A 216,315-nucleotide genomic window follows, 5' to 3' on the forward strand; every position below is an offset into this window, starting at 1 on the left:
CGCGGTCACTTCCTCGGCAAGCGAAGGGACGACTTCGCTCCAGGTCGGATCCCAGCGGACCAGCAGCTCGTTGGCGACCGTGCGGGTCAGATTGTAGTGGTCGCCATTGGCGAGAATGGTGGTGCGGAGCGTGCCGCCATATTCGCCCACTCCATCGATCATCGTCTCGACATAGGGAGTCTGGGGCAGGCGCTCCTCGACGGGGGGCAGGTCGCCGCTTTCCACCCGGGCATCCAGGCTCGGCGCCTGGGAATAGGTCTGGGCCAGGGCGGGGTAAGCCGTGCCGGCCAGCAGCAATGCCGCCGCAGACGTCCAGGCGCGGGCCTTCAGGGTCAGTCTCATCACAATCTCCTCCTTCATGCGAGCGCAAGCGTCACGCCTCGCCCGGACCGTTCGCAGCGCAACAGGATGGAGCCCGGCACCGCTCGAGGTGCCGTCATGTTCCTCCCCCGAGGCGAAGTGGACCTTCGCTCTCTATCTGCTGGATGAACGCTGTCAGATCGTACATTATCTGTCAATTGCCATGTATGATCCAGACGAAAACAGAGGATTGGCGGGCGCTTGGAAAATGCCCTACAAGCCGGATATGGACGAGATGAACCGGATCCCCGAAACGCGGGTCGAGCAGCGCGAAGCCTATGAGGCGACCAGCGTCTACGAGCTGGTGCGCGAGGATATCCTGCAGGGCAAGCTGGCCGCAAACGAGCGGCTGAAGGTCTCGGTGCTCGCGGCACGCTATGGCACGAGCACCAATCCCGTGCGCGAGGCGCTGCAGCAATTGCGCGGCGAGGGCTTCGTGCTGTTCTCGCACAATCGCGGCGCTCGGGTGCGCCCGATCGACGAGGAGTTCGTGCGCGACATCTACGAGATGGAAGTGCTCATCGAGCCCTATCTCACCTCATGGTTCGTCGGGATCGCGACCGATGAGGACATCGCGCGGCTCGAGGCGATCCAGGATCGGATCGATGCGATCGGGTTCGAGGATCCAGAGGCCTATTCAGCGCTCGATACCCAGTTTCACCGGCTCATGTATGACCGGCACTACAATCGCCACGCGCTCGACATGTGGTGGAAGCATCGCGAGATCCTGCGCGCCATATCGCGGAAATTTCCCTTCGCACGCGGACGCCGTCGCGAGATTCTCAACGAGCATCGCCAGTTGATCGAGGCCATCAAGGACCACGACGCCACGACCGCCGCCCGCGTCATCGCCGCCCATGTCGGCGGATCGGGCCGCCACATCGTCGAGCACATGCGCGCCTCGCGCAATCTCTGAACTTTCCCTGCGGTGCCGCCGGCGCTAGGCTCCCCCCAAAGGGAGGCCATGATGAAAGCTGTGCGCAAGCTCGCAACGAACCGGCTCGAGCTCGTCGAGGTGGCGACCCCGCGCCCGGGGCCGGGCGATCTGCTCGTTCGGGTCGAGGCCTGCGGGGTCTGCGGCAGCGATCGCCACATGCTGGCGGGCGAATATCCCACCGCCGTGCCGGTGACACTGGGTCACGAGTTCTGCGGAACCGTGGAAGAGGTGGGGGCAGGCGTCACGCGCTTTTCGCCCGGCATGCGGATTACGGGCGACCCCAACATCGCCTGCGGACACTGCCCGGCCTGCCGGCTGGGCCGGGTCAATCTGTGCGAAAATCTCGTGGCGATCGGGGTGCAGCGCGATGGTGGCTTTGCCCAGTATGTGCTTGTGCCCGAGGGGCAGGCCTATGGGCTTGCCGCCTCGATGCCTGCCATCCACGGGGCCTTCATCGAGCCACTTGCGTGTTGTCTGCATGGGCTCGACGTCGCGCGCATCGTTCCGGGACAGAGCGTTGCGGTGCTGGGCGGCGGAGTGATCGGCATGCTGATGGTGCAATTGGCGCGGCTGGCGGGGGCCGCCGTCATCGTGCTCGTCACGCGCCAGGCCGAGCGGCGGACGCTCGCGCTCGAGATCGGCGCGACCCATACGATCGACCCCTCAGCCCATGACGCCGTCGCTGCGCTGCGCGCCCTGTCTCCGGGCGGCGTGGACGTCGTCCTCGAATGCGCGGGCGTGCCGGAGACCTTTTCGGGCGGAGTCGCGATGGCACGCTCGGGCGGGGTGGTCGTCGTCTTCGGGGTCACGCCACAGGGGGTGCAGGTGCCGGTCATGCCCTTCGATATCCTCGTGCGCGAAATACGGATCGAGGGCGCCTATCTCAACCCGCACACCCATGGGCGGGCGAGCGCTATGATCGAGGCGGGGACGCTCGAGATCGACCGGCTGGTGAGCCGTACGATCGGGCTCGACGCCCTGCCGGATGCATTGGCCGCGCCGCCACCGAGGGGCGAGATCAAGACCGTGGTGCTGCCCTGGGGATAATCGTGAGGTAGCGGACCTTCGGACCATGAGCCTCTGGCCATGCCCATGATTGCGCCGCATTTTTCCTGGCGTTAAGCAGCGTCGGCAGTCCATGGGGGCGAACCATGGGAGGAGTGCCGCGTTGCTGTTGCGGGGCCAGTTTGCCCCTTGAGCGCCGGAGATCGCCATGCACCACGACACGCCCCTGATCTCGACGATCGTCGCGGGTCTCGTCCTCGCCTTCATCTTTGGGGCGATCGCCAATCGCTTCCGCATGCCGCCTCTCGTGGGCTATCTCCTCGCCGGCATTCTGGTCGGTCCCTACACCCCCGGCTTCGTTGCCGATGCCGAACTCGCATTCGAGCTCTCGGAAATCGGCGTTATCCTCCTGATGTTCGGGGTGGGGCTCCACTTCTCGCTGCGTGACCTGCTGAGCGTACGCGCTATCGCCATTCCCGGCGCTGTCGTGCAGATCGGCGGCGCAACGCTGATGGGGCTCGGGCTCGGGCTCGTCATGGGCTGGGGCATCGGGGCGGGGCTCCTCTTCGGCCTCGCGCTCTCGGTCGCCTCGACCGTGGTCCTGCTCAAGGCGCTGCAGGAGCGGCGCCTGATCGAGACCGAGCGAGGACGAATTGCGGTGGGCTGGCTCATCGTCGAAGATCTCGCCATGGTGCTGGCGCTCGTGCTGGTGCCGGCGCTTGCCGGGCTCGCCGCCATCGAGGGCGGTGTCAATGTGGTGGATCCCTTCGTCAGCTTCTTCGAGCGGCTGATCGGCATGCCGCTGGGACTGCCGGGCGTTCTGGCGCTGACCCTCGTGAAGCTTGCCGCCTTCGTCGGCTTCATGCTGGTCGTCGGTCAGCGCATCATCCCGTTCGTCCTTCACGCCACTGCGCATACCGGCAGCCGCGAACTTTTCCGGCTTGCCGTGCTGGCCATCGCGCTCGGGGTGGCTGCGGGCGCGTCTTACCTCTTTGGCGTCTCACTGGCGCTCGGGGCGTTCTTTGCCGGCATGATCCTCGCCGAAAGCCAGCTCAGCCATCGGGCCGCGGAAGAAAGCCTGCCCTTACGCGACGCGTTCGCGGTGCTGTTCTTCGTTTCGGTCGGCATGCTGTTCGACCCCAGCATTCTCATCCGCGATCCGCTGCCGCTACTGGTCACGGTCTTCATCATCGTCTTCGGCAAGTCCATCCTCGCCTTTCTCATCGTCATCGCCTTCCGCAGGCAGGTATCGACAGCGCTCGTCATCTCGGCGAGCCTTGCGCAGATCGGTGAATTCTCCTTCATCCTCGCAAGCCTCGGAGTGGGTCTCGCCATCCTTCCGGTCGAGGCGCGCGACCTGATCCTGGGCGGCGCGATCATTTCGATCCTGCTCAACCCGCTCGTCTTCTGGGCGGTTGACCGGCTTCGGCCGCGGCTCGAAACCCGCTTCCAGCCCACAGGGCCCGTCGAGCCGACGCTCGAGCCGGGCGTTCGGGTCGAGCCCGGGATGGGTCAGGGTACGGTCTCGCCTGCCGCTCCGGCCGCCGATGATGATGTCGTTCCCAGTATCCGCCCCACCGCGTTGTCGCGTCATACCGTGGTCGTCGGCTATGGCCGGGTCGGCAGCGTCGTCGCCCAAGGCTTGGCCGGAGCCGGCCGGCCCGTCCTTGTGGTCGAGGATGCCGAGCCCCGCATTGCCAGCGCACGCGCTGCCGGGCTCGAAGTCGTTGTCGGCAATGCCGCAAGCCCGGACGTTCTGAAGCTCGCGAATGTTTCGGGCGCCAGTGCCATGCTGGTTGCCATTCCCAACGCCTTCGAGGCTGGCCAAGCGACCGAACAGGGACGCAGGCTCAACGCCAATCTCCGCATCATTGCGCGGGCGCATTCGGAGGACGAGCAGGCCCATCTGCAGGATCTCGGCGCCGATGAGGTGATCATGGGCGAGCGCGAGATCGGCCTCGGCATGCTGGGCTGGCTCACCGGCCAGCGTGCGCCGGGCGCAACCGACCCGGCAGGTGCCGCCGCCGCTTCTGCGCCCCTGCCGATTGATCTGGAGCCGGCCATCGGCGGTCCGCTTCTCGATCAGGCCCGGGTGACCGACATTCTTCCCGATCCCCATCTGCGCGAGGCCGGGCTCGGCCGGGAGCCTCTCGAGGGTCCGCTGACCGACGAGCCGATCGCGGTGCCGCCGAGCGATGAGCCTCGACCGATCCCACCCTCTCCCGTAGCGCTCGAGCCCACACCCGTCGAGCCTCTTCCCGAAGGGCCGCTCTACCCGGTCGAAGAAGGGCCCGCCGAACCGACGACACAAATTCCGGCGCTTGGCGAGATGCCCGATCTCCCGGGATCCGAAGAGGCAGCAATGCCGCTCGAAGATGCCGATCAACGGTCGGGCCAGATCGCCGAACCTTTCGAGCGCGAGGGCGAGCCGGCTGGTGAGCCGGGTATCGAGCCCGATCTCGGACCTGTCGTGCCGGGCCAGCCGGCCGACACGCCGGAGCCTCTCGAGCCACAGCCCTCGCTTGAGGTCGCAGCCGTGCCGGAGCCGGGCCCCGTGGCCGAGATGCCGGAAGATTTCGTCTATCCGACGGTGCCCGCATACGAGCCGCCAGCTCCTGAGCCTGATTTCGAGCCCACACCCGAGCCGGAAATTCCGCTTCAGCCGGCGCCGGAACCTATGCCTGCCCTGCCCGAGGAACTGCCGCCGATGGCGCCCGAGCCGGGAATCGTTCCCGGCTCGGTGGTCCCGGAGGCTCCCGCAGACATTCCGGAACCAGCCGATGCGCCCGAGCCGGAGACACCCCTCGAGCTTCCGGTGGACCGACCGGCCGAGGTGCCGGACGTAGCCCCGGAGCGGCGCGAGCCCGAAGAGCCGCGCGTGCCGCCGGTCAGGCCCGAGCCGAAGGGCTGATCAGCCGAAAACGACCGTCTTCCGGCCGTTCAGCATGACACGGTTTTCGAGGTGGAGCTTGACCGCGCGGGCGAGCACGCGGCTCTCGACGTCGCGGCCGGCTGCCACGAGGTCGTCCGGGCTCATCGCATGGGTGACCCGGGCCGTCTCCTGCTCGATGATCGGGCCCTCGTCGAGGTCGGGGGTCACGTAATGGGCGGTCGCGCCGATCAGCTTCACCCCGCGCTCATGGGCCTGGTGATAGGGCTTGGCGCCCTTGAAGGACGGCAGGAAGGAATGGTGGATGTTGATGATCTGCCCGTAGAGGCGGGTCGCGAACGTATCCGACAGCACCTGCATGTAGCGCGCGAGGACGACGAGGTCGGCGCCCGACTGATGAACGAGGTCGAGCACCTGGGCTTCCTGCGCTGCCTTGGTCTCGCGGGTGATCGGCAGATGGTGATAGGGCACCCCTTCATAGTCCGCCGTGGCGCGGCTGTCCTCGTGATTGGACACGATCCCCACCATCTCGGCGTCCAGCCACCCCACCCGGATCTGGTAGAGCAGATGCAGCAGGGCATGGTCGAATTTCGAGACCATGACCAGGATGCGCTTGCGTCGGCTCTGGTCGATCAGCGCGGAGCGCATGGAGAACCGCTCGATGGCCGGTTTCAGCGCCCGCTCGATCGCCTCCCGATCAACCCCGTCCGGCGCGGTAAAGGCAAGCCGCATGAAGAACTGGCCGGTCTCCCGATCCCAGAACTGGTTGCTCTCGGCAATATTGGCGCCTAGCGCGGCAAGCTCGGTGGTGATGGCGGCGACGATTCCCGGCCGGTCGGCGCAGGAGAGGGTAAAGACGAAATTGGCGGACATCTGGCGCTCCGGTCACGGGACGGGGGCTGGTATCGGCCCTCATCCGGCCGGGGTCAAGTGGCGGCTCCCGCCGGGCGCGGGTTCAGCGCACGAGCCACTCATGGTCGGGATCGTTGTGGAACCGCCATACCCGATGCGGTCCGGCCATGACGTTGAGATAATAGAGATCATAGCCATGGATGGCCGCGCACGGGTGGTAGCCGCGGGGCACCAGCGTCACGTCGCGATCCTCGATCACCATGGCGACGTCGAGGCTCCTGTCATCGGTATAGACGCGCTGGAAGCCGAAGCCCTGCGACGGGTTGAACCGATGGTAATAGGTCTCTTCGAGCTGGCTTTCGGCAGGCAGGTTGTCCTCGTCATGCTTGTGCGAGGGATAGGAGGAGGTGTGGCCGGCCGGCGTGATCACCTCGACGATGAGGAGCGCATGGGCAGGCTCGGTCTCAGGGAGGATGTTGGTGACGTGCCGCGTGTTCGAACCGGTACCGCGGGAAAACTGCGGCTCCGGCGTCACGATGCGTGGCGCATAGACGCCCTCGATCCCCGGAGCAGAGCAGACGGCGAGTTCGAGCGCGCTCGTCGCGGCGACGCTCCAGCTTCGGCCGGGGGGAAGGAAGATCGCCGCAGGCGCACCGTCGAAAGGGCTCATCCGCCCGCCCTGCATGCCGAAATCGACATCCTCGCTCACCACATGCCCCGTCCCCGAAACGAAGACGAGGCAGATTTCGCATGCGCCGGTTTCCCCGCGCACGGTTTCGCCCGCTGCGGCGCGGAAGACGTCGAAACCCACATAGCGCCAGCCGGCGCTCTGGGGCGTCACATGCTGGACAAGTCCGTTGTTGCCGTTTGGCCTAAGCCTCAGGTGAGCCATTGCGCTCTTCCGCCTTGTCGAGCTCTGCAGCCTTCTTGTCGAAGGTGATGAAGAAGTTCCAGACCGCATAGGCGACGAGCGCCAGGGCGAGGAAGCCCCAGAGCTGCTCGCCGCGCGACCATTCGAAGGCCGCCCAGCCGGCGCAGATTGCGGTGACCAGCACGCGGCGCCAGAGCGGCCTGAACCAGTTGATGTCGTTGGGCTTCAAACAAGGCCCCCTTCCTTGAGGAATCGCGAGAGATCGGCGTGGCCGCGCCGCGCATAGGTGGCGGGGTCGGCCTTTTGCGGGTCCTGCTCGGCCTCGACCACCACCCAGCCCGAATACCCGGCCAGCGCCCTGAAGATGGGAGGATAGTCGATCAGCCCGTCTCCGGGAACCGTATAGACGCCGGCCAGCACCGCATCGAGAAAGGACAGATCTTCCTGGCGCACCTGCCACATCACCTCCTCGCGCACGTCCTTGGCGTGGATATGCCTTATACGGGCCCGGTAGTGGCGGGCGAGCCGCTCCGGATCGGCGCCGGCAAAGACTGCGTGGCCCGTATCGAGCAGCAGCCCAACGGCATCGTCGGTCTCGTGCATCAGCCGGTCGATCTCGGCCTCGCGCTCAATGATCGTGCCCATGTGGTAGTGATAGACGAGGTCGAGCCCATCCTCTGCCTTCAGCCGTCGTGCGAGCGCGCTCAGCCGGTCCGCCCACTGGCGCCAGTCCGCCTTGTCCAGCACGGGGCGCGCCGACAGCGGCAGGGCCCGGCGACCGTGAATGGCGTTGGAGGTCTCCGCGACGATCAGGACCGAGCAGTCCATCTCCCTCAGAAGCGTGGCATGAGGCCGGATCGCCTGCCATTCCGCCTCGACGTCGCGCACGAGCAGTTCAGTCGAGTACCAGCCCGAAACGAGCGCGTGCCCGTACCGCTCGAGAATGGGGCGGAGCGTTGCTGCGTCGCGCGGAAACTTGTTGCCGAGTTCCATGCCGACAAACCCCGCCTCCCGCGCCTCGGCAAGGCACTGCTCGAGCGGTGTCTCCCCGCCGATCTCGAGCATGTCGTCATTTGACCAGCCGATGGGATTGGCTCCGATGCGGATCGTCATGTCGTCTCCCCCTGCCTCTTCGGTCGCCGCCTTCGCGATCACCCGCCGCGGCTTTGCAGCGCCTTTTCGTATTGGGTCCGTGCAGCGCGAACCTCCGCACGCGCCGAGATCTCGGGCACCGCGACATCCCACCAATGTCCGCCCGCCTCGGTCGTTGCGATCGGGTCCGTGTCGATGACGAGGACGGTCGTGCGGCGTTCATCCCTCGTGTCGGCAAGCGCGGTTTCGAGCTCGCCGATCGAGGCGACCTTGCGCGCGACTGCTCCCATGGATGCGGCATGCGCGGCGAAATCGACAGTGGGCAGCGTCTCGTGGCGTGTATCGGCGAAGAGATTGTTGAAGTTCGCGCCACCGGTCGCCATCTGGAGCCGGTTGATGCAGCCGAAGCCGGCATTGTCGAGCACGACGATGGTGAGCTTCAGACCCAGCATCAGGGCGCTGACGATCTCCGAATTGGCCATCAGATAGCTGCCGTCGCCGACCATGACGACGACGTCCGCTTCGGGTCGGGCGAGCTTGACCCCGAGCCCTCCGGCGATCTCGTAGCCCATGGTGGAAAAGCCATATTCGAGGTGGTAGCTGCCCGGTCCGCCGGCCGGCCAGAGCTTGTGCAGTTCGCCCGGCAGACCACCTGCTGCGCAGACCAGCACCGCCTCGCTGCCACGCGCCCGGTGAACCGCGCCGATCACCTGGGCATCCGAGGGCAGGGCGGCGTTGGTGGGCGCGAGAGCCGTTTCGGCTGCTGCCAGCCAGTGCTGGCGGCCAGCATCGGCCTGGGATTGCCAGGAGGCGGGCGCCTGCCAGCCCCGCAGAAGCGTGCCGAGAGCCTCAAGCCCGATCCGCGCATCGGCAACGAGGGGCAGGGCGCGGTGCTTGCCTGCATCGAACGGCTGCACGTTGAGCCCAATGATCCGGTGCCCGTCGGCCTTGAACAGACCCCATGAGCCGGTCGTAAAATCCTGAAGCCGCGTGCCCACGGCAAGCACCAGATCCGCTTCCTCGGCCAGCGCGTTGGCCGCCGACGAGCCGGTAACCCCGACCGCGCCCATGTTGAGCCTATGGGTGTGCGGCAGGCTGGACTTGCCCGCCTGGGTCTCCATCACCGGCACGCCATGAGCTTGGGCGAAGTCGATGAGGGCGGCGCTTGCTTCGGAATAGAGCACGCCTCCGCCCGCGATGATCACGGGGCGCTTCGCGTGCCGGAGGGCCTCGGCCGCCTCGGCCAGCTCCCAGGCGTCGGGGGATGGCCGACGATGATGCCAGACGGTCTCGGCGAAAAACTCTTGCGGATAGTCATAGGCCTCCGCCTGTACGTCCTGGCAGAGCGCGAGCGTCACCGGACCGCAGAGGGCGGGATCGGTCAGCACCTGCATGGCGCGCCGCAGCGCGGGCATGATCTGCTCGGGGCGCGTGATGCGATCGAAGTAGCGGCTGACGGGCCGGAAACAGTCATTGGCCGAGACCGTGCCGTCGGCAAAATCCTCGACCTGCTGCAGCACCGGATCGGGGAGGCGGTTGGCGAAAACGTCGCCGGGCAGCAGCAGCACCGGCAGGCGGTTGACGTGCGCGAGCGCGGCCGCGGTCACCATATTGGTCGCGCCCGGACCGATTGATGAGGTCACCGCCATCATGCGCCGACGAAAGCTCGCCTTGGCGAAAGCTATGGCGGCATTGGCCATGCCCTGCTCATTCTGCCCGCGGAAGGTGGGCAGGCTGTCGCGCACGCCGTAGAGCGCTTCGCCAAGACCGGCCACGTTCCCATGTCCGAAGATCGCAAAGACGCCACCGAAGATCGGCACCGTCTTGCCGTCGATCACCGTTTGCTGGCGGGACAGGAAGAGCGCAACCGCCTGTGCCATGGTAAGGCGAATGGTCTTGTCGCTCATCGTCCGTCTCCTCCCCCGCTCCCCTGCCAGACCGTGACCAGCGCACCGAAGCGGTCGGCCATCGCGTTCACCGCATCCTCCTTGGTCATCGTGCCAGCAAACCACGCCTTGGCGGCATCTGCAAAGATGGTTCTGCCCACGGCAAAGCCTCGGACGCTGCGGGCCGAGCGGGCGCGGGCGAAATCATCGGCCAGTTTGTCGGCTGGCGCGTCGAGCCCGAGCATCAGCACCCCGCGGCACCAGGGGTCGTTGGCTTCGATCACCTCGTCTATGGCGCGCCAGCCCGCCTCAGTCGCCTGCGGCTCGAGCTTCCACCAGTCCGGCCTCAGGCCCGCGGCATAGAGTTCGGCCAACACCCGCGCGGCGGTGTCATCGCCGACGGGCCCGTGCTTTGAGGCGATCACTTCGATCAGGATGTCCCGGCCGATCCGCCTCGCGGCCTCATGGGCGCCGGTCAGGGTCTCGATCTGCGCGGTGCGCAGCTCTTCAGGGTCGTCAGGGTGGAAGAAACAGAGGATCTTCGCGCAATGATCGATCGGCCATTCCACGAGCCGGCTGCCGGTGTCGGTGAAGAATTCGAGCTTCAAGGGGCGTGATCCCGGCGCTTCGAGCGGCCGGGCGATCCAGAGCTTTTGCTGCCCCGCCGCGAAAAGTGCGTCGCGACCATATCGATCATCGAGCAGCATGCCGAAGCCGGGCCGCCCTGCCGCGACGCGGGCCGCCGCGTCGACGGCGAGCCGCTTGAACGCCGAGATTTTTGCAGGCGTCGCCCCCGGCATGGCTTCGAACTGGCTGCGATGGTCGATCGCAAGCGCCATCATGAGGGGATATTCGTCGCGCCGGTTGGTCGCCCGGTGAATGTGGCTCAGCACCGGATCGCGCCGCAGCGCCCGTTCGGGGCTGCCGTTCTTGAGGAAATGCTGGAGCTCGGTCCAGCTCGGATTTTCCGGCGCGCAGAGCAGCCGGGAGACCGCAAAGGCGCCGCACGCATTGGCCCAGGTGGCGCTCGTTGCGTGCGGCTCGCCCCGCAGCCAGCCGCGCAGGAAGCCCGACATGAAGGCGTCGCCCGCGCCGAGCACGTTGTAGACCTCGATCGGAAACCCCTTGCCCACGATGCCCTGCTCGAGGTCTTCAGGAATTACCCCCTCATAGACGATGCAGCCCATGGGGCCGCGCTTGAGCACGATGGTGGCGCTGGAGTGTGCACGGATGGCGCGGAGCGCGGCGGGCAGGTCTTCTTCGCCCGAGGCGATCATCACCTCTTCTTCGGTGCCGACGATGAGGTCGCAATGGGGCAGGACCGCCTGCATCTTGGCGGTGACATGGGCGGAACGGATATAGCGGCTGCCACCCGCCTCATGTCCGGCCAGACCCCACAGATTGGGGCGATAATCGATGTCGAGAATGATCTTGCCGCCGCTCGAACGCGCAATGCGGATGGCCTTGTGCTGTGCCGCCTCGGTCGTGTCGCGGGAAAAATGCGTGCCGGTAACGAGAATGGCGCGGGCCGACCCGATCATCGCTTCGTCGATGTCGTCCTCGCAGAGCGCATTGTCCGCGCAATTGTCGCGCACGAAAATCATCGGGAAGGCGCTGTCGCTTTCCACCGCGAGCAGCACGAGCGCGGTCAGCCGGTCCGGATCGGTGACGATGCCCCTCGTTTCGACGCCCTCGCGGGCAAGCTGTTCGCGGATGAAGCGGCCCATCTGTTCGTTGCCGACCCGGGTGACGAGCGCGGAGCGAAGGCCGAGGCGTGCGGTGCCGACGGCGATGTTCGTCGGGCAGCCGCCGACCGATTTGGCGAAGCTTCCGACATCCTCGAGCCGCGTGCCGATCTGCTGCCCGTACAGGTCGACGGAGGCCCGCCCGATGGTGACGAGATCGAGCTCAGCGCTCTTGTCATTGCCGGTCATTACTCTCCCCCTCAGGCCCGTCTTCAGGCTCTGGACTTGCCCTCGGACCTCTTGTATGCCTCGATAAATGAAACGTCAATTCTGCAGCAGCAGAATTTGGAATATTCATTCCAAATGGAATGGCGGGGAGGGATGGGATGACGCGGTTCGGTATTCTGGGCGCAGGCCGCATCGGGCGGGTGCATGCGCTGACATTGGCGCGGTCGGGGCGGGCGGAAGTTGCTTATGTCGCCGACGCGCTGCCCGATGCAGCAGCCTCGCTTGCCGATGCGGTTGGCGCAAGAGCATCCGACGTTGATGCCGTGATCGAGGCCCCCGACGTCGATGCGATCCTCATCGCAACGCCGACGGACACCCATGCCGACCTCATCGAGAGAGTGGCGCGCGCCGGCAAGGCCATCCTCTGCGAAAAGCCCGTTTCGCTTTCGGTCGAGCGCATCGAGGCGTGCCTGCCCGTGGTCGAGGCTGCAGGCGTGCCGCTGATGATCGGATTTCACCGCCGGTACGACCCCAATTTTGCGGCGCTCGAAAAGCGCATCCGCGAAGGGGAGATCGGCGAGGTGGAAATCGTCACCATCACCTGCCGCGATCCCTCGGCGCCCCCGGTCTCCTATATCGAGCGGTCGGGCGGGCTCTACCGGGACATGATGATCCATGATTTCGACATGGCGCGGTTCCTCCTGGGGGAGGAGCCGGTGCTCGTTCATGCGCTCGGGGGCAATCTCGTCGATCCCGCGATCGGTCAGGCCGGCGATGTCGATACCGCATCGGTTCAGATGCAGACGGCCTCGGGCAAGATCTGCGTCATCACCAATTCCCGCCGCGCCAGCTATGGGCACGACCAGCGCATCGAAGTGCATGGATCGCGAGGGCTTTTGCGGGCCGGAAACGTGCATCTGACCACGCTGGAAAAGGCCGATGAAACCGGCTGGCGGGAGGATCTGATCCCCTTTTCCTTCATCGAGCGCTATGGCGAGGCCTATCGGCGCGAGATCGAGCGCTTTCTCGACTGCCTCGAGACCGGGGAGAGCCCGCGCGCCTCGGGGCATGACGGGCTGATGGCGCAGCGACTGGCCGAGGCTGCGACGCGCTCGCGTGCGACCGGCGAGGCGGTCCGGCTCTAGGCAACGAGGCGGCGGCGCCCTTTGCTCTTTATCTAGCTGCTGCTTGCAGGGCGGCGGCGACCGATGAGGGTTGCCGCCACGACGCCGACCGCGACGATGCCGATGATGATGGTTGCGAGCGCATTGACGTCGGGGCTGACGCCTAGCCGGACCTTGGAGAAGATCACCATAGGCAGGGTGGACGAGCCCGGCCCCGAGACGAAGCTCGCGATCACGAGGTCATCGAGGGAAAGCGTGAAGCCCAGAAGCCAACCCGAGACCAGCGCCGGGGCGATGATGGGAAGCGTGATGTCGAAGAAGACGCGCACCGGGCCTGCGCCCAGATCCTGCGCGGCTTCCTCGAGACTGAGGTCCAGATCCGACAGGCGCGAGCGCACGACCACCGTCACATAGGCCATGCAGAAGGTCGAGTGGGCGAGGATGATGGTCAGCATGCCGCGCCCCGCTGGCCAGCCGAATGCAGCCTCCATGGCAACGAACAACAACAGCAGCGATAGTCCAGTGATGACATCTGGCATGACGAGCGGGGCGGACACCATGCCGGTCAGCGCCGTGCGTCCGCGGAAACGCTTGAAGCGGACGAGCGCGATCGCGCAGAGCGTGCCGAGCACGGTCGCGATCGAGGCGGCGACAAAGGCAATCTGCAGCGAGAGCCATGCCGCGCCGAGGATCTGCGGGTCGCTAAAGAGCGCGGTATACCAGCGGAGCGAAAAGCCCGACCAGACGGTAACGAGCCGGTTCTCGTTGAACGAGAACACGACGAGCGAGACGATAGGCGCATAGAGGAAGACGAAGCCCAGCGCCGCGACGATCGGAAGAAACCAGCCCCGGCGCATCATCGGCGTTCCACCACGGCGTCCTGCGCCCTTTGCATGAGCATGATCGGCACGACCACGACGATGAGCATGGCGACGGCGACGGCGGACGCCACCGGCCAGTCACGGTTGGAGAAGAACTCGTCCCAGAGCACCCGGCCGATCATCAGCGTGTCGGGCCCGCCCAGAAGCGCCGGGATGACGTATTCGCCGATGGCGGGGATGAAGACCAGCATGGACCCGGCGATGATCCCCGGCATGGATAGCGGCAGGGTGACCGAGAGGAATGTGCGCAAGGGCTTTGCGCCCAGGTCCGCCGAGGCTTCGAGCAGCGTGCCGTCGAGCTTCACGAGGCTCGTGTAGAGGGGCAGGATCATGAAGGGCAGGTAGGTGTAGACGATGCCCACATAGACCGCGAAATCGGTCTGCAGCATGGTGATGGGCGCATCGATCAGCCCTGTCCACATGAGAAAATTGTTGATGACGCCATTGCCGCGCAGGAAGCCGATCCAGGCATAGACGCGCAGGAGGAACGAGGTCCAGAAGGGCAGGATGACCAGCATCAGCAGCAGGTGCCGGTACTTCTCGGGCGCCCGTGCGATATAATAGGCCATGGGATAGCCGATGAGGAGCGCGATCACGGTCGAGACGAAGGCGACGCGCAGCGAGCTCAGGTAGGCGTTGATGTAGAGGCTGTCGGAGAGCAGGAAGAGGAAGTTCGACAGATGCAGCGTCAGCTGCACCGTGCCGTCCGCCCCGAAGGTGAGCAATGGCTCGTAGGGCGGCTGGCCATAGGCCATCAGCGACAGCGAGATCTGCCCCACGATCACGAGCGGCACGAGGAAGAAGACGACGAGCCAGAGCGTCGGCGCGAGGATCACGAGACCCTTGCCCGTCAGGCCGATCGCGTTCAGCCGGCGGCTGAGGAACCGCCAGGGCCGCCAAGGCGATGCGCTGGTCGCCGTCTCACTCATGAGGTCAGCACCGAACCGGCATTGCCGCCCCAATGGGCATAGACTTCCTCGTCCCACGAAATCGCGTCTGGATCACCGCGCAGCGCATTGGCCTTGGTGACGCGGATGCGTTTGCCCGAGTCGAGCATCACCTGGTAGACGCTCATGTCGCCCAGATAGGCGATGTCTTCGACCATGCCCTTGGCGATATTGGCGTCGCCCTCTGGCCTTTCGCGGCTGAGAGAGATTTTTTCGGGCCTTATGGCGAACCAGAGGACCTGGTCGGGCGCGCAGTCGACGCCATGGTTGACGTAGATGTCGCAGCCCGCCTCGGTCGAGCGGATCCGCACATGGTCGGGCTCGTCCTCGACCACCACGCCCTCGAACATGTTCACCGACCCGATGAAGCCGGCAACGAAGCGCGAATTGGGGAATTCATAGACGTCGGTCGGCTCGCCGATCATGGCGATCGCCCCTTCGCGCATCACCCCAATGCGCGTGGCAAGGCTCATCGCCTCCTCCTGGTCGTGGGTGACCACGATGAACGTGACCCCGAGGGTCTCCTGGATCTTCACCAGTTCGAACTGGGTCTCCTCGCGCAGCTTCTTGTCGAGCGCGCCGAGCGGTTCGTCGAGCAGCAGCAGCTTGGGACGCTTGGCGAGTGCGCGAGCAAGGGCGACGCGCTGGCGCTGACCACCCGAAAGCTGGTGGGGCTTGCGCTTGCCATAGGGCTCGAGCTTGACCAGCCGCAGCAATTCGGCGACCCGGTCGGCGATCTCGGCCTTAGGAAGGTGATCGCGCTTGAGGCCATAGGCGATGTTGGCCTCCACACTCATATGGGGAAAGAGCGCGTAGGACTGGAACATCATGTTGACCGGCCGCCGATATGGCGGCACCGACGCCATGTCCTGGCCGTCTATCTCGATTGACCCCGAAGTGGGATCCTCGAAGCCGGCCAGCATCCGCAGCAGCGTCGACTTGCCCGAGCCCGATCCGCCGAGCAGGCAGAAAAGCTCCCCCTTGAAGATGTCGAGCGACACATCATCGACCGCAAAGACGTCCCCGAACTTCTTGGTGACGTTGCGGATCCGCACGAAGGGTTTCGCGCCGGGGTCGCGCCAGGGGCGGGTGTCGGCTGCGGTCTGGGGCTTCTTCACTCTGGGGCGTCCCTCAAGCGGTGCGGCGGGCCGGAGCCCGCCGCTTCTGTCTTACCGGCCGGTTCTTATGCGGGTCCAGCTACGGGTCAAGAGGCGATCGAACTGCGGGGTGTGCGCGCGCAGGCTGAAAAGCTTCTCGGCTGCCTCGCCGACCGGATAAATCGCGGGATCGTTCTTGATCTCGTCGTCCACGAACTCGAGGGCGGCCAGATTGCCGCTCGCATAGTAGACGTAATTGGTGATGTCGGCCGCGATCTGGGCATCGAGCACGAAGTTGATGAACTTGTGCGCGTTATCCGGGTGCGGTGCGTCCGCAGGAATGGCGAGCAGGTCGAACCACTGCACTGCGCCTTCCTCGGGGATCGAATATTCGATCTCGACACCAGCATCGGCTTCGGCTGCGGCCGCCTGCGCGATGAAGACGTCGCCCGAATAGCCGACGGCGAGACAGATTTCGCCATTGCCCAGATCGTCGATGTACTGGGAGGAGTGGAAATAGCGGATCGAAGGACGGACCGAGAGCCAGAGGGCTTCGGCCTGAGCCAGATCGTCCGCATCCTCGGAATTGGGGTCGAGGCCGAGATAGTTGAGGGCCGCCGCGATCATTTCGGTCGGCGCGTCGAGCACGGCTACGCCGCAATCGGCGAAATTGGCGATCACCTCGGGGTCGAACACCATGTCCCAGCTCGAAGTCGGCGCATCGGGCATGCGTTGGGCGATCGCTGCCACGTTGTAGCCGAGGCCGGTCGTGCCCCACATGTAGTCGACGCTATAGGTGTTGTCCGGATCGTGGACGGCGGTCGCCTCCATGATCTCGGGGTCCATGTTGGCGAGGTTGGGGAGCTTCGACTTGTCGAGCGGCTGGAAAAGCCCGGCCTGGATCTGGCGCTCGAGGAAGAACCCCGAGGGGACGACGACGTCATAGCCCGAATTGCCGGCGAGAAGCCGTGCTTCGACCACTTCATTGCTGTCGAAGACGTCGTAGTTGACCTGGATTCCGGTCTCGGCGGTGAACTTGGCGATGGTGTCTTCAGCGATGTAGTCGGACCAGTTGTAGACATTGACCACCGGCTCTTCCTGGGCAAGGGCTGGGGTCGCCACCAGAAGGGCGCCAAGTGCGGGGGCGATAAGGCGTCTCATGAAGTGCGTCTCCTGTGCAGGGCGTCTCTGTGGCCGGTGGACAGGGTTACCCGCTGCCGCTCGACCAAGATCATCCGGCGACTGGCCGGCTCTCGATTGGATGTGATGGGGTGGTGGCCAAGCAGCGCGTGGCAACGCTGGGATTCAATGGGTTCGCGATCAACCCGGAGCCGGGTGCGTATCGGTTCGCGCGCTGGGCGCAACCAATGATGATCTTGTCCAGTGAAGTAACCCTTCTCGTCTGCAGGCTTGTGGGCACGCTAGTCAAAAACCACCGCCGCCACAAGGCGGATCGGGACGCCAGCGGTGCGATTTCACGCCCGCTTGACGTCGGTGTGCCCCATACGTCAACTGACGCCAGATCACGCACACCCCCCGAAAGCAGCGCCATGACCTCCTCCCTCCTGACCACCAGTGCAGCGGTTTCGGCCGCTCTTGATGCGCGACGCCCGGTCGTTGCCCTCGAATCGACCATCATCACCCATGGCATGCCCTATCCGCAGAACCTCGAAATGGCCCGCGAGGTCGAGGCCGTGGTGAGGCAAAATGGCGCGGAGCCTGCGACCATCGCGGTGATGGACGGACGCCTGCGCGTCGGGCTCGAGGATGGCGATCTCGAAGCGCTGGCCCGTGCCGGAACCAGTGCGGCGAAGGCATCGCGGAGGGACCTTTCGAGCCTCCTCGCAACAGGGGGGCTGGCCGGCACGACGGTCGCGACCACCATGCAGATCTCGGCGATGGCGGGCATCGCGGTCTTTGCGACCGGCGGCATCGGTGGGGTGCACCGGGGCGCTGAAACGAGCTTCGACATTTCGGCCGATCTCGACGAGCTCGGTCGCACGCCGGTCGCAGTGGTCTGCGCGGGCGCCAAATCGATCCTCGACATCGCCAAGACGCTTGAAGTGCTCGAAACGCGCGGCGTGCCGGTGCTCGGCTTCGGCACCGACAGCTTTCCTGCCTTCTGGGCGCGCCAAAGCGGCCATGGCGTCGATCAGCGGGTCGATGATCCAGAAACGGTGGCGCAGATCATCGCGCTCCAGAAGGCCCTCGGCATGGGCGGGGTGCTCGTGGCCAACCCGATCCCCGAAGCCGACGCGCTCGAGCCTGAGGAGATCGGCGCCGTGATCGGCCGGGCCGTCGAGGAGGCAAGCGCACAGGGCATTGGCGGCAAGGCGGTGACGCCCTTCCTTCTCAAGCGCATCTTCGAGCTCACGGGCGGGCGCAGCCTCAGGGCCAACATCGCGCTCGTCAAAAACAACGCGGCGCTCGCCGCACGCATAGCGGTTGCCCTTCAGCAGGCGGACAGCGCGCAATGACCGGCGGGAGCCGGGTGCTCGTCATCGGCGATGTGATGACCGACATCATCGTGATGGCCGAGGGCGCACTGGTGCGCGGCTCGGACCGTCGTGCCGCCATCACCAGCCGCCCGGGCGGGTCGGGCGCCAACCAGGCGGTCTGGCTTGCGCGCATGGACGCTCCGGTCGATTTCGCCGCGCGCGTCGGCGCAAGCGACCGGCGCATGTACGAGGCCTATTTCCGCGGGCTCGGGGTCGTGCCGGTGCTCGCGGGCGATGAGGCAAAGCCCACGGGCGTCCTCGTCACCATCGTCGATCCGGGCGGGGAGCGCAGCTTCTTTACCGATCGGGGCGCGAACCTCAACCTTTGTGAAGACGATCTCACGCCCGACCTGCTGCAATCCATCGGGTTCGTGATGGTCTCGGGCTACAGCTTCTTCTCGCCCGGACCGCGGGCAGCCGTCGTGGCGCTGCTGGCGGCAGCCGCGGGGCAAGGCGTTGCGCGCGCCGTCGATGCCGCGTCCGTGGGCTTTCTCGAAGAGGTCGGCGCCGAAGCGTTCCTCTCCTGGACCAAGGGCGCAGACATGCTCTTTGCCAACGAAGCCGAAGCGCTTCTGCTTTCCGGGGAGAGCGAACCTCAGGCGCAGATGGAGGCCCTCGGGCAGCACTATGCCCAGGTGGTGCTGAAGCGCGGTGCAGCGGGCGCCATGCTCGGGGGCAGGGACGGGATCGCCCTGTCCCTTGCAGCGCCGGCAGTGGAGGCCATCGACACGACCGGCGCTGGCGATGCCTTCGCCGCGGGCTTCATTGCGCTCCAATTGCGGGGCGGGAGCGCGGCCGAATGCCTGCTTGCCGGCATCGAGGCCGGGAGCGCCGCCGTCCAGCAGATCGGCGGCCAGCCGGTGGATGCCGGCTGACCGCAGTTTTCAGCGCTGAGCGAACGCCGCGAGCACCCGAACCCAGGAGCGGATGCCCTTTCGGAAGCTCGTCAGGTTGTACTTCTCGTTGGGGCTATGGATGCGGTCGTCGATCTGCGCAAAGCCGATCAGGAGCGTGTCCATGCCCAGCTGCCGCTTGAAGGCGCCGACGATGGGGATCGATCCGCCCGACCCCGCGATCGCCGCCTCTCGACCCCATTCGGCCCCGAGCGCCCCCAGTGCCTTGTTGAGGAACGGACCGTCAGCGGGCACGGCGATCGCCGGACTGCCGCCATGGGCATGGAAGGTGACGCTCGCATCGGCGGGCAGGCGGGCGCGGACATGGGCGCGGAAGGCCTCCCGGATCTTGTCAGGATCCTGCCCCGAAACGAGGCGGAACGAGATCTTGGCGCGAGCCTTCGAGGCAATGACGGTCTTGAACCCGTCGCCGGTATAGCCCCCGATCATGCCGTTGACTTCGAAGGTCGGGCGCGAGGTGATCTGCTCGAGAACCGTGCGGCCCGTTTCGCCGGCGGGCACGGAAAGCCCGACCCCGGCGAGAAAGTCGGTATCCGAAAAGGGAAGGCGCTTCCATTGCTCGGCGACTTCGGGAGGCAATTCCGCGACGTCGTCGTAAAAGCCCTCGAGCGCGACCGAACCGTCGGGATTGCGCATCGAGGCGATGATCTCGGACAGCAGCTGCAGGGGATTTCGCGCCGCCCCGCCGAACATGCCCGAGTGCAGGTCCTTGTCGGCGCAGGTGATCTCGATCTCCTCGCCGACGAGCCCCCGCAGCATGGTGACGATCGAGGGGGTCTGCTTGTCCCACATGTCGGTATCGCTGACGAGGGCGATGTCCGCGGTCAGCTCGGGGCCGGTGCGTTCGAGGAAGGGCAGGAGGCTCGGGCTGCCTGCCTCCTCCTCGCCTTCAAAGAGCATGGTTACCTTGACCGGCAGGCTGCCGGTCACGGCGCGCCAAGCTCGGCAGGCCTCGACGAAGGTCATCAGCTGGCCTTTGTCGTCCGATGCGCCGCGGGCGGAAATATGGGTTTCCCCGTCGGGCTGGACGAGCCGGACCGGCTCGAAGGGGTCGGTGTGCCACAGATCGAGCGGATCGACCGGCTGGACGTCGTAATGGCCGTAAAAGAGCACGTGCGGCCCCTCGGCGGCCTTGTCGTGCGCGACCACCATGGGGTGTCCCTCTGTATCGCGCAGCGAAGCCTCGAAGCCCTCACCTTGAAGGTCTGCGCGCAGCCATTCGGCGGCGGCGCGACACTGCGCGGCGAAAGCCGGTTCGGTCGAGATCGAGGGGATGCGCAGCAGCGCCTCGAGCCGGCTCAGGCTCTGCTCGAGATTGGCATCGACATGGGCGAGCACCGCTTCGGCTGCGGCTCGGGGATCGGTCATGAATGGGTCCTTTCTGCGGACCCGAAACTGCCCACAAGCGGGCACGTCTGTCCAGTGGGCGGGCGGAACCATGGTCCCGCCCGCAAGAGCCTATCCGGCGCCGCCCGGCAGGATCGGCGCCGAGGGCCGGCCGCGGGCCTGCAGTGCGCGGAAGATGGTGAAGGCCCAGAGCAAGAGGGTGATCACCCCTAGGGTCGCGGCGATCGGGCGTTCGAAAAAGCCCAGAAGGTCGCCGCCCGTGCGCAGCATCGAGCTCATGAAGGTGCGTTCGAACATGCCCCCGAGCACGAGCCCCAGAATGATCGGGGCGACCGGGTAGCCGTTCTCCTCAAGAAGCCAGCCCGCCACCCCGAAGCCCAGCATCAGCACCACCCCGTATATCGAGTTGGTCATCGCGAACGACCCGACGATGCAGAAGATGAGGATGATGGGCAGCAGCACCTGCCGGGGCACGCGCAGGATCGGGCGCGCGCCCTTGATCACCGCCCAGCCCATCGGGATCATCACGAGGTTGGCGACGATGAAGATCATGAACACCGCGTAGATGAATTGCGGGTTCTCGAGGAACACGGTGGGCCCGGGGTTCATGCCCTTCATGTAGAGCACGCCGATGACGATGGCGGTGATCGAATCGCCGGGGATGCCGAAGACCAGCGCGGGGATCCACGCGGCGCCCACCGAGGAGTTGTTGGCGGCCGTCGCATCGACCACGCCCTCGATGTGTCCGGTGCCGTATTTCTCCTTCTCCTTGGAGAACCGCTTGGAGACCGCGTAGGAGATCCACGCCGCGATGTCGGCGCCGGCGCCCGGCAGCGCTCCGATCATCGTGCCGAGGATCGAGCCGCGCGCGACGTTCTTCTTGTAGGTCCAGATGACCTTGCCGACGCCCTTGAAGACCGGCCCCGATTGCGGCGGCATGTCGGGCGTCGTGTTCTGCATGCGCATGGCCCCGCGCATGATCTCGGAGATCGCAAAGAGCCCGATCATGGCGGGGATGAAGTTGATGCCGCCCATCAGCTCGACATTGCCGAAGGTGAAGCGCTGCACCCCAGCGGTGGGATCGATGCCGACGGTCGCCAGCGAGAGCCCGATGAGGAGCGAGAGCATGGCCTTCAGCGGATCGGACGAGGCGATGAAGATGGCGCAGGAGAGCCCGAGTGCCGTCAGCCAGAAATATTCGAAGGCGGTGAAGCGCAGCGCGACTTCGGCCAGCGCGGGCGCCGCGAAGATGAGCGCCGCCACCCCGATGAGCCCGCCGATGACCGAGACCAGAAGGTTCGTGCCGAGGGTGAGGTTGAGCAGCCCCTTGCGGCCCATCGCATAGGATTCGTCGGTATAGGCCGCCGAGGCCGGCGTGCCCGGCATGCGCAGCATGGCCGCGGGTATGTCGCCGGCAAAGATCGCCATCGAGCTTGCCGTCACGATGGCGGCAAGCGCTGGCACCGGCGCCATGAAGAAGGTGATCGGCACGAGCAGCGCCACGGCCATGGTGGCGGTGAGGCCCGGCATGGCGCCGACGAACATGCCGAAGGCAGCCGACAGGATGACGACCAGGAGGACCTGCGGGTCCCCGATGAGGCTGAAGGCGGAAAGGATGACGTCCATCTCGGTCTCCTAGACGATGCCGGTGAGCCAGCCGCGCGGCAGGGGCACGCGCAGCATGATGGCGAAGAACCAGAAGCTGAGGGCGGTGACGGCGACCGAGAGCAGGAGGGCCGTGACCACTTTCACCCGGAACCAGAGGAAGAGCCCGAGGAGGATGACGAGGGCGATCGGGATGAACCCGACCGTGTCCGCCAGCACGACGTAAAAGACGATGGCGCCGACGATGAGTGCGACCGAGATCCCGTTGCGCGGCACGAGCAGAGCCGGATCCGCGGTGAAGGCCGGGATTTCGCGGCCTGCGGCGGTCAGGCCGCGGATGACGAGGAGCGCGCCGCCGATCAGGAACCCGCCGCCCATAACGGTGGGAAAGAGGCTTGCCCCATAGGGCTGGCCGGCAAAGCTCGGGAAGCCGGCGGCAGTGATGATCATGTAGAGCGCAAGGGCGATGAAGACCGCGCCCAGGACGGCATCGTTGAAACGCATGGAGACTCCCCCGTCGAAGCAGCGAACCCCGCCCCCTGAGGGGCGGGGCCCGTTAGCGGATGCGGGTATCAGCCCTGGGCCAGACCGGCTGCCGCCATGGCATCGCCCATTGCGGCGTCGGCTTCCATCATGAAGCTCGCCTGCTCTTCGGGCGGCAGGTAGCGCACGCCGAAGCCGCGGCCGTCCATGAACTCGATATAGGTGTCGGATGCCGCAGCTTCCGCGACCGCATCGGTCAGGACCTGGCGGATGTCATCGGGAAGGCCTGCGGGCGCCGCGATGCCGCGCCATGCGCCCATCGAGTACTCGATGCCGAGCTCGCCGAGGCTCGGCAGGTCGGGGAAGTTGTCCGAGCGCTCGGCCGACATGATGGCAAGGCTGCGTGCCCGACCGGCATCGATCATGCCCTGAGCTTCGGGAACCGAGCAGGTGACGATGTCGACGCCGCCGGCGGCAAGTTCCTGCATGGCAGGGGCCGCGCCTTCGGAGGGAACCCAGGTCACGTGGTTGGCTTCGAGCCCGAGGCTCTGCAGCCAGCCGATCAGCGCGAGGTGCCAGATGCCGCCCTGGCCGGTGCCCGAGGCGGTGAACTGGCCCGCAGGCGCCGCGCGCAGGGCTTCGACCAGTTCGTCATGGGTGGTGTAGGGGCTGTCCGAGCTCACCTGGATGCCGGCCGGATCGATGTTGACGAGCCCGAGCGGGGTATAGCTCTCGGGGTCGAGGTCAGTGAGGCCCTGGTGATGCATCATGGCGATCTCGACCGTGATGATGCCGATCGTGTAGCCGTCGGCAGGCGCCGTGGCGATGGCCGAATGGCCCACGACGCCCGCGCCGCCGGTGCGGTTGACGACGTTGATCGGCTGGCCGAGGCGCTGCTCGACGATGGATGCGATGATGCGAGCGGTCGCATCGGTACCGCCGCCGGCGCCCCAGGGGACGACCATGGTCAGCGGACGATTGGGATAATTGGACTGGCCAAAGGACACTGAAGGCAGGAAGGCGGCCGCACCCAGCGCAGCGCCCCCGGCCAGCACGGTCCGGCGTTTGATATTGCTCATGATAGTCCTCCTCGTGTGCCAGGGTCCTGGCATTGTTGTCGTCGGGCCGGCGGATTCGTGCCGCCGGCGATCACCTCCGGGCGAGTAGCACGGTCCGCACAAACCGCACGAACCGAATGTCCATCCACGCCGCTCCTTCGCGTCGGATGACAGCTTCGCCCGCGCGAATAATTACACGCGCGACCCTTTTGACAACTGCTGATCGAAGTTTTCGAGAAATTTGTTGGCCGCATCAGGCTTTGTTTGAAGCGGAGTGGACGAGTTCCGTTTCATTCTGATGCACTTGTCCACCGGCCTGCACAGGTCGCGATCAGGGCGCAATGCAATGCGGCCGCGCCCGCGACACGCAATGTGCACACGGCCAGCCCATCGATATTCAAGCAGGGAGGCTGGACTGGTGGAGCTGAGCGGGATCGAACCGCTGACCTCGTCATTGCGAACGACGCGCTCTCCCAACTGAGCTACAGCCCCGTTCCAGTCGGCACGTTTTCTACCCAATTGCGCGGGCTTGGCCTAGCCCTTTTTTCGCGCCATGGCGATGAGCGGGTTCAGACGAGGCCCTTCTCGATCAGGCTGCGTGCCGTCGCGGTCAGGGCGAGTCTGGGCGAGATGAAGGGGCGGCCGAGAAGGACTTCGGCGTCGCGCGAATCGACCCCGCGCCTGATGCCGAGCCCGGCCAGATTGGCGCGGGCGTCCCTGTCGAAAAGCGCAGCGATCCGCACGAGCATGTCGGGGACCCGAAAACGTGGGATGCGGCCGGCGCGCTCGGGAAAAGCGGTGCGCAGGATGTCGGCGATCTCGATCATCCAGAGCGTTTCAGGCGAGGCGGGAAAGCGCCGCCCGCCCGCATCCGGGGTGGTCATCGCATGCAGGTGCAGTTCGGCCACGTCGCGAATGTCGACGATGCCGAGCGAGAAGCGGGGCGCGGCCGGGATCGAGCCATCGAGCAGACGCTTGACGAGAAGCGCCGACGTGCCCGGATCCTCGTCGAGAAGCGGCCCGAAGATCGCCGTCGGATTGATCGCGACGAGGTCGCCGCGCCGGCCCGCGGCCTCCATCACGGACCAGGCTTCGAGCTCGGCGCGGGTCTTGGATTCGGTGTAGGCGGTGACGTCGCCGCCTTCGGTCAGTGACCAGTCTGCCGCCGTGAAGGGGGACGTGCGCGATCCGGGATGGCCATACATCACCGCCGCGATCGAGGAGGTGAGGACGATCCGCTCGACACCTGCTGCAAGGCCCGCCTCGAGCGCGCGACGGGTTCCGTCCACCGCCGGGCGGATAAGGTCCATGCGGTCCTTCGGTTCGCCCAGGATGAAGGGCGAGGCGACGTGCTGGAGGTAGCGGCAGCCACGCACCGCATCGCTCCAGCCGCGATCATCGAGAAGGTCGAGCGCGACGAATTCGAGCCGCTCGGTCTCGGCGCCGGCTGCAGCGAGGGTGGCGCGCACCGCATCGGCGCGCTTGAGGCTCCGCACGCTGCCGCGGACGCGATAGCCGGCCTGGAGCAGTGAGAGGGCGACATGCCCGCCCACAAAGCCCGAGATTCCGGTGACGAGGACGGTGTCGGTCAAGCGCAAGTCCCTGGTGTTGGCTGCGGCAGGTACGTGCCGGCCGCAGCTGCCGGATCAGGCCCCGGTTTGGGCAGGATCAGACCTCCGCCCAGCCCCCGGTCTTCTCGCTTTCAAAGATCGCATCTAGCGCCTTCATGGTCGCGATCGCGTCCTCGACGCCATAGCCGAGAGGCTTCTTGCCGAGCACCGCCTGGGCGAAGGCTTCGGCCTGCTCGGTATACTGGTCACAAGGCGCGATGATCTCGCGGCGCGCCATCGTCCCCCCGAGCGCAAGCCCGGTATCGACGAGGATGGCGGTCGCCTGATCGGCAGGCGCGTTGAACGGAATGAGGATTTCCACCCGGCCCTTGGTGCCCAAAACCTCGATCTTCTGGTGCGGCACGGCCTGGGTCGAACAGATGAAGGTCAGCTGGCGGCCATTGCCATAATCGGCGATGACGCTGGCGAGCCGGTCGGTGCGGAACTCGGGATCCCGATCGACGAGCGAGACCACGCGCAGCGGCTCGGCCTCGAACAGGAAGCGTGAGCCGGTGATCGCATAGCACCCGATATCCATGATGCCGCCACCGCCGATATCGGCCTGGTTGCGGACATTGCCCGGGTCGACATTGTGATAGGCAAAGACGCAGTTGATGGCTCGAATCTCGCCCAGTTCGCCAGAGCGCACGATCTCGCGGGCGCGCAGCCATTGGGGATGGAAGCGCACCATGAAGGCTTCGTAAAAGACGATCCCGTCGGGGATTTCGCGCAGCTGCTCGGCTTCGGCGGTATCGAGCGCGATCGGCTTTTCGCAGAGCACATGCTTGCCGGCCCGGGCGGCGGCGAGTGTCATCGGCACGTGCAGATGGTTGGGCAGGGGGTTGTAGACGGCGTCGACGTCGGGATCGGAAAACAGCGCCTCATAGCTGCCATAGGCCTTCTCGATGCCGAGCCGGTCCGCGGCGGCGCGCGCCTTGGCTTCATCGCGCGAGGCGATGGCGACGACTTCGGAGCTGGGCGATTTCATGATGGCGGGCACGACCTTCTCGAGCCCGATATTGGCTGTGGAGATGATCCCCCACCTGACCTTTTGCGACATTGTCTTCCTCCTCTTGCGATGGCGTTCAGGCCGAGCGGGTTTCGAGCCGCCTGCCGATGGGCATGGACAGGATGGCGCCGAGGGCGCAGAAGCCGAGGAACACCCAGCCCGAAACGGCGCCGGCATGGATGCCCGAGAGCAGTACCCCCACCGTGCAGCCGAGCGCCGTCATGGCGCCCCATCCAAGGAGCACGCCCCCGGCAAGGCCGCGGAACACGTCTTTGACATTGGGCAGGCGCGGCGTGAACTGGTTGGCGATCAGCGCCGAGGCGAAGGCGGTAAAGATCAGCCCCAGGACGAAGAGCCCGTTATTGGAAAGGAGAGCCTCCTTGATGACGGTCGCGCAGCCGCGAAAGCCATCGAGCCCCACCAGCCGCTCGGGCAGGACAGCGAGCGAGGCGGCGCCCGTCCGCACGATCGAGCCGAGTTCGGCCGTCACCCCGAGCGGGGCAACGCGGAAATAGGCGAGGATCGAGATGACGCCGACGGCGGCTCCGGCAAAGGTCGCGGGCCAGCGCAGGACGAAAAGACGCCGGAAGGCCTCCGACACTGTGAGCGGAGGCAGAGGCTCGCCCGCGCGCGGACGGCCCCACCAGAGGGCAAGGAGGGCGAGCCCCGCGAGCAGTAAGAGCGTCAGCACGAGACTGCCGGCATAGCCGAGCGCGTGCGGCATCCACGCCGAAGGCGCGGTCTGCATGAAGGTGAGATAGAGCTCATTCCAGGTGTAAAAGCCGATGCCGAAGCCGGCCGCCGCGCCGATGATGGCGAAGGGCGCGACGGGCGAGCCTTCGCCCAGCCGGTAGAAATGGGCCGAGAGGCACGATCCCGAAATGCCCATGCCGAGCCCGAAGATGAGCGCCGCGCCGACGAGCACGAGGCTGACCGGCCCGATATGGGCGGTGGGCGGAAGCCGCTCTATGGCTGGGGTCGGCAACCAGGCCCCGAAGATGGCGGTATAGCCGATGGCGCCGATGGCGAGCGCAACGAGGATGGCGAGGACGCCTGCCGGCTCGCGCCGCTCCACGAGGTCCCGCAGATTGCAATAAAAGCAGAACCGGCTCCGTTGCAGCACGAGCCCGAAGGCGCTGCCGAGGATCAGCGAGATCGCAAGCGGACGGTCCGCGACGCCGCCGGCATTGAGCGTCCACACGCCCCAGAGGATGACGAGGACGATGAGGGCGGCAAGGCCGTAGCGCAGGGTTTGGGGCATGGCAGGACTTTTCGGCGACGAAAACGAAAAATGCGGGCACCGGGGCGCCCGCAAGTCACAGGGATTACGAGGAAATGTCCAGCGCTAATTCGCTGGATAGGCCCGACGCCGGGGGTGCGGCGCCGGGAATGTCTGCTTAGAGCGCGCCCCAGACGGTGCCGGCTGGGTTCGCGATCGGCACGCCGACCGAATTGCCGTACTCGGTCCAGGAGCCGTCATAGTTGCGCACGTCGTAGCCGAGGATCCGCGAAAGCACGAACCAGGTGTGGCTGGAGCGCTCGCCGATGCGGCAATAGGTGATGATGGGCTGCGAACCGTCGATGCCGATCGCTGCGAAGGCGGCCTTCAGCTCGTCCGCGGACTTGAAGGTCCCGTCCTCGTTGACGGCGTTGCCCCAGGGGAAGTTCACGGCGCCCGGGATGTGGCCGGCGCGGATCGAGAGCTCCTGCACGCCTTCGGGGGCGAAGATTTCGCCATTGTATTCGCGCGGCGAGCGGATATCGACCAGCTGGACTTCGGCGCCGCCCTCGACCACTTCGAGCACGTCCGACAGGCGGGCGCGCAGCTGGGTGTTGGATTCAGGCAGGGCGAACTCGGTCGCCACATATTCGGGGGTAGCGGTATCGAGCGGCAGGCCCTGCTCTTCCCAGAGCTTGCGGCCGCCATCGAGCAGCTTGACCTCGCCCAGCCCGTGGATGTCAAACACCCAGGCGCCCCAGGCGGCGAACCAGTTGTTGTTGTCGCCATAGAGGACGATGGTGGTGTCTTCGTCGACGCCGGCCTCGCGCAGCTGCGCTTCGAAATTCTCGGCGCTCACGATGTCGCGGCGCACGGTGTCCACGAGGTCGGTGTGCCAGTGCAGGTTCACCGCGCCCGGAATATGCCCGCGCTCATAGACGCCGACATCGGTGCTGACCTCGAAGATGCGCACGTTTTCGTTGTTGAGGTTGTCGAGCACCCAGTCGGCAGTGACGAGGGGGCCTTCCTGGGCGATGGCGGCTGTGGAGAAGCCGGCGATCACGATGGCGCCTGCGAGGGTCGCCAGGCGTGGGGTCAGAGCAGTCATTGTCGTCCTCACTCGGTTGAATGGGGGCGCTAGGGCCCGGCGGCGGGTTACGCCATTGCCCGGAGTGTGGCGCAAAAGCGGCCTCGGCAGCAAAGCATGGGGTGCCAATTAAATGCGCAGGCCGGCAAAAAACCTGATGCACCGCAACGCGTTGGCGGATTCTTTTCGCCGGATCAGCCGAGCCCCAGCATCTGGTCCTGCAGGCGGCGCAGGCGATAGAGGTTCGTACTCGTATCGGGGGTGGCGTTGGCGGTGGTGATGAGCTCGCCCTTCTTGATCGGGGCCAGCGCCTTTCCGCCTTCGAGCAGGCCCACGGGTAGAGCACCCTTGGGCCGGCTGTCGGCCACGGTCATGACGAAGCTGCGGTAGCAGGTTTCCCCGATGGCGTCGAAGGTCTCGCCCGCTGCAAGGTCGCGCTTGGCCACCGCACAGACTTCGGCCACCGGTTGGGGCAGGGGCACCATGTCGGGCTTGCCGTAAAGCATGATGCGCGCGCAGGTCAGCGGCACCTCGAGGCTCGTCAGATGGTAGGGGCGGAAGAAGCTGTAATAGGGCCCGTGCCCGATATGGAGGTCATCCATCCGTTCGATGACGCGGGGATGCTCCGCCTCGACGATGACGAAGACGCCGGGCGCCACGCCCTTGCCGACGGTGAAATCGACGACGCCCTTCTTGTGGAGGATCCCGCCATCCTCGCGCGGGATCAGCACCTTCACCATCTGGTCGCGGTCGGCGGCGGGGCCGTGCATGCCCGGCACGTCCGGCACGAGGCCGGTGGCATTGGCGATCGCGCACATCTCGACCATGGTTTTCGAGCCGTCGACGAACTCGACCAGCATGCGCGGGTTCATGTTCCGGCGGATCGCTTCCTCGCGATAATCGTCGGGGACGGCGTAATGATTGAGCGGGTTGTTCTTGCCCTTGCCGGCCGACACGACGCGCAAGCCGAGCGCGGTGACGAACTCGATCAGCTCCATGCAGGAGGAGGGCTCATCGCCCGCGCCGACCGAATAGACGACGCCCAGCCGGTCCGCCTCGGCCTTGAGGTAGGGCCCGATGGTGACGTCCGCCTCGACGTTCATCATCACGAGGTGCTTGCCGTGCTCCATGGCGGTGAGGCAGTAGTCGGCGGCGACGCCGGGCTTGCCGGTCGCATCGATCACCACGTCGATCTCGGGCTGGGTGACCAGCCGATCCGCGGTGGTGATGGCGATCTTGCCCTGTTCGAGCGCGGCGGAAAATTTGGACGGGCTTTCGACCTCGGCTGCGCGGCTTTCATCGCCATAGGCGATACCGATCGCCGCGCGCGCGGTGTGCGGGCGGCGCGTCGCAATGGCGGCGATCTCGATGCCGTCCATCAGCGCGCCCTGGGTGACGAGGTCCGTACCCATTTCGCCCGAGCCGATGACGCCGACGCGGATCGGGATGCCGGCCTCGGCGCGTGCGCGCAGGTCTCTGGCGATGCCGGTGAGGGCGATGGGGCTGGTCATGGACCGGGACATGGAGCGTGAGGTTGAGGCTGTCATCGCTCTGCCCTAGCATTGCCGCCGAGGCATTGGAACGACAATTCGCCAAACCGGTTACCTCACGGGCAACCTCAAAAGATCGACAGGATGGCTTCTTGACGCACGCGCATCTCGACATCGCCCGCGCCGGCCGGCTCGGGATCATTGCGCTCGACCGCCCGGACGCGATCAACGCGCTCGATCTGGGCATGGCTACCGGCATCATCGAAACGCTCGAAACCTGGCGCGCAGATGACGACGTGCGCGTTGTCGTCTTCGAGGGCAAGGGGCCGCGCGGCTTCTGCGCCGGTGGCGATGTCCGCGCGATCAGAAGCCATGTGCTTGCCGGCGATCTCGAGGCCGCCTCACGGTTCTTTGCCGCCGAATATGAGATGAACCGGGTGATCGCGACCTATCCCAAGCCCGTCGTGGCGCTGGCCGAAGGGGTGGTGATGGGCGGCGGGCTCGGCATTGCCGGCCATGCCGGGTTCCGCTTCACGACGCCCGGCGCGAAATTCGCCATGCCCGAGGCGGCGATCGGCTTCATTCCCGATGTCGGGGTTCAGTGCATCCTCGCCAAGGCGCCGCGCGAGCGGGCCCTGCTCTTCATGCTGGCGGGCGTCCCGGTTGGCGCCGGAGACGCGCGGGCACTAGGGCTCACCGATTGCGTGGTGCCACCGGCCAGGCTCGACAGCGTCCGCAGTGCGATCGGCTCGGCCGCCGACGCCGAGAACGTCGATGCGGCCCTCGTGGCGATCATGCAGGCCGAGGGCATCGATCCCGATCCCCCCGTTCTCGTCGCAGCGGCGGACCGGCTCGCGGGCCCGCTTTCTCTCGACGGGGCAGGCGCGATCGAGGCTGCGATCGCCGATGTGGACCCCGAACTCGGCGCCGTGATCGGGACGCGGTGTCCCACGAGCCTCGCGGCCATCCTCGCCGCACAGGACCGGGCGCGCGCCCTGCCCGACATTGCCGATGTCCTCGCCATGGATCTGAGGCTTGCGCGGATGATGGTTGGGCGGGACGATTTCGTCGAAGGGGTACGGGCCGTGCTTATCGACAAGGATCAGAAACCGGGCTGGTCGCCCGCCCGCTTCGAGGATGTCGGTCTGTCGGCAATCGCGTCGGCCGTGCTGGGCTGACGCAGCGATCAAGAGATCAGGCCTCGGGGCTTTCCTCGCCGCCGCGCCGGGTGTAGGCACAGCGTTCTCCTCCTGCCGCAAGCCGGCTCACGGTATCACTGATGTCCGCGCCCTCCCGCACTCCAATCGATCTTGTCGGCTATGGTCTCGCCGTCGCTGCGGCGATCCTCTTCTCGGCCAAGGGCATCTTCATCAAGCTTGCCTATATCGAGGGGGTGCCGACCGAAACGGTGCTGGCCCTGCGCATGCTCTTTGCCATGCCGTTCTTCGTCGCGATCGGGCTTTTCAGCCTCTGGCGCGATCCGGCCCTGCGGGCGCGACTGGGGCTGCGCCGGGTGCTGACCGTGGCCGCGGTGGGGGCGCTCGGCTACTATGTTTCGAGCTGGCTCGACTTCGCCGGGCTCAACTACGTCTCGGCCCAATATGCCCGGCTCGTCCTTTTCACCTACCCCTTCATCTCCTTTGCCCTTGGCGTCTGGCTCTTCAAGGACATGGCCTTCAAGGGGGCGGTGCCGGCGCTTCTTCTTTCCTATTTCGGGCTCGTCGTGCAGTTCGTCTGGACGCTCGGGGTCGACCCCGACGGCATATGGATCGGCACCGGGCTCATCCTCTGCGCCGCGTTCACCTATGCGCTTTATCTCCATCTGGCGCGCGCGCAGATGGACCATGTGGGCCCGCGCATCTTCACCTGCATCGGCATGGGGTTCGCAGGCGTGCTCGCCATTGGGCACAATTGGGTGATGCATGGCGCCGAGCAGTTTGCCGGGCTTTCTCCCACGGTCTGGCTCTATGGGCTGGGGCTCGGGCTTCTCTGCACGGTCGCCCCGGGGTTCCTGCTCAATGTGGCGATCTCGCGGATCGGCGCCCGTACGGTCGCGACTACGGGCAGCTACGGCCCGGTGGCGACCATCGTGCTTGCCGTTTTCGTTCTGGGAGAGGTCTTTACCCCTTGGCACGCGCTGGGCGCGGCCATGGTCATCGGGGGTTCGGTGCTGTTCAGCCGGGCCGAAGCGCGCGCACGCGCGGCGCGGGCAGCCGGGGCGGACTGAACCGCCCCGGCGCAGACGATCAGATGTGGATCGCGCCGTCCCCGCACATGAGCGCCGCTTCGCGAACCGCTTCGGAGAGGGTGGGGTGGGCGTGGGTCGTGCGCGCCAGATCTTCGGCAGCGCCGCCGAATTCCATCAGCACGCCGATCTCGTGGATCATCTCGCCAGCGTTCTTGGCGACGATATGGGCACCCAGCACTCGATCGGTCGTGACGTCTGCGAGGATCTTGACGAAGCCCTGGGTCGCCTGCATGGCCTTGGCGCGGCCATTGGCGGTGAAGGGGAACTTGCCGACCTTGTACTCGATGCCTTCGGCCTTGAGTTCGTCCTCGGTGCGGCCGATCGCGGCAATCTCGGGATTGGTGTAAACGACCGATGGGATCGCGCCGTAATTGACGTGCCCCGCCTGGCCCGCGACGAGTTCGGCCACCGCAATGCCCTCGTCCTCGGCCTTGTGGGCGAGCATCGGCCCGGCGATCACGTCGCCGATGGCATAGATGCCCTCGACCGAGGTCTTGTAATGCGCATCGACCCGCACGCGCCCCCGCTCGTCGAGCGCGACGCCCGCCGCGTCGAGCCCGAGGCCCTCGGTGTAGGGCTTGCGTCCGATGGCGACCAGCGCGACGTCGGTCTCGAGCAGCAGAAAGTCTCCGCCGGCGGCCGGCTCCAGCCTTGCGACGAGCTTGCCGTTCTCCCCTTCCTCGATCCCCGTCACCTTGGTGCCGAGGCGGAAGTCGAAGCCCTGCTTCTGCAGGATGCGCTGGAACTGGCGGGCGACCTCGCTGTCCATGCCGGGCAGGATGCGGTCGAGATATTCAACGACCGTCACCTTGGCGCCGAGCCGTGCCCAGACCGAGCCGAGCTCCAGCCCGATGACCCCGGCGCCGATGACGAGCAGGCGCTCGGGTACCTTGTCGAGGCCGAGCGCGCCCGTCGAGGTGACGACGCGCTTCTCGTCGATCTCGATGCCGGGCAGATTGGCCGAGACCGAGCCGGTGGCAATCACGATGTGACGGCTCGAAATGGTCTGCGGCTCGCCGTTCTTGGGGGTTACCGTCACCTTGCCGGGACCGGCGATGGAGCCGGTACCGCGTAGCGCGGTGATCTTGTTCTTCTTGAAGAGATAGTCGATGCCGGTGACGTTGGCGGTCACCGTATCGTCCTTGTGCTTCATCATGGCGGGCAGATTGAGCTTGGGCGTACCGACCTCGATGCCCAGCCCCGCAAAGCCGTGCCCGGCCTCTTCGAAGAGCTCGGAGGCATGCAGCAGCGCTTTGGATGGAATGCAGCCGATATTGAGGCAGGTGCCGCCATGGGTGGCCCATTTCTCGACCACTGCAACCTTCATGCCCAGCTGTGCCGCGCGAATGGCAGCGACATAGCCCCCGGGGCCGCTGCCGATAACCGTGAAATCGAAACTGTCCGCCATGTTCTCTCCAGACGCTTTAACCCGGCCTCGCGACTGCTACGCGCAGCGCCAGCAGGATGAAGGTAAGCCCGGTGATCCGGTTAAACCACCGGCCGAGCCGAAAAAACCCCTGCCGCACGGCAGGGACCGTAAAAAATACCGAGACCAGCGCAAACCAGCCGAACAGCATCGCGCTCATCGTGCCGAGATAGACGATCTTGTGTTCGAGGAGGGTCCGGGCGCTGACGAGCGAGGTAAAGAGCGCCAGAAAAAAGAGCACGGCCTTGGGATTGAGGAGATTGGTCAGAAAGCCGAGCACATAGGCCGAAAGATCGCCGCCGCCGGACACCGGCGCCGCATCGAGTGCGCCGGGGGGCTTGGGAGGGGCGGACCGCAATGCGCTTATGCCGAGCCAGAGAAGATACGCCGCGCCCAGATATTTGAGGATGTCGAAGAGCAGGATCGACTGGGCAACCAGCACGCCGACCCCAAGCAGCGTATAGGCTCCGTGTACGAGAATGGCTGTCGCGATGCCAGCGCTGGTAAAGAGCGCGGCGCGCCGGCCATGAGCCACCGACTGGCGCAGCACCATGGCAAAATCGGCGCCCGGGATCACGACGCTGATGGAAAAGGCAAGGATGAGGCCGAAAAATTCGAGCCAGGGAAAGGCCATGACGATGGTCCTTGGGCGCTGCGTTCGGCCAGACCCATACCGGGTTTGGCCGCCGCCCGCCATAGCCCCGCACGCATCGGTGCTATGGCGCTATGGCGCGGCCGCCCGTGACAGCGAGGATCGTACCGGTCGAATAGGAGGCCTCCTCGGAGAGAAGCCAGAGGATGGCGTTGGCGACCTCTTCGGCCGTACCCGCCCGCGGGATCGGCAGGGAGGATGCGATGCGGTGTGCGCGGTCCGGGTCGCCGCCGGCGGCATGAATGTCGGTAGCGATGATGCCCGGGCGCACCGCGTTGACGCGAATGCCTTCGCCTGCGACCTCGAGCGCGAGCCCAACGGTGAAACTGTCGATCGCACCCTTTGCGGCAGCGTAATCCACATAGGTCGAAGGCGCACCGAGCTTGGCCGCGGCCGAGCTCAGATTGACGATCGCTCCGCCCTTGCCGCCATGGCGGGTCGACATGCGCTTAACCGCTTCGATCGCACAGAGCATCGTGCCGGTGACGTTGACCGCGAGGATGCGCTCGATGCGCTCGACATCCATTTCGTCCACCCGCATGGCGGGTGCCACGATGCCGGCATTGTTGACGAGCCCGACCAGCGGCGCCATGGCGTCGGCCGCCTCGAAGATCCGCTTGACGTCCTCTGGCCGGCTCACATCGGCCTGTACCGCTACGGCTTTGGCACCCGCCTCCTCGACGGCCCCGACCACGGTCTGGGCTGCGCCGCGATTGCCTGCGAAATTGACCAGCACGTCATAGCCACGTCGGGCGGCGCCGATTGCGGTCGCAGCGCCGATCCCGCGGCTGGCGCCGGTGACGATCACGGTTCCGAGGCTCATCTTGGCTCCTTGAGGCTGGTCATTGAATGGTGACGGCACGGGCGCGCTCGAGCGTGTCGGCGAACTGCCTGTCGATGTCGAGCACGCCCTCCTCGAGGCTCTCGCGGAACGCAAGACAGAACGCGCGTTTGTCGGGCGCGGCGTTGAAGGCGGTCATGATCTGGGTGCCGGAGTAAATCTCGGCGGCCCGCCGGCGCTCCTCGTCGAGCCCGTCGAGCTGGGTCAGCACCCGATGGGCGAGGTCGAGAAAGCTCACATTGCGCAAATACCAGTCTTGCGCGGCGATCTCGTATTCCTCCTCGAGCCCGGCACTTTCGTAGCAGTGCGTGCTCATGGTCTCGACGATAGTCTGGGTGCCGTAAAAGGCGAGCACCTCGCCGATCAGCTCATCCTGCCCGGCGGTCGCGGCGTGCGCCGGGGCGGCCATCGCGGCGCCCAGCAGAAGCGCGCGCATCCAGTTGGCGAAGTTTGGGATCACGTCAGGCTCCGTCCATGCGTTCGGTGCCACCACAAGGGGAGGCGCCGCCTATCAAAGGGTTAAGGCGGCGCCGCGCGTGGCCCTCGGGCCGATCACACTTGCTAGAGATCGAGCACGAGGCGCTCGGGCGCTTCGAGGCTTTCCTTGACGCGCACGAGGAACGTCACCGCTTCCTTGCCATCGACGATCCGGTGGTCATAGGAGAGCGCCAGATACATCATCGGCCGGATCTCGACCTTACCGCCGATGGCGATGGGACGCTCCTGGATCTTGTGCATGCCCAGAATGCCCGATTGCGGGGCGTTGAGGATGGGCGTGGACATCAGCGAGCCATAGACGCCGCCATTGGAGATGGTGAAGGTGCCGCCCTGCATGTCGGCCATGGAGAGCTGTCCGTCACGCGCGGCGCGGCCGAGGCGGTTGATCTCCTTTTCGATGCCGGCAATCGAGAGCTCGTCGGCATTGCGAACCACGGGCACGACGAGGCCCTTCTCGGTCCCGACGGCCACCCCGATATGGGCGTAGTTCTTGTAGACGAGGTCGTCCCCGTCGATCTCGGCATTGACCGCGGGGATTTCCTTGAGCGCGTGGCACACAGCCTTGGTGAAAAAGCCCATGAAGCCGAGCTTGACGCCATGCTTCTTCTCGAAGAGCTCCTTGTAGGAGGCGCGCAGGTCCATCACCGGCTTCATGTCCACCTCGTTGAAGGTGGTGAGCATGGCAGCAGTGTTCTGGGCGTCCTTGAGGCGGCGCGCGATCGTCTGGCGCAGGCGCGTCATGCGGACGCGTTCCTCGCGGCCCTCGTCGGCCTGGGCGACAGGGCCCCTTGCCTGTGCGGGGACGGGCGCGGGTTGCGGCACGGGCGCGGCGGCCGAACCGGTCGTGGCGCTCGGCATCTGCTGGGTTGCGGCGGGCCGGGCGGCGATGGCGGACTGCACGTCTTCCTTCAGCACCTGGCCGCGCTTGCCCGATCCCTCGACGTCGCCTGCTGCAAGGCCGTTCTCGGCCATCAGCTTCTGCGCGGAGGGGCTTGCGGGCATGGAGGTGCCGTTGCCGGCAGCAGGCTTTTCCTCGGCGGGCGCCGCGGCGCGCTCTGGGGCAGCGCTCTTGGCTGCCGCACCGCCTGCGGAAATCGCGCCGATCAGCGCGCCGACATTGACGGTATCGCCCGGATTGGCCGAAATCGCCTCGAGCACACCGGCTGCCGGGGCCGGGACCTCGATCGTCACCTTGTCGGTTTCGAGCTCGACAACCGGTTCATCGGCGGCGATCTGCTCGCCGACCTTCTTGAACCACTGGCCGATCGTGGCTTCGGTGACGCTTTCCCCGAGTGTGGGCACCCGAATATCTACCGACATGTGTGCGGTCCTTCTTTTGGTTCGTCTCGCGGGCGGCGCTCCGGGCGCTGCCTCTGGCTTGAGCGGTCTCCGGGGCGCGCATCAGGCCCGCCCCGGCAGTGATCAGTCTGCGAATGCTTCGTCGAGGAACGTCTGCAACTGCAGCAAATGGGTGCGCATCAGGCCCGTCGCGGTCGAGGCCGATGCGGGACGCCCGATATAGCGCGGACGCTGGCCGGGCCGGCCCATCTGCTCGAGCACCCAGTCGATATAGGGCTGGACGAACGCCCACGCCCCCATGTTCTTGGGCTCTTCCTGGCACCAGACGATCTCGGCGTTCGAGAAGCGGTTAAGCTCGTCGAGCAGCGCCTTGGCCGGGAACGGATAGAGCTGCTCGAGCCGGAGCAGGTAGACATCGTCGACGCCACGCTTCTCGCGGTCCTCGAGCAGGTCGTAATAGACCTTGCCCGAACAGAGGACCACCCGACGGATCTTGTCGTCCGACTTCAGCTTGATGCTGGTCTTGGGTGCACCGGGTGCCTCGGCATCGTCCCAGAGCAGGCGATGGAAGCAGCTGTCGGGGCCCATCTCGACCAGTGCCGAAACCGCTCGCTTGTGGCGCAGCAGGGATTTCGGCGTCATCAAAACCAGGGGCTTGCGGAAGTCGCGCTTCAGCTGCCGGCGCAGGATGTGGAAATAGTTGGCCGGGGTCGTGCAGTTGGCGACCTGCATGTTGTCTTCGGCGCAGAGCTGCAGATAGCGCTCGAGGCGCGCCGAGGAGTGCTCGGGCCCCTGGCCCTCATAACCATGGGGCAGGAGCATGACGAGGCCCGACATGCGGAACCATTTGCGCTCGCCCGAGGAGATGAACTGGTCCACCACCACCTGCGCGCCATTCGCGAAATCGCCGAACTGGGCTTCCCAGAGGGTCAGCGCCTTGGGCTCGGCGAGCGAATAGCCGTATTCAAAGCCCAGCACCGCCTCTTCGGAGAGCATCGAATTGATGACCTCGTAGCGCGCCTGGTCTTCCGAAAGCCGGTTGAGCGGGGTCACCGTCTCATCGGTCTGCTGGTCGTAAAGCACCGTATGGCGCTGGCTGAACGTGCCGCGTTCGACGTCCTGGCCCGACAGTCGGACCGGATAGCCCTCGGTTACGAGCGAGCCGAAGGCCAGCGCTTCGCCGGTCGCCCAGTCTATGCCTTCTCCCGATTCGATCGCGGCAAGGCGGTTGTCGAGGAAGCGCCGCACCGTGCGGTGAACGTTGAAGCCCTCGGGCACCTTGGTGAGCGCAGTGCCGATGCGCACGAGTTCCTCGAGCGCGATGCCGGTCTGGCCGCGTCGCGGCCCGTCGATGTCGGCGGCCTTGAGGTTCTTCCACTGGCCGTCGAGCCAGTCCGCCTTGTTGGGGCGGTAATCCTGGCCACTCTCGAACTCGATCTCGAGTTGCGCGCGCCAGTCGGCCTTGAGCTGGTCGAGCTCCGCTTCGGTCAGGTGACCCTCGGCGATCAGTTTTGCCGCATAGAGCTCCAGCGTCGACTTGTGCGAGCGGATCTTGGCGTACATCAGCGGCTGGGTGAATGCGGGCTCGTCGCCCTCATTGTGCCCGAACCGGCGGTAGCAGAACATGTCGATGACCACGGGCCGGCCGAAGCGCTGGCGGTATTCGGTCGCGATCTTGGCGGCAAAGACCACCGCCTCGGGATCGTCCCCGTTCACATGCAGCACCGGCGCTTCGATCATCTTGGCGACGTCGGTGGGGTAGGGCGAGGAGCGCGAGAGCATCGGGCTCGTGGTGAACCCGATCTGGTTGTTGATCACGAAATGGATCGAGCCGCCCGTGCGGTGCCCCTTGAGGCCGGAAAGCCCCAGGCATTCGGCGACGACGCCCTGGCCGGCAAAGGCCGCATCCCCGTGCAGGAGCAGGGGCAGCACCATGGTGCGGTCCGGCTTCTGGTTTTCGGTCCAGGTGACGATCTTGCCCTCGGGCGAGATGTGCTGGTCCTGCTTGGCGCGCGCCTTGCCGAGCACCACCGGATCGACGATCTCGAGATGGCTCGGATTGGCGGTCAGCGAAAGGTGCACCTTGTTGCCGTCGAACTCGCGGTCCGAGGAGGCGCCCAGATGATATTTGACGTCGCCGGACCCCTCGACGTCCTCGGGGTAGAACGCGCCGCCCTTGAACTCGTGAAAGAGCGCCCGGTGGGGCTTGGCCATCACCTGGGTCAGCACGTTGAGGCGGCCGCGATGGGCCATGCCCAGGACGATGTCCTTGACCCCCAGCGCGCCGCCGCGCTTGATGATCTGCTCGAGCGCCGGGATCAGCGCCTCGCCGCCGTCGAGCCCGAAGCGCTTTGTGCCGGTATATTTGACATCGAGGAACTTCTCGAAGCCTTCGGCCTCGACGAGCTTGTTGAGGATCGCCTTCTTGCCCTCGGGGGTGAAGGAGATTTCCTTGTCCGGGCCTTCGATCCGCTCCTGGATCCAGGCCTTGGCCTCGGGGTCGGAGATGTGCATGAACTCGATGCCGAGCGTGCCGCAATAGGTGCGCTTCAGGATTTCGAGCATTTCGGGCACGGTCGCGAATTCGAGCCCGAGATAATTGTCGATGAAGATCTTGCGACCGTAATCGGCCTCGGTGAACCCGTAGCTCTCGGGATCGAGCTCGGGCGCCGGCTGCGGCTCCTGCAGGCGCAGCGGATCGAGATCGGCATGCAGATGCCCGCGCATGCGATAGGCGCGGATCATCATGATCGCGTGGATCGAATCGCGAGTGGCCTGCAGCACGTCGATGGCGGTGGGGGCCGGCGCGGCTTCGGCGGCCGCCTTCTTGGCGAGCGCCTTGCCGGTCTTGTCGGTCAGATTGCCCCAATTGCCGTCCAGCGCGGAGACAAGCTCTCCGCCCTCGGCCTGCGGCCAGTCGGCCCGTGCCCAGGAGGGGGCGGCGGCGTTGGCGCCGACATCGCTCGCGCTGTCCTCGAGCTTGCCGAAATAGGAGGCCCAGGTGGGATCGATGCTCCCGGGATCCGTCTTGAAGCGCGCATAGAGGTCTTCGACATAGGCGGCATTGCCGCCATAGAGGAAGGAGGTGAGCAAGAACGTCTCGTTCTTTTCTTGTCGTGTCATCGTGTTGCCGCGGGGGGATAACCCCGCCTTCCCCTGTGTCAGCCGGGCGCCGAGCGTCCCGAAATTCTGGCCGGAGAGTAGGCCGGCCAGCTTAGCATGTTGTTACCGATCCGGGCACGACAACCCCCCTCGCGGAGGTTTGTCAGCCCTTGAGCACTTCTGCCAGCGTCGCGCCGATCCGTGCGGGCGACGGGCTGACGCGGATGCCGGCGGCCTGCATGGCCGCGATCTTGTCCTCGGCCCCGCCCTTACCGCCCGAAATTACGGCGCCAGCATGGCCCATGGTGCGGCCCGGAGGTGCGGTGACACCGGCAATGAACCCGGCCATCGGCTTCTTGCGGCCCTTCTTGGCCTCGTCGATCAGGAACTGGGCGGCGTCCTCCTCGGCCGAACCGCCGATCTCGCCGATCATGATGATCGACTGGGTCGCTTCGTCGGCGAGGAACATCTCGAGCATGTCGATGAATTCGGTGCCCTTGACCGGATCGCCGCCAATGCCGACCGCGGTCGTCTGGCCGAGGCCTTCATTGGTGGTCTGGAACACCGCCTCATAGGTCAGCGTGCCCGAGCGCGACACGATGCCGACCGAGCCCTTGGAGAAGATCGAACCGGGCATGATGCCGATCTTGCATTCCTCGGGCGTCAGTACGCCCGGGCAGTTGGGGCCGATGAGCCGGGAGTTCGACTTCTCGAGCCGTGCCTTGACCTTCACCATGTCGAGCACCGGCACGCCTTCGGTGATGCAGACGATGAGCTCGATCTCCGCCTCGATCGCCTCGAGGATCGCTGCGGCGGCGCCAGCGGGCGGGACGTAGATCACCGAGGCGTTCGCGCCGGTCCGTTCCTTGCCCTCGGCCACGCTCGAAAAGATCGGCAGCGTCGTGCCGTCGACGCCCGAGGTCCAGGTTTCGCCGCCCTTCTTGGGGTGCGTGCCGCCGACCATCTTGGTGCCGTAATAGGCCAGCGCCTGTTCGGTGTGGAAGGTGCCGGTCTTGCCGGTCAGGCCCTGGACGAGGACCTTGGTGTCTTTGTTGACGAGAATGGACATAGATGGGGCTCGCTTTTGGTTCGGGCCGGATTCAGCAATAGGGTTCGGGTTCCTCTTCGCCCGCGGGGAGCTCGGAGGTCGAGAAATTGAGCGCAAGGCCGGTAAAAGGCAGCACGTCCGCGACGACGCTGCCCTCCTCGACGAAGTTCAGATAGGTGTCGCCGGTGCGCGGCATCGGGCAGGGCGGACCCCAGACATGGCTCTCGACGCCCTGGTCGGTCTGGGTCCGCGAGATCGGATTGCCGATGAGCGCGGTAACCGGGGCAGGGTCGATCGGGGCGGTCGCCTCGAGATTGTAGAGGTGGCACCCCACAAAGACCCAGGGGTCCTCGGGGTCGTCGAGGACGAAGGACGCGCGCGAGACGACGAGGTGATGGGGCAGGCCCGCCACCGCCTTCAGAAAGGCCTCGTAGTGAAATTCGGCCCCTTCGAGTTCGGGATCGCGGGCCTCTTCCTCGGCAAGTGCCATGATGGCGGCGAGCTCGGGATGGCTTTGGGCTGAAACCGTGCTCCAGCCGGCGTCCCGTGCAGCCGCAAGGCTTGCCTCATAGGTCAGGCGTCCGGGCACGCAGGCCGCGGCGAACGCGTCGGTGAACGCGCTCGCATAGTCGGCTTGTGCATGCGCGGGTGCGGGGACTGCCAAGAGCCCCGCCAGCCCGACCAGTGCGGCCGCCCGCAGCATCTAGCGGGCGCCTCCGATGGCCGCGACGATCTTCTGCGCAGCATCGTCGAGATCATCGGCCGAGATGACGTTGAGGCCGGACTGGTCGAGGATCGCCTTGCCTTCCTTGACACGGGTGCCCTCGAGACGGACCACCAGCGGAACCTGGAGCCCCACTTCCTTGACCGCCGCGATGACGCCTTCGGCGATGACGTCGCACCGCATGATGCCGCCGAAAATGTTGACGAGGATGCCCTTCACGGCCGGATCGGCAGTGATGATCTTGAAGGCCGCGGTGACCTTCTCCTTGCTCGCCCCGCCCCCGACGTCGAGGAAGTTGGCAGGCTCGGCGCCGTAGAGCTTGATGATGTCCATGGTGGCCATGGCGAGGCCCGCCCCGTTCACCATGCAGCCGATATTGCCATCGAGCGCCACATAGGCGAGGTCGAACTTGGACGCCTCGATCTCCTTTTCGTCCTCTTCGGAGAGGTCGCGGAGCTCGGCCAGTTCGGGATGGCGGAAGGCGGCGTTGTTGTCGAATGAGACCTTGGCGTCGAGCACCCGCAGCCGGCCGTCGGTCATGACGATCAGCGGGTTGACCTCGAGCAGGCTCATGTCCGTCTCGGTGAAGGCCTTGTAGAGGATCGGGAAGAGCTTGCCGGCATCCTCGCGCGCCGCACCCTCAAGCGCCAGCGCATCGGCGATGGTCCTGACATCGGCGTCGGTGACGCCGGCCTCGGGATCGATCGCGACGGTCACGATCTTTTCGGGGGTATGTTCGGCAACTGCCTCGATGTCCATCCCGCCTTCGGTCGAGACGACAAAGGCCACGCGCCCGCTGGTGCGATCGACCAGCAGCGAACAATAGAGCTCGCGCGCGATGTCCGCGCCGTCCTCGATATAGAGCCGGTTGACTTGCTTGCCGGCGGGGCCGGTCTGCTTGGTCACGAGCGTGTTGCCCAGCATTTCACGGGCGTTGCTCACCACCTCCTCGATCGACCGGGCGAGGCGAACGCCGCCCTTGGCGTCGGGTCCGAGTTCGGTGAACTTGCCCTTGCCGCGGCCGCCGGCATGGATCTGGCTCTTGACCACGTAGAGCGGGCCCGGAAGCGAGCGCGCTGCGGCTTCGGCCTCGTCGGCCGAGAAGATCGCGACGCCCTCGGCGACCGGTGCGCCAAAGCCCTTCAGCAGGGCCTTGGCCTGGTGTTCGTGGATGTTCATGGAAGCTCCTGGCTTACGAGGCGAGTTTCGGCGCGATCTTCTTGCAGGCCTCGACGAGACCTTCGACGGCACCGACGGATTTGTCGAAGGCCTTCTGTTCGGCGCTGTTGAGTGTGATCTCGACGATCTTCTCGGCGCCGCCGGCACCGATCACGATCGGCACACCGACATAGGTGTTGGAGACGCCGTATTCCCCATTGAGGAAGGCGGCGGCGGGCAGGACGCGCTTCTTGTCCTTAAGATAGCTCTCGGCCATCGCGATCGCCGAGGTCGCCGGCGCATAGAAGGCCGAGCCGGTCTTGAGGAGACCGACGATCTCGGCCCCGCCATCCCGCGTGCGCTGGATGATCTGCTCGAGACGCTCCTTGCTCATCCAGCCCATCTTGACGATGTCGGTGAGCGGAATGCCGGCAACGGTCGAATAGCGTGCCAGGGGCACCATGGTGTCGCCATGCCCGCCCAGAACGAAAGCCGTCACGTCTTCGACCGACACCTTGAGTTCGTCGGCGATGAAGTGCTGGAAGCGTGCGCTGTCGAGCACGCCGGCCATGCCCACGACCTTGTTGGCGGGGAGGCCCGAGAATTTCTGCAGCGCCCAGACCATGGCGTCGAGCGGGTTGGTGATGCAGATGACGAAGGCTTCGGGAGCGTATTTGGCGATGCCCGCGCCCACCTGCTCCATCACCTTGAGGTTGATCTCGAGCAGGTCGTCGCGGCTCATGCCGGGCTTGCGCGGCACGCCGGCGGTGACGATGACGACGTCGGCGCCCTCGATGTCCTTGTATTCGGAGGTGCCGGTCACGCGGGCATCGAAACCCTCCACCGGACCGGACTGGCTGAGGTCGAGGGCCTTGCCCTGCGGAACGCCGTCGACAATGTCGAACAGCACCACGTCACCCAGATCCTTGAGTGCGGCCAGATGTGCCAGCGTACCGCCGATCTGACCCGCCCCGATGAGAGCGATTTTCTTGCGCGCCATAGAGGATGCCCCTCGCTTGGGTTGAATTCGCGCACCTCTTAGCCCCTGCCCCCCCGAGGCGCAAGTGAGCCCTTTGTCTGAAGCCCGATTTCCCGGGCCTCAGGCGGCCATGCCGGGCTTCTTGGGCGCGCTCAGATACGCGTCCGACTGCATCTCGATGAGGCGCGACACGCAGCGGGCGAATTCGAACCGCGTCCGCTCGTCCGCCCCCAGCGCGTCCAGCGGCACCGGAAAGCTCGCGCCGAGCTTGACGCCGCGATCATAGAGAGTGTCGACGAGCAGGATGAACCGCTTGGCCGCGTCCGAGCGCGTCGCGGAAAACTGCGGCACGCCGTCGATCACGATCATGTCGAAGCCATTGGCGATCTTGAGGTAATCGCGCGCGCCGAGCGGGCGTTCGCAGAGCGCGGCAAAGGGAAACCGCGCGGTCCCCATGGCGGCCATCGGAATGTCGATGGTGCGCCCGAGCGAGGTGAGGGTGGCCGGCCGGCCCTCGGCGCCCCCGGTCACACGGGCGAAAAGCGCATCCATCGCGGCCTCCGCCTCGGGGCCCGTGCCGAAATGATAGACCGACTGTCCCTCGAGCTTCAGCCGGCGATAGTCGGTCGGTCCATCGAGAGCGACGAGCCGTGTCCGCGACTTCAGCAAGTCGATGAAGGGCAGGATCAGCTGGCGGTTGAGCCCGTCCCGGTAGAGATCGTCCGGGGCGACGTTGGAGGTCGCGACGACGACGATCCCCGCATCGAAGAGCCGCGAGAAGAGCCGCCCGAGCAGCATTGCGTTGGTGATGTCGGTCACCTGAAATTCATCGAGGCAGAGCAGCCGCGTCGTCGCGATCACCGGCCGCGCCGCCGCAGCGACGGGGTCTGCATCGGCCTTCTGGCCCTGCTCGGTCTTTCTGAAGGCGGTGATGCGCTCATGGATCTCGTCCATGAATTCGTGGAAGTGGATGCGCCGTTTTTCCGCGATGCCGACGGTCTCGTAAAAGAGGTCCATCAGCAGCGTCTTGCCGCGCCCCACATCCCCCTTGAGATAGGCCCCGATGATCGGGGCCGGCCGTCGCAGGCGCGCAAAAAGACCGCCCGGGCGCGGGGCCTCGAGTGCTGCTGCGATCCCGTCGAGGATTGCGGCCGCCTCCTGCTGTGCCGGATCGGGATCGAGATGACTGCGTGCAACGAGGTCGGCGAGGGCCGAGCTCACCGGGCCGGTGTGGGCTGAGGCGGAAGCGGTCACGGGCGGTCCGGGCTCTGGCGTTGGGCGCCATTGATGCGGGCGCGGGATCTCTCCGCCGCTTTAACCGATCTCCCGAAAGGGGAAAAGCCCGTCAGCCAGCCATCGAGATGGCCTGGCCGCCCGAAAGCGTGCCGATGAAGCGATTGCCGCTGAGGATCAGCGCTGCGATGATCGTGCCGCCCTCGTCGAAGAGCTGCACCTGGCTGCCCGCGAGCTGCCAGGAGGCGACGCCCGAAAGCCCGGGCAGGGTGCAGGCCGGGCTCGAGGCGCGGTAGCGGCTGGTGCCGGTCTTTTCGGTATAGGTCAGGTTGAGTCGGCACTCGCTCGTGCCGCTCGTGATGGTCCACCCACCGAGCAGCTTGTCGACGGTGAGCCCGCCCGAGAGGTCGCGGCCCGGCGTGCTCGGCACGCTGCCGACCGAATCGAGGGTGACGAAATTGGGATCGGCGCTCGCGGTCTGCATCGGGGCGGTCGCGGGCGGAGTGCCGCCGAGAACCGGCTGGCCCGAGAGCTGAGGCTGGCCGCCGAGCACGGGCTGTCCGGAGAGGCCCGGAGCCGTTCCGCCTGCCGGAGGCATGGCGCCTGCCGTATTGACCGATGCGGTCCCGCCGATCGGGGGCAGATTGGTCGTCGCGACGCTCGAATTCTGGACCGGCATCACCTGCTCGGGCGCGGCCTGGGCGGTGGTCTGCATGCGCTGGGATCCGCCGACGCAGCCGGTGAGGACCAGTGCCGTCACGGCCAGGGTTGCGATGATCTTGGTGCTGCGGATCGCCTGCATGGTGCCTGCTCCTGATCGCGGGCGCCGCTGCGCCCGCTTCGATGTCGTTCCGGCCGGAGACGTCGACGCCCCGACGGCGAATGATCCTAAAGGGGTGATCAATGTGGCAGAGTTGCGACCCGTGTGGAATTGTCCATCCGGGCTATGGCCCATCTGCCACAGCATTATTTCTGTCCGCGCATTTCGGTGAGCAGCGCCTCGGCGAGGATGGCGGCATCGGCCGCTTCCTCGGCCCGCACGCGGATCGGGATCCCGCGCAACCCCACGACGCCCGGCATGCCCGGCAGGCCGTTCTCCCCGCCCTCGAGCAGGGTGAAGCCATGGGCCTTCAAGGCCGCGATCAGAACCCGCGCGATCGCGGGCGTCTCCACTTCGGCAATGGTCTCGAACATGGCAGCGTCTCCGGTTTGGCCGGGAGGCGTCAGGCCGAAACCCTGCGCTCCACCATCATCTTGCGGATCTCGGCGATCGCCTTGGCCGGGTTAAGCCCCTTGGGGCAGGTCTTGGCGCAGTTCATGATCGTGTGGCAGCGGTAGAGCTTGAAGGGATCCTCGAGGTTCTCGAGCCGCTCCTCGGTGGTCTCGTCGCGGCTGTCGATCAGCCAGCGATAGGCCTGCAGCAGGATGGCTGGCCCGAGATAGCGCTCGCCATTCCACCAATAGGACGGGCAGGAGGTCGAGCAGCACGCGCACAGGATGCACTCATAGAGCCCGTCGAGCTTCTCGCGGTCCGGCCGCGACTGCAGCCATTCGGTCTTGGGGGTCGGCGAGGTCGTCTTGAGCCAGGGCTCGATCGAACGGTGCTGGGCGTAGAAGGTCGAGAGATCCGGGATCAGGTCCTTGATCACCGGCATGTGGGGAAGGGGGTAGACCGCCACTGCGCCCTTGGAATCCTCCATGCCCTTGGTGCAGGCGAGCGTGTTGAGCCCGTTGATGTTCATCGCGCAGGAGCCGCAAATGCCTTCGCGGCAGGAGCGGCGCAGGGTGAGGGTCGGGTCGACGTTGTTCTTGATCCACAACAGCGCGTCCAGCACCATCGGGCCGCAATCGTCGGTGTCGACGAAATAGGTGTCTATGCGCGGCGTCTCGTCCACGTCAGGGTCGTAGCGATAGACCCGGTATTCGCGCAGCTTGCCCGCGCCTTCGGGCTTGGGCCAGGTCTTGCCCTTCCGGGGGCGCGAATTCTTGGGCAGGATCAGTTCGACCATTTTCTCTCGGTCCTTGGCAGGCTTGTTCGGGTCAGTAGACGCGCGCCTTGGGGGCGATCTTGGCGAGGTCGATCTCGTCGCTCAAGGGTTCGGTGTGCACCGGACGGTAATCGAGGGTCACATTCCCGGCATCGTCGATGAACGACAGCGTGTGCTTGCGCCAGTTGACGTCGTCACGGTCGGGGAAGTCCTCGCGGGCGTGTGCGCCGCGGCTTTCGGTGCGCGCTTCGGCCGAGGCGACCGTCATGATCGCATTGGCCATCAGGTTTTCGAGCTCCAGCGTCTCGACGAGGTCCGAGTTCCAGATCATCGAGCGATCGTGGACCTTGAGATCGGTGAGGCTCGGATAAAGCGCGTTCATGCGCTTAACCCCCGAAGCGAGGGTTTCGGCGGTGCGGAAGACCGCCGCATCTTCCTGCATGATGCGCTGCATCTGATCGCGGACTTCGGCCGTGGGCGCAGTGCCGTTGGCATGGCGCAGCCGATCGAAGCGGGCGAGGATCTTCTCTTCGGAAGCCCGGTTCACTTCGGGGATCGGGGCCGCGCGGTCGATCACCGTGCCGGCCCTTATGGCTGCTGCGCGACCAAAGACGACGAGGTCGATGAGGGAGTTCGAGCCGAGCCGGTTGGCCCCGTGCACCGAGGCGCAGCCGGCTTCGCCGACGGCCATCAGCCCGGGAACCACTGCATCGGGCCCACCGCGACGCGGGTCGAGCGCCTCGCCATGATAATTGGTCGGGATGCCGCCCATGTTGTAGTGCACGGTCGGGATCACCGGGATCGGCTCGCGCGTCAGGTCGACGCCGGCGAAGATCTTGGCGCTCTCGGTGATGCCGGGCAGGCGCTCGTGAAGAACGGCCGGATCGAGATGGTCGAGGTGAAGGAAGATGTGGTCCTTCTTGGGGCCGACGCCACGGCCTTCGCGGATCTCGAGCGTCATGCAGCGCGAGACGACGTCGCGGCTCGCCAGATCCTTTGCGTTGGGGGCGTAGCGCTCCATGAAGCGCTCGCCCTCCGAATTGGTGACGTAGCCGCCTTCGCCGCGCGCACCTTCGGTGATCAAGACGCCCGCGCCATAGATGCCGGTGGGGTGGAACTGGACGAACTCCATGTCCTGCAGCGGCAGGCCGGCGCGCGCCACCATACCATTGCCATCGCCGGTGCAGGTGTGGGCGGAGGTCGCCGAGAAATAGGAGCGCCCATAGCCGCCCGTCGCCAGCACCACCATCTTGGCGCGGAAGCGGTGGAGCGTGCCGTCGTCCAGCTTCCAGGCGATGATGCCCTGGCAGACCCCGTCATCGCTCATCAGCAGGTCGATGGCGAAATATTCGATGAAGAACTGGGCGTTGTTGCGAAGGCTCTGCCCGTAGAGGGTATGCAGGATCGCATGCCCGGTGCGGTCGGCTGCCGCGCAGGTGCGCTGCACCGGGGGGCCGTCGCCATAATTCTGCATGTGCCCGCCAAAGGGGCGCTGATAGATCTTGCCCTCTTCGGTGCGCGAGAAGGGCACGCCGTAATGCTCGAGCTCGTAGACCGCCTGCGGAGCCTCGCGCGCGAGATATTCCATGGCGTCATTGTCGCCGAGCCAGTCCGACCCTTTGACGGTATCGTACATGTGCCACTGCCAGCTGTCGGGCCCCATGTTGGAGAGCGAGGCGGCAATACCGCCCTGGGCGGCGACCGTGTGGCTGCGGGTGGGGAAGACCTTGGTCACGCAGGCGGTGTTGAAACCCTGCTCGGCCATGCCGAGCGTCGCGCGCAGGCCTGCTCCGCCGGCGCCCACGACCACCACGTCGAAGGCGTGATCGATGATCTCGTATGCGGCCATTGGCTAACCCCAGAAGACGATTTTGACGAGCGCGAGGATCGTGCCCCCCGCGACGAGAATGGCAAAAAAGGTGTTGAGCATGATGCAGAAGCGGTTGAGGCGCGCATCGTGCACATAGTCCTCGATCACCTCGAGCATGCCGATCCGCATGTGCACCGCCACGTTGACGATGAGGAGCGCCGTCACGATCGCGACGAAAGGATTGGCGAGCACGGCCACCATGTCCGCGCGTTCTGCCCCAGCCAGCCGCACCACCATCCAGACGAAGAAGAGGGTGAAGGCGATGTTGGCCATCGCGGTCAGGCGCTGCGTCATGAAATGGCGCGTCGCGGCGCGCCCGGAGCCGAAGCTGGTCTTGGGATCGGCGATGTTCGCCTTGCTGATACGCTCGGACATCAGAACCACACGAAAATGGCCCACGCCAGGAGCGTGAGCAGGATGGAGCCGGCGAGATTGCCGCGGATGATCCATTCCCGGGCGGGATGGTCCATGCCGTTGGCAGTGTCCCAGAGGAGGTAGCGCAGTCCACCGAGGAGGTGATGGAAGAGGGCCCAAGTGTAGCCGAAAAGCACGAGCTGACCGAACCAGCTCCCAAAGATCGCATGGACGATTTCGAGCGCTTCAGGGGAAATCGCCGCCGCAGCGATCCAGACCATGAGCAGCAGCGTGCCGACGTAAAGCGCCACGCCGGTGATCCGATGCACGATCGAGAGGATCATGCTGAGCGCGAAATGATAGACGCTGAGATGGGGAGAGGTGGGCCTGGGACGGCTCGTCGTCATCTTTGCCTCGCTGACGTCCGCCGGGCGGCGGGCGTCCAGTTTAGAACAATTGCAGCCTTCTAGCGGCGAAGGCCGGAGAGGTCAAAGCCTGATCGGGCGGTGCCGTTCAAACTTTCGACCCAAATGTGGCATCGCGCGGCACGAGCCCGAAGGCCTCGGCAAGCAGCTGGTAGGAGCGCCTCCTGTCGGCATAGGAATGCATGGTGGTGGTGATCATCACCTCGTCCGCTCCGCTGCCGGTAAAGGCCTCGATAATCCTTTCGCGCACCGTTTCAGGGCTGCCTACGATCCAGAGGCGCGATTGGTTCTCGACGATCGCCTGCTGCTGGGGCGTATAGACATGCGCGGCCGCCGCTTCGGGCGAGACGAGCCTGCGGATTTCACCCGAATGAAAGAGCGCCCAGCTCACCCGCTGCGGGCCGGCGAGCCAGTCGGCTTCCTCGTCGGTCGGCGCGCAGATCACCGACAGGCAGAGGATCGCGTGCGGGGTGGGAAAGGCCTGCGAGGGCCGGAAGCCTTCCCGATAGGCCCTGAGCGCCGGACCAGGAGGGGTGGCGCTGAAATGAGCCGCGAACGCATAGCCGAGCCCGAGCTGGCCGGCCGCAGACGCGCTCGCGCCGCTCGATCCGAGAATCCAGATCGGCGGCAGGCCGACGCCTTCAGGCACGACATGCACCCGCGAAAAGGGGTGTTCGGGCGGGAAGCTGCCCTGTTCGAAGGCGAGGAGTTCGGTCAATTCCTGAGCGAAGTGCTCGCCCCCGAACGAGCGGAGCGCCTGGAGCGTCCGTCCGTCCGACCCGCCCGCGCGCCCGATGCCGAGATCAATGCGACCGGGGTTCAGCCCCTCGAGGGTGCGATAGGTCTCGACGACCCGCAGCGGCACGTGGTTGGGCAGCATCACCCCGCCCGATCCGACGCGGATGCCCTGCGTTTTGGCGGCGGCATTGGCGATCAGCACTTCGGGGGAGGAGGAGGCGATGGAGGGCATGCCGTGGTGCTCGGCATACCACAGGCGGGTATAGCCGAGGGCGTCGCCGGCCTGGGCAAGACGCACGGTTTCGGTGAAGGCCTCGGGCGTCGTCACGCCTTCGGCCACGGGGGCGAGGTCCTGCATGGACAGCGGAATGGTCTGGGTCATCCCTCCTAGATGGCGCCCCGGCGTCCGCGCAGCAAGAGGCCGCTTTTGGATCACGATCGCGTCACAGATGTGAAACTCGTGCGGCAGCGGCGCCGTAGCTCGTTCGACACTGGATAGACCAGTGCGAATGGGAGATTACCACATGCCATCGATCAAACTCGTCCTCGCAGCGCTCGTCGCGGGCGCCGGTCTCTTTGCCTCGCCTATCGCCACCACTGCGCAGGAAGCGTCCGTCCGCGTCGGCGGCGCGCCCATGTTCCCGAGCCGCAACATCATCGAAAACGCCGTCAATTCGCGCGATCACACGACGCTGGTCGCAGCGGTTCAGGCGGCGGGCCTCGTCGATGCTCTCTCCGGCCCCGGTCCCTTCACTGTCTTTGCGCCCGTCAACGCGGCTTTCGCGGCTCTGCCGGCCGGCACGGTCGATACTCTTTTGATGCCCGAGAACCGCGACCAGTTGACCAAGATCCTCACCGCCCATGTGGTGGCGGGCAATCTGTCGGCCGAAGAATTGCGCGCGCGCGCCGAAGCCAATGGCGGCAGCGTGGCGCTCCGCACGCTGAGCGGGGATACGCTGACCGCAGCGATCAGCGCCGGGCGCGTCTATGTCGTCGATGAAATGGGTGGGGTCGCGCGGATCAGCATCTCGGACGTCAACCAGTCCAATGGCGTCATCCACGTCGTCAACCGGGTCCTCCTGCCCAATTGACGAGGCGCGGGCGGGGAGGCATCCCCGCCCGCCTTCAGTTCAGGCGGCCTTCTCGTTCAGCTTGTCGACGCCCAACCGCATGAGTTTGCTGTCGGCGGCCTTCTCCTCGGCGAGCGTCTCGCGCAGCAGATCGGCCACTTCGTCCTGTCCCAGTTCCTTGGCCCAGGCGATCAGCGTGCCGTACCGCGTGATCTCGTAATGCTCGACCGCCTGCGCCGAAGCGATGAGCGCGGCATCGAGGGTCGTCTTGTCCTTGATCTCCTCGATCAGTTCTTCGGCTTCCTCGGTAATGCCTTCGATGGCGGGGCATTCCTCGCCCGCGGGCTTCTGTCCGAGGACCTCGAACACCCGCTCCAGTCGCTCGATCTGCACCCGCGTTTCGGCAAGGTGCTCCTCAAAGAGTTCCGTGAGCTCCTTGTTCCAGGCCTTCGCGGCCATGATCGGCAGCTTCTTGGTGAGGTGGTTCTCGGCGAAATAGACATCCTTGAGCGTATGCAGAAAAAGGTCGTCGAGAGATTTGATGGCCATTTGTCATGACTCCGGTGAAGATGCCATGAGAACGGAAATTTTCAGGCTTTGTTCCAGCGCCGTTCTCCGATGCAACCGGGTGACAGCGCGGCACAATCGCCCCTCCGGCAATTGACAGGCCGGGCCATCGCGGGCTTTCATCGCTTCGATACGGGCCGGGGCCAATCACAGTCATGCGTAAGTCTTTCTTCGGGATCGCCGCGGCGATCATCCTTGCCATCGTGCCGGGGGTGCAGCCGGCGCTGGCCCAAGGCTTCGCGCTCGATGAGCTGCGTGGTGGCATATTCGCCCACAGCGTCGACCGCGGTGGCCCCGACAGCACGTTCGGCCTGCTCGATCTCAACCGGATCGAGGATCTCAATGTCGAGCTCCTGTTCACGACGCCCGATGCCGATCTCCTGCGCTGGATCGGCTCGCCGCGGCCGCATTTCGGCCTGACGCTCAATTTCGGTGGGCTCGAATCCATGTCCTATGCCGGGCTCACCTGGACGGTTCCGGTCTTTGATACGCCCTTCTTCATCGAGGGCAGCTTCGGCGCGGCCGTGCACAATGGCGGCTTTTCGGACCTTGCGGCGCCGCGCCGCAATCTCGGCTGTACGCTCCATTTCCGGGAGTCGGTCAGCCTCGGCTACCGGTTCACCCCCGAAGCCAGCGTCATGCTCACCGCCGAGCACGCGTCGCATGCCGGTCTCTGCGGGCCGGACAATGAGGGGCTCACCAATCTGGGCGTACGGTTCGGCTATCGTTTCTGAGGCTTGTCCAAGGCTTGGGCCGGCGGTGGATTGACACCGGGCCAATTGCGCGTAGAAAGCAGCCATCTCTGTTGCGAGGCCGTCATGGGCGTTCCGACCGACATCGCGGGCCAAGAGGCCGGGCACGATTGCCCGGGCCGCGCGCCCGCGTCCAGCAAAACCACCAAAACCGTCTGACGTCGCTCCCCGGGCCACCTCCCGCCGGGGAGAGGCCGAGCCAAGCTGGCCGCGATCCAGGGTCGCGCGGGGGCGTAAACGGGTAGAGGGACAGATGTCCAGATCTTATCGCGTCGCCGTCATCGGGGCCACGGGCAATGTGGGCCGCGAGATGCTCAACATTCTCGACGAGCGCAAGTTTCCCGCAAGCGAGGTCATACCGCTGGCCTCATCGCGCTCGATCGGGCGCGAGGTCAGCTATGGCGACCGGACGCTCAAGTGCCGGGACCTCGAGAATTTCGATTTCGCAGGCGTCGACTTCGCACTGATGTCGGCCGGCTCGGCCATCGCCAAGGACTGGGGCCCGCGCATCGGCGCCTCGGGCACCATGGTGATCGATAATTCGAGCTACTGGCGCTATCACTCGGACGTGCCGCTGATCGTGCCGGAGGTGAATGCCGGTGCGCTCGTCGCATACATGGCCAATCCGGACCGGCGCAACATCATCGCCAACCCCAATTGCTCGACGGCGCAGCTCGTCGTTGCGTTGAAGCCGCTCCACGACCTCGCGACCATCACGCGCGTCGTTGTTTCGACCTACCAGTCGGTGTCGGGCGCGGGCAAGGAAGGCATCGACGAGCTCTACGACCAGACCAAGGGCATCTTCGTCACCGACGCGCCGACCCCCAAGAAGTTTCCCAAGCAGATCGCCTTCAACGTCATCCCCCATATCGATGTGTTCATGGAGGATGGCTACACCAAGGAAGAGTGGAAGATCCTCGCCGAGACCAAGAAGATCCTCGATCCCAAGATCAGGGTGTCGGCCACTGCGGTGCGCGTGCCGGTCTTCGTGGGGCATTCCGAGGCGGTCAACATCGAGTTCGCCAATCCGATCACGCCCGACGAGGCGCGAGAGGCCCTTCGCGAAGCTCCGGGCATCATGGTCGTCGATAAGCGCGAGGCGGGCGGCTACATCACGCCCATCGAGTGCGTCGGCGATTACGCAACCTTCGTGTCGCGCATCCGCGAAGACGTGACGGTGGAAAACGGGCTCGCCATGTGGGTCGTCTCGGACAATCTGCGCAAAGGCGCGGCGCTCAACACCATCCAGATCGCCGAAACGCTGATCGAGCAGGGCCTCGCGCCCCGCGCCGGCTGACCCAAAAAGCGAAACCGCCGCTGCTTTCGCAACGGCGGCTCACTGTCAGTGTCCAGTGCGGACGGGGGATACTCCCCCGTCGAGCGCTAAGGATTAGTTGACGGTACCCGTTTCGTCATCGCTGTCGTCGGTGTCATCAACCGGGGTGTCGACAGTGCCGGTATCGGTCGTGTCGCCTTCGCTATCGACTTCGCCGGTCGGGGTGCCGTCACCGAACTCGAAGGGGCCCATCTGTGGGGCGAGGAGACGGAGTTCTTCCATATCGAGCTCGCCATCACCATTGGTGTCGGCGGCCATGAACTGAGCTTCGCTCACGTCAGGGAAGGCAATCTCAAACTCGGCCCAGGAAATGGTGCCGCTGCCATCGGTGTCGACGGCATCGAACGTCGTCGGCTGCGCGGCTGCGCCACCAACCATCAGAGCAGAAAAGCCAAGTGCGGCCATGGGGATGAAAATCTTCTTCATGGTTATTCTCCATGTTTGTTATCGGGTCGACAGCATGCTCGCTGTCGAGCCCCTGTCGAAGGATCCGTTTCGGTCATCCGTACCCAAATAACACGCGAGCGCCGCGCCGGTTCCCGAGGAAACGGATGCGTGATCGATCGGGATTTGCGTAAAGATGTAAAGAGGGATCTGCGCCGGAACTTGCCTAAACGGCTCGGGCACGCGCGAACGGGGCGCTCAGCGGTCCCGTTCCATCACAATTCCGGTTCGTCGACTGTTTCGGCACGGAGAAAGTCTCCGCTGTCGGCGTCCATGACCCAGAGTTCGCCGGCCGATATGTCGAACCACGCGCCATGGAGCGCCAGCGTGCCCTCACGCACCATCCGCTCGACATAGGGAAAGGTCATGAGGTTGTTGAGCGAGTTGCGGATCGAGATGCGTTCGAGTGCCGTCTGGCGCTCCGCTGCGGTCATGAAGCTGTTGCCCCCGACCTGCTCGGCGACGGGGGCGAGCAGGCTCATCCACTTGCCGATGAAGTCACCCTCGTCGAGCGGTTCGGCAGAAGGCGAGAGCGCGGCATGGATGCCGCCGCACCGGCCATGGCCCAGAACGACGATATTCTCGACCTTGAGGGAATTCACCGCGAACTCGATCGCCGCCGAGGTGCCGTGCTGCCCGCCGTCGGGTTGGTAGGTCGGCACGAGATTGGCAACGTTGCGCAGCACGAACAGCTCGCCCGGCCCGCGATCGAAGATCGTCTCGGGCGCGGCGCGGCTGTCGCAGCACGCAATGATCATGGTGGAAGGCTTCTGCCCGTCCTGGGCGAGCGCCCGATAGCGGTCGCGCTCGCGCGCGTAGCGCCCCGCCATGAAACTGGCATACCCGTCCAGAAGCTCACGAGGAAAAGACTGCATGGGATTTCGATTAGCGCTAAGAGGCTGGCTTGGCAACACGATCGGTGCATTTGCAGGAGGAAGAGACGATGCTGATCTACCGCTTTTTAACCGGAGAGGACGATTCCGCCTTCTGCCACAAGGTCACCAAGGCTTTGAGCGAGGGTTGGGCGCTCCACGGTTCCCCGCAATATGCGTTCGACGCGACGAGCGGGCTCATGCGTTGCGGGCAGGCGGTCACCCGCGAAGTCGCCGACCAGCCCTATGATCCGGACAAGAAGCTCATCGACTATCGCTGAAGGCCCGAACCAAATGAAAAACGCCGGCGTCTGCCGGCGTTGAGGAGATCGGTACCAAGAGGCGTCAGTTGTAGTCTCTGCGCGGCACCAGTTCATATTCGGGCTGGCTTCCGGGATTGACCTTCAACGCCAGGTGCTGCCGGTCGAGTTCGGCAAGCCACGCCGTCCACGAGCACGGGCTCAACCCGTCATCGATCGAGGGCGCTGCCTGTGGCCGCTCGGCTCTCTTGTCGAAGCTCAGCGTCAGCTTTGCCCGCATTTCGCCGAGCCGATCGCGCACGCTCGAAATCGCCGGCTGACCGCGACGGGCACTGACCCACGCCCTTATGTCCTTGTGTCTGACCAAAGTCTGTGTCTCCCGCATCTCAGGCCTCCCCACCTGTCCATGATCGGCCAACGCCGGACCACGTCTCCGGTTCCACCGGATTTACAACTTTAGTCGGTGAGTTCGGTGGCGAGCTTGAGCTCGGTCAATTCCTCCGCCGAAAAGTAGTAGAGCCGATCGGGGGGCGTCTCGAGCGCATGCAGCCAGAGGGCCGGTTCCACGCCCATGTCCTGCAAATGACGCGTGATCACGGCGGTGGTGCGCTGTGCGTCGGACATGGCGAGGCCCGCCGCGCGGGCGCCCTGCGGCAGCTGATCGGCATCGACCATGGCATAGACCTGATGGACCCCGATGGCTGCGGTGCGGCTCGCCACCCGGTCGCTCCCGCCCGCAAAGATCAGCGGGCAGGAGGAGGCGCAGAGCTCGCCCGAGCCGATGCTTGTGGGAAAGCCCTTTTCATGGATCAGCCGCCCCATCTCGAGGGCGTCCGTCACCGATCCGCCCGGGGAATTGAGCGCGATCGTCGTAATGTATTCGGCCCGCGCCTCGAGCTCGGTCCGGAACCGTTCGGCCGCGCCAACATCGATGCTGCCGGTCACCTCGAGCCGCCCGCCCGATCCGAGCGTCACGGTGAGCGGGGCTTCGAGCAGGGCCCGGTCGGTGGTGATGGGCGGCCCGGGCGCTGCGGCTGGTCCATCGGGATCGAAGGCGGGCAAATTGGGCCGCGTCGGAGCGCCGAAGGCCGGCGCCTCGACGGCGCTCAGCTCGCGAAAATCGACCATCAGCACCGAAAGCGTGCCCAAGAGCATGGCGTAGAAGGCGAAGCGGAGGATCTGCCCGTCATCGATCCGGGCGATGCGCGCCAGAAGTCCCCGCGGTGCCGGGCGATCCTCGTCCGGGTTCTGATCCTCAGGCGTTGCGACTGTCCCGCTCATGCTCAGCGCGCCGGACCGTCGCCACGCTTGCGCTGGTTGACGTCGATCGGGGTGACGATCGTCTCCTCGGGTTCGGCGCGTACCGGGTCTGCCGGCGGGGTCGGTGCCTGCGCCTGTGCGGCCGGGGTCGGATAGGAGACGGCCGGGGCCACTTCGGGGGTCGCCGGCGTGGTCTCGGGGCCTGCCGGCGCGGCGGCCAGCGGGGCGGGGAACCCGCCCATCCGCCGGTAGAGATCCATGGCCCGGATCATCTCGGCGGCGCTCACCGTCTCGGCTTCCTCGATTTCGGCCGCTTCCCGCCGGAGGGCGTCGTGGACGATCATCAGCACCAGCACGAGCACCACCGGCAGCAGGTCGATCGAGATGGCGCCGGCCCAGGATGGCGCGAAATCGCTCCAGTACCGGAGCACTGCCTCCGCGGTCGAAAGCGGCACGAAGCGTCGGGGCTCGACCCGCGGCTCGTTGAGGATGGCGTCGGCTGCCTGGCTCAGCGCCGCCGATTGCGCAGCGACCGAGGCCCGGACGTTCTCCATCACCTGGTCCTGCCGCAGCACGAGCCCGGCATTGCCGCCATCGGCAACGGGCGCGATGAACCCCAGAGACAGATCTTCGGCAGCGCGCTTCACCGACGGGGCGACGCCCGTTTCCTGCAGCGCCGAGATCACGGCGGAAAGCTGAACCACTTCGGCGGCGAACTGGTCCGACCGGGGAGCAACCGCGCCCCCCGCCGAGACCAGCTCCCGCATCGTTGCCAGATGTTCGGTGCCGCGCTCGAAAAGCGCGTTGACCTCGGCACGCGACCCCGAGATGGAATTGCCCAGCTCGTTCATCTGCGCGCTCATCTGGGTGAGGAGCTGGACGACCGAGCCCGAACCCGAGGTTCCGGTCAGCGCGCCGCCCTCGCGCTCGTCGGCGGCAAGGCGGGAGAACCGCTCGGAGGCGCGTTGCACGTCGGGGAGCAGGCTCTGGGCGGCCAGCGCATTGGCATGGGCTGCGTCCAGATCCCCCACATAGCCCTCGAGCGTGACGGCGAGGTGCTGCTCGAGCGCGGCGGAACCGGCCAGCGCGGCGGCGTTCAGCCATGAGGACATCGCGATGATCATCAGCGAGCCCAGCATCATGGTCAGAAAGAGCGCGATGCGCCGTCCCATGCCAACGACGAGCGGCACGAAGCGCAGCATGAAGCTCCAGAAGGCGTAGATCGCGACCGAGACGGCGGCCGAATAGATGATGGCGGCAAAAAAGACGAAGGTCGCCGACCCGTCGAGCAGGCCCCGCACGCCCAGATAGGTATAGACCCCGCTTGCGAGCGCGAGCACGGCGAGCGCGAAGCGCGTCATGGTCTCGATGCCGATCACGGTGTCGTTGAGCCGAAGGGCGGTGGATTTGACGCGCATCAAGGCTTCCCCGGTGACGCTCCGGCCGGAAGGGCGCGGCGCTGTTGGCTGCCGGTCGGGCCATGCCCCGCACGCATGGCGACCGCCGCGCAGTCTAGCATCCGATTACGATCAAGAACACGGCGCAAACATGGCCCACAGGGTCGGCCCGAACCCGCCGCGTTGACACTTGCGTGAGACCTCAGGCTGAAATCGCGACGTCGAGGGCCAGGGTCGCCATGTCCTTTAGCGAGGTCTGCCGGTCCGCTGCGCTGATCTCCTCATGGGTGACGAGGCAGTCGGTCATGGTGCAGATGGCGAGCGCCCGGGCGTCGAAGCGCGCCGCCAGCGTATAGAGCGCCGCCGCCTCCATCTCGACCCCGAGCGCGCCATGGTCGATCAGCGCCTTGTATGAGGCGAGCCCGTCATCATGATAGAAGATGTCGGACGAAACCATGTTGCCGACATGCCAGTTCATGCCGGCCGCGCTCGCCCGGTCGACCGCGTCGCGCAGCAGCGAGAAATCCGCGAGCGGGGCAAAATTGTAGGGCCCGAACGCATCCTTAACGATCGTGGTATCCGTCGATGCGCCCTGGGCGATGATGAGATCGCGCACCTTGACCTTTGCGTTGAGCCCGCCGCAGGTGCCGACCCGGATCAGGGTCTTGAGCCCGTAGACCTTGATCAGCTCGTGCACATAGATGGTGAGCGAGGGCTGGCCCATGCCGGTCGCCTGCACCGATACGCGCTTGCCCTTCCAGGTCCCGGTATAGCCGAGGCAATTGCGCACCGAATTGACCAGGACGGCGTCCTCGAGAAAGGTTTCGGAGATCCATTTGGCGCGCAGCGGGTCGCCGGGCAGCAGGACGGCATCGGCATAGTCGCCGGGCTTGGCATGATTATGAGGCGTCATAGGTCTCTCGCAGGGTCGATTTCGGCGATCCTAGCCGAGCCAATCGGCCGCGTCACGCCGGGGCGAGGCCATAACCGGCTTGACCTGTGACCGGACCTTGCGCCATGAAGCGCGCACGCCTTCGTTCAAGGGCGCGATACGGGAGATCAGGCATGGACAAGTTCACGACATTGACCGGCGTTGCGGCACCGCTGCCGATCATCAATATCGACACCGACATGATCATCCCAAAGCAGTATCTGAAGACGATCAAGCGGACCGGGCTCGGCACGGCGCTCTTTTCGGAGATGCGCTACAAGGAGGATGGCTCGGAGAACCCCGATTTCGTGCTCAACAAGCCTGCCTATCGCAGCGCCAAGATCATCATTGCCGGCGACAATTTCGGTTGCGGCTCGAGCCGCGAGCACGCGCCCTGGGCGCTGCTCGATTTCGGCGTGCGCTGCGTCATCTCCACGAGCTTTGCCGACATCTTCTACAACAATTGCTTCAAGAACGGCATTCTGCCGGTCGTCGTCACCCCCGAGCAGCTCGAACTGCTGCTCGACGATGCCGAGCGCGGCTCGAACGCGACGCTGACGGTGGATCTGGAAAACCAGACCATTTCGGGCCCCGATGGTGGCTCGATCCATTTCGACATCGATCCGATGCGCAAGCACGTGCTGCTCGAAGGGCTCGACGACATCGCAACGACGCTGAAGAGCGATGCCTCCATCGCCGGGTTCGAGCAGAAGATGGCCGAAAGCCGTCCCTGGCTCTAGGCCCGGATCCGGGGGCGTGACGGCGTCCCAGCGTGGGCTCGTCCTCCACGCAGTCCTTGCGATCGGGTGTCTCTGCCTTGCCGTGCCGTTCCTGACCACGGTCTTCGGCGGGCCCGTCGGCTATCTTCTGAGCCTCGGGCTCTACTGGCTCGGCTTCTGCGTCCCGGTCGTCTTCCTGCACCTGGGCGGTCGCCTCGCGAGGCTATACGATCCGCGCCTCGCGACCGCACAGAGCTGGGTGGCGGTGGTGCTCGGGCTGCAGGTCGCCCTCGTCTTTGCGGCGGGGCTGCTCCCCAATATCGGCACCATTCCCCTCGAGGCCTTCGCGCTCGCACTCCTGCTTGCCCTCGTCAACGCGCCGCTCGAGGAGGCCGCCTGGCGCGGCGGCTTTCTCGAGCTTTTCGCCGACCGGCCCGTGCTCGGTTTCTGGCTCTGCTGGGCGCTCTTCACGGCCTGGCACGTGCCCCTGGCGCTCGCTCATGGCATTGCCTATGAGGGCGGATGGCCCGCGCTCGTCGGGGGCGCTGCGGGGCTCGGCCTCATCTGGTCGGCGATCGCCTGGCGCACCGGCTCGATCTTCTGGGTCAGCATCGCGCATCTCTTCACAAATCTCGTGACCTTTCCGGTGCTCATTGCACGAAACGGCTTTGTTTGAGCGCTTGCGCCACCATGGGAAATGGCGATAACTCTGCCCCCGAGAAAAGGCGTAACCACCAGTACGGACGGATCCGACATGGCCCAGAAACTCTTCCTCCTTCCCGGCGACGGGATCGGCACCGAAATCATGGCGGAGGTCGAGAAGATCATCGCCTGGCTCAACAGCCAGGGGGAGACCGAGTTCGAGATCGATACTGGTCTCGCGGGTGGCGCTGCCTATGACGCGCATGGGGTGGCGGTCACCGAGGAAGACGTGCAGAAGGCGCTTGCCGCCGACGCGGTGATCTTCGGGGCGGTGGGCGGCCCGAAATGGGACAGCGTGCCCTATGAGCACCGGCCCGAAGCGGCGCTTCTGCGCCTGCGCAAGGAACTCGCCGTCTTCGCCAATCTGCGCCCGGCCATCTGCTATCCCGCCCTCGCCGATGCCTCTGCGCTCAAGCGCGAGCTGATCGAGGGGCTCGACATCCTCATCGTGCGCGAACTGACCGGCGGGGTCTATTTCGGCGAGCCCAAGGAGATCACCGATCTGGGCAATGGGCAGAAGCGCGCCATCGATACGCAGGTCTACGAGACCTACGAGATCGACCGCATCGCGCGCGTCGCCTTCGATCTGGCCCGCACGCGCGGCAACAAGGTGCATTCGGCCGACAAGAAGAACGTCATGAAGTCGGGCGTGCTCTGGGACGAGGTGGTCCGCGGCGTCGCCAAGGATTATCCCGACGTCACCTTCGAGCACATCCTCGCTGACAATTGCGCCATGCAGCTCGTGCGCAATCCGCGTCAGTTCGACGTGATCGTCACCGACAATCTCTTCGGGGACATCCTCTCGGACACCGCCGCGATGCTGACCGGTTCGCTCGGCATGCTGCCCTCGGCCTCGCTCGGCGCGCCCGATCCGGCGACCGGCAAGCGCAAGGCCTTCTACGAGCCCGTGCATGGCTCGGCGCCCGACATTGCGGGCAAGGGCATTGCAAACCCGATCGCGATGATCGCAAGCTTTGCGATGGCGCTGCGCTATTCGTTCGGCATGGTCACGCTTGCCGACCGGCTCGAAAACGCCATTGCCGCCGTCCTCGCCGATGGACTGCGCACCGGCGACATCGCCCAGGACAACCGGCGCACCGTCGGCACCGAGGAAATGGGCGCGGCGATATTGAAGCGCCTTTCGGCCTGAGCGGAAATGGATTGCCGGGACGAGCCCGGCAATGACGGTGGGGAGGGAGCGGCGTTCTCCGGCCGTGCAGGCCCACGGCATGGGCTTGCTCCACCTACCACCAAGCCATCCAAACCCGTCACCACCGGGCCTGTCCCGGTGGTCCGGCGGCAGGGCTGGGGAGGGCGGACGCGCCCGGCGATAACGCCGCCCCGGCGCCTTCAGCGGGGCCGCAGCTCGATGGCGTCGTGGAAGGATTCGAACCGCGGCCGGGGCAGTTCGAGAACGAAGTGGCGTTCGCCCTCGCTTCTCGCGGCGAGGCATCCGACCTGGTCCCGCTCGGCGTCCTGCCCGTAATAGCGGGCCTCCTCATCGGCATAATTGCCCGCCCCGCGATAGAGATAGCCATCGCCCGAGGCAAACAGGGTGCCGGTGAAATTCTGCGATCCGGTGATCTTGGTGATGGTGAAGGCCTGGGCTTCAGGGGTCACCCGGCAGCGGAACCATTGATAGACGACGATCGGGGTCAGCCCGCCCATCTTGATTGTGCGGCAGTCATATTCGCCCTCGAGCAGGCTCGCATCGACCGGGGCCACGCCTTCCGCATAGAGCTCTCCCATCACCGCCCGATCCGCCTCTGCGCCGCCCGCTGCGGCTGCGGCCATGGCGCGGGTACGGCTCCGGTCGAGATCCTCGAGGCGCTCGAGGTCGGCTTCGGCGAGCTCGAGCCCTGGGTCGGGCGCCGCGCAAAGGCCCGCCAGCGCCGGCTGCGTGGCGAGTGCGAGCGTCGCGGCTACGACAAACGCACGGGCGAGAGGACTTGCATGCGCCATCTTTGATCCTTGTCATTGAAGCTTGTGTGCTCACCACACCAGATGGTCGGGGCAGCTTTGCGGCAGGTGCGGAACCGGCGGGGCTGCCCCTCGGTTAATGGGGCACACCGAAAAGGGGAGCCATCAATGTCCAAAATCCTGACCCGCCACGACGAAATCCGCCAATGGGCCGAAGCGCGCGGCGGCAATCCGCTGCTCATGGAGATGCCCGATGGCACGGGCGGCTCGCGCACGCTGCTGCAGCTCACCTTCGGCCAGCACTACCTCAATGCCGATGAAAACGAGGGGCCCGACCGTCCCGGCGGCTTCGATCTCGTAAGCTGGGACGACTGGTTGGCGGCCCTCGAGGCTAATGGGCTGGCCATGCGGGTGTCTGATGATCCTGCGGGTGGCAATGAGGCGGAGTTCGAATTCGTCGCGCGAGATGGCGAAACCGCCTAGGCGACGGGCCGGCAGACCTCAGTTCTCCTCGGCATCGGCCCGCGCTTCGATCTCTTCCATGTCTTCGTCGGAAAAGCCGAAATGGTGGCCGATCTCGTGGATGAGGACGTGGGTGACGATCTCGCCCAGCGTCTCGTCCTCGTGCTCGGCCCAATAGTCGAGAATGGCGCGGCGATAAAGCCAGACCCGGTTCGGCATCTGTCCGGTCGCGGGCACGACGCCCTCTTCGGTCAGTCCCACGCCTTCGAAGAGCCCCATGAGCTCGAACGGGCTCTCCATGCCAAAGCCCTCGAGGACGTCATCCTCGGCAAATTCGGCGACCGAACAGGGCACGCCGGCCACCAGCTCCCGGAACGGTTCGGGCAGGCCGGCAAGGGCTTCGAGCGCCATCGCTTCGAAATCATCGAGCGATGGCGCAGTCGCGTTGGCCCAGCGATTGGCAGACGGGGTTTCCGTCACCGCCACTCGCGAATGTCGACGAAGTGCCCGGTGACCGCTGCAGCCGCTGCCATCGCGGGCGAGACGAGGTGCGTGCGGCCCTTGAAGCCCTGACGGCCCTCGAAATTGCGGTTCGAGGTCGAGGCGCAACGCTCCTGGGGACGGAGCTTGTCGGCATTCATGGCAAGGCACATCGAGCAGCCCGGCTCGCGCCAGTCGAAGCCCGCCGCCTTGAAGATCACGTCGAGCCCTTCGGCCTCGGCCTGTTCCTTGACGAGGCCCGAACCCGGCACGACCATGGCGCTGACGCCCTCGCGCACCTTGTGTCCGCCCGCGAGCACCGCGGCTGCTGCCCGCAGATCCTCGATCCGGCCATTGGTGCACGAGCCGAGGAACACCCGGTCGACAGCGATGTCGGTGATCTTGGTGCCCGGCACGAGGCCCATATATTCGAGCGCCCGCCACTTGCTGGCGCGGCGGTTGGCATCCTCGATGTCATCGGGGTTGGGGACCGTGCCGGTGACCGAGATCACGTCCTCGGGGCTCGAGCCCCAGGAGACGATCGGGGGCAGCTTGGAGGCATCGAGCCGCACTTCGCGGTCGAAATGGGCGCCCTCGTCGGTATAGAGCGTCTTCCAGTATTCGAGCGCCATGTCGAACGCCCGGCCCTTGGGCGCGCGCGGACGGTCCTTCACATAGGCGAAGGTCTTCTCGTCGGGTGCGATCAGGCCGGCGCGGGCGCCACCCTCGATGGTCATGTTGCAGACCGTCATGCGGCCTTCCATGGAAAGGGCGCGGATGGCCTCGCCGGCATATTCGAGCACATGGCCATTGCCGCCGGCCGTGCCGATCTCGCCGATGATGGCGAGGATGATGTCCTTGGCGGTGACGCCGGGGGGCAGCTGCCCATCCACGGTCACGCGCATGTTCTTGGCCTTCTGCTGCACCAGCGTCTGGGTGGCGAGCACATGCTCGACTTCGGAGGTGCCGATGCCATGGGCAAGCGCCCCGAAAGCGCCATGGGTCGAGGTGTGGCTGTCCCCGCAAACGATCGTCATGCCGGGGAGGGTAAAGCCCTGCTCGGGGCCGACGATGTGCACGATCCCCTGCCGGCGGTCGAGCTCGTCATAATATTCGACGCCGAAATCGCGGGCGTTCTGGGCGAGGGTCTCGACCTGCAGCCGGCTCTCGGGATCGTCGATCCCGAAACGGCGGTCGGAGGTCGGAACGTTATGGTCGACCACGGCGAGCGTGCGTTCGGGCGCGCGCACCTTGCGGCCGGCCAGCCGCAGCCCCTCGAAGGCCTGCGGGCTCGTCACCTCATGGACCAGATGGCGGTCAATATAGAGAAGCGCGTTGCCGTCCTGGTTGACGCCGACCTGATGGTCGTCCCAGATCTTGTCGTAAAGCGTTCTCAGCGTGCTCATCTGCGGGCCATTCCATAGCGAAAAAGGGAACTGGGCCCGTTTCTAAGCCCGTGCGCGGGCCGGGGTCAAGCGCGGGGCGCAGTTGGCGCGATTACAAGGATGCGACCGGCCCTGTGCGATTGGCAAGCCGGCCCATGCGGAAGGCCCCGAGGAGGCTCGTGTCGAGCCCGATATGCCGGCGCGACCAGAGCGCGATCGCGGTCTGGGCAACAATGCGCGCCCCCATATTGGCGGCGGCGGCGCCAACTATGCCGAAAAGCGGAATGAGCGCGAGCTGGGCCAGCATGCCCAGCCCCATCAGTCCCCCGAAAATGCGCACATAGGCGCGTTCGTGCCCGGTCATCATCATCACGATGCGCGATGGGCCCGTTGCGGCATCAAAGAGCAGCCCCACCCCCAGCAGGATCAGCACCAGATGCCCGTTGGCGGGCACCGGTCCGAAAAGCGAGAGGAGGCGGTCCCCGAAGAGCACGAAGCCGGCGAACACGACGAGCGAAAAGACGAACCCGCCCCAGGCACAGAGCGCGGCCACGGCCTGGGCCTTGCGCATGTCGCCCGCATGATAGTGCCGGGCCACCATCGGCGCGATGACGAGGGTGAGCGCGAAGGTGAAGAGCGTGAGTAGCCCGGCGGTGCGGAAGGCATTGAAATAATGCCCCGCCTCCTCGGGCGCGATCATCAGCCCCACGAGGATGATATCGACATTGAGCGCGGCGCTGTCGATCAGCGTGCCGAGGAAAAACCAGCGGCTCGCCCCGCCGCGCCTTTGCACATAGTCGCCCAGCCCCTCGCGCCCCGGCTTCAGCAGGAGCCGTCTATGGCGCGTGGCGATCGCCTGCAGCATGAGCGCCAGCCCCAGCGTCGCCGCGGTCAGCAGCAGCGCCTGCCAACCCGAGAGCGAAAGCCCGACCCCATAGAGTGCAGCCACGAGCACCGGCAGCGTGATCCGCCAGACGAGGTCGCGCGGCGCGAGCGCGATCCAGACCGACCCCTGGGCGCGGAGTGCCGCCGAAAAATACTCTGCAAGTGCCATCGGCACGATCAACGCCGCCGCGGCAAGCAGGTGCCCGGTCGCAGCCGACCCATCGATGAGCCTCAGGGTCAGGGCCCAGAAGACGAGACCGAGCGTGATGGCGCTTCCTGCAAGAATGGTGATGGCGCCCCCGGCGCGCAGCGCTGCGCGGGCGCGGTCGGGCTGGCCCGCCCCCGTCTCCTCGGGCCAGTAGCGCAGGATTGCGGTCTGCTGGCCCATCGAGGCGGCGATCGACAGCAGCGTCGCGAGCGACAGCCCGAAGGCGAAGAGTCCGTATTCGGTCGCGTCCATGGCGCGCGCGAGGACCACATAGGTCAGGTAGGTGAGCCCCGCCGTCGCAGTCTTGATGAGGAGCGAGGCGAGGGACTTGCCGAGCCCCTCGGCAAGCGTGCTTCTCAGATCGCGTGCCGGTTTCAGGATCATCTGGTCTTGCGCCTGGCGTCATCTGTCCCTCACTCTAGCGTGCAAACCATAGCAAGCCCTTACCCCGGCGTCGGGAACCAGCGCGCAGAGAGCGGGTTGGCCAATCGACCTCTCGATGAGACAGAAGGACGACACGATGGACGCGCAGATCTCCCCGGCCGAAACCCATGACAGGCTCCTGGCGGTAGCGCGGAGCCTCGAGGCCGACACCCCGGAGCTCGCGCGCTTCCTCAAGGCCACGCTCAGGCAGATCGAGCCCGAGGACCTTTCGGGGGTCAGTGCCGAGGCGATGGTCGCTGCCCTGCGCGGGGCGCGGGACCGGGTGCGCAAGGGGCTCGAAGGACCGGGGCGCGCGGTCTCGGTCTTCCCGCTCGATCTGCCGCCCGCCGTCGACATCGTCGAGATCGTCTCGGCCGACATGCCTTTCATCGTCGACAGCGTCACCGCCGCGATCCGAGCCGAAGGCGGCACGGTGAAGCTCCTCGCCCATCCCGTCTTCGAGCCCGAGGCGCTCGGGCGTGCCGACGGGGTGAAGACGAGTTTCCTCCACATCCACCTCGTGCCCCTCGCCGACGACAAGGCGCGCGAGGCGCTGCAAAAGGAGATCGGCAAGACGCTGGACGACGTCGGCTGCGCCGTCGGGGACTGGCAGGACATGCTCGGGGCGGTCAGGGAAGCCGAGGCCAACCTCGAAGCGGTCGGACGCGGCCCCGAGGACGCCGAGGCCGCCGCCTTCCTCGCCTGGTTGCGGGCGGACAATTTCACCTTCCTCGGCATCAGGCGCTACCGGATCGGGGAGGACGGCATGCCCGACCCCGTTGCGGGCGCCGGGCTCGGCATCCTCGGCGACGACGGCGTCAGGTTCTTGCGCGAGGGGCCCGACTATGTCGAGACCAATGCCAGGCACGCCGCCTTCCTCGCCGAGCCGACGCCCATCATGGTCACCAAGGCCAATCTGCGCGCGCGCGTCCACCGGCGCACCCATATGGACTATGTCGCAGTCAAGCATTTCGACGCCGAGGGCCGCGTGATCGGGGAAACGCGCATCCTTGGCCATTTCACCTCGCATGCCGAGGCGGCGCCGCACGGCACCGTGCCGCTCGTGCGCAGCAAACTCGCCTCCGTTCTCTCCGAGGCCGGCGAAGACCCGCGCAGCCACGCCGGAAAGGCGCTCCTCCAGGCGCTCGAAACCTATCCGCGCGACGACCTCTTCCAGATCGACCCGGCCGAACTCGCCGGCTTCGCCCGTATCATTGCGGGGCTCGCCGACCGGCCGCGCGTGCGGGTCCTCTCGCGTATCGACCGGTTCGACAATTTCGTCTCCGTCCTCGTCTACGTGCCGCGCGAGCGCTATGACGCGACGGTCCGCGAGCGGATCGGCGCGCATCTGGGCGAGCGGTACGATGGGCGCGTCTCGGCCTACTACCCGCAATTCCTCGAGGGCGAGCTCGTTCGCGTCCATTTCATCATCGGGCGCAATGGCGGAGTGACGCCGCGGCCCGAGCGCGCCGAGCTCGAAGCCGAAATCGCGGCACTGACGCAGAACTTTTCGGACCGGCTCGCCGCCGCAGCGCCGGCAGATGGTGCGGTCGGGCCCTTCCTCAATGCCTTCACGACAGCCTATCAATACCGGCACGGGCCCGAGGATGCCCTTGCCGACATCGCACTCTTTCAGGGTCTGGGGCCCGATCGCCCGGTTGCGGTCAGGCTGCGCACGGGCGTTCGCGGCGCGAGCCTCGGCATCCGCTTCTATCAGCGGGGGGAGGCCATTCCGCTCAGCGCCCGCGTGCCCATGCTCGAAGCCTTCGGCTTTGCGGTGATCGACGAGCAGACCTATACGGTGACGCCCCGATCGGGTGAGCCCTACTTCCTCCACGACATGTCGATCGAGCCGCCCGAGGGCGTCGCCGTCGATGTGGGGGAAGATGCCGACCGGATCGAGAGCGCCATCCTTGCGGTCTGGCATGGCGGCGCCGAGAGCGACGGGCTCAACCGGCTCGTCGTCGCCGGCCGCATGGCCTGGCGTGACGTTGCGATCCTGCGGGCGCTGGCGCGCTATCTGCGCCAGATCGGGCTCACCTACACCCGCGCCTATGTCGCGCAGGTGCTGGGCGGGCAGGCGGTTGCGGCCAATGCGCTCGTCGCCCTGTTTGCCGCACTCCACGATCCCGCACGCGAGGCGCGCGAAGCCGCTGAAGCCGAGGCCCGCGAGACCATCGCCCTCGCCCTCGAGCAGACCGAGACGCTCGACGAGGATCGCATCGTGCGGCGGGTGCTCAACCTCGTCGAGGCGAGCCTGCGCACCAATGCCTTCCAGCGTGACGGGAACGGCCGGCGTCGTCCGGCCATCGCCATCAAGTTCGATTGCCACGCCATCGAGGCGCTGCCCGCGCCGCGTCCCTATCGGGAAATCTTCGTCTATTCCCCGCGGGTGGAGGGGCTGCATCTGCGTTTCGGCCCCATCGCGCGCGGCGGCCTGCGCTGGTCGGACCGCGCGGAGGATTTCCGCACCGAGGTGCTCGGGCTCGTCAAGGCCCAGCAGGTCAAGAATTCCATCATCGTTCCGGTCGGCGCCAAGGGCGCCTTCGTGCCGCGAAGGCAGGTGACGGGCGGCCGCGACGCGGTCGCTGCCGAGGGCACGGCGTGCTACGAAATCTTCGTCTCCTCGCTGCTCGACATCACCGACAACATCATCGAAGGTCGCGTGGTGCCACCCGCAGGATCGCTGCGGCGGGACGGGGACGATCCCTATCTGGTCGTCGCCGCCGACAAGGGCACGGCCCGCTTCTCCGACACCGCCAACGCGATAGCGCTCGAGCGCGGCTACTGGCTCGGCGACGCCTTCGCTTCGGGCGGGTCGGTCGGTTACGACCACAAGAAGATGGGGATTACGGCCCGGGGCGGCTGGGAAGCGGTGAAGCGCCATTTCCGCGAAATGGATCGCGACATCCAGTCTGAGCCCTTCACCGTCGTCGGGGTAGGGGACATGTCGGGCGACGTCTTCGGTAACGCCATGCTGCTGTCCCGTCAGATCCGGCTCTTGGCCGCTTTCGATCATCGCGACATCTTCATCGATCCCGACCCCGATCCCGAAAAGAGCTTCGCTGAGCGCGAGCGCCTCTTCGCGCTGCCGCGCTCGAGCTGGCAGGATTACGATCCGGGGCTGATCTCGGCCGGGGGCGGGGTTTTTCCACGCTCGGGCAAGACCGTGCCGCTCTCGGTACGCGCCCGGCAGATGCTGGGGTTGGGCGAGGGTCTCGTCAGCCCCTTCGAGGTCATGGCCGCAATCTTGCGCGCCGATGCGGACCTCCTCTGGTTCGGCGGCATCGGCACCTATGTCCGCGGGCATGACGAGACCGATGCCGAAGTGGGCGACAAGGCCAATGACGCGATGCGCGTCTCCGCCCGCCAGGTGCGCGCCCGCGTCATCGGGGAGGGCGCCAATCTCGCCGTCACGCAGAAGGGTCGGATCGATTTCGCGCTCGCGGGCGGGGCGATTAATACCGATGCCATCGACAATTCGGCCGGCGTCAATTCCTCCGATCTCGAGGTCAACATCAAGATCGCGCTCAATCATCCGCTCGATCGCGGCGCGCTCGATGCCGAGAGCCGCAAGGCGTTCCTGGGCGAGATGACCGAGGAGGTGGCGCAGCTCTGCCTTGCCAACAACTACCAGCAATCGCTCGCGCTCTCGCTTGCCCAGCGGCGCGCCGTCGACGACTTTCCCGATCACGCTGCGCTCATCGGGACGCTTGAGCGGGACGGGCATCTGGAGCGAGCGGTCGAATTCCTGCCCGACGAAGAGGCCCTCTCGCGCCGCCGGAGCGCCGAGCAGGGGCTGACGCGGCCCGAGCTCGCCGTGCTCCTCGCCTATGCCAAGAACACGCTCCAGTCGGACCTTCTTGCCGGATCGGCGCCCGATGATCCCTATCTCGCGCGCGAGTTGCTGCGCTATTTTCCCCAGAAGCTCAACCGCCGCTTTCCCGAGGCCATCGCCGAACACCGCCTGCGCCGCGAGGTCATCGCGACCGTGCTCGCCAATGGCATCATCAACCGGGGCGGCCCGGCCTTCGTCGAGCAGCTGACGGCCGCCACCAGCGCCGACGCCGCCGCCATCGCCCGCGCCGCGGTGCTCGTGCGCGAGATCTATGGGCTCGACGGGCTTCATACCGATGTCGATGCGCTCGACGGAAAGCTCGAAGGACAGGTGCAGCTCGGGCTCTACGCGGCTCTTGCCCGGATCTTCTTCCGCGAGACGCTCTTCATGCTGCGCAACGCCCCGCTCGATGAGGCGCTCGAGGATCTGGTCGAGCGTTTCGGGGCCGGGGTGACCGAAGTCTGGCAATGCCTCCCGGCCTGCATGCCCCCGACCATGGCGGGGGTGGTCGAGGCCGACGAGACGGCCCTTGGCGCAGAGGGCGTGCCCGAGAATCTGGCCCATGCGATCGCGCGGCTCGGGCCGCTTTCGCTTGCAAGCGATATCGTGCTCGTCGCCAACCGGGCCGGGGAGAGCGTTCCCTCGAGCGCCGAGGCGTTCTTCGGGCTTCTCGAGCTCTTCAATCTCGATGCTGTGATGCGCGAAGGGGAGGCGCTGGTCGCGACCGACCGGTTCGAAAGGCTCGCGCTTGACCGGACGCTCGCCAATCTGCGGCGGGCGCAGCGCGTCCTCACCGCCGATATCCTCGCGGCAGGCTCCGGCACGGCCAGCGAGCGGATCGCGGCCTGGCATCGGGCGCGCGCCGATGCCGTCGATCGGGTGGCGCTCGCCGTCGGCGGGCTCGCCGATGGCGGGGTCAGCCTTTCGCGACTGACCGTTGCGGCGGGGCTACTGGGGGATCTGGCGCGCGGGGACTGATCCCCGCGCTATCATCTCAGTGCCGGAAGTGGCGCATGCCGGTGAAGACCATGGCGATGCCCGCCGCGTCAGCGGCAGCGATCACCTCGTCGTCGCGGATCGAGCCGCCGGGCTGGATCACGGCGGTGGCGCCGGCCTCGACCAGCGCCTCGAGCCCGTCGGCAAAGGGAAAGAAGGCGTCCGAAGCGACGACCGAGCCCTTGGTCAGCGCGCCCTCGAGCCCCGCGGCCTCGGCCGCATCGATCGACTTGCGGTGCGCGACGCGCGCCGAATCCACCCGGCTCATCTGGCCGGCGCCGATGCCGACGGTCGCCCCGTCCTTGACGTAGATGATGGCGTTGGACTTGACGTGCTTGGCCACCTTGGCGGCCAGCCGCATGTCGGCGAGCTCCGCTTGCGTCGGCTGGCGCTGCGTCACGACCTTCAGTTCACAATCCTCGACGCTGCGATTGTCGCGTGACTGGACGAGGAGTCCGCCTGCGACGGAGCGCACCGTCAGGCCCGCCGCGCGTGGATCGGCAAGCCCGCCGGTCAGCAGCAGGCGCAGGTTCTTCTTGGCCGCGATGATCTCGATCGCCTCGGCCGTCGCGGCGGGCGCCACGATCACCTCAGTGAACACCTTGACGATCTCGGTCGCGGTTTCGGCGTCGATCTCGCGATTGGTCGCGACGATGCCGCCGAAGGCGCTGACCGGATCGGTGCGGAGCGCATTGCGATAGGCGGTCAGGAGGTCATCCGCCAGCGCCACGCCGCAGGGATTGGCGTGCTTGATGATGGCGACCGCGGCGGTCGCTGCCGGATCGAATTCGCTTACCAGTTCGAAGGCCGCGTCGGTATCGTTGATGTTGTTGTAGGAGAGCGTCTTGCCCTGCACCTGGTTGGCGGTGGCGACGCCGGGGCGGTTTTCGCCCGTCGTGTAGAAGCCTGCCCATTGGTGCGGGTTTTCGCCATAGCGCATCACTTCGCGGAGCCGGCCCGAAAAGCTTCGCCAGCCGAGATCGGGGGTCTCGAGCGTCGTTGCGAACCAGTTCGAGATCGCCGCGTCGTAATTTGCGGTTCGGGCATAGGCCTTGGCGGCAAGCTTCTGGCGCATCGGATAGGGCACGCCGCCGGTTTCGGCGATGGCCGCGATCAGGGCCGGATAGTCGTCGGGGTCGACGACGACGGTGACATGGGCGTGGTTCTTGGCCGCCGAGCGGATCATCGCCGGCCCGCCGATATCGATGTTCTCGATGGTCTCGTCATAGCCCGCGCCGCGCGCGATTGTCTGCTCGAAGGGGTAGAGGTTGACCACGACGAGGTCGATCGGGGCAATGGCGTGTGCCGTCATGGCGCCCTGGTGCTCGGGATTGTCGCGCACCGAGAGAAGGCCCCCATGCACCTTGGGGTGAAGCGTCTTGACGCGGCCATCCATCATTTCGGGAAATCCGGTGAGATCCGAGATCTCGCGCACCGGAATGTTCTGGCCGGCGATCAGCTTGTGCGTGCCGCCGGTGGAGACGAGTTCGACACCCCCGTCGTGGAGGGCCTGGGCCAGTTCCACCATGCCGGTCTTGTCGAAGACCGACAGCAGGGCCCGTTCGATCTTCACCACTGCGTTCTCGCCCATCTTCCATCACGCTCATCTGTCGCCGATGGCGGCTCGCTAGCAGGTTCCGGGCCGATTGAAAACCGGATCAGGGCTCGTCGAGGGTGAAAATCCAGTTCACTTCGCTCGCATCGTCCACCAGCGCCTCGAGCACGATCTGCCGGGTGCGATGGAAGCCGAAATAGGCCGATTGCCGGACGCTATCCTCGATGCGCATCTCGGCGGCTTCCCAGAGAAAGCTCCAGCTCGCCCCCGAGGGCAGGCGCAGGCGCAAGAGATCCTCGCCCTTGAGCAGCTCGGTGCCCGGCCCCAGATGGAACCGAATCGCTGCCGCGCCCGATGGCCGCGCGCGTCCGGCCGGCACGAACCGGTCCTGTCCCACCAGCGTCTTGCCTTCCGCCATTAGTGTCAGGCGCCGTTCGAGGGTGACGCCGAACCGGTCCGCATAGCCATGGGTGCGCATCAGCAGGCTGTGCTCGGCCTCTTCGAGGCCGATTTCGGGGGGTGGATCCTGGGCCATCAGCCGGCCCGTGAGCGCGCCCGCTGAGCGGATCGGGGCGGCCGAAATGGCGTTGATCGTCGGGGCGGAGTGCGCGATCCCCTGCCGGAAGAGCAGCCGGCTGCCTTCGAATTCGGCCGGCGCGGGCCCGCAATTGCACACGATCAGGTCGCGCCCATGGCTGAACTCGAAGGCGAGCGCGCTTGAATGGGCGCTGGCGGTGAATTCGGGCGGCGCGGCCACCCCGCTATCGGCCACGAGGATGGAGCGCCCCCAGACGAGCCGCCCATATCCACCCGAAAGCCCGGTGCTGCGGGCTCGCGCCGGGCTCTGCGCCTGCACCGCCACGACGATGTCGTGCGCCATCTGGCCGGTGCCGTTGAAATAGGCCGGCTCGCCCGTGCCCAGCGAAATGGCGTCGAGGGCGCGCTGCATGGATTCGAGCAGCTCGGTGAACTCGTTGGCGAAGCGCTCATTGTGGCGCTGCAGCGCCTGGTTGATGGTGATGAGTTCGACGAGGAGCTGGATCTGCACGCGTGCCGACCGGCTGCGATGAAGCCCGTCATCGTCGATCTGTTGGTCGAGCAGCGCGTGGGCGTTCCTCAGCCGCGCCTCGATCTCGGCACTGCGTTTTTCGTCGCAGAGCGCCACCCCGAGCAGCGCGATGGCGGCCAGCAGCGCATCGACCGGCTCGGTGGCGAGCGCACCGCGCAGCTTCAGCGCCTGCACCTGCGTGCCGAGCGAGCGCTTGATGGTCGCGGCCTGTTCGAGGCTCGCCCCGTCGAGGAGGATACCGTAATGGCGCAGCCAGTTGAGCACGCGCCGCGCCGTGACCGAAGCGCCCCAGGTCTCGCGGTCGAACTGGCCCTCCCGCCCGATCCAGTCGAGGGCGAGGGAGCGGGCGAAGCGGCGCTCCTCTTCGGTGCGGGCGTCGCGGAAATGGCGCAGCCAGGCAAAGGCATGCAGATCGTCGAGCCAGTCGGCATGGCTGGTTTCGATGGCGAAGGGCGAGACGCCATTGGTGTCGATGAGCTTGGAGGCGAGCAGATACCGCCCCGCCATCATCTCGAGGATGGTTTCGCGGTCTGTGGGACGGATCTCGGCGAGCGTGCCGACCAGTTCGTCCGTACTCGGGCCGGTCCACGTCCAGCGCACCAGGGGCGTGGTCACCGCGAAGTCGGCGAGACCGAGCATGGTGCGCCGTGCGAGGAAGCGCATCATTTCCGACAAATCATCCCCTCACACCGGCGGGCCGACCGGTCTCAGGCGCGCCGTCGGAACCGCGCGACAAAGAAGCCATCGAGAGCGCCGCCATCCTTGGTGACGAGACCCGGATGCGTCCGCACGCACCCGTCCGTCGTCACTGCCCCCTCAAGATCATTAAGCTCTGCGGGGTCGATTTTGAAGGGCTCGAGGCCGGTTTGGTGCGCCAATACCCAGGGAAGTTGCGCTTCGCCCTCCTCGGGCTCGAGCGAGCAGACGCAATAGACGAGAATGCCGCCGGGGTTGAGCGAGGCCGCCGCATTGGCGATCAGCCTTCGCTGCAGGGCCGCGCGGCCCATGATGTCCTCGCGCGTCCGGCGCCAGAGCACTTCGGGGTGGCGCCGGAACGTGCCGGTGGCCGAGCAGGGCGCATCGAGCAGGGCGGCATCGAATTTCTCGCGCGGCGCATAATTGGCCGCGTCCGCGGTGACGATCTCGGCGGTGTAGCCGAGCCGGTCGATATTGTCCTTGAGCCGCATCAGCCGCGTGGCATCGCTGTCGAGCGCGGTCACCCGATAGCCGGCCTTTGCCAGCTGCGCCGTCTTGCCGCCAGGGGCCGCGCAGAGGTCGAGGACGCGCGCGCCCTGCGGCAGATCGATGAGGCGGGCGGGAATGGCCGCTGCCGCGTCCTGCACCCAGAACCGGCCCTCGGCATAGCCCGGCATCGCCTCGACCGGCCGGTCGCGCGTTTCGATGCGCACCGTGTCGGCCATCACCGGAACGCCCCCGAGCGCCGCAACGAGTTCGGGATCTTCGTCGCGCAGTGTCAAATCGAGCGAGGCTCCGGCGATCAGCGCGGCGGCGAAGCGGTCGATCGCCTCCTCGCCATAGAGTGCGCTCCAGCCGGGCTTCAGCGCATCGGGGATCAGCAGATGGTCGGGCAGGTCGAGATAGCGGAGCGATTCCGCCTGCGCGCGCCGCAGCACGGCGTTGGCGAGCCCGGTCAGGTGGGCGGCCTTCGTGTCGCGCTTCAGCGCCTCGACGGCGAGGAAGAGCGCGCTGTGGGCGCCGAGATCGGGCAGCCAGACGAGCTGAGCGAGCGACAGGCGCATGACCGCCTCGAAGCTTCCCGATTTGCGGGGCAGGCCGCGATCGAGCAGTTCGGCGAGAATGACGTCGATCTGGCCATGCCGACGCAGCGCGGTGGTCACCAGCCGGTTGGCGATGGCGCGGTCGCGTCCGTCGGGCAGATCGTCACTGGTGAGGGGGCTGAAATGAGCGCCGCCGAGAACGTCACGGAGTTTCTCGGCGGCCTTGATGCGGAGGGGCAGTCCGGGCGGAGGGGGTTGCTTGGCCAAGATCAGCCCCAGGGTCCGGGGCCGTTGCCCCGATCATCATTGCGCGTGCTCGGCACCCGCCAGCCGCCGGCGCCGGCCGAGGGGGCAGAGCTGCGCGGCGCCTGCCGGGGCTGACCGAAGGGGCTGACCTCCGGCTGGCGCGGCGCACGGGGGCCGCCGCCGGTGCCGATTTCGTTCGCCAGCCGCTGCAGCTGGGCGATGCGGTTGCGCACGTCGGGATGGGTGGAGAACAGATTGTCCATCCGCGCGCCCGAAAGCGGGTTGGCAATGTAGAGATGGGCCATTGCGGGGTTCCGTTCGGCTGCGACGTTGACGGTGCGACGCGCGAGCTGGTTGATCTTGTCGAGCGCCGAGGCGAGGGCCAGCGGATCACGCGCAATGATCGCGCCATCCTTGTCGGCCTCGTATTCGCGTGTGCGGCTCACGGCCATCTGTACGATCACCGCCGCCAGCGGCGCAAGGAAGACCATGAGCAGCGTGCCGATCATCCCCAGCGGATTGTCCCGGCTGTTGCCGCCCCCAAAAAAGAGGCCGAACTGCGCCAGCATGGAGATCGCGCCGGCAAACGTGCCCGTCACGGTCATGATCAGGGTGTCGCGGTTCTTGATGTGCGCGAGCTCATGGGCGATCACCGCGGCAACTTCGCGCTGGTCGAGGTGCTTCAAAAGGCCTGCCGATACCGCTACCGCCCCGTTCTGCGGGTTGCGGCCGGTCGCAAACGCGTTGGGCTGTTCGGTGTTGATGACGTAGACTTTCGGGGTCGAGATGCCGGCATTGGCCGAAAGCTCTTCCACCATGCGGTAGAGGTCCGGCGCCCGCCGCGCATCAACGGCCTGCGCGCCCTGCATGCGCAGCACCATCTTGTCGGAGTTCCAGTAGCCGATGAAATTGGTGACGAGCGCGAAGCCGAGCGCCATCACCATGCCGCCGGTGCCGCCGATGAAATAGCCTACCGCCATGAAAAGGGCCGTCATGGCCGCGATCAGGACGCCGGTACGAAAGAGATTGCCCATGATGCCCTATCTTGAACCTTCGGGTGCATTGCTCCCACAATATGATGGGGTGCCTCGAGGTTGCGTGCAATAGCGGCACACCCAGGGAGAATCAGCATGGACGAGACCGACACCACCCCCGCGCCTGCCCCGCGCATCCTCACCCCGGCCGCCGAGCGGGCTCTTTCTGAGGCACGGGCCCGACGCGCGGCGATCGATGCGGCCGAAGCCGCCCTGCCGGCCGAGAAGGGCGGGCGCGGCGGCAAGGATCCCGCCCGCTACGGCGACTGGGAGATCAAGGGCCTGACGAGCGATTTCTAGCCGAAGGCGCCGATCACCGCGCCCTGCAGGACGAGTACGCCCAGCATGTAGCCCCCATCGATCAGGGTGAGCGCCCATGGCGCGCCCTGGTAGCGATGGTTGAGGATCATGGCGGTGATCACGAAGCCGAGCCAGAGCTGGGCGCCCGCCGCCATGCCCGAAATGACGCTCACTTCGCCGGTCAGCGGGGCGATCATCACGGCGAGGAAATAGGCCATCACGAGCTGGACGAGGACCGACCAGAGATAGGGCGACGGTCCGGCGGACTGCAGGGCCTCCGGGGTCTTGCCGACCGCTGCCATCCATTGGCGGGACAGGCCCATATACCAGGCGATGCCGAGGATCATGCTCGCAGCCGTCGCCACGACGATTGCGAGCCAGTTAACCGACAGGTGAACCATTTGCGTACCCTCCCGCCTCCCGCGCTGGGGGAGACGGGGCCAGCCTACGCCTCGGCGGCGGCCGGCGAAAGGGTGTGCCTCAAGGCTCGACCCCGCCCATCCGGCAGATGATCGCCCACTCCGCTTCGCTTACGGGCTGCACCGAGAGGCGCGAATTGTTGACGAGCACCATCTGCTCGAGCCCGGGCTCGACCTTTATCTCGTCGAGCGTCACCGGGCGCTCGAAGGACCGCACGGCTTCGATGTCCACGCATTCCCAGACGATCTTGCCGTTCTTGGGTTCGGCCGTGGAATCGGGATGGATCGGGGTCGCCACACGGACGATGCCGACCACCGCCTTTTCCTTGACCGAATGGTAGAAGAAGCCAAGCTCACCCACCTGCATCAGGCGCATGTTGTTGCGCGCCTGATAGTTGCGGACCCCGTGCCATTCCTCGGGTCCCTTCTTTGCGACCTGGTCGTGCCAGCCCCAGGTGTCCGGCTCGGACTTGAAGAGCCAGTGGGCCATCAGAGGCCGCGACCGGTGGGGTTGTTGACGGCCCAGTTCCAGCGCGTCACCTCATAGGAGGAAAAGACGCCGCGCGTGACGAAGGGATCGGCCGCGGCCATCGCCTTGGCCTCCTCGAGGCTGCCGGCCTCGATGACCATCAGGCTGCCGGTGGGCTTGTCGTCGGTGCCGAGCGTCGCGCCGGCGAAAACGACCTTGTCGCCGAGGGATTTCAGATGGTCGAGGTGTTCGGGGCGCACGGTCATGCGGTCCTCGAGGCCGTTCGGCTTGTCCTGGGCGATGATGGCATAGAGCATAGTCAGTCCTCTCTTTTGAGCGGCCGGGCCATCAGCCCGGACAGGATTTGGGTGATCGAAACGTCGCGGTCGAGCAGCAGGTTGACCGCATCGACGAGGGGAGCATCGACGCCGAGCCGGCGGGCCATGGCCTGTGCCACAGGAGCGGTCGCGACCCCTTCGGCGAGTGCGCCGCCGGGTCGAAGCGGCTCGTCCCGCCCCAGCGCCATGCCCTGGCTGTAATTGCGCGACTGCGCGGATGTGCACGACAAGGTGAGATCGCCGAGCCCGGCCAATCCGCCGAGCGTCTGCGCGGAGCCGCCCGCGGCCACCACCAGCCGGCCGAGTTCGGCATAGGCCCGCGCGATCAGCGCGGCCCGGGCCGATGCGCCGAGCCCGGCGCCTTCGACCGCGCCACAGGCGAGCGCATAGACGTTCTTGAGGGCGCCCACGAGCTCGACCCCCAGAAGATCGTCTGCGGCATAGGGGCGGAAGCTCGGGCCGGCGAGTGCCGCCGCGATCGTCTCGGTCTCCTCCCGGTCGCTGCCGGCAAGGGTGACGGCGGTCGGCCGTCCGGCCGCGACGTCATGGGCGAAGCTCGGGCCCGAAAGCACATAGGCTCGTGCGCCGGGCGCGCATTGGGCAAGGATTTCGCTCTGGCGCAGCAGCGTGCCGGTTTCGAGGCCCTTGGCCGAAAGCACGACCGGCAGGCCCTCGAGCGCGCTTGCCCCGAGCCCCGTCAGCGCCTTGCGGCTCGCCTGGGCCGGCACAGCCAGAATGACGAGTTCGGTGCCCTCGGCCAGTGCCGGCGCAGCGCTGATCCGGTCCGAAAGCTGCAGTGCACCCAAATAAGCGCTGTTGGTGCGCCGGGCGTTGATCTCGGCTATCACAGCCTCGTTCCGCGCCACGAGCGAAACGTAGCGCCCGGCCATGGCCGCGGCCTGAGCAAGGGCCGTGCCCCAGGCGCCGGCGCCGATCACGGCGACCCGTTCAAGCGGCATTGCGTGCCCCCATGTCCTCGCTGTCGAGCGGCCAGCGCGCCCGGGCGGGCGCGTCGAACCCGTCGACGAGCCCGAGCGCCAGCCGCTCAGCCCCGGCCCACGCCACCATCGCGCCATTGTCGGTGCAAAGGGCGGCGGGCGGAATGACGAGGCGGGCGCCGGCCCGGTCCGCTGCGTCCCGCAGCGCGCCGCCGATCGCCCGGTTGGCCGCCACTCCACCCGCGACCACCAGCACCGGCGGAATTTCGGGCGCATCGCTGCCAAGCCGCTGCAGCGCGGCTGTGGCGCGTCGCGCCACGATCTCGGTCACTGCTGCCTGGAAGCCGGCGCAGATGTCCGCGACATCGGCATCGCTGAGGGGCGCCAGGGCCTCGGCCTTGAGCCGCACCGCGGTTTTCAGCCCCGAAAACGAGAAGTCGAGCCGGTCCTCGCCGAGCAGAGGTCGGGGGAAGCGCAACCGCTTGGGATCCCCCTTCAGCGCCTCGCGCTCGACCGAGGGCCCGCCGGGCATCGGCAGGTCGAGGAGCTTGGCGACCTTGTCGAAGGCTTCCCCGAGCGCATCGTCGATCGTCGTTCCCCAGCGCGCATATTGCCCCACCCCGCGCACGAGCACGAACTGGCTGTGCCCGCCCGAGACCAGGAGCATCAGATAGGGAAAGGCGACGCCGTCGGTCAGCCTTGCGGTCAGCGCATGCGCCTCGAGATGGTTCACGGCGATCAGCGGCTTGTCGAGGCTCGCCGCCAGCGCCTTGGCGGTCGTCAGCCCCACGAGCACGCCGCCGATCAGCCCTGGCCCCGCGGTCGCGGCGATGGCGTCGATGTCTTCGAAGCCGAGGCCGGCCTCTTCCATGGCGCGGCGGATGATCGCATCGAGATGGGTCACATGGCTGCGCGCGGCAAGCTCGGGCACGACCCCGCCATAGGCCACATGCTCGGCGATCTGGGAGCGGACGACGTTGGACACAATGCTCCCGCGCCCCGCCTCGTCGCGCGCGACGATGGCGGCTGCGGTTTCATCGCAGCTCGTCTCGATCCCCAAAATCCGCATGTGCGCTTGCGGGCCCCTCGTGAACTGGTCTAATCCCAAGCCATGGATGGCCTACAATAGGAGGGCATGACATTGCAATCGCGCGCGCCCTTCCTCAGGCTCGGCACGAGAGGCTCGCCGCTCGCGCTCGCCCAGGCCCATGAGGTGCAGGCCCGGCTCGCCGCGCTCCATGGGGTCGACGCCGAAGCGATCGAGATCGTCGTCATCTCCACGAGCGGCGATCGCATCCAGGATCGGCCGCTGAGCGAGGTCGGCGGCAAGGGCCTCTTCACCAAGGAGATCGAGATCGCGCTCGAGGAGGGCGTGATCGATGCGGGCGTCCATTCGGGCAAGGATGTCGCGACCCGTCTGCCCGAAGGGCTCGAGCTCGTCGCCTTCCTCGAGCGCGAGGACATCAGGGACGCCTTCCTCTCGCTTACCCATGGCGCGCTTGCGGACATGCCCGAGGGCGCGCGGCTCGGCACCTCCTCGCTGAGGCGCGCCGCACAGATCCGCCACCGCCGGCCCGACCTCGACATCGTGGGCTTTCGCGGCAACGTCCAGACGCGGCTCCAGAAGCTGCGCGAGGGCGTGGCGGACGGCACGCTCCTGGCGCTTGCGGGCCTCAACCGGCTCGACCAGCGCAGCCAGGTGACCGAGATCCTCGATCCCGAACTCTTCCCGCCGGCCCCCGCGCAAGGGGCGATCGGGCTCGAAATCCGCGCCGAGGATACCCGCACACGCGGGCTCGTCGCGCCGCTCGATCATGCCGAAACGACGATCGCCGTGCGCGCCGAACGCGCCTTCCTGCGCGAGCTCGATGGCTCCTGCCGCACCCCGATCGCGGCACGCAGCACCTTGGGCAATGGCCAGCTGACGATTTTCGGCCAGCTGCTCACGCCCGATGGCCGCGAGATCGTCGAAGGCGAAAAGACCGGGCCGGCCGGAGAGGCCGACGCGCTGGGGCAGGCGCTCGGGGCCATGCTGATCGCCCGGGCCGGTCCCGATTTCATCAAGCGCTTCGCAGGTTGATGCGATGCGGATGCTGGTGACCCGACCCCAACCCGATGCGAGCGAAACGGCCGCAAGGCTGGGCGCTCTGGGCATCGTGGCCGATGTCTCGCCCCTCCTCTTTCACCGCACGCTTCTTACGAGCCTCCCCGATCCGCGCGGCTTCGCCGGGGTCGCGCTTACGAGCGCCAACGCCATTCGCGCCCTCATGGAGCGAGACGTGCTCGAGGGCTGGCGGCAGGTCGAAGTCTTTGCGGTGGGCACCCGCACCGCGGCGGCAGCGCGGCAGGCGGGCTTTGCCCGCGTGCGCATAGCGCGCGGCACGCTCGGCGATCTGGTCGAGATGCTGTCCCACGCCCAGCTCGGCGGGCCGGTCTTCTATCCCGCCGCAACCCATCAATCGGGCGACCTTGCAAAGTCCCTTGCGCCTTTCGGTGTCATGGTGGTGACGGCGCGGGTTTACGAGATGGCCGCTGCCACCGCGCTCGAGGCGCCGGTGCTCGAAAGCCTCGAAAGCGGGGCGCTCGGCGCGGCCCTCTTTTATTCGCGTCGAACCGCGGAGACCTTTGTGGCGTTAACGGGGCAGGCGCTGTCGGATGAGGCGCGCAAGCGGCTTGGCGTCCTCTGCATTTCCGAAGGGGTTGCCGAACCGCTGGTCGAGCGCCATTTCGTCCGGGTCGGGCTCGCCGATCATCCTTCCGAAGAGGGGATGATGGCGCTGGCGCTGTCTTTTGCCCGCGACCAAAACGCGCCATGATGCGGCGCGCCGAAAAGGGAAGAATTCATGGCTGAACGCAAATCGGGACCGGTCAAGCCGCCTGTCATAGACCTGACCGCCCGGGACGCCGGCAAGCCAGATCCAAAGCCGTCGGGCAAGGCCGCGGTAAGCGGGAGCGCCGCGCCCAAAGGCACGCCGTCCAAGCCCGAGCCGTCCACGTTCGCGGAGACGGGCGCTGCGCCCGAAACCGCCGATCTCGGTCGGACCGACTCCGAGCCCGCCGCCGAAGAGGTAACCCGCCCTGCGCCGGAAACTGCGTCCAAAGAGAGCGCAGCGACGCCGGCAAAGCCCGCCGCGGCGTCGTCCTCGGGGACGACCGGTCCGAGCGCCCCGAAGCCGGAGCCGCTTAAGCCTCAATCCTCGAGCATCCCGCCCGCCGGAGGCCGCACTCAATCGGCCGGGCGCAGTCCGGCGCCCTTCGTCTTCGCTGCCATTGGCGGGGGCGTCCTCGGCGTCGTCCTCACCCTCGGTGTCGCCTATATGGGCTGGTTCCCCCCGGTTGCGCCCAATCCCGATCCCGCCCCCCGCCTCGAAGCGATCGAAGCCGAGATCGGCACGCTCGGTTCCGAACTTGCAACCCAGACCGAGAGGCTTGCCGGGCTCGAGGCCGCCGATGTCGCGGCGGATGAGCGTCTCGCCGGGCTCGAAGGAGACCTCGCGGCGATCGATGCGGCCCGGGCCGATACCGAGACTGCCCTCGCCGATCTCGGCAGCCGGGTCGACGGGCTCGGCGCCAGCCCGCAAGGGGATGAGATCGGCGCGCTGGAGGACGAGATCGCCGCGCTCGGCGGGCGGATCGATGCGCTCGCCGCCGGCGCGGAGGGCCAGGATGCCGGGCTCGGGGAAACGCTCGAAACCCTCCAGCGCACGCTTTCGACGCTGCAGCGAAGCGCCGCAGCCAATGAAGCCCGGATCGGAGAGCTCGAAACCGCCCTTGCGGATGCCAATGCGGCGCTGGCCGAGCAGGCCGAAGCGGCCCCTGCGCCAAGCGTGCAGCTCGTACCCGCGATCGCGGCCCTAGAAGGCGCCATTGCCGCCGGCCGGCCATTCGCGGCAGAAATCGAGGCCGTCTCGGCCCTTGCCCCTGCCATTGCCGTGCCGGCAGAGCTCGTCGAGCGTGCGCCTGCCGGGCTTCTTGCCCATGAGGCGATCCGCGCGCGCTTCGATGCCGTGCTGCCCGCCATGATCGCGGCGCGCCCCGGCACCGGGGAAGGCGGTTGGGCCCAGGATTTTGCCGGGTGGGCGCAGGGTGTCCTTGCGCTCCGGCCCTCCGGCGAGCTCGAGGGCGACACGCCCGACGCCATCCTCTCGCGGCTCGAGGCTGCGCTGGCGCGCGGGGACATGGGGAGTGCCGAGACGCTTCTTGCTGCCCTGCCCGAACCGATGCAGCGCGCCGCGGGCGACCTGCCGCAAAGTCTTGCCGGCCACGCCGAGGCCGACGCCTTCATCGCCGCCCTGCGCGCGGAGACCGCATCATGATCCGCCTTGCCTCATGGATCGTCTTCAGCCTCGTCGTCTCGGCGCTCATCGCATGGCTCATCGCCCTGCCGGGCACGGTCACGCTCGAGATCGCGGGCTGGCGCATGCAGCCCCGGCTCGGGGTCGCAGTCTTCATCGTCCTTGCGGCCGTCGCGCTCATCATCCTCGTCTGGGGCATCGTGCGGCGCATCCTCGCGACCCCGCGTCTCCTGGCGCGGCGGCGGCAGGAAAAGCGCCGCCAGAACGGGGTCGAGGCGCTGTCGGATGCCTTCATCGCGCTCGAAGCCGGTGATCCGGCGCGGGCCCGTTCGCTGGCCCGGGATGCGCAGTCGAACCTTCCGGGCAATCCGGCCGCCCAATTGCTCGAAGCGCGGGCCGAACTTGCCATGGGCGACATGGCCGCCGCGCGCGAGCATTATCGCGCGCTGATTTCGGAGCGGAAGACGGCGCTGGCCGCGCTTTCGGGGCTTTACGATCAGGCGCGTACGCAGGGCCGGCCCGATACCGCGCTGACCTTCGCGCGCAAGGCCATCGCCCTCGCTCCGGGCACGGTCTGGGCCAGTGATGCGGTCTTTGACGATCTGACCCGCCGCGGGGAATGGGCCGAGGCGCTGCAGCAGGCTTCCGAGGCTCCGGTCTCGACCCGCGAGGAGCGGGCGGCACGCCGGCGTCGGCAGGCGGTCCTCGAAACGGCGATCGCGCGCGATGCGGAAGCAACCGACCCCAACCGCGCGCTCGATCATGCGCTCAACGCCTTGAAGCTCCTCCCCAATTTCGTGCCGGCCGCGCTCATTGCCGCGCGCATCCACTCCAATCGCGGCGAAGCGCGGCGAGCGATGAGCCTGTTGCGCCGGGTCTGGCGCGCCACGGGCCACCCTGACGCGGCGACGCTTTATGCCAATGCGGTGCCGGGTGCGTCGGCGGTCGAGCGGCTGAAGCGCGTGCGCGAACTCATCGACATGCCGCCCGAGACCCTGGCAGGCGCCGTCGTCGTCGCGCGCGCCGCCATCGACGCCTATGAATGGAGCGTGGCGCGCAATGCGCTTGCGGTCTATGCGGCCGCCGATCCCAGCCAGGCGGTCTGCTCGCTGATGGCCGAGATCGAGGAAGGCCAGAGCGGGGACCAGGGCAAGGCCCGCCAGTGGCTCGCCCGCGCCGTGCGCGCCCCGCGTGATCCGCAATGGACCGCCGACGGCATCACCGCTGACGAGTGGGAGCCGGTCTCTCCGGTCAATGGCAGGCTCGACGCCTTCGAATGGAAGGTGCCGGTCTCGGCGGTCGGGCCCAAGGCCGTCGAGGCGCGCGCGGCCGAGAGCCCCGAGGAGGGCGAGCGCCTTGCCCTGCCGCACGGCCAAGCAGGCTGAAACTTTGTCGCCAAAACCCTTGCACCCGGATCGGCGCGCCAGTAAAAGAGCGCCGGTCCACGGGCTCTCCGCCCATCGCCGCAGTAGCTCAGTTGGTAGAGCACGTCATTCGTAATGATGGGGTCGGGGGTTCGAGTCCCTTCTGCGGCACCACTTTCCAGTACGGTCAGAGCGTTGAGGAAGCCCCGCGTCGGCATGGCGTGGCGGGCCTCCGGCATCCGATGGAGGCAGCCATGAGCAGCAGGGCGGGAACCGAAACGGCGCGTCTGCGGCGCCTGCGCAGGTTCGGGCACCGGAGGGGCTATACCATCCTCGCCGCCCAGCGGCCGGCAAGCAAGGTCGCCGGCGGCGGCTACATGCTGAGCCTCGATGCGACCTTCAAGCCCGTCCTCGGGGACGAGCCGATCCCCTATAGCGCCAGCCTCGATGAGGTCGAGGCCTATCTCGAAGCCCTCGAAGACGAGGCCTGAGCCCCCGCGCGGGCTTATTCGGCCGCGATGCGCAGATTGCGGGCGCGGGCAACTGCGCGCTCATAGGCCAGTCGCGCGCTCGGCACGATCTGGCTGGCGGGCGCCGCGCCGTGCTCGAACATGGCCTCGCGCTCTTCGCGGGTCGACATGAAGAAGGGATAGCGGGTGAAGACGCGTTCCTGGATGGCATCGACCTCGGCGGCATAGAGCACCATCGGAAAGCTGAGCCCGTGATAATAGCGGGCGCCTGCGAGCTGGCGCGAATTGAACACCCGCCGGTAGAAGGCGACATGCTCGGGCCTGACCGAGGAGAGGCAGAAGCTCGCCTCGTAATGGATCGAGGCCATGACGACGATCCTCAGGGTCAGGAAGGGTAGCGCGGGGAAGGCGAGGCTCGCCTCGAAATCGGCGGTGAACCGGCCCGGGTCGATGAAGCTCTGCCCCTGATCGAGCATGGGATCGAGAATGTCGGTGAAGACCGAGTGGCTCGGGGCGTGCCGCATCTGGGGGGTGATGTGGTGAAAGCGCAGCGAACTCACCAGCTTGTCGTCGATATAGACCCCGAAGCACTGGGCGTTTGGCAGGTGGTCGAACTCGTCCCGGACGATCTCGTCGGTGTTGATCGGCACCGATTCCTCGCGCCGATAGGCTTCGTAGCGGAGCCGGTAGACCGGATCGAAGACATGGTCCGGGCTCACCCGGCGGTAATGGACGCGATCGAGGATGTCGATCAGGGTCAACGCAAATCTGGACTGGTCGCCGGTTCCGGTGGTGGCCGCACTCATTAACATACCCCTAAAACCTTAAGGGTTACGTTAAACAACGGTTTACCATGCCGCGCAAAGGGGCGGTTTCGGACGAAGGCGCCAAAGCCAGTCGGTATGGTTAAAATTTGATTAAAATTTTAACGTCTTAGCAGGAATTAACCCTGTTTCTGCTTTCTTGTCGCAGGGCGCGCCGACTGACCCATGCGGGTGATGATCTGCGCGACCTTGCCGCGCGGCAGCGGCACGCCGAAAAGGTAGCCCTGGATCTGGTCGATCCCCGTATTGGCCTCGATCAGGTCGAGCTGGGCATCGGTCTCGACGCCTTCGGCGGTGACGATGAGGTCGATGTCCTTGCCCAGCTGCGCGACGTTGGACAGCAGCTTCAGCGATCGCGGGTTGGTCGCGATGTCGGCAACGAAGCTGCGGTCGATCTTGAGCTTGGTGAAGGGCAGGGCCTGCAGATAGCTCAGCGAGGAATAGCCCGTGCCGAAATCGTCGAGCGCGATGCCGATGCCTTCGCGCGCGAGGAGCCCGAGTACCTTGGTTGCGGCGTCGCGCTGCTCGATGAGCGCGGTCTCGGTCACCTCGATCTCGAGCCTGTGGGCCGCCAGCCCCGAATTGGCGAGCGCGTCATGCACGAGATCGGCAACATTGCCGATGCGGAAGTCGCGCGCCGAGACGTTGACCGAAACCGAGACCTCGTCGGGCCAGGTGCGGCAGTCGCGGGTCGCGGTCTCGAGCACCCAGCGGGTGATGTCGGAAATGAGCCCGGTCTCCTCTGCGATCGGGATGAAGACCGAGGGCGGGATGGTGCCGAGTTCGGCATGGTGCCAGCGCGCCAGGGCTTCGCAGGCGACGACGCGGCGGGTCCTCAAATCGATCAGCGGCTGGTAGGCGAGCGAGAGCCCCTTGGCCGCGACGCAGGCGCGCAGTTCGGCCTTCAGCCGCTGGCGGTAGCGGTATTCGGTGTCGAGCTCTTCATGGAAGATCTGGGCGTGGGCCTTGCCCTCGGCCTTGGCCTTGTAGAGCGCCAGATCGGCCTTGACGAGAAGAGCATCGAGATCCTCGCTGCGCGTGGTCGAAACGACCGCCCCGATGCTGACATTGATCGCGATGTCCTCGCCCATGATCGAAAAGCCCGGCTTGAACGTGCCGATCAGGGCCGAGGTGCTGGGGCAGGGGTCGAAATCGCGCGCCACGCGCCGATAGACGAGGAATTCGTCGCCCCCGAAACGCGCGAGCAGCGCATCTTCGGGGAGGGCGCCGCGCAGGCGCTCGCCGACCTCGACGAGGAGCCGGTCGCCCACAAGATGGCCCAGCGTGTCGTTGACATGCTTGAAGTCGTCGATGTCCACGATCATCAGCAGCGCCGCCGATCGCCTCGGATCCCGTTCGCGGGCGATGAGGTCGGCTTCGACGCGCTGGGTGAAATGGGCGCGGTTGGAGAGCCCGGTCAGCCCATCGTAATGGGCCATGAAGTTGATGCGCTCCTCGGCGCGCACGCGGTCGGTGATGTATTCGAGCAGCAGCACCGTGCGGTCCCCGCGCGAGCTTACCGTCACCTCGCAGAACTGGGCCTGCGGCAGCCGCAGGATCACCTTGCCCGGCCCGCCATGGGAGACGAGGGCGAGAAGCTCGTCCGCGGCGTCCTGGGGAATCGCGCCGCGCGCCGCCGCCGCCGCGAGCAGAGCCGAGAAGGGCCGCCCGGTCCAGCTGCCGGCAACAAAGCCCGCAAAGGTCTCCTCGGCGCGGTCATTGGAGACCGCAATACGCCCGTCCGCATCGAGCATGCAGAGCCCGTGATGCATGGTGTCGAGGGCGGTATCGAGCTCGCTTGCAAGTCTCGAGGCTTCGACCCGCCCATGGACGGCGCTCAGCAGCACGTTGCGCACGTCCGCCGCGAGAAAGCGCATCGCCACCAGCATGGGCAGCAGCATGAAGGCGAGGATCAGGTGGTAGACATCGCCCTTGAGCAGCAATCCCGCCGAGAGCAGGGTGCAGGCGATGGCGAGCTGCAGGGTCAGGAGCCGGTCGAGCCCGAAATTGCGCGTCGCAATGCCCACCATCGCCGCGATGGTGGTGGACATGGCGATGAGTTCGGCCACCGAATCGTTGACGACGAGGAAGCTCGCCAGACACCAGGACCCGTAGAGGAAGGCGACGAGCGCACCCCAGGCGGTGGCGCGGCTCTCCCAATAGGCGGCGGTATCGACATCGGTCGGGGCGATGTCGTCCACCTTGAACCGGGTCATGTCCAGATAGCGGAAAATCGTGACCAGCACGAAGACGCCGGCGATGGCGTAGAGCACGGGCGACTGGGTCTTGAACGCCGCCGCCCCGGCCCCGAGCGCGCTCGCCAGCGTGCCGAACACCATCGCGCGCCGGTCCTTGAGCGCCGATTTGACGATGGACACATAGTCGATCGCCGGCATCGATTTGCGAGACGGTGTGAAAAGCGGCACTGTGCTGGTGTTCCCGGGTCCAGAACGATGAAGCGGGCACAGGGGTTAAGAACGTCTTGAGGGTCAATGCCGGGCGCGCCCCAAGGGTGCCGGCCGGGTGCCATTCCCCAACCGAGGGTGAACGAGGCTTTAACTTTTCGGCGCGCTTTGCGGAGGTCCCGCCGGCGCCCGGTGCGGAGGATCAAATGGTCGAACGGCTTTCGGACGCCGAGCGCAAGGCAGCGCTTCTCGAGCTCGGCAACTGGCGCCACGAGGCGGGCGAGGACCGGATCGTGCGGGAATTCGTCTTTGCCGATTTCCGGGTCGCCTTCGGGTTCATGACGCAGGTTGCGCTTCAAGCCGAAAAGGCGGGCCATCACCCGGACTGGTCCAACAGCTACAACAGGGTGCGGATCGGGCTCACCACCCATGATGCCGGGGGGCTGAGCGAGAAGGATGTCGCGCTTGCCCGTGCGATCGACGCGGTCGCCACAAGGATGGGCGCGCGCTAGGTCGATCCCGGCTTCAATGGAAATTGCGCCCGCCCGGCATGCTCGCCCGGGCGATGCGGCGGGCGAGCTCCTCGCGCTTGGTGCGCTCTGCGTCCCGGCCCGCGGGCGGTCCGGAGCGGCCTTCATCGGCGCGCGCCATGCTCGCATCCCCTATGGTGTGCCCGTCGGCAAGCTCGAGCAAATGAGGGGTCAGATCCGCAAAGGTGCGCCCCACGACATGGATGACGAGGCCTTCGCGCTGCAGCCGCCCGCGCACCGCCATCAGCCTGGCGCCCAGCACCACGCGCCGGTTGGTCTCGAAGAGCTTGGGCCAGACGATGATGTTGGCGCTGCCGGTCTCGTCCTCGAGGGTCGCGAAGATGACCCCGCTCGCCGTGCCGGGCCGCTGCCGCACGAGCACGAGCCCGGCGATCTCGACCTCGCGGTTGAGGGGGGCGGTGGCCAGATCGGCGGCCCTGAGCGTGCCGCGGCGCGACAGCATGGGCCGCAGGAAGGCCATGGGGTGGCCCTTGAGCGAGAGCGAGAGGCTTCGGTAATCATGGACCACCTCCTCGCCGGGGGGCATGGGCGGCAGGTCGCGGTCGGGTTCCTCGGCCGATGAGGGCGCGCCGGCCTGCGCAAAGAGCGGCAGGGTTTCGGCCCCGTCCGTGCCCCTGAGCCCACCCACTGCCCAGAGCGCGTCGCGCCGGCCGAGCCCGAGCGAGCCGAAGGCGTCGGCCTCGGCGAGCCGTTCGAGGCTTGCAGGCGCAAGTCCGGTGCGCAGCCAGAGGTCACGCACCGAATCATAGCCCCGCCCGCGCCGGGCGACGATGAGATTGATGTCGGCCTCGCGCAGGCCCTTGACGAAATTGAGCCCCAGCCGCACCCCATGGGTCGAGCGGATATCGCCCTGCTGGTCGGCATGGCGGGGCCAGACATGCGGGGCGGCGGGGCGGCCGGCCTCGAGCACGCATTCGGCATCCGAGAGATTGACGTCCACCGCATGCACCTCCACCCCGTGCTCGATGGCGTCGCGCACGATCTGGGCGGGCGCATAAAAGCCCATGGGCTGGCTGTTGAGCAGCGCACAGCAGAAGACGTCCGGATAATGGCATTTGAGCCAGCACGAGACGTAGACCAGCAGCGCAAAGGACGCCGCATGGCTTTCGGGGAAGCCATATTCGCCGAACCCCTCGATCTGGCGGAAGCAGCGCTCGGCGAAGTCGCGGTCGAAACTGTTCTTTTCCATTCCGGCGATAAAGCGCTCGCGGAAGGTGTTGATGCGCCCGTTGCGCCGCCAGGTCGCCATGGCCCGGCGCAGCTGGTCCGCCTCGCCGGGGGAAAACCCCGCCCCCACCACGGCGATCTGCATGGCCTGTTCCTGAAAGAGCGGGATGCCGAGCGTGCGCTCGAGCACCGCCCGCAGCTTTTCGGAGGGGTAGGTGATGGGCGCGCCCTCGATCCGGCGCTGCAGATAAGGATGGACCATGCCGCCCTGGATCGGCCCGGGCCGCACGATGGCGACCTCGATGACGAAATCGTAGAACTCCCGCGGCCTGAGGCGCGGCAGCATGGTCATCTGCGCCCGGCTCTCGATCTGGAAGACGCCGATGGTGTCGGCCCGATGGGTCATGGCGTAGACACGGGCGCTCTTTTTCTCGCCTTCGGGGCGGAATTTGTCCTCGCGCTCCTCCTCCAGAAGCCCTGCAAGCGTCAGGTCCTCTCCGTAATGCACGTGCATGAGCTCGAAGGCCCGGCGGATGCAGCTGAGCATGCCCAGCGCCAACACGTCGACCTTGAGGATCCTGAGGGCGTCGATATCGTCCTTGTCCCATTCGATGACGGTGCGGCCCTCCATGGCCGCATGCGAGATGGGCACGTACTGGTCGAGCTGGTCGCGCGTCAGCACGAACCCGCCCACATGCTGGGAGAGGTGGCGGGGAAAGCCCATGAGTTCATTGGCCAGTTCGAGCGCCATGGCGAGAATGGGGTCGGCGGGATCGAGCCCGAGCTCGCGCACCCGTTCGGGGTCGAGCGCGCGGGCGTGCCAGCCCCAGCTCAGCTGGTTCATCGCATCGACCATATCGGTGGAGAGCCCGAAGACCTTGGCCACCTCGCGCACCGCGCCCTTGGCGCGATAGGTGACGACGGTGGCGGTGAGCCCGGCGCGGTGGCGGCCATATTTCCCGTAGAGATACTGCATGGCCTCCTCGCGGCGCTCATGCTCGAAATCGACGTCGATGTCGGGGGGCTCGTCGCGCTCGGTGGAGAGGAAGCGCCCGAAGACCAGATTGCCGACCATGGGGTCGACCTCGGTGATGCCGAGGCAGAAGCAGACCATGGAATTGGCCGCCGAGCCGCGCCCCTGGCAGAGAATGCCGCGCTCGTCCCGGGCGAAACGAACGAGATCGTGCACGGTGAGGAAATAGGCGGCGTAGCGCTTTTCGGCGATCAGCCGCAATTCGCCCAGAACGCCGCGCCGCACCTTGAAGGGGATGCCCCGGGGGTAGCGGCGCTTCGCGCCCTCCCAGGTGAGGCGCACCAGCGTCTGCTGGGCGGTCTCGCCATTGCCCACGGTCTCCTCGGGATAGGAATATTGCAGCTGCTCGAGGCTGAAGCCGATGCGCGAGACGAGCCGGCCGGTCTCGAGCAGGGCCTCGGGATGTTCGCGGAAGAGGCGCGCCATCTCGAGGGGCGGCTTCAGATGCCGCTCGGCGTTCTGCTCGAGCCGGCGTCCGGCCTTAAAGATGGTGACGTGCTCGCGGATGCAGGTCAGCACGTCCTGGAGCCGCTGCCGCTCGGGGGCGTGATAAAGCACGTCGTTGATCGCGATCAGCGGCACGCCGCAGCGCCCGGCGAGATCGGCAAGGCGCGCGAGGCGGGCCCGGTCTTTGCCCTTATAGGTGCAGCTGGCGCCGAGCCAGACATTGCCTCTGGCCATTCTGGCCAGTTCGGCCAGAGTGGATTCCCCGCGGTCCCAGGCCCGCTCATCCACCTGAACGATGAGGAGCTGGCCCTCCAGCGCCTCGGCAAGATCGGAAAAATGGAGCGTGCAGAGGCCCTTGGCGGCACGCAGATTGCCCTTGGTGAGGAGCGTGCAGAGCCGGCCATAGGCGTCCCGGTCGGTGGGATAGGCGATGATGTCGGGCGTGCCGTCGGCAAAGCAGAGCCGCGTGCCCACCACATAGCGGAAGCCGGCAAGCGCCGGGGCGGTGGCGGGATCGCCTGCAAGCAGCCGCAGCGCGGTGAGGCCCCGCACGACGCCCGCAAAGGAGTTCCGATCGCAAAGCCCGAGCCCGGAAAGCCCGAGCGCGACGGCCTGGCTCACGAGTTCGGCCGGGTGCGAGCCGCCGCGCAAGAAGGAGAAATTGCTGGTTACCGCCAGTTCGGCATAGGCCGGAGGCGGCGCGGGCGGGCTCTGGCGGGCCGAGGGGCGAAAAGGCAGGAGGGGGCCGTCCATCGCGTCCTCAGCAGAAAAGGCCATGGACGAACCAGCGCGGCTCGCGGGTCTCGGCGGCGTAGAGCCCCTCGCGGAAGATCCAGAAGCGGCGGCCGGCCTCGTCCTCGGCGACGTAATAATCGCGCGTCAGCGCCTCCTCCCCCGGCACCCACCATTCGATCCCGATGCGCTCGGGGCCCGAGGCGCGCAGGAACCGGTAGGGCAGCCGGCGCCAGACCATGGAGGCGGGCGGGCCGTCGGGCACCTGGGCGAGCACCTCGATGCGCTCGGGCGCGGGCAGGAGCCGCAGCGGGCGGGGCAGGGCGGGATCGGGTGCGGCGCGCGGATCATCGGGCAGGGGGGCGATGGCGGGCTCGAGCCTTACGGCCCGTTCGGGGATATGGCTGTCGACGAACCCGGTACGGCTCACCGCCAGGGGGCCGAGCCGGCTCGCCATCCGATCCTTGAGGCGCACGAGGTCCGCCGTGCCGTCCGGAGGCGCGAAGGCGCCGTCCTGGCGGGGGGCGAGCGGGGTGATGGTGGTGGCGGCGAGCCTTATCATGTCGATGCCGAAGCCGGCATCATACTCCCCGCCCAGCCGGTCGGCGCGGTGGGCGAAGAGGCGTGCGATGTGCCCCGGGTCGCGGGTGGGGCGTGCCGCATTGACCGAGAGCACCATCACCTTGTGATCGACCCGGTAGAGGAAGAGATGGAAGCCCTGCGCGCCCGCGGCCTCGCGCTCGAGCTGGCCTGCGAGCCTCAGCGCGAGGTCGGCGGTGGTGGCGAGCACGTCGTCGATGAGCCCGATCGGCTCGGCGAAGCGCCGCTCCACATGGCGCTCGGGGGCGGGCAGGCGGGGCACGAGCCGCTCATTGCCCCGGCCCAGCGCCTCGTCGAGCCGGGCGATGAACAGGCTCCCGAAGCGGGCCTGCATGGCCTTGCGCTGGCGGGCATAGAGCTGGCCGACGCGCTTGAGCCCGAGCCGGCCGAGCGCGGCGATGGTCGCCTCGGGCAGGCGCAGGGCCGAGACGGGCAGGGGCGCGAGCGCCTCCTCCTCCCCGCCCGGGGCGAGGATGGTTCCGGGGCGGTGGCGGGCAAGCGCCCAGGCGGTGCCGATGGCCGGCGCGATGGCGCCCGAGACGGAAAAACCGAGGTTTTCCAGCCGCGTCGTGACCCCGTCGAGCATGGCCTGTTCCCCGCCATAGAGATGGGCGACCCCGGCAATGTCGATGCCGAGCGTGCCATAGGCGGGTTTGTGCCGCCCCTCCTCGGGGAGCACCGAGACGATGGGGCCGGCATAGGAGTGCCAGTCGGCGAAATCGGCAAAGCGCGCGGCGAGCCATTCATGATCGGCCTCGCGCACGATGAGGCCGGGGCAGAGCGCGCGGGCGTCCGAGAGCGGCTGGCCCGGCGAAAGGCCGGCCCGCTCGGCATGCCGGTCGACGGCGCAGAGCCGCATGCCCCCGCGCACCGTTTCCCAGAGCGCCAGAGGACGGTCGGGGGGCAGGCCGGGCTCAGCCCGCCTCAGAGTATCGGTTGCCCAGGCCGGCAGATGCAGCACCAGATGAAGGCGCGCCGGCGACGCCAGCGGCGCCGGGTTCTGCCCGATCGAGAATTGCAAAGCCATGTTCAGTCCAGTCCAGGAAAAAGCCGGGGCTGCCGGCACCCTTGCCGAGCCGTCCCTTTTCGATGTCGACCCGCCAGCGGGGGCGGCCCGGCGCCCTCGCATCGAAGGCCATGCCGGCGCTGGGGGCGGGGCTGAGCCGCCAGCGGAAGCGGGCCGCGCTCGCTTCCCGCCCCGTGCCGTAGCGCAGCAGCAGCACCGTGCTGCCCGCATCGGCGGCACGCAGGCTGAGCCGGCGGCTGGCGGTGAAATCGAGCGCCTTGTGGGGCCGGCCGATATCGGCGATGACCGCGGCGACGGCCCGGCAGAGCGCCGCCTCCTCGATGGCCCAGAGCAGTTCGACGACGCTTTCCACCCGGCAGATGAGCAGGCTTTCGGGCGACACCCCGAAATGGGCGAGCCCCGCGCCATAGGGCAGGCCCGCCTCCTGGGCCTCCCCTGCCATCTGCACGAAGACGAGGGCCGGGCGGCCCGGGCCGAGCAGCGGCCGGGCGAGCCCGAGCGCGAAGCCCAGCATGGCCGCGCCATTGCGCCTTGCGTCGGTGAAGACCTCGTGCAGCAGCCCGCCGGGCAGGGCGAGCGGGTCCTGGGATGTCGGAAGGGGCGCCATCTCCTCCCCGGAGGCGGGCAGGCGCTCCTCGAGGGCGGCGATTCGCGCCCTCAGCGTTTCGATCTGCGCGTGCTTGCGCCCATGCATGGCAGGGGCCTCCCGGTCGAGTGATGCTTAGAACAAAAAGAGAACATCACTCGGGCCGGGAAGAGTCAAGGCGAGTCTTTTCGCCTCTTCGCGGACGGGGGCGGAGCCGCGATTGTTGCAGCAAAGCCGCCCTCGGGCTCAAGTCGGCGTGAGAGCCCGTCCAAGCCATTGAGCGGCCAGCCGAACCCGCCTATCTCTCGGACAAGACGCCGTCCACGACCAGCCCCCGGAAGGACCGAGCCATGTTCGACGCCATCACCCGACTTTTCACCAGATCCGAAGAGCCGGTAAAGGTCGACGAGCCGCGCATCGCGGTCGCGGCGCTGCTCGTGCATCTGGCGGCGGTGGATGGCTCGGTCAAGCCCGAGGAGCGCAAGGCGATCGAAGGCGTGCTGATCGACAGCTATGATCTGTCCGACGCCGAAGTCGAAAAGCTGATCGCCGAGGCGACCCGCCGCGACAATGAGGCTGTGGATTTTTATCGCTTCACTTCCGAACTGATGGCGCTCGATGAGGCCGAGCGCGTCGAGATCGTCCGGATGATGTGGCAGGTCGTCTTTGCGGACGACAAGAATCACGAGCTCGAGGACAACATGGTCTGGCGCATCGCCGAACTGCTCGGCGTCTCTGCCCGCCAGCGCACCGTTCTGCGCAACCAGATGGCGCGCGGGGGCGCCGCGGCCGAAAAGCCCGCCTGAGCGCCCGCCCCCTACGCAGGAAAAAGGCCCGGAACGCGGCAGCGTCCCGGGCCTTCGCATTTTCAGAAGATGCGATCGAGCAGGTTTGGTCCGGGCATCTCGTCGATCAGCCAGAGCGCGGCGAGCACGACAAGGATGATGACGCCGATCCGCGCCCAATTGGGCCCCTCCCGCTCCGCCGGCGGGGGCGGGGCAAAGCGCGATGGCTGTCCCTCGCCCTCGATCCGGGTGAGCCGAAGCCCGAGATCGGTCTGGGCCGCCTCGATGCGGGCGAGGCGGGCTTCGATTGGGTTTTCGCTCATGGTACCGCTCAGAAGCCGCGGCGGAGCTGTTCCTTGTAGACCTCGCCATTGAGGTCGACATGCAGCCGCACCGGCTCGCCCTCGGGATTGGTGGCGACGAGCTCGACATGGCGCGGCTTGCGCTCGAGCGCGCCCGAAATCACATAGCCCTGTCCCTCGACGCTATCGCGCAGGGCGGCTTCGTTGAAATCGGCCGGCACGCGCGGGCGCGGTCCGTCCACCGAGACCCGGCCCACCCGGTCGTCATTGCGGATCTCGATCTCGATCTCGCGCCCGTCCTCGGTATAGCCCTCGACCTTGTAGTGGTTGCGGCGGCTCTCGAACTCCATCACGTCCACGATGCCGCGCTCGGCAATGGCGCGCTGGACCTCTTCTGGCAGGAGAAGCGACAGATCGACACTGGTGGCGCGCCGGTCGTCATCGACGTCGATGTCCCGGATGGTGCCGTCGAAATAGAGGTCGATGTCGATGTCCCGGCCATCGGCGTCGCGCACTTCGAACTCGAAATGATCGTCCTCGCGGTCATCGAGCCGGATGTCGCTGAACCCCATGCCCTCGAGGATCGCGATCGCCGCCGCCTCGTCGATCGGGCCCGAGGCGACGGGCGCGGCCGAAGCGGCCGGCGTGGCAGGAGCCGCCTGGGCGACCTGCGCCGCGGGAGCGCCCGCCAGAAGCTCGGTGCCGTCGGCGCGGGTGACGGAGGTCGCGCGGAACCCGTCGGGCGTCGCCTCCCCGACGATGACGAGGGTTTCCCCGTTTTCGAGGCTGAGGCCCTCTGCCAAGGGGCGGGCGGGATCGACGAGCACGCGGCCGGTCTCGTCCTCGATGAGGAAGCGCGAGCCGAACACGTCGCCGACCTCGCCCTGGATGACCGTGCCCGGCAGCTGCTCGATCGGCATCTGGGCGATGGCGAGGCCCGCCGGCAGGGCGAGCGCGGTGGCGAGCAGAAGGGCGTGGCGGGTAAGGCGCATGATGTGTCTCCGTTTGGACATTGGCGATGTCCGGGGTGTAGCAGGAGCCGCTTGAACGCCTCTGGAACGGCGCGGTTCAATCTCGGTTCAGCATTTTCATGCTATCGAACGCTCATGAAAACCGCCCTTCGTACCCTCCTGCTGATCGGTTCGCTCATCCTTGCGGGCGCGTTCGCCGGCACGCCCGCTTTCGCGCAGGCGCTGCAGGCGGAGCAGCAGGAGGAGCGGATGGCGCCCCTGCCCATCACTGCGGCAATGGCCGCGGCGACGGGGCGCTTTGCCGGGCGCATCATCGGGGCCGAGCTCGTTGCCGGCCGGCCCGAGGAGATGACGGACATGGTCTATGCCTTTCGCATGCTGACCGATGGCGGGGACATCCTTGCGATCCGCGTGGATGCGCGCGATGGCACCATCCTCGAGGTCGACGGGCGCGGGCTCGTCGCGGCGCGGCGGCGGCCATGAGGGCGCTGGTGGTCGAGGACGAGGCCCGCATCGCGGGCGATCTCGCCGCGGCGCTGCGCGAGGCGGGCTTTGCCGTCGACATCGCGGTGGACGGGCGCGAGGCCGAATATCTGGGCGCAACCGAAAGCTATGATGCGGTGGTGCTCGATCTGGGGCTCCCCGGGCTCGACGGCATCGCCGTGCTCGAAGCATGGCGGGGGGCAGGGCGCACCATGCCCGTCCTGATCCTCACCGCGCGCGACGCCTGGAGCGAAAAGGTGCGCGGCTTCCGCGCCGGGGCGGACGACTACGTCATCAAGCCCTTCCGGCTCGAGGAGGTGGTGATCCGCATGAAGAGCCTCGTGCGCCGTGCGGCCGGCCATGCGAGCACCATCATCAGCTGCGGGCCGCTGAGCCTTGATACCCAGCTCGGGGTCTTCACGCTCGACGGGGTGGCGCTCAAACTCACCGCCTTCGAATGGCGGGTGCTGTCCTATCTCGTCCATCATGCCGAGCGGCCGGTGACGCGGACCGAGCTCAGCGAACATCTCTACGAACGCGATACCGATCGCGATTTCAATTCGCTCGAGGTGATCATCGGCCGGCTTCGCCGCAAGATCGGGCGGGGGCTGATCGAGACCGTGCGCGGGCAGGGCTACCGGCTCTCGGCCGGCGACGGGGCATGATCGCTTCGTCCATCCGCACCCGGCTCGTGCTCCTGGCGCTCGCCTGGATCGCGGTGGCGCTGGTGGTTGCGGCCTTCGTCATCTCGGGGCTGCTGCGGCAGTTCGTCGAGGAAGGGTTCGAGGCCTCGCTCGATTCCACCCTCATTGCGCTGATGGCGAGCACCGAGGAGGATCTGGCGCTCGGGCGGATCACGGTCGATGCCGCGGTCGCCGATCCGCGCTTTGAGCAGCCGCTTTCGGGCTGGTACTGGCAGATCGCCGACGAGGACGCGGTGCTTTTGCGCTCGGGCTCGCTCTGGACCGATGATCTGGGGGCGGGCGCGGAAGCGGCGTCGGGCGCCGTGCTCCGGCGTACCCTCCAGGGGCCCGAGGGCATGGCGCTCCGTGCCCTTTCGCGCGATTTCACCGCGCCGGGCGGCACGAGCCGGCTGCGCGTCACCGCCGCGATGCCCGAGGCGGAGATCGAGGCGCGGGTCGCCGGCATGGTCGGCCCGCTTCTGACCTCGCTCGTTCTCCTCGGGGCCGGGCTCGTCCTTGCCATCGCGCTCCAGGTCCATTTCGGGCTCGCGCCGCTCAAGCGCCTGCGCGACAATCTGGGGCGCGTGCATCGGGGCGAACTTCCGAGCCTGCCTGCCGAGCGCTACGCCGAAATCGCCCCGGTGGTCGAGGAGATGAACGCGCTCATTGCCCACAACAGAAAGACCATCGCGCGCGCCCGCACCCATGTGGGCAATCTCGCCCATGGGCTGAAGACCCCGCTCTCGGTGCTCGATACGAGCCTTGCCCGGCCGCCCGGCCCCGAGCGCGAAACGGCGCTGGCGGAGGTGTCGGCGAGCATGAACCGGATGATCGGCCATCATCTGCGCCGGGCGCGCTCGGCGATCACCCATGGGGTGGTCGGCGAACGTTCCGATGTGGGCGAGGCGGTCGCGGACCTCGTGCCGGTCTTTGCGGGCATCTATGCCGATCGGGGGCTTGCGCTCGAAACCGAGTTGGCGCCGGGGACGGTCTTTGCCGGGGAGCGGCAGGACCTCGACGAGCTGATCGGCAATCTCATCGACAATGGGTGCAAATGGGCGAAAGCCCGCGTCCGGGTTTCCGCCGCCCGCAGCGGGCCGCGCGAAATTTCGATCATTGTGCGCGATGACGGGCCGGGGCTCAGCACGGAGGACGCGCGCCTTGCGCTCGAACGGGGCCGGCGGCTCGACGAGCAGCGGCCCGGCTCGGGGCTCGGGCTCGCCATCGTCAGCGACATTGCCGGGCTCTATGAGGGCCGGCTCGAGATCGGGCCGGGCGAAACGGGCGGTACGGAGGCGCGGCTCATCCTGCCCGCGCCACCCCTTCAATAGCCGATCGGGGTGAGGTCGCCCACCGTCTCGATGGCATCGGCGCGGCAATCGAAGTCCGGCGCCAGCCGGTCGGCGATCTCGCGGGCCTCGTCATTGGCGTCCGGATTGCCCGAGGCGCGCACATAGCCGATATGGCAGCTATTGCCCTCGGCGACCCGGCTCACCACGAGGATCTCGACCCCGCGCGTCAGCGGATCGCCATCGTCGAGCCGGTAGCGCACGATCGTCGCAAAGGGGCGGAAATCCCCGGTGCGGTTGGAGATGCGCCATTCGAGCCGCGGGCCGAGCGTGTTGAAGGGGGCGAGGGTCTGGCCGGCCACCGTCTCCTCATAGGCGCGAAAGCCATAGCTGAGGAAGAACCGCAGATCCCCCTCGGCGACCATCAGCGGGGTGCCCTTATATCCGGGGCAGGCAAAGACCGCGCCGAAATCGTCGGCCTTCTGGACGGTGCAGAGCGCAAGATCGAGGTCGGTATAGACCGAATCGATGGTCTGCGCGGCCGCCGGCAGGCAAAGCCCCATGAGGGCGATGGCAGGGGCCATGGCGAGGGCAAGGCGTTTCGGCATCATCTCTGTCTCCTCTGGCCGGGGCGTCGGCCCCTTGCGATATGGCTTGAATTCTCGGCCCCTTCGGGGCAACAAGGCGCCCATCCTCCAAACTCCCAGATTGAGGCCCTCCCGGCATGAATATCGACGCCATCCCGACCGGCAAGACACCGCCCGACGACATCAACGTCATCATCGAAGTGCCGCTGGGCGGCGAGCCCATCAAATACGAGATCGACAAGGAGAGCGGGGCGCTGTTCGTCGACCGCTTCCTCTATACGCCCATGCGCTATCCGGGCAATTACGGCTTCGTGCCCCATACCCTTTGCGGGGATGGCGACCCGCTCGACGTGATCGTGCTCAACACGCGCCCCCTGCTGCCCGGCGCCGTGGTGCGCTGCCGGCCGATCGGGGTGCTCTACATGGAAGATGATGGCGGGCAGGACGAGAAGATCCTCGCCGTGCCGGTCAGCAAGCTCACCAAGGTCTATGACGGGATCGTCAACTATACCGACATGCCCGAGATCGAGATCGAGCGCGTCAAGCACTTCTTCCTGCACTACAAGGACCTCGAGCCGGGCAAATGGGTCAAGCTCGCCGGCATCGGCGACGTTGACGACGCCCGCAAGGTGATCCTCGATGCCATCGCGATGGCGGGCAAGGACGCGTAGTCTCAGCCTTGTATCCCGTTCCGGGCCGTTGCAGCATCACGATGTCTGCAATGGCTCTGGACCCTCGATCATGGAAGAGAACGACAGCGCACCGATCGGCGTCCGCAGGTTGACCGTCCAGACGTCTGATGGCGAGCGCGGTGTCATCGTTGCCGTGTTCCCTCCCGAGCCGCTCGGCGACAAGTGGATCTGTGCCTATGAGATCGGCTGGCCTGAGGGGATGGCTCGCAGCCGCGCTCAGGGCAATGACGCGCTGCACGCCATGCTCTTGTGCCAGCAAAAGATCGGCATGGAGCTCTACATGAGCCGCTATCATCACGAGCGGCGGATGTGGTGGAGGAAGCCCTGGGACGGCTATGGGTTTCCTCTTCCGAAAGAGGGGCGGGACCTCCTGATCGGGGACGACGCGCGTTTTTACGGCAATTAGCGAGCGCAACGAAAAGGCCGGGATCGCTCCCGGCCTTCTGCATTTCGGAAGACCGCTCAGACGCTGTGGGCGAGCACGGCCAGCAGCAGGAGCGCGACGATGTTGGTGATCTTGATCATCGGGTTCACCGCCGGGCCGGCAGTGTCCTTGTAGGGATCACCCACCGTATCGCCGGTGACCGAGGCCTTGTGCGCGTCCGAGCCCTTGAAGTGCTTGACGCCCTGGCTGTCGGTGAAACCGTCCTCGAAGCTCTTCTTGGCATTGTCCCAGGCCCCGCCGCCGGCGGTCATGGAGATGGCAACGAAGAGCCCGGTGACGATGACGCCCATCAGCATGGCCCCGACCGCGGCGAAGGCGGCGGCCTTGCCCGCGATCAGCAGGATCACGAAGAACGCCACGAGCGGCGAGAGCACCGGCAGCAGAGAGGGGACGATCATCTCCTTGATCGCCGCCTTGGTCAGCATGTCGACCGCCCGCCCGTAATCGGGCTTTTCGGTGCCGGCCATGATGCCGGGTTTCTCGCGGAACTGGCGCCGCACCTCGACCACCACTGATTGGGCAGCCCGCCCGACCGCCGTCATCGACATCCCCCCGAAGAGGAAGGGCAGGAGCCCGCCGAACAAGAGGCCCGCCACCACATAGGGGTTGGAGAGGTCGAAGCTGATCGCCCCCATATCGGCAAAGAAGGGGTAGGTCTCGGAGTTGGCGGCGAAATAGTTGAGGTCCTGGGTATAGGCCGCAAAGAGCACCAGCGCCCCGAGACCCGCCGAGCCGATGGCATAGCCCTTGGTCACGGCCTTGGTGGTGTTGCCCACCGCGTCGAGCGCGTCGGTATTGTGACGCACCGCATCGGGAAGGCCCGCCATCTCAGCGATGCCGCCGGCATTGTCGGTGACCGGGCCGAAGGCATCGAGCGCGACGACCATGCCTGCGAGCGCGAGCATCGTGGTGACCGCGACCGCGATCCCGAAGAGCCCTGCGAGATTGAAGGTGACGAGGATGCCCGCAATGATCACGATTGCCGGCAGTGCGGTCGATTCAAGGCTGACCGCGAGACCCTGGATGACGTTGGTGCCATGCCCGGTCACCGAGGCCTCGGCGATGGAATTGACCGGGCGCCGTCCGGTGCCGGTATAGTATTCGGTGATCCAGATGATGAGCCCGGTGATGACGAGCCCGGCCACCCCGCAGAAAAAGAGCGCGGTGGGGGTGAAGCCCGTGGTCAGCACACCTGCGGCGTCGGGCACGCCCAATTGGGCGTTCATGTCCCCGAAGACGATCCAGAGCGTGGGGTAGAGCAAGACCAGCGAGAGCAGGCCGGTCGCGACGATCCCCTTGTAGAGCGCGCCCATGATGTTGTTGGAGGCGCCGAGCTTGACGAAGAAGGTGCCGATGATCGAGGTGACGACGCAGGCACCGCCGATCGCGAGCGGCAGCATCATGCCGGCCAGCTGATAGGCCTCTGGCAGGATGATCGCGGCAAGCACCATGGTGGCGACGGCGGTCACCACATAGGTCTCGAAGAGGTCCGCGGCCATGCCGGCGCAGTCTCCGACATTGTCGCCCACATTGTCGGCGATGGTCGCGGGGTTGCGCGGATCGTCCTCGGGAATGCCGGCCTCGACCTTCCCCACCATGTCCCCGCCGACATCGGCGCCCTTGGTGAAGATGCCGCCGCCGAGCCGGGCGAAGATCGAGATCAGCGATGCGCCGAAGCCGAGCGCGACCAAGGCATCGATCACCGTGCGGCTCGTCGGGGCGAAGCCCTCCATGCCGGTGAGGAAGGCGAAATAGAGCGTGACGCCCAGAAGGCCGAGCCCCGCGACCAGCAGCCCCGTCACCGCGCCCGACTTGAAGGCGAGGTCGAGCCCGCCCGCCAGCGAATGCGTCGCGGCCTGGGCCACCCGCACATTGGCGCGCACCGAAACGTTCATGCCGATGAAGCCGGCCGCCCCCGAAAGGATCGCCCCGATCGCGAAGCCGATCGCGGCATAGGCCCCGAGCAGCCAGAAGGCGAGGATGAAGATGACGACGCCGACGATGGCGATGGTGGTGTATTGGCGCCTGAGATAGGCCGAAGCGCCTTCGCGCACCGCGGCCGAGATCTCCTGCATGCGCGCCGAGCCCGCATCTGCGGCCAGAAGACCGCGTGTGGTGACGACGCCATAGACGATCGACAGCGCGCCACAGGCTATGATGAGCCAGAGCAAAAGAGTCACGAAATTCCCCCTTGGACCGAAACGGCTTCCCGTCCGTGGGCGTCCATTGGCGGACGTCTCCACGGCCTCCGGTTTCGAGAGTGCCGCTTCCGCCTTCGGGGCGCAATCGAAATCGCGCTGTTTTGTCGCAGGGGTCGGTTGCCGGACGGAACGCGTTCCGCCCCGTGACGAGCGCCGGGCCTCCCTGCCCGACACGCTCCGCCACGACCCCTATACCCGCCCCCCGTCCTTGCCGGGCTTGTCCCGGCAATCCAGCGGCGCCCCTGGACCACCGGGACCAGCCCGGTGGTGACGGAAGCGGAGGGATCGGCGGTCGGCTCAGCCCAAAACGGCCAGTCTCAGCAGGCGCAGCGCCCGCTCAGAAGACGTTGGGGTAGCCGTAGCGCAGGATGACCTGCTGGATGAAATAGATGATGAGGAAGAGGATGATGGGCGAGATGTCGATGCCCGAGAAGCGCGGCAGCATGCGCCGGATCGGATTGAGCACCGGCTCGGTCAGGGCGTTGACCGCCCGCCAGACCGTATCGACGAACTGGTTGCGCGTGTTCACCACGTTGAAGCTGATCAGCCAGGAGAGGATGATCATGGCGAGCACGACCCACCAGTAGAGGCTCAGCAGCAGCATGATGACGTCGAGTACGGCCCGCATCCGGTCACTCCTTTTGTGGCTCGCGCTTATCTAATGGCTTGGCCGCCCATGGGCAAGCGCAGGGGCGGGGCCGAACGGAAAAGGCCCGCCCGGTCAACTCGGGCGGGCCTGATCTGTGACTGACATCCGGTACGCACAACAAGTTTCCGGACACCCTATTAAATGCATGAAGCGTGCCAGTTCGCTTAAGTCCCGGCTTCCGGGGCTTTCCGGACCATCGGGTCCGCCCGAAACCCCGTTTGCATTGCAAAATGCGAAAGACCCCTGCATTCCGCATTCGCCTTCGGTTAACCCTTCGAGGGGCGCCAGGTGATGAGCCGGTAGATGTAGAGCCCCAGAACCGCGCAGAGCACGATGAGCGTCAGCGGATCGAGGAAGGCTTCGATGGCGTGATAGTGCTCGTTGAGGATGAAGCCCGAGGAGACGAGCAGCACGTTCCACACCAGCGCCCCGGCGCCAGAGGCGAGCAGGAACAGCGGCAGCGGCAGCCGCGCCAGGCCCGCGGGCACCGAGATCAGCGTCCTTATGATCGGGATCAGCCGGCCAAAGAGGATGATCATCGGGCCATGGCGGACGAACCAGTTGGTCGCCATGTCGATTTCGTCGGCATTGAGGGTGAACCAGCGCCCGAACCGGTCGGCGAGATGGCGCACGCGTGCGAGCCCGAATATGCGGCCCGCGAAATACCAGGGCAGCATGCCCGTCACCGCTCCCATCGTGGTCGCGGCGAGCACGCCCAGATAGCTGAGCTCCCCGCGCGCCGCCGAAAATCCGGCAAAGGGGATGATGAGTTCGGAGGGAATGGGCGGAAAGACGCTTTCGAGCAGCATCAGGAGGAACAGCCCCAGATAGCCGAACTCGCCGATGACCCCGATGATCCAGTCGCTCATGGAAGAGCCCTCTCAGGTTCAGGCGGGCATTCTCGCGGGCCCGACCCTTCTGCCGCTATCGGGGCTGGCCCGGTAAAGCGGCGTCCCCGGTCTCTGCCATCACCGGACCCGCCCGGCACGACAGACCTCGCAGTGTCCGTCACCACCGGGCCTGTCCCGGTGGTCCAGGGGCTCCGTGCCGGATTGCCGGGACAAGCCCGGCAATCAAGCGGGGGAGTGGTCAGCCCGCCTTGGCGGCGCGCATCTGCTTCTTGCGCTCGTTGGGGTCGAGCCAGATCTTGCGCAGCCGGATCGATTTGGGCGTCACCTCGACATATTCGTCCTCGGCGATATAGCCCAGCGACTGCTCGAGGGTGAGCTTCTTGGGGGTGGTCAGGCGCACCGCCTCGTCCTTGGAGGTGGTGCGAATGTTGGTCAGCTGCTTGCCCTTGAGCGCGTTGACCTCGAGATCGTTCTCGCGGCTGTGCTCGCCGATGATCATGCCCTCGTAGATGTCGACGCCGGCATCGATCATGATCGGGCCGCGATCTTCGAGGTTCCAGAGCGCGAAGGCGACCGACTGGCCGGTGCCGTTCGAGATCAGGACGCCCGTGCGGCGGCCGGGCAGTTCGCCCTTATAGGGCACGAAGGAGTGGAACAGCCGGTTGAAGATGGCCGTGCCGCGGGTGTCCGACAGCAGTTCGGGCTGGTAGCCGATCAGCGAGCGGGTCGGCACGATCAGCCGCAGGCGCGTGCGCCCGACGCCCGAGGCGCGCATCTCGAGGAGCTCGCCCTTGCGCTCGGTCAGCTTCTGCACGACCGTGCCAGTGTGCTCGTCATCGACGTCGATGATGACTTCCTCGACCGGCTCGAGCTTGACCCCGTCCTCTTCTTTCATCAGCACCTTGGGCCGGCCGATGGTCAATTCGAACCCCTCGCGGCGCATGTTCTCGATGAGAACGGCCAGCTGCAATTCGCCCCGGCCGGCGACGTCGAAGCTGTCATTGTCCTCGCCGGGGGTGACGCGGATGGCGACATTGCCCTCGGCCTCGCGCATCAGGCGCTCGCGGATGACGCGCGACTGCACCTTGTCGCCCTCGCGGCCGGCCAGCGGGCCGTCATTGATGCGGAAGGTGACCGAGAGGGTGGGGGGATCGATCGGGCGCGCGGCGAGCGGGGTCGTGACCGAAGGCGCGCAGATGGTGTCGGCCACGGTCGAGGTCTCGAGCCCGGCAATGGCGACGATGTCGCCGGCTTCGCCCACTTCGATCGGGGTGCGCTCGAGCCCGCGGAAGGCCAGGATCTTGGAGACCCGGCCCTTTTCCACTTCCTTGCCCTCGCGGTTGAGGGTGTGGATGGGATCGTTCGGCTTGACCGTGCCCGAGGTGATGCGCCCGGTCAGGATGCGCCCGAGAAACGGGTTGCGCTCGATGGTCGTGACCAGCATGCGGAAGGCGCCGTCCTCGACGTCGGGGGACGGCACGTGCTCGATCACCTTGTCGAGCAGCGGGCTCAGATCGGTCTTGGGGCCCTCGGGCTCGGCAGCCATCCAGCCCTGCTTGGCCGAACCGTAGAGCACAGGGAAATCGAGCTGCTCGGAGCTCGCATCGAGCGCGATGAAGAGATCGAAGATCTCCTCGAGCACTTCGAGGTGCCGCTCGTCGGACTTGTCGATCTTGTTGATCGCAACGATCGGGCGCAGCCCCTGGGCCAGCGCCTTGCCGAGCACGAACTTGGTCTGGGGCATCGGGCCCTCGGCGGCATCGACCAGAATGACGACGCCATCGACCATGGAGAGGATGCGCTCGACCTCGCCGCCGAAATCGGCGTGGCCCGGCGTATCCACGATATTGATGCGCGTGTCCTTCCAGGTGAGCGAGGTCACCTTGGCGAGGATGGTGATGCCACGCTCACGCTCGATGTCGTTGCTGTCCATGGCGCGCTCTTCGACGCGCTCGTTCTCGCGAAAGGAGCCGGACTGCTTGAGGAGCACGTCGATCAGGGTCGTCTTGCCATGGTCGACGTGGGCGATGATTGCGATATTGCGCAGGTTCATAGGGTGGTCAGCCTTGTTGGCATGGGTCTGTGGCGGGGTCCACGGGGGCAACCCCATGTGGACCGGACCCGGCCGAGCCATGCTGGAAACAGCGGCGCCGGCCCGAAACGGGGCATCGCAGCGCATTCGCGCGCTGCCATAGCCCAGAGTGACGACAGAAACAAGACAGCCCCTGCGCAGGGCTGGGTTGCGCACGCGCCCCGAGGCGCCGGCCGGAAGGGCCGACGCCCGGACATTCAGGTGGCGTAGGGGCCCCTAGCGCCCGCCACCGACGCGCTTGCGGCGCGCGCCATAGGTCTTGAGCCGCAGCCCGTTGAGCTTGATGAAGCCCTCGGCATCGTGGTGGTCGTAGGTGCCGGTGCCTTCCTCGAAGGTCACGAGGTCCTCCGAATAGAGCGAATAGGGCGAGGTGCGCGAGACGAGGTGCGCGCTGCCCTTGTAGAGCTTGATGGTGACTTCGCCCGCCACATACTCCTGGCTCTTGTCGATCAGCGCCTGCAGCATCTCGCGCTCGGGGCTGAACCAGAAGCCATTGTAGATGAGCTCGGCATAGCGGGGCATGATGTCGTCCTTGAGGTGCGCCGCACCCCGGTCGAGCGTGATCGATTCGATGCCGCGATGGGCAACCAGCAGGATCGTGCCGCCCGGCGTCTCGTAGACGCCGCGGCTCTTCATGCCCACGAACCGGTTCTCGACGAGGTCGAGCCGCCCCACGCCATGCTTGCCGCCAAGCTCGTTGAGCCTGGTCAGCAGCGCCGCCGGCGAGAGCTTTTCGCCATTGACCGAGACCGCATCGCCCTTCTCGAAGCCGATGGTGACGAGTTCGGGCGTGTCCGGCGCCTGCTCGGGGTCGACCGTGCGCTGGTAGACGTAATCGGGCGCGGCCTCCGCGGGGTCCTCGAGCACCTTGCCTTCCGACGAGGTGTGGAGGAGGTTCGCATCGACCGAGAACGGGGCCTCGCCGCGCTTGTCCTTTGGCACGGGGATCTGGTTCTTTTCGGCATAGTCGATGAGCCGGGTGCGGCTCTGCAGATCCCATTCGCGCCAGGGCGCGATCACCCTGATCGCGGGGTTGAGCGCATAGGCCGAGAGTTCGAAGCGTACCTGGTCGTTGCCCTTGCCGGTTGCGCCATGGGCGACGGCATCGGCGCCGGTCTCTTCGGCGATTTCGACGAGGCGCTTGGCAATCAGCGGCCGGGCGATAGAGGTGCCGAGGAGATAGACGCCTTCATAGAGCGCATTGGCGCGGAACATGGGGAAGACGAAATCACGTACGAATTCCTCGCGCAGATCCTCGATGCGGATATCCTTGATCCCCATCATCTCGGCCTTCTTGCGCGCCGGCTCGAGCTCCTCGCCCTGGCCGAGATCGGCGGTGAAGGTCACGACCTCGCAGCCATATTCGGTCTGCAGCCATTTGAGGATGATCGATGTGTCGAGCCCGCCCGAATAGGCCAGCACCACTTTCTTGATTTCATTTGCCATTGGAGCGTCTCTGCATGGAAAAGCCGGGGGTCCCGGCCGGTTGGGGCGCACCCTATTCAAGCGGGTGCCCGCGTGCAATTGTCCGCCGAGGCTTTTTCGTGCGTGCCCAATGGTCCAGTTCGTCCCCGATCTCCCCGTCATCGCCGCCTTCGCGATCGCCGCCTTCGTCCTTGCCGTGACGCCGGGACCGGACATGGCGCTCTTTTTGTCGCGCGCCATCAACTACGGGCGCGCCCATGGGGTGGCGTGCCTTCTGGGCGCGATGACCGGGCTCGTCTTTCATTCGCTGCTCGCCGCACTCGGCATTTCGATCCTGATCGCGGCGGCGCCATCCGCCTTCATGGCGCTCAAGATCGCAGGGGCGGTCTACCTTCTCTTTCTCGCCATCCAGGCGCTGCGGGCGGGCGATACGCTCGCGCTGGCCGGCGCGGGGCGGGTGCGCCCAAGCCTTGCGGGCAGCTACCTCACCGGGCTCGGCATCAACCTTTTGAACCCCAAGATCATCCTCTTTTTCGTGACGTTCCTCCCCCAGTTCGTTGCGCCCGACGATCCGGCGGCGGCAGGCAAGCTCCTCTTTTTAGGCGCCGAGTTCATCCTCGTCTCGCTCCCGCCCACCATCGCCATGATCTTCGTCGCGGGCTGGCTCGCGCGTGTGCTCGCTCAGAAGCAATGGGTGGGCCGGCTCCTCAACTGGAGCTTTGCGGGCGTCTTCACAGCCTTCGCGGGGACGATCCTCTTTGCCGAGGGACGGCGCTGAGCCGAGTGGCGGAACGATCCGGCGCGTCACCCGTTTGGCGTTCCGAACACGCAAAGGGGCCCTACATGGACGTCATCCGCATCATCCTGTCCGTCATCATTCCGCCGGTCGGGGTGTTCCTCCAGGTTGGTCTGGGGCTCCATTTCTGGCTCAACATCCTCCTGACGCTGCTCGGCTATTTCCCCGGCCTCATCCACGCCGTCTGGGTGATTTTGCGCAAGTGATGCCGCTCGGCGCGGCGCTGGCGAGGCTCTGAGTTCCACCAGCCACGCCTCCCTCCCACTACCCACAGCCAACGCCGAGAACCCTCCCCCGTCATTGCCGGGCTCGTCCCGGCAATCCAGCGCGGAGCCCTTGGACCACCGGGACGAGCCCGGTGGTGACGGCGACTGAGAGATCGGTTGTCGGGGTAGAGGCTGGCGGGTTTTCGGCATGGCTCTGAGCGCGTCCGGCGCCAGTGACGCCCACACCTCACCAGACAGGGGCAACCCGTCCAACCCTCCCCCCGTCATTGCCGGGCTCGTCCCGGCAATCCAGCGCGGAGCCCTGGGCCACCGGGACGAGCCCGGTGGCGACGGAAACGATAGAGCGGGGCGGGCCTCGCCGCTTGCCGCAGCACCCCGCACCCCTCACCGCTTCCGCCTGCCTCCGCCCCTGATGCGGGTGCGGGCGTGAAAGCCGGGCGGGCGGCTCGCAACCCATTCGAGAAAGCCGGCCATGGCCGGGTGGGCGCGCAGCGCTTCGATGTCGGCAAGTTCGCGGGCGAGCTCGGTCTCGGTGAAGCGGGCGTGGATGGCGCTGTGGCAGATCTGGTGCAGCAGCACCGTGCCCTTACGCGTGCCGCCCCTGAGCCGCGGCACGAGGTGGTGCCGGCTCGCCTTGGCGCCTTTCGGGATCGGCCGGTCGCAGAGCGGGCAGAGCGGATCGGTGTCTTCCCCGCCCGCCATCGTCAGGCCGAGAGCGCTTCGCGGTCCTTTTTCGAGAGCCGCTCGGTTTCCGACTTCAGCTGCCCACAGGCCGCGAAGATGTCGCGCCCGCGCGGGGTGCGCACGGGGCTCGCATAGCCGGCGCGGTTGACGATGTCGGCGAACCGCTCGATGCGCGAAGAGGGCGAGCAGGCATAGTTCGTGCCCGGCCAGGGGTTGAACGGAATGAGGTTGATCTTGGCGGGAATGCCGGCGAGGAGCCGCACCAGTTCGCGCGCATCGGCGTCGGAATCGTTGATGTCGTCCAGCATCACATATTCGAAGGTGATGCGGCGCGCGTTCGAAAGCCCGGGATAATTGCGGCACGCCTCCAGCAGTTCGGCGAGCGGCCATTTCTTGTTGATGGGCACCAGCATGTCGCGCAGATCGTCGCGCACGGCGTGGAGCGAAATGGCCAGCATCACCCCGATCTCGCGGCCCGTGGGCTCGATCTGGGGCACGACGCCGGAGGTCGAGAGCGTGATGCGGCGCTTGGAGAGCGAGATCCCCGCCTCGTCGGACGCGATCAGCAGCGCCTTTTTCACATTGTCGTAATTGTAGAGCGGCTCGCCCATGCCCATCATCACGATATTGGTGATGGCGCGGGTTTCCCCGCCCGGCACGAGCCCGCCATCATCGGGGCGGCTGCCGCCGGGGAAATCGCCGAGCCGCTCGCGCGCCATCAGGATCTGCCCCAGGATTTCCCCTGCGGTCAGATTGCGCACGAGCTTCTGGGTGCCGGTGTGGCAGAACGAACAGGTGAGCGTGCACCCCACCTGGCTCGAAACGCAGAGCGTGCCGCGATCGGCCTCGGGAATGTAGACGGTTTCCACTTCGACCGGCGGCATCATCGGCGCCTTGGGGTCGCGATAGCGAAAGAGCCATTTGCGCGTGCCGTCCGAGGAAACCTGCTCGGAGACAATCTCGGGCCGGTCGAGCAGGAAGCTGTCGGCGAGCTTCTGGCGGAACCCCTTCTGGATGTTGGTCATCCGCTCGAAATCGGTCACGCCATTGACGTAGATCCAGTTCCAGAGCTGGCTGGCGCGCATGCGCGCCTCGCGATCGACGACCCCGACGCTGCCGAGCGCGTCGGCGAGTTCGGCCTTGCCGAGCCCCACGAGCGAGGTTCGGCCCTGCAGGAGAGGGCGGGGCGCGGTCGTGTGGTCGAGATTGAGGGCAATGCTCATGAATGCGTGTCCCGCGCCTCTGCGGCGGTCAAAACGATATGACGATCAGATAGAGAGCCCTGCCGATAGCACAAGTGGCGGGCGCGCGCAAAGCACGAGCCCGCGTTCAGCTCCGGGCCTCTTCGGCCCGTCTCAGCCGCACTGCTGGTCGATGGCGCGCGAGGCGGCGGTGGCGCCCGAAAGCGAGAAGGTCTGCCGCACGCGGATTCCGCGCTCGGAGGTGCCCTCGACGACGACGCTCGAACCCGCGCGCATCACTCCGGCCAGGGTCTCGGTCTGGCTCTGGTCGAGCAGCCAGGCCGCATCGTTCTGGGTAAAGAGCGCAAAGCTCTGCCCGCCGACCGAAAGCGTCGCTTCGGTATCGGGCGCGAAGGTGTAGCCGGCGATCAAATTGAACTCGGCGCGCGCATTCTCGGCGGGCCGGTTGGTCAGGTAGATATAGGCGTCGCCATAGCCGTCAGGGGTCGGATTGGTTTCGCTCGGGCGGGTCAGTGCGAAGCAGATCGCATTGCCCCCTTCGCTCGCCGAATAGGAGGACCAGCGGTTGAAATCGCCCAGAAGCTGGACCTGCGCGGCCGCGGGAGTGATCGCCGAAAGGGCGAGCATGGGCACCAGCATGGCGCGGCAGACGCGCTTGAACACAGTCATCATCGAAGCTCCGGCCTAAAGGGCGATGTGCCCGACGCCCATTCGGGGGCGCCGGGCACAACGCACATGGCGCAAAGGCGTTGCCGCTCAGGCGCAGGCGCGGTCGATGGCGTCCATCGCCGCCGCGCTGCCCGAAAGCGAATAGGTGTCGGTGGTGTTGGTGCCGCGCTGGCTCGTGCCGCGCACCACGAGCCGCGAACCGGCACGGAAGGACTGCACGAACCCGCTCTCGTCGCTGGCGCTGGCGAGCCATGCCGCCTCGCCTTCGGTCACCATCGGATAGGCGCGCCCGTCGATCGTCGCCGAGGCGTTGGCGTTGGAGGTGTTGAAGGGGTAGCCGATCAGGCTCTGCACTTCGTTTCTCGTGCCTAGGCCCTTGCGGTGGATGATCAGGAAATGGATCGCCCCCCGGTTCACATTGCCGGGCTGGCTGTCGCTGGGGGTGCTAGAGATATAGCACATCACCCCATTGGCGTCGGTGCTCTGCCAGGCCGTCCAGGCATTGAACGTCCCCAGGCTCGTGGCTTCCTGTGCTCCCGCCGGGGCGGCAAGGCCCACGCACATTCCCGCAATCGCAACGCCGCTGAGCAGGCCGCGCATCTTCGATGTCATCGCCAACACTTCCTTCCTCTTGAGGTCTCGTCGCCGTCCATCCGGCCACCACCAGCCGCCCCGTGGTCGCCAGACGCTCAAACCGAAGTGGATTTGAATTAAGTCGCGACCATAGCGTCAATCGTGTCGGCATTTTGGCGCGCCGGACGCACCCCTTCTTGATGGACCCTCATGCTGAAGGAAAGGTTAACCATGACGCGACCCCTCGCGCCGAGGGCTCAGGCGGCGAGGGGATAGGCCTGTTCGATCACATAGGGGCCGCCCCCCACGGAGTCCCGGCTCGAAAAGAGCACGAACCGCCCCACCGGGAACTGCATGGGCTCGAAGCGCCCCGAAAAATCGAGGAAGCGCGCGACCTCGGCGCTCTGGGTGCCGCGCAGCCGGGCGAGGGTGACATGGGGGATGAACTTGCGGCCCTCGGGCGCGAGCCCGACCGTCTGCAACAGCCGCTCCTGCGCCGCCTGCAGGCGCATCAGCGAGCTGTCGAGCTCGACCCCGGCATAGAGCGAATGGGGCTTGTGCGAGCCGAAGGCGCCCAGATGGGTGAGGCGGATGTCGAAGGCCATCGAGTTCGAGAGCCGGTCGAGCCCGTCGGCCACCTCGTCGGCGGTCACATGATCGACATCGCCTATGAAGCGCAGCGTGATGTGGTAATTGTCCTTGTCTATCCAGCGCGCGCCTTGCAGGCCACCGCGCTTCAAGGAGAGGCGCAGCGCGATCTCCTCGGGGATTTCGAGACCGGTAAAGAGCCTGGGCATCGCCCACCTCCCGCGTTTGAACCACCCGATTCGCGTTTGCACGCAGCAAAACGGTAGCACAGTGCGCCCGCCCCGCAATGGCCCCGCTGCCGGCCCGCCCCGCCTGTGGATGCCTGCGACATTCCGCGTGCGCCCACAATGTGTTGATCCCTTGTAATCGGCGGGGCCCACCGCCATATTGTCGCACAAAGGCGAAAGGTACCGTCACAGGGGGTCTTTCGACGACATCTCGCCAGGAAAGGGAATTTGACCATGGCTGAATTCGACCGGTCGACTTATGCCGCGCGGGCCGGAAGCGCCGCGGTAATCGATGAGGGGCTGCGCAGCTACATGCTGCGGGTCTACAACTACATGGGGATCGGCCTGGTTGTCACAGGCGTGGTCGCCTTCTTCTTCAACCAGTGGGTGATGAGCGATCCGGCGATCGCCCAGGCGGTCTATGGCAGCCCGCTGATGTGGGTGCTCGCACTGTCCCCGCTCGCCTTCGTGCTCGCGCTCAGCTTCGGGCTCGAGAAGATGAGCGTGCCGACCGCGCAGATGGTGTTCTGGGCGTTCGCAGCGGTGATGGGGCTTTCGCTCTCGTCCATCTTCACGGTCTACACCGATGCCTCGATCGCCAAGGTGTTCTTCATCACGGCGGCGACCTTCGGCTCGATGAGCCTCTATGGCTACACCACCAAGCGTGACCTGACGGGCATGGGCTCGTTCCTGTTCATGGGCCTCATCGGTCTCATCATCGCGATGGTCGTGAACATCTTCATGCAGAGCTCGGCGCTCGAGTTTGCCATCTCGGCGGTCGGCGTGCTGATCTTCGTGGGCCTCACCGCCTATGACACGCAGAAGATCAAGGAGAGCTACTCGGCCTCCCATGGTGCGGACGTGCTGGGGCGCAACGCCATCCGTGGCGCGCTGTCGCTCTATCTCGACTTCATCAACCTGTTCATGATGCTGCTGCGCCTGTTCGGCAACCGCGAATAGTCACCGCGCACCATCTGGAACCCGGAAGGGCCGCAGTCTAGAAAGGCTGCGGCCCTTTTTCCTGTCCGGGTGATTCACGTGTCCGCCGATCCCATCCTGCGCCCCTTTGCCTGGCACGACGTGCCGGCCATTTCCGCAATCTACGCCCATCACGTGGTCCATGGCGTCGCAACCTTCGATACCGAGGTGCCGAGCGAGGCGATGATGGCCCACAAATTCGGTACGATGATCGATCTGGGCCATCCCGTGATCGTTGCCGAGCGCGACGGCGTGCTCGTCGGCTATGCCTATGCCTCCACCTACCGGCCGCGCTTCGCCTATCGGTTCACCTGCGAGGACAGCGTCTATCTCGCCCCCGATGCGACGAGGCAGGGCATCGGCAATCTGCTGCTCGGCAAGCTGATCGCCGAGTCCCGCGCCTTCGGCTTCAACCAGATGCTGGCGGTCATCACCGGGGGCACCGCTGCCTCGATCCGCCTGCATGAAAAGCACGGCTTCCGCACCATCGGGCATTATCCCGAACTGGGCTTCAAGTTCGATCGCTGGCATGACATCGTGCACATGCAATTGGGCCTGCGCGAGATTCGCGCGGAGGCTGCCGAAGGCTAGGCAGGTGTTGATGCGGGATGTCGGCCTCAGCGAGGTGATGAGCGGACTGGTCGAGCGCGCGCGCGCCCTCGTCCTTTTGCCGCGCGGGGCGCAGCGGGAGCGGCTCTTGGGCGCGCTCCTCATCAACGCGCCCTGGTTCGGCGCGCTCGTCCTCATGCTGGTCGTCGTCTCGATCCTCGGCTTCTCGATCTTTTCGGTCGTCTTCCTTCTCATCCTCGCCGCCGCCGGCTTCTTCGGCAGCCAGGCGCTGACGCGCCGGGCCGAGCGGAGCTTCGAGACCAAGCTTGCTGCGCTTGGGCGCGCGGTCACGACCGAGACGGGTGATGGCGCGCGCAGCGTCGAGGCGATCGTGGGCAATCTCGTCCAGCGTCTCGAGCGCGCCAGCCAGTTCAAGCTCGCGCTCGGCGCCCTGCGCCATCCTGCCCTCGTTGCCACCCATGACGGAGAGATCCTCGCGGCGAGCCAGGGGCTCGTCTCGGTCCTGCCCGAGGCCGGCATCGAAGGCGCGACCCTCGACGTGCTCTTTGGCGCAGGCTTTCTCGCCGGCGGCGGCGGCATGCCCGAGGAGGCCATGGTCGAGCTTGCCGGGCGCCGCTTCATCGCGCGCCGCATGCAGGCGGGCCACCGTTGGGTGATCGAGCTCACCCCCGTGGGCGAGTTCCTGCCCGAGGACGACATCGAGGCCTTTTCGCGCGCTTTGCTCGCGGGGGAGACGAGCTTCCGCTTCTCGCCCGAAGCCCTCCAGGCGGCGCCGCGGCTCAGGAGGCTCGAGGACGGACTTGCGAGCCTCGACCGGGCGATGACCGCGATCGACGGGCTGATCTCGGGCGAGGGGCTCGACGAGGGGCTCGCCTTTTCCGAGCGCGGTGCATTCGGGCTCGCGCGGCTCCTTGCCGAGCGCATGCAGACCCATCAGCGCGCCGTCGAGGATGCGACGATGACCCAGCGCGCGCTCGAGAGCCGGTTCGACGATGTCGATGCCGGGCTCGAGGGCTATCGCGTCGCCGCGTCCAGCCTTGCTCACCTCGCGGAAGCCTGCAAGACCAGCCTCGACAACGCCCGGCGCGCCATTGCCCGCGGCGCCGAGCGCGGCACCGCCTCGCTCAACCGCCAGCTTCCCATCGCCACCCTCGCCGAGGATGCGAGCGTTTCGGTGCGGCGCACGCTGATGGCCGCCGAAGGCGTCGACAAGGCCAATGTGGATATCGACAAGATGGTCTCGGCCATCGAGCAGGTGAGCTACCGGACCAATCTGCTCACCCTCAACGCTTCGGTCGAGCAGCGACGCGAGGGCGCGGAGGGCGGTCCCTCCTATGCCGCCATCGCCGAGGAGGCGCGGGCTCTCTCCCAGACCATGACGCGCAACGCCACCGACATCCGCGCGCTCATCGTCCACAGCCGCGCGCAGTCGCGCTGCGGGCTCAACGAGGCGGCGAGCCTCAGCCGGCAGATCGGCGCGCTCGAAATGCAGCTGGGCAATTTCGCGAGCGACACCGAGACCATCGCCGAGGCGCTCGAAGATGCCGGCAAGGCGATCGAGCGGCTTTCCGAGGAAGTCGAGGCGCTCGGGCGGGAGGCCAATTCGGCGCTCGCACTCACGGCGCGCCGCGCACAGGACGCGGCCTGAGCCGCTATCGGGGGAAGCACATGGCCAGCATCGGGCTCGTCGCCCATGACGACAAGAAGGACGACATGGCCGCCTGGGCGCTCGCCAATGCCGAGCGGCTCTCGCGCCACACCCTCTTTGCCACCGGCACCACGGGCGGACGGATCGAGGCGGCGACGGGGCTCAGCCTCACCCGCCTCAAGAGCGGACCCCTGGGCGGGGACGCGCAACTGGGCGCGATGATCGTCGAGGGCAAGCTCGATGCCATCGTCTTTTTCATCGATCCCCTGACCGCCATGCCCCATGATGTGGATGTCAAGGCGCTGACCCGGCTCGCCACGCTCTACGACATATTGTTCGCCTGCAACAAATCCACGGCCGACGCGGTTCTCGCCGCCATTTGACCAACTGGTCAAGGTTGACCGCCCGGCCCGCTTGTGAACAGATGCCGAAAAAATAGGCCGGGTCCGCCCCGGCCCCAATCATCATGTTTACAGGAACCGGGCCGGGTGTCAGTGGACGCAGTCATCGACGTCAGGGGCGTCAGCAAACGTTTTGGCGGATTGACCGCCGTCAACAATTGTTCGCTCAGCGTCGAGCGCGGATCCATTACGGGGCTGATCGGCCCCAATGGCGCGGGCAAGTCGACGCTGTTCAACATGGTTGCGGGCAATATCGTGCCCGACAGCGGCACCATCATGTTCGACGGGGCGGACGTCACCGGCCTCAAGCCGCACGAACTCTTCCGGCGCGGCATGCTGCGCACCTTCCAGATCGCCCATGAATTCTCCAACATGACGGCGCTCGAGAACCTGATGATGGTGCCGGGCGACCAGCCGGGGGAGAGCCTGCTCAACACCTGGTTCCGGCCCGGCCGCGTCGCTGCAAACGATGCGGCGGTGCGCCAGAAGGCGCTCGACGTCATCGATTTCCTGAAGCTCGCGCATGTGAAGAACGAGCTCGCGGGCAATCTCTCGGGTGGGCAGAAGAAGCTTCTCGAGCTCGGGCGGACGATGATGGTGGATGCCCATGTGGTGCTGCTCGACGAGGTCGCGGCGGGCGTCAACAAGACGCTGCTGCAGGACCTCGCGGCCAATATCGAGCGCATGAACACCGAGCTCGGCTACACCTTCTTCGTCATCGAGCATGACATGGACCTGATCGGACGGCTCTGCGACCCGGTGATCGTGATGGCGCAGGGCGAGAAGATCGCCGAGGGCCCGATGGAGGAGATCCGCGCCAATCCCGAAATCGTCGAGGCCTATTTCGGCAGCCCGGTGGAGGCTGCGTGATGGCTCTGCTTTCGCTGGAAAAAGTGGTGGGCGGCTATGGCGGCGCACCGATCCTCAACGGCGTCGACATCGCCATCGAGCGTTCCGACATCGGGGTGATCGTCGGGCCCAACGGGGCCGGCAAGTCGACGACGCTGAAGGCGATCTTCGGGCTCCTCAAGGTCACGGGCGGCGCGATCCTCTTTGAAGGCGAGGAGATCGCCAATTCCCTGCCCGACAAGCTGGTGCCCCGGGGCTTGAGTTTCGTGCCGCAGGAAAAGAACGTCTTCACCTCGCTCAGCGTCGAGGAGAACCTCGAAATGGGCGCCTTCACCCGGCGCGACGATTTCCGTCCGACGCGGGACTGGGTCTATTCGATGTTCCCCGTGCTCGCCGAAAAGCGCCGCCAGGCGGCAGGCGAGCTTTCGGGCGGGCAGCGCCAGATGGTGGCGATGGGCCGGGCGCTGATGAGCCAGCCCAAGCTCCTCATGCTCGACGAGCCCTCGGCGGGCCTCAGCCCGCGCTATGTGATCGAAATCTTCGAGCAGATCGTCAAGGTCAATGCCGAGGGCGTTGGCATCCTGATGGTCGAGCAGAATGCGCGGCAGGCCCTCGCCTTCGCCACGCGCGGCTTCGTTCTGGCGGGGGGGCAGAACCGGTTCACCGGCACCGGCCCCGAACTCATCGCCGATCCCGAAGTCGCCAAGAGCTTCCTGGGGGGCTAGGTCGTTGAACGAACTCATTTTCTTTTTCAACAACGTGATCGTGTCGGGCGCCGTGCTCGGCTGCGTCTACGCGCTAGGGGCCGTCGGCATCACGCTGATCTTCGGGATCCTGCGCTTTGCGCACTTCGCCCATGGCGACATGATGACGATGGGCGGGTTCATAACCTTCGTGCTTGCAGGGCTCGTGACGGCCGCGGGCATCGCCTTTCCGCTGCCCACCGGCTTCGTCGTCCTGCCCGTCGCCATGGTCCTCGCAGCCCTGATCGCGCTCGGGCTCGACAAGGCCTTCTATGCGCCGCTCCGGCTGCGCGGGGCCAAGCCCGTGACGCTCCTCATCGCCTCGATCGGCGTCACGCTGATGATCCAGGGCCTCATCCGGCTGATCTTCGGCACGGGCACCTACACCTTCTTTGCCGAAGAGCCCAAGCGCCTGATCCGCATCGATACCGAATGGCTCGGGGCCACCCGTCCCATCGCGATGACCGAGCCGCATGTGCTGCTCTTCATCGTCACCCTCGTCAGCGTCGTTGCGCTCCACTATTTCCTCACCCGCTCCCGGCTCGGCAAGGCCATGCGCGCCATGGCCGACAATCCCGATCTCGCGCAGGTCTCGGGCATCAACACCCAGCTGGTCGTGCGCGTCACCTGGCTTATTGCCGGCAGTCTCGCCTGCGCGGCCGGCACCATGCTCGCGCTCGACGTGACGCTGAAGCCCGATCTCGCCTTCAACATCGTGCTGCCGATCTTCGCGGCCGCGATCGTGGGCGGGCTCGGCCATGCCTATGGCGCGATCGCGGGCGGGTTCCTGCTCGGCTTTGCCGAAACGCTCTCGGTCTTCAACTGGACGGTGCTGCTGCGCCCGATCTCGGGGATCTTCCCCGAATGGGTGAGCCTGCCGGGCAATCTCTCGATCGTGCCCACCGAATACAAGCTCTCGGTCGCGTTCGTCATTCTCGTCATCACGCTGCTGGTCCGGCCGACGGGTATCTTCAAGGGGGCCTCGTCATGAAGCGGTCCCTTCTCCTTTTTGCCGGGCTCTTCGTCCTCGTCATCCTCGTGGGGCTCGCCACCGGCGCGCCCTTCACCTCGCGGCTGCTGGTGGAAGCGGCGGCCTATGCGCTGATCGCGCTCGGGCTCAACATCCAGTGGGGCTATGGGGGCCTCTTCAATTTCGGCATATTGGGCTTCATCATGGTGGGCGGGTTCGCCACCATGTTCGTCTCCTATCCGGTCAATGCCGCCTTCTGGGGCTCGGATGGCCCGATGATGCTGGGGCGGGCGCTGCTCGCCTTCGGCGCAGGCGCGCTGCTCGTCATCGGCGCGCGCCGGCTCGACCGGTTCGGCATCACCGGCAAGCTCCGGACCACCGCCATCGTCCTCGCCTGGATCTTCGCCTACATCCTCTATCGCAGCCAGATCGATCCGGCGGCCGCCTATATCGAATCGACCGCCGGGTTCGTCGGCGGGCTCGGGCTCCATCCGGTGCTGGGCTGGGCGTTCGGCGGCGTGCTCGCGGCGGGCGTCGCCTACATCATCGGCAAGATCTGCCTTGGGCTGCGCACCGATTATCTCGCCATCGCCACCATCGGCATCGCCGAGATCATCCGGGCGCTCATCAAGAACATGGAATGGCTGACCCGCGGCACGCTCACGGTCACGCCCATTCCCTGGCCCACCCCGCTGCCCCAGCAATTGCAAACCATGGGCTTTGATCCCTCGAGCTCGTTCGTCTGGGCGCGGCTCGGCTTCTTTGCGCTCGTGCTCATCGTGCTCGTTCTCGTGCTCGTCCTCCTGCACCGCGCCTATGGCGGGCCATGGGGGCGGATGATGCGTGCGATCCGCGACAATCACATCGCCGCCGGCTCCATGGGCAAGGACGTCACCGGCCGGCAGCTCGAGATCTTCGTTCTGGGTTCTGTGCTGATGGGGATCGGCGGGGCGATGCTCGTCTCGTTCACCCAGATCCTCGACCCCAATTCCTACCAGCCCATCAACCACACCTTCCTCGTCTGGGTGATGCTGATCGTGGGTGGCGCGGGCAACAATCTGGGCGCGGTGTTCGGCGCGGTGCTGATCTGGATCGTCTGGGTCATGTCGGATTCGGTCAGCCAGGGGCTCTTCACAATCGTCTCGAACTGGACCGAGGCGATCGGCTGGGGCGCCATTCCCGACATCACCACGCGCTCGGTGCAGATGCGCGTGTTCGTCCTCGGGCTCGTCATCACCATTGCGCTGCGCTACGCCCCGCGCGGGCTGCTGCCCGAGGTGATCCGGCGCGAGCGCTGAGCGCGAAGAGGCGCCTTCAATGAAAAAGGCCCGGGGTCGCCCCCGGGCCTTTCGCATTTCTGGGCAAGAGGCGATCGATTACTCGATCACGCCCTTCTCCACGAAGCTGCCGCCCTCGATGTTGAGGTAGACGATGACGCCCGGCACGTCGCCGTTCTCGTCGAAGTCGAGCGGCCCGCCGGCGCCCTCATAGTTGATGTCGGTGCCGGCCGCGATCAGCGCCTTGGCCTTCTCCCACTCGCCGGGCAGAACCGTCTCGCCCGGGGGCGAGGAGATTTCACGCAGCGCGGCCGAAAGGCCCTCGCGGTCGCCCGAACCGTTCTTCTCGATCGCAAGCGCGAGGAGGAACGCCGCGTCATAGGCCTGCGGGGCGTAGGTGGCGTTGGGGTCGTTGCCGGCCTCGGTCGCGAGATTGGCGTAGATCGTCGCCGACTCGCCCTCGAAGGCGCCGGCGCGGGTCGCGATCATGCCTTCAACGGCACTGGCATCGACGCCGGTCAGCAATTCATCGCCCACCATGCCGTCGCCACCGACGAAGACGGTGAACGACCCGTCCTCGACGGCCTGGCGAAGCACGGTCTGGCCCGAGCCCGAGGCATAGGCGAGGATGACGAGGTTCTGGCTGCCCGAGCTCGCGAGCTGGCCGATTTCGGCGCGATAGTCGGCGCGGCCGTCTTCATGGGCCAAATTGGCCGAGATCGTGCCGCCCAGCGATGCGAAATGCTCGGCAAAGACGTTGGCGAGGCCCGCACCATAGTCGTTGTTGACATAGGTCAGCGCGACGTCGGTGATACCCTCTGCATAAAGATGATCGGCAAGCTTCACGCCCTGGAAGGCGTCCGACGGGGTGGTGCGGAAGACGAGGTCGTTGTCGTCGAGATCGGTGACGACCGGTGCGGTGGCCGAAGGCGAGATCATCACGACATTGCCCGGAATGCCTGCAGCGTTCGCGCCACCGACGAGCGCGCCGGTGCAGAAGCCGCCGACGATCGCAGTCACCTGGTCGGTGTTGACCAGACGGTCGGCGCCGGCGCCACCCATGGTGGTGTCGCAACCCGAATCCGCGACGCTGCTGGCGAGCGTGCCGCCATCGAGAATGCCGCCCTGCGCGTTGACATGGGCGATCGCCAGCTCGGCACCGGCGACGATCGCGGGCGCAAGGCTTTCGATGGGGCCGGTGAGGTCGGCCAGAATGCCGATCGTCACGTCCTGGGCGAGGGCCGGGGTGGCAGCGCTGAGCGCCGAGGCGGCGACGGCGAGACCGAGAAGCTTCCTGTATTTCTGCATAATCATCCTCTCACTGGAGTTGCATCGGGCCGGCGTGGCTCGTCCACGTTCTTCGGCCGGCGCGCAACGTCTTGCCGGGGCACAAGGATTGGCCCCGTTGGTGCGAACATTGCACATTTCGTTTCCCCGAGTCACCCGCAATTGCGGGGTTGTCCGGGCGCCCGCGCCCAGCTGGGCTAAGCGCGGCGCCGATACGCCAGAGGAGGGGCCGACGCCCTTTTCAGGTGCGCAAAATGCTCTAGTGTCGCGCCATTCCCCGCGCGGAGACGACAGAGCATGCCCATCCCCTTCCCGACCCGTGTCCTTGCCGGCCTTGCGCTCGCCTCGACCCTCCTTGCTGGCATGGCCATGGGGCAGGAGGGGTCGGTCACGACCCTCGAGACGGCCCCGGGTGCCGCCGCGCCGCGCCCCTGCGGCACCCAGCCGATCACCATTGCGCGCATGCCCTGGCCCTCGGCGGCGATCCTGGCGGAAGTCCATGCGCTGCTGCTCGCCCAACATTATGATTGCGTCGTGCGCATCCAACAGGGCGATCTGGCGCCCATCGGTTCGTCCATGGCGACTTCGGGCCAGCCTGCCGTCGCGCCCGAACTCTGGATCTCGCGCATCGCCGAGGTGTGGAACCCGGCGCTCCGCGCCCAGAGCGTCCGCCAGGCCGGGCCTGCCTATGAAGAGAGCCGCTTCGAGGGCTGGTTCGTGCCCGATTACGTGCTGGCGCGCTTCCCCGAGCTTTCGAACATTGCCGGGATCAGGGAAGGCGCCGCAATCTTTGCGCGCGACAGCATGAACACGCCCGAGCCGGCAGCGCCTGCCGTCGATCCCGCTGCCGATGCCGCCCCGACGGCGGGGGAGGGCGCCGCGCCCGCAACGCCCCCCGCCCCGGCAGGGCGGGGGCGCTTCATTTCCTGTCCCATCGACTGGGCCTGTTCGGTCGTCAATCGCAATTTGCTCGCCGCGCATGGGCTTGCGGCAAGCTTCGATATCGTCGAGCCGGCCAACCGCTTCGAGCTCGATACCCTGCTCGCCGAAGCCTTCAGCCGGCAGGAGCCGATCCTCTTTTACTACTGGCAGCCCAATGCGGTGCTGGCGCAGTTCGATTTCACCGCCGTCGAGCTCGGCGATTACGACCCGGAGGCCTATCTCTGTCTCGGGCGCACCGCCTGCGTTGCGCCTGAGCCCACGGCCTTTCCGCCCGAGCCGGTGGTGATCGCGCTGGCCGAATGGGTCTTTGCCGAAGCCCCGCAGGTCGCCTCCTATTTCCAGCGCGCGCAGATGCCGATGGGCGAGATGAACGCGCTGCTGCTTTCGCTCAGCGAAGGCGGGGCGACGGTCGAAACGGCGGCCGAAACCTTCGTCGCCGAGCGCGAGGAAATCTGGTCCGCCTGGGTCGGCGCGCCGCAATAGCGTCGCCAGCGGGCCGGACGGTTCAGCCCACCGCCCGGTTGTGCCGCATGAGGATGATGAAGAACGCCCCGCCGATGAGCCCGGTCAGAATGCCGATCGGCATGTCCTGGGGCGCCATCACGGTGCGCGCCAGCATGTCGGTGACAACGAGAAAGAGCGCGCCCAAGAGGGCCGAGAGCGGCAGCACGCGCCGGTAGTCGCCGCCCACGATCATCCGCACGATATGGGGGATCATCAGCCCCACAAACGCGATCACCCCCGAAAACGCCACCGCCGATCCCGTCAGCAGCGCGCAGACGATGAAGGTGACGAGCCGGAAGCGGCGCGCGGGGATGCCGAGCGTCGTCGCGCTCTCGTCGCCCAGCGTCATGGCGTTGTAGCTGCGGGCATTGGCGATGATGTAGCTGCCGCAGACAACAAGTGCGGCGAGCGGAAAGACCAGCTGGTTCCACTGGGCGAGCCCGAGCCCCCCCAGCATCCAGAACACCACCGTGTGCGCGGCGCGCGGATCGCCCATGAAGATGAAGAGATTGCCGCCTGCGGTAATGATGAAGGAGACCGCGACCCCTGCGAGGATCAGCCGGCTCGCGCTCGTTGCGGCGGTGAGGTTGGCGATGAGCACGACGAGCGCCGTCGCGCCGAGCGCACCTGCAAAGGCAAAGAGCGGCACCGTCACCACGCCCAGAAAGAGCCCGGTATGCAGCAGCACGAAAATCGCCCCGAAGGCCGCGCCCGAGGACACGCCCAGAAGGTGCGGGTCCGCGAGCGGGTTGCGCGTCACCGATTGCAGTGCCGCCCCGACGAGCGCCAGGCTCGCCCCGACCATGGCGCCGAGCGCGATGCGCGGCGCGCGCACTTCCCAGACGATGCTTTCGCGCCCCGCCGACCAGTCCGCGGCCACGCTGCCCGGAACGATCCGGTTGGCGATCACGCCCCAGACGGTCTCGAGCGGTATGGCGACCGCGCCGACCCCGATCGAGACCAGCATGACGAGGACGAGTACCACTCCGAGCAGGAGCGTGATCGCCGGGGTCAGGTGGATGAGGGTGTGGCGCGGGCCGGTGACGAGGTGGCGATGGCTCATCGGGCCGCGAACGCCTCGGCGAGCCGCTTGATGGCGGCGATGTTGCGGGGGCCGGGGGTGGCCTCGACATATTCGAGCGTGACGAAGCGGTCGTTGCGCACCGCCGGAATGTCGGCAAAGGCCGGGTTGGTCATCATGAAGTCGCGCTTCTGCTCGGCGGTGACGTTGCCGTAATTGACGATGACGATCACCTCGGGGGCCCGCTCGATCACCGCCTCCCAGCCGATCTCGACCCAGTTGGCCGCGACGTCGTCGGCGATGTTGACGCCGCCGGCCGCCTCGATCAGCGCGGTGGGCATGCCGTAGCGGCCGGCGGTGAAGACGCGGTCTTCGCCGCTGTCGTAAACGAAGGCGCGCACCGGCTCCCCGACCGCCTCGCGGCCGGCCTCGAAGGCGGCGAGCTCGGCCTCATAGCCCTCCACCAGCGCCTCGCCGCGCTCGGGCACCCCGAAGATCTTCGAGAGGTTGCGCAGATCGACATCGAGATCTTCGAGCGAGGCCTTGGGCTTGTCCATGATGTGGATGCAGCTTTCGGTGAGCTCGTAGACGGCGATGCCGAATTGCCCGAGCGTTTCGGGGGTCACGTCCCCGCCCACGCGCATGCCGTAGTTCCAGCCGGCGAAATAGAAGTCCGCATCGGCCCCGAGCAGCACTTCGCGGCTCGGATATTGCGGGGCGAGCTCGGGCAGTTCGATGCCCGCGGCAAGGGCCTGCTCGATCTTGTTCCAGCCCGAAATGCCGGTCACGCCCACCATGTGGTCGGTAAGCCCGAGCGCCAGCATCATCTCGGTCAGGTTGACGTCGTTGGAGACCGCGCGCTGGGGCGCCGCCTCGAAGGTGACGTCGCGGTCGCAGCTTCTGACCGTCACCGGAAAGGGCTCGGCGAGGGCGGGGGTGGCAAGCAGCAGGGCGGGCAGGGCGAAAAGCAGGCGCATGAGCTGGCTCTCAGGGATGGAGATGGAAGGAAAAGCGCGGCCGTCCGGTCGCGGGATGGGTGTCGATCGCGGTCTCGACCGCAAAGGTCTGCCGGATCCGCTCGGGGGTGAGCGCATCGAGAGGCGTTCCGAGCTCGACCATGCGGCCCTTTTCGAGCACCAGCACACGGTCGGCATGGGCGGTGGCGAGCGAGAGGTCGTGCAACGAGACGATCACCGTGATCGGCAGCCGCGCCAGCATGGCGAGCACCTCGAGCTGGTGGCGGATGTCGAGATGGTTGGTGGGCTCGTCGAGGATGAGGATGTCGGGGCCCTGCGCCAGCGCCCGCGCGATCAGCACGCGCTGCTTCTCCCCGCCCGAGAGCGAAGCAAAGCTGCGTGCGGCGAGGCCGGAAACCCCCATCAGCTCGAGCGCACGCTCGACGGGATCGAGGTCGTGGGCCCGCGTCGTCCATCCCAGATGCGGGGTCAGCCCGAGCTCGACGATCTCGGCGACGCTGAGCCCGAAATCGGAGGCCGGCTCCTGCAGCACCGTCGCCATGCGGCGGGCGCAGTCGCGCGCCGGCAGCGACCAGATGTCGACCCCGTCGAGGAGCACGCGGCCCTCACGCGGGCGGTGGTAGCGGTAGAGGCAGCGCAGCAGGCTCGACTTGCCCGCCCCGTTGGGGCCGACCAGCGCCAGCATCTCGCCCGGCGCGACGGCAAAGCCGAGCCCCGAGATGATCGGCTCGCCCGGGCCGGGGGCCCAGGCCAGATCCTCGACGGCAAGCGCGGCGGGGCGCCGCCCGACAAGGGCCTCAGCGCCCTGGGGTTGGTGAAGGTCCACTCCGGGTCTCCGCGACAAGGCGGGGCAGGCCGGCAGAGCGGGTCAGGATGCTTTGGTCTGAAAAGTCGTCAAGCGCCATCATCGTCTCCCTCGGAACACCCCGTCCGGGTTGAAATCATCGATCGACGGCAGGTCTCCTGGCTCGCGGGTCGCTGTTGCGTCCGGCCTTCCCAGCCCATCGGGCCAGTGGCATTGTCGGACGAAACTCGCCGCTCACAGTTGCGGGGGCAGCCACGGTCTTGCGCCCTGATGGGTACGTCGCACCGTGTTCCCTTTTAATCCCGCGCCCTTTCCGGGGCAGCGGGAACCATCGGGGCGGAAGCTGGACCAGAATCGCCGGCTTGGCAAGGGGGGTGCCGCAGGCCCGCCATGCGCGGGTGGCGATGTTGCGTGCCCGGCCGGGGGGCGTATAGTGCGCGCTGGCGCCACGGTCGGCGCGGCTAGGAGGGAAGTCCTTGGAACTCAAGCGGATCAACGAGCATGTGAGCGTCGCGCCCCAGATCGCGCCGGAGGACCTGCCGGCGATCAAGGCGGCCGGTTTCGTCGCGATCGTCAACAACCGGCCCGACGGGGAGGCCCCCGACCAGCCCGATGGCGAGACGATCCGGGCCGCGGCCGAAGCCGCCGGGCTCGCCTATCACGCCATTCCGCTCGGACGCGAAGGGGTCACGCCCGAAATGGTCGCCGAGACCAAGGCTGTGCTCGAGGGCGCGGCGGGTCCGGTGCTCTGCTATTGCCGCTCGGGCACGCGCTCGACGACGCTCTGGGCGCTCTCGCGCGCAGGCGAAGAGCCGGCCGGCGAGATCATCTCGGCCGCCGCCAATGCGGGCTATGACATGTCCCATCTCGCGGGCCATCTCGGCCGCGCCTGAGGGCGGACTTTCCCTCGCCGGCGCTCTCCCATGCGCCGGCGTTTATCCGTCCGTGGCGGCCTCGGGCCCCGCGGGCCGACGCCTTCGTGCAACCGATCATCGACGGATCACCGATCATGGCCATCAAGAAAATCCTCGTCGCCAATCGCAGCGAAATCGCCATCCGCGTCTTTCGCGCGGCCAATGAGCTCGGCCTCAGGACCGTCGCGGTCTTTGCCGAGGAGGACAAGCTGGCGCTCCACCGGTTCAAGGCCGACGAGGCCTATCTGATCGGGGTCGGCAAGGGTCCCGTCGAGGCCTATCTCCAGATCGATGAATATCTCCGCATCGCGCGCATCTCGGGCGCCGATGCCATCCATCCGGGCTACGGCCTCCTCTCGGAAAGCCCCGAATTCGCCGATGCCTGCGAGGATGCGGGGATCGTCTTCATTGGCCCGCGCGCGCAGACCATGCGGGATCTGGGCAACAAGGTCGCCGCGCGCAACATGGCGATCGCTGCGGGCGTGCCCGTCGTTCCCGCCACCGAGCCCCTGCCGGACGATCTCGAGGCGGTCGCGCGGATGGCCGGCGAGATCGGCTATCCGCTGATGCTGAAGGCCAGCTGGGGCGGCGGCGGGCGCGGCATGCGCCGCATCACCTCGGAAAAGGAACTGAAATCGGAGGTGTCCGAAGGCAAGCGCGAAGCCAAGGCCGCCTTCGGCAAGGACGAGATGTATCTCGAAAAGCTGGTCGAGCGCGCCCGCCATGTCGAGGTGCAGCTGATCGGGGACGATCACGGCAATCTCGTCCATCTCTTCGAGCGCGACTGCTCGGTGCAGCGGCGCAACCAGAAAGTGGTCGAGCGCGCGCCCGCCCCCTATCTCACCGACGAGGTCCGCACGAAGCTGACCGATGCCGCGCTAAAGCTCGGCAATGCCGCCAATTATCGCGGCGCGGGCACGGTCGAATTCCTCATGGATGCCGACACCGACGAATTCTACTTCATCGAGGTCAATCCGCGCATCCAGGTCGAACATACCGTCACCGAAGAGGTGACGGGGATCGACATCGTCAAGGCGCAGATCAAGCTGCTGGACGGCGCGGTGATCGGTACGCCCGAATCCGGCGTGCCGCTCCAGAAAGACATCACGCTCCATGGCAACGCCATCCAGTGCCGGGTGACGACCGAGGACCCCGAAGAAAACTTCATCCCCGATTACGGTCGCATCACCGCCTATCGCGCGGCGACAGGGTTCGGGGTGCGGCTCGATGGCGGCACCGCCTATGCGGGGGCGGTCATCACCCGCTATTACGATCCGCTGCTTGAAAAGGTCACCTGCTGGGCTCCGACCGCCGACGAGGCGATCGCGCGCATGCACCGGGCACTGCGCGAGTTCCGCATCAGGGGCGTGCAGACCAATCTGGCCTTCCTCGAAAACATCATCACCCACCCCGACTTCGTCGGAAACCGCTACACGACGCGCTTCATCGACACGACCCCGGCGCTCTTTGACATCAAGCGGCGGCAGGACCGGGCGACCAAGCTCCTCTCCTACATCGCCGATGTCACGGTCAACGGGCACCCCGAAGTGCGCGACCGGCCGCGCCCGCCCGCAGAGGCCGCGGCGCCCGTCGTGCCCGAATTTCCCCGTCCAGAGGCGCCCGAAGGCAGCCGGCAGATCCTCGATGCGCGCGGGCCCGAGGGCCTCGCCCAATGGATGAAGGCCCAGGAGCGGGTGCTCTTTACCGACACCACCATGCGGGACGCGCATCAGAGCCTCCTCGCCACCCGCATGCGCTCCCATGACATCACGCGCATCGCCCAGGCCTATGCGCGCGGCTTGCCCGAGCTCTTTTCGCTCGAATGCTGGGGCGGGGCGACGTTCGACGTTTCCATGCGCTTCTTGAACGAAGATCCGTGGGAACGGCTCGCGAGGGTCCGCGAGGGCGCGCCCAACATCTTGACCCAGATGCTGCTGCGCGGCTCGAACGGGGTCGGTTACACCAACTACCCGGACAATGTGGTCCGGTTCTTCGTCGCCCAGGCCGCCAAGGGCGGGGTCGACGTCTTCCGGGTCTTCGACTGCCTCAACTGGGTCGAGAACATGCGCGTCTCGATGGATGCGGTGGCCGAGGCCGGCAAGGTCTGCGAGGCGGTGGTCTGCTATACCGGGGATCTCTTTGATCCGGACCGTTCGAAATACGATCTCAAATATTATGTCGGGCTCGCCCGCGAGCTCGAGGCGGCAGGCGCCCATGTCCTCGGCATCAAGGACATGGCGGGGCTTCTGAAGCCGCGGGCCGCAAAGAAGCTCGTCGAGACGCTGAAATCCGAGATCGGGCTCCCCATCCACCTTCATACCCACGACACCTCGGGCGCCGCTGCAGCCACCGTGCTGGCGGCGGTCGAGGCGGGGGTCGATGCGGTCGATGCGGCGATGGATGCGCTTTCGGGCACGACGAGCCAGCCCACGCTCGGCTCGCTCGTTGCGGCGCTCGAAGGAGGTCCGCGCGACCCCGGGCTCGATGCCCGGGCGATCCGGCAGATCTCGTTCTACTGGGAGGCGGTGCGCACCCAGTATCGCGCCTTCGAGAGCGATCTGCGCTCGGGCGCGTCCGAGGTTTACCTCCATGAAATGCCCGGCGGGCAGTTCACCAATCTCAAGGAGCAGGCGCGCTCCATGGGGCTCGAGACGCGCTGGCACGAGGTGGCCGAGACCTATGCCGACGTCAACCAGATGTTCGGCGACATCGTCAAGGTCACGCCCTCTTCCAAGGTCGTGGGCGACATGGCGCTCGCCATGGTCTCCTCGGGCCTCACCCGTGCCGATGTCGAAAACCCCGAGCGCGAGATCGCCTTCCCCGATTCGGTGGTCGGGTTCTTTGCCGGCGATCTCGGCCAGCCTCCGGGCGGTTTCCCGCCCGCGCTCCAGAAAAAGGTGCTGAAGGGCAGGGCCCCGCTCACCGGGCGCCCGGGCTCCTATCTCGAGGATGTCGATCTCGAGGCCGAGCGCGCAAAGGCCGAAGAGGCGATCGGGCAGGGCCTCGATGATTTCCGCCTCGCCTCCTACCTCATGTATCCCAAGGTCTATGCCGATTTCGCAAAGACCCAGCAGAGCTACGGCCCGACCGAGGTGCTCCCGACGCCCGTCTATTTCTACGGGCTCGAGGAAGGCGAGGAACTGCTCGTCGACATCGAGAAGGGCAAGACGCTGGTCGTGCAGTATCTGGGGCGCACCGAAACCAACGAGAAGGGCCAGGTCCGCGTCTTCTTCGATCTCAACGGGCAGCCGCGCACCATCACCGTGCCCGACCGGCTGAAGGCCGGCTCGGTGGTGGCGCGGCCCAAGGCCGCCCCGGGCGATGCCAAGCAGGTCGGCGCGCCCATGCCGGGCGTCGTCTCGAGCCTTGCGGTCAAGGCCGGCCAGAGCGTCGTCGCAGGCGACGTGCTGCTCAGTATCGAAGCAATGAAGATGGAAACCGCCCTGCATGCCGATGCGGACGGGGTCGTCGCCGAAGTGCTGGTGAAGCCGGGCGACCAGATCGATGCCAAGGACCTTCTGGTTCGGTTCGAATAGAAAAAGGCCCGGGATCCCGATCCCGGGCCTTTTTGTTTTCTAGAGGCGGCGTGCCGTGCCGTCGATCGTGTGGCCGTCCCCGCGCGGGGCGGACGCCGCCGCGGCGGCGCGGGTGGCCGGGTCGGCGGCGCCGGGCAGGCGCGAGGCGATCCAGCCGATGATCAGCGGCACGATGATGATGTCGTCGAGCCAGCCCAGCACCGGGATCACATCGGGCAGCAGATCGACCGGGCTCACGAGGTAGAGAAACGCAAAGAGCGTCGCTGCCTTGAGGTAAAACGGCGTTGCCGGCGCCCAGAAGGCACGCCAGAGCAGCATCACTTCCTTGCGGAAGCGCAGGAAACGGGGCAGCAGGGCCGCTGAGAAGAATTTGTTCATGGCCAATAGATGGGGGGGTCCCGACCCCCCTTCAAGAGCCCCGCTCACCCCGCCCATCACGCAAGCGTAATCTTGCCTCCATAGGCTCGAAGGCCTATTCCTCCTTTGAGCAAGAGGTGATCCATGTCAGGCCCAGCAGCACGTCGCTATTCGGTCGGCGTCAATGTCGGCGGCGTCACGGTCGGGGGCAACGCGCCCATCGTCGTGCAGTCGATGACCAATACCGATACCGCCGATATCGATGCGACGGTGGCGCAGGTCGCAGCGCTGGCGCGGGCCGGCTCGGAGCTGGTGCGCATCACGGTCGATCGCGACGAATCGGCGGCCGCCGTCCCCCATATCCGCGACAGGCTTCTGGCGCGCGGGGTCAATGTGCCACTGATCGGGGATTTCCATTATATCGGGCACAAGCTCCTCACCGATCATCCCGCCTGCGCCGAGGCGCTCGCCAAATACCGGATCAATCCGGGCAATGTCGGGTTCAAGGCCAAGCGCGACACCCAGTTCGCGACCTTGATCGAGCTTGCCATCCGCTGGAACAAGCCGGTGCGCATCGGGGTCAACTGGGGCTCGCTCGACGAGGAATTGCTGACGCGCCTGATGGACGCCAACGCGGTTTCCCCGACCCCGGTCTCTGCCGCGGCCGTCCAGCGCGAGGCGATCATCCAGTCCGCGCTGCTCTCGGCGGAGCGGGCCGAGGAGCTGGGTCTCGGGCGCGACAGGATCATCCTTTCGACCAAGGTCTCGGACGTCCAGCACCTGATCGCGGTCTATCAGGATCTCTCGGCGCGCTGCGATTACGCGCTCCATCTGGGGCTGACCGAAGCGGGGATGGGCTCCAAGGGCATCGTCGCTTCCTCGGCGGCGCTCGGCATCCTCCTGCAGCAGGGGATCGGCGACACGATCCGCATCTCGCTCACCCCCGAACCCGGCGGGGACCGCACCAAGGAGGTGATGGTCGCCCAGGAATTGCTGCAGACCATGGGCTTCCGCCAGTTCCTGCCGGTGGTCGCGGCCTGCCCGGGCTGCGGGCGCACCACCTCGACGACCTTTCAGTCGCTCGCCCAGGAGATCCAGGGGCATCTCAGCTCCTCCATGCCCGAGTGGAAGGAACGCTATCCGGGCGTCGAGGCGCTTTCGGTCGCGGTCATGGGCTGCATCGTCAACGGCCCGGGCGAGAGCAAGCACGCCGATATCGGCATCTCGCTGCCCGGCACCGGGGAAAGCCCCGCCGCCCCCGTCTTCGTCGATGGCCAGAAGGTCGCGACGCTCCGTGGCCCGGACGTCGCGGACCAGTTCAAGCTGATGGTCGCCGACTACATCGAAAAGCGCTTCGGGCGGGGCGGCTCGGCCAACGCGGCCGAATAGGTCACTCGCGGATTTCCGAAACGTCGATCCATTGCGCGCCCACGAGGCTCGCCATGCGCTCGGGCGCGATCCGCACCGCGCTGTTTGTCGAGCCGGCCGCGGGGATCACGATCGGAAAGGCCCGGAGCGAGACATCGGCGTAGACGCGCATCGGGCCGGGCAGGCCGAAAGGGCAGACCCCGCCCACCGGATGGCTCGTCAGCGCCTCGACCTCTTCGGGCCCCAGCATGCGCGGCTTGCCCCCGAGCGCCGCCCGCGCCTTCTTGTTGTCGAGCCGCGCCGTGCCGCTCGTGACGACGAGGATGGGCGTCTCCCCCACCCGAAGGCAGAGCGTCTTGGCGATCTGCCCGGGCGCGACGCCATGGCCCTCCGCCGCGAGCGCGACCGTTGCGGTGCTCTGGGCCAGTTCGATCACTTCGATGTCGGGCGCATGAAGCGCAAACCAGGCCTTGACCGATTGCAGGCTCATCGCAGTGCCCTCAGCTCGTGCGGTCGGCAAAGAGCCGGATGAGCGCGCGGTGCCGGTCGGCCTCGGGCCCGAAGATCTCGAGCGCACGCAGCCCGTCGCTCACCGCATGGTCGAGAATCTCACGGGCCGCCGCGAGCCCGCGCCGCGCGATGATGGTGGATTTGTTCTGCTCGATATCCTTGCCCGCCGTCTTGCCCAGGGTCGCGCTCGAGGCGGTGACGTCGAGGATGTCGTCGGCGATCTGGAAGGCGAGCCCCGCCGAGGCGCCGAACCCGATGAGGGCGGCGCGCTCATGATGATCGGCGCGCCCGAGCACCGCGCCCATTTCCGCGCTCGCACGCAGGAGCGCCCCGGTCTTTAACGCCTGCATGCGGAAGATCGCGTCCTCGTCGAGCGGGGTCGTCTCCCCCTCGATGTCGAGCACCTGCCCGCCCACCATGCCCGCCCCGCCCGCCGCCCGGGCGAGGGTCCCGACGAGCTCGACCCGCACGTCGGGGTCCGGATGGCATTCGGGCTCGGCAAGCAGCGCGAAGGCCTCGGTCAGGAGCGCATCCCCGGCAAGAATCGCGAGCGCGGGGTCGAACGCCTTCCACACGGTCGGCCGGCCGCGGCGCAACGCGTCATTGTCCATGTCGGGCAGATCGTCATGGACGAGCGAATAGCAATGGATGCATTCGAGCGCCGCCCCGGCCCTGAGGCTCGCCCGATGGGGCACCCCGAAAAGGCCCGCGCTGATGGCAAGGAGATAGGGCCGCAGCCGCTTGCCGCCGCCCAGCGTCCCGTGGCGGATCGCCGCACCGAGCCTGTCGGGCATGCCGCCTTCGGCGGGCGCGAAGCGGTGCGCGAGGAAGGCCTCGATCTGCTGCCCATAAAGGGCGATGTCGTCGCTGAGCGCTGTCATGGCCCCTTGCTACATTGGCGCGCCGCGCCCAGCAAGAGGCGGGCGAGGGCACTCGCGCCCGGGCCCGCAGATGGTCTATCAAGCGCCCATGAGCGATACCCTCACCCCCAGTGGCAAGGCCCCGCGCCGGCGCCGCGGCCGGAAGCTGCGCCTCCTGCGCGCGCTCGGCCTTATCCTTGGCGCCATCGTCGCGATCCCGCTCGTGCTCGTGCCGGTCTACGGCTTCGTGCCGCCGGTCTCGGTCCCCATGCTCGAGCGGCATCTGACCGGCCGTCCGGTGGTGCGGGTGTGGCGCGACATCGAGGAGGTTTCGGACCGGCTGAAGGCGGCCGTGATCATGAGCGAGGACGGGCAGTTCTGCCGCCATCACGGGGTCGATCTGTCCGCGCTGCGCACCGAGATCGACAATTTCCTCGCCGGCCGGGACACGCGCGGCGCCTCGACGCTCACCATGCAGGTGGCGCGCAATCTCTTCCTCACCAATTCCCGCTCGGCGGTGCGCAAGGCGCTCGAAGTGCCGCTGGCGCTCTATATCGATCTGGTCCTCTCCAAGAAGCGGATCATGGAGATCTATCTCAACATCGCCGAATGGGGCCCGGAGGGCCAGTTCGGCGTGGTCGCGGGGGCCGAGGCGGCGTTCGGGGTCGTGCCCGATGCCCTGAGCTGGGAGCGGGCGAGCCTGCTTGCCGTCACCCTCCCCAATCCGCTGGTGCGCCGGCCGGGCCGCCCGGGCCCGGGCCTGCGGCGCGTCGCGTCCGTCATCGAAGCGCGGACCCGGCAGTTCGGCACGCGCGCCGGCTGCGTGGCGCCCGGGCGGGCGCTCGCCCTCTAGGGCGCAGATTCCCGTTCCAACGCTCTAGCCAAGCGGCGCAAAAGCCTCTATAGAACCCGCCAATTCACGACAGACCCAGTCTGTTGCCGTTGCCAGCGGAACTCCCGTTCATGCTTGCGGCGCCAAGATTTCGAGATGGAGTTACGACCATGGCAGTGCCAAAACGCAAGACCTCGCCGTCCAAGCGCGGTTTCCGCCGTTCGGCCGATGCGATTTCGGCCTCGGCCTATGTCGAGGACAAGGATTCGGGCGAACTGCGCCGTCCTCACCACGTTGATCTCAAGACCGGCATGTATCGTGGCCGGCAGATCCTCGAGCCGCGCAAGAGCTGAGCGGCTTGCAGGACTGAACTGACAATCCGGCGGCCAGTCCCACAAGGGGCTGGCCGTCTTGTTTTATGCCGAGGAGCAGCAGGATGGCGATCCGCGTCGAGAGCGATTCCATGGGCACGATCAACGTGCCTGCCGAAAAATACTACGGAGCCCAGACCGCCCGGTCGCTCGCCAATTTCGACATTGGCGGGGAAAAGATGCCGGTCGAGATCATCAGGGCCTTCGGCATCCTCAAAAAGGCCGCGGCGATCACCAATCACCGGCTGGGGCTTCTCGACGAAGCGACCCGCGACCTCATCGTCAAGGCCGCCGACGAGGTGATCTCGGGCCAGCTCGAGGGGCATTTTCCGCTCGTCGTCTGGCAGACGGGCTCGGGCACGCAGTCCAACATGAACGTCAACGAGGTGATCTCGAACCGCGCCATCGAACTGGCCGGCGGCACGATGGGCTCGAAAAAGCCCGTCCACCCCAATGACCACGTCAATATGAGCCAGTCCTCCAACGACACCTATCCCACCGCCATGCACATTGCGGCGGTCGAGGCGATCGAGGGTTATCTCGTGCCCCGGATCGAGCGGCTGCGCGGCACGCTTGCGTCGAAGTCCGAGGAGTTCATGGACGTCGTCAAGATCGGGCGCACGCACCTTCAGGATGCGACCCCGCTGACGCTCGGCCAGGAAATGAGCGGCTGGGTCGCCCAGATCGACCTCGCCATGCGCGCCATCGCCGTCACACTGCCCCAGTTGCGCGAGCTTGCGCTCGGGGGCACCGCGGTCGGCACCGGGCTCAACGCCCATCCCGATTATGCCGAAACGGTCGCCGCCGAGATCGCGCGGCTCACCGGGCGCGATTTTATTACCGCACCCAACAAGTTCGCGGTGATGGCCGGTCACGACGCATTCGTCGGCTCGAGCGGCGGGCTCAAGCAGCTGGCCGCCGCCCTCATGAAGATCGCCAATGACGTGCGTTGGCTCGCTTCCGGTCCGCGCTCGGGCCTCGGCGAACTCACCATTCCCGAAAACGAGCCGGGCTCCTCGATCATGCCGGGCAAGGTCAACCCGACCCAGTCCGAAGCCCTCACCATGGTCTGCACCCAGGTCATGGGCAATGACGCGACCATCGGCATTGCCGCAAGCCAGGGCAATTTCGAGCTCAACGTCTTCAAGCCCGTCATCGCCTACAATTTCCTGCAATCGGTCCGGCTCCTCGCCGATGCCGCGCAGAGCTTCAACGACAATTGCGCCATCGGCATCGAGCCCGACCGCAAGCGCATCGGCGAACACCTCAACAACTCGCTGATGCTGGTCACCGCGCTCAACCGCAAGATCGGCTACGACAACGCCGCCAAGATCGCCAAGAACGCCCACAAGACCGGCTCGACCCTCCGCGAAAGCGCCATCGCGCTCGGTCTCCTCACCGGCGAAGAATTCGACGCCGAAGTAAAGCCCGAACAGATGGTCGGCCCGCTGAAGCGATAGGGGCCGGCACCGCCTCGCCCTCATAGTCCCCAATTCCCGCAGTCGTCACCCTTCTCCCCTTGTGGGAGAAGGTGCCCCGAAGGGGCGGATGAGGGGACTGAGGTGGTGCGGGCCCTTCCTTTGCCGCCCCCCGTCCCGCCCTCTGGACCACCGGGACAAGGCCGGTGGTGACGGAGGAGGGATCCGGGCTGCGCTGACGGCGGGAGAATAGGTAGCGTCACCCCGCCGAACTCCGCAGTCGTCACCCTTCTCCCCTTGTGGGAGAAGGTGCCCCGAAGGGGCGGATGAGGGGACTGAGGTGGTGCGGGCCCTTCACTACGGCTGCCTTCCCACCACCCGTACCTGCGCCCGAACTCGATGCCCTCTAGTCGCTCTCTCGGCGATCTCACCGCACCACCTCAGTCCCCTCATCCGTCTCGGCTGCGCCGATCCACCTTCTCCCACAAGGGGAGAAGGAAGCGGTGCCCCACGAGAGAATTGGCACGGCTGCCCGCTGGGCAAAAAGGCGGTTGCCCCGATCTAACCCCCCGCACCCCCTTCTCCCCTTGTGGGAGAATGTGCCCCGAAGGGGCGGATGAGGGGACTGCGATGGTGCGGGCCCTTCCTGCGCCGCCCCCGCCCCTCCAACCCAGCGCGAGGCCTCTGGACCACCGGGACAAGCCCGGTGGTGACGGGGGAGCGCGACGAGCCGAACAAGGTGGATCGGCGCAGCCGAGACGGATGAGGGGGTCGCTAGGCGAGCTTGTCCACCGCCGCGCCCTGGCCCGGCGGCGGGGCTGAGCGGGCGACTTCGTCGATCATGGCGATCAGCGCCATGTCCATTTCGTGCTGCTTTTTGACGATGGCGATATTGGCCAGCCCCTGCGTGCGGGCGGCCTGCATCATGGTCAGTTGCGTCGCGATTTCCATCTGCAGAGCCTAGCGCAGGCGGGTAAACGCAAAATTGCTATTCCTCGAGCTCGATGTCCCAGTAGAGATAGTCGAGCCAGCTCTGGTGCAGATGGTTGGGCGGGAAGGCCCGGCCATTGTTGTGCAGGTCGTGCACGCTTGGCTGGTAGGGCGCCTGCATGGGGAACATGTTGATCTCGCGCGGCAGCCGGTTGGCCTTGCGCAGATTGCAGGGCGCGCAGGCCGCCACCACGTTCTCCCAGGTCGTGCGCCCGCCCTTGGAGCGGGGAATGACATGGTCGAAGGTCAACTCGTCCTTGCAGCCGCAATACTGGCACTGGAATTTGTCGCGCAGGAAGACGTTGAAGCGGGTGAAGGCGGGGTGCCGGGCCGGCCTCACGTAATCCTTGAGTGAAACGACGCTGGGCAACAGCATCTCGAAGCTCGGGCTCTTGATGACCCGGTCATAGCTCGAAACGATGTGAACGCGTTCGAGGCAGACAGCCTTGATGGCATCCTGCCAGGACCACAATGAAAGCGGATAATAGCTGAGCGGCCGGTAATCGGCGTTCAGGACCAGTGCAGGACAGGCATCGGGCGATACATGTATCGTCACGCAAGGCTCCTGCAGTCGGAATCGCGTGCTGTCATGGTGGCTCTATACTATGGCAAAGGTGACAGGCCTGTGAAGCTGCTATGCGTGGGCTAGTGCGCGCTTTTTCGTGATGCGAGGCAGGTCTCGATGAAGCCCTGGGCGAAGGCGAGGCCCTCGGGCGAAATCCCGTGCGCCACGCCCTCGCAGATCCGGAGCGAAACCGGCACGCCCTCGGCCTCGAGCGCGGTCGCCGCCTCTTGCGAGAGCGAGACCGGCACCACCTGGTCGGCGTCCCCATGCACGAGGCAGACGGGCGGGCGGGGCCCGCTGCCATAGGGTCGGGGCGGCACGAGCGCGCCCGAGAACCCGACGATCCCCGCCAGCGTCTCCTCGAGCCAGAGCCCGGTATGGAGCGCCATCATCGCGCCCTGGCTGAACCCGGCGAGAACGGTCTCGCCCGCCCCGAGCCCGGTCTGCGCCCAGAGGGCCTCGAGAAAACCCGAAACCACCGGCCGGGCGCGCGGCACGCCCTCGATCCGGCTTTCGCTGCGCTCGAGCGCGAGAGGAAACCATTGATAGCCCATGGGGCTTTCCGCGCAGGGCTCGGGCGCGTTGGGCGCAACAAAGAGCGCGTCGGGCCAGAGCGCCCGCCAGTGCTGGCCGAGCGCGATCAAATCGTTCCCGTCCGCGCCATAGCCATGCAGCAGGACGACGATCTGGCGTGGCGCGCCCCCGCTCGCGGGCGGCAGCATGGGTCCGGAGAGCGTCTGGGGCATGGGCGGTCCTTCCCGGGGGGAGATCAGAGGGCGATGCCCTCGCGTTCGCGCAGGGCTGCGAAATAGCGCCAGAAGAGGAGCGCCGCTGTCGCGCGATGGGGCGCCCAGAGGGTGGCGATTTCCGAAAGTGTCGCGATGTCCGGCCGCCCGTCAAGCCCCAGCCCGTGCGCCACCGCCTTCTGCAGCGCCAGGTCGCCCGCAGGAAAGATGTCGGGATGGCCCGCGCAGAACATGAGATAGATCTCGGCGGTCCACGGGCCCACCCCGCGGATCGAAGTGAGCGCGGCCACCGCATCGGCAACGGGCAGCGCCTCGATGGCGAAGAGATCGAGGCTTCCGGTAACGATCGCCTCGGCCGCCGCCCTCAGGGTCGCGATCTTGCCCTTGGAAAAGCCCGTCGCGCGCAGCGCGCCCTCGTCGATCAGAAGAAAACGTCTGGGGTCGGTCGCGCCCTCGATCTCGGCAAAGCGCGCCCAGATCGCCCGTGCGCTCGCAACCGACAATTGCTGCCCGCAGACGGTCTTGGCGAGCCCTTCAAAGCCGGGCACGCTCAGCCGCGGCATGAGGGGCCCGGCCCGCTCGGCGACCACGACGAGCCGCTCGTCCCGCGCAAGCAGCCCCGCCAGGTGCCGGGCGAGGATCGCCTCGGTCTCGAGCCGCTCTAGGGCCGGCTCACCGCTCATGATATGGCTTTGCCATGGCTTCGTCCCTTGCTCATCGCCCCCGCCTGCGCTTCGCGCCGAGCCCGAACGGACGGCTCCATCTGGGGCACGCCTTTTCGGCGCTCCTCACCTTCGGGGCTGCAGAGGCGCTCGGCGGAGAGGCGCTCCTGCGCATCGAAGACATCGACATCAGCCGCTGTAAACCCGAATTCACCCGCGCCATCTTCGAGGACCTCGCCTGGCTCGGCCTGCGCTGGCCCGAACCTGTGCTCGTCCAGTCGACCCGCTTTGCCGCCTACCGGGCCGCTGCCGAGGCGTTGGAAAGGCGCGGGCTCCTCTATCCCTGCTTCTGCAGCCGGCGCGAGGTCGCCGCGGACGCCACACACGTCGATCCCGATGGCGGGCCGCGCTATGGGGGGCGCTGCCGGCATCTGGCGCAGGGTGACCGCGATCGCGCGATCGCCGCGGGCGCGCCCCATCTCTTCCGGCTCGATATGGCCCGCGCCATCGCCGAAGCGGGGCGGCCCGAGATCCCCGAAGCCGAGATCCTGCCCGACCATCGGCTGGGGTCGCCGACCCTCCGGGCTTCGGATCCCGCGCGCTGGGGCGACGTCGTCCTCGTGCGCCGGGACATCCCGACGAGCTACCACCTCGCCGCCGTCCTCGACGACGCCCATCAGGGCATAACCCATGTGACGCGCGGCGCGGACCTGCTTGCGGCGACCGACATCCACGTGCTCCTCCAACGCCTCCTCGATCTCCCCCATCCGGTCTATGCCCATCACGGCCTCGTGCGCGATGCGGGCGCCGAAAAGCTCGCCAAATCCCGCGGCTCGGAAAGCCTCGCGGACCTTCGCGCCCGGGGCTGGACCCCGGCCGATATCCGCGCGCGCCTCGGGTTCGGCTGAGACCATTTGCCGGGCCCGATCCGGTTCACCTTGGCCCCAATTCATGGCATTGATCATCGATTGCTGGCCGGGCCGGTCCATTCGGGCCGCTGATGCGTTAAAGAGCCAGAACCGACCAACCGGGTTTATTCATGCAGGACCTCCTCAACTTCGCCATCGTCATCGCGGTGGTCATCGTCGGCATCATCCTCCTGATGGGCCTGTGGAACATGCTCAAGGGCGGCGACGGCAACAGGAGCCAGCAGCTCATGCGCCTGCGCGTCATCGCTCAGGCGGTCGCGGTCATCCTGATGATGGGCGCGCTCTTCTTCTTCGGGAGGGGCTGAGATGGTCCGGCTCAACAGGATCTACACCCGCACCGGCGATGACGGCACCACCGGGCTCGTGCGCGGCCCGCGCCGCAAGAAGCATGATCTGCGCATCGAAAGCTTCGGCACGGTCGACGAGGCCAATGCGGTGATCGGCATGGCCCGGCTCGAAACGAGCGGCATGCCGCGCGTCGATACGCTCCTTGCGCGCATCCAGAACGATCTCTTCGATCTGGGCTCCGATCTGGCCACCCCCGGGGCGGACGATCCCGATGCGCCCGCCTCGCTCCGGATGACGGCGGCGCAGACCGCCTGGCTCGAAGCCGAGATCGATGCGGCCAATACCGAGCTCAGCCCGCTTACGAGCTTCGTCTTGCCCGGCGGCAGCCGGCTCGCCGCCCTCTGCCATCTCGCGCGCACCATCACGCGGCGCGCCGAACGGCTGGTCGTCGCGCTCGGCGAGGCCGAGCCCGGGCTCAACCCGCATGCGCTCACCTATCTCAACCGGCTCTCGGACCTCATGTTCGTGCTTGCGCGGGTGGCCAACAATAATGGAGAAAAAGACGTGCTCTGGGTGCCGGGGCAGCACCGGCAATAGGGCCGGCCGGGGGGACGGGCATGTTTCTGCCGCTGCACGATCGCAATCCGATCAAGCATGTCGATTTTCCCTACGTCACCTATGGCCTGATCGGGGTCACGACCCTGGTCTTTCTCTTCCAGTCCATCCTGCCGCCCGCGCAGTTCGACGATCTCGTCGTTGCATTCGGCATGATCCCGGTCGTCGTCAGCAATCAGGTGACGGGGCCGGCGCCCTGGCTGCCCGACCAGCTGACGCTCCTCACCTATGCGTTCCTGCATGCGGACTGGATGCACCTGCTGTTCAACATGCTCTTTCTCTGGGTGTTCGGGGATAATATCGAGGATGCGCTGGGCCATGTGCGCTTCCTCGTCTTCTATCTCCTCTGCGCGGCGCTGGCGGGGCTGGCGCATATGGCGTTCGATTATGGCGGCTTCGGCCCCTTGATCGGGGCCTCCGGCGCGGTCGCGGGGGTGATGGGCGCCTATCTCGTCCTCTACCCGCATGCGCGGGTCTATGTGCTCTTCCGGCTGGTCATCCCCATCCCGCTGCCGGTTCCCGCCTTCTGGATGCTCGGGGCATGGATCGGCACGCAGCTCTTCTACGTGCTCGTGGGGTCCGATGACGGCGTCTCGTGGTGGGCCCATCTCGGCGGCATCGCGGCGGGGGCCCTGCTCGTCGTCCCGATGCGCAGGCGCGGCATCGCGCTCTTTGGCGGCCGGTGACCCGGCGCTCAGGCGTTCCGGCGCAGGCCGAGCACGAGGGCGATACCGCTGAGGAGTGTCACCCCGAGCGCAACGAGCGCGTTGTAGCCGGCCAGCGAGAGCCCGAGGAAACGGAACTGCACTTGGTCGCAGGGCACGATGCGCGCCGCATTGATGTTGTTAAGGTCATCAAAGCTGATCGCCGCGCCGGTGCCGGTGCACGATGTGGGGCCGGGCCAGAAGCCCCATTCCACCCCGGCGTGATAGACGCCAAGCCCCGTGCCCCAGGCAAAGAGCAGGACGACGAGCCCGAGCGCCAGCGCGCGCACGAGCCGGGGCAGGCGGGCCCAGAGGAGCAGCACCAGCAGGAGGATCGGCAGGCCCCAGTAATAGGGAATGCGCTGCTCGAGGCAGAGCGTACAGGGCACGAGCCCCCAGATATGCTCGGATGCGAGCGCGCCCAGGATCGCGATGGACCCGAGGACGAAGGCTGCGAGGCCGGCGAGCCGGGCATGGGAAGCGGCAAAAAGGGCGGCCATGGACGAACGCGGGATCTTGGTGCTGACGATGGGATTGGGCTTAATCGGGTCGGGCCGGGAAGGCCAGTCCTTCCCTCTCTTGTGATGATTACCCGAAGAGACGGATCGCCGCGAACCCGCCCACAAGGAGCGCGCCGAATATGGCCGTCATCAGGCCGAGCCGCTTTTCGATGAAGAGCCGGATCGGCTCGCCGAAGAAGTAGAGAAGCCCGGCAACGAGGAAGAACCGGCTGGCGCGCGCGATGATCGAGGCGATGATGAAAGCGGGCAGGCCGAGCCCGGTGAGGCCCGAGGCGATCGTGATGACCTTGTAGGGGAAGGGCGTGAACCCCGCGATGAAGACGATCAGCAACCCCCATTCGTTGAAGGCGAGCTGAAAGGCCTCGAAGCGGTCGGCATAATGGTAGAATTCGAGGATCGGATGGGCGACCGGCTCGAAGAGCATCGCGCCGATGAAATAGCCGAGCAATCCGCCGAGCACCGAAAACACCGTCGCCACGCCCGCCCAGAGCCAGGCCTTGCGCGGCTCTGCCACGCACATGGGGATGAGCAGCAAATCGGGCGGAATGGGAAAGAACGAGCTTTCGACAAAGCTCACCCCGGCAAGGGCGCGCGGCGCGTGCCGGCCGCGGGCAAGCGACATGGTCCAGTCATAGAGGCGGCGCAGCATCGGTCTCTCCGGGCGGGGGCTCGGGGTCCTCTGTGGCCGCCTCCGGCCGGGCTGTCAACGACAAGGCGGCCTTGGGGCGCGCCGTTCGGCATTGACGCTGGGGGCGCTTCGCGCTAGTGCCGGGGCCGGCCAGTGCTCTTGCGGGTGTGGTGGAATTGGTAGACGCGCCGGACTCAAAATCCGGTTCCGAAAGGAGTGTCGGTTCGACCCCGACCACCCGCACCAGCCCCGTTCATCGGGGCTCAGCGTCCGGCCATGATCGTGAGGCTGCTCCAGATGAGCGGCACGGCCGACGCCATCAAGACGAGATAAATCAGCCTGTCGAACACGCGCCGCTCGAGCCGCCCGGCAATCGCATTGCCGATGAAGAGCCCGATCCCCGCCGGCAGGAGCGCGAAGACCCCGGTCAGAAGGCTCTGCTCGGTTGAGATGCCCGAGCCGACCAGCAGTGCGAGCTGGATCATGATGAAGAGGAAGAACATCGAGGCGAGGCTGAACATGAAGCCCTGCCGCACGAGCCCGATGGCATGGAAATAGGTGGCGCCGACCACACCCGACAGGCCCGTCGCCCCCTGCAGGAAGCCGGCGCCGAACCCCACCACCGGGGCAAGCCGCGACCCGGCGCGCTCGGAAAGGTGGAACTCTACGGCGCTGAGGCGCAGCCCGACATAGCCGAGCACGGTGATGCCGAGCGCAAGCTCGAGATATTCCCCCGAAGCCTGCGACAGGAGCCAGGTGCCCGGGAAGATCGCCGCGACGCCCGCCACGAGAAAGGCCGGCAGGAAGCGCACGCCATGGCGCGCCGCGCGAAACTGCCACATCTGCCAGGCATTGGTCACCGCCATCGGCACGGCCACGATCGTCACCGCCTGCGGTACGCCGATGAAGATCGAGAGCACCGGGATGGCGATCATCGGCAGGCCGAGCCCGACTGCGCCCTTGATCATCCCGCCCGCAAAGATGGTGAGAGCGACCAGCGCGAGGATCGTCAGGGACATTGGTTGGCCTTCGCTCGTGGTGGCGCCCGGCGCCAGGGCAATGGGTGCTCAGACGAGCGAGATTTCCTCGACGCTGCCGACGATCTCGGCGATGCGCTTGAGCGCGCCTTCGAGCGCCTCGAGGCTTTCGGCGCCGCCGAGGCAGAGCCGGACGCCGTTGAGCTGGTTGCCATTGCCCCCGCCCACCGCGCTCGAGGCGGCCAGCCGCAGGCCGGAGGAGTTGGCCTGCGCGATCAGCGTGTCGAGCGTCCGGCCACGCGGCAGTTCGAGCCAGACGTGAAAGCCGCCCGGCACCGAAACCGGCGACAGCCAGGTCCCGAGCGCCGCCTGCGCGGCGCGCTGGCGTTTCATCGCCTCCTCGCGCTTGCGCCGCGCCTGGTCGGCAAGCTGCCCCCCGCGAATGGCGCGCCGCACGACTTCGGCCATGGCCGGCGTCGCCATCCAGCCGGTGGCGCGAAGCGCGTTGATCGCCTGCCCGCGGAAGGCCGTGGGCGGCACGAGCGCGCCGATGCGTAGCCCCGGCGACAGGCATTTGGCAAAGCTCACCGCATAGAAGGCGCGTTCGGGGATCATCGCCGAGACCGGCAGCAGCGGCTCGTGAGGCAGGAAGCCATAGGCATCGTCCTCGATGAACCAGGCGTCGCGCCGGCGCACCACCTCGGCGATTTCGCGCCGACGTTCGGGCGGCATGCTTCGCCCGGTCGGCGTCTGGTAGGTCGGCATGGCATAGACCGCCCGTGCGCCGGTTTCGCCGAGCGCGGTGTCCAGCGCTTCTGGCACGAGCCCGTGTCCGTCCATCCTCACCCCGTGAATGCGATAGCCCGAAAGCGCCGAGAGCGAGGTTATCCCAGCATAGGTCAGCTCCTCGGTCAGGATCGTGTCGCCTGAAGCTGCGACCATCGAGAGCGCAAGGAAGAGCCCATGCTGGGCGCCATGGGTGATGTAGACCCGTTCGGCCGAAACGGGGTAGCCGGTCTCCTCGAGCCAGTCGGCTACGGCGGCCCGATGCTCGGCCATGCCCTGATGGGGCAGGTAGGCGCAGAGCCCGTGTACCGAACTGTCCCCGGCGATCTCGGCGAGCAGGGTTTCGACCAGTGCCGTCGCGCCGGTGTCGGGCGGTACGTTGAGCGCGAGGTCGACGAGGCCGGGTCCGGCATCGCGCCGGGGCTCGGCTGCCGGGCTCGGGCGGTTGTCGACGAAAGTACCCCGTCCCACTTCCCCGCGGATAAGTCCGCGGCGTTCGGCCTCCGCATAGGCGCGCGACACCATGCCGACACTCACCCCCAGCAGGCCCGCCATCTCGCGCTGCGGCAGCAGCCGCGTTCCGCTCACAAGCGTACCCGAGGCGATGTCGCGTTCGAGTGCGTCGACGATCGCGCCATAGCGCGGCGTGTCAATCTGGTCGAGGCGAGGGAGCCATTCAGCCATCAGCGGTCCGTTTCCGGGATCGTCCCTGCGGGGATAGGCGAAGCGTTTTGCCAATTCAACTGGATTGTGCCCCGGGGATAAGATCCTTCACCCGATTGTATCTGCAGGAATTGCAAGATCGAGTGCAATTTCTGCTCGTTTCGCACAAATTTGATCATGCCCTTGACATTGTGCGGCATCAATCCGTACCGTCCGTGGGAATGAACCCGTTCGTGCGGGTACGATGTTGACGCCGGGCTGAGGAGGCTGGCGGACTGTGCTTCGATCAAGGCCATAAAGGCCTGATCGCATTCGATTTTCCATTCCGAGGGAGGACATGATGAAACCCGTATCAATCACCAGCGCGCTTGTCGCTGCGAGCCTGATGGCGCTTCTGCCGGGGCAGGCACTGGCCCAGGATGCACTCGAGGAGGTGTCGATCGTCGTCTTCGGCCCGCCCTCGCTCGGCGCCTTCTTGCCCCCAGTCATCAAAGCCCAAGGCCTCGACACGCGCCACGGGCTCGACATTTCCTTCGTCGAACGCACCCCCGACGCCTATACCGCGCAGTTCAATTCGGGCGAGTTCCGGGTTGGCGGCAGCGCGGCGCTGCTCACCGTCGGGCTCGCCGAAGCGCGGGGGGTACAAGTCTCTTACCTCTTCAATCTGTTCGACTTTTGGGGCGCGGTGGTCACCGCCAACGATGCGGTCCAGAGCCTTTCGGACATCGAGGGCCGGGAACTTGCCGCCGCCGCCGGCACCACGAACTACGTGATGTTCAACTGGTTCGCCCGCGAGATGGGCGTCGACACCTCCAACGTCTCGGTCGTCAACACCGCCACCCCGGGCCTCGTCGGCTACGCCATGGCCAACCGCGCCGATGCCATCCAGCTCTGGGAGCCGGCCTACACCTCGCTCGTCGCCCAGCGCCCCGACATCCGCACGCTCGACCTCAACATTCCCGAGGCGTGGAGCGCCTTTGCCGGCTCCACCAACATCCCCTATCTCGGTGTGGCGGCTCATGTTTCCTGGATCGAGGAGAACGAGGCGCTCGTCCCGCGCCTCTATTCCGCCTACAAGGATGCGGCCGACTGGGTTGCCGCCAATCCGGACGAAGCCGCCGCGATCATCGCCGGCCAGGGTACCGCGGAATATCGCGACAGCCTCGGCGAACTCATCCGCAACAATGAGCGGCTGGGGCTCAACGTCCAGTGGGCCGGGGACGTCGACGAGGAGATCCGCAAGGTCTACGAGGCCGGGGAATCCATCGGCTTCCTGCCCTCGACCCCGACCGATGAGACCATCTACTCCGGAGCGCGCTGAGCATGGCCGCGACATCGGAGAGCGGGCTGGAAAGCTGGCGGCTCGTGGGCTTTGGGCGGCGGATTCTCATGGGCGTCGCGCCCTTTGCGGCGATCGCCGCGGTGTGGCAGTTCGCGTCGCTGTTCTTCCCGGGCTACCTCTTTCCCTCGCTGGTGGACGTCTTCTGGCGATGCCTCGCCATCCTGACTGACTGGTCGGCGTTCTCCGATGTCCTCGCCACGGCCGGGCGTATCCTCGCGGGTCTGGCAGGCGCCTTCGTCTTCGGGTGCCTACTGGGCTTCCTCATCGTTCAGTCCCGGCTCGCGGACCGTTTCCTCTCGCCGGTGCTGATCTTCTTCCAGGGCATTCCGGCCCTGTCCTGGGTGGTTTTTGCCATCATCTGGTTCCATGGCGTCGAGTTCCGCATCCTCTTCATCATGGTGGTCACCACCCTTCCGGCGTTCACCTTCCAGGTCGTGGGCGCGCTGCGCGCCATGCCCAAGGATCTCCTGGAGATGGTGATGAGCTTCCGCCCCTCGCGTCTCAAATTCTTCCGGATGATGGTGCTGCCATCGGTGCTGCCGGAGATCCTCACCGCCTGGAAAGTCAATCTGGGCAATGCTTCGCGCGTCGTCGTCGTCGCCGAACTCGTCGGCGCTTCGGGCGGGGTCGGCTATCAGCTTCTCCAGCAACAGCAGCTCTTCGACATGGCGGGCGCGCTCGCCTGGACCCTGCAGCTCGTGTTCTTCGTGCTGCTCTTTCAATGGGTACTGACCCTCATCGAGACCTTCGCCTTTCGCTATCGCGCCGTATCGGAGCGTGCACTATGACCAGCAAAGATCAGGCCTCCGCGCCCGAAATCCGCTTCGACCGGGTGTCGAAAGTCTTCGGCAGCCCCGACGCGCCCAGCGGTGTCTTCCGGGCGGTGGACGACCTCTCGCTCGACATCGGACGGGGCCAGCTGGTCGCGCTCCTGGGCAAGACCGGATGCGGCAAGTCCACCATGTTCAACATGATCGCGGGACTGTCCGAGCCCTCCGAAGGCACCGTACTGGTGTCCGGGCAGAACCCCTTCCGCAATTTCGACTGGTTTCGGGGAAAGATCGCCATCGTGTTCCAGAACGATCGGCTGCTCCCTTGGCGGACGGCGATCCAGAACGTCGAGCTGGGGCTCGAAATGCTCGACATCCCGAAGGCCGAGCGGCGCGACACGGCAAAGCAATGGCTGTCCAAGCTCGGTCTGGCAGGGCATGAGGATGACTATCCTCACGCGCTTTCAGGCGGCATGCGACAGCGCGTCTCGATCGCGCGGGCGTTTGCGACGAATGCAGAACTGCTGCTCTGCGACGAACCATTTTCCGCACTTGACGAAATCACGGCCCAGAAGCTCAGGACCGAATTTGCCCGGCTCGTGCGCGAAAACGGCAAGACCGCCGTTTTTATCACCCACTCGATCAACGAGGCTTTCGACATCGGCGATCGCATCGTGGTGCTGAAGCGTCCGGCCCGGATCGCCCATGACATCGCCATGTCGGCAGACGTCGACCTCGAGGAGCGCGAAAAGATCAGGGAGACCATCCGGGCCTCCCTGTCACAATAAAGGCTAGCTGCGGCCGAGGCCGGGGAAAACGGGCGGGACGACGGCATAGCTCGCGCGATGCTCGCGCACCTCATCAGCCGTCAAGGGGTCGGTATCGTCGCTGAAACCGGCCCACCCGGTGTCTTCGAACGCGCTGCGGCGTTCGGAGATGTCGACATGCCCCGACTGCCGAAGGATGGCGGCGGCGGCGTCCACCTCGTCTTCGGAAACCCGTGCCGTCACCAGCGTGCCGCCACGCCTTATGCCCTCGGCATAGACATGCGCGTCGGCTTCGGAGATACCTGCCTCGGTCAGCGCGCCGACGATGCCGCCCGCTGCCCCGCCCACGGCGGCGCCCGCTGCGGCGCCGAGCAGGGTCGAGGCGAGCCAGCCACCCGCGACCACGGGTCCAATGCCGGGAATGGCCAGGGCGCCGAGCCCCGCCAGCAGCCCGCCGGCGCCGCCCAGTGCAGCACCGATGCCGGCGCCTCCGGCCGCTGCGTCGCCGACGTCGTGCTCGCCTTCGGCATTGTTGGAAACAAGGCTGATGTGATCGCTCGAAACGCCGGCTTCTTCGAGCGCGTGCACGGCATCGCGTGCCGCCTGATGGGTGTCGAACAGTCCACTGATTACGCGCATGTCGTCCTCCTCAAGGGTGTTCCCGATTGGAGGGGAAACGGAAGAGGCGGGCGCTCTGTTCCCGGCAGTCTAGCGGCGGGTTTTTGCCAGGGCTACGGCGTCCGTCAGCGCCATGGGACGGCCCAGATGGTAGCCCTGCGCGCGGCCCACCCCGAGCGCTCGAAGGGCCTCGAGCTCGCCCGGCGTCTCGACGCCCTCGGCGATGATGGCGCTCCGGGTTTCCCCTGCAAAGCCGATGAGCGCGGAGGCCATGGCGCGACGGGCCGGATCGGTATCGATATCCCGGGTGAGGCTGACGTCGAGCTTAATGAGGTCAGGCGCGAGCAGCAGGATATGCCGCAGGCTCGCATACCCCGCGCCCGCGTCGTCGACGGCGAGTTGCAGGCCGCGGGCCCGTAGCGGGCCCAGTTCCCGCGAGAGCGCGTCGTAATCGGCGACGTGCGCGTGTTCGGTGATTTCGAGTTCGATGCGCTCGGCCGGCGCGCCTGCAAGCAGTTCGGAGAGCGCGCCGGTCAGAATGGTCTCAGGGGAGACGTTGAGCGCGAGGCGCAGGTCCGGGGGGAGGGCCGGAAGGGCGCGCAGCGCGATGCGGATCGCGGCCATCTCCAGCTCGGGGCCCAAACCTACTTCCGCCGCTTCGGCGAACCAGAGGTCGGGCGTGCGCGCATCCTCGCCGCCAAAGCGCGACAGGCATTCAAAGCCGGTGAGGCGGTTCTCGGCCAGGGCGTAAATGGGCTGGTAGACCGTGCCGATGAGGCCGCGCGAAATGGCGCCGCGCACCCTCTCGATCTTCGTCGCGCGGCTGTCGGCGAGCTCGGATTCCCGCTCGATCTGCAGGGCCGTCAGGTCGGCGAAGGCCCTGAGCATCGCGAGGTCGCGATCATCGAGCCCGGGCTTTGGGGCATGGGAAATGCAGCAGAAGCTTCCATAGATCCGGCCGCTTGCGAGGCGAATCGGCACGCCCATATGCGCGCCGATCCGGAACTGAGATGTCTCGGGCAGCGCACGCGCCTCAGGGTGGCGCGCCGTATCGGTGATGAGTTCGGGAAGCGAGCCTTCGACGACGCGGATGCAATAGCCTTCGCTCAAGGGCATGGACTGGCCGACCGCGATACGCGGCTCGTCGACACGGGTGTCGACATAGCGAAAATACCGGCGCCCCGCCGCAAACTCGCTGACGAAGGCGATATCCATGTCGAGATGGTCCCGGATGGCGCGCAAAGCGCTGCCAACGCCTGTGGTTAGGCGCTGGGCTCGACCTCGCCCATCTGCTCCTGGCTCAGACAGTGGGGCCCCCCGGCTGCGTGTCTGCTCAATCCATGATGTCCTATACGGATCACCGTTGGGACTGGCCGATAATCGGGCGAGATCGTCGCTGGATGGTTAATGCTTTGTGAAATGACGGCGCGTCAGTGCTCGGCGCCGGCGTAGCGGCGCTCGGGGCGCTGTCCCGTCTCGCCAACCGACTTGACCCGTGCGTCGTAAAGTTCGCGCGCTTCGCGCACGGCTGCCTGATTGGTGTCCGCCCAGGTCCAGAGCGCGTCGATGGGCCGGGTGAGCGTGCGGCCGAGTTCGGTCAGCGCGTATTCGACCCGTGGCGGGATTTCGGGGTAGACGGTTCGGGTGACGAGCCCGTCGCGTTCGAGATTGCGCAGCGTGAGCGTCAGCATGCGCTGCGAGATACCCCCGATCGCATGGCGCAATTCGTTGAAGCGCAAGGTCCGGCCATTGAGCTGGCCGACGATCATGACGCTCCATTTGTCCCCGATGCGGTTGAGAATGTCGCCCATGGCGGTGCAGGTGTCGGTACGCTCGGGGGGATGGGACTTCATGGGGACCTCTCAAGAGTTACTGAGGCATACATAGTTACCATCAGTGCCTGGGCGCAAGTGGCCGAAACTCCACGGTCGCGTTCACAACACCGTAAGCTTCGGGACCCTGCGTTGAGCACGTGCGCATGCACTGTTAAGAGGGCTTTTCCTGCAGTCCCCGGGGAGAATTGTCCTTGCTTCAGATCGTTCGGCGTTTCCTCGTCGCCATGGCCGCCAGCGTCCTGCTCTTCGTGCCGTTCCAGGTGGCGCAGGCCAATCCGATGCTGCTTGTCGATGCGGCCAACGGCCAGGTGCTGCATGCAGAAGACGCCGGGGTGCCTTGGCATCCGGCCTCGCTGACCAAGATGATGACCGCCTATGTCGCCTTCACAGCAGTGGCGCAGGGCCGGGTGAGCCTCGACACGCCGGTCGTTCTGTCGGCCAAGGCGGTGGCCCAGCCACCGAGCAAGTCGGGGCTTCCGGCCGATTCGGCGCTGTCGCTCAAGGACGCGCTCTATCTGTTGCTGGTGAAGTCCGCCAACGACATCGCGGTTGCGATCGGAGAGACCGTTTCGGGGAGCGAGGCGGCCTTCGTCGGCGAGATGAACGCGACCGCGCAGACGCTCGGCATGTCCGCGAGCCGTTTCGTCAATCCCCACGGCCTGCACCATGCCGAGCAGGTGACGACGGCGCGAGACATGGCCGTGCTCGCGCTCTATATCCGGCAGAATTTTCCACAATATCTCCCGATGTTCGGGACGGGCGAGGTCACGGTCGGCAATGTCCGGCACGAATCCCAGAATGCGTTGCTCAAGGCCTTCAACGGCACAACCGGCATGAAGACCGGCTATGTCTGTGCTTCGGGTCTCAACATCGTAGCCACCATCGAACGCCAGGGACGCTCGCTTCTCGCAGTGGTACTGGGCGGCTCGTCGGGCCGCGAGCGCAACGAGATGACGGCTGAGCTTTTCCTCAAGGGGCTGTCGGGCGCTACGCGTCCTACCGGCGAGCATATCGTCAACCTTGCGAACGCCGTAGGAACGGCACCCAGGAACATGCGTCCCCTGATCTGCGGCAAGGATGCGCAGGCCTATGTGGCCGAGCGCGAGCGTGCCTATCCGATGGGCCTGCCCGGTCAGCCCAGCTTCCTTATCGACGAGGTGGCGACGGCACGCTATGCCGCGACCGATCTGGGACGCGTCCGCAATGTGCCGCTGCCGCGCCCGCGCCCGGCATTCCTGCCGCAAATGCAGATGGCGGTTGCCTCGGGAGCCGGCATGGGGGCCGCTGCCCCCCGCAGCGAGCCGGCGGCTGGCCCGGTGCGAAGCGGGCTCGTAGCGCCTGTGCCTCGGCCACGATTGGTCCGGTAACGTGGTATTGAAGTCTAACCGCCGCTAATTTTTTGAGCAGGACATGTATCTTTTTCGCTTTTGAGTCGTTGTCGAAGCAAGGGGCAAGCAAGTTACCCAAAGTGAGACAGCGCTATGAAAAAGATTTCCTCAATGATTGCGGCTGCCGCGATGGTGGCCACCACCTTCAGCGTGTCTGCGCTTCCCGCGCAGGCGCAGAATTTCTCGGTACAGATCGGCAGCGGTTACCAGCAGGACCGTGGTCATCGCGATCGCGGCCGGTTCGAGCGGCGCGGCAATTACGGCTATTACAATGGCCATCGCGGCTATCGTGATCGCCGGCCGGGTTACCGCCAGTACAATGGCTTCTGGTTTCCGCCTGCAGCGTTTGCATTCGGCGCCATCGTTGGCGGCATCATCGCAAGCCAGGCGGACCGCGGCGGCGTGAGCAATGCCAATTGGAACCGTCACGTGGCCTGGTGCTATGATCGGTACCGCTCGTATCGGGAATCGGACAACACCTTCCAGCCCTATAACGGGCCCCGGCAGGCTTGCCGTTCGCCCTACTATTGAGCGATCTCCCAAACCGTCGACGGCCCCCTCACCGGGGGCCGTTTTCTTTTGCGCCACCCAGCGTGATGGTGAAGATCATCGCGGCTTCCTCCTCACGGAGTTCGAAGGCATAGCCCTGTTGCCGGCAGAAGACCGGCAGGTCGATCCGCGCCATCGGATCGGTGGCCCGGACTTCGACGAGTGTGCCGGGCGGCAGCGTCGAGGCCGCTTTCTCGGTCTTCAGGACGGGGAGGGGACATTTGAGCCCCCTCGCATCGATGAGGTGGACCGAAGGAGTGGCGCTATTGGGCAAGCAGGAGCACCCAATGGACGCCATAGGCGGAGTTCGGATTGGCCGCAACGGCAAGCCCTGCGCGCGTCGCCCGTCCATCAAGAAGGACCCGCGCATCCTCGGGGCTGTTGCGCCAGCCCGAGAAGGTGTTGGCGAAATTGCCGTAGCCGGCGCTGAGGCGCATTGCAACGACCCCGGGAGGGGTGCGGGGCGCGTTGCCGGTCTGGGCGTATTGGGTGGCCAGTTGCTGGGCGCTGCCGTCGAGGCCGGTATCTGCAGCGAGCGGCGCGATGCCTGCCGTCGCGCGGTACTGGTTGATGAGCCCAAGTGCCTGCGCCCGGTCGAGGCGGGCGCCCGGAACATCCATGTTCGCCACAAGCCCGGGGGCAAGCCCACCGCCACCGCCGCCGCCACCCATGGAGCAGGCGGCCAAAGCCGCCGCGACGAGCAGGGCCGCGCCGATGCGGGCAGGGGCAGAGAAGAGGGATAGTGTCATGAGGAGGCTGTCCTTGATGGCGATCGAGGGGGAAATATCGCGGCCGCGGCACAATATTCGGTTAAGGCGCGAGGTCTTCGGGACCTCCTCCATCACGCCCGTGGCGATTTGATGTTCGATGTGGCATGAACGCCCACGTTCAAGTTCCGGTTTTCTTCGGAGACGGGTTTTGCTAAGCCGATGCTGTGGTCCCGTAGCTCAGCAGGATAGAGCACAGGATTCCTAATCCTGGGGTCACGCGTTCGAATCGCGTCGGGATCACCACTTCTCACCAATCTGGGCAGCTGCTGCTGTGCCCCATCGGCCACAGCTCGAGCGTCGTTGCGGGCAGGCGGATGAATTTCGCCGCAATTGCGTGCAGGGTGGGACCGTTGCAGAGCGGGGCCACTATTGCTTGTCAAAGTCATTGCCAGAATTGCTTCAGGCGTCGCTGTCTCCCTCGGAGTATCTGTGCTGATCACCGGCACGGCTCTTGGGGCACAGTGTCCGGAGCTCGAGCCGGGTCCGTCGGGCGTCGTCGTTGAAGTCACCGACGGGGACACCATCGTGCTCGAGAGCGGGCTCGTGGTCCGCATGATCGGCACGCAAGCGCCCAAGCTCCCGCTCGGCCGGGATGGCTTCGAGGCCTGGCCGTTGGCCGATGACGCCAAGGCAGAGCTCGAAGATATGGTGCTCGGCCAAACCGTGCAGCTGGGCTATGGCGGAGCGCGCGTGGACCGGTACGATCGGGCGTTGGCGCATGTGTTTCTGGATGGCCTCGACGGGCTCTGGGCGCAGGGGCACATGGTCGGGACGGGGCTCGCGCGCGTCTACTCCTTCCCCGACAACCGGGCCTGTCTTGCCTCGCTGCTCGCTGCCGAAGCGCAGGCCCGGCGGGACGGGCTTGGCATCTGGACCGATCCCTATTACAGGGTGCGAGCGGCCGAGCCGCCTGCCGCACTTGCCGAACGCATCGGGCATTATGAACTCGTCGAAGGACGGGTGCTGCTGGCCGATCGCGTCGGGAGCCGGGTGTTCCTCAACTTCGGACGCTACTGGAAAGAAGACTTCACGGCGGTGATCGAGGCGAAAGCCTTAACGCTTTTTAACGATACTGGGCTCGATCCGCTGGCGCTCGAAGGGGCGCTGGTGCGCATCAGAGGATGGGTGGACGATCGGGATGGTCCACGCATCGAAGTGACCCATCCCGAGCAGATCGAGGTCTTGGCCAACCGATGACGGGATTGGACCGGTTCAATAGGGCACTGCGCGGGCTTGCGATGGGTGTGTCGCTTGTGGCGCTGGTGGCGTGCACCAATATGGTGGGCAGTGGCGTAAGCGTCACCGAGACGGGCAACAGGCCTGCGCCCGTCGTCGTGCCCAGCGGCACAGATCCGGACGATGCGGTCATCGGCCGGCGTGAGCATCCGCGAATCATCGCGAGCTATGGCGGGGTCTATTCGGACCGGAAGGCCGAGGTCATGCTGGCGCGGATCGTGGGGCGCCTGCTGGCGGCCGCGGACCAGCCCAACACGCAGTTCACCGTCACCATTCTCGATACGCCCGAGGTCAACGCTTTCGCCTTGCCGGGCGGCTATGTCTACGTGACGCGCGGGATCCTGGCCCTCGCCTCAGATACCAGCGAACTGGCCGCCGTGCTGGCCCATGAGATCGCCCACGTGACCCTGCGCCATGCGCGCGCCCGCACCAATCGCGTGCGGACCACCGAGATCGTCGACAGGGTCGTGACCGGCATCTTCGGAGCGGATACCTCCACCGACCAGACCGCCAATCGCTCGCGCATGTCTTTGGCGGCGTTCAGCCAGCAGCAGGAACTCGAGGCCGACCGGGAAGGCGTCCGGATTGCCGGCCGGGCCGGCTATGATCCGCACGCAGCGGCGCGGTTCCTCGGCGCAATGGGGCGGTTTGCGCGCTTCACGGCCGGGGAAGCCGAACAGGGCGGCGATTTCCTGTCCTCGCACCCCTCGACGCCTGACCGGATCCAGAAGGCAATCGAGAGCGCGCGCGAAATCGGCGCCCCGGGCAGTGGGGAGACCGATCGCGCCGGTTATATGGCAGCGATCGAGGGGCTCAATTTCGGCGACAACCCCGATGAGGGTGCGATCGTGGGGCGGCGGTTCATCCAGCCGGCGCGCAAGTTCACCTTCACCGTGCCCGAGGGCTATACGCTCCAGACCTCCGGCAATGCCGTGGTCGGGGTCGCCGGTGATGGCGAGGCGGTGCGCTTCGACAGTGCCGAGGTCCCCGCTTCGATGGCCCTTGCCGATTATCTGAAGTCGGGCTGGATTGCGGGGCTGCGGTCGGACAGCGTCGTCACCGAACGGCAGAACGGCGTCGAGATGGCGACCGGCGTTGCCACGACGGCCCAGTGGAGCTTCCGTGTCTCGGTCGTGCGCTTCGAAGGGCAGGTCTATCGTTTCATCTTTGCGGCCAAGGCCGACAGCCAGCGGTTCGCGCGCGGTGCAGAGGAGACGCTGCGGAGTTTCCGGGCGTCAACGGGCAATGATCTGGCGCAGATCCGCCCGCTTTCGGTGCGCATCGTCACGGCCGGGCCGGGCGATACCGCCGACAGCCTCGCCCGCCGCATGGCCAATCTGACGCGCGGCCCCGAGCTCTTCTACATCCTTAACAATCTCTATCCCGGAGATCGGGTCGAGCCCGGCGCACGCTACAAGATCGTCGGCATCGACTGATCAGGACTGCCCAAGCAAAAGGGCCGGCGCGAGGCCGGCCCTTTTCGTGAGTTCAGTCGACGTTCGGGTCAGGCAGCAGCTTCTTCCGCATCGTCGGCGGCGTCGGTCTTGGGGCCGCGCCGCGGGCTCTTGGCGAGGTTCTTTTCGATAAGCTGCACCGCTTCGGTCAGCGTCAGCCTGTTCACCGCAGCGATTTCGCGAGACATGCGGTCCATGGCCTGCTCGAAGAGCTGGCGCTCGGAATAGGACTGCTCGGGCTGATCGTCGGACCTGTAGAGATCGCGCACCACCTCGGAGATCGCGATCAGATCGCCAGAATTGATCTTGGCTTCATATTCCTGCGCACGGCGGCTCCACATGGTCCGCTTTACGCGAGCCCGGCCGGTGACGGTGTCGAGCGCCTTGGCGACCATGTCTTCCTCGGCGAGTTTGCGCATGCCCACCGACTTGATCTTGGCGACCGGCACGCGCAGGGTCAGCTTGTCCTGCTCGAAGCTGATGACGAACAGTTCGAGCGACATGCCTGCCACCTCCTGCTCTTCGATGGAAACGATCTGGCCGACGCCATGGGCCGGGTAGACGACATATTCGCCCGTCTTGAACCCGAGACGCTGGGTGGTCTTCTTGGCTACCATTTGGATACGCTCCTGTTAACGCCGCGATGGGCGGGGTCTCCGGCCGAGCCCCATCCATTCGATACTTGTGTCGACGTGCGCGATGTTGCGCGGCATGCAGAGTTCATCCCCGCAACTGGCCGAAGTGCCTGCGTCCGGCCGGTCGCGCATCAGATCTTCAGTTGTGCCAAAAAAAAGGTGCCTTGCGGCACGCACGGGGCGAAAGCTCTGCTGCATTTGTCAGAAGACAACATAGCACAATTTTTCGGCAGAATCAAAACTGCCGAATCAATGCCTTAGAGAGAGCGTTCCGCAGAGCGAAAAGGGCCGTCGGCGGGCGTCAATCGCCCTCGCCGGGAGCCTCGGAAAAGAACTTCTCAAACTTGCCTTCCATGCCGTCAAAATCTTTGGCGTCGGAGGGCGCGTCGCGCTTTTCGGTGATGTTTGGCCAGACCGAAGCGTATTTCGTGTTGATCTCGAGCCATTTGTCGAGCCCGCTCTCGGTGTCGGGCTTGATCGCCTCGGCGGGGCATTCGGGCTCGCATACGCCGCAATCGATGCATTCGTCGGGATGGATGACGAGCATGTTCTCGCCTTCATAAAAGCAGTCGACGGGGCAAACCTCGACGCAGTCCATGTACTTGCACTTAATGCAATTGTCCGTGACGATATAGGTCATGTGCTGGGCATCCCGCCCCGGGCGTGCCGGGCTTTCTGAGTGGACGGACACCCTCGTGGAGCCAGAGGGTGCGCTGGGTTGCTAACGTGTTTCCCGGCGCGCCGCAAGACCGCCGAGGAGGAGGGTTTGCCGCAGACGCGGATCGGAGGAGAAGTCTATTCCTCCCCCGTTCGGAGCCGGTCGGTCGCCCGACGCTCCTTCTTGGTCGGCCGCCCCGCGCCTGGCGCGCGGAAGGCCTGCTGCGAGGGCCGGTCCGGTCGGGGCAGGGGCGGCGGCGAAATGTCCTCGTAAAGCGTCATTGCTTCGGTTGCCGGGCCCCGACGGCTGCCCGGATCGAGTATCCGCCAGACGAGAATACGACGCTCGAGGGTGATGGTCAGGACATCGCCCGCGCCCACGCGGTGATCGGACGCTTCGGTACGCTCGGAATTGACGCGAACCGCGCCAGAGGCCACAAGTTTCTGGGCGAGCGTCCGTGACTTAACCGCGCGCGCGAAGAACAGCCATTTATCGAGACGCTGCCTGCCGGACGCCGCCGCAGGCCGCTCTGCCGGCTCCCCGCTCACTCGGCCTTGGGGTTGCGCAACGCGGCAAGCGCAGCGAAAGGCGAATCCGGATCGAACGGCCTTTCCCGGCGCTCGCGTGGAGCAGGGCGCTCGGCGCCGCGCTCCTTGTCGAACCGAGGCTTGCCCGAACGCCCCTGCCCGGGATTGCCGCCACTGGGCCGGGGATTGCGGGCCTCACCGGACTGGCCCTCGCGGTCCGCTCTTTTGGGAAAACGGGCACCCTTGCCGCGGGATTCGCGGCTTTGCCCATCGGCCTCGCCATCGCGCTGCTCACGTCCGCGCGGGCGCCGATTGTCGGGCCGACGGCCCCCGGGAAACCAGATCTCGTCGAATTGAGGTTCGCTCTCCGCACCCTCCTCGGACGCGCTCGATGCCTCACCCTGATGGGCAGGTCCGGTCGCCGCCTCGCCGGTACCGAGATCCTCGGCCGCATCGGCAAGGGCTGCCTGCTCGTCGGCTCCAACCGAAACGGGCTCGGGTGCCTCTGTGCCTTCGACGGATGCGACGGCCTCGGCATCGGGCGCGATGCCGGCTACGGCCTCGCCCTCCACCGCGGCGGTGGCTGCGTCATCGAGAGCGGGTGCTGGTTCGGCCGGCTTGGGCGTCTTGCGGACCCGATAGCCGAGGGAGGTCAGGATGGATGCGAAGTCTTCGCCTGCGCAACCGAGAAGCGAGGTCATCTCGACCGTGACGCGGAAACCGTTTCCTTCGGCCGCCCCGGCAGGCAATTCGCCCTGATGCCGGCTCGGATCGAGCGCGATCAGCGGGCGGATGATGTCGGCGAGCCGCTCGAGGATGTCCACGCGCACGGCACGTTTGCCGGCGACCTTGAAGCCGGCCACCTCGTAGAGGCGGGTATCGATCTCGGGGTCGATCTCGAAGGAGGTGCGCCCCGAAAGCACGATCTGAGGCAGTTCGGACACGCCCTTCTGGCGCACCCCGCCATGCTTGAGCGCATAGAGAATCAGTGCCAGCTCGCGCGGAGCGGGCTTCAGGCTCTGGGGCACGTAGATGTGGTAGGCGCCGAACTTGATGCCCAGCTTGCGCATCTTGGCGCGCACGTCCTGGTCGAGCCCCTTGACCTCATCGGCGACCTGGGCGCGGGGCAGCAAGCCCAGATGCTCGGAAAGCCGGTAGGCGAGGCCACGTGCGGTGCCCTCCAGTTCAGCCGGTTCCACGAGCGCCGTGATCGATTCGAGCTGGGTGTTGATCGCGTGGCGGAGCCAGAGATTGAGCCGGTCCTGAACGCGTTCGAGGGCCGGGCCGGTCAGGCTTTCATCGGCGAGGATGATGATGCGCGGCGAAAGCAGGGTATCGCCCTCGGCCAGATTGGCGACAACTTCCCCTCGCCAGCGGATGTATCCGTCGGTGCCGAGGACGATCTCCTCATTGGGCGCACCCGAAACGCGTTCTGCCCGACGGGCAATCTCGGGCGCGACGACTTGGCCGGCCGCGGAGCGCAGCCCCTTGGCATCGCCTTCCTCGGAGCGCGCGAGCGTGAAGCGGAAACCTTCGATGGAGCCGATCAAGTGCCCCTCGAGGCTGACGTCGCCCCGCTCGTTGATCTCTGGGAGTGTCATAAGCTTGTCTCTCAAGTGACGGATGAGGACGCTTGTTCGGCGATCCACGAAACGCTGCGTGAGCCTTTCGTGCAGGGCGTCGCTCAGGCGATCCTCTATGTCACGGGTCTTTTCGCGCCAATGTGTCGGATCTTCAAGCCAATTCCTGCGATTGGCGACGAAGGTCCATGTTCTGATCTGCCGGATCCGGTTGCTGAGCGTGTCGATATCGCCGGTCGCATTGTCGCAGAAGCGCACCTGCTCGGCAATCCAGTCCGCATCGACCCGGCCATGGGCCATGAGGTCGGTATAGACGCGCGTGACGATCTCCCCGTGCTGGGCAGGCGAGATGTCGCGATAGTCGGGGATCTGGCAGCATTCCCAGAGGAGGCGCGTTGCCTCGACACCCCGGGCATAGCCGGCCGCCTCGTTGCGGGCGAGGAATTCGAGGGCATGCTGGTCGGTCGCGACCGGCACGCGGGTGAGGGCCTTGTTGTCTGGGGGAGCATCGAGGCTCGCGCGCAAGGCGTGGATCGATGTGAAATCGAGATCTGCATTGCGCCACTGAAGCACCTTGACCGGGTCGAAATCATGGCCTTCGAGCCGCTGGACCAGGTCTTCGTCGAACTGATCGGCATGCCCCGTGACGCCGAAGGTGCCGTTGCTGGTGTGGCGTCCCGCCCGACCGGCGATCTGGGCGAATTCGGCGGGCGTAAGCGGGCGGGTCTGGTGGCCGTCAAACTTGTGGTCGTCCGCGAAGGCAACGTGGTGCACGTCAAGATTGAGCCCCATGCCGATGGCGTCGGTCGCAACGAGGAAGTCCACGTCTCCGTTCTGGTAAAGATCGACCTGGGCATTGCGCGTCCGAGGGCTGAGGGCGCCCATCACCACGGCGGCGCCACCGCGCTCGCGGCGGATCAGCTCGGCGATGGCGTAGACCTGATGGGCAGAGAACGCGACGATGGCGGTGCGCTGGGGCTGGCGCGAGATTTTCCTGGAGCCGCTATAGGTGAGGTCCGACAGACGCGGGCGACGGATGATCTCGGCGCGGGGCAGCAGTGTGCGCACGACCGGGACCATGGTTGCGGCCCCTAGGAGCAGCGTCTCCTGCAGACCCCTGGCATGCAAGATGCGATGGGTGAAGACATGGCCCCGGTCGAAGCTGACGGCCGTCTGGATTTCGTCGATCACGAGGCAGTCGACCGGCATGTCGAGGGGCATGGCTTCGACGGTAGCGACCCAGTAGCGGGCGTGGGGCGGCACGATCCGCTCTTCGCCCGTGACGAGCGCCACTGATTGCGCGCCGATGCGCGAGACCACCGTCTGGTAGACCTCGCGTGCGAGAAGCCGCAGGGGCAGCCCGATCATTCCCGAACGATGCGCCAGCATGCGCTCGATCGCGAACCAGGTCTTGCCGGTATTGGTGGGCCCAAGAATCGCCTTGAGGCCGGGGGAGGAGGCGGGTGTCATCGCTTACCAATGTAGGTGCTGAACGACGCCAAGGCGAGTGTCCCGGTTCGGCACAAATGTGCGTGTCGGCACGATCGGCCTTAACGGTTGAAACGAACCCGGAACGAATCCGGCCCGAATCGGACGCGAATCGGAAATCAGCGTTTGTTCCCTACCTCATATGGTGGCGGAAGGAAGAGGGTGCCACTAGGCCGCCCCTGCTGCCGCCAAAGCGCGCGCTGTCAGGGCCGAAACCCATTGATCTTCCTTGATTAAGTCTGAACGAAAACGATTCTGGTCGCTTTATGGATGCTTCGTAAACGAGCGGGATGACAGAAATTTCGGGCAGTTAGTGAATGGCAACCGGCAGCGTCGGGCTTTTCGCGTCAGTCTTTGGGAAAAAAGCGCGTTGACCGTGCCAGTTCGGGACAGAGGCCTGCACCCTGCGTCGTGGAGAATCATGCACGCGTCTTTGCGCTGCCCAAGAGGCAGCTCGCAGCAGTCGGATCGGATGAGGGCTAGTCGAGCCGGGTCAGGACCATCGATAGATCGCCGACGCTCGTCGTCAGCAGCACCCGGTAGGGGATGAAATATCCCGTATCCCGAGCGGGTGCGTACCAGATGTGGATGCGGTCGGACTGGGCCAGGAAGTTGGTGATTTCCGAGCTGGTGAAGTGGCCCGAAACAGGCTTGTAGCGGATATTGCAGAGGATCACCGGCCCCTGATAGCCGGTGCGGGCAGAGGTCGCGGTGTCTTCGCGGGCAAAGCTCATCGCGATGTCGAAGCGCTCGACGCCGGTGAAGATCTGCATGTTCCGCCGGCAAAGCGCAGGATCGAGAGCGTCGCCCTTGAGAACGAAGGCGGCGATCATGTCGTTGACGCCGCGCAGATGCGAGCGCTCGAGCGCGATGCGGTCGTAATTGTTGACGAGCGGCGGCTCGACCTTGAAAGCGGTCACTTCGCGCTGGTCGAAAGCGATGTCGACCACGAAGTCCTCGCCATTGGCTCGGGTCAGGAGGTTGAACCGTTCTGCCGCCAGCGCCGAGGCGCTCGCGCGTCCGGACGAGTTTGCGCTGGCGGTTCCCCGTGCCACCAATTGCCCGAGGCCGCTGACATTGGCATTGAGGCCAAGCGTGTAGCGCTGGCCGGTCTGCTCAAGCTCGACCCGCGCGCTCGCAATGTTGATGCCCGACAGGCTGACCGTGTAGTCGGCCGTGATCGCACTGTCGGCGGCGGCGGACGGAACGATCGGGCCGAGCAGCAGCAGGGCCGAAAGGGCGGTTCTGACGATGGCGCGCACGGGGACCTCTGAGCCTGGTCTCTGCCCTCTTTGGGGCGAATCACAAGATGCAAACCGTGCCCGTGCCCTGCGGCAGGCGCAAGACGAGCGCCTCCATGTTTGATTCACGATTGCTTGCCAGTATCGCGAAATGTCGCTTTTCCTCCAGGGTCGACAGATCGTTCCCGGCATGGAAAAGAGACGGCGGGGTGGGCATTGACGGTTAGAATAGCAGGAGGCCGACTTGGCTCGCTCTCGACTTTCTTGCGGCATCGCCGCCCTTGGCCTTTCCGCGGCATTGGCGGTGCCTGCCGTGGCGCTCGATGCGCCACAGTCGCCGACAGCTTATGATCAGGCCGTTTTCTTCTTTGCCGGTCGCATGCATGACGGGTTCTTCGGCGAGAGCTTCAATCCGGTCGGCGTCGATTATGAAGACAATTTCGTCCTGGGCGCGGGGTATCAGCAGTTCCACGGAACCTGGCATGGCATCGCGCTCGGGGTGGAGGCGGGGCTCGCCGCGCGCTTTGGGGAGGCTGGTTCGGTGGAAGCCTGGGGCGGCGGGGTGGCCCGGTTCGACATGGTCGATCTCGGTCCGGTACGGGTCTCGCCTGCGCTGACCTTCGGGCTCAGCCTCGCAAGCGGCACGATCGGCATCGAAACCGAGCGCTCAGACGCGATCGGGGGCGCGCCACCGGTCCTCTTCTATCTCGCGCCCGAACTCAACTTCTCGCTCATCGAGCAGCCTCAGACCGAAATCTTCTGGCGCGTTCAACATCGTTCGGGTGGCTTCGGCACTATCGCCCATATCGATGGATCCAATGCAAACGTGCTCGGACTGCGTCACCGTTTCTGAAGGCTCGAAGGGCGCTTTGTCTTGACGGACGGGGCGTCCTTCTCTAAGGAAGCCCCCGATTTGGAACTCATGAGAGGCCCGCAGCGGGGCGAGACCGTCCCGCGCGTGCCTATTGTAACAGGACAGTACCCCATGGCACGCCGTTGTGAATTGACCGGTAAGGGCGTAATGAGCGGCAACAATGTGAGCCATGCGCTCAACCGCACGCGTCGCCGGTTTCTCCCCAATCTCGTCAACGTGACGCTGATTTCGGATGCTCTCGAGCGCCAGGTTAAGCTCAAGATCTCGGCTGCTGCGCTCCGCACGGTCGAGCATCGGGGTGGCCTCGATGCCTTCCTGCTGAAGGCCGACCTCGAAGAGCTGTCGCCCAATGCGCAGGCGCTGCGCAAGGAGATCCGGGCCGTTCTGGCCTCCTGATCCCCGCGACGCGGAGATATTGAACCGCGCGTCCCACATGGGCCGCGCGGTTTGTTTTTGGGGGCATGGCTCCTGACCGGATGGGTAGAGGCCCGTCCGAAAGCCGCCGCGCCGGTCCAATGCCGGAGTGCGGCCAACAGAGGTGCATTCTGATGCTAGCTCGCTTTGCGGTGGCGATCGCCGCCATGGTCGCGGTAGTCTCCGCGTCGAACTTTCTCGTGCAGTTCCCGGTCGAGGCAACGCTCGGTGGCGTCGATCTCGCCGAAATCCTCACCTGGGGCGCCTTCACCTATCCGGTGGCGTTTCTCGTAACCGACCTCACCAATCGTCATTTCGGCCCGGCGCGGGCGCGGCTCGTCGTTCTCGCTGGGTTTTCGGTTGCGGTTCTGATCTCGATCTGGCTGGCGAGCCCGCGGATCGCGATCGCATCGGGCAGCGCCTTTCTCCTTGCGCAACTGCTCGACGTTTCGGTCTTCGACCGGCTGCGCCATGGCCGCTGGTGGCAGGCGCCGCTCATATCGTCGTTCCTTGGGTCCGTACTCGATACGGTGCTGTTCTTCTCGATCGCGTTCGCTGCACGCTTCTCTGTGCTCGATACCGGCTTTGGTCTTGAAGACGGATCGCTTCCCTTCCCCGTGCCGCTTCTCGGCTTCGGGCCTGAAGTGCCGCTATGGGTGTCGCTGGCGCTCGGCGATTTCCTCGTCAAGATGGCGGTCGCGGTCGCTTTGCTCGCGCCCTACAAACTCCTCCGGCGGCTCGTTCCGGATCGCGACCGGCTCGGCGTGGCGGCCTGATCAGGCGCCGAGCAGCGCTTCGATCACCCGGTCGCCATCGGGGCTGTCCCATTCGGCCGGGCCCTGCAGCACGGCAAGCTCGCAGCCGTCTTCGTCCACGAGGATGGTGGCGGGCAAGCCGACCGCGACGGCCTGCGTCTTCAATCGATCAAAGACCGCAAAGCTGGGGTCGGCATAGAGCGGCAGATGCGTGAAGCCCCCCTCCTCGAGGAAGGCGCGCGCCTTGTCGAGGCCGTCCGCTCCGATATCCAGATTGATCGGCAGGACAAGGAAGTCGTCCGAATTGTGCCGGTCGGCCAGAGCATCGAGTGCCGGCATTTCTTCCCGGCACGGCACGCACCAGCTTGCCCAGAAATTGATGAGAAGCTTGCGTCCCTTGAAATCGGCAAGGGTGAGGGCATTGCCGTTCTCGTCCTCGAAGGCCATCTGGGCGTGGCCGCGGCCTTCGCCCGTTCCCCCCAGAGCCGCGAGCTCGCCCACCGCCGCCATGTCGATGCGGCTGGCGGCTTCCGCCTGGACCGGGCATTCGGCAGCCGCGGGGGTGCCGGCATTGCCAGCCCAGACCGCCGCCGCTATAGCTAGACCCGCGCCGGCAAGGGCGATGACGGCAAGCCTGCGGCCATTTCGATGAGCGGGTGCTGCGGGCGAATTTTCTGACATTGACGCTTCCTGAGGACCATCTATGAGCAATCGCATGTGGGGCGGCCGGTTTTCTGCCGGGCCCGACGCAATCATGGAGGAAATCAACGCCTCCATCGGCTTCGACCACCGGCTCTACCGCCAGGATATTGCCGGGTCGATCGCCCATGCGACAATGCTGGCCGAGACGGGCATACTGACGCAGGCCGACCGCGATGCGATCGTAGCGGGTCTAAAGGAGGTGCAGTCCGAGATCGAGGCTGGCACGTTCACATTCTCGCGCGCACTCGAGGACATTCACATGAATGTCGAGGCGCGGCTTAAGGAAATGATCGGGGAGCCTGCCGGCCGGCTGCACACGGCGCGCTCGCGCAACGATCAGGTGGCGACCGATTTCCGGCTCTATGTGCGCGATGCCATCGATACACTCGTGGCGCAGATCCGCACGCTGCAGCTTGAGCTTGTCGGCCGTGCCGAAACGGAAGCCGAGACCATCATGCCGGGCTTTACCCATCTGCAAAGCGCCCAGCCGGTGACCTTCGGGCATCATCTGATGGCCTATGTCGAGATGCTGGGCCGCGATGCGGGGCGCTTCGAGGATGCGCGCCGCAGGCTCAACGAAAACCCGCTCGGATCGGCGGCCCTTGCAGGCACCTCATTCCCCATCGATCGCGAGATGACTTCGGCGGCGCTTGGGTTCGACCGCCCGACGGCCAATTCGCTCGACGCGGTGTCGGACCGCGATTTCGTGCTCGAAGCGCTGGCGGCGGCCTCGATCTGCGCGATGCACCTGTCGCGCTTTGCCGAGGAACTGGTCATCTGGAGTTCGGCCCAATTCGGGTTCGTGCGGCTCTCGGACAAGTTCTCCACCGGCTCCTCGATCATGCCGCAGAAGCGTAATCCGGATGCGGCCGAGCTGGTGCGCGCCAAGATCGGGCGCATCATGGGCGCATTGACGTCGCTGCTCGTGGTGATGAAAGGGCTTCCGCTCGCCTATTCCAAGGACATGCAGGAGGACAAGCAGGTCGCTTTCGATGCGCTCGATTCCCTCTCGCTTTCGCTGGCGGCGGTGACGGGCATGGTCGGTGACCTCGTCGTCGATCGTACACGCATGGCGGCGGCCGCAGGCTCGGGCTTTTCGACTGCTACGGATCTCGCCGACTGGCTCGTTCGGGTCGCGAACGTTCCCTTCCGGGACGCACATCACATCACCGGACAGGCCGTGGCGCTTGCCGAACGCAAGGGCTGCGGGCTCGATGCGCTTACCATCGAGGATTTCAAGACGGTCGACGAACGCATCACGAGCCAGGTGTTCAAGGTGCTGGGGGTCGAGAATTCGGTGCGCTCGCGCACGAGCTTCGGGGGTACCGCGCCGCAAAACGTACTCGGGCAGGCGGCACGCTGGCGAAGCGCGCTCACCGGTGAGCCTGTCGAGGCTCTGTCCCTCAAGGGCCGGCGCGGCCATGGGCATGCCGGCGGGGATGGCGGGGTGGAGTGATGCCCCGCGCGCCCCGGCAGATGCGGCTCAGCGCGGATCATGTGGCGCGCGTGCCGGTCGTCGAGGATCCAGGGATGCCTTCCTATGAAGGCGTCCGCCCCGCCACCGATGCCGACTATGCCGCGGAGGTCGACCGGATCCTCGGGCTCGCGCCGGAGGGGGAGTTCTGGCTTTTTGCCTACGGGTCGCTGATCTGGAACCCGGTCATGGCCCATGATCGGGAAATGGTGGCGCTGGCACGGGGCTGGCACCGCAATTTCTGCCTTTACGACATCCGCTACCGCGGCAATCCCGGTGCGCCGGGGCTGATGCTCTGCCTCGACAGGGGCGGCCAATGCAGGGGCATGGCCTACAGGCTCCCCCCTGAGGGGCTCAAGGACAATCTCGATGCTCTGGTGCGGCGCGAGATGAGCATGGTGCCGACGCCCTTCCCCGGCCGGTTCATTCCCATCATGACCGAGGAGGGGCCGAAGCGGGCCCTCGCCTTTGCGATGAACCGCCGGAGCGCGCGCTATGTGGGCGGGCTGACACTCGCTGCACGGGCTGACTATCTGGCGCGGGCCACGGGATGGAAGGGGTCGATGGCCGAATACCTCTTTGCGACGGTCGACCGGCTCGAGGCGCTGGGCATCCACGACGCCAATCTGTGGCGGCTCCAGGAGATGGTGGCCGAGCGGATCGAGGATCATTTCCCGCACCCGCCGCGCGTCTGACTTTCGTTTTTGTCCGCCATCCCCTAGAGAAGCGAGGCCAATTCATCCTTGCTGCGGGGGCCGTCCATGGTTCATCACTTCCAGTATCGCGACGGCCATATGTTCGCCGAGGATGTCGACCTGCGCCAATTGGCCGATACGGTCGGAACCCCCTTCTACGTCTATTCGGCCGCGACGCTCCGGCGCCATGTCCGGGTGCTGCGCGAGGCGTTCGCCGGCATCGAAACGCTGATCGCCTACGCAATGAAGGCCAATTCGAACCAGGCCGTCCTTCGCGTGCTCGCCCAGGAGGGCCTGGGCGCCGACGTCGTTTCGCTCGGTGAACTGGAGCGCGCGCTTGCCGCCGGCATCGCACCGGAAAGAATCGTTTTTTCGGGCGTCGCCAAGACCGAGGCGGAGATGCGCCGGGGGCTCAAGCTCTCGATTGCGTGCTTCAACCTCGAAAGCGAGCCCGAACTCGAGCGGCTGAGCGCTGTCGCCTCTGCGATGGGCACCGAGGCGCGGGTCTCGGTGCGCGTCAATCCCAATGTGGATGCCAAGACCCATGCCAAGATCTCGACTGGCAAGTCCGAGAACAAGTTCGGCATTCCCTATGAGCGCGCGCGTCTCGTCTACGACCGGATCGCCGACCTCCCCGGCGTGCGCGCGGTTGGGGTCGACATGCATATCGGCAGCCAGATCACCGATCTCGGCCCCTTCGGCAATGCGTTTGCGTTGATGGCCGAGCTCGTGGGCGATTTGCGCGCGGCCGGGCACACCATCTCCCATGTCGATGTGGGGGGTGGGCTCGGCATCCCCTATCACCACGACCAGCTGGCGCCTCCCGATCCCGTAGCCTATGCCCAGATCGTGCGCGAGAAGGTCGGCGCGCTCGGGTGTTCGCTCGTGCTGGAGCCCGGCCGGCTGATCGTGGGCAATGCCGGTATCCTCGTCACGCGGGTGGAGTATCTGAAGCGCGGCGCCGACCGCAGCTTCATGATCGTCGATGCGGGCATGAACGATCTCATCCGGCCCACGCTCTACGAGGCCCATCACGACATCCTGCCGGTGCGCCAGCACCATACGCGCTGGCTCACCGCAGACGTGGTGGGACCGGTCTGCGAGACAGGGGATTATTTCGGCAAGGGGCGCACCTTGCCCCAGATGGAGCCGGGGGATTTGCTGGCGATCATGAGCGCGGGCGCCTATGGCGCCGTCATGGCCTCGAGCTACAACTCCCGGCTGCTGGTCCCCGAGGTCCTCGTCGATGGCGGGCGCCATCATGTCATCCGGCCCCGCCCGCGGATCGAGGACCTGATCGGGCTCGACAGCGTTCCGGACTGGCTCTGAGCTCAGGCGGGCAGGGCCTCGGCGAGCGAGACGATGCGCGCTGGCCGGCCCGCCAGGGCGTCGCCAACCTTGGCGACAAGCTCGGCAAGCGAGAACGGCTTGGGGATAACGTCGTAGACGAGTTTCTCGAGCCCGCTGGCGCGTTCGCGCTGGTCGGCAAATCCGGTCATCAGCATGATGGTGAGGCCGGGCCGGCTCCGGCCCAGATGTTGCGCGAGCGCGATCCCGTCCATCACGGGCATCTTGATGTCCGAAAGGACGAGGTCGAACGCCTCGCTCTTCACATCGGCGATCTCGGCGGCGACCCCACCATCTTCGGCCTCGACGACCTCGTGGCCGGCATGGGCGAGAGCGCGCGAGACGAACATGCGGACATTGTCGTCATCCTCGGCGAGCAGGATGCGGGCCATTAGCGGCCTCCTTGTATGCGTTGTGCGCCGGCTTCGAGCTCGACGCGGTCGTTGATGAAACTGAGCCTGACCCCCGCTGCGCCCTGGGGGGGAGCGGTGAGCTGGGTGCGGAGCTGGGCCACTTCGCCGGGCGCGAGATGCCCGGCGTCTGCATGGGCGCTCCACTCGTAGATGGTGGTTCGGGTGCCGTCATAAACCGAGACCCGCACCGGGGGAACGTCCACAGGGCGACCGGCGACGTTGCGGATGTTGGCTTCGACCGCCATGACGCGCGCGCCCTCGCGCATGATTGTGATCGTGCGGGTGTCCTCGAACTCGAGCCCCAAGACGTTCACGCCGAGCCCGACCGAAGAATAGAGACTGGCCATGGCTGGGGCTTCGCGCACGATTTCGGTGCGGAAGATCATGAGTGCGCCGACCAGGGCGAGAAGAATTCCGGCGAGCACGTAGCGTGCCATGCGACGCATCCGGGCGACGGGCAGGGTGCGCGCGATCGTCTCCTGGCGCGCCGAAAAGGCGCGGAGCCGCCTGCGCTCGGCCTCGAGGTCCACCGGACGGGCCTGGGGCGTTTTGGGCGCGATGGCCGCCTTGATCCGCGCCATGGTGCGCGCCTTGGCCGCATCGGTCTTTTCGGCGGCGTCGAACGCGGCATCGAGACTGTCTTCATCGCCGGTGGGGAAGACGAGGCCGTCTTCGGGCCCGTCCGGCTCGGGCATCCGCGCGGTCCAGTCGCGCCCGCATTGAGCGCAGAGCACCTTGCGGCCGGACGTGCCTATGGCATCGGGCGCCAATTGGTAGCGCGTGCCGCAATGTGGGCAGGAAATGACGATCATTGCTGGCGCGCTCGCTTGCATCGGCAAAGATTAGCGCCCGCGCGGTTAAAACTCCTCAAACTCGCCCATCTTCGCCGCTATTGCGCCCCGATCCCCGCCCGGCGGGGCGGAAAGCCATCCCTTTTGCGGCAAAACAGGAGGTCTGGGCGCGTGTTGTGCACATGGGTGCTGTTATGATGCCGGCCATGCCTGATTCGGAGAGAAGCGGCGTGATCGAATTCGAAGACGTGGGCCTGCGCTACGGCCATGGCCCCGAGATCCTGAGAGATCTGACCTTCACGGTCGAACCGGGATCATTCCATTTCCTCACCGGCCCGTCCGGTTCGGGCAAGACGTCGCTTCTGAAACTGCTGCTGCTGTCGCTCAAGCCGACGCGCGGCACTGTGCGGCTTTTCGGGCAGGATGTGAGCGGGCTCGACCAGGATGCGCTGCTGCGCATGCGGCGGCATATCGGCATCGTGTTCCAGGAGTTCCGCCTGCTCGACCATCTGACGACCTATGAAAACGTCGCCCTGCCGCTCAGGGTGCTCGGGCAGCCCGAGAGCGCCTATCGCGCCAATGTCACCGAACTGCTCGAATGGGTCGGTCTCGGGGAACGCATGGATGCGCATCCGGCGCTGCTTTCGGGCGGTGAGAAACAGCGTGCCGCGATCGCACGGGCCGTGATCGGGCGGCCCGACATCCTCCTCGCGGACGAGCCGACCGGAAATGTCGATCCCGACCTCTCGCTCCGGCTCGTCACCCTGTTTGCCGAGCTGAACAAGATGGGCACCACGATCATTCTGGCCACCCACGAACTGCCGCTGCTCGATAATTTCAGCTTTCCGCGCATGCTGCTGCGCGACGGGGAGATCGTCATCCATGATTGAGCTGCGGCTCCCCCAGCGCAATCGCGCCACCCCCATCGTGCCCGAGCGTTCCGTCGCGGGCCGAACGCTCCTGCTGCTCATCGCTATCATGACCTTTCTCTCGGCGGTAACGCTCGGGGGCGTGGTGCTGGTGCAGAAATCGGCTGTTGCCTGGTCCGCCGATGTCGGACGCGAGCTCACCATTCAGGTGCGGCCCATGGAAGGGCAGGTGATGGAGAGCAATCTTCGCACAGCCGTTGCGCTCGCACAGGCGACGCCGGGGGTTGCGAATGCCCGCGCCATTCCGGTCGAGGAAAGCCAGGCGCTGATCGAGCCCTGGCTCGGCGCCGGGCTCGACCTCTCGGCGCTCGCCATTCCGCGCCTCGTGATCGTCGAGCTCGACGATCCCGCCGAAGTCGACATCGCCCAGCTGACGCGGGACCTGCAATCGGTCCAGGGGGCAAGCCTCGATACCCATGCCGCCTGGCGCCAGCAGCTCAACGTCATGGCCGGGACCATCGTCGTCTCGGGCCTCCTCGTACTGGCCCTCATCGTGGTCGCGACCGTGCTTGCCATCATCTTCGCGACCCGTGGCACCATGGCCTCGAACCGCGAGATCGTGGACGTGCTCCATTTCATCGGCGCCTCAAACAGCTTCATCGCCGGCGAATTCCAGGGGCGGTTTCTCTCGATCGGGTTTCGCGGCGGGGTGGTCGGCGGGGTTGCCGCTGCGCTCTTTTTCTTTGTCGTGGCACTGACTGCGGGATCCGTCGTGCCGGACGAGGCAAGCGCGCAACTGGGTGTTCTTTTCGGGCGCTTCTCACTGGGCGTAGATGGTCTTCTCGGCATTGCCGCGGTCGTGCCCGTGATCGCTGCGATCACGGCCATCACCTCGCGGATGACCGTGCGCCGCTTCCTGTCGCAGACGTCCTGAGCTTGGGGCCATCATGATCGTGCAGGCCATCCGCTCGCTCGTTTTTTACGCGCTGTTTTTCATCCAGACGACGATCCTGGCGCTCTTTGTGGGCACGCTCGCCCTGATCCTTCGCCGCCACACGCGGTTCACCTGGGGGATCGCGCGGTACTGGTCGGATTCCAACCTGTTCCTCTTGCGCTGGATCGTGGGGATCAGGACCGAGGTCACCGGGCAGGAAAACATCCCCGAAGGCGGCTGCATCATCGCGGCCAAGCACCAGAGCGACTGGGACATCTATGCGATCCTGCCCCATACGGGGCGACCGGCGTTCATCGCCAAGCGCGAGCTGCTCGATATCCCGTTCTTTGGCTGGGCGGCGCGGTCGCTCGACACCATCGAGGTCGACCGCAAGCGCGGTGCCCAGGCCATCCCGGTGATGATGGCCGATGCAAAGGCTGCGGCCGATCGGGGCTGCCGCATCATCATCTTCCCCGAGGGGACAAGGCGACCGCCGCTGGCCCCGCCAGCCTATCGGCAGGGCATCGTCCGGCTATACGAATCGCTCGGGGTTCCGGTCGTTCCGGTTGCGCTGAACTCGGGCCTCTATTGGGGGCGCAACAGTCTCGTGCTCTGGCCGGGCACCGCAAAGGCGCGGTTCCTGCCCGCGATCCCGGCCGGTTTGCCCGGCGATGTGTTCCGGGCACGGCTCGAAGCCGAGATCGAGCCTGTAAGCACTGCGCTGGCGGCCGAGGCCATCGCCTCGGGCCTTTCGCGGCCCGTGCCGCAGGAATGGCGCGACCGAGTCTCGGGGCATGAACCTCAATGACTACTATATGTTGACCCTCATCGTCTTCTAGGCCATACATATAGAGGTGGCGCAGAAGTGCAGTTGACATCTGCACAACTACGTTCCATATTTGTTCTCTCCGGAGGGATGGCCATGGTTCGGATGGGAGATGTCGTCAGCGCCGGAAGTGGTCGCGCCCAGAATTGGATGGGGCGGTCAGGGCGCATTTATGTGCTGACGTCCGAACCGGTGGAGAGTTTTGCCCTCGGCGCGGGAGAACTGCATCTGCTTGCGCGCGGCAATGTCGTCCTCTGGGTCGGCTCGAGCGAAGATCTGGTGCTCGATCCGTCGAGCCGCGCCCGCTTCAGGCTCGCGCTCGACTGTGCAGATCGGGCGTTCAGGGTGCGCGACGCCATCCAGCAGAGCGAGCGGGCGACGATCGCCTGGGATCTTGAGATTGCGCAGGCCATGCCGACATCGCCCGTGTTGCGGTCGGCGGCCTGAGACGGATCACACCGTAAGCGAGGTGCGGTAGCCGATAGGCACGCGGCGGACAACGCTGTCCTCGCGCTCGCGATAGGCGGCAAGCGCGCGCTTCATGCGCGAGGGATCACCGGGGGCAAGAACCTGCGAGATGAACGATGCGGACTGTGCTTCGCGCACGCGGCGCGCCACGGCAGCACTCGCATTGCTGCGCGGACGGATCCGTCTATAGCGCTTCTTGGCCATGAGCCACCTCGCTTGCCGACCTGTGTGCCTTGCCCCGAGAACGCCACGCCATTAGCGGCGTGGCAAGGTTTCGTTAAGGGTTTGACACAGTCATCTACGAGCGAGGTTAATCCGGGGAGCGAAGCCCCGGTTCCTTCACGTTATGAGGGGAGGCGGACGGCAAGCCTCAGAAGTCATCCTTGGCTTTCCGCACCGCGCGGAAGATTTCGGCCGCCTCGGCGCCTTCGAGGCCGACCGCGCGCTGAACCTCGGGCTGGTCGATGCGCAGGAAGGGGTTGGTCGCTTTTTCCATGCCCAGCGATACCGGGATGGTGTAGCGGCCTTCTGCACGCATCCGCTCGACCTCGGCCGCACGGATCTTCAGCGCGGCATTGTCGGGTTCGATGCTGAGCGCGAACTTGGCGTTGGAGAGCGTATATTCGTGCCCGCAATAGAGAAGTGTCGCGTCCGGGAGCTCCCGCAGCGCCCGCAGCCCTTCCCACATCGGGCCCGGTTCACCTTCGAACATACGTCCGACACCCATCGAGAACAGCGCATCTGCAGCGAAGAGATGCCCGCCTTCACGATCGAGATAGACGATGTGTCCCAGCGTGTGGCCGGGTGTTCCGAGGATTTCGAAGCGCGTTTCGCCGAGCTGGACCGTGTCTCCGGCAGCGACCAGACGGTCGAGACCGTCGATCTTTCCCGCTTCGGCGCGCGGGCCGATAATCTCGGCGCCGAATTGCGCCTTCAGCGGCGCGATGCCCTCGACATGGTCGATATGGTGATGGGTGATCAGAACGAGATCGAGCCCCCAGCCTCGGGTCTTCAGGGCCTTTGCGATGGCCTCGGCGTCAGGGGCATCAATGGCGGCGGTCTTGCCGCTGTCCACATCATGGACCAGATAACCGTAATTATCCTCGCGGCAGATGAAAACGTCGATCAGAAGGCTCATGCGGATTTCCTTTCCGGCTGTTCTTGGAGCGGATGACAGCGCCGCCCGGCTTGGGCAAACTCTAACCCCATAGACAAGGCAAGGCCATGACCCCCGACGTGACGCGCCTCATCGCGTTCTACAAATCGCCGCTCGGCCATGTGACGCGCGAACTGCTGCGCAATCAGGTGATCGATCTGGCAGGCGATCTGCGCGGCAAGCGTGTGCTCGGCCTCGGCTTTGCGACGCCCTTCCTGCGCTTTGCGCTCGAGCCTTCCGAACGCGTGCTCGCCTTCATGCCGGCCCGGCAGGGTGCATCGGCCTGGCCGCGCGAGGCGCCCTCGCATACGGTGCTCTGCGATCCCCTCGAGATGCCGCTTAACGATTCGAGCATTGATCTCGTCATTGCGGTGCACGCGTTCGAGCACGTGGCGGACGCCGAGGAACTGATGCGCGAGCTCTGGCGGATCGCCGCGCCCAATGCACGCCTCGTCGTCGTCGTTCCCCGGCGGCTCGGCATCTGGGCGCAGCTGGACAACACGCCTTTCGGCAATGGGCATCCCTATAGTCGTGGACAGCTCGAAAGACTTCTGCGGGAGCACTCCTTCATGCCCGAGACGTGGCGGGAAGCGCTGTTCCTGCCACCCAGCCAGCGGCGTCTGATGTTGCGCACCACCCGGTTCTGCGAGCGGTTCCTGCGGCTCTTCGGCCCCGCCTTTGCCGGCGCCATCTGCGTTGCGGCGCGCAAGGAGATGATCCCCGCCATCCCGCGACGCCAGAAGACCGGGCGTTTCGTGCGCGTGCCGGCCATGACGCCCCAGCATGCGCTCCACAGCCCCGCGCAGGAGCCTTGAGACGCGCCGCCCCTAGGTTTGCTTTGCCATCGCCACGGGGTTTCACTATGGTCCGGCCGGTTTCCCGCCAGCAGTTCCAGGCACAGATGTCCGACCGTCCTCAGCCGCAGCCCGGCATTCTCGAAATTGCAGCCTATGTTCCCGGCCGCTCGACGGCAGGTCCGGGCGTGAAGGTCACCAAGCTGTCCTCCAACGAAAGCCCGCTGGGGGCCAGCCCGAAGGCCATCGCTGCTGCCGAGGCGGCAATTGCAGGCGGGCTCGAGATCTACCCCGAGGGCTCCTCGCGCCTCCTGCGCGAAGCACTGGGCGAGGTCCATGGCCTTGATCCCGCGCGGATCGTCTGCGGCAACGGCTCGGACGACATTCTGCACCTGCTTGCCCAGGCTTATCTCGGGGAAGGCGACGAGGCGGTGATGAGCCAGTTCGGCTTCTCGGTGTATCCGATCGTCACCAGGGCCGCCGGGGCCCAAATCGTGATGGCGCCCGAGGCCGACTACACCGCCGATGTCGATGCCATTCTCGCCGCCGTCACCGAGCGCACGCAGATGGTCTTTCTTGCGAACCCCAACAACCCCACCGGCACCTATATCTCGGAGGCCGAGCTCGACCGGCTCCATGCCGGCCTGCGCGAGGACATTCTCCTCGTCGTCGACAGCGCTTACGCCGAATATGTGACGGCCGCCGACTATGCGGTCGGCGCCGCACTCGTTGAGCGCGCGAAAAACGTCGTCATGGTCCGCACCTTCTCCAAGATGGGGCTCGCGGCGCTGCGGATCGGCTGGATGTATGGCCCCCCTGAGATCGTCGATGCGCTCAACCGCATCAGGGGGCCCTTCAACGTCAACCTGCCGGCGCAGCTCGCAGGCGCGGCGGCTGCGCGCGACACCGAATTTACCGAGGCGCTTCGTCTTCACAATGCGCGCTGGCGCGACTGGCTGACGGCCGCGCTCTCCTCTAACGCGCTCCGGGTCGTGCAGAGCCAGGCCAATTTCGTGATGGTGCTGTTTCCCGACGAAGAGGGAAGACGCGCCCGCGACGCTTTTGCCGCGCTCCTCGATCAGGGCCTGGTGGTCCGGGAGATCGGGGTCTACGGCATTGGCAACGGGCTTCGGATTTCCATTGGCAGCGAAGCGGCCATGCGGGCGGTCGTCGATGTTCTCAAGGGCTTCGGCGCCCCTGGAGAGCGGCCATGATGTTCCAGAAGATCGCGCTGATCGGCATCGGCCTCATCGGTTCATCCATCGCCCATGCGGTGCGCAGGAACGGACTGGCGCAGACGATAGCGATCTCGACACGAAAGCCCGAGACGCTCGCTGAGGCCGAGGCGCTCGGTCTTGGCGACATCTATACGCTCGATCCCGCCGAGGCCGTACGCGATGCCGATCTCGTCATTCTCTGCGTCCCTGTCGGGGCGATCGGCGCGGTGGTCGAAGCCATCGGCCCGGCTCTGAAGCCCGGCGCCATCCTCTCCGATGTCGGCTCGGTGAAGCGACACGTCATCCGGGTCTGCGGGCCCCATGTGCCGGCCGGCGTCCATTTCATTCCCGGCCACCCGCTCGCGGGCACCGAGCATTCAGGACCCGCATCGGGTTTTGCCGAGCTCTTTGCCAATCGCTGGTGTGTGCTGACACCCGAGCCGGACGTCGATCGCGACGCGATCGCGCGGCTGTCGGCGTTCTGGGCGGCAATGGGCTCCAATGTCGAAGTGATGGAAGCCGACCACCACGACATGGTGCTCGCCATAACGAGCCATGTTCCCCATCTCGTCGCCTACAATATCGTGGGCACCGTCGCCGATCTCGAGGCAGACACGCAATCGGAAGTCATCAAGTTCTCGGCCTCGGGCTTTCGCGACTTCACCCGGATCGCGGCTTCGGACCCGGTGATGTGGCGCGACGTCTTTCTCACCAACCGCGAAGCGGTGCTCGAGATGCTCGGGCGCTTCCTCGAGGATCTCTCGCGCCTGCAGCGTGCGGTGCGCGTGGGCGATGGGCCGGCGCTCGAGGCCCTCTTCACGCGCACGCGCGCCATTCGCCGCTCGATCATCGACGCGGGCCAGGAGACCTCGGTGCCCGATTTCGGCCGTCCCCACGAGCCTGCACCGATCCTCATGCCCGGTAGCGGCAATGGTGAGAACAAGCGCGATTGAGCGGAAGGCTCAGAAGAGCGCGGGGATCATTCCGATCGGCAGCATGCCCGAAAAGATGACGCCATTGGTGAGCCCGATCGACTGGCTGTAGGTGCCGTCGGCGTCGGGATTGCCGAGGATCAACTGGCGCATGTCGGGTGGCAGCATGTCGCCGATCTCCTCGAGGATCCCGCGGCTCTCGACATCGAATCGTCCATTGGCGAGGCCGGCATCGCTCAGTTGCAGCGAACCGGTGCTTTGGAAGAACTGCTCGCCCGCTTGGGCGCGGAACCCTACGAGGTTGAGGGCGCCCCCGGCCTGCTGCCAGCGCGGCAGAAGATCGGGGTCGCCGAAGGCGCGCACATCGTCCGGAATGCCGGTCAACTCAGCTTCCAGCGTCGCCTCGCCGCCCGCCACGTCGAAGCCGGGCGCCGAAACGTCCTCGAGACGCACATAGGCGGCCAGCGCAGAGACGCCGCGTTCGGGCTCATGGGCATCGGGCATGTCGATGAGATGGGCCTCGAGGTGGCTGGCGCTGCCGATCAGGGACTGACCCACGAGAGTGTCCGACCAAGCGATGGTGTCCGCAGTCAGTGACGCGCGGGCGATCCGCCAGCCCGAGAGCCTCACGCTCGCCTCCAGTTCCTCCCAGCTCAATTCGCTCGAGCTGCCGGTAAAGGCGTCGGTGATGCGTGCGGGACCCCGACCGAAGGCGAGAAGATGGGTTGGTCGGTAGACAAGGACCGTCGCCCGCCATTCGGCAAGATCGACCGTCATGTCCTCGATCTGGGCGCTTGCCTCGAGGCACGTCACGTCGAACCGGAACGGAAAACCGGCGACCTCCAGCGTGCCGCAGGTGAGACGCGGGCTCGAGATCCCGTCAGCGGCGGCCTGCGCATCGATGGTGCGGCGGATTTCACCTGCCGCATAGAGCCAGGCGCCGCTCCAGGCGACGACGACGAGGACGATGGCAGTGGCGAGAATGGCGAATCGTTTCATGGCAACACTTCTAGTCCGTCACGGCAGAGGCTGGCTACGGGCCCGATTGGCGCATGGCCGATCAGCGACGGGCGCAATTGCGAGCCGCCGAGGCTGACGCTAGATTCTGGGCCAAAGCATGGTCCGCGCCGGGATCGTCCCGGCAGAAGGAGGCTGGGTGTCCGCGACCGGGCAAAGCCATTGGGTGTTCGGGTATGGCTCGCTGATCTGGCTGCCCGGTTTTCGGTTCAGGCAGCGGCAGCAGGCGCTGCTGCGTGGCGCCCATCGCAGCCTCTGCATCTATTCCCATCGCCATCGCGGCACGCCGCAGGCCCCGGGGCTCGTCTTCGGGCTGACCCGCGGCGGGTCGTGCAATGGCATGGCGTTCGAAGTGGCGGCAGAAGACTGGCCGGAGACGCGCGACTATCTGCGCGAGCGCGAGCAGGTGAGCGGCGTCTATCGGGAGGCGATGCGCTCGGTCAGGCTGGCGGATGGACAGGCCGTCGAGGCGCTCGTCTTCCTTGTCGATCCGGGCCACGCCCAATATGCCGGGCGGCTCGACGTCACCGAACAGCTCCGGCTCGTTCGTCGCAGCCATGGGCGATCGGGCCCGAACCGTGACTACGTGATCAACACGGCCCGCCACCTCGAGGATCTCGGGGTGGCCGACGCCTATCTCAGCGCACTGGCCCGCCTGCTCGAGGCCGAAGGCTAGCCCTCAGCTCATCGTGACGTCGCGCCCGGCGCTCGTGATCGACACCGAGAATCCGGCGACGACGTCGATCAGCGCCATGATCAGCAGGATGAAGAACACCGAGCTGGCGGCGGCGCCGACCAGCAGAAATTCGACGAGGAAGGCGACGAACACGAGCGTCGAGAGAATGTGCTCGAGCACCGAGGCGCGGCCGGACTGCGTGGATTTCAGCATTTCGAAAAAGAGCAGGACGAGCGAGCCCAGGATCATCAGGTCCCCGGCACTCAGCGCCCAGGAGACGCCCGAGACCATGGGGATGGAGAGGACCGTCTGGCTCCAGCCTTCCGGGCTGCCGCCAAAGAACAGGAACCCGATCAGATTGTAGAGAATGAATGGGATGATCAGCAGCGGCGGAATGAAGGTGCCCGGCTGCCGGCGTCCGCCATGCTGGGGCGGAATGAAGACGTGATCGCTCACCGTTTGCTCCTGCGGATCGGGTCGGGTGATGATGGCAAAGTTCCGCGGTCGCCGCCAGCGGTCATTGCGGGAGCGAAAACTGCAGCAGGAGATTGCGCTGCCAGCTGTTGAAATTGTTGTCCGAGATGATCGTGATCCGCGTCTCGCCGCGCGGGCCGGCATGGACCGCCAGGCCCTCGAGATTGTCGATGTCTCCGCCCGTCGATTCCAGGAGGATCTCCCCCGACATCACGGCGCCCGGGACGATCTCGGCAGCCGGAACCCGCTTGAGCTTGATCGTGAAGGCAAAAAGCGCGATGCCGCGCTCGAGCACCAAGAGATCGCCATTGGGCAGGAACGCGCAGTCCGAGGGGTTGGTGCCGGGGCTCGCCACATAGCTCAAGGCGCCGGCATCGCGCTGGCCAAGGAGCCAGGCGCGGTTTCGCCCGGCTTCGTCATAGACCCCTTCGGTCAGGATCAGCGTCGAGCCGGCGATCGGGGATGCCGGTGGCGCGATGCAGACGGACTCGATGGTGGCGTTCGTTCGAGCGTCGGAAAGCCATTGCGGAATGGCGATCTCGCGCGCTGCGCCCCGGGGCACGTAGCCGTCGAGACTGAAATCGGCGACGCGGGTCAGGTTCTCAAAGCCGACCCGGACGGCCGACGGCACGCCGTCCCGCACGATCACGTCGAGGGCCTCGGCATCCCGCGCGAAGGGGCGCGGCAGCGGCGCGCCACTCGAATTGCGAATGGGCTCGATTGTTACCCCGATCAGTTCGCTTGGCAGGCCTGCCTCGTCATAGAGCAATTGGCCTGAAACGAACTGGCCGCGGTCGGTCACCATGACGAGGTGGTTTTCTCCACCAACGAAGGTGATGCCGGAAAGCCCGCCAAACGTATCTGCCGAGCTCGAGAGAACGAGGCCGCCTTCCCAGACTAAGGCCCCCACGCGGCCGCCCGGGTCTGTGTCGGCAAAGCGCGTCACCTGGCTTGCGGTGACGATTGCGTCTTCGGCATGGGCCGTTCCGGAGATGGCAAGCAGAGCGGCGAGCACGAAAGAGGCCCCATGCCGCATCCCCATCAGAGCCGCCGGCGCCGACCCGCCCGGGCCGGGGCCTCCTCATCAAAGAGGGCGGCGAGTTCCTCGGTCAGCGCTCCGGCCAGCTCCTCGGCGTCGAGCAGCGTCACCGCGCGCCGATAATAGCGGGTGACGTCATGGCCGATGCCGACGGCCACGAGCTGGATCGGCGAACGGGTCTCGATCTCCTCGATCACCTGGCGCAGATGGGCTTCGAGATAATTGCCCGCATTGACCGACTGGGTGGAATCATCGACGGGCGCGCCATCCGATATCACCATCAGGATGCGCCGGTTCTCGGGGCGCGCCATGAGGCGACGCTGGGCCCAGAGCAGGGCCTCTCCGTCGATGTTTTCCTTGAGCAGCCCCTCGCGCATCATCAGGCCGAGATTGCGACGGGCGTGGCGCCAGGGCTCGTCGGCGGCCTTGTAGATGATATGGCGGATGTCGTTGACGCGTCCGGGGTTAGCGGGGCGGTTGGCCTCGAGCCAGGCCTCGCGGCTCTTGCCACCTTTCCACGCACGCGTCGTGAAGCCGAGGATCTCGACCTTGACCCCGCAGCGTTCGAGCGTCCGGGCGAGGATGTCCCCACAAATGGCCGCAATCGTGATCGGGCGGCCGCGCATGGAGCCCGAATTGTCGATCAGAAGGGTCACCACGGTGTCGCGGAAGTCGGTGTCGCGCTCGACCTTGAACGAGAGGGCCTGCAGCGGGTCGGTGACGACCCGGGTCAGCCGCGCGGTGTCGAGCAGGCCTTCCTCGAGATCGAATTCCCAGGCACGGCTCTGCTGGGCCATGAGGCGACGCTGGAGCTTGTTGGCCAGCCGCGCAACGGCGCCGGCGAGGTTTTCGAGCTGCTTGTCGAGAAGCGCGCGGAGCTGGTCGAGTTCCTCGGGCGGACAAAGCTCGGCGGCCTTGACGATCTCGTCGTATTTCTGGGTGAAGATCTTGTAGTTGAAGCTGTTGGTCAGCCGGTCGGGATCGTTGCCGCCCGGGGGAGGGCTCGGCGCATCCTCGCCAGCATCCCCGGGGGTATCGTCCTCGGTTTCGGTGTAGTCGGTCTCGGCGCCCTCGACCTCGCCGCTTTCCTCGGAGGTGCCGGGGCTTTCCTCGCGCTGCATCTCGGACTGGTCGTTGTCGGCCTCGCCCGCTTCAGGGTTCTGGTCGGAGCCATCGGCCTTGTCAGGCGCGTCGTTCTGGTCGCCTTCGCCGTCCTCGTCCTGGTCGCCTTCTAGTTCGGCATCGCTCAGCATTTCGAGGTCGCGCAGCAGCGCCCGGGCGGCGCGTGCGAAGTCCTCCTGGTCCTCGAAGCGGGCAACGAGATCGTCGAGGGCGCCGCCGGCCTTCTCCTCGATCTCCTTGCGCCAGAGCCCAACGAGGGCGTGGCCGGAGGGCGGGACCTCGAGGCCGGCGACTTTCTCGCGCAGCAGCAGGCCGAGCGCCTCGGCGATCGGGGCGTCGTCGCGGGCTGCAACTTCGGCAAAATTTGCACGAAATAAGCGATCTTCGAGCATTTCGTGGATGTTGCCGGTCATGCCGGGCATGCGTACGCAGCCCAATGCCTCGACGCGGGCCTGTTCGAGCGCATCGAAGGCCGCCCGCGCATCGGGATCGGAAGGCGCGCGCCTGCGGTGGGCGTCGGCATCATGGCTTGCGAGGCGCATGGCCATGGCGTCGCCCTGGCCGCGCGCAATGGCAATGTCGCGGCGCGTCGGCAGGCGCGGGAGATTGGCGAGCCGCGCCTTTTCGGCGGTCAGCATGGGGCGGTCGCTGGTGAAGCTGACCTCGAGGTCAGCGGTCCCCGCGATGGCCCGCAGCGTCGCGCCGACCGCCGACTTGAACGGGGCGGTCTGATCGGGGCGATTGGCCTTACTGCGCGGTGGCTGTGCCATGGTTTATGCTTTTATCGGGCGAGCTTGCGCCCCTCCAATCGCGGTCTGTCGCTCAGGCGGTGATGGCGAGGTTGGCGGCGCTTTCGGGCAGGTCTTCGCCAAAGACGCGCTGGTAGAATTCGGCCACCACCGGGCGTTCGAGCTCGTCGCACTTGTTGAGGAAGGTGAGGCGGAAGGCGAAGCCGACATCCCCGAAGATCTCGGCGTTCTCGGCCCAGGTGATCACCGTGCGGGGGCTCATCACCGTCGAGAGATCGCCATTGATGAAGGCCTGCCGCGTCAGGTCGGCAAGGCGCACCATGTTGGAGACGGTCTTGCGGCCCTTGTCGTTCCGCCAGGACCTGGCCTTGGACAGGACGATGCCGACCTCCTTGTCATGAGGCAGGTAGTTGAGCGTCACCACGAGGCTCCAGCGGTCCATCTGGCCCTGATTGATCTGCTGGGTACCGTGATAGAGGCCCGAAGTGTCCCCGAGCCCGATCGTGTTGGTCGTCGCAAAGAGCCGGAAGGCGGGGTGGGGGATGATGACACGGTTCTGGTCGAGCAGCGTCAGCCGTCCCGACTGCTCGAGCACGCGCTGGATGACGAACATGACGTCAGGACGACCGGCATCATATTCGTCGAAGACGAGCGCGATGTTATTCTGCACCGCCCAGGGCAGGATGCCGTCGCGGAACTCGGTGACCTGCTTTCCGTCGCGCAGAACGATGGCGTCCTTGCCCACGAGGTCGATGCGGCTCACATGGCTATCGAGGTTGACGCGCACGAGCGGCCAGTTGAGGCGGCTCGCCACCTGCTCGATATGGGTGGACTTGCCGGTGCCGTGATAGCCCTGGACCATGACGCGGCGGTTGAACGCGAAGCCGGCGAGAATTGCGAGGGTGGTATTGCGGTCGAAGAGATAATCCGGATCGGCCGGCGGCACGTGGCCGCTGGGCTCGCCATAGCCCATCACCTTCATGTCCGTGTCGATCCCGAACAGCTCGCGTGCGGAATATTCGGTGTCCGGCAGATTGGTGAATTCGCTCATGTGCAAAGGCTCGTCGGGCTTTCGGGAGGGGCGTGCGGATGTCTGCGCCGCTCTATAGCAGCAAGGGAACGCTTGGGGTAGGCCGGATTGGCCGGCGGTCAGCGCATCACGAAGCCCTTGGACTTGAGGTGGTGATAGGCCGCGATGATGGCGCGCAGGCGGTCCTCGGAGGATTTGTCCCCGCCATTGGCGTCCGGATGGTGGATCTTTACGAGGCTCTTATAGGCCTTCTTGATCTCGTCGGACTTGGCGTGGCCCTTGAACCCGAGGATTTCGAGCGCGCGTCGATCATGCTCGAGGAGCGGCTTGACGCGCTCGGACTGCGGCGAGCGGGCCTGGGCACGGGCGTAGCGGGCAAAGATATGGAGCGGATCGGCCATGCGCTTGGCGCTCGGATCGCGCGGACGCGCCTGGACGCGCGGCCCGGCGCCCAACCCGAACGTGCGCGGATCGCCCATGCCGGGGCGGGTGTTGATGTGCTCTTCGACCTCGTCGGCCTTCATGCCGGAGAAGAAATTATAGGCGTGATTGTAGTGCCGGACGTGCTCGAGGCAGAAATTGTGGTAGCCCTCGGCGCGGTTTGCCTTGGGCGCACGATAGGTACCGGGCTGGTCGCACCCCTCCCAGCCGCATGACGGGGCGGCGACGTGCACCTTCTCCTCGCGGCGCGGGCGGATGCGGATTGCATCGAACAGCTTGGAATCGAGCTTCATTGAACCTAGTTATCTTGAACCATACGCAAACGCAGAGCCCTTACCCTTATGTCCGTTCGCGACGCCATTGTTGAGAAACTTTCGGCCAAATTCGAGCCAACCCACCTTGAAGTGACCGATGAAAGCCACAAACATCGTGGCCATGGTGGGTGGCGAGAAGGGGGCGAGACCCATTTCCGCGTCCGCATCGGGGCGGCGTCCCTTGCAAATCTTTCGCGGCTTGCCCGCCATCGAGCAGTGATGGAAGCGGTGGATGCCGAACTCAAGGCCGGCGTCCACGCCCTTGCCATCGAGATCGTGCCGCCGGCAGGACCGATCGAGGCCGAGATCCTCAACCCCCAGCAAAGATAAGGTCGGGCGCGTCTCGACGCCATAACTCCATGGCACATCTCGCGCTTTCGTGAGGCGGCGCGAAACCGCATGCCGCAATGCGGCCGAAAGCGGGCGCCCAAGCCCACCTCCTGCCCGAAACCGGGCCCAGATTCGCCAAGCTGCCGCTCTAGCGGGAGTTTGGGGGCGAACTCTCAGGAGGGCGTAATGAGATCCAAGAGACTGAACGGTGTGGCACTGGCCGCACTCGCAATTGCCGTGCCGGGCCTCGCCATGGCGGACCCCGGTCGGCTCCATCTGATCGTGGGGGGAGAAGCCTATGATGGTCCCCCGCGGTTCGAGGTTGAGTTTGCCGGTGAGGTCGTAGGAGAGGGCGTGGTCGATCGCGCCATCGACACGGCGAGCGAAGGGCGTTTCGCCGATGCCACCGACAAATCCGCCCATGTGCAGGCCTTCGACTTCGAGATCCCCGAAGCGGTGTTCGATCCGGAGGGCGAGGTCAGGGTGCGGTTCGTCAACGAGGCGTTCGGCGGGGAAGGCTCGGAGCGGGACCGCAACATCTATATCTCCTCGATAGCGGTCAACGGCCGGGCGGTGACGCTTTCGGGTCTCGTGACCGAGACCGAGGCCGGACCGCGCGAGAACGACGTGCTGGGCGAATTCCTCATCCTTTTCGACGGGACGGCCGAGGCCGTACTACGAGCGCCCGAAGGCGGATGGCCGGCACTTGGCGGGCCAGATCTGCCCATGCCCGGGACGCCCGAGGATGCCGCGGCGATCGCGACGCCGACCCTCGCAGAGCAGGACGTTGAAGCGGACGCCTCCGAAGCTGCCCAGGAGAACGTGCCGCAGCCTGCGCCCGAAGCAGCAGCGGATGCGCCTCCGCCCCAGGCAAGCAGAGAAGCGCCCGCCGAGCCGGAGACCGACGTTGCGCCAGCGGCCGAAACGCCTGTCGAGCCCGACACCGTTTCTACCACCGAGACCGATGCGGCCTCCGAACCCGATGCGGCCGAGACGACGCCGCAGGACGAACCTGTCGCCGCCGCGGTCGCAGGGACGGACGAGCCTTGCGGGCTGGACCAGACCTACAATGTGCTCGGGTTCAACGAGAGCTCGAACGACCTGACCGCGCGCCTTCGCGAGCGGCTCGACCAGATCATCGAGGATATCGGGGAGGAGCGCTGCACCGTGCTCGTGACCGGCTATTCGAGCGCGCAGGGCAATCACGCGACCAATGCGCTCTTCGCTGTCGAGCGTGCGCAGAACGTCCTAGCCTATCTGCGCGCGCAGGGCATGCAGTTCCGCCGCGTCAGCGCCACGGGCGGCGGCGGTACGGAGCGGTTCGGCCCGAGCCCCGCGGACAATCGCAGGGTGGTCATCACCGTTCTGCCCTAGCCGGTGGGAGGCGTCGCCCGCTCGGTCGTGCGACGCCTCCAGAAGCTAGGTGCGGTCCCCCGCCTCGGTTTCGAGCGGGGTGATGCGGAGCTGGGTCAGGCGGTTGTGGAGCTTGCGGATCACCACGAACCGGAAGCCCAGAATGGTGAACTCCTGCCCCTCCTCGGGGATCATCTTGGCCTCGTCGATGACGAGACCGGCGATGGTGCTTGCGTCTTCTTCGGGGAGGTCCCAGTCGAGCGCGCGATTGAGGTCGCGGATCAGGACCGAGCCCTCCACGAGATAGTTGCCGTCGGCCTCCCGCGTAATGCCGCTAACCTCCTCGTCATGCTCGTCGGCGATCTGGCCGACGATTTCCTCGAGGATGTCCTCGAGCGTGATCAGGCCCTGCACCTCGCCATATTCGTCGATGACGAGCGCCAGATGTGACTGTCCGGACCGGAAGCGCCCCAGCTGGGTCAGGAGGCGCGTCGATTCCGAGACGAACCAGGGCGCGACGGCGATGGTCTCGATCGAAATCTTCTCGGGATCGCCGCCGGCTGCCGTCATGGCGCGAAGCACGTCCTTGACGTGCAGGACGCCCACGATGTTGTCGGCATCGCCGCGATAGACCGGGATGCGGGTATAGGCTTCCTCGAGAACCGCCTTCACGATCTCGGAGGGTGGCGCATCGATATCGAGGGCGAACATCTGCGTGCGGTGGACCATGACGTCGCTGACCTGCAGGTCGCGCAGGTCGAGCAGGCCCTCGAGCATGTCCGCATCCTGCTTCTTGACCTCGCCTTCGGACTGCAGGAATTCGACCGTTCCCCGGATTTCCTCGTGCCCGCTCAGCGCATTGGTGCCGTCGGCGCGCAGGCCGAAGACGCGCAGGATGGTGTTGACGATGAGCTGCACAGCATGGGTCACCGGGGCAAAGATGATGACGATGATGCGAATCACCGGAGCGACCCCGAGCGCGAAGCCGTCCGGCCTCATGATCGCGAGGGTCTTGGGGAGCACTTCGGAAAAGACGACGACGGCTGCGGTCATCACGATCGTCGCATAGACGATGCCGGCTTCCCCGAAGAGCTGGATCAAGACGCTGGCGGCAAGCGTCGAGGCCAGGATGTTGACGATGTTGTTGCCCAGGAGGATGGCGCCGATCAGCCGCTCCTTGTCCTGGATCAGCTTTTCGACCATGCCCGCGCGTTTCGAGCCGCCGCGGGCGAGCTGGTGGATGCGTACGCGCGAGGCGGCGGTCAGGGCGGTTTCGGAGCCCGAAAAGAAAAAGCTCATCGCGAGGAGTACGAGAATGCCCGCGGAGGTCAGCCAGAGGGAGAAGGTCATGCGCTCATCTCCTCAAGGAACGCGCGCACCGCTTCGGGGTCGACATTGCGCTCGACGAAGGCCTGTCCGATGCCGCGGGTGAGGATGAAGGTGAGCTTGCCGCGCACGACCTTCTTGTCCTGAGCGATCGCATCCATCATCGGCTCGACCGGCAGCTTGTCGCCCGCGATCTGGCCGATCTCGGTGGGGAGGCCCGCAGCTTCGAGATGCCGGGTAATCCGAACACCGTCCTGCGACGGCGCGAGGCCGAGGCGAGCTGAGAAGCGATGGGCGAGAACCATGCCGATGGCGACGCCTTCGCCATGGAGGAGCCGGTCAGAATATCCGGTGACCTTCTCGAGCGCGTGCCCGAAGGTGTGCCCCAGATTGAGCAACGCGCGCACGCCGGTTTCCTTCTCGTCGGCGAGGACGAAGCGGGTCTTGGCAGCGCAGGCACGCGCGATGGCCTCGGCCCTTGCCGGACCGCCGGAGAAGATGTTGGCGCGGTTCTCTTCGAGCCAGAAGAAGAAGCCTTCGTCGTCGATGAGCCCGTATTTGACGATCTCGGCATAGCCGGCGGCGAACTGGCGTGGCGGCAGGGTTTCAAGCGCGTCGAGGTCGGCAAGGACGAGGCGGGGCTGGTGGAAGGCGCCGATCAGATTCTTGCCCTGTGGGGCGTTGATCCCGGTCTTGCCGCCTACGGAGCTGTCGACCTGCGCGAGGAGGCTTGTCGGCATCTGGACGAAATCCATGCCGCGCCGGGTGATCGCTGCGGCAAAGCCGGCAAGGTCCCCGATGACGCCGCCACCGAGCGCCACGACGAGGTCGCCCCGCTCGAGGCGGGCAGAGAGGAGCCCATCGAGGACGTCTCCGAGCCGGTCGAGGGACTTGCTCGCTTCCCCTGCCGGCACGACCACGACTTCATGCCCGATCCCGGCCGCTTGCAGGGCGGAGGTCAGCCGCGGGAGCTGGGCCTGCGCCACCTCCATGTCGGTGACGATGCCGAAGCGGCGGCCGGGAAAGGCCTGAGCGAGACGCTCCCCGGCGCTCTCGATCAGCCCGTGGCCGATCAGGATGTCATAGGCGCGCTCGCCAAGGGGCACATGGACGGTTCGGACCGATCGGTCTACCTCGTCTGGCATGGGGATGGGGTCTCCTCGTGAAGGTAAGGGTTGGGCGCGGCCGGGGCCGATCGGCTCGACGGCAGGCCCAGAGGCGCTTCAGCCGTCGCCGGAATGTCCATCAGGTCTGCGGTCCCGTTCCGGACAGGTGGGCGCTCAGCGCCGCGATGATGTCGGCGGCGACCACGTCTTGGGGAACGTCCCGTGAAACGATCGTCACGTCGGCTTCGGCATAGATCGGGTAGCGCTGGTCGATCAGCGCCTTGAGGGTCGCGCGCGGATCGGCGGTCTTGAGCAGAGGGCGGTTCGAGCGCCGCGAGACGCGGGAGAAGAGGAGCTCGAAATCGGCCTTGATCCAGACCGAGATGCCGCCCGCCTTGATGAGCTCGCGCGTCTCGGGATTGATGAAGGCGCCGCCGCCGGTCGCGATCAAGGTGTCGGGTTCGCGCAGGAGGCGGGAGATCACCCGGGTTTCACCGGCGCGGAATTCGGCTTCCCCGCGCGTGGCGAAGATATCCTCGATCTTCATGCCGGCTGCGGCCTCGATGGCGTCGTCGCTGTCCACGAAGGCAAGGCCGAGCCGGCTGGCGAGCTTGCGCCCGACCGTGGTCTTGCCCGCACCCATCATGCCCACCAGCACGATCGGGCGGCCCGCCAGCAGCGAAATCAGCGCCTCGCGCTCCACCTTGCGCTCGGCAGCGTTACCCCGTGTCAATCTCGGCCCCGTATGATCATCGTTGCGCGTTGAAGCGGGCGCACGCCCGGTTGTCAATCCTCGAGCAGGTTGGCAGGCTTGAACGCAGGGGCGAAAAGAGGGAAAAATCATCAATGCCGACACTTATCCGACTCATCGTCTTCCTAGCCATTCTCGCCGGCCTCGCCTTCGGGGCGATGGTGGCGCTGTCGATCTTCGTTGATCCGGGCGAACGCGAGGTGACGGTGCGGATCCCGGCGCGCGAACTGCAGAACAATGTGCAGAGCACCGAGCCTCTGGGCCCGCGCGGCCTCCCGCCCCCGTCGGGCCTCACCCCGCCGCCGCCGGCCAATCCGGCCCCTTCTGCCCCTGAAGTGACCCAATGAGCGGATCGGCCCATCTGGTTGACGCCTTCCTCGAGATGATGAGCGCCGAGCGTGGGGCTGCCCCCAATACGATCTCGGCCTATCGCCGCGATCTCGAGGCCTATTGCGCGTTCCTTGCGTCGCGACGGAGGGGTGTTCTCGATGCAGTGCGTGAGGACGTGACCGCCTTCATGGCCGACCTGGCCGCGGAGGGGCTCGCGCCCTCGAGCAGCGCGCGCCGGCTTTCGGCGATCCGTCAGTTTCACAAATTCCTCAGTGCCGATGCGGTGCGGCCGGACGATCCCACCCGGATAGTGCCGCGCCCGCGGATCGGACGGCCGCTGCCGAAGGTGCTGTCGGTCGAGGAGGTCGGCCGGCTCCTGGCACGCGCTGAAGCCGAGGCCGGGCAGGGCGATGACGAGGACGCGCAGGGTTTGTCGCTGCGGCTCTACGTGCTGCTCGAACTGCTCTATGCAACCGGCATGCGCGTGTCGGAGCTCGTGGGCCTCAGACGCAACGCGCTGATGGCGGATCGGGGCTATCTGCTGATCAAGGGCAAGGGCGGTCGCGAGCGGATCGTCCCGCTCAACGACCGGGCCAAAGATGCGCTCGTCAATTATGCCAAAGGGCTGCAAGCGGGGCCTTTTCTCTTTCCCTCGCGGGGCGAGGCGGGGCATCTCAGCCGCCAGGTTTTTGCGCGGGCGCTGAAGGATCTGGCGGCGCGTGAGGGCATTTCGGCGGATCGGGTGACCCCGCATGTGCTTCGGCACGCCTTTGCGAGCCATCTGCTCGCCGGCGGCGCCGATCTGCGGATCGTGCAGACGCTGCTCGGGCACGCGGACATCTCGACGACCCAGATCTACACGCATGTGCTCGACGACAGGCTGCGCAAGCTCGTCGAAGGTCATCATCCACTTGCCGATACGGGCGGCCCGACTTGACTCGCGCCGCCCGCCCGGCCACTTTCCGGCCACTTTGAGGCGCGACACGAGCGCCGCGCCGCAGGGGCGCAGCAACAGACCCAAACGGGCGGACACCATGCAATCCTATCTCGATTTCGAAAAGCCGGTCGCCGATCTCGAAGGCAAGATCGCCGAGCTCAAATCGCTCGCCTCTACGGACCAGGCCGTCTCGATCGAGGAGGAGGTCAACCGGCTTTCGGCCCGCGCCGAAGAGGCGCTCGCCGACATCTACAAGAAGCTCACGCCCTGGCAGAAGACGCAGGTCGCGCGCCATCCGCAGCGCCCGCACTTCTCCGATTACGTCAAGAGCCTCATCACCGAATGGGTACCGCTTGCCGGTGACCGCAAGTTCGGCGAGGACGCAGCGCTGCTCGCCGGCTTCGGGCGGTTCGAGGGCCAGTCGGTCGCGATCCTGGGCCAGGAAAAGGGCTCCAACACCGAAGAGCGGCTGCGGCACAATTTCGGCATGGCGCGGCCTGAAGGCTATCGCAAGGCCGTGCGGCTCATGGACATGGCGGACCGATTCAACATCCCGGTCGTCGCCTTCGTCGATACGGCGGGCGCCTATCCCGGGATCGGCGCCGAGGAGCGCGGGCAGGCAGAGGCCATCGCACGCTCGACCGAAAAATGTCTCGAGCTCGGCGTGCCGAACCTCGCCATCATCATCGGCGAGGGCGGCTCGGGTGGCGCCATCGCCATTGCGACCGCAAATCGGGTGCTGATGATGGAGAACGCCATCTACAGCGTCATCTCGCCCGAAGCTGGCGCCTCGATCCTCTGGCGCGATGCGGCAAAGGCGCAGGATGCGGCCAACAACATGAAGATCACGGCCTCGGACCTTCTGGGCTTCGGGGTCATCGACGGGATCATCTCGGAGCCTGTCGGCGGCGCTCATCGCCATCACGACCAAGTGATGGACGCGACGCGCAGAGCGATCGGCAAGTTCCTCTCGGACTATTCGGGCAAGTCGCGCCTGGAGTTGCGCGAGCAACGGCGGGAAAAATTCCTCTCGATCGGCACGAATCTGGCTTGATCGGACAGGGCCTCAAGGGCCCTATGGGAAGCGCGGGTAAGGAAGTGTTCACCTGCCGCGCATAGACCGGTTGTCAGGCTTAATCGCCCCAAACGCTCCCATAACCCGTCGGACCGAGCCGAATTGAACGCAGTCTTTCGTCGCTTCCTGACCCTCATGATGCTCCTCCTGGCCGCGGGCGCGCTTTCGGCCTGCGGAGGCTTCGTCAAGGGCGACAACCGGCACAACGTGCCATTGCCCAAGGCGCTGGTCTCGCAGATGGCCGCCATCGGTTCGTCGCCGCGCGAGGCGATGATGGTCCGGATCTACAAGCAGGAAAGTGTTCTCGAAGTCTGGAAGCGCACGAGCGCCGGCACCTACAGCCTGCTCAAGAGCTATGAGATCTGCGCCTGGTCGGGAGAGCTCGGGCCCAAATTCGCCGAAGGCGATCGGCAGGCGCCCGAGGGCTTCTACACGATCACTCCGGGTCTGATGCATCCGCGATCGAACTATCACCTCGCCTTCAACACGGGCTTTCCAAACAAGTTCGACCGCGCCCATGGACGGACCGGATCGCATCTGATGGTGCATGGCGACTGCACGTCGGTCGGCTGCTACGCGATGACCGACGAGGGGATCGCGGAAATCTATGCGATCGCGCGTGAGAGCTTTGCGGGCGGCAATCGAAGCTTCCAGCTGCAGATCCTGCCCTTCCGGATGACCGCTACCAATCTTGCCAAGCACGCCAACAGCCCGCACATGCCCTTCTGGCGGAACCTCAAAGAGGGCGCGGACCGGTTCGACATCACCCGCGTGCCACCAAGCTGGGACGTGTGCGAGAAGCGGTACGTATTCGACGTGCCCAATCCCGGCGTAACGGTTCTGGATGCCGCGGCGTCCTGCCCTGCGGGGATCGGGGCTGCCACGATGAGCGCCGCGCTGATGGACAAGCAGGCAGCGGACGAAGCGGCGATTTCGGAAGCCGCTGCGAGGCTTGCCCTGCAGCAGAGCCGGGCCGATGCCGAAGCCGAGCGCGCCGCCCGGGAAAAGGCCGCGATCGCAGCACGTGGCGAGGCGATCGGCGGGTTCTTTACCGGCCTGCTTGGCGGTGGTGGCCAGAACCAGTCCGTCGCGGCCATCCCGAGCGCTCAGCCGGCGCCCTGAAGCCCGGCTCGGGCCGTTCACGCCTAAACCTGAAGACCTGGCGACCATGGCTTGACCCGTGATCATGCCCGTCGGGCCATGACGCGGTGTTCGGCTATTCGCATCCGACTGGCCTCGATCCTCAGCCAGAGCCGCCGCTCAATCTGCCAGATCCAGCCACTGCCGCGCCCTCACGCTCGCCGGAGTGAGCGGGCAAGCCGTCCCACTGCCGCAGGCGCCAGACCCTATGAAAAAGGCCCGGCGCGAGCCGGGCCTTTCGTCTGATCGGGTGAAGCCGTCGTAGCGCTAGAACGCGCCGTGGCAGTGCTTGAACTTCTTGCCCGAGCCGCAGGGGCAGGGGGCGTTGCGCGAGATGTTGCGCGTCAGTTCGGGGTCGAGCGGTTCGAGCGCCGGGTCCCCGGGGGTCGTCGCGCCGAGGGCCTGGGCGATATTGCCGTCCTCGGCATCGTTCTCGCCGGTCAGCGGATCGATGTGAACCTCGCGCGCGCGGGAGAGATCGGGCTGCTGCACCTCGGGCGGGCGCATCTGAATCTCGACATGGCTGAGCTGGGTCGTCACCAGTTCGCGCAGATTGGTCAGCAGCGACTGGAAGAGCTCATAGGCTTCCTGCTTGTATTCGTTGAGCGGATCGCGCTGCGCGAGGCCGCGCCAGCCGATCACCTTGGAGAGATGGTCGAGCGTGACGAGATGGTCGCGCCAGAGCCCGTCGATCGACTGCAGGACGATCGACTTCTCGACCTGGCGCATGATTTCGGAGGTGAAGCGCTCTTCCTTCGACGCCGCCAGGGCATCCGCTGCGGTCACGATGCGCTCGCGCACGATCTCGGGGTCGATGTCGTCTTCCTTGACCCATTCGCTGACCGGAACGTCGACGTTCAGATAGGTCTTTGCCGCCGCTTCGAGCTGCTCGACGTTCCACTGCTCGGGATAGGAGCGCTCCGGGATCGCCTTGGCGATCATGGCGTCGACCACGTCGTGGCGCATCTCGGCAACCGTCTCGGCAACCGATTCCTTGTCCATCAGCTCGAGACGCTGTTCGAAGATCACCTTGCGCTGATCGTTCATCACGTCGTCGTATTTGAGGATGTTCTTGCGGATGTCGAAATTGCGCGCTTCGACCTTGGCCTGCGCGCGCTCGATCGCCTTGGTGACCCAGGGATGGGTGATGGATTCGCCGGGCTCGAGCCCGAGCTTGCCCAGCATGGAATCCATAGAATCCACCGGGAAGATGCGCATGAGATCGTCCTGGAGCGACAGGAAGAACTTCGAATGCCCCGGATCGCCCTGGCGGCCCGAACGGCCACGCAGCTGGTTGTCGATGCGGCGGCTTTCGTGCCGCTCAGTGCCGATGACCATGAGCCCGCCGGCGGCGAGAGCCTTCTGCTTGTCCTCGGCGATGGTGCGCTTGATCTCGGCGATCTTGGCGGCGCGCGCCTCGCCCTCGAGTCCCTCGGTCTCGCGCTCGACGCGCAGCTCGAGATTGCCGCCGAGCTGGATGTCGGTGCCGCGGCCGGCCATGTTGGTGGCGATGGTGATGGCGCCGGGCAGGCCGGCATCACCCACGATATAGGCTTCCTGCTCATGATGGCGCGCGTTCAGCACCTTCATCTCGCCGACATTCTTCTCGCGCAGGAGGTCGGCGAGCATTTCGGACTTTTCGATCGAGGTGGTGCCGACGAGGACCGGCTGCCCGCGCTTCTGGCAGTCGATGATCATCTCGGCGATGGCATCGAACTTCTCCGCAGCGGTGCGGTAGATGGCATCGTCCTCATCGATACGGGCCACCTCGACATTGGTGGGGACGGTGATGACGTCGAGGCCGTAGATGTCGCCGAACTCCTCGGCTTCTGTGGCCGCGGTGCCGGTCATGCCGGCGAGCTTCTTGTAGAGACGGAAATAGTTCTGGAAGGTGATCGAGGCGAGGGTCTGGTTCTCGGGCTGGATCTTGACGTGTTCCTTGGCCTCGAGCGCCTGGTGGAGGCCTTCGGAATAGCGTCGGCCGGGCATCATGCGGCCGGTGAACTCGTCGATGATGACCACTTCGTCATTGCGGACGATGTAGTCCTTGTTCTTCTGGAACATCTTGTGCGCGCGCAGGGCCGAATTGGCATGGTGCACGAGCGCGACGTTCTCGATGTCGTAGAGCGACTCGCCCTTGAGCAGGCCCTCTTCGCGGAGCCTCGCCTCGAGCTTCTCGATACCCTCATCGGTGAAGGTGACGGCGCGCTGCTTCTCGTCGAGCTCAAAATCGCCTTCCCCGATGATCGGGATGATGGCGTCGATGCGCTCATAAAGCGCCGAGCGATCCTCCGACGGGCCCGAGATGATCAGCGGGGTGCGCGCTTCGTCCACGAGGATGGAGTCCACCTCGTCGACGATGGCGTATTCGTGGCCGCGCTGGCTCATCTGGGCGCGCGAGTACTTCATGTTGTCGCGCAGATAGTCGAAGCCGAACTCGTTATTGGTGCCGTAGGTGATGTCGGCGGCGTAGGCGGCCTTGCGCTCGGCATCGCTCAGCCCGTGCACGATGATGCCATAGGAGAGGCCGAGGAAATTGTAGATCTGGCCCATCCAGGCCGCGTCGCGGCGAGCGAGGTAGTCGTTGACGGTGACGACGTGGACGCCCTTGCCGGTGAGCGCATTGAGATAGACCGGAAGCGTCGCGACCAGCGTCTTGCCTTCGCCCGTGCGCATCTCCGCGATGGCGCGGGAATTGAGCACCATGCCGCCGATCAGCTGTACGTCGAAATGGCGCATGCCGAGCACGCGCTTACCGGCCTCGCGCACGGTGGCGAAGGCGGGCACGAGGAGATCCTCGAGCGTGCGCCCCTTGGCCAGCTGATCGCGGAACTCCGCCGTGCGGGCCCGCAATTGCTCGTCGGTCAACTTGGCGAGTTCGGGCTCCAGGGCATTGATGGCATCGACCCTTGCCTGGTAGCGCTTGACCGTGCGGTCATTGGCTGAGCCGAAGAGACGCTTGGCGAGCGCAGCAATTACCATTGCCTGATGTCCTACTCGTGATTGGCACCGGGAGGCTGCCGGCCACTTGGAAGATCGGCGAAACGGGCCTGATCCTGCCCCTTTAATGCTTCTCGCATGCTTTCCTGCAAGGCGTCGAGACATGTAAGAGCGGGCCCTTGGCTTGTCAACGTCAGCAAAATCGGCGACACCAGCGGCCGTTGCGCTCTCGGGGGAAAGCGCCGGTCAAGGAGATACAAGATGAACAGCCTCACCAAGCCCGCTCACCCCGCCCTGATTGCGCGCCTTGCAGGTGCGCTGATGCTCGGCGTCGCGCTGATCGCCGCGCCCGCTGCGTCCGTGGCACAGGATGCAGAGACCACCCAGGCCGCCCCCGAGGCGTCTGATGCACAGGCCGCGCCCGAGGCGCCCAATCCCGATGCCGTGGTCGCCACCGTTGGTGGCGAGACCATCACCGAGGCAGACCTCGCCTTTGCAGCCGAGGACCTCGCCCAGGAGCTTTCCAACATCCCGCCCGCCGAGCGGCGTGCTTTCCTTCTGACCGTGCTCATCGACATGAAGGTCATGGCGAACGCGGCCCGTTCCGAAGGGCTCAACGATACCGAGACCTTCCAGCGCCGGCTCGCCTATCTCGAGGAGCGCGCCCTGCGCCGGGCCTATTTTGCCGACCGGATCACCCCGCAGGTGACCCCCGAGGCCCTGCAGGCCGCCTATGACGCGCTCATCGGCACCATTCCCGCGCAGGAAGAGATCCGCGCGCGGCATATTCTCGTCGAGACCGAGGAAGAGGCCAACGAACTGAAGGCCCAGATCGATGGTGGTGCGTCCTTTGAGGAACTGGCCGTCGAGAACTCGATCGATCCCGGCGCCGCCAATGGTGGCGATCTCGGCTTCTTCCGGCGCGGCATGATGGTTGCCCCCTTCGAGCAGGCCGCCTTCGCGCTCGAGGACGGGCAGGTGTCCGAGCCGGTGCAGAGCCAGTTCGGCTGGCACATCATCCGGCTCGAGGAACGCCGCGACGCCCAGCCGCCCGCGCTCGAGCAGGTGGCGACGCAGCTGCAGCAGCAGGTGCTTTTCGAGGCCTTCGAGACCGAGATGGAGGCCCTCAAGGAGGGCGTCGAGATCGTGATCGAGGATCCTGCGCTCGCTGCTGCCGCAGCCGCTGCCGAAGGCCAGGCGCCCGAGGCCGGCGACGCAGACGCACAAACCGCCCAGTAGACCCAACGCGCCTCTTTCGGGATAACCGCCATGGCCCTGCCCGTCTCTCCGCTCGCGCCGGCGAGCTATCCCGAACTGCCCGAGGTCGCGGGGGTGCGCTTTGCCACCGCCGAGGCGGGCATCAAGTACAAGAACCGCACGGACGTGCTGCTGGTGGCCTTCGAGGAGGGCACCAGCGTCGCCGGCGTCCTCACCCGCTCGCTCTGCCCGTCGGCTGCGGTCGACTGGTGCCGGGAGCGGCTCGCCGGCGGGGTGGCGCGCGGGCTGCTCGTCAATTCGGGCAACGCCAATGCCTTTACAGGAGAGAAGGGCAGGGCGGCGGTCGCCAAATCGGCGCATTTTGCCGCCGAGGCGCTTGGCTGCTCGACCGACGAGATCTTCCTTGCCTCGACCGGCGTCATCGGCGAACCGCTCGATGCAGGCAAGTTCGAGGGGCCGACGCGCGACATGGCGGGCCGGCTTGCGAGCGCCCCGTTCATGGAGCCTGCCCGGGCGATCATGACGACGGACACCTTTCCCAAGCTCGCCACCGCCAGCGTCGAGTTCGACGGCGTGCCGGTCGTGATTTCCGGGATCGCCAAGGGCTCGGGCATGATCGCGCCAGACATGGCGACTATGCTGAGCTTCATCTTCACCGATGCGCCGATCGCGGCGCCGGTTCTGCAGAAGCTCCTGGGCCCTGCCATCGACCGGACGTTCAATGCCATAACGGTCGACAGCGACACTTCGACGTCAGATACCTGCCTCGTCTTTGCCACGGGCAAGGCCGGTATCGAGCCGATCGCGTCCGCCGAGGATCCGCGCGCCGCGATCTTCGCCCAGGCGCTCGAGGACGTGCTGCACGAGCTCGCCATCCTCACCGTCCGGGACGGAGAGGGGGCGACCAAGCTCGTCACGGTCAGTGTAGAGGGCGCCGTCAGCGACCAGAGCGCTTTCAGGATCGGCATGGCGATCGCCAATTCCCCGCTCGTCAAGACGGCCATTGCCGGCGAAGACGCCAATTGGGGGCGCATCGTCATGGCCGTCGGCAAGGCCGGCGAGCCGGCCGAGCGCGACCGGCTCTCGATCGCCTTCGGGGACATCACCGTCGCCGAGAACGGCGAGCGCGCACCGGGCTATGACGAGGCGGCAACGAGCGCCTACATGAAGGGCGACACGCTCGAAATCCGTGTGCGTCTGGGTATGGGCGAGGGGCGGGCGCAGGTCTATACCTGCGATCTGACCCATGGCTACATCACCATCAATGGCGATTACAGAAGCTGAGTGCCCCAGTGACCGAGACCGTGGCGACAGCACGCCCGATCCTGCTGGTGGTCGCCTGCGCGCTCGTTGATGCCGACCGACGCGTGCTCATCGCGCAGCGGCCCGAAGGCAAGTCGCTTGCCGGGCTCTGGGAGTTCCCTGGCGGCAAGCTCGAGCCGGGCGAGAGCCCAGAGGATGCGCTGATCCGCGAGCTCGAAGAGGAGCTCGGCGTCTCCACGAGGACCGCCTGCCTTGCGCCGCTCACCTTTGCGAGCCACGCCTATGAGGGGTTCCACCTGCTGATGCCGCTCTATGTCTGCCGGAAGTGGGAGGGGTTCCCCCAGCCGCGCGAGCATGCTGCGCTCAAATGGGTCCGGCCGCAGGCGCTCCGCGACTACCCCATGCCGCCCGCAGACCTGCCCTTGATCGCGCCGCTCTGCGACCTCCTCTAGCCTTCGGGCCGACCGAGGACGCGCGAAAGACTGACCTCGGCGCTGCCGGGCTTCAGCGGCTTTTGCTGGCTTTCATGTGGCGACCAGCCCGATAGCCAGACGAGCTCGAGGGTCGCCCTGACGCGGCCGTCCTGATCCTCCGCCCGTTCACGATAGGCCTCTGCGGCCCGGCCGAGCAGGGCCCGGCTCACGGGCATCGAGGGGCGTTCGAGAAGCGGGTTACTGGCGCCAAGCGCACGCAATTCCAAAAAGAGCGCGAGCGGATCGGCATAGCGCACGATATGTGTCTCGACATCTGCCACCGGAAGCGCAAATCCGGCACGCTGGAGAAGGCCCGCGGCATCCTTGAGCGGGATCATCGGGGCAACCCTCGCGAAGGCACCGCCATGACGCTCGCTGTCTGCAAGAAGGAACGCCTGGCGCAATTCGCTGAGGGTATCACCCCCGGGGAAGGCGGCGATGAAGAGCCCGTCCGGCGCCAGATGCGCCCGGGTACGGGCAAGATAGCCCGGAACGTCGGTCACCCATTGCAGGTCGAGCAGCGAGACGATGAGATCGTAGTTCCGCCCCGGCAGGGCGAACGCCTCGCCATCCATCGGCGCGGGGCCCGATGCGGTCGCGATATGCTCGAAGGCGATCGGCCCCTTCGCCGAATGCAACTGCGCGGGAAGGCCGGTGACCGCTGGCGCGACGATGACCGCGCGGCTGAAGGCGCGCGTCACCATCGATAGGCGGTCTTCGAGATCGGCGAGAACGAGCCTCAGAACAAAATTCTCGTCGAACCGGCTCGCCTCGATGCGGCGCGCGATGCGGGCACGGTCGAAGATCGGGGTGGGAGCGGGCGGGAGGGTGGCGGGGGTCACGGGCTTGAATTCGCCTCTGCTGGTCGTAAGGTGAAGATATGGAGAGGGGCGCGCCGCTTGTCAAAACCGCCGATCGCATGGCGCGCCTCGCCGGCCGACTTGCGAGCTTGCTGCTCGACCAGTTCTACCCGCCCTTTTGTCTCTCATGCGAAGCGCCCGTCGCCGGCGGCGACGGGGTCTGTGCACGGTGCTTTACAGGATTGCGGGCGATCACTGCTCCGCTCTGCCCCAGGCTTGGCCTGCCCTTCGAGATTGCGCTCGGACCGGATGCGCTCTCGGCCGAAGCCATCGCCGATCCGCCGCCATTCGACCGCGCGCGCTCGGCGGTGCTCTACGGCGCGGTCGCCCAGACCCTTGTGGCGCGGCTCAAATATGGGGACCGGCCCGAACTGGCGAGCTTTTGCGGGCGCATGATGGCCGGGGCAGGACGTGAATTCTGGGCGGCACGTCCGGTGCTCGTGCCGGTGCCGCTTCACCCCAAGCGGCAGTTTTCGCGGCGCTACAACCAGTCCGGCGAACTGGCGCGCGCGATCGCCGCGCAGACCGGGCTCAAGGTCGATCCGCTGGCGCTGCAACGGACACGGCTGACGCGCCAGCAGGTGGGCTTGAGTGCGGTGGGGCGGGCGCGCAACGTGGCGGGCGCGTTCACCGCCCATCCCGATCTCCTGGCACGGCTCGGCGGACGGGGGGTCGTCCTCATCGACGATGTCTACACGACCGGCGCAACGGTCGGTGCCGCGACGCGCGCCCTGCGGCGAGCCGGAGCGGCGTCGGTCGATGTCCTCACCTTCGCGCGCGTGCCCTCAGGCACGGCCTTCGACGGATCGGACTTGCCCGCGGCACCGACCTTGCCCATATGAGGGACGATCTTCTTTAAGGAGCTTTTTCGTGGCCAAGATCGAGATCTACACGACGCCGTCCTGTCCATATTGCCATGCGGCGAAGTCGCTGCTGGAACAGAAGGGCGTGACCTTCGAGGAAATCGACGTGCGTGACAGCGAGATGCGGGCGGCCATGACTCAGCGCGCTCATGGACGGCGCACCGTGCCGCAGATCTTCATCGGAGAGACGCATGTCGGCGGCTATGACGACATGGCGGCCCTCGAGCGCGAGGGCGCGCTCGATCCTCTGCTCGGCTGACCGCCGATGCGGATTGCTGCGCTCCAGATGTGTTCGGCTCCGACGCCCGAGCCCAACCTCGCTGCGCTCGACGCCCTGGTCGGAGACGCGGTTGCCGATGGCGCGCAATATGTGCTGAGCCCCGAGGTGACCGTTGCGTTCGCCGAGAACCGCGAGGGGCTTTCGAAGGTTGCGGCGCCTTATGACGCCAATCCTGCGCTCATTGCCGTTTCGGAGATGGCGCGTCGGCACGGGGTGTGGCTGCATCTGGGTTCACTTGCGGTCGCGCTCGAGGATGGCCGGTTTGCCAACCGCTCCGTGCTGTTCTCGCCACGCGGTGACATCGTTGCCCATTACGACAAGATCCATCTCTTCGATGCGGATCTGCCCGGCGTCGCGGCCTATCGGGAAAGTGCGACCTATCGGGGCGGCGAGCAGGCCGTGACGGCACAGCTTGGGGACGTCACGCTCGGGTTCTCCATCTGCTACGACGTGCGCTTTGCAGCGCTCTTCGGCGCCCTGGCGCGCGCCGGGGCGAGCCTCATTGCCGTGCCGGCCGCGTTCACCGTTCCGACGGGGGAGGCGCATTGGGAGGTGCTGTTGCGCGCCCGTGCGATCGAGACCGGAAGCTACATTATCGCTGCCGCGCAGGGCGGGCGCCATGCCAATGGCCGGAGCACTTATGGGCATTCGATGATCGTCGATCCCTGGGGCAAGATCATCGCGTGCCAGAACCATGACCGTGAGGGCGTGGTGCTCGCAACGCTCGATCCCGAAGCAGTGCTCGCCGCGCGGGCGCGCGTGCCGGCGCTCGCCAATGCCAGACCGTTCGAGCTGCCCGTTGCCGCCGAGGGCTCAAGGCCGTGATCAAATATTCCCTTGTTTGCGACAAGGCCCATGCGTTCGACGCGTGGTTCGCAAGTGCTGCGGCGTTCGATGAACAGAAGGCGCGTGGGATCGTCACCTGTCCGGTGTGCAATTCGGCCGATGTCGGCAAGGCGCTGATGGCGCCTGCCGTTTCGCGGCCGCGGACCGAAAAGAGGAGCGTTGCCGTGCCGCAGGCAGCGCCCGCCATCCCCCCGCAGCTTCTTGAGGCGCTCCGGGCGTTTCGGCGCAAGGTGGTCGAGGATGCCGACTATGTCGGGGAGCGCTTTGCCGAGGAGGCGCGGAAGATCCATTTCGAGGATGCGCCCGAGCGCGGCATCTACGGCGAGGCGACGCGCGAAGAGGTGCATTCGCTGCTCGAGGACGGCATCGACGTCCTGCCGCTCCCGAGCCTGCCCGAAGAGCACAATTGACGCGCGCGGCCCGTCAACCTGTCAGGGGTTGACGGGTAGCTTCTGGCGCTCGACCCATTCCCCGAGCAGTTCGCGTATACTGACGCCGTCCGAGCCATCGAGCAGGGCAGCCGAGACCGACCGCCTGATCGGCTCGAGATCGAGCCCCAGCACCATTTCCTTGATCGGGCCGATCGATGGCGGGCCCATGGACAGCCGCGTCATGCCGATCGCCATCAGGGCCAGGGCCTCCATCGGCTTGCCGGCAAGCTCACCGCACATGGTGAGCGGCAGACCGTAGCGACGGGCCGATTCGACGACGTGCCGCAGCGCGCGCAGGCGCGGCAGGGCGATGGGGTCGTAGCTGCGTGCGACGCGCGGATTGGCCCGGTCCGCTGCGGTGAGGAACTGGACCAGATCGTTCGACCCGATCGAGACGAAATCGGCCTCCGGCATCAGCTGGTCGAGTTCGAAAAGAAGCGAGGGCACTTCGACCATTGCGCCCAGCTCGAGCTTTTCGGGCACCTTTTCTCCGGCACGCCGCAGCCGTTCAACTTCTTTGGCAACCACGAGGCGCGCCTGACGGAATTCCGAGGTTTCGGTCACCATGGGTACGAGGATCTTGAGCGGACGGCCATTGGCCGCCATCAGCAGCGCCCGGACCTGGGTGCGCAGAAGGCCCGGCCGGTCGAGCGCAAGCCTGAGCGAACGCCAGCCCATGGCCGGGTTCTCTTCGACCGCCGAGCGCATATAGGGAACGACCTTGTCGCCACCGATGTCGAGAAGCCGGAAGACGATCGGCTTGTCCCCGACGATCCGCATCGCCTCGGCGTAAAGCTCGATCTGCTCGGACAGGCGCGGCAGCTTGGAGGCGATCATGAATTGCAGTTCGGTGCGGAAGAGCCCGACCCCCACTGCGCCCGTGTCATTGAGCATGGGCAGGTCGGCAACGAGCCCCGAATTGTGCAGAAGCGTAATCTCGATGCCGTCGCGCGTCACCGCCGGCCGGTCGCGCAGCGCAAGGTAATGTGCGCGCCGCTTGGCGGTCAGCCGGACCTTGTCGATATAGGTCTGCTCGACGTCGTTCGTGGGGCGGAGGTGTACGGTGCCCATCGGGCCATCGACGATGATGTCGTCGCCGCTTTCGGACATGGCGACGATGTTGCCCGCCTGCCCTACCGCAACGAGCCCGAGCGAGCGGGCGATGATGGCGACGTGACTTGTGGGACCGCCCTCTTCGAGCACCACGGCGCGGAGCCGCGTGCGGTCGTATTCGAGCAGCTCGGCCGGGCCCAGATTGCGCGCGACGAGGACGGCGTTCTCGGGCAGATCCTTGCGCCCCAGCCCCTGGTGGTCGCCGGTGAGGACGCGCAGGAGCCGGTTAGCGAGGTCGTCGAGATCGTGCAGCCGGTCGCGGATATAGGGGTCGGTCTGGCGCATCATGCGCGCGCGGGTGTCGTTCTGGACGCGCTCGACAGCCGCCTCGGCGGTGAGCCCGTTGTTGATCGCCTCGGTCAACCGGTTCACCCAGCCCCGGTCATGGGCGAACATGCGATAGCTCTCGAGGATCTCGCGGTGCTCTGAGGTCGGCAGCATGTCGCCGTGATCGAGCATGTCGTCGATCGAAAGGCGCATGGTCGCCAGCGCCTCTTCGAGTCGGCGCACTTCCTGCTCGGTGTCCTCGGCGATGAAATTGGTCACGACCACGCGCGGATCGTGCAGCACCACCTGTCCGAGCGCGATGCCATCGGTGAAGCTCGTGCCCGCAAAGGTGCGGGGCCGCCGTAGATCGATGTCGGAGCCAGGCTTGATGAGGCTATCGAAATCGGAGGTGGCGATCATCTCGGCCAGAATCGTGGCGGTGGTCAGCATCGCCTCGATCTCATCCTCGCCGTAGACGCGCCTCTCGGTGTTTTGCACGACGAGTACGCCCAAAGTCTGGCCGGCGCGAAGAACGGGGACGCCCAGGAAGGCGTTGTAGGGGTCTTCTCCCGTTTCGGGGCGATAGGCGAAGGAGGGATGCCGGGGCGCATCGTCGAGGCTCAGCGGCTCGGCCTCGGCGGCGATGAGCCCGACGAGACCTTCCCCGAGCCGGAGCGTCGTCATGTGCACCGCAGATGCCTTTAGCCCGCGCGTGGCGAAGAGCTCGAGCGCGCCATCGTCGCGCAGCACATAGAACGAGCAGACATCGGCCCGCATGTTGTCGGCGATCAGGTTGACGATCTTGTCGAGCCGCTCCTGGGAGGCCAGGGGCTCGGCCATCGTCTCTCGCAATTGCCGCAGGAGCACGCGCGGACCGCTGATCGCTGTGGCCATGATCGAGTTCGCGGCGGGGATCGCCGCCGTCCTTCCCCCTGCCGCGGGGTCGCGGACAGGCTTACTGCTTGTCCAGACCGTAATACGTATGGAGCGCCCTCACCGCAAGCTCGGCGTACTGCTCATCGATGAGCACCGAAGTCTTGATCTCGGAAGTCGTAATCAGCTGGATGTTGATGCCCTTGTCGGCAAGCGCCTTGAACATCGAGGAGGCGACCCCGGCATGGCTGCGCATGCCCACGCCCACGACCGAGATCTTGGCGCCGCCCTTGGAGCCCGAGAGCTTGGCGTATTCGATCCTGTCACCGGCGCCTTCGAGGGTGGCGACAGCCTTGTCGTACTCGCTTTCGGGCACCGTGAAGGTGATGTCGGTCGTTGCGCCATCGTCGGAAATGTTCTGCACGATCATGTCGACGACGATCGACTGGTCGGCAAGCGTACCGAAGATCGCCGCGGCCACGCCGGGCTTGTCCTTGACGTCGCGCAGCGTGATCTTGGCCTCGGACTTGGCGAGCGTCACGCCCGAAACGATCTGCTTTTCCATGATCTCTTCCTCATCGCAAACCAGCGTGCCGGGAATGCCGGGCGTGCCGTCGGGGGCAATCTGTGGGGCGTCGGGGTCATCGAAGGTCGAGCGCACGACAAGGCGCACCTTGTGGGCCATGGCAAGCTCGACCGAACGGATCATCAGCACCTTGGCGCCCAGCGACGCCATTTCTAGCATCTCCTCGAAGGCGATGCGGTTGAGCCGCTGGGCCTTGGGGACGATGCGCGGATCGGTGGTGTAGACGCCGTCGACGTCGGTGTAGATGTCGCAGCGATCCGCACCGACGGCGGCTGCGACGGCAACCGCGCTCGTGTCTGATCCGCCGCGCCCCAGCGTCGTGATGCGGCCCGAGGGCGACACGCCCTGGAAACCGGTGACGACGGGAACGATGCCTTCGGCCATCCGGCTCGTCAGCGCTTCGGGCTCGATCCCGGTAATGCGCGCCGCCCCATGGGCGTCGTCGGTGTGGATCGGCACCTGCCAGCCGGCAAAGGAGCGCGAGGGAATGCCCATGTCGGAAAGCACGATCGCCATCAGGCCTGCGGTCACCTGCTCGCCCGAAGCGACAACGGCATCATATTCGCGGGCATCGTGCAGGCGCGAAGCCGAATTGACCCAGCCCACGAGCTCGTTGGTCTTGCCCGACATCGCAGAAACGACGACGGCGACCTCATTGCCGGCGTCGACCTCTCGCTTCACATGCCGTGCGGCCTGGCGGATGCGTTCGACATCGGCGACCGAGGTGCCGCCGAACTTCATGACGATGCGTGCCAACTGATCTCCCCCGAAAGCCGGCCGGCTGGTGCCGGCGGCGGGTGTGTTCGACGCGCTGGCACATGCCACAAGACGCCGGGAGAGGCAAGGCTGGCCGCTTGTGAACAGAAAGGGAACGTCCTATGATGGCAGACCGCAAGGAATGGAGGATTTTCATGGCCAGCCCCGATGTCGACCCGCGCACACCTCTCATCGCCACCCTGCGCTATCGTGATGCCGATGCGGCGCTCGACTGGCTCAAGAGCGTCTTCGGCTTTAAAGAGCATGCCCTCTACCGCAATGAAGAGGGCACGGTCGCTCATGCCGAGCTTGCATTCGGCAATGGCATGATCATGCTCGGTCCGGTCGCCGACACGCCCTTCGGCAGGTTCATGCGCCAGCCGGGCGATGTTGGCGCGGTGACGATGAGCCTCTATGTCATCGTGCCCGATCCGGACGCTCACCACGCCCGTTCGGTTGCCGCGGGGTTCGAGATCCTGCTGCCGCTGCGGGACGAAAGCTATGGTGGCCGGGAATATTCGGTGAAGGATCCCGAAGGCCATGTATGGACCTTTGGCACTTATGATCCGTATGGGGGGTAGCGTTGCGGGCAATGGGCGCCATGCCGCAGTTGCATTTCGTCCGCCGCCCGCGACAATGGCGACAAAGGAGCCGTTCCCCCGATGCCCGATACGACCATCAATGACGAAGAGGTCGCCAAATTCTCGGCCATGGCCGAGGAATGGTGGAACCCCAATGGCAAGTTCAAGCCGATCCACAAGTTCAATCCGGTACGGCTGGCCTATATCCGGGAGCGGGCGATCGCCCATTTCGGTCTCTCGGACACTGCGCGCGCCCCTTTCGAGGGTCTGAAAATCCTCGATATCGGGTGCGGGGGCGGATTGCTCTGCGAGCCCATGGCGCGGCTCGGCGCCCAGGTCACCGGTGTCGATCCGGCCGAACGGAACGTCGCGATCGCGCGGCTTCATGCCGCCCAGTCCGGGCTCGAGATCGACTATCGCTCGACCACTGCCGAAGCTCTGGCCGCGGCGGGCGAACAGTTCGATATCGTGCTCAACATGGAGGTGGTCGAGCATGTGGACAACGTGCCGCTCTACATGAAGAGCTGCGGGGATCTGGTGAAGCCCGGCGGGCTGCAGTTCGTCGCGACCCTCAACCGGACGCTGCGGGCCTATGCACTCGCCATCGTCGGGGCCGAGCACGTGTTGCGCTGGCTGCCCAAGGGCACCCATGAGTGGAAGAAGTTCATCACGCCCGAAGAGCTCACCGCCCTGATCCAGCGCAACGGCATGCGGGTGACCGAGAAGACCGGGGTCGTCTACCATCCCCTCGAGGACAGCTGGAAGCGTTCGCGCGATCTCGGCGTCAACTACATGGTGCTGGCCGAAAAGCCGGCCTGAGCGCCCATTCATTCCCGTTCGGGCCCCTCGGGGGCCTGACATCGGCGTGCCTTGGGCCTATAGGCATGCTCAATCGATCAGGACGACACTTTCATGGCCACACTTCCCCAGGACAAGCTCGACGCGCTCGAGACACGCTTTTCCTATGTCGAAGCCGCGCTTTCGGGTGGCGCTGCGCCCGAAGACTTCGTCAAGTTCTCCAAGGAACATGCCGAGCTTGCGCCCATCGTGGGGGCCATCACCGCCTACAAGCAGGCGCGCAAGGAGCTTGCGGACGCCCGTACGCTCCTGAGCGGGGGCGATGCGGAGATGCGCGAGATGGCGCAGATGGAGGTCGAGGCGCTCAACGAGCGGATCGAAGCGCTCGAGGGGGAGATCCGCATCCTCCTGCTGCCGCGCGACGAGGCCGACGACAAGAGCGTGATCCTCGAAATCCGCGGCGGGACGGGCGGGGACGAAGCGGCGCTTTTTGCGGGGGATCTCTTTCGCATGTACCAGCGCTATGCCGATCTGCACGGCTGGAAGGTGGCGATCATGGACGAAAGCCCCGGCGAAGTCGGCGGCTACAAGGAAGTGATCGCTTCGATCAACGGCAAGGGCGTCTATGCGCGGCTCAAGTTCGAGAGCGGGGTGCACCGGGTGCAGCGCGTGCCTGCGACCGAAGCGTCGGGGCGCATCCACACCTCGGCGGCGACGGTGGCGGTGCTGCCCGAGGTCGAGGAGATCGACGTCGACATCAAGCCCGAGGACATCCGCATCGACACCATGCGCGCCTCCGGCGCTGGTGGCCAGCACGTCAACACCACCGATTCGGCGGTGCGCATCACTCACATTCCGTCCGGTATCGTCGTGACCTCGGCCGAAAAGAGCCAGCACCAGAACCGAGCAACGGCGATGAAGGTGCTCCGCGCCCGGCTCTATGAGGAACAGCGCAATGCGCGCGATAGCGCGAGGGCGGAAGCGCGGCGTGACCAGGTGGGATCGGGCGATCGCTCGGAACGCATCCGGACCTATAACTTTCCGCAGGGCCGGGTGACCGACCATCGGATCAATCTCACCCTCTACAAGCTCGACAAGGTGATCGTGGGGGAGGCGCTCGATGAATTGATCGAAGCGCTGATCACCGAGAACCAGGCCGCGCAGCTGGCGGCGATGGAGCGCCAGTCCTGAGCTCGATCCCGGTCGGACGGGCCTGGCGGGCGGTGCGGGACCGGTTCCGCGCGGCCGGCCTGCCGACGCCGGAACTCGATGCGCGGCTCCTTGCGGAGAAAGCTTTTGGGCTTGGCCGGCTCGCCCTGGTGCAGCATGAAGCGGAGATCGCAGATCCTGCGGCTCTCGCCCGGCTGGACGCCCTCGCCGAGAAGCGCCTCGCAGGCATGCCGGTCGAGCGACTTCTGGGTGAGAAGGGCTTTTACGGCCGCAGCTTCGCGCTCTCCCCGGACACGCTCGGACCACGTCCCGAGACCGAGATGCTGGTCGAGATCGGCCTTGGTGCGCTCGGGGGAAAGGCGGCGCCGCGCATTCTCGACCTCGGCACGGGAAGCGGCGCGATCATCGTTTCGCTGCTCGCCGAACGCCCGGACGCAAACGGGGTTGCGACCGATCTGAGCCCAGGTGCGATCGAGGCTGCGCGGGCCAATGCAGGCCGGCATGGCGTTCTCGATCGGCTGGCGCTGAGACACGGGTCCTGGTTCGCGCCTATGGCGGCGGACGAACGCTTCGCTCTCATCGTCTCGAACCCGCCCTATATCGAGACCGACGCGATCTTAGATCTCGGGATCGAGGTGCGCGAGCATGATCCGCTCCTGGCGCTCGATGGCGGGCCGGACGGGCTCGACGCCTATCGCACAATCCTCGAGGGGGCACGCGCACATCTGGAACCAGGCGCGCCGCTCCTTGTCGAGATCGGCAGCGGGCAGGGGGATGCCGTTTCAGCGCTGTTCGTTGCGGCAGGCTTTGCTGGGGTTGCGGTCAGAAAGGATCTGGCCGGGCTTGATCGGGTGGTGATCGGACACCATTTCTGAGCGGACGCGCACACATGGCCGTGTCTTTGGGCATTTTCTGCTTGGAATGGTGCGGCGAACAGGGTAGCTTCCAAGTGCTGTCCAAGGCGCGTCAGGGGTGCCGAGGTGACGGCCACCCGCTCATCGGCATATGCCCACGCAGTCCCGGACCGACAGTCCGGACGGGTCCGACGAGACAAAGTGGTTCAACCGCACAGCTCCGGATATTCGATCATACCTGCGACCCATCGCGGCTGGCTCGGCAAGGAGCCACAAGGTTTGCAGCGAGTACGCCGATGGTTCCGGCCATCGACCCCGCCAGGCTCACTTCCAAGGTTTGAAGCGATACGATGAGACCCAACCAGCAGAACAACAAGAACCGTTCTCGCGGCAGGAACAACAATGGCGGGCGCAAGCACGTCAATCCGCTCTCACGCAATTTCGAGAGCAATGGTCCGGACGTGAAGGTGCGCGGCAACGCCGCCCACATCGCCGAGAAATACGTGCAGCTGGCCCGCGACGCGCAGGCGTCGGGCGATTCGGTGATGGCGGAGAATTATTTCCAGCACGCCGAGCATTATTTCCGCATCGTGTCGGCCGCGCAGCCCCAGGGCGCGCAGCGTTCTGACCAGTTCGGACAGGATGGCGACGATGATTTCGACGGTGATGACGGCGGATCGGACGGGCTCGAGCAGCACGCCCGTATTCCCGAAGAGCAGCCCCGTCAGGAGAATCGCGAACGTCGCGAGCGGCGTCCGCGTGATGACCGTCCGCAGGACGAGCGCGCCGCCGAAAAGGTAGCGGCAGAAAAGCCGGCGCAGACCGATGCTCCTGCCGATGCCGGTGCACCCCAGGATGTTGCCGCCGAGGCCAAGCCCGCAGAGGGCGAGGAGGGCGAACGCCGGCCACGCGAGCGCCGTCCGCGCCGGCGGCGTACGGCAGTTGCCGAGGGCGCGGCTGCAGATGCCTCGGGCCCGCAGCCCGAACTCGGTGAACTCCCGGCCTTCATCACCGCAGGGGGGACGTCCACGGCAGCCGAATAGCTGCCCTGGCAATGGATTTGAGAAGGCCGGGCCATGCGCCCGGCCTTTTTGCTTTGATCGGAGGCGGTGCCTCTTTTTCCGGTCCCGCCCGCACCTATATCTCCCTTGAAGACGGCGCGCCGCATATGGGCGCCGGCCAGGGCGCCGCGCCTCGTGCCGCATACGGGCGGGCCGGCCGCGAAAGGAGAGATCGATGAACATCGAAAAATACACCGAGAGGGCCCGCGGCTTCATCCAGTCGGCGCAGACGCTGGCGCTGGGCCGGGGGCATCAGCAGTTCACCCCGCTGCACCTTTTGAAGGTGCTGCTCGACGACGACCAGGGCATGGCCGATGGGTTGATCGCCCGGTCGGGCGGCGATGCGAAATCTGCCCGTGCGGCCGTCGAGGCCGGGCTTGCGAAAATCCCGAGCGTCTCCGGCGATTCGGGCCAACTCTATCTGGGGCGCGAGCTCGCGCGCGTTTTCGAAACCGCCGAGAGCGCGGCCCAGAAAGCGGGCGACAGTTTTGTAACCGTGGAGCGGCTGCTTCTGGCGCTGGTTGTCGAAAAGGACAGCGATGCCGGGCGCATTCTGGCGTCCGCGGGTGTTACGCCCCAGGCCCTCAATGAAGCGATCAACGCCATCCGCAAGGGCCGGACCGCCGATACCGCATCGGCCGAGCAGGGCTATGACGCGCTCAAGAAATATGCGCGGGACCTCACCGCCGATGCGCGCGAAGGCCGGCTCGATCCCGTGATCGGGCGCGACGAGGAAATCCGCCGCACCATCCAGGTGCTGAGCCGCCGCACCAAGAACAATCCCGTGCTGATCGGCGAACCCGGTGTCGGCAAGACCGCGATCGCGGAGGGCCTCGCCATCCGTATCGTCAATGGCGACGTTCCCGAATCGCTCAAGAACAAGGCCCTGCTCGCGCTCGACATGGGCGCGCTGATTGCCGGGGCAAAATATCGCGGCGAGTTCGAAGAGCGCCTCAAGGCCGTGCTGAGCGAGATCGACGCGGCAGAGGGCCAGGTGATCCTCTTCATCGACGAGATGCACACGCTGGTCGGCGCCGGTAAGGCGGATGGAGCGATGGATGCGTCCAACCTCCTCAAACCGGCGCTTGCCCGTGGCGCCCTTCACTGCGTGGGGGCGACGACGCTCGACGAATATCGCAAACATGTGGAAAAGGACGCGGCGCTCGCCCGGCGTTTCCAGCCCGTTTTCGTCGATGAACCCACGGTAGAGGATACGATCTCCATCCTGCGCGGGCTCAAGGAGAAATACGAGCTTCACCACGGCATCCGGATTTCGGATTCGGCGCTGGTGAGCGCGGCAACGCTTTCGAACCGCTACATCACCGACCGCTTCCTGCCCGACAAGGCCATCGACTTGATGGACGAGGCGGCGGCCCGCATGCGCATGGCGGTCGACAGCAAGCCCGAAGCACTCGACGAACTCGATCGGCGCATCATGCAATTGAAGATCGAGCGCGAGGCGCTGCGCAAGGAGCCCGACGAGGCCTCGAAGGCGCGGCTCGTGCGGCTCGAGGCGGATCTTGCCGGTCTCGAGGAAGACGCCCAGTCGCTCTCACAGCGCTGGATGGCCGAGAAGGAGAGGCTTTCCGGCAGCCAGAAGCTGAAGGAAGAGCTCGACAAGGCCCGCAGCGAACTCGAAATCGCGCAGCGCCGGGGCGATCTGGCGCGTGCCGGCGAGCTGGCCTATGGGGTGATCCCGGATCTCGAAAAGCGGATCGTTGCCGCCGAATCGGCCCCGGAAGGTGCTGCCGAGGGCGCCTCCATGGTCGAAGAGGTCGTCTCACCCACCCATATCGCGCAGGTGGTGTCGCGGTGGACCGGCATTCCGGTCGACCGCATGCTCGAGGGTGAGCGGGAAAAGCTCCTTCACATGGAAGAGACGCTCGGCAGTCGCGTCATCGGCCAGGCCGAAGCGGTCGCGGCGGTCTCCAAGGCCGTGCGGCGCGCGCGGGCAGGCCTACAGGATCCGAACCGGCCGATCGGCTCGTTCATGTTCCTCGGACCCACCGGCGTCGGCAAGACCGAACTTACCAAGGCGCTCGCGCAGTTCCTTTTCGACGACGAGACCGCAATGGTTCGGCTCGACATGTCCGAGTTTATGGAAAAGCACTCCGTCGCACGGCTGATCGGCGCGCCTCCGGGCTATGTGGGATATGACGAGGGCGGGGTGCTGACCGAAGCCGTTCGCCGCCGTCCCTACCAGGTGATCCTCTTCGACGAGATCGAAAAGGCGCATCCGGATGTGTTCAACATCCTTCTGCAGGTGCTCGATGATGGTCGGCTGACGGATGGGCAGGGGCGCACTGTGGACTTCCGCAACACGCTGATCATTCTCACCTCCAATCTGGGATCGGACTATCTCTCCCAGCTCGGCGAGGGCGAATCGGTGGAGCTCGTTCGCGGCAAGGTGCTCGATACGGTCAAGGCCGCCTTCCGGCCCGAATTCCTCAACCGGCTCGACGAGATCCTGCTCTTCCACCGCCTCGACCGCAGCCATATGGGCGCGATCGTCGATATCCAGTTCGGGCGGTTGAAGGCGCTGCTGAAGGATCGCGACATCACGCTGACGATGACCCCCGAAGCGCGGCAATGGCTTGCCGACGAGGGCTATGACCCCGCCTATGGCGCACGTCCGCTCAAGCGGGTGATCCAGCGTCAGGTGCAGGACGGGCTCGCCGAGGAAATCCTCGCCGGCACCATCTCGGATGGGATGAACGTTCTTGTCGATGTGGGCAGCGAGGGGCTGTCCCTCCGCCCGATCGCAGGCGATACGGTCAGCGACGCAGCCTGAACGGTGTTCAAGGGGAGAGGCCATGGCTTCTCCCCTTGACCATTCCTGAATTGCCATCTAGAACAAATCAGGAACATATTGGTGATGATCGATGCATGCGCGGATCGACTATCTCGAGTTGCCGAGTGCCGATGGCGAGGCGAGCGTTGCTTTTTTCGAGGCTGCTTTCGGCTGGGCGCGGATCGACTACGGGCCTGACTATGCCGGGCTTGGCGGCGCGGGACTGGAGACCGGTATCGATTCGAGCGTCGGCCGCGTGGCGGCACCGCTACCGGTCATCCGTGTCGGTGACCTCGACGCCGCCGAGGTGTCGATCCGCAACGCAGGTGGCGTTGTGACGAGGGAGCAGTTCGATTTTCCGGGGGGACGACGGTTTCATTTCCGCGAGCCGGGCGGTGTCGAACTGGCGGTCTATCGGGACGCGTCTGCCTGACCCGAGCGCGAGGCGGTTGCGATCGGGCAAGCGCCCGGGCTGCCGCCGCAGAGCTCAGCGCGAGCCGTCGGCCACAGTGATCGGCGCGGGATCGCGCTGCATCAGGTCGCGCACCTGCGCGATCGACTGGCGGAAATCCTGCTCGAACTGAGGAGGCAGACTCTTGTCGCGGGGCAAGCGAACGCTGAGGGGATCGACGAACCGGCCGTTGACCTTGATCTCGAAGTGCAGGTGGTTGCCGGTCGAATTGCCGGTCGACCCCACATAGCCGATGATCTGCCCCTGGCGCACACGCGTGCCGGGGGAAATACCGTCGGCAATACGGCTCATATGGGCATAGGCGGTTTCGAAACCGTTGACGTGTTCGATTTCCACATAGCGCCCATAGCCCGATACCCATTGTGCCCGGCCCACGGTGCCGTCGCCCGCCGCAAAGATCGGCGTGCCTGCGCGCGCGGCAAAATCGGTGCCGGTGTGAAGCCGGCGCGTCTTGAAGATCGGGTGAACGCGATAGCCGAATCGGCTCGAGAGCCGCCCGCCGCCCTCGAGCGGCCGGCGGATCAGGAAGCGTTTCCCGGTCTCGCCGTCGGCATCGTAGAAGTCGACGACCCCATCGGGGGTCCGGTAGCGGAAGAGCTCGCGCTTGGTACCGCCAAGATTGATGGAGACGTAGAGAAGGTCGCGGTTACCGGCGTCGTCTTCGGGCGTCTGCAGGATTTCGATGGTGTCGCCCGGAGCGATGCGCCGCGTCATTTCCACATCATAGGCGAACATCGCGATGATGCGTTCGGTAGTGGCGTCGTCGAGGTCGTGCTTGCGCGCCGTCTCCCAGATCGAGCGATAAACGCTCGGCAGGTTGGCGACGTTGATCTCTTCGGTATCTTCCTCGGGAAACTCGATTTCGCTCGGGGCGATGCCGAGCACATACTGCCCGCGATCGGTAAGGGCCACGGTGACCGCATGCTTGTCGGTATTCGTGACGCGGTCGTTGACGTATATGCTCATCCGGTAGGGGATGAGCGTGTCCGAGGTGCGCGAAGGCCCGAACAGGATGCGGAGCCGGGCACCGGCAGGCAGGGTGGTCGAGGGATAGACGTTCCGCAGCGTTGCGCCGATCGCCGAAATCATCTGGTTGGTGAAGCCGTTCTTGAGGAGAATCTCCTCGATCGGCGCCGCCTCCCGGACAGTCAGGATGCGCTCGGTGCGCCCGAGCCCCGATTCTTCGGCGAGCGTGGTCTTGGGCAGCACGGTGACGTTTTCCGCAATGCCTGAAATCGCATTGCCCGAAACGATGCCGAGATCGCGCAGGCCCTCATTTGCCGGCGCATAGGCGAGCGAGGTTTCGAGCAGGCCTTCGCTAAAAACGTTCTCGACGCTCATGCGCACGAACTGCGCGGCGCTCTGGTCGGAGATCGCGCGCGGGGGCACGAGGGTCATCGGCAGCGCGGCGAGGCGGATGGAGACTTCGCCCTCGACATCTACATCGGCGCTGTAAATCTGGGTCGCGCCGCCATCATCATCGCTTTCGGTGATGGGCTCGTTGGCGCTGAGGATGGCGACGGGGTCGTAGCCGGGGACGTCATCCGATAGCGAAGTCGCGGCCGTCGCCAGGGTCGCGCGGAGCCGCACGAAAGGCTGGCGGCGGATCATGTCACGACCGTCGACGTTCTCGCGGATCGAAGCCTCGATGATCTCGCGCTCGGAGCGGGTCTGCGCGATGGGCCGGACGCGATCGGTCTTGCTGCGCAGGTCGGTCGCCGTGGGCGCACCCACATTATAGACGTTCAGCGCTTCATAGGCGGTCGAAAAAGTGTCCTGTCCCTCAAAGGAGACGTAGAGCGCCGCGCCCATGAGCAGGACGCTGGTCAGCCCCGTCATCACGGTGCCGGTGAGCCAGGCGAAGCTCAACTCGCGACCATGGGGGATTTCCCCATCGGTCGACTGCACGGTCAGTGCCGGCCCATCCTCATAGCCGCTCGCCTTGAGCAGAGCGGCATGGCGATTGCGTTGCGCTGGGTTCACCCCTGATCCTAACGAAGCTGACCCTACCCGTGTCGAAGGCCCGTGACCGCCGCTAAACGGCGGAAAAGGAATCGCAAGCGCTCGCATGCGAGTCAAGACCGCGACGGGGTTACCCAATGGCCATACAATGCGGCGAAACTTGGTTACCTGGACCTTGAGCGCTCTGAAGGTGCGCGCGCCAGAACGATCACGCGTCATATAAGGGAGGCTGATAGTCGCCACAGGATACCGGATGCGGATCAGGGAAGACGGATCAGGCGGATCTGAGGAGCCCGGTTCAGGGGAGCGTGGCATCTCCAAATCGCAGAATCGCATTTTGTGTCGTTTTCGTCATTTGGCGTGTTGACAGGTTTCGGAGGGCTCCGTATAAGCCGCCCATCGCTGAGGCGCCGGCGCGGAAACGCGGTGACGACCAAAGCAAGCCCCTGATAATCAAGCCGAAATTTGGTTCTCAGGTTCGACGATCGAAAGTTTCGAAAGTCGAAAAAACCGGGTTGACTGGGCCGGATGGTCTGAGTATAACCCGCCCACTGCTGGCGACGTTGAGCGAGTTGCTCCCACTGTCTGGCGGTTTTCTGAAAGGGCAGGTCTGCTGCCGGGTGACCGGATGGTAGGTTGTGTTCTGCGGAATTTGGAGGTTTTGCCTTCGATGACGTTACGCTCCTTTTTGGGGTTGTNACGATCGAAAGTTTCGAAAGTCGAAAAAACCGGGTTGACTGGGCCGGATGGTCTGAGTATAACCCGCCCACTGCTGGCGACGTTGAGCGAGTTGCTCCCACTGTCTGGCGGTTTTCTGAAAGGGCAGGTCTGCTGCCGGGTGACCGGATGGTAGGTTGTGTTCTGCGGAATTTGGAGGTTTTGCCTTCGATGACGTTACGCTCCTTTTTGGGGTTGTGAGGTCGGCTCTTTGACATTGTGAAGATTGAAGAAAGAGAAACGTGGACGGCGAGTGGTCTTGCGAGACCTGCCGGGGCTGAGGCTCTGGTTTGGTTTTAATCGACAACGACGGTGCTACGTTTCTTTAAGAGGTACACTTTTGCTTGGACGCCTTTTGGTGTTTGAGCGTTGTGTGTCCTCGTCAATGCAAACGTGCATGCGTCGACTATAGTCAGATTTCAAACTTGAGAGTTTGATCCTGGCTCAGAACGAACGCTGGCGGCAGGCTTAACACATGCAAGTCGAACGCCCTCTTCGGAGGGAG

Annotated in this window: 211 protein-coding genes, 4 tRNA genes, 1 rRNA gene, 1 pseudogene and 1 riboswitch (1 of these 218 only partly in view); of the genes and pseudogenes, 96 read left to right on the plus strand and 121 right to left on the minus strand. The window is 66.2% G+C overall.

Features of this window, described 5'->3' with window-relative positions; genetic code table 11:
• Nucleotides 1–342, minus strand: the start of a protein-coding gene (locus EMQ25_RS14225) for an ABC transporter substrate-binding protein (protein WP_127189270.1). Its footprint begins 1,584 nt before the window's first position; only the first 342 of its 1,926 coding nucleotides appear in the window; it begins with the start codon at nucleotides 340–342; the stop codon falls past the left edge of the window.
• 244 nt (nucleotides 343–586) lie between these two features.
• Here EMQ25_RS14225 and EMQ25_RS14230 point away from each other — a divergent pair, with 244 nt between their 5' ends.
• The 3 genes and pseudogenes from EMQ25_RS14230 to EMQ25_RS14240 all read left to right on the plus strand — a co-directional run.
• On the plus strand, nucleotides 587–1,276 hold the full coding sequence (locus EMQ25_RS14230; RefSeq protein WP_127189463.1) for a GntR family transcriptional regulator: 690 nt from the start codon (nucleotides 587–589) through the stop codon (nucleotides 1,274–1,276).
• Nucleotides 1,277–1,327: 51 nt separating this feature from the next.
• Nucleotides 1,328–2,344 carry a zinc-dependent alcohol dehydrogenase family protein gene (locus tag EMQ25_RS14235; RefSeq protein ID WP_127189271.1) on the plus strand — a complete coding sequence of 339 codons (1,017 nt, stop codon included), beginning with the start codon at nucleotides 1,328–1,330 and terminating at the stop codon, nucleotides 2,342–2,344.
• A 166-nt stretch (nucleotides 2,345–2,510) separates the two neighbouring features.
• Nucleotides 2,511–4,409 (plus strand): annotated as a pseudogene (locus EMQ25_RS14240) (cation:proton antiporter domain-containing protein); the annotation flags it as partial.
• 804 nt (nucleotides 4,410–5,213) lie between these two features.
• On the opposite strand, the gene purU reads toward EMQ25_RS14240, so the two are convergent.
• From purU to EMQ25_RS14270, 6 genes are all read right to left on the minus strand, one after another.
• Nucleotides 5,214–6,065 carry a formyltetrahydrofolate deformylase gene (gene purU / locus EMQ25_RS14245; protein WP_127189273.1) on the minus strand — a complete coding sequence of 284 codons (852 nt, stop codon included), beginning with the start codon at nucleotides 6,063–6,065 and terminating at the stop codon, nucleotides 5,214–5,216.
• An 82-nt stretch (nucleotides 6,066–6,147) separates the two neighbouring features.
• Nucleotides 6,148–6,936, minus strand: a complete 789-nt coding sequence (gene iolB / locus EMQ25_RS14250) for a 5-deoxy-glucuronate isomerase (RefSeq protein ID WP_127189274.1) — start codon at nucleotides 6,934–6,936, stop codon at nucleotides 6,148–6,150.
• Nucleotides 6,917–7,144, minus strand: a complete 228-nt coding sequence (locus EMQ25_RS14255) for a hypothetical protein (RefSeq protein WP_127189275.1) — start codon at nucleotides 7,142–7,144, stop codon at nucleotides 6,917–6,919. Before EMQ25_RS14255 ends, iolB begins: the two co-directional genes overlap by 20 nt.
• Nucleotides 7,141–8,028, minus strand: coding sequence for a myo-inosose-2 dehydratase (gene iolE, locus EMQ25_RS14260; protein WP_127189276.1), 888 nt, complete (start codon nucleotides 8,026–8,028; stop codon nucleotides 7,141–7,143). Before iolE ends, EMQ25_RS14255 begins: the two co-directional genes overlap by 4 nt.
• A gap of 38 nt (nucleotides 8,029–8,066) precedes the next feature.
• The gene (gene iolD / locus EMQ25_RS14265) at nucleotides 8,067–9,914 is read right to left on the minus strand and encodes a 3D-(3,5/4)-trihydroxycyclohexane-1,2-dione acylhydrolase (decyclizing) (protein WP_127189277.1); all 1,848 of its coding nucleotides are present in this window, start codon (nucleotides 9,912–9,914) and stop codon (nucleotides 8,067–8,069) included.
• The gene (locus EMQ25_RS14270) at nucleotides 9,911–11,827 is read right to left on the minus strand and encodes a bifunctional 5-dehydro-2-deoxygluconokinase/5-dehydro-2-deoxyphosphogluconate aldolase (RefSeq protein WP_127189278.1); all 1,917 of its coding nucleotides are present in this window, start codon (nucleotides 11,825–11,827) and stop codon (nucleotides 9,911–9,913) included. The genes iolD and EMQ25_RS14270 overlap by 4 nt, the downstream gene beginning before the upstream one ends.
• 137 nt (nucleotides 11,828–11,964) lie before the next feature.
• Here EMQ25_RS14270 and iolG point away from each other — a divergent pair, with 137 nt between their 5' ends.
• Entirely contained in the window at nucleotides 11,965–12,951 is a 987-nt protein-coding gene (iolG, locus tag EMQ25_RS14275; RefSeq protein WP_127189279.1) for an inositol 2-dehydrogenase, read from the plus strand.
• A 32-nt stretch (nucleotides 12,952–12,983) separates the two neighbouring features.
• Here iolG and EMQ25_RS14280 read toward each other — a convergent pair whose 3' ends face one another.
• Genes EMQ25_RS14280 through EMQ25_RS14295 form a run of 4 tightly spaced genes read right to left on the minus strand, consistent with a single transcriptional unit; the run spans nucleotide 12,984 to nucleotide 17,016 of the window.
• A complete protein-coding gene (locus EMQ25_RS14280; protein WP_425290243.1) occupies nucleotides 12,984–13,790 on the minus strand; it encodes an ABC transporter permease subunit in 807 nt (268 codons plus the stop codon).
• Nucleotides 13,787–14,740 carry an ABC transporter permease subunit gene (locus tag EMQ25_RS14285; protein ID WP_127189280.1) on the minus strand — a complete coding sequence of 318 codons (954 nt, stop codon included), beginning with the start codon at nucleotides 14,738–14,740 and terminating at the stop codon, nucleotides 13,787–13,789. The genes EMQ25_RS14280 and EMQ25_RS14285 overlap by 4 nt, the downstream gene beginning before the upstream one ends.
• The gene (locus EMQ25_RS14290) at nucleotides 14,737–15,876 is read right to left on the minus strand and encodes an ABC transporter ATP-binding protein (RefSeq protein WP_127189281.1); all 1,140 of its coding nucleotides are present in this window, start codon (nucleotides 15,874–15,876) and stop codon (nucleotides 14,737–14,739) included. Before EMQ25_RS14290 ends, EMQ25_RS14285 begins: the two co-directional genes overlap by 4 nt.
• Before the next feature lie 51 nt (nucleotides 15,877–15,927).
• Nucleotides 15,928–17,016: a polyamine ABC transporter substrate-binding protein gene (locus EMQ25_RS14295; RefSeq protein ID WP_127189282.1), complete on the minus strand. Its 1,089-nt coding sequence runs from the start codon at nucleotides 17,014–17,016 to the stop codon at nucleotides 15,928–15,930.
• 389 nt (nucleotides 17,017–17,405) lie between these two features.
• Here EMQ25_RS14295 and EMQ25_RS14300 point away from each other — a divergent pair, with 389 nt between their 5' ends.
• Nucleotides 17,406–18,332: a pseudouridine-5'-phosphate glycosidase gene (locus EMQ25_RS14300; protein WP_127189283.1), complete on the plus strand. Its 927-nt coding sequence runs from the start codon at nucleotides 17,406–17,408 to the stop codon at nucleotides 18,330–18,332.
• The gene (locus EMQ25_RS14305) at nucleotides 18,329–19,228 is read left to right on the plus strand and encodes a carbohydrate kinase family protein (RefSeq protein WP_127189284.1); all 900 of its coding nucleotides are present in this window, start codon (nucleotides 18,329–18,331) and stop codon (nucleotides 19,226–19,228) included. Before EMQ25_RS14300 ends, EMQ25_RS14305 begins: the two co-directional genes overlap by 4 nt.
• Nucleotides 19,229–19,237: 9 nt before the next feature.
• Here EMQ25_RS14305 and EMQ25_RS14310 read toward each other — a convergent pair whose 3' ends face one another.
• The 10 genes from EMQ25_RS14310 to EMQ25_RS14355 all read right to left on the minus strand — a co-directional run bounded on the left by EMQ25_RS14310 (nucleotide 19,238) and on the right by EMQ25_RS14355 (nucleotide 30,232).
• On the minus strand, nucleotides 19,238–20,635 hold the full coding sequence (locus EMQ25_RS14310; RefSeq protein WP_127189285.1) for a dipeptidase: 1,398 nt from the start codon (nucleotides 20,633–20,635) through the stop codon (nucleotides 19,238–19,240).
• Nucleotides 20,636–20,725: 90 nt separating this feature from the next.
• Entirely contained in the window at nucleotides 20,726–22,240 is a 1,515-nt protein-coding gene (locus tag EMQ25_RS14315) for a tripartite tricarboxylate transporter permease (protein ID WP_127189286.1), read from the minus strand.
• A gap of 9 nt (nucleotides 22,241–22,249) precedes the next feature.
• Entirely contained in the window at nucleotides 22,250–22,723 is a 474-nt protein-coding gene (locus EMQ25_RS14320; protein ID WP_127189287.1) for a tripartite tricarboxylate transporter TctB family protein, read from the minus strand.
• Between the two features lie 68 nt (nucleotides 22,724–22,791).
• A complete protein-coding gene (locus EMQ25_RS14325; protein WP_127189288.1) occupies nucleotides 22,792–23,781 on the minus strand; it encodes a tripartite tricarboxylate transporter substrate binding protein in 990 nt (329 codons plus the stop codon).
• A gap of 395 nt (nucleotides 23,782–24,176) precedes the next feature.
• A tRNA-Ala gene (locus tag EMQ25_RS14330) sits at nucleotides 24,177–24,252 on the minus strand.
• A gap of 77 nt (nucleotides 24,253–24,329) precedes the next feature.
• Complete coding sequence (locus tag EMQ25_RS14335; protein ID WP_158626090.1) at nucleotides 24,330–25,352, minus strand: SDR family oxidoreductase; 1,023 nt, start codon at nucleotides 25,350–25,352, stop codon at nucleotides 24,330–24,332.
• A 76-nt stretch (nucleotides 25,353–25,428) separates the two neighbouring features.
• Nucleotides 25,429–26,430, minus strand: a complete 1,002-nt coding sequence (locus EMQ25_RS14340) for a Gfo/Idh/MocA family protein (protein ID WP_127189290.1) — start codon at nucleotides 26,428–26,430, stop codon at nucleotides 25,429–25,431.
• Between the two features lie 25 nt (nucleotides 26,431–26,455).
• Nucleotides 26,456–27,640, minus strand: a complete 1,185-nt coding sequence (locus tag EMQ25_RS14345; protein ID WP_127189291.1) for a YeeE/YedE family protein — start codon at nucleotides 27,638–27,640, stop codon at nucleotides 26,456–26,458.
• 136 nt (nucleotides 27,641–27,776) lie between these two features.
• Nucleotides 27,777–28,706, minus strand: coding sequence for a sulfurtransferase (locus tag EMQ25_RS14350; protein ID WP_127189292.1), 930 nt, complete (start codon nucleotides 28,704–28,706; stop codon nucleotides 27,777–27,779).
• 173 nt (nucleotides 28,707–28,879) lie between these two features.
• Entirely contained in the window at nucleotides 28,880–30,232 is a 1,353-nt protein-coding gene (locus EMQ25_RS14355; protein ID WP_425290244.1) for an NAD(P)H-dependent oxidoreductase, read from the minus strand.
• A gap of 95 nt (nucleotides 30,233–30,327) precedes the next feature.
• On the opposite strand from EMQ25_RS14355, the gene EMQ25_RS14360 reads away from it, so the two are divergent.
• The gene (locus EMQ25_RS14360; protein ID WP_158626091.1) at nucleotides 30,328–31,353 is read left to right on the plus strand and encodes an enoyl-CoA hydratase/isomerase family protein; all 1,026 of its coding nucleotides are present in this window, start codon (nucleotides 30,328–30,330) and stop codon (nucleotides 31,351–31,353) included.
• Nucleotides 31,354–31,454: 101 nt separating this feature from the next.
• Complete coding sequence (locus tag EMQ25_RS14365; RefSeq protein WP_127189294.1) at nucleotides 31,455–32,402, plus strand: DMT family transporter; 948 nt, start codon at nucleotides 31,455–31,457, stop codon at nucleotides 32,400–32,402.
• A 19-nt stretch (nucleotides 32,403–32,421) separates the two neighbouring features.
• On the opposite strand, the gene lpdA is transcribed toward EMQ25_RS14365, so the two are convergent.
• From lpdA to EMQ25_RS14455, 18 genes are all read right to left on the minus strand, one after another.
• On the minus strand, nucleotides 32,422–33,831 hold the full coding sequence (gene lpdA, locus EMQ25_RS14370; protein WP_127189295.1) for a dihydrolipoyl dehydrogenase: 1,410 nt from the start codon (nucleotides 33,829–33,831) through the stop codon (nucleotides 32,422–32,424).
• 16 nt (nucleotides 33,832–33,847) lie between these two features.
• Entirely contained in the window at nucleotides 33,848–34,483 is a 636-nt protein-coding gene (locus EMQ25_RS14375; RefSeq protein ID WP_127189296.1) for a LysE family transporter, read from the minus strand.
• A gap of 82 nt (nucleotides 34,484–34,565) precedes the next feature.
• Nucleotides 34,566–35,324, minus strand: a complete 759-nt coding sequence (locus EMQ25_RS14380) for an SDR family oxidoreductase (RefSeq protein ID WP_127189297.1) — start codon at nucleotides 35,322–35,324, stop codon at nucleotides 34,566–34,568.
• A 19-nt stretch (nucleotides 35,325–35,343) separates the two neighbouring features.
• Nucleotides 35,344–35,802: a hypothetical protein gene (locus EMQ25_RS14385; RefSeq protein WP_127189298.1), complete on the minus strand. Its 459-nt coding sequence runs from the start codon at nucleotides 35,800–35,802 to the stop codon at nucleotides 35,344–35,346.
• Between the two features lie 101 nt (nucleotides 35,803–35,903).
• Nucleotides 35,904–37,160 carry a 2-oxoglutarate dehydrogenase complex dihydrolipoyllysine-residue succinyltransferase gene (gene odhB, locus EMQ25_RS14390; RefSeq protein WP_127189299.1) on the minus strand — a complete coding sequence of 419 codons (1,257 nt, stop codon included), beginning with the start codon at nucleotides 37,158–37,160 and terminating at the stop codon, nucleotides 35,904–35,906.
• 102 nt (nucleotides 37,161–37,262) lie between these two features.
• Nucleotides 37,263–40,262 (minus strand): 2-oxoglutarate dehydrogenase E1 component, encoded by a 3,000-nt coding sequence (locus EMQ25_RS14395; protein WP_127189300.1) that lies wholly within the window; start codon nucleotides 40,260–40,262, stop codon nucleotides 37,263–37,265.
• 142 nt (nucleotides 40,263–40,404) lie between these two features.
• Nucleotides 40,405–41,310: a succinate--CoA ligase subunit alpha gene (gene sucD, locus EMQ25_RS14400; RefSeq protein ID WP_127189301.1), complete on the minus strand. Its 906-nt coding sequence runs from the start codon at nucleotides 41,308–41,310 to the stop codon at nucleotides 40,405–40,407.
• 31 nt (nucleotides 41,311–41,341) lie between these two features.
• Nucleotides 41,342–41,992, minus strand: a complete 651-nt coding sequence (locus EMQ25_RS14405) for a hypothetical protein (protein ID WP_127189302.1) — start codon at nucleotides 41,990–41,992, stop codon at nucleotides 41,342–41,344.
• Complete coding sequence (gene sucC / locus EMQ25_RS14410) at nucleotides 41,993–43,192, minus strand: ADP-forming succinate--CoA ligase subunit beta (protein ID WP_127189303.1); 1,200 nt, start codon at nucleotides 43,190–43,192, stop codon at nucleotides 41,993–41,995.
• Between the two features lie 13 nt (nucleotides 43,193–43,205).
• A complete protein-coding gene (gene mdh / locus EMQ25_RS14415; RefSeq protein ID WP_127189304.1) occupies nucleotides 43,206–44,171 on the minus strand; it encodes a malate dehydrogenase in 966 nt (321 codons plus the stop codon).
• Nucleotides 44,172–44,270: 99 nt separating this feature from the next.
• Nucleotides 44,271–45,404, minus strand: coding sequence for a cell division protein ZapE (gene zapE, locus EMQ25_RS14420; protein ID WP_158626092.1), 1,134 nt, complete (start codon nucleotides 45,402–45,404; stop codon nucleotides 44,271–44,273).
• A gap of 91 nt (nucleotides 45,405–45,495) precedes the next feature.
• Nucleotides 45,496–46,185, minus strand: a complete 690-nt coding sequence (locus EMQ25_RS14425) for an AprI/Inh family metalloprotease inhibitor (RefSeq protein WP_158626093.1) — start codon at nucleotides 46,183–46,185, stop codon at nucleotides 45,496–45,498.
• A gap of 164 nt (nucleotides 46,186–46,349) precedes the next feature.
• Nucleotides 46,350–46,577: a hypothetical protein gene (locus tag EMQ25_RS14430; RefSeq protein ID WP_127189307.1), complete on the minus strand. Its 228-nt coding sequence runs from the start codon at nucleotides 46,575–46,577 to the stop codon at nucleotides 46,350–46,352.
• 29 nt (nucleotides 46,578–46,606) lie between these two features.
• Entirely contained in the window at nucleotides 46,607–47,392 is a 786-nt protein-coding gene (locus EMQ25_RS14435; protein ID WP_127189308.1) for a succinate dehydrogenase iron-sulfur subunit, read from the minus strand.
• 31 nt (nucleotides 47,393–47,423) lie between these two features.
• The gene (gene sdhA / locus EMQ25_RS14440; protein ID WP_127189309.1) at nucleotides 47,424–49,220 is read right to left on the minus strand and encodes a succinate dehydrogenase flavoprotein subunit; all 1,797 of its coding nucleotides are present in this window, start codon (nucleotides 49,218–49,220) and stop codon (nucleotides 47,424–47,426) included.
• Nucleotides 49,221–49,223: 3 nt separating this feature from the next.
• Entirely contained in the window at nucleotides 49,224–49,616 is a 393-nt protein-coding gene (gene sdhD, locus EMQ25_RS14445) for a succinate dehydrogenase, hydrophobic membrane anchor protein (protein ID WP_127189310.1), read from the minus strand.
• Nucleotides 49,616–50,002: a succinate dehydrogenase, cytochrome b556 subunit gene (sdhC, locus tag EMQ25_RS14450; RefSeq protein WP_127189311.1), complete on the minus strand. Its 387-nt coding sequence runs from the start codon at nucleotides 50,000–50,002 to the stop codon at nucleotides 49,616–49,618. Before sdhC ends, sdhD begins: the two co-directional genes overlap by 1 nt.
• A gap of 106 nt (nucleotides 50,003–50,108) precedes the next feature.
• Complete coding sequence (locus EMQ25_RS14455; RefSeq protein WP_127189312.1) at nucleotides 50,109–51,140, minus strand: LLM class flavin-dependent oxidoreductase; 1,032 nt, start codon at nucleotides 51,138–51,140, stop codon at nucleotides 50,109–50,111.
• Nucleotides 51,141–51,282: 142 nt separating this feature from the next.
• Between EMQ25_RS14455 and EMQ25_RS14460 the strand changes: the two genes are divergently transcribed.
• Complete coding sequence (locus EMQ25_RS14460) at nucleotides 51,283–51,849, plus strand: fasciclin domain-containing protein (protein WP_127189313.1); 567 nt, start codon at nucleotides 51,283–51,285, stop codon at nucleotides 51,847–51,849.
• 39 nt (nucleotides 51,850–51,888) lie between these two features.
• Here the strand turns inward: EMQ25_RS14460 and EMQ25_RS14465 are convergent, their stop codons facing one another.
• Entirely contained in the window at nucleotides 51,889–52,377 is a 489-nt protein-coding gene (locus EMQ25_RS14465; RefSeq protein WP_127189314.1) for a YciE/YciF ferroxidase family protein, read from the minus strand.
• A 173-nt stretch (nucleotides 52,378–52,550) separates the two neighbouring features.
• On the opposite strand from EMQ25_RS14465, the gene EMQ25_RS14470 reads away from it, so the two are divergent.
• Both EMQ25_RS14470 and EMQ25_RS14475 read left to right on the plus strand, forming a co-directional pair.
• Entirely contained in the window at nucleotides 52,551–53,129 is a 579-nt protein-coding gene (locus tag EMQ25_RS14470) for an acyloxyacyl hydrolase (RefSeq protein ID WP_127189315.1), read from the plus strand.
• A gap of 271 nt (nucleotides 53,130–53,400) precedes the next feature.
• On the plus strand, nucleotides 53,401–54,444 hold the full coding sequence (locus tag EMQ25_RS14475; protein WP_127189316.1) for an aspartate-semialdehyde dehydrogenase: 1,044 nt from the start codon (nucleotides 53,401–53,403) through the stop codon (nucleotides 54,442–54,444).
• Nucleotides 54,445–54,537: 93 nt separating this feature from the next.
• On the opposite strand, the gene EMQ25_RS14480 is transcribed toward EMQ25_RS14475, so the two are convergent.
• Both EMQ25_RS14480 and EMQ25_RS14485 read right to left on the minus strand, forming a co-directional pair.
• The gene (locus EMQ25_RS14480; protein ID WP_127189317.1) at nucleotides 54,538–54,909 is read right to left on the minus strand and encodes an EF-hand domain-containing protein; all 372 of its coding nucleotides are present in this window, start codon (nucleotides 54,907–54,909) and stop codon (nucleotides 54,538–54,540) included.
• Between the two features lie 233 nt (nucleotides 54,910–55,142).
• Entirely contained in the window at nucleotides 55,143–55,802 is a 660-nt protein-coding gene (locus EMQ25_RS14485; RefSeq protein ID WP_127189318.1) for a carbonic anhydrase, read from the minus strand.
• A 68-nt stretch (nucleotides 55,803–55,870) separates the two neighbouring features.
• Between EMQ25_RS14485 and EMQ25_RS14490 the strand changes: the two genes are divergently transcribed.
• Nucleotides 55,871–56,080 (plus strand): DUF1737 domain-containing protein, encoded by a 210-nt coding sequence (locus tag EMQ25_RS14490; RefSeq protein WP_127189466.1) that lies wholly within the window; start codon nucleotides 55,871–55,873, stop codon nucleotides 56,078–56,080.
• Between the two features lie 64 nt (nucleotides 56,081–56,144).
• Here the strand turns inward: EMQ25_RS14490 and EMQ25_RS14495 are convergent, their stop codons facing one another.
• The 4 genes from EMQ25_RS14495 to deoD all read right to left on the minus strand — a co-directional run bounded on the left by EMQ25_RS14495 (nucleotide 56,145) and on the right by deoD (nucleotide 59,629).
• Nucleotides 56,145–56,426 carry a hypothetical protein gene (locus EMQ25_RS14495; protein WP_127189319.1) on the minus strand — a complete coding sequence of 94 codons (282 nt, stop codon included), beginning with the start codon at nucleotides 56,424–56,426 and terminating at the stop codon, nucleotides 56,145–56,147.
• An 89-nt stretch (nucleotides 56,427–56,515) separates the two neighbouring features.
• Nucleotides 56,516–57,340, minus strand: coding sequence for a COG3904 family protein (locus tag EMQ25_RS14500; protein ID WP_425290245.1), 825 nt, complete (start codon nucleotides 57,338–57,340; stop codon nucleotides 56,516–56,518).
• A 2-nt stretch (nucleotides 57,341–57,342) separates the two neighbouring features.
• Nucleotides 57,343–58,737 carry a hypothetical protein gene (locus EMQ25_RS14505; protein WP_127189320.1) on the minus strand — a complete coding sequence of 465 codons (1,395 nt, stop codon included), beginning with the start codon at nucleotides 58,735–58,737 and terminating at the stop codon, nucleotides 57,343–57,345.
• 181 nt (nucleotides 58,738–58,918) lie between these two features.
• Nucleotides 58,919–59,629, minus strand: coding sequence for a purine-nucleoside phosphorylase (deoD, locus tag EMQ25_RS14510; RefSeq protein WP_127189321.1), 711 nt, complete (start codon nucleotides 59,627–59,629; stop codon nucleotides 58,919–58,921).
• 152 nt (nucleotides 59,630–59,781) lie between these two features.
• Here deoD and leuD point away from each other — a divergent pair, with 152 nt between their 5' ends.
• The 3 genes from leuD (at nucleotide 59,782) to leuB (ending at nucleotide 62,218) form a co-directional block, all read left to right on the plus strand.
• Entirely contained in the window at nucleotides 59,782–60,387 is a 606-nt protein-coding gene (gene leuD, locus EMQ25_RS14515; protein WP_127189322.1) for a 3-isopropylmalate dehydratase small subunit, read from the plus strand.
• Nucleotides 60,388–60,403: 16 nt separating this feature from the next.
• Nucleotides 60,404–61,042: a CPBP family glutamic-type intramembrane protease gene (locus EMQ25_RS14520; RefSeq protein ID WP_158626094.1), complete on the plus strand. Its 639-nt coding sequence runs from the start codon at nucleotides 60,404–60,406 to the stop codon at nucleotides 61,040–61,042.
• Nucleotides 61,043–61,120: 78 nt separating this feature from the next.
• A complete protein-coding gene (gene leuB, locus EMQ25_RS14525) occupies nucleotides 61,121–62,218 on the plus strand; it encodes a 3-isopropylmalate dehydrogenase (protein ID WP_127189324.1) in 1,098 nt (365 codons plus the stop codon).
• A gap of 200 nt (nucleotides 62,219–62,418) precedes the next feature.
• Here the strand turns inward: leuB and EMQ25_RS14530 are convergent, their stop codons facing one another.
• On the minus strand, nucleotides 62,419–63,030 hold the full coding sequence (locus EMQ25_RS14530) for a DUF4893 domain-containing protein (RefSeq protein ID WP_127189325.1): 612 nt from the start codon (nucleotides 63,028–63,030) through the stop codon (nucleotides 62,419–62,421).
• A 126-nt stretch (nucleotides 63,031–63,156) separates the two neighbouring features.
• On the opposite strand from EMQ25_RS14530, the gene EMQ25_RS14535 reads away from it, so the two are divergent.
• Nucleotides 63,157–63,471, plus strand: a complete 315-nt coding sequence (locus EMQ25_RS14535) for a hypothetical protein (RefSeq protein ID WP_127189326.1) — start codon at nucleotides 63,157–63,159, stop codon at nucleotides 63,469–63,471.
• An 18-nt stretch (nucleotides 63,472–63,489) separates the two neighbouring features.
• Here EMQ25_RS14535 and EMQ25_RS14540 read toward each other — a convergent pair whose 3' ends face one another.
• The 3 genes from EMQ25_RS14540 to EMQ25_RS14550 form a co-directional block, all read right to left on the minus strand.
• On the minus strand, nucleotides 63,490–63,930 hold the full coding sequence (locus EMQ25_RS14540) for a metallopeptidase family protein (protein WP_244606600.1): 441 nt from the start codon (nucleotides 63,928–63,930) through the stop codon (nucleotides 63,490–63,492).
• Nucleotides 63,927–65,336, minus strand: coding sequence for a 3-isopropylmalate dehydratase large subunit (gene leuC, locus EMQ25_RS14545; protein WP_127189327.1), 1,410 nt, complete (start codon nucleotides 65,334–65,336; stop codon nucleotides 63,927–63,929). Before leuC ends, EMQ25_RS14540 begins: the two co-directional genes overlap by 4 nt.
• Before the next feature lie 91 nt (nucleotides 65,337–65,427).
• Nucleotides 65,428–66,792 (minus strand): lipopolysaccharide biosynthesis protein, encoded by a 1,365-nt coding sequence (locus tag EMQ25_RS14550; protein ID WP_127189328.1) that lies wholly within the window; start codon nucleotides 66,790–66,792, stop codon nucleotides 65,428–65,430.
• A 115-nt stretch (nucleotides 66,793–66,907) separates the two neighbouring features.
• On the opposite strand from EMQ25_RS14550, the gene EMQ25_RS14555 reads away from it, so the two are divergent.
• Entirely contained in the window at nucleotides 66,908–71,647 is a 4,740-nt protein-coding gene (locus EMQ25_RS14555) for an NAD-glutamate dehydrogenase (RefSeq protein WP_244606601.1), read from the plus strand.
• 16 nt (nucleotides 71,648–71,663) lie between these two features.
• On the opposite strand, the gene purH is transcribed toward EMQ25_RS14555, so the two are convergent.
• The 4 genes from purH to htpX all read right to left on the minus strand — a co-directional run bounded on the left by purH (nucleotide 71,664) and on the right by htpX (nucleotide 77,308).
• On the minus strand, nucleotides 71,664–73,256 hold the full coding sequence (gene purH, locus EMQ25_RS14560; RefSeq protein WP_127189329.1) for a bifunctional phosphoribosylaminoimidazolecarboxamide formyltransferase/IMP cyclohydrolase: 1,593 nt from the start codon (nucleotides 73,254–73,256) through the stop codon (nucleotides 71,664–71,666).
• Nucleotides 73,257–73,323: 67 nt separating this feature from the next.
• On the minus strand, nucleotides 73,324–74,955 hold the full coding sequence (locus EMQ25_RS14565; RefSeq protein WP_127189330.1) for a heparinase II/III family protein: 1,632 nt from the start codon (nucleotides 74,953–74,955) through the stop codon (nucleotides 73,324–73,326).
• Between the two features lie 41 nt (nucleotides 74,956–74,996).
• Nucleotides 74,997–76,295: an RsmB/NOP family class I SAM-dependent RNA methyltransferase gene (locus EMQ25_RS14570; RefSeq protein ID WP_127189331.1), complete on the minus strand. Its 1,299-nt coding sequence runs from the start codon at nucleotides 76,293–76,295 to the stop codon at nucleotides 74,997–74,999.
• A 2-nt stretch (nucleotides 76,296–76,297) separates the two neighbouring features.
• Nucleotides 76,298–77,308, minus strand: coding sequence for a zinc metalloprotease HtpX (htpX, locus tag EMQ25_RS14575; RefSeq protein WP_127189332.1), 1,011 nt, complete (start codon nucleotides 77,306–77,308; stop codon nucleotides 76,298–76,300).
• Nucleotides 77,309–77,404: 96 nt separating this feature from the next.
• Here htpX and EMQ25_RS14580 point away from each other — a divergent pair, with 96 nt between their 5' ends.
• Complete coding sequence (locus tag EMQ25_RS14580; RefSeq protein WP_127189333.1) at nucleotides 77,405–77,608, plus strand: DUF1674 domain-containing protein; 204 nt, start codon at nucleotides 77,405–77,407, stop codon at nucleotides 77,606–77,608.
• On the opposite strand, the gene EMQ25_RS14585 is transcribed toward EMQ25_RS14580, so the two are convergent.
• From EMQ25_RS14585 to tsaD, 5 genes are all read right to left on the minus strand, one after another.
• Complete coding sequence (locus EMQ25_RS14585) at nucleotides 77,605–78,009, minus strand: DUF1761 domain-containing protein (RefSeq protein WP_127189334.1); 405 nt, start codon at nucleotides 78,007–78,009, stop codon at nucleotides 77,605–77,607. The two genes, EMQ25_RS14580 and EMQ25_RS14585, sit on opposite strands and share 4 nt — an antisense overlap.
• A 79-nt stretch (nucleotides 78,010–78,088) precedes the next feature.
• Complete coding sequence (locus EMQ25_RS14590) at nucleotides 78,089–78,517, minus strand: EVE domain-containing protein (RefSeq protein WP_127189335.1); 429 nt, start codon at nucleotides 78,515–78,517, stop codon at nucleotides 78,089–78,091.
• Complete coding sequence (locus EMQ25_RS14595; RefSeq protein ID WP_127189336.1) at nucleotides 78,517–78,813, minus strand: YciI family protein; 297 nt, start codon at nucleotides 78,811–78,813, stop codon at nucleotides 78,517–78,519. The genes EMQ25_RS14590 and EMQ25_RS14595 overlap by 1 nt, the downstream gene beginning before the upstream one ends.
• Before the next feature lie 2 nt (nucleotides 78,814–78,815).
• Nucleotides 78,816–79,793 (minus strand): NAD(P)H-dependent glycerol-3-phosphate dehydrogenase, encoded by a 978-nt coding sequence (locus tag EMQ25_RS14600; protein ID WP_127189337.1) that lies wholly within the window; start codon nucleotides 79,791–79,793, stop codon nucleotides 78,816–78,818.
• Nucleotides 79,783–80,841 (minus strand): tRNA (adenosine(37)-N6)-threonylcarbamoyltransferase complex transferase subunit TsaD, encoded by a 1,059-nt coding sequence (tsaD, locus tag EMQ25_RS14605; protein ID WP_127189338.1) that lies wholly within the window; start codon nucleotides 80,839–80,841, stop codon nucleotides 79,783–79,785. Before tsaD ends, EMQ25_RS14600 begins: the two co-directional genes overlap by 11 nt.
• 66 nt (nucleotides 80,842–80,907) lie before the next feature.
• On the opposite strand from tsaD, the gene hemC reads away from it, so the two are divergent.
• The 6 genes from hemC to EMQ25_RS14635 all read left to right on the plus strand — a co-directional run bounded on the left by hemC (nucleotide 80,908) and on the right by EMQ25_RS14635 (nucleotide 85,922).
• Nucleotides 80,908–81,852: a hydroxymethylbilane synthase gene (hemC, locus tag EMQ25_RS14610; protein ID WP_127189339.1), complete on the plus strand. Its 945-nt coding sequence runs from the start codon at nucleotides 80,908–80,910 to the stop codon at nucleotides 81,850–81,852.
• A 16-nt stretch (nucleotides 81,853–81,868) separates the two neighbouring features.
• Nucleotides 81,869–82,588, plus strand: coding sequence for a uroporphyrinogen-III synthase (locus EMQ25_RS14615; RefSeq protein ID WP_158626095.1), 720 nt, complete (start codon nucleotides 81,869–81,871; stop codon nucleotides 82,586–82,588).
• 27 nt (nucleotides 82,589–82,615) lie between these two features.
• Entirely contained in the window at nucleotides 82,616–84,088 is a 1,473-nt protein-coding gene (locus EMQ25_RS14620; protein ID WP_127189341.1) for a hypothetical protein, read from the plus strand.
• Nucleotides 84,085–85,452: a heme biosynthesis protein HemY gene (locus EMQ25_RS14625; RefSeq protein WP_127189342.1), complete on the plus strand. Its 1,368-nt coding sequence runs from the start codon at nucleotides 84,085–84,087 to the stop codon at nucleotides 85,450–85,452. Before EMQ25_RS14620 ends, EMQ25_RS14625 begins: the two co-directional genes overlap by 4 nt.
• A gap of 77 nt (nucleotides 85,453–85,529) precedes the next feature.
• Nucleotides 85,530–85,605: transfer RNA gene (locus tag EMQ25_RS14630), tRNA-Thr, on the plus strand.
• 80 nt (nucleotides 85,606–85,685) lie between these two features.
• Nucleotides 85,686–85,922 carry a hypothetical protein gene (locus EMQ25_RS14635; RefSeq protein WP_127189343.1) on the plus strand — a complete coding sequence of 79 codons (237 nt, stop codon included), beginning with the start codon at nucleotides 85,686–85,688 and terminating at the stop codon, nucleotides 85,920–85,922.
• 14 nt (nucleotides 85,923–85,936) lie between these two features.
• Here the strand turns inward: EMQ25_RS14635 and EMQ25_RS14640 are convergent, their stop codons facing one another.
• Nucleotides 85,937–86,707 (minus strand): N-acyl amino acid synthase FeeM domain-containing protein, encoded by a 771-nt coding sequence (locus EMQ25_RS14640; RefSeq protein ID WP_127189344.1) that lies wholly within the window; start codon nucleotides 86,705–86,707, stop codon nucleotides 85,937–85,939.
• Between the two features lie 137 nt (nucleotides 86,708–86,844).
• Nucleotides 86,845–89,151, minus strand: coding sequence for a putative bifunctional diguanylate cyclase/phosphodiesterase (locus EMQ25_RS14645; RefSeq protein ID WP_127189345.1), 2,307 nt, complete (start codon nucleotides 89,149–89,151; stop codon nucleotides 86,845–86,847).
• 185 nt (nucleotides 89,152–89,336) lie between these two features.
• Between EMQ25_RS14645 and EMQ25_RS14650 the strand changes: the two genes are divergently transcribed.
• On the plus strand, nucleotides 89,337–89,642 hold the full coding sequence (locus EMQ25_RS14650; RefSeq protein WP_127189346.1) for a 4a-hydroxytetrahydrobiopterin dehydratase: 306 nt from the start codon (nucleotides 89,337–89,339) through the stop codon (nucleotides 89,640–89,642).
• A gap of 13 nt (nucleotides 89,643–89,655) precedes the next feature.
• Here the strand turns inward: EMQ25_RS14650 and EMQ25_RS14655 are convergent, their stop codons facing one another.
• The 3 genes from EMQ25_RS14655 to EMQ25_RS14665 are packed head-to-tail and all read right to left on the minus strand — an operon-like array spanning nucleotide 89,656 to nucleotide 95,381.
• Entirely contained in the window at nucleotides 89,656–93,081 is a 3,426-nt protein-coding gene (locus EMQ25_RS14655) for an error-prone DNA polymerase (RefSeq protein WP_127189470.1), read from the minus strand.
• A 7-nt stretch (nucleotides 93,082–93,088) separates the two neighbouring features.
• Nucleotides 93,089–94,687: a Y-family DNA polymerase gene (locus EMQ25_RS14660; RefSeq protein WP_127189347.1), complete on the minus strand. Its 1,599-nt coding sequence runs from the start codon at nucleotides 94,685–94,687 to the stop codon at nucleotides 93,089–93,091.
• Entirely contained in the window at nucleotides 94,575–95,381 is an 807-nt protein-coding gene (locus EMQ25_RS14665; RefSeq protein WP_127189348.1) for an ImuA family protein, read from the minus strand. Before EMQ25_RS14665 ends, EMQ25_RS14660 begins: the two co-directional genes overlap by 113 nt.
• A gap of 242 nt (nucleotides 95,382–95,623) precedes the next feature.
• Here EMQ25_RS14665 and EMQ25_RS14670 point away from each other — a divergent pair, with 242 nt between their 5' ends.
• On the plus strand, nucleotides 95,624–96,079 hold the full coding sequence (locus tag EMQ25_RS14670) for a tellurite resistance TerB family protein (protein ID WP_127189349.1): 456 nt from the start codon (nucleotides 95,624–95,626) through the stop codon (nucleotides 96,077–96,079).
• 62 nt (nucleotides 96,080–96,141) lie between these two features.
• On the opposite strand, the gene EMQ25_RS14675 is transcribed toward EMQ25_RS14670, so the two are convergent.
• Nucleotides 96,142–96,381: a hypothetical protein gene (locus EMQ25_RS14675; RefSeq protein WP_127189350.1), complete on the minus strand. Its 240-nt coding sequence runs from the start codon at nucleotides 96,379–96,381 to the stop codon at nucleotides 96,142–96,144.
• Nucleotides 96,382–96,389: 8 nt separating this feature from the next.
• The gene (locus EMQ25_RS14680; protein WP_158626096.1) at nucleotides 96,390–97,352 is read right to left on the minus strand and encodes a PepSY domain-containing protein; all 963 of its coding nucleotides are present in this window, start codon (nucleotides 97,350–97,352) and stop codon (nucleotides 96,390–96,392) included.
• A 114-nt stretch (nucleotides 97,353–97,466) separates the two neighbouring features.
• Here EMQ25_RS14680 and EMQ25_RS14685 point away from each other — a divergent pair, with 114 nt between their 5' ends.
• The 3 genes from EMQ25_RS14685 to EMQ25_RS14695 are packed head-to-tail and all read left to right on the plus strand — an operon-like array spanning nucleotide 97,467 to nucleotide 99,828.
• Entirely contained in the window at nucleotides 97,467–97,814 is a 348-nt protein-coding gene (locus EMQ25_RS14685; protein ID WP_127189352.1) for a PepSY domain-containing protein, read from the plus strand.
• Complete coding sequence (locus tag EMQ25_RS14690; RefSeq protein ID WP_127189353.1) at nucleotides 97,811–98,479, plus strand: response regulator; 669 nt, start codon at nucleotides 97,811–97,813, stop codon at nucleotides 98,477–98,479. The genes EMQ25_RS14685 and EMQ25_RS14690 overlap by 4 nt, the downstream gene beginning before the upstream one ends.
• Nucleotides 98,476–99,828, plus strand: coding sequence for an ATP-binding protein (locus EMQ25_RS14695; protein WP_127189354.1), 1,353 nt, complete (start codon nucleotides 98,476–98,478; stop codon nucleotides 99,826–99,828). The genes EMQ25_RS14690 and EMQ25_RS14695 overlap by 4 nt, the downstream gene beginning before the upstream one ends.
• Here the strand turns inward: EMQ25_RS14695 and EMQ25_RS14700 are convergent.
• Nucleotides 99,822–100,397 carry a hypothetical protein gene (locus EMQ25_RS14700; protein WP_127189355.1) on the minus strand — a complete coding sequence of 192 codons (576 nt, stop codon included), beginning with the start codon at nucleotides 100,395–100,397 and terminating at the stop codon, nucleotides 99,822–99,824. The two genes, EMQ25_RS14695 and EMQ25_RS14700, sit on opposite strands and share 7 nt — an antisense overlap.
• A gap of 113 nt (nucleotides 100,398–100,510) precedes the next feature.
• Between EMQ25_RS14700 and ppa the strand changes: the two genes are divergently transcribed.
• Together ppa and EMQ25_RS14710 are read left to right on the plus strand one after the other, a co-directional pair.
• Nucleotides 100,511–101,044, plus strand: coding sequence for an inorganic diphosphatase (gene ppa, locus EMQ25_RS14705; protein ID WP_127189356.1), 534 nt, complete (start codon nucleotides 100,511–100,513; stop codon nucleotides 101,042–101,044).
• Between the two features lie 70 nt (nucleotides 101,045–101,114).
• Complete coding sequence (locus EMQ25_RS14710) at nucleotides 101,115–101,471, plus strand: DUF6968 family protein (RefSeq protein ID WP_127189357.1); 357 nt, start codon at nucleotides 101,115–101,117, stop codon at nucleotides 101,469–101,471.
• A gap of 56 nt (nucleotides 101,472–101,527) precedes the next feature.
• On the opposite strand, the gene EMQ25_RS14715 is transcribed toward EMQ25_RS14710, so the two are convergent.
• The 5 genes from EMQ25_RS14715 to EMQ25_RS14735 all read right to left on the minus strand — a co-directional run bounded on the left by EMQ25_RS14715 (nucleotide 101,528) and on the right by EMQ25_RS14735 (nucleotide 108,749).
• Entirely contained in the window at nucleotides 101,528–103,690 is a 2,163-nt protein-coding gene (locus tag EMQ25_RS14715; protein WP_127189358.1) for a sodium-translocating pyrophosphatase, read from the minus strand.
• Between the two features lie 358 nt (nucleotides 103,691–104,048).
• Complete coding sequence (locus EMQ25_RS14720; protein WP_127189359.1) at nucleotides 104,049–104,339, minus strand: YggT family protein; 291 nt, start codon at nucleotides 104,337–104,339, stop codon at nucleotides 104,049–104,051.
• Between the two features lie 287 nt (nucleotides 104,340–104,626).
• Nucleotides 104,627–105,229 carry a DedA family protein gene (locus tag EMQ25_RS14725; RefSeq protein ID WP_127189360.1) on the minus strand — a complete coding sequence of 201 codons (603 nt, stop codon included), beginning with the start codon at nucleotides 105,227–105,229 and terminating at the stop codon, nucleotides 104,627–104,629.
• Between the two features lie 220 nt (nucleotides 105,230–105,449).
• A complete protein-coding gene (gene typA / locus EMQ25_RS14730) occupies nucleotides 105,450–107,264 on the minus strand; it encodes a translational GTPase TypA (RefSeq protein ID WP_127189361.1) in 1,815 nt (604 codons plus the stop codon).
• 255 nt (nucleotides 107,265–107,519) lie between these two features.
• Nucleotides 107,520–108,749: an argininosuccinate synthase gene (locus EMQ25_RS14735; RefSeq protein ID WP_127189362.1), complete on the minus strand. Its 1,230-nt coding sequence runs from the start codon at nucleotides 108,747–108,749 to the stop codon at nucleotides 107,520–107,522.
• A 109-nt stretch (nucleotides 108,750–108,858) separates the two neighbouring features.
• Between EMQ25_RS14735 and EMQ25_RS14740 the strand changes: the two genes are divergently transcribed.
• Together EMQ25_RS14740 and EMQ25_RS14745 are read left to right on the plus strand one after the other, a co-directional pair.
• Complete coding sequence (locus EMQ25_RS14740; protein ID WP_127189363.1) at nucleotides 108,859–109,506, plus strand: LysE family translocator; 648 nt, start codon at nucleotides 108,859–108,861, stop codon at nucleotides 109,504–109,506.
• 65 nt (nucleotides 109,507–109,571) lie between these two features.
• Nucleotides 109,572–109,730 carry a YqaE/Pmp3 family membrane protein gene (locus EMQ25_RS14745; protein ID WP_127189364.1) on the plus strand — a complete coding sequence of 53 codons (159 nt, stop codon included), beginning with the start codon at nucleotides 109,572–109,574 and terminating at the stop codon, nucleotides 109,728–109,730.
• Nucleotides 109,731–110,135: 405 nt separating this feature from the next.
• Here EMQ25_RS14745 and EMQ25_RS14750 read toward each other — a convergent pair whose 3' ends face one another.
• The 5 genes from EMQ25_RS14750 to thpR form a co-directional block, all read right to left on the minus strand.
• A complete protein-coding gene (locus EMQ25_RS14750; RefSeq protein ID WP_127189365.1) occupies nucleotides 110,136–110,453 on the minus strand; it encodes an HNH endonuclease family protein in 318 nt (105 codons plus the stop codon).
• A gap of 2 nt (nucleotides 110,454–110,455) precedes the next feature.
• Nucleotides 110,456–111,658, minus strand: coding sequence for a dual-specificity RNA methyltransferase RlmN (gene rlmN, locus EMQ25_RS14755; protein ID WP_127189366.1), 1,203 nt, complete (start codon nucleotides 111,656–111,658; stop codon nucleotides 110,456–110,458).
• A gap of 132 nt (nucleotides 111,659–111,790) precedes the next feature.
• Complete coding sequence (locus EMQ25_RS14760) at nucleotides 111,791–112,309, minus strand: invasion associated locus B family protein (RefSeq protein WP_127189367.1); 519 nt, start codon at nucleotides 112,307–112,309, stop codon at nucleotides 111,791–111,793.
• Between the two features lie 84 nt (nucleotides 112,310–112,393).
• Nucleotides 112,394–112,918, minus strand: a complete 525-nt coding sequence (locus EMQ25_RS14765) for an invasion associated locus B family protein (protein WP_127189368.1) — start codon at nucleotides 112,916–112,918, stop codon at nucleotides 112,394–112,396.
• Between the two features lie 218 nt (nucleotides 112,919–113,136).
• Nucleotides 113,137–113,676 carry an RNA 2',3'-cyclic phosphodiesterase gene (gene thpR / locus EMQ25_RS14770; RefSeq protein WP_127189369.1) on the minus strand — a complete coding sequence of 180 codons (540 nt, stop codon included), beginning with the start codon at nucleotides 113,674–113,676 and terminating at the stop codon, nucleotides 113,137–113,139.
• A 252-nt stretch (nucleotides 113,677–113,928) separates the two neighbouring features.
• Between thpR and EMQ25_RS14775 the strand changes: the two genes are divergently transcribed.
• The 8 genes from EMQ25_RS14775 (at nucleotide 113,929) to EMQ25_RS14810 (ending at nucleotide 121,151) form a co-directional block, all read left to right on the plus strand.
• Nucleotides 113,929–114,654, plus strand: a complete 726-nt coding sequence (locus EMQ25_RS14775) for a Bax inhibitor-1/YccA family protein (protein WP_127189370.1) — start codon at nucleotides 113,929–113,931, stop codon at nucleotides 114,652–114,654.
• Between the two features lie 78 nt (nucleotides 114,655–114,732).
• On the plus strand, nucleotides 114,733–115,263 hold the full coding sequence (locus EMQ25_RS14780; RefSeq protein WP_244606602.1) for a GNAT family N-acetyltransferase: 531 nt from the start codon (nucleotides 114,733–114,735) through the stop codon (nucleotides 115,261–115,263).
• 10 nt (nucleotides 115,264–115,273) lie between these two features.
• Nucleotides 115,274–116,890: a methyl-accepting chemotaxis protein gene (locus EMQ25_RS14785; RefSeq protein ID WP_127189371.1), complete on the plus strand. Its 1,617-nt coding sequence runs from the start codon at nucleotides 115,274–115,276 to the stop codon at nucleotides 116,888–116,890.
• Nucleotides 116,891–116,910: 20 nt separating this feature from the next.
• A complete protein-coding gene (locus EMQ25_RS14790) occupies nucleotides 116,911–117,273 on the plus strand; it encodes a methylglyoxal synthase (protein WP_127189372.1) in 363 nt (120 codons plus the stop codon).
• Between the two features lie 105 nt (nucleotides 117,274–117,378).
• Nucleotides 117,379–118,161, plus strand: a complete 783-nt coding sequence (locus tag EMQ25_RS14795; RefSeq protein ID WP_204570039.1) for an ABC transporter ATP-binding protein — start codon at nucleotides 117,379–117,381, stop codon at nucleotides 118,159–118,161.
• Nucleotides 118,161–118,865, plus strand: a complete 705-nt coding sequence (locus EMQ25_RS14800; RefSeq protein WP_127189373.1) for an ABC transporter ATP-binding protein — start codon at nucleotides 118,161–118,163, stop codon at nucleotides 118,863–118,865. Before EMQ25_RS14795 ends, EMQ25_RS14800 begins: the two co-directional genes overlap by 1 nt.
• A gap of 4 nt (nucleotides 118,866–118,869) precedes the next feature.
• Nucleotides 118,870–119,874: a branched-chain amino acid ABC transporter permease gene (locus EMQ25_RS14805; protein ID WP_127189374.1), complete on the plus strand. Its 1,005-nt coding sequence runs from the start codon at nucleotides 118,870–118,872 to the stop codon at nucleotides 119,872–119,874.
• Nucleotides 119,871–121,151 carry a branched-chain amino acid ABC transporter permease gene (locus EMQ25_RS14810; RefSeq protein ID WP_127189375.1) on the plus strand — a complete coding sequence of 427 codons (1,281 nt, stop codon included), beginning with the start codon at nucleotides 119,871–119,873 and terminating at the stop codon, nucleotides 121,149–121,151. The genes EMQ25_RS14805 and EMQ25_RS14810 overlap by 4 nt, the downstream gene beginning before the upstream one ends.
• Nucleotides 121,152–121,229: 78 nt before the next feature.
• On the opposite strand, the gene EMQ25_RS14815 is transcribed toward EMQ25_RS14810, so the two are convergent.
• Entirely contained in the window at nucleotides 121,230–122,438 is a 1,209-nt protein-coding gene (locus EMQ25_RS14815) for an ABC transporter substrate-binding protein (RefSeq protein WP_127189376.1), read from the minus strand.
• A 276-nt stretch (nucleotides 122,439–122,714) separates the two neighbouring features.
• Here EMQ25_RS14815 and EMQ25_RS14820 point away from each other — a divergent pair, with 276 nt between their 5' ends.
• Entirely contained in the window at nucleotides 122,715–123,842 is a 1,128-nt protein-coding gene (locus EMQ25_RS14820; RefSeq protein ID WP_127189377.1) for a glycine betaine ABC transporter substrate-binding protein, read from the plus strand.
• Between the two features lie 22 nt (nucleotides 123,843–123,864).
• Here the strand turns inward: EMQ25_RS14820 and EMQ25_RS14825 are convergent, their stop codons facing one another.
• The 3 genes from EMQ25_RS14825 to EMQ25_RS14835 are packed head-to-tail and all read right to left on the minus strand — an operon-like array spanning nucleotide 123,865 to nucleotide 126,687.
• The gene (locus EMQ25_RS14825; RefSeq protein WP_127189378.1) at nucleotides 123,865–124,926 is read right to left on the minus strand and encodes a FecCD family ABC transporter permease; all 1,062 of its coding nucleotides are present in this window, start codon (nucleotides 124,924–124,926) and stop codon (nucleotides 123,865–123,867) included.
• Nucleotides 124,923–125,861: an ABC transporter substrate-binding protein gene (locus tag EMQ25_RS14830; RefSeq protein ID WP_127189379.1), complete on the minus strand. Its 939-nt coding sequence runs from the start codon at nucleotides 125,859–125,861 to the stop codon at nucleotides 124,923–124,925. Before EMQ25_RS14830 ends, EMQ25_RS14825 begins: the two co-directional genes overlap by 4 nt.
• A gap of 10 nt (nucleotides 125,862–125,871) precedes the next feature.
• Nucleotides 125,872–126,687 carry an ABC transporter ATP-binding protein gene (locus EMQ25_RS14835; RefSeq protein WP_127189380.1) on the minus strand — a complete coding sequence of 272 codons (816 nt, stop codon included), beginning with the start codon at nucleotides 126,685–126,687 and terminating at the stop codon, nucleotides 125,872–125,874.
• A 110-nt stretch (nucleotides 126,688–126,797) separates the two neighbouring features.
• Nucleotides 126,798–127,014, minus strand: a riboswitch (cobalamin riboswitch).
• A 128-nt stretch (nucleotides 127,015–127,142) separates the two neighbouring features.
• On the opposite strand from EMQ25_RS14835, the gene EMQ25_RS14840 reads away from it, so the two are divergent.
• Together EMQ25_RS14840 and pyc are read left to right on the plus strand one after the other, a co-directional pair.
• Nucleotides 127,143–127,559 (plus strand): protein tyrosine phosphatase family protein, encoded by a 417-nt coding sequence (locus EMQ25_RS14840; protein ID WP_127189381.1) that lies wholly within the window; start codon nucleotides 127,143–127,145, stop codon nucleotides 127,557–127,559.
• A 116-nt stretch (nucleotides 127,560–127,675) separates the two neighbouring features.
• Nucleotides 127,676–131,116 (plus strand): pyruvate carboxylase, encoded by a 3,441-nt coding sequence (pyc, locus tag EMQ25_RS14845; protein WP_127189382.1) that lies wholly within the window; start codon nucleotides 127,676–127,678, stop codon nucleotides 131,114–131,116.
• Nucleotides 131,117–131,155: 39 nt separating this feature from the next.
• On the opposite strand, the gene EMQ25_RS14850 is transcribed toward pyc, so the two are convergent.
• Nucleotides 131,156–131,494, minus strand: coding sequence for a YkvA family protein (locus tag EMQ25_RS14850; RefSeq protein WP_244606603.1), 339 nt, complete (start codon nucleotides 131,492–131,494; stop codon nucleotides 131,156–131,158).
• Between the two features lie 123 nt (nucleotides 131,495–131,617).
• Between EMQ25_RS14850 and ispG the strand changes: the two genes are divergently transcribed.
• On the plus strand, nucleotides 131,618–132,862 hold the full coding sequence (gene ispG, locus EMQ25_RS14855; RefSeq protein ID WP_127189383.1) for a flavodoxin-dependent (E)-4-hydroxy-3-methylbut-2-enyl-diphosphate synthase: 1,245 nt from the start codon (nucleotides 131,618–131,620) through the stop codon (nucleotides 132,860–132,862).
• A 1-nt stretch (nucleotide 132,863) separates the two neighbouring features.
• Here ispG and EMQ25_RS14860 read toward each other — a convergent pair whose 3' ends face one another.
• Both EMQ25_RS14860 and EMQ25_RS14865 read right to left on the minus strand, forming a co-directional pair.
• The gene (locus EMQ25_RS14860; protein ID WP_127189384.1) at nucleotides 132,864–133,331 is read right to left on the minus strand and encodes a YbaK/EbsC family protein; all 468 of its coding nucleotides are present in this window, start codon (nucleotides 133,329–133,331) and stop codon (nucleotides 132,864–132,866) included.
• A gap of 10 nt (nucleotides 133,332–133,341) precedes the next feature.
• On the minus strand, nucleotides 133,342–134,232 hold the full coding sequence (locus EMQ25_RS14865) for a polyprenyl synthetase family protein (protein ID WP_127189385.1): 891 nt from the start codon (nucleotides 134,230–134,232) through the stop codon (nucleotides 133,342–133,344).
• Between the two features lie 88 nt (nucleotides 134,233–134,320).
• Between EMQ25_RS14865 and EMQ25_RS14870 the strand changes: the two genes are divergently transcribed.
• The 3 genes from EMQ25_RS14870 (at nucleotide 134,321) to fumC (ending at nucleotide 136,874) form a co-directional block, all read left to right on the plus strand.
• A complete protein-coding gene (locus EMQ25_RS14870) occupies nucleotides 134,321–135,064 on the plus strand; it encodes a transglycosylase domain-containing protein (RefSeq protein ID WP_127189386.1) in 744 nt (247 codons plus the stop codon).
• 149 nt (nucleotides 135,065–135,213) lie between these two features.
• Nucleotides 135,214–135,396 (plus strand): 50S ribosomal protein L32, encoded by a 183-nt coding sequence (rpmF, locus tag EMQ25_RS14875; RefSeq protein ID WP_127189387.1) that lies wholly within the window; start codon nucleotides 135,214–135,216, stop codon nucleotides 135,394–135,396.
• A gap of 65 nt (nucleotides 135,397–135,461) precedes the next feature.
• Nucleotides 135,462–136,874, plus strand: a complete 1,413-nt coding sequence (fumC, locus tag EMQ25_RS14880; protein WP_425290246.1) for a class II fumarate hydratase — start codon at nucleotides 135,462–135,464, stop codon at nucleotides 136,872–136,874.
• Between the two features lie 732 nt (nucleotides 136,875–137,606).
• On the opposite strand, the gene EMQ25_RS18110 is transcribed toward fumC, so the two are convergent.
• The 4 genes from EMQ25_RS18110 to EMQ25_RS14895 all read right to left on the minus strand — a co-directional run bounded on the left by EMQ25_RS18110 (nucleotide 137,607) and on the right by EMQ25_RS14895 (nucleotide 139,816).
• Complete coding sequence (locus EMQ25_RS18110) at nucleotides 137,607–137,783, minus strand: hypothetical protein (RefSeq protein WP_158626097.1); 177 nt, start codon at nucleotides 137,781–137,783, stop codon at nucleotides 137,607–137,609.
• Nucleotides 137,784–137,820: 37 nt separating this feature from the next.
• Complete coding sequence (locus EMQ25_RS14885; protein WP_127189389.1) at nucleotides 137,821–138,378, minus strand: HNH endonuclease; 558 nt, start codon at nucleotides 138,376–138,378, stop codon at nucleotides 137,821–137,823.
• An 89-nt stretch (nucleotides 138,379–138,467) separates the two neighbouring features.
• Nucleotides 138,468–139,133 (minus strand): alpha/beta hydrolase, encoded by a 666-nt coding sequence (locus EMQ25_RS14890; RefSeq protein ID WP_127189390.1) that lies wholly within the window; start codon nucleotides 139,131–139,133, stop codon nucleotides 138,468–138,470.
• A gap of 23 nt (nucleotides 139,134–139,156) precedes the next feature.
• Nucleotides 139,157–139,816, minus strand: a complete 660-nt coding sequence (locus tag EMQ25_RS14895; protein ID WP_127189391.1) for a DNA-3-methyladenine glycosylase family protein — start codon at nucleotides 139,814–139,816, stop codon at nucleotides 139,157–139,159.
• Between the two features lie 14 nt (nucleotides 139,817–139,830).
• Between EMQ25_RS14895 and gluQRS the strand changes: the two genes are divergently transcribed.
• The 4 genes from gluQRS (at nucleotide 139,831) to EMQ25_RS14915 (ending at nucleotide 142,313) form a co-directional block, all read left to right on the plus strand.
• Complete coding sequence (gluQRS, locus tag EMQ25_RS14900; protein ID WP_127189392.1) at nucleotides 139,831–140,703, plus strand: tRNA glutamyl-Q(34) synthetase GluQRS; 873 nt, start codon at nucleotides 139,831–139,833, stop codon at nucleotides 140,701–140,703.
• A gap of 131 nt (nucleotides 140,704–140,834) precedes the next feature.
• Complete coding sequence (locus EMQ25_RS14905; RefSeq protein ID WP_127189393.1) at nucleotides 140,835–141,029, plus strand: twin transmembrane helix small protein; 195 nt, start codon at nucleotides 140,835–140,837, stop codon at nucleotides 141,027–141,029.
• Nucleotide 141,030: 1 nt separating this feature from the next.
• Nucleotides 141,031–141,609 carry a cob(I)yrinic acid a,c-diamide adenosyltransferase gene (locus tag EMQ25_RS14910; protein WP_127189394.1) on the plus strand — a complete coding sequence of 193 codons (579 nt, stop codon included), beginning with the start codon at nucleotides 141,031–141,033 and terminating at the stop codon, nucleotides 141,607–141,609.
• 20 nt (nucleotides 141,610–141,629) lie between these two features.
• Nucleotides 141,630–142,313 carry a rhomboid family intramembrane serine protease gene (locus tag EMQ25_RS14915; RefSeq protein WP_127189395.1) on the plus strand — a complete coding sequence of 228 codons (684 nt, stop codon included), beginning with the start codon at nucleotides 141,630–141,632 and terminating at the stop codon, nucleotides 142,311–142,313.
• 8 nt (nucleotides 142,314–142,321) lie between these two features.
• Here EMQ25_RS14915 and EMQ25_RS14920 read toward each other — a convergent pair whose 3' ends face one another.
• Nucleotides 142,322–142,831 carry a disulfide bond formation protein B gene (locus EMQ25_RS14920; RefSeq protein ID WP_127189396.1) on the minus strand — a complete coding sequence of 170 codons (510 nt, stop codon included), beginning with the start codon at nucleotides 142,829–142,831 and terminating at the stop codon, nucleotides 142,322–142,324.
• Nucleotides 142,832–142,919: 88 nt separating this feature from the next.
• Complete coding sequence (locus EMQ25_RS14925) at nucleotides 142,920–143,501, minus strand: YqaA family protein (protein WP_127189397.1); 582 nt, start codon at nucleotides 143,499–143,501, stop codon at nucleotides 142,920–142,922.
• A gap of 140 nt (nucleotides 143,502–143,641) precedes the next feature.
• Between EMQ25_RS14925 and EMQ25_RS14930 the strand changes: the two genes are divergently transcribed.
• A tRNA-Leu gene (locus EMQ25_RS14930) sits at nucleotides 143,642–143,726 on the plus strand.
• Nucleotides 143,727–143,743: 17 nt separating this feature from the next.
• Here EMQ25_RS14930 and EMQ25_RS14935 read toward each other — a convergent pair.
• Both EMQ25_RS14935 and EMQ25_RS14940 read right to left on the minus strand, forming a co-directional pair.
• On the minus strand, nucleotides 143,744–144,499 hold the full coding sequence (locus EMQ25_RS14935) for a sulfite exporter TauE/SafE family protein (RefSeq protein WP_127189398.1): 756 nt from the start codon (nucleotides 144,497–144,499) through the stop codon (nucleotides 143,744–143,746).
• A 48-nt stretch (nucleotides 144,500–144,547) separates the two neighbouring features.
• A complete protein-coding gene (locus tag EMQ25_RS14940; RefSeq protein WP_127189399.1) occupies nucleotides 144,548–145,927 on the minus strand; it encodes an aminotransferase-like domain-containing protein in 1,380 nt (459 codons plus the stop codon).
• Nucleotides 145,928–146,246: 319 nt separating this feature from the next.
• Between EMQ25_RS14940 and EMQ25_RS14945 the strand changes: the two genes are divergently transcribed.
• From EMQ25_RS14945 to EMQ25_RS14955, 3 genes are read left to right on the plus strand one after another with little or no spacing between them, the layout of a single operon-like run.
• Nucleotides 146,247–147,227 carry an ABC transporter substrate-binding protein gene (locus tag EMQ25_RS14945; RefSeq protein ID WP_158626098.1) on the plus strand — a complete coding sequence of 327 codons (981 nt, stop codon included), beginning with the start codon at nucleotides 146,247–146,249 and terminating at the stop codon, nucleotides 147,225–147,227.
• A gap of 2 nt (nucleotides 147,228–147,229) precedes the next feature.
• Entirely contained in the window at nucleotides 147,230–148,036 is an 807-nt protein-coding gene (locus tag EMQ25_RS14950) for an ABC transporter permease (protein WP_127189401.1), read from the plus strand.
• On the plus strand, nucleotides 148,033–148,806 hold the full coding sequence (locus EMQ25_RS14955; RefSeq protein WP_127189402.1) for an ABC transporter ATP-binding protein: 774 nt from the start codon (nucleotides 148,033–148,035) through the stop codon (nucleotides 148,804–148,806). The genes EMQ25_RS14950 and EMQ25_RS14955 overlap by 4 nt, the downstream gene beginning before the upstream one ends.
• Nucleotides 148,807–148,809: 3 nt before the next feature.
• Here the strand turns inward: EMQ25_RS14955 and EMQ25_RS14960 are convergent, their stop codons facing one another.
• From EMQ25_RS14960 to EMQ25_RS14970, 3 genes are all read right to left on the minus strand, one after another.
• The gene (locus tag EMQ25_RS14960) at nucleotides 148,810–149,424 is read right to left on the minus strand and encodes a hypothetical protein (RefSeq protein WP_127189403.1); all 615 of its coding nucleotides are present in this window, start codon (nucleotides 149,422–149,424) and stop codon (nucleotides 148,810–148,812) included.
• Between the two features lie 69 nt (nucleotides 149,425–149,493).
• Nucleotides 149,494–150,645: a sensor domain-containing phosphodiesterase gene (locus EMQ25_RS14965; RefSeq protein WP_280177643.1), complete on the minus strand. Its 1,152-nt coding sequence runs from the start codon at nucleotides 150,643–150,645 to the stop codon at nucleotides 149,494–149,496.
• Nucleotides 150,646–150,833: 188 nt separating this feature from the next.
• Entirely contained in the window at nucleotides 150,834–151,256 is a 423-nt protein-coding gene (locus EMQ25_RS14970) for a winged helix-turn-helix transcriptional regulator (protein WP_127189405.1), read from the minus strand.
• A gap of 173 nt (nucleotides 151,257–151,429) precedes the next feature.
• Here EMQ25_RS14970 and EMQ25_RS14975 point away from each other — a divergent pair, with 173 nt between their 5' ends.
• Both EMQ25_RS14975 and EMQ25_RS14980 read left to right on the plus strand, forming a co-directional pair.
• Nucleotides 151,430–152,605, plus strand: coding sequence for a D-alanyl-D-alanine carboxypeptidase family protein (locus tag EMQ25_RS14975; RefSeq protein ID WP_127189406.1), 1,176 nt, complete (start codon nucleotides 151,430–151,432; stop codon nucleotides 152,603–152,605).
• 114 nt (nucleotides 152,606–152,719) lie between these two features.
• Entirely contained in the window at nucleotides 152,720–153,157 is a 438-nt protein-coding gene (locus EMQ25_RS14980) for a BA14K family protein (RefSeq protein ID WP_127189407.1), read from the plus strand.
• A gap of 28 nt (nucleotides 153,158–153,185) precedes the next feature.
• Here EMQ25_RS14980 and EMQ25_RS14985 read toward each other — a convergent pair whose 3' ends face one another.
• Nucleotides 153,186–153,449 carry a sulfurtransferase TusA family protein gene (locus tag EMQ25_RS14985; RefSeq protein WP_244606604.1) on the minus strand — a complete coding sequence of 88 codons (264 nt, stop codon included), beginning with the start codon at nucleotides 153,447–153,449 and terminating at the stop codon, nucleotides 153,186–153,188.
• Nucleotides 153,439–153,924, minus strand: a complete 486-nt coding sequence (locus EMQ25_RS14990) for a CAP domain-containing protein (RefSeq protein WP_158626099.1) — start codon at nucleotides 153,922–153,924, stop codon at nucleotides 153,439–153,441. Before EMQ25_RS14990 ends, EMQ25_RS14985 begins: the two co-directional genes overlap by 11 nt.
• Before the next feature lie 187 nt (nucleotides 153,925–154,111).
• On the opposite strand from EMQ25_RS14990, the gene EMQ25_RS14995 reads away from it, so the two are divergent.
• From EMQ25_RS14995 to EMQ25_RS15005, 3 genes are all read left to right on the plus strand, one after another.
• A tRNA-Arg gene (locus EMQ25_RS14995) sits at nucleotides 154,112–154,188 on the plus strand.
• A 186-nt stretch (nucleotides 154,189–154,374) separates the two neighbouring features.
• Nucleotides 154,375–155,142 (plus strand): thermonuclease family protein, encoded by a 768-nt coding sequence (locus EMQ25_RS15000; RefSeq protein WP_244606605.1) that lies wholly within the window; start codon nucleotides 154,375–154,377, stop codon nucleotides 155,140–155,142.
• Complete coding sequence (locus EMQ25_RS15005; RefSeq protein WP_158626100.1) at nucleotides 155,139–156,617, plus strand: M48 family metalloprotease; 1,479 nt, start codon at nucleotides 155,139–155,141, stop codon at nucleotides 156,615–156,617. Before EMQ25_RS15000 ends, EMQ25_RS15005 begins: the two co-directional genes overlap by 4 nt.
• A gap of 68 nt (nucleotides 156,618–156,685) precedes the next feature.
• On the opposite strand, the gene EMQ25_RS15010 is transcribed toward EMQ25_RS15005, so the two are convergent.
• The 5 genes from EMQ25_RS15010 to EMQ25_RS15030 form a co-directional block, all read right to left on the minus strand.
• Nucleotides 156,686–157,252, minus strand: coding sequence for a CarD family transcriptional regulator (locus EMQ25_RS15010; protein WP_127189411.1), 567 nt, complete (start codon nucleotides 157,250–157,252; stop codon nucleotides 156,686–156,688).
• 319 nt (nucleotides 157,253–157,571) lie between these two features.
• A complete protein-coding gene (gene fdxA, locus EMQ25_RS15015) occupies nucleotides 157,572–157,910 on the minus strand; it encodes a ferredoxin FdxA (protein ID WP_127189412.1) in 339 nt (112 codons plus the stop codon).
• Nucleotides 157,911–158,065: 155 nt separating this feature from the next.
• Complete coding sequence (locus EMQ25_RS15020; RefSeq protein ID WP_127189413.1) at nucleotides 158,066–158,476, minus strand: RNA-binding S4 domain-containing protein; 411 nt, start codon at nucleotides 158,474–158,476, stop codon at nucleotides 158,066–158,068.
• Nucleotides 158,473–161,505, minus strand: coding sequence for a helicase-related protein (locus tag EMQ25_RS15025; RefSeq protein ID WP_127189414.1), 3,033 nt, complete (start codon nucleotides 161,503–161,505; stop codon nucleotides 158,473–158,475). Before EMQ25_RS15025 ends, EMQ25_RS15020 begins: the two co-directional genes overlap by 4 nt.
• 497 nt (nucleotides 161,506–162,002) lie before the next feature.
• Nucleotides 162,003–162,785, minus strand: a complete 783-nt coding sequence (locus EMQ25_RS15030; RefSeq protein WP_158626101.1) for a DUF3108 domain-containing protein — start codon at nucleotides 162,783–162,785, stop codon at nucleotides 162,003–162,005.
• Between the two features lie 223 nt (nucleotides 162,786–163,008).
• Between EMQ25_RS15030 and EMQ25_RS15035 the strand changes: the two genes are divergently transcribed.
• From EMQ25_RS15035 to EMQ25_RS15045, 3 genes are all read left to right on the plus strand, one after another.
• On the plus strand, nucleotides 163,009–163,617 hold the full coding sequence (locus tag EMQ25_RS15035) for a hypothetical protein (protein ID WP_127189416.1): 609 nt from the start codon (nucleotides 163,009–163,011) through the stop codon (nucleotides 163,615–163,617).
• Between the two features lie 132 nt (nucleotides 163,618–163,749).
• Nucleotides 163,750–164,034, plus strand: a complete 285-nt coding sequence (gene rpmB, locus EMQ25_RS15040) for a 50S ribosomal protein L28 (protein WP_127189417.1) — start codon at nucleotides 163,750–163,752, stop codon at nucleotides 164,032–164,034.
• 152 nt (nucleotides 164,035–164,186) lie between these two features.
• A complete protein-coding gene (locus tag EMQ25_RS15045; RefSeq protein ID WP_127189418.1) occupies nucleotides 164,187–164,828 on the plus strand; it encodes a VUT family protein in 642 nt (213 codons plus the stop codon).
• On the opposite strand, the gene EMQ25_RS15050 is transcribed toward EMQ25_RS15045, so the two are convergent.
• Complete coding sequence (locus EMQ25_RS15050; protein ID WP_127189419.1) at nucleotides 164,829–165,488, minus strand: TlpA family protein disulfide reductase; 660 nt, start codon at nucleotides 165,486–165,488, stop codon at nucleotides 164,829–164,831. It abuts the gene before it with no gap.
• A 22-nt stretch (nucleotides 165,489–165,510) separates the two neighbouring features.
• On the opposite strand from EMQ25_RS15050, the gene argH reads away from it, so the two are divergent.
• From argH to lysA, 3 genes are all read left to right on the plus strand, one after another.
• Nucleotides 165,511–166,965: an argininosuccinate lyase gene (argH, locus tag EMQ25_RS15055; RefSeq protein WP_192895676.1), complete on the plus strand. Its 1,455-nt coding sequence runs from the start codon at nucleotides 165,511–165,513 to the stop codon at nucleotides 166,963–166,965.
• Nucleotides 166,965–167,678 (plus strand): gamma-glutamylcyclotransferase, encoded by a 714-nt coding sequence (locus tag EMQ25_RS15060; RefSeq protein ID WP_127189420.1) that lies wholly within the window; start codon nucleotides 166,965–166,967, stop codon nucleotides 167,676–167,678. The genes argH and EMQ25_RS15060 overlap by 1 nt, the downstream gene beginning before the upstream one ends.
• 66 nt (nucleotides 167,679–167,744) lie before the next feature.
• Nucleotides 167,745–169,007 carry a diaminopimelate decarboxylase gene (lysA, locus tag EMQ25_RS15065; protein ID WP_127189421.1) on the plus strand — a complete coding sequence of 421 codons (1,263 nt, stop codon included), beginning with the start codon at nucleotides 167,745–167,747 and terminating at the stop codon, nucleotides 169,005–169,007.
• A gap of 2 nt (nucleotides 169,008–169,009) precedes the next feature.
• Here the strand turns inward: lysA and EMQ25_RS15070 are convergent, their stop codons facing one another.
• Both EMQ25_RS15070 and EMQ25_RS15075 read right to left on the minus strand, forming a co-directional pair.
• Entirely contained in the window at nucleotides 169,010–169,417 is a 408-nt protein-coding gene (locus EMQ25_RS15070) for a response regulator (protein ID WP_127189422.1), read from the minus strand.
• Complete coding sequence (locus EMQ25_RS15075; RefSeq protein ID WP_158626106.1) at nucleotides 169,417–170,250, minus strand: zinc-ribbon domain-containing protein; 834 nt, start codon at nucleotides 170,248–170,250, stop codon at nucleotides 169,417–169,419. The genes EMQ25_RS15070 and EMQ25_RS15075 overlap by 1 nt, the downstream gene beginning before the upstream one ends.
• 209 nt (nucleotides 170,251–170,459) lie before the next feature.
• Between EMQ25_RS15075 and ftsE the strand changes: the two genes are divergently transcribed.
• The 4 genes from ftsE (at nucleotide 170,460) to EMQ25_RS15095 (ending at nucleotide 173,305) form a co-directional block, all read left to right on the plus strand.
• Nucleotides 170,460–171,119 carry a cell division ATP-binding protein FtsE gene (ftsE, locus tag EMQ25_RS15080; RefSeq protein ID WP_127189424.1) on the plus strand — a complete coding sequence of 220 codons (660 nt, stop codon included), beginning with the start codon at nucleotides 170,460–170,462 and terminating at the stop codon, nucleotides 171,117–171,119.
• The gene (locus EMQ25_RS15085) at nucleotides 171,112–172,032 is read left to right on the plus strand and encodes a cell division protein FtsX (RefSeq protein WP_127189425.1); all 921 of its coding nucleotides are present in this window, start codon (nucleotides 171,112–171,114) and stop codon (nucleotides 172,030–172,032) included. Before ftsE ends, EMQ25_RS15085 begins: the two co-directional genes overlap by 8 nt.
• A gap of 13 nt (nucleotides 172,033–172,045) precedes the next feature.
• The gene (locus tag EMQ25_RS15090) at nucleotides 172,046–172,840 is read left to right on the plus strand and encodes a lysophospholipid acyltransferase family protein (protein ID WP_127189426.1); all 795 of its coding nucleotides are present in this window, start codon (nucleotides 172,046–172,048) and stop codon (nucleotides 172,838–172,840) included.
• Between the two features lie 192 nt (nucleotides 172,841–173,032).
• Entirely contained in the window at nucleotides 173,033–173,305 is a 273-nt protein-coding gene (locus tag EMQ25_RS15095) for a hypothetical protein (protein ID WP_127189427.1), read from the plus strand.
• A gap of 6 nt (nucleotides 173,306–173,311) precedes the next feature.
• On the opposite strand, the gene EMQ25_RS15100 is transcribed toward EMQ25_RS15095, so the two are convergent.
• Together EMQ25_RS15100 and gloB are read right to left on the minus strand one after the other, a co-directional pair.
• Entirely contained in the window at nucleotides 173,312–173,530 is a 219-nt protein-coding gene (locus EMQ25_RS15100; protein ID WP_127189428.1) for a hypothetical protein, read from the minus strand.
• A gap of 166 nt (nucleotides 173,531–173,696) precedes the next feature.
• Nucleotides 173,697–174,464, minus strand: a complete 768-nt coding sequence (gloB, locus tag EMQ25_RS15105) for a hydroxyacylglutathione hydrolase (protein ID WP_127189429.1) — start codon at nucleotides 174,462–174,464, stop codon at nucleotides 173,697–173,699.
• Between the two features lie 86 nt (nucleotides 174,465–174,550).
• On the opposite strand from gloB, the gene EMQ25_RS15110 reads away from it, so the two are divergent.
• The 3 genes from EMQ25_RS15110 to EMQ25_RS15120 are packed head-to-tail and all read left to right on the plus strand — an operon-like array spanning nucleotide 174,551 to nucleotide 177,446.
• A complete protein-coding gene (locus tag EMQ25_RS15110; protein ID WP_127189430.1) occupies nucleotides 174,551–175,297 on the plus strand; it encodes a class I SAM-dependent methyltransferase in 747 nt (248 codons plus the stop codon).
• Nucleotides 175,298–175,344: 47 nt separating this feature from the next.
• Complete coding sequence (hisC, locus tag EMQ25_RS15115) at nucleotides 175,345–176,490, plus strand: histidinol-phosphate transaminase (RefSeq protein ID WP_244606606.1); 1,146 nt, start codon at nucleotides 175,345–175,347, stop codon at nucleotides 176,488–176,490.
• Nucleotides 176,490–177,446: a prephenate/arogenate dehydrogenase family protein gene (locus EMQ25_RS15120; protein ID WP_127189477.1), complete on the plus strand. Its 957-nt coding sequence runs from the start codon at nucleotides 176,490–176,492 to the stop codon at nucleotides 177,444–177,446. The genes hisC and EMQ25_RS15120 overlap by 1 nt, the downstream gene beginning before the upstream one ends.
• A gap of 9 nt (nucleotides 177,447–177,455) precedes the next feature.
• Here EMQ25_RS15120 and EMQ25_RS15125 read toward each other — a convergent pair whose 3' ends face one another.
• Nucleotides 177,456–178,424 carry a DUF2125 domain-containing protein gene (locus EMQ25_RS15125; protein WP_127189431.1) on the minus strand — a complete coding sequence of 323 codons (969 nt, stop codon included), beginning with the start codon at nucleotides 178,422–178,424 and terminating at the stop codon, nucleotides 177,456–177,458.
• Between the two features lie 157 nt (nucleotides 178,425–178,581).
• On the opposite strand from EMQ25_RS15125, the gene EMQ25_RS15130 reads away from it, so the two are divergent.
• A complete protein-coding gene (locus tag EMQ25_RS15130) occupies nucleotides 178,582–179,118 on the plus strand; it encodes a gamma-glutamylcyclotransferase (protein WP_244606607.1) in 537 nt (178 codons plus the stop codon).
• 3 nt (nucleotides 179,119–179,121) lie between these two features.
• On the opposite strand, the gene EMQ25_RS15135 is transcribed toward EMQ25_RS15130, so the two are convergent.
• The 5 genes from EMQ25_RS15135 to EMQ25_RS15155 all read right to left on the minus strand — a co-directional run bounded on the left by EMQ25_RS15135 (nucleotide 179,122) and on the right by EMQ25_RS15155 (nucleotide 184,266).
• Nucleotides 179,122–179,514, minus strand: a complete 393-nt coding sequence (locus tag EMQ25_RS15135; protein ID WP_127189478.1) for a hypothetical protein — start codon at nucleotides 179,512–179,514, stop codon at nucleotides 179,122–179,124.
• Nucleotides 179,515–179,635: 121 nt separating this feature from the next.
• Nucleotides 179,636–180,607 (minus strand): esterase-like activity of phytase family protein, encoded by a 972-nt coding sequence (locus EMQ25_RS15140; protein WP_158626102.1) that lies wholly within the window; start codon nucleotides 180,605–180,607, stop codon nucleotides 179,636–179,638.
• Between the two features lie 26 nt (nucleotides 180,608–180,633).
• A complete protein-coding gene (cobT, locus tag EMQ25_RS15145) occupies nucleotides 180,634–182,523 on the minus strand; it encodes a cobaltochelatase subunit CobT (protein WP_127189434.1) in 1,890 nt (629 codons plus the stop codon).
• A gap of 52 nt (nucleotides 182,524–182,575) precedes the next feature.
• Nucleotides 182,576–183,553, minus strand: coding sequence for a cobaltochelatase subunit CobS (cobS, locus tag EMQ25_RS15150; protein WP_127189435.1), 978 nt, complete (start codon nucleotides 183,551–183,553; stop codon nucleotides 182,576–182,578).
• Nucleotides 183,554–183,651: 98 nt separating this feature from the next.
• A complete protein-coding gene (locus EMQ25_RS15155) occupies nucleotides 183,652–184,266 on the minus strand; it encodes a J domain-containing protein (protein ID WP_127189436.1) in 615 nt (204 codons plus the stop codon).
• A 48-nt stretch (nucleotides 184,267–184,314) separates the two neighbouring features.
• Between EMQ25_RS15155 and EMQ25_RS15160 the strand changes: the two genes are divergently transcribed.
• Nucleotides 184,315–184,617 (plus strand): BolA family protein, encoded by a 303-nt coding sequence (locus EMQ25_RS15160; RefSeq protein ID WP_127189437.1) that lies wholly within the window; start codon nucleotides 184,315–184,317, stop codon nucleotides 184,615–184,617.
• A gap of 186 nt (nucleotides 184,618–184,803) precedes the next feature.
• Nucleotides 184,804–185,991 carry an OmpA family protein gene (locus tag EMQ25_RS15165; RefSeq protein WP_158626103.1) on the plus strand — a complete coding sequence of 396 codons (1,188 nt, stop codon included), beginning with the start codon at nucleotides 184,804–184,806 and terminating at the stop codon, nucleotides 185,989–185,991.
• 45 nt (nucleotides 185,992–186,036) lie between these two features.
• Here the strand turns inward: EMQ25_RS15165 and EMQ25_RS15170 are convergent, their stop codons facing one another.
• From EMQ25_RS15170 to EMQ25_RS15180, 3 genes are all read right to left on the minus strand, one after another.
• Nucleotides 186,037–187,320: an HlyC/CorC family transporter gene (locus EMQ25_RS15170; RefSeq protein ID WP_127189439.1), complete on the minus strand. Its 1,284-nt coding sequence runs from the start codon at nucleotides 187,318–187,320 to the stop codon at nucleotides 186,037–186,039.
• A complete protein-coding gene (gene aroB, locus EMQ25_RS15175; protein ID WP_127189440.1) occupies nucleotides 187,317–188,441 on the minus strand; it encodes a 3-dehydroquinate synthase in 1,125 nt (374 codons plus the stop codon). Before aroB ends, EMQ25_RS15170 begins: the two co-directional genes overlap by 4 nt.
• 100 nt (nucleotides 188,442–188,541) lie before the next feature.
• Nucleotides 188,542–189,135, minus strand: a complete 594-nt coding sequence (locus EMQ25_RS15180; RefSeq protein WP_244606608.1) for a shikimate kinase — start codon at nucleotides 189,133–189,135, stop codon at nucleotides 188,542–188,544.
• A 113-nt stretch (nucleotides 189,136–189,248) separates the two neighbouring features.
• Between EMQ25_RS15180 and EMQ25_RS18420 the strand changes: the two genes are divergently transcribed.
• The 4 genes from EMQ25_RS18420 (at nucleotide 189,249) to EMQ25_RS18205 (ending at nucleotide 192,617) form a co-directional block, all read left to right on the plus strand.
• Complete coding sequence (locus EMQ25_RS18420; protein WP_244606609.1) at nucleotides 189,249–189,500, plus strand: hypothetical protein; 252 nt, start codon at nucleotides 189,249–189,251, stop codon at nucleotides 189,498–189,500.
• The gene (locus tag EMQ25_RS15190) at nucleotides 189,497–190,420 is read left to right on the plus strand and encodes a site-specific tyrosine recombinase XerD (protein WP_127189441.1); all 924 of its coding nucleotides are present in this window, start codon (nucleotides 189,497–189,499) and stop codon (nucleotides 190,418–190,420) included. The genes EMQ25_RS18420 and EMQ25_RS15190 overlap by 4 nt, the downstream gene beginning before the upstream one ends.
• A gap of 97 nt (nucleotides 190,421–190,517) precedes the next feature.
• Nucleotides 190,518–191,474, plus strand: coding sequence for an acetyl-CoA carboxylase carboxyltransferase subunit alpha (locus EMQ25_RS15195; RefSeq protein ID WP_127189442.1), 957 nt, complete (start codon nucleotides 190,518–190,520; stop codon nucleotides 191,472–191,474).
• Nucleotides 191,475–191,597: 123 nt separating this feature from the next.
• Nucleotides 191,598–192,617, plus strand: coding sequence for a L,D-transpeptidase family protein (locus EMQ25_RS18205; RefSeq protein ID WP_192895677.1), 1,020 nt, complete (start codon nucleotides 191,598–191,600; stop codon nucleotides 192,615–192,617).
• 285 nt (nucleotides 192,618–192,902) lie between these two features.
• Here the strand turns inward: EMQ25_RS18205 and secA are convergent, their stop codons facing one another.
• The gene (secA, locus tag EMQ25_RS15205; protein ID WP_127189443.1) at nucleotides 192,903–195,617 is read right to left on the minus strand and encodes a preprotein translocase subunit SecA; all 2,715 of its coding nucleotides are present in this window, start codon (nucleotides 195,615–195,617) and stop codon (nucleotides 192,903–192,905) included.
• Nucleotides 195,618–195,836: 219 nt separating this feature from the next.
• Between secA and EMQ25_RS15210 the strand changes: the two genes are divergently transcribed.
• The 3 genes from EMQ25_RS15210 to EMQ25_RS15220 are packed head-to-tail and all read left to right on the plus strand — an operon-like array spanning nucleotide 195,837 to nucleotide 198,508.
• Entirely contained in the window at nucleotides 195,837–196,814 is a 978-nt protein-coding gene (locus EMQ25_RS15210) for a peptidylprolyl isomerase (RefSeq protein WP_158626104.1), read from the plus strand.
• A 30-nt stretch (nucleotides 196,815–196,844) separates the two neighbouring features.
• Entirely contained in the window at nucleotides 196,845–198,077 is a 1,233-nt protein-coding gene (argJ, locus tag EMQ25_RS15215; RefSeq protein WP_127189445.1) for a bifunctional glutamate N-acetyltransferase/amino-acid acetyltransferase ArgJ, read from the plus strand.
• An 8-nt stretch (nucleotides 198,078–198,085) separates the two neighbouring features.
• Entirely contained in the window at nucleotides 198,086–198,508 is a 423-nt protein-coding gene (locus EMQ25_RS15220; protein WP_244606610.1) for a (deoxy)nucleoside triphosphate pyrophosphohydrolase, read from the plus strand.
• Here EMQ25_RS15220 and EMQ25_RS15225 read toward each other — a convergent pair.
• Entirely contained in the window at nucleotides 198,505–199,371 is an 867-nt protein-coding gene (locus EMQ25_RS15225; RefSeq protein ID WP_127189446.1) for a methyltransferase domain-containing protein, read from the minus strand. The genes EMQ25_RS15220 and EMQ25_RS15225 overlap by 4 nt on opposite strands.
• A 77-nt stretch (nucleotides 199,372–199,448) precedes the next feature.
• Between EMQ25_RS15225 and EMQ25_RS15230 the strand changes: the two genes are divergently transcribed.
• From EMQ25_RS15230 to EMQ25_RS15245, 4 genes are read left to right on the plus strand one after another with little or no spacing between them, the layout of a single operon-like run.
• Nucleotides 199,449–200,231 (plus strand): ComF family protein, encoded by a 783-nt coding sequence (locus EMQ25_RS15230; protein WP_127189447.1) that lies wholly within the window; start codon nucleotides 199,449–199,451, stop codon nucleotides 200,229–200,231.
• A 28-nt stretch (nucleotides 200,232–200,259) separates the two neighbouring features.
• Nucleotides 200,260–200,511, plus strand: a complete 252-nt coding sequence (gene grxC, locus EMQ25_RS15235) for a glutaredoxin 3 (RefSeq protein ID WP_127189448.1) — start codon at nucleotides 200,260–200,262, stop codon at nucleotides 200,509–200,511.
• A gap of 6 nt (nucleotides 200,512–200,517) precedes the next feature.
• A complete protein-coding gene (locus EMQ25_RS15240) occupies nucleotides 200,518–201,357 on the plus strand; it encodes a carbon-nitrogen hydrolase family protein (protein ID WP_127189449.1) in 840 nt (279 codons plus the stop codon).
• Nucleotides 201,354–201,788: a DUF1178 family protein gene (locus tag EMQ25_RS15245; RefSeq protein ID WP_127189450.1), complete on the plus strand. Its 435-nt coding sequence runs from the start codon at nucleotides 201,354–201,356 to the stop codon at nucleotides 201,786–201,788. Before EMQ25_RS15240 ends, EMQ25_RS15245 begins: the two co-directional genes overlap by 4 nt.
• Nucleotides 201,789–201,809: 21 nt before the next feature.
• Here EMQ25_RS15245 and ptsP read toward each other — a convergent pair whose 3' ends face one another.
• Complete coding sequence (gene ptsP, locus EMQ25_RS15250) at nucleotides 201,810–204,083, minus strand: phosphoenolpyruvate--protein phosphotransferase (RefSeq protein ID WP_127189451.1); 2,274 nt, start codon at nucleotides 204,081–204,083, stop codon at nucleotides 201,810–201,812.
• Nucleotides 204,084–204,144: 61 nt separating this feature from the next.
• The gene (locus EMQ25_RS15255) at nucleotides 204,145–205,404 is read right to left on the minus strand and encodes an aspartate kinase (protein WP_192895678.1); all 1,260 of its coding nucleotides are present in this window, start codon (nucleotides 205,402–205,404) and stop codon (nucleotides 204,145–204,147) included.
• A gap of 155 nt (nucleotides 205,405–205,559) precedes the next feature.
• Here EMQ25_RS15255 and EMQ25_RS15260 point away from each other — a divergent pair, with 155 nt between their 5' ends.
• The 7 genes from EMQ25_RS15260 to EMQ25_RS15290 all read left to right on the plus strand — a co-directional run bounded on the left by EMQ25_RS15260 (nucleotide 205,560) and on the right by EMQ25_RS15290 (nucleotide 213,092).
• Nucleotides 205,560–205,985, plus strand: a complete 426-nt coding sequence (locus tag EMQ25_RS15260) for a VOC family protein (RefSeq protein ID WP_127189452.1) — start codon at nucleotides 205,560–205,562, stop codon at nucleotides 205,983–205,985.
• 81 nt (nucleotides 205,986–206,066) lie between these two features.
• Nucleotides 206,067–206,804 (plus strand): bifunctional 2-polyprenyl-6-hydroxyphenol methylase/3-demethylubiquinol 3-O-methyltransferase UbiG, encoded by a 738-nt coding sequence (gene ubiG, locus EMQ25_RS15265; RefSeq protein ID WP_127189453.1) that lies wholly within the window; start codon nucleotides 206,067–206,069, stop codon nucleotides 206,802–206,804.
• Between the two features lie 93 nt (nucleotides 206,805–206,897).
• A complete protein-coding gene (gene prfA, locus EMQ25_RS15270; RefSeq protein ID WP_127189454.1) occupies nucleotides 206,898–207,974 on the plus strand; it encodes a peptide chain release factor 1 in 1,077 nt (358 codons plus the stop codon).
• A 32-nt stretch (nucleotides 207,975–208,006) separates the two neighbouring features.
• Complete coding sequence (gene prmC / locus EMQ25_RS15275) at nucleotides 208,007–208,828, plus strand: peptide chain release factor N(5)-glutamine methyltransferase (protein ID WP_244606611.1); 822 nt, start codon at nucleotides 208,007–208,009, stop codon at nucleotides 208,826–208,828.
• Between the two features lie 329 nt (nucleotides 208,829–209,157).
• Nucleotides 209,158–209,850, plus strand: a complete 693-nt coding sequence (locus tag EMQ25_RS15280; RefSeq protein ID WP_127189456.1) for a DUF4167 domain-containing protein — start codon at nucleotides 209,158–209,160, stop codon at nucleotides 209,848–209,850.
• A 193-nt stretch (nucleotides 209,851–210,043) separates the two neighbouring features.
• The gene (gene clpB / locus EMQ25_RS15285; RefSeq protein ID WP_127189457.1) at nucleotides 210,044–212,659 is read left to right on the plus strand and encodes an ATP-dependent chaperone ClpB; all 2,616 of its coding nucleotides are present in this window, start codon (nucleotides 210,044–210,046) and stop codon (nucleotides 212,657–212,659) included.
• A 91-nt stretch (nucleotides 212,660–212,750) separates the two neighbouring features.
• Nucleotides 212,751–213,092, plus strand: a complete 342-nt coding sequence (locus tag EMQ25_RS15290; RefSeq protein ID WP_127189458.1) for a VOC family protein — start codon at nucleotides 212,751–212,753, stop codon at nucleotides 213,090–213,092.
• A gap of 54 nt (nucleotides 213,093–213,146) precedes the next feature.
• On the opposite strand, the gene EMQ25_RS15295 is transcribed toward EMQ25_RS15290, so the two are convergent.
• Nucleotides 213,147–215,114 (minus strand): M23 family metallopeptidase, encoded by a 1,968-nt coding sequence (locus EMQ25_RS15295; protein ID WP_158626105.1) that lies wholly within the window; start codon nucleotides 215,112–215,114, stop codon nucleotides 213,147–213,149.
• A gap of 1,117 nt (nucleotides 215,115–216,231) precedes the next feature.
• Between EMQ25_RS15295 and EMQ25_RS15300 the strand changes: the two genes are divergently transcribed.
• A 16S ribosomal RNA gene (locus tag EMQ25_RS15300) occupies nucleotides 216,232–216,315 on the plus strand; the annotation flags it as partial.

Origin of the sequence: Arsenicitalea aurantiaca (genome assembly GCF_003994485.1) — a bacterium.
Classification (GTDB): Bacteria; Pseudomonadota; Alphaproteobacteria; order Rhizobiales; family Devosiaceae; genus Arsenicitalea; species Arsenicitalea aurantiaca.

Excerpts from the sequence above, each read along its gene's own strand:
- EMQ25_RS14230 (WP_127189463.1), top strand. The coding sequence starts at position 587 with ATGGACGAGATGAACCGGATCCCCGAAACGCGGGTCGAGCAGCGCGAA.
- EMQ25_RS14235 (WP_127189271.1), top strand. The coding sequence starts at position 1,328 with ATGAAAGCTGTGCGCAAGCTCGCAACGAACCGGCTCGAGCTCGTCGAG.
- purU (WP_127189273.1), bottom strand. The coding sequence starts at position 6,065 with ATGTCCGCCAATTTCGTCTTTACCCTCTCCTGCGCCGACCGGCCGGGA.
- iolB (WP_127189274.1), bottom strand. The coding sequence starts at position 6,936 with ATGGCTCACCTGAGGCTTAGGCCAAACGGCAACAACGGACTTGTCCAG.
- iolE (WP_127189276.1), bottom strand. The coding sequence starts at position 8,028 with ATGACGATCCGCATCGGAGCCAATCCCATCGGCTGGTCAAATGACGAC.
- iolD (WP_127189277.1), bottom strand. The coding sequence starts at position 9,914 with ATGAGCGACAAGACCATTCGCCTTACCATGGCACAGGCGGTTGCGCTC.
- EMQ25_RS14270 (WP_127189278.1), bottom strand. The coding sequence starts at position 11,827 with ATGACCGGCAATGACAAGAGCGCTGAGCTCGATCTCGTCACCATCGGG.
- iolG (WP_127189279.1), top strand. The coding sequence starts at position 11,965 with ATGACGCGGTTCGGTATTCTGGGCGCAGGCCGCATCGGGCGGGTGCAT.
- EMQ25_RS14280 (WP_425290243.1), bottom strand. The coding sequence starts at position 13,790 with ATGATGCGCCGGGGCTGGTTTCTTCCGATCGTCGCGGCGCTGGGCTTC.
- EMQ25_RS14285 (WP_127189280.1), bottom strand. The coding sequence starts at position 14,740 with ATGAGTGAGACGGCGACCAGCGCATCGCCTTGGCGGCCCTGGCGGTTC.
- EMQ25_RS14295 (WP_127189282.1), bottom strand. The coding sequence starts at position 17,016 with ATGAGACGCCTTATCGCCCCCGCACTTGGCGCCCTTCTGGTGGCGACC.
- EMQ25_RS14300 (WP_127189283.1), top strand. The coding sequence starts at position 17,406 with ATGACCTCCTCCCTCCTGACCACCAGTGCAGCGGTTTCGGCCGCTCTT.
- EMQ25_RS14305 (WP_127189284.1), top strand. The coding sequence starts at position 18,329 with ATGACCGGCGGGAGCCGGGTGCTCGTCATCGGCGATGTGATGACCGAC.
- EMQ25_RS14310 (WP_127189285.1), bottom strand. The coding sequence starts at position 20,635 with ATGACCGATCCCCGAGCCGCAGCCGAAGCGGTGCTCGCCCATGTCGAT.
- EMQ25_RS14315 (WP_127189286.1), bottom strand. The coding sequence starts at position 22,240 with ATGGACGTCATCCTTTCCGCCTTCAGCCTCATCGGGGACCCGCAGGTC.
- EMQ25_RS14320 (WP_127189287.1), bottom strand. The coding sequence starts at position 22,723 with ATGCGTTTCAACGATGCCGTCCTGGGCGCGGTCTTCATCGCCCTTGCG.
- EMQ25_RS14325 (WP_127189288.1), bottom strand. The coding sequence starts at position 23,781 with ATGAGCAATATCAAACGCCGGACCGTGCTGGCCGGGGGCGCTGCGCTG.
- EMQ25_RS14340 (WP_127189290.1), bottom strand. The coding sequence starts at position 26,430 with ATGTCGCAAAAGGTCAGGTGGGGGATCATCTCCACAGCCAATATCGGG.
- EMQ25_RS14345 (WP_127189291.1), bottom strand. The coding sequence starts at position 27,640 with ATGCCCCAAACCCTGCGCTACGGCCTTGCCGCCCTCATCGTCCTCGTC.
- EMQ25_RS14350 (WP_127189292.1), bottom strand. The coding sequence starts at position 28,706 with ATGACTGCTCTGACCCCACGCCTGGCGACCCTCGCAGGCGCCATCGTG.
- EMQ25_RS14355 (WP_425290244.1), bottom strand. The coding sequence starts at position 30,232 with ATGACAGCCTCAACCTCACGCTCCATGTCCCGGTCCATGACCAGCCCC.
- EMQ25_RS14365 (WP_127189294.1), top strand. The coding sequence starts at position 31,455 with ATGTCCGCGCCCTCCCGCACTCCAATCGATCTTGTCGGCTATGGTCTC.
- lpdA (WP_127189295.1), bottom strand. The coding sequence starts at position 33,831 with ATGGCGGACAGTTTCGATTTCACGGTTATCGGCAGCGGCCCCGGGGGC.
- EMQ25_RS14375 (WP_127189296.1), bottom strand. The coding sequence starts at position 34,483 with ATGGCCTTTCCCTGGCTCGAATTTTTCGGCCTCATCCTTGCCTTTTCC.
- EMQ25_RS14380 (WP_127189297.1), bottom strand. The coding sequence starts at position 35,324 with ATGAGCCTCGGAACCGTGATCGTCACCGGCGCCAGCCGCGGGATCGGC.
- odhB (WP_127189299.1), bottom strand. The coding sequence starts at position 37,160 with ATGTCGGTAGATATTCGGGTGCCCACACTCGGGGAAAGCGTCACCGAA.
- EMQ25_RS14395 (WP_127189300.1), bottom strand. The coding sequence starts at position 40,262 with ATGACACGACAAGAAAAGAACGAGACGTTCTTGCTCACCTCCTTCCTC.
- sucD (WP_127189301.1), bottom strand. The coding sequence starts at position 41,310 with ATGTCCATTCTCGTCAACAAAGACACCAAGGTCCTCGTCCAGGGCCTG.
- EMQ25_RS14405 (WP_127189302.1), bottom strand. The coding sequence starts at position 41,992 with ATGCTGCGGGCGGCCGCACTGGTCGGGCTGGCGGGGCTCTTGGCAGTC.
- sucC (WP_127189303.1), bottom strand. The coding sequence starts at position 43,192 with ATGAACATCCACGAACACCAGGCCAAGGCCCTGCTGAAGGGCTTTGGC.
- mdh (WP_127189304.1), bottom strand. The coding sequence starts at position 44,171 with ATGGCGCGCAAGAAAATCGCTCTCATCGGGGCGGGTCAGATCGGCGGT.
- EMQ25_RS14425 (WP_158626093.1), bottom strand. The coding sequence starts at position 46,185 with ATGCAGGCGATCCGCAGCACCAAGATCATCGCAACCCTGGCCGTGACG.
- EMQ25_RS14430 (WP_127189307.1), bottom strand. The coding sequence starts at position 46,577 with ATGTTCGAGACCATTGCCGAAGTGGAGACGCCCGCGATCGCGCGGGTT.
- EMQ25_RS14435 (WP_127189308.1), bottom strand. The coding sequence starts at position 47,392 with ATGGTCGAACTGATCCTGCCCAAGAATTCGCGCCCCCGGAAGGGCAAG.
- sdhA (WP_127189309.1), bottom strand. The coding sequence starts at position 49,220 with ATGGCCGCATACGAGATCATCGATCACGCCTTCGACGTGGTGGTCGTG.
- sdhD (WP_127189310.1), bottom strand. The coding sequence starts at position 49,616 with ATGTCCGAGCGTATCAGCAAGGCGAACATCGCCGATCCCAAGACCAGC.
- sdhC (WP_127189311.1), bottom strand. The coding sequence starts at position 50,002 with ATGACGACGAGCCGTCCCAGGCCCACCTCTCCCCATCTCAGCGTCTAT.
- EMQ25_RS14455 (WP_127189312.1), bottom strand. The coding sequence starts at position 51,140 with ATGACCCAGACCATTCCGCTGTCCATGCAGGACCTCGCCCCCGTGGCC.
- EMQ25_RS14460 (WP_127189313.1), top strand. The coding sequence starts at position 51,283 with ATGCCATCGATCAAACTCGTCCTCGCAGCGCTCGTCGCGGGCGCCGGT.
- EMQ25_RS14465 (WP_127189314.1), bottom strand. The coding sequence starts at position 52,377 with ATGGCCATCAAATCTCTCGACGACCTTTTTCTGCATACGCTCAAGGAT.
- EMQ25_RS14470 (WP_127189315.1), top strand. The coding sequence starts at position 52,551 with ATGCGTAAGTCTTTCTTCGGGATCGCCGCGGCGATCATCCTTGCCATC.
- EMQ25_RS14475 (WP_127189316.1), top strand. The coding sequence starts at position 53,401 with ATGTCCAGATCTTATCGCGTCGCCGTCATCGGGGCCACGGGCAATGTG.
- EMQ25_RS14480 (WP_127189317.1), bottom strand. The coding sequence starts at position 54,909 with ATGAAGAAGATTTTCATCCCCATGGCCGCACTTGGCTTTTCTGCTCTG.
- EMQ25_RS14485 (WP_127189318.1), bottom strand. The coding sequence starts at position 55,802 with ATGCAGTCTTTTCCTCGTGAGCTTCTGGACGGGTATGCCAGTTTCATG.
- EMQ25_RS14490 (WP_127189466.1), top strand. The coding sequence starts at position 55,871 with ATGCTGATCTACCGCTTTTTAACCGGAGAGGACGATTCCGCCTTCTGC.
- EMQ25_RS14500 (WP_425290245.1), bottom strand. The coding sequence starts at position 57,340 with ATGAGCGGGACAGTCGCAACGCCTGAGGATCAGAACCCGGACGAGGAT.
- EMQ25_RS14505 (WP_127189320.1), bottom strand. The coding sequence starts at position 58,737 with ATGCGCGTCAAATCCACCGCCCTTCGGCTCAACGACACCGTGATCGGC.
- deoD (WP_127189321.1), bottom strand. The coding sequence starts at position 59,629 with ATGACGCCTCATAATCATGCCAAGCCCGGCGACTATGCCGATGCCGTC.
- leuD (WP_127189322.1), top strand. The coding sequence starts at position 59,782 with ATGGACAAGTTCACGACATTGACCGGCGTTGCGGCACCGCTGCCGATC.
- leuB (WP_127189324.1), top strand. The coding sequence starts at position 61,121 with ATGGCCCAGAAACTCTTCCTCCTTCCCGGCGACGGGATCGGCACCGAA.
- EMQ25_RS14530 (WP_127189325.1), bottom strand. The coding sequence starts at position 63,030 with ATGGCGCATGCAAGTCCTCTCGCCCGTGCGTTTGTCGTAGCCGCGACG.
- EMQ25_RS14535 (WP_127189326.1), top strand. The coding sequence starts at position 63,157 with ATGTCCAAAATCCTGACCCGCCACGACGAAATCCGCCAATGGGCCGAA.
- leuC (WP_127189327.1), bottom strand. The coding sequence starts at position 65,336 with ATGAGCACGCTGAGAACGCTTTACGACAAGATCTGGGACGACCATCAG.
- EMQ25_RS14550 (WP_127189328.1), bottom strand. The coding sequence starts at position 66,792 with ATGATCCTGAAACCGGCACGCGATCTGAGAAGCACGCTTGCCGAGGGG.
- EMQ25_RS14555 (WP_244606601.1), top strand. The coding sequence starts at position 66,908 with ATGAGACAGAAGGACGACACGATGGACGCGCAGATCTCCCCGGCCGAA.
- purH (WP_127189329.1), bottom strand. The coding sequence starts at position 73,256 with ATGGGCGAGAACGCAGTGGTGAAGATCGAACGGGCCCTGCTGTCGGTC.
- EMQ25_RS14565 (WP_127189330.1), bottom strand. The coding sequence starts at position 74,955 with ATGATGCGCTTCCTCGCACGGCGCACCATGCTCGGTCTCGCCGACTTC.
- htpX (WP_127189332.1), bottom strand. The coding sequence starts at position 77,308 with ATGGGCAATCTCTTTCGTACCGGCGTCCTGATCGCGGCCATGACGGCC.
- EMQ25_RS14580 (WP_127189333.1), top strand. The coding sequence starts at position 77,405 with ATGGACGAGACCGACACCACCCCCGCGCCTGCCCCGCGCATCCTCACC.
- EMQ25_RS14585 (WP_127189334.1), bottom strand. The coding sequence starts at position 78,009 with ATGGTTCACCTGTCGGTTAACTGGCTCGCAATCGTCGTGGCGACGGCT.
- EMQ25_RS14590 (WP_127189335.1), bottom strand. The coding sequence starts at position 78,517 with ATGGCCCACTGGCTCTTCAAGTCCGAGCCGGACACCTGGGGCTGGCAC.
- EMQ25_RS14595 (WP_127189336.1), bottom strand. The coding sequence starts at position 78,813 with ATGCTCTATGCCATCATCGCCCAGGACAAGCCGAACGGCCTCGAGGAC.
- EMQ25_RS14600 (WP_127189337.1), bottom strand. The coding sequence starts at position 79,793 with ATGCCGCTTGAACGGGTCGCCGTGATCGGCGCCGGCGCCTGGGGCACG.
- tsaD (WP_127189338.1), bottom strand. The coding sequence starts at position 80,841 with ATGCGGATTTTGGGGATCGAGACGAGCTGCGATGAAACCGCAGCCGCC.
- hemC (WP_127189339.1), top strand. The coding sequence starts at position 80,908 with ATGACATTGCAATCGCGCGCGCCCTTCCTCAGGCTCGGCACGAGAGGC.
- EMQ25_RS14620 (WP_127189341.1), top strand. The coding sequence starts at position 82,616 with ATGGCTGAACGCAAATCGGGACCGGTCAAGCCGCCTGTCATAGACCTG.
- EMQ25_RS14625 (WP_127189342.1), top strand. The coding sequence starts at position 84,085 with ATGATCCGCCTTGCCTCATGGATCGTCTTCAGCCTCGTCGTCTCGGCG.
- EMQ25_RS14635 (WP_127189343.1), top strand. The coding sequence starts at position 85,686 with ATGAGCAGCAGGGCGGGAACCGAAACGGCGCGTCTGCGGCGCCTGCGC.
- EMQ25_RS14640 (WP_127189344.1), bottom strand. The coding sequence starts at position 86,707 with ATGAGTGCGGCCACCACCGGAACCGGCGACCAGTCCAGATTTGCGTTG.
- EMQ25_RS14650 (WP_127189346.1), top strand. The coding sequence starts at position 89,337 with ATGGTCGAACGGCTTTCGGACGCCGAGCGCAAGGCAGCGCTTCTCGAG.
- EMQ25_RS14655 (WP_127189470.1), bottom strand. The coding sequence starts at position 93,081 with ATGGACGGCCCCCTCCTGCCTTTTCGCCCCTCGGCCCGCCAGAGCCCG.
- EMQ25_RS14660 (WP_127189347.1), bottom strand. The coding sequence starts at position 94,687 with ATGGCTTTGCAATTCTCGATCGGGCAGAACCCGGCGCCGCTGGCGTCG.
- EMQ25_RS14665 (WP_127189348.1), bottom strand. The coding sequence starts at position 95,381 with ATGCATGGGCGCAAGCACGCGCAGATCGAAACGCTGAGGGCGCGAATC.
- EMQ25_RS14670 (WP_127189349.1), top strand. The coding sequence starts at position 95,624 with ATGTTCGACGCCATCACCCGACTTTTCACCAGATCCGAAGAGCCGGTA.
- EMQ25_RS14675 (WP_127189350.1), bottom strand. The coding sequence starts at position 96,381 with ATGAGCGAAAACCCAATCGAAGCCCGCCTCGCCCGCATCGAGGCGGCC.
- EMQ25_RS14680 (WP_158626096.1), bottom strand. The coding sequence starts at position 97,352 with ATGCGCCTTACCCGCCACGCCCTTCTGCTCGCCACCGCGCTCGCCCTG.
- EMQ25_RS14685 (WP_127189352.1), top strand. The coding sequence starts at position 97,467 with ATGAAAACCGCCCTTCGTACCCTCCTGCTGATCGGTTCGCTCATCCTT.
- EMQ25_RS14690 (WP_127189353.1), top strand. The coding sequence starts at position 97,811 with ATGAGGGCGCTGGTGGTCGAGGACGAGGCCCGCATCGCGGGCGATCTC.
- EMQ25_RS14695 (WP_127189354.1), top strand. The coding sequence starts at position 98,476 with ATGATCGCTTCGTCCATCCGCACCCGGCTCGTGCTCCTGGCGCTCGCC.
- EMQ25_RS14700 (WP_127189355.1), bottom strand. The coding sequence starts at position 100,397 with ATGATGCCGAAACGCCTTGCCCTCGCCATGGCCCCTGCCATCGCCCTC.
- ppa (WP_127189356.1), top strand. The coding sequence starts at position 100,511 with ATGAATATCGACGCCATCCCGACCGGCAAGACACCGCCCGACGACATC.
- EMQ25_RS14710 (WP_127189357.1), top strand. The coding sequence starts at position 101,115 with ATGGAAGAGAACGACAGCGCACCGATCGGCGTCCGCAGGTTGACCGTC.
- EMQ25_RS14720 (WP_127189359.1), bottom strand. The coding sequence starts at position 104,339 with ATGCGGGCCGTACTCGACGTCATCATGCTGCTGCTGAGCCTCTACTGG.
- EMQ25_RS14725 (WP_127189360.1), bottom strand. The coding sequence starts at position 105,229 with ATGAGCGACTGGATCATCGGGGTCATCGGCGAGTTCGGCTATCTGGGG.
- typA (WP_127189361.1), bottom strand. The coding sequence starts at position 107,264 with ATGAACCTGCGCAATATCGCAATCATCGCCCACGTCGACCATGGCAAG.
- EMQ25_RS14735 (WP_127189362.1), bottom strand. The coding sequence starts at position 108,749 with ATGGCAAATGAAATCAAGAAAGTGGTGCTGGCCTATTCGGGCGGGCTC.
- EMQ25_RS14740 (WP_127189363.1), top strand. The coding sequence starts at position 108,859 with ATGGTCCAGTTCGTCCCCGATCTCCCCGTCATCGCCGCCTTCGCGATC.
- EMQ25_RS14745 (WP_127189364.1), top strand. The coding sequence starts at position 109,572 with ATGGACGTCATCCGCATCATCCTGTCCGTCATCATTCCGCCGGTCGGG.
- EMQ25_RS14750 (WP_127189365.1), bottom strand. The coding sequence starts at position 110,453 with ATGGCGGGCGGGGAAGACACCGATCCGCTCTGCCCGCTCTGCGACCGG.
- rlmN (WP_127189366.1), bottom strand. The coding sequence starts at position 111,658 with ATGAGCATTGCCCTCAATCTCGACCACACGACCGCGCCCCGCCCTCTC.
- EMQ25_RS14760 (WP_127189367.1), bottom strand. The coding sequence starts at position 112,309 with ATGATGACTGTGTTCAAGCGCGTCTGCCGCGCCATGCTGGTGCCCATG.
- EMQ25_RS14765 (WP_127189368.1), bottom strand. The coding sequence starts at position 112,918 with ATGACATCGAAGATGCGCGGCCTGCTCAGCGGCGTTGCGATTGCGGGA.
- thpR (WP_127189369.1), bottom strand. The coding sequence starts at position 113,676 with ATGCCCAGGCTCTTTACCGGTCTCGAAATCCCCGAGGAGATCGCGCTG.
- EMQ25_RS14775 (WP_127189370.1), top strand. The coding sequence starts at position 113,929 with ATGGCTGAATTCGACCGGTCGACTTATGCCGCGCGGGCCGGAAGCGCC.
- EMQ25_RS14785 (WP_127189371.1), top strand. The coding sequence starts at position 115,274 with ATGCGGGATGTCGGCCTCAGCGAGGTGATGAGCGGACTGGTCGAGCGC.
- EMQ25_RS14790 (WP_127189372.1), top strand. The coding sequence starts at position 116,911 with ATGGCCAGCATCGGGCTCGTCGCCCATGACGACAAGAAGGACGACATG.
- EMQ25_RS14800 (WP_127189373.1), top strand. The coding sequence starts at position 118,161 with ATGGCTCTGCTTTCGCTGGAAAAAGTGGTGGGCGGCTATGGCGGCGCA.
- EMQ25_RS14810 (WP_127189375.1), top strand. The coding sequence starts at position 119,871 with ATGAAGCGGTCCCTTCTCCTTTTTGCCGGGCTCTTCGTCCTCGTCATC.
- EMQ25_RS14815 (WP_127189376.1), bottom strand. The coding sequence starts at position 122,438 with ATGCAGAAATACAGGAAGCTTCTCGGTCTCGCCGTCGCCGCCTCGGCG.
- EMQ25_RS14820 (WP_127189377.1), top strand. The coding sequence starts at position 122,715 with ATGCCCATCCCCTTCCCGACCCGTGTCCTTGCCGGCCTTGCGCTCGCC.
- EMQ25_RS14825 (WP_127189378.1), bottom strand. The coding sequence starts at position 124,926 with ATGAGCCATCGCCACCTCGTCACCGGCCCGCGCCACACCCTCATCCAC.
- EMQ25_RS14830 (WP_127189379.1), bottom strand. The coding sequence starts at position 125,861 with ATGCGCCTGCTTTTCGCCCTGCCCGCCCTGCTGCTTGCCACCCCCGCC.
- pyc (WP_127189382.1), top strand. The coding sequence starts at position 127,676 with ATGGCCATCAAGAAAATCCTCGTCGCCAATCGCAGCGAAATCGCCATC.
- EMQ25_RS14850 (WP_244606603.1), bottom strand. The coding sequence starts at position 131,494 with ATGAACAAATTCTTCTCAGCGGCCCTGCTGCCCCGTTTCCTGCGCTTC.
- ispG (WP_127189383.1), top strand. The coding sequence starts at position 131,618 with ATGTCAGGCCCAGCAGCACGTCGCTATTCGGTCGGCGTCAATGTCGGC.
- EMQ25_RS14860 (WP_127189384.1), bottom strand. The coding sequence starts at position 133,331 with ATGAGCCTGCAATCGGTCAAGGCCTGGTTTGCGCTTCATGCGCCCGAC.
- EMQ25_RS14865 (WP_127189385.1), bottom strand. The coding sequence starts at position 134,232 with ATGACAGCGCTCAGCGACGACATCGCCCTTTATGGGCAGCAGATCGAG.
- EMQ25_RS14870 (WP_127189386.1), top strand. The coding sequence starts at position 134,321 with ATGAGCGATACCCTCACCCCCAGTGGCAAGGCCCCGCGCCGGCGCCGC.
- rpmF (WP_127189387.1), top strand. The coding sequence starts at position 135,214 with ATGGCAGTGCCAAAACGCAAGACCTCGCCGTCCAAGCGCGGTTTCCGC.
- fumC (WP_425290246.1), top strand. The coding sequence starts at position 135,462 with ATGCCGAGGAGCAGCAGGATGGCGATCCGCGTCGAGAGCGATTCCATG.
- EMQ25_RS18110 (WP_158626097.1), bottom strand. The coding sequence starts at position 137,783 with ATGGAAATCGCGACGCAACTGACCATGATGCAGGCCGCCCGCACGCAG.
- EMQ25_RS14890 (WP_127189390.1), bottom strand. The coding sequence starts at position 139,133 with ATGCCCCAGACGCTCTCCGGACCCATGCTGCCGCCCGCGAGCGGGGGC.
- EMQ25_RS14895 (WP_127189391.1), bottom strand. The coding sequence starts at position 139,816 with ATGAGCGGTGAGCCGGCCCTAGAGCGGCTCGAGACCGAGGCGATCCTC.
- gluQRS (WP_127189392.1), top strand. The coding sequence starts at position 139,831 with ATGGCTTCGTCCCTTGCTCATCGCCCCCGCCTGCGCTTCGCGCCGAGC.
- EMQ25_RS14905 (WP_127189393.1), top strand. The coding sequence starts at position 140,835 with ATGCAGGACCTCCTCAACTTCGCCATCGTCATCGCGGTGGTCATCGTC.
- EMQ25_RS14910 (WP_127189394.1), top strand. The coding sequence starts at position 141,031 with ATGGTCCGGCTCAACAGGATCTACACCCGCACCGGCGATGACGGCACC.
- EMQ25_RS14915 (WP_127189395.1), top strand. The coding sequence starts at position 141,630 with ATGTTTCTGCCGCTGCACGATCGCAATCCGATCAAGCATGTCGATTTT.
- EMQ25_RS14920 (WP_127189396.1), bottom strand. The coding sequence starts at position 142,831 with ATGGCCGCCCTTTTTGCCGCTTCCCATGCCCGGCTCGCCGGCCTCGCA.
- EMQ25_RS14925 (WP_127189397.1), bottom strand. The coding sequence starts at position 143,501 with ATGCTGCGCCGCCTCTATGACTGGACCATGTCGCTTGCCCGCGGCCGG.
- EMQ25_RS14935 (WP_127189398.1), bottom strand. The coding sequence starts at position 144,499 with ATGTCCCTGACGATCCTCGCGCTGGTCGCTCTCACCATCTTTGCGGGC.
- EMQ25_RS14940 (WP_127189399.1), bottom strand. The coding sequence starts at position 145,927 with ATGGCTGAATGGCTCCCTCGCCTCGACCAGATTGACACGCCGCGCTAT.
- EMQ25_RS14945 (WP_158626098.1), top strand. The coding sequence starts at position 146,247 with ATGAAACCCGTATCAATCACCAGCGCGCTTGTCGCTGCGAGCCTGATG.
- EMQ25_RS14950 (WP_127189401.1), top strand. The coding sequence starts at position 147,230 with ATGGCCGCGACATCGGAGAGCGGGCTGGAAAGCTGGCGGCTCGTGGGC.
- EMQ25_RS14955 (WP_127189402.1), top strand. The coding sequence starts at position 148,033 with ATGACCAGCAAAGATCAGGCCTCCGCGCCCGAAATCCGCTTCGACCGG.
- EMQ25_RS14960 (WP_127189403.1), bottom strand. The coding sequence starts at position 149,424 with ATGCGCGTAATCAGTGGACTGTTCGACACCCATCAGGCGGCACGCGAT.
- EMQ25_RS14970 (WP_127189405.1), bottom strand. The coding sequence starts at position 151,256 with ATGAAGTCCCATCCCCCCGAGCGTACCGACACCTGCACCGCCATGGGC.
- EMQ25_RS14980 (WP_127189407.1), top strand. The coding sequence starts at position 152,720 with ATGAAAAAGATTTCCTCAATGATTGCGGCTGCCGCGATGGTGGCCACC.
- EMQ25_RS14990 (WP_158626099.1), bottom strand. The coding sequence starts at position 153,924 with ATGACACTATCCCTCTTCTCTGCCCCTGCCCGCATCGGCGCGGCCCTG.
- EMQ25_RS15005 (WP_158626100.1), top strand. The coding sequence starts at position 155,139 with ATGACGGGATTGGACCGGTTCAATAGGGCACTGCGCGGGCTTGCGATG.
- EMQ25_RS15010 (WP_127189411.1), bottom strand. The coding sequence starts at position 157,252 with ATGGTAGCCAAGAAGACCACCCAGCGTCTCGGGTTCAAGACGGGCGAA.
- fdxA (WP_127189412.1), bottom strand. The coding sequence starts at position 157,910 with ATGACCTATATCGTCACGGACAATTGCATTAAGTGCAAGTACATGGAC.
- EMQ25_RS15025 (WP_127189414.1), bottom strand. The coding sequence starts at position 161,505 with ATGACACCCGCCTCCTCCCCCGGCCTCAAGGCGATTCTTGGGCCCACC.
- rpmB (WP_127189417.1), top strand. The coding sequence starts at position 163,750 with ATGGCACGCCGTTGTGAATTGACCGGTAAGGGCGTAATGAGCGGCAAC.
- EMQ25_RS15045 (WP_127189418.1), top strand. The coding sequence starts at position 164,187 with ATGCTAGCTCGCTTTGCGGTGGCGATCGCCGCCATGGTCGCGGTAGTC.
- EMQ25_RS15050 (WP_127189419.1), bottom strand. The coding sequence starts at position 165,488 with ATGTCAGAAAATTCGCCCGCAGCACCCGCTCATCGAAATGGCCGCAGG.
- argH (WP_192895676.1), top strand. The coding sequence starts at position 165,511 with ATGAGCAATCGCATGTGGGGCGGCCGGTTTTCTGCCGGGCCCGACGCA.
- EMQ25_RS15060 (WP_127189420.1), top strand. The coding sequence starts at position 166,965 with ATGCCCCGCGCGCCCCGGCAGATGCGGCTCAGCGCGGATCATGTGGCG.
- lysA (WP_127189421.1), top strand. The coding sequence starts at position 167,745 with ATGGTTCATCACTTCCAGTATCGCGACGGCCATATGTTCGCCGAGGAT.
- EMQ25_RS15070 (WP_127189422.1), bottom strand. The coding sequence starts at position 169,417 with ATGGCCCGCATCCTGCTCGCCGAGGATGACGACAATGTCCGCATGTTC.
- EMQ25_RS15075 (WP_158626106.1), bottom strand. The coding sequence starts at position 170,250 with ATGATCGTCATTTCCTGCCCACATTGCGGCACGCGCTACCAATTGGCG.
- EMQ25_RS15085 (WP_127189425.1), top strand. The coding sequence starts at position 171,112 with ATGATTGAGCTGCGGCTCCCCCAGCGCAATCGCGCCACCCCCATCGTG.
- EMQ25_RS15090 (WP_127189426.1), top strand. The coding sequence starts at position 172,046 with ATGATCGTGCAGGCCATCCGCTCGCTCGTTTTTTACGCGCTGTTTTTC.
- EMQ25_RS15100 (WP_127189428.1), bottom strand. The coding sequence starts at position 173,530 with ATGGCCAAGAAGCGCTATAGACGGATCCGTCCGCGCAGCAATGCGAGT.
- gloB (WP_127189429.1), bottom strand. The coding sequence starts at position 174,464 with ATGAGCCTTCTGATCGACGTTTTCATCTGCCGCGAGGATAATTACGGT.
- EMQ25_RS15110 (WP_127189430.1), top strand. The coding sequence starts at position 174,551 with ATGACCCCCGACGTGACGCGCCTCATCGCGTTCTACAAATCGCCGCTC.
- hisC (WP_244606606.1), top strand. The coding sequence starts at position 175,345 with ATGGTCCGGCCGGTTTCCCGCCAGCAGTTCCAGGCACAGATGTCCGAC.
- EMQ25_RS15120 (WP_127189477.1), top strand. The coding sequence starts at position 176,490 with ATGTTCCAGAAGATCGCGCTGATCGGCATCGGCCTCATCGGTTCATCC.
- EMQ25_RS15125 (WP_127189431.1), bottom strand. The coding sequence starts at position 178,424 with ATGAAACGATTCGCCATTCTCGCCACTGCCATCGTCCTCGTCGTCGTC.
- cobT (WP_127189434.1), bottom strand. The coding sequence starts at position 182,523 with ATGGCACAGCCACCGCGCAGTAAGGCCAATCGCCCCGATCAGACCGCC.
- cobS (WP_127189435.1), bottom strand. The coding sequence starts at position 183,553 with ATGAGCGAATTCACCAATCTGCCGGACACCGAATATTCCGCACGCGAG.
- EMQ25_RS15155 (WP_127189436.1), bottom strand. The coding sequence starts at position 184,266 with ATGAAGCTCGATTCCAAGCTGTTCGATGCAATCCGCATCCGCCCGCGC.
- EMQ25_RS15160 (WP_127189437.1), top strand. The coding sequence starts at position 184,315 with ATGTCCGTTCGCGACGCCATTGTTGAGAAACTTTCGGCCAAATTCGAG.
- EMQ25_RS15165 (WP_158626103.1), top strand. The coding sequence starts at position 184,804 with ATGAGATCCAAGAGACTGAACGGTGTGGCACTGGCCGCACTCGCAATT.
- EMQ25_RS15170 (WP_127189439.1), bottom strand. The coding sequence starts at position 187,320 with ATGACCTTCTCCCTCTGGCTGACCTCCGCGGGCATTCTCGTACTCCTC.
- aroB (WP_127189440.1), bottom strand. The coding sequence starts at position 188,441 with ATGCCAGACGAGGTAGACCGATCGGTCCGAACCGTCCATGTGCCCCTT.
- EMQ25_RS18420 (WP_244606609.1), top strand. The coding sequence starts at position 189,249 with ATGCCGACACTTATCCGACTCATCGTCTTCCTAGCCATTCTCGCCGGC.
- EMQ25_RS15190 (WP_127189441.1), top strand. The coding sequence starts at position 189,497 with ATGAGCGGATCGGCCCATCTGGTTGACGCCTTCCTCGAGATGATGAGC.
- EMQ25_RS15195 (WP_127189442.1), top strand. The coding sequence starts at position 190,518 with ATGCAATCCTATCTCGATTTCGAAAAGCCGGTCGCCGATCTCGAAGGC.
- secA (WP_127189443.1), bottom strand. The coding sequence starts at position 195,617 with ATGGTAATTGCTGCGCTCGCCAAGCGTCTCTTCGGCTCAGCCAATGAC.
- EMQ25_RS15210 (WP_158626104.1), top strand. The coding sequence starts at position 195,837 with ATGAACAGCCTCACCAAGCCCGCTCACCCCGCCCTGATTGCGCGCCTT.
- argJ (WP_127189445.1), top strand. The coding sequence starts at position 196,845 with ATGGCCCTGCCCGTCTCTCCGCTCGCGCCGGCGAGCTATCCCGAACTG.
- EMQ25_RS15230 (WP_127189447.1), top strand. The coding sequence starts at position 199,449 with ATGGCGCGCCTCGCCGGCCGACTTGCGAGCTTGCTGCTCGACCAGTTC.
- EMQ25_RS15240 (WP_127189449.1), top strand. The coding sequence starts at position 200,518 with ATGCGGATTGCTGCGCTCCAGATGTGTTCGGCTCCGACGCCCGAGCCC.
- ptsP (WP_127189451.1), bottom strand. The coding sequence starts at position 204,083 with ATGGCCACAGCGATCAGCGGTCCGCGCGTGCTCCTGCGGCAATTGCGA.
- EMQ25_RS15260 (WP_127189452.1), top strand. The coding sequence starts at position 205,560 with ATGGCCAGCCCCGATGTCGACCCGCGCACACCTCTCATCGCCACCCTG.
- ubiG (WP_127189453.1), top strand. The coding sequence starts at position 206,067 with ATGCCCGATACGACCATCAATGACGAAGAGGTCGCCAAATTCTCGGCC.
- prfA (WP_127189454.1), top strand. The coding sequence starts at position 206,898 with ATGGCCACACTTCCCCAGGACAAGCTCGACGCGCTCGAGACACGCTTT.
- EMQ25_RS15280 (WP_127189456.1), top strand. The coding sequence starts at position 209,158 with ATGAGACCCAACCAGCAGAACAACAAGAACCGTTCTCGCGGCAGGAAC.
- clpB (WP_127189457.1), top strand. The coding sequence starts at position 210,044 with ATGAACATCGAAAAATACACCGAGAGGGCCCGCGGCTTCATCCAGTCG.
- EMQ25_RS15290 (WP_127189458.1), top strand. The coding sequence starts at position 212,751 with ATGCATGCGCGGATCGACTATCTCGAGTTGCCGAGTGCCGATGGCGAG.